At 69.9% G+C, this 230,686-nt stretch carries 197 protein-coding genes, 1 tRNA gene and 4 pseudogenes (2 of these 202 running past the window's edge); 133 read left to right on the top strand and 69 right to left on the bottom strand.

The window, feature by feature from the left end; translation table 11 throughout:
* Positions 1-1,649: the 5' portion of a YncE family protein gene (locus OG266_RS21250; RefSeq protein WP_371547813.1), read on the bottom strand. Its footprint begins 295 nt before the window's first position; only the first 1,649 of its 1,944 coding nucleotides appear in the window; the start codon lies at positions 1,647-1,649; the stop codon falls past the left edge of the window.
* A 348-nt stretch (positions 1,650-1,997) separates the two neighbouring features.
* Between OG266_RS21250 and OG266_RS21245 the strand changes: the two genes are divergently transcribed.
* A complete protein-coding gene (locus OG266_RS21245; protein WP_371547812.1) occupies positions 1,998-2,498 on the top strand; it encodes a hypothetical protein in 501 nt (166 codons plus the stop codon).
* Between the two features lie 19 nt (positions 2,499-2,517).
* Here the strand turns inward: OG266_RS21245 and OG266_RS21240 are convergent, their stop codons facing one another.
* Complete coding sequence (locus tag OG266_RS21240; RefSeq protein WP_371547811.1) at positions 2,518-3,906, bottom strand: DUF3500 domain-containing protein; 1,389 nt, start codon at positions 3,904-3,906, stop codon at positions 2,518-2,520.
* Positions 3,907-4,031: 125 nt separating this feature from the next.
* On the bottom strand, positions 4,032-5,732 hold the full coding sequence (locus OG266_RS21235) for a lysyl oxidase family protein (protein WP_371547810.1): 1,701 nt from the start codon (positions 5,730-5,732) through the stop codon (positions 4,032-4,034).
* A 375-nt stretch (positions 5,733-6,107) separates the two neighbouring features.
* Between OG266_RS21235 and OG266_RS21230 the strand changes: the two genes are divergently transcribed.
* Positions 6,108-8,015 (top strand): serine/threonine-protein kinase, encoded by a 1,908-nt coding sequence (locus OG266_RS21230; RefSeq protein ID WP_371547809.1) that lies wholly within the window; start codon positions 6,108-6,110, stop codon positions 8,013-8,015.
* Here OG266_RS21230 and OG266_RS21225 read toward each other — a convergent pair.
* Positions 8,002-8,373: a nuclear transport factor 2 family protein gene (locus OG266_RS21225; protein ID WP_371547808.1), complete on the bottom strand. Its 372-nt coding sequence runs from the start codon at positions 8,371-8,373 to the stop codon at positions 8,002-8,004. The genes OG266_RS21230 and OG266_RS21225 overlap by 14 nt on opposite strands.
* A gap of 68 nt (positions 8,374-8,441) precedes the next feature.
* Between OG266_RS21225 and OG266_RS21220 the strand changes: the two genes are divergently transcribed.
* Entirely contained in the window at positions 8,442-8,960 is a 519-nt protein-coding gene (locus tag OG266_RS21220; protein WP_371547807.1) for a winged helix-turn-helix transcriptional regulator, read from the top strand.
* Here the strand turns inward: OG266_RS21220 and OG266_RS21215 are convergent.
* Positions 8,950-9,417, bottom strand: a complete 468-nt coding sequence (locus tag OG266_RS21215; protein WP_371547806.1) for a DUF5707 domain-containing protein — start codon at positions 9,415-9,417, stop codon at positions 8,950-8,952. The two genes, OG266_RS21220 and OG266_RS21215, sit on opposite strands and share 11 nt — an antisense overlap.
* A gap of 330 nt (positions 9,418-9,747) precedes the next feature.
* Between OG266_RS21215 and OG266_RS21210 the strand changes: the two genes are divergently transcribed.
* From OG266_RS21210 to OG266_RS21200, 3 genes are read left to right on the top strand one after another with little or no spacing between them, the layout of a single operon-like run.
* On the top strand, positions 9,748-12,126 hold the full coding sequence (locus OG266_RS21210; RefSeq protein WP_371547805.1) for a histidine kinase: 2,379 nt from the start codon (positions 9,748-9,750) through the stop codon (positions 12,124-12,126).
* Positions 12,123-12,806 carry a response regulator transcription factor gene (locus tag OG266_RS21205; RefSeq protein WP_266457842.1) on the top strand — a complete coding sequence of 228 codons (684 nt, stop codon included), beginning with the start codon at positions 12,123-12,125 and terminating at the stop codon, positions 12,804-12,806. The genes OG266_RS21210 and OG266_RS21205 overlap by 4 nt, the downstream gene beginning before the upstream one ends.
* Before the next feature lie 31 nt (positions 12,807-12,837).
* Positions 12,838-13,155: an SCO4225 family membrane protein gene (locus OG266_RS21200; protein ID WP_371547804.1), complete on the top strand. Its 318-nt coding sequence runs from the start codon at positions 12,838-12,840 to the stop codon at positions 13,153-13,155.
* A 70-nt stretch (positions 13,156-13,225) separates the two neighbouring features.
* On the opposite strand, the gene OG266_RS21195 is transcribed toward OG266_RS21200, so the two are convergent.
* From OG266_RS21195 to OG266_RS21175, 5 genes are all read right to left on the bottom strand, one after another.
* Positions 13,226-14,323 carry a CU044_5270 family protein gene (locus OG266_RS21195; protein WP_371547803.1) on the bottom strand — a complete coding sequence of 366 codons (1,098 nt, stop codon included), beginning with the start codon at positions 14,321-14,323 and terminating at the stop codon, positions 13,226-13,228.
* Positions 14,320-15,018 (bottom strand): RNA polymerase sigma factor, encoded by a 699-nt coding sequence (locus OG266_RS21190; protein WP_371547802.1) that lies wholly within the window; start codon positions 15,016-15,018, stop codon positions 14,320-14,322. The genes OG266_RS21195 and OG266_RS21190 overlap by 4 nt, the downstream gene beginning before the upstream one ends.
* Positions 15,019-15,205: 187 nt before the next feature.
* Positions 15,206-16,600, bottom strand: a complete 1,395-nt coding sequence (locus tag OG266_RS21185) for a YncE family protein (protein WP_371547801.1) — start codon at positions 16,598-16,600, stop codon at positions 15,206-15,208.
* A 221-nt stretch (positions 16,601-16,821) separates the two neighbouring features.
* Positions 16,822-17,400 (bottom strand): hypothetical protein, encoded by a 579-nt coding sequence (locus tag OG266_RS21180; RefSeq protein ID WP_371547800.1) that lies wholly within the window; start codon positions 17,398-17,400, stop codon positions 16,822-16,824.
* 71 nt (positions 17,401-17,471) lie between these two features.
* Positions 17,472-18,461 carry a helix-turn-helix domain-containing protein gene (locus OG266_RS21175; RefSeq protein ID WP_371547799.1) on the bottom strand — a complete coding sequence of 330 codons (990 nt, stop codon included), beginning with the start codon at positions 18,459-18,461 and terminating at the stop codon, positions 17,472-17,474.
* 137 nt (positions 18,462-18,598) lie between these two features.
* Here OG266_RS21175 and OG266_RS21170 point away from each other — a divergent pair, with 137 nt between their 5' ends.
* From OG266_RS21170 to OG266_RS21150, 5 genes are all read left to right on the top strand, one after another.
* The gene (locus OG266_RS21170; protein ID WP_371547798.1) at positions 18,599-19,663 is read left to right on the top strand and encodes a trans-acting enoyl reductase family protein; all 1,065 of its coding nucleotides are present in this window, start codon (positions 18,599-18,601) and stop codon (positions 19,661-19,663) included.
* 76 nt (positions 19,664-19,739) lie between these two features.
* Positions 19,740-20,684, top strand: coding sequence for an RNA polymerase sigma factor SigJ (gene sigJ / locus OG266_RS21165; RefSeq protein WP_371547797.1), 945 nt, complete (start codon positions 19,740-19,742; stop codon positions 20,682-20,684).
* Between the two features lie 123 nt (positions 20,685-20,807).
* Complete coding sequence (locus tag OG266_RS21160; RefSeq protein WP_371547796.1) at positions 20,808-22,001, top strand: NAD(P)/FAD-dependent oxidoreductase; 1,194 nt, start codon at positions 20,808-20,810, stop codon at positions 21,999-22,001.
* Between the two features lie 111 nt (positions 22,002-22,112).
* Entirely contained in the window at positions 22,113-22,805 is a 693-nt protein-coding gene (locus OG266_RS21155; protein WP_371547795.1) for a hypothetical protein, read from the top strand.
* A 32-nt stretch (positions 22,806-22,837) separates the two neighbouring features.
* The gene (locus OG266_RS21150; RefSeq protein ID WP_266457824.1) at positions 22,838-23,209 is read left to right on the top strand and encodes a hypothetical protein; all 372 of its coding nucleotides are present in this window, start codon (positions 22,838-22,840) and stop codon (positions 23,207-23,209) included.
* A gap of 6 nt (positions 23,210-23,215) precedes the next feature.
* On the opposite strand, the gene OG266_RS21145 is transcribed toward OG266_RS21150, so the two are convergent.
* Positions 23,216-23,521: a hypothetical protein gene (locus tag OG266_RS21145; protein ID WP_371547794.1), complete on the bottom strand. Its 306-nt coding sequence runs from the start codon at positions 23,519-23,521 to the stop codon at positions 23,216-23,218.
* A gap of 146 nt (positions 23,522-23,667) precedes the next feature.
* On the opposite strand from OG266_RS21145, the gene OG266_RS21140 reads away from it, so the two are divergent.
* Positions 23,668-26,016, top strand: coding sequence for a histidine kinase (locus OG266_RS21140; protein ID WP_371547793.1), 2,349 nt, complete (start codon positions 23,668-23,670; stop codon positions 26,014-26,016).
* The gene (locus OG266_RS21135; protein ID WP_371547792.1) at positions 26,016-26,672 is read left to right on the top strand and encodes a response regulator; all 657 of its coding nucleotides are present in this window, start codon (positions 26,016-26,018) and stop codon (positions 26,670-26,672) included. The genes OG266_RS21140 and OG266_RS21135 overlap by 1 nt, the downstream gene beginning before the upstream one ends.
* Before the next feature lie 23 nt (positions 26,673-26,695).
* Here the strand turns inward: OG266_RS21135 and OG266_RS21130 are convergent, their stop codons facing one another.
* Positions 26,696-27,613: a peptidoglycan-binding protein gene (locus tag OG266_RS21130; RefSeq protein WP_371547791.1), complete on the bottom strand. Its 918-nt coding sequence runs from the start codon at positions 27,611-27,613 to the stop codon at positions 26,696-26,698.
* Between the two features lie 160 nt (positions 27,614-27,773).
* Positions 27,774-28,430 (bottom strand): TetR/AcrR family transcriptional regulator, encoded by a 657-nt coding sequence (locus tag OG266_RS21125; protein ID WP_266457812.1) that lies wholly within the window; start codon positions 28,428-28,430, stop codon positions 27,774-27,776.
* 204 nt (positions 28,431-28,634) lie between these two features.
* On the opposite strand from OG266_RS21125, the gene OG266_RS21120 reads away from it, so the two are divergent.
* Genes OG266_RS21120 through OG266_RS21110 form a run of 3 tightly spaced genes read left to right on the top strand, consistent with a single transcriptional unit; the run spans position 28,635 to position 32,070 of the window.
* Positions 28,635-29,486 carry an MBL fold metallo-hydrolase gene (locus tag OG266_RS21120; RefSeq protein ID WP_266457810.1) on the top strand — a complete coding sequence of 284 codons (852 nt, stop codon included), beginning with the start codon at positions 28,635-28,637 and terminating at the stop codon, positions 29,484-29,486.
* 56 nt (positions 29,487-29,542) lie between these two features.
* Positions 29,543-31,129: an MFS transporter gene (locus OG266_RS21115; protein ID WP_371547789.1), complete on the top strand. Its 1,587-nt coding sequence runs from the start codon at positions 29,543-29,545 to the stop codon at positions 31,127-31,129.
* Positions 31,126-32,070, top strand: coding sequence for a fumarylacetoacetate hydrolase family protein (locus OG266_RS21110; RefSeq protein WP_371547788.1), 945 nt, complete (start codon positions 31,126-31,128; stop codon positions 32,068-32,070). Before OG266_RS21115 ends, OG266_RS21110 begins: the two co-directional genes overlap by 4 nt.
* 75 nt (positions 32,071-32,145) lie before the next feature.
* Here OG266_RS21110 and OG266_RS21105 read toward each other — a convergent pair whose 3' ends face one another.
* Positions 32,146-33,426, bottom strand: a complete 1,281-nt coding sequence (locus OG266_RS21105) for an SH3 domain-containing protein (protein ID WP_371547787.1) — start codon at positions 33,424-33,426, stop codon at positions 32,146-32,148.
* 234 nt (positions 33,427-33,660) lie between these two features.
* On the opposite strand from OG266_RS21105, the gene OG266_RS21100 reads away from it, so the two are divergent.
* Positions 33,661-34,458, top strand: a complete 798-nt coding sequence (locus tag OG266_RS21100) for a peptidoglycan DD-metalloendopeptidase family protein (protein WP_371547786.1) — start codon at positions 33,661-33,663, stop codon at positions 34,456-34,458.
* Positions 34,459-34,530: 72 nt separating this feature from the next.
* Here the strand turns inward: OG266_RS21100 and OG266_RS21095 are convergent, their stop codons facing one another.
* The 3 genes from OG266_RS21095 to OG266_RS21085 form a co-directional block, all read right to left on the bottom strand.
* Positions 34,531-36,234, bottom strand: coding sequence for a serine/threonine-protein kinase (locus tag OG266_RS21095; RefSeq protein WP_371547785.1), 1,704 nt, complete (start codon positions 36,232-36,234; stop codon positions 34,531-34,533).
* Positions 36,231-37,031, bottom strand: coding sequence for a serine/threonine protein kinase (locus OG266_RS21090; protein ID WP_371547784.1), 801 nt, complete (start codon positions 37,029-37,031; stop codon positions 36,231-36,233). The genes OG266_RS21095 and OG266_RS21090 overlap by 4 nt, the downstream gene beginning before the upstream one ends.
* Before the next feature lie 215 nt (positions 37,032-37,246).
* On the bottom strand, positions 37,247-38,401 hold the full coding sequence (locus OG266_RS21085; RefSeq protein WP_371552892.1) for a hypothetical protein: 1,155 nt from the start codon (positions 38,399-38,401) through the stop codon (positions 37,247-37,249).
* A 469-nt stretch (positions 38,402-38,870) separates the two neighbouring features.
* Between OG266_RS21085 and OG266_RS21080 the strand changes: the two genes are divergently transcribed.
* Complete coding sequence (locus OG266_RS21080) at positions 38,871-39,788, top strand: hypothetical protein (protein ID WP_371547783.1); 918 nt, start codon at positions 38,871-38,873, stop codon at positions 39,786-39,788.
* Between the two features lie 50 nt (positions 39,789-39,838).
* Positions 39,839-40,261 carry a peptidase inhibitor family I36 protein gene (locus tag OG266_RS21075; RefSeq protein WP_266457797.1) on the top strand — a complete coding sequence of 141 codons (423 nt, stop codon included), beginning with the start codon at positions 39,839-39,841 and terminating at the stop codon, positions 40,259-40,261.
* An 80-nt stretch (positions 40,262-40,341) separates the two neighbouring features.
* Here the strand turns inward: OG266_RS21075 and OG266_RS21070 are convergent, their stop codons facing one another.
* A complete protein-coding gene (locus tag OG266_RS21070; protein ID WP_371547782.1) occupies positions 40,342-41,562 on the bottom strand; it encodes an Ig-like domain-containing protein in 1,221 nt (406 codons plus the stop codon).
* A 242-nt stretch (positions 41,563-41,804) separates the two neighbouring features.
* Here OG266_RS21070 and OG266_RS21065 point away from each other — a divergent pair, with 242 nt between their 5' ends.
* From OG266_RS21065 to OG266_RS21040, 6 genes are all read left to right on the top strand, one after another.
* Entirely contained in the window at positions 41,805-43,001 is a 1,197-nt protein-coding gene (locus OG266_RS21065; RefSeq protein ID WP_371547781.1) for a lipid II:glycine glycyltransferase FemX, read from the top strand.
* Positions 42,998-44,623: a murein biosynthesis integral membrane protein MurJ gene (gene murJ / locus OG266_RS21060; RefSeq protein WP_371547780.1), complete on the top strand. Its 1,626-nt coding sequence runs from the start codon at positions 42,998-43,000 to the stop codon at positions 44,621-44,623. The genes OG266_RS21065 and murJ overlap by 4 nt, the downstream gene beginning before the upstream one ends.
* A gap of 23 nt (positions 44,624-44,646) precedes the next feature.
* Positions 44,647-45,330 carry a response regulator transcription factor gene (locus tag OG266_RS21055; RefSeq protein WP_266457784.1) on the top strand — a complete coding sequence of 228 codons (684 nt, stop codon included), beginning with the start codon at positions 44,647-44,649 and terminating at the stop codon, positions 45,328-45,330.
* 50 nt (positions 45,331-45,380) lie between these two features.
* Positions 45,381-46,802: an ATP-binding protein gene (locus OG266_RS21050; RefSeq protein ID WP_371552891.1), complete on the top strand. Its 1,422-nt coding sequence runs from the start codon at positions 45,381-45,383 to the stop codon at positions 46,800-46,802.
* A complete protein-coding gene (locus OG266_RS21045; RefSeq protein WP_371547779.1) occupies positions 46,799-47,413 on the top strand; it encodes a hypothetical protein in 615 nt (204 codons plus the stop codon). Before OG266_RS21050 ends, OG266_RS21045 begins: the two co-directional genes overlap by 4 nt.
* 189 nt (positions 47,414-47,602) lie before the next feature.
* Positions 47,603-50,680 (top strand): FG-GAP-like repeat-containing protein, encoded by a 3,078-nt coding sequence (locus tag OG266_RS21040; RefSeq protein WP_371547778.1) that lies wholly within the window; start codon positions 47,603-47,605, stop codon positions 50,678-50,680.
* Positions 50,681-50,724: 44 nt separating this feature from the next.
* Here the strand turns inward: OG266_RS21040 and OG266_RS21035 are convergent, their stop codons facing one another.
* The gene (locus OG266_RS21035; RefSeq protein WP_371547777.1) at positions 50,725-51,498 is read right to left on the bottom strand and encodes a polysaccharide deacetylase family protein; all 774 of its coding nucleotides are present in this window, start codon (positions 51,496-51,498) and stop codon (positions 50,725-50,727) included.
* 244 nt (positions 51,499-51,742) lie between these two features.
* Between OG266_RS21035 and OG266_RS21030 the strand changes: the two genes are divergently transcribed.
* From OG266_RS21030 to OG266_RS21015, 4 genes are all read left to right on the top strand, one after another.
* Positions 51,743-52,351 carry an RNA polymerase sigma factor gene (locus OG266_RS21030; protein WP_371552890.1) on the top strand — a complete coding sequence of 203 codons (609 nt, stop codon included), beginning with the start codon at positions 51,743-51,745 and terminating at the stop codon, positions 52,349-52,351.
* Positions 52,348-52,980, top strand: coding sequence for a hypothetical protein (locus tag OG266_RS21025; RefSeq protein ID WP_371547776.1), 633 nt, complete (start codon positions 52,348-52,350; stop codon positions 52,978-52,980). Before OG266_RS21030 ends, OG266_RS21025 begins: the two co-directional genes overlap by 4 nt.
* A gap of 598 nt (positions 52,981-53,578) precedes the next feature.
* Positions 53,579-55,453, top strand: coding sequence for a protein kinase (locus tag OG266_RS21020; RefSeq protein WP_371547774.1), 1,875 nt, complete (start codon positions 53,579-53,581; stop codon positions 55,451-55,453).
* Positions 55,454-55,625: 172 nt separating this feature from the next.
* Positions 55,626-56,492 carry a helix-turn-helix transcriptional regulator gene (locus OG266_RS21015; RefSeq protein ID WP_371547773.1) on the top strand — a complete coding sequence of 289 codons (867 nt, stop codon included), beginning with the start codon at positions 55,626-55,628 and terminating at the stop codon, positions 56,490-56,492.
* A 27-nt stretch (positions 56,493-56,519) separates the two neighbouring features.
* Here the strand turns inward: OG266_RS21015 and OG266_RS21010 are convergent, their stop codons facing one another.
* Both OG266_RS21010 and OG266_RS21005 read right to left on the bottom strand, forming a co-directional pair.
* On the bottom strand, positions 56,520-56,657 hold the full coding sequence (locus OG266_RS21010) for a hypothetical protein (protein WP_266457767.1): 138 nt from the start codon (positions 56,655-56,657) through the stop codon (positions 56,520-56,522).
* Positions 56,658-56,812: 155 nt separating this feature from the next.
* Complete coding sequence (locus tag OG266_RS21005; protein ID WP_371547771.1) at positions 56,813-57,433, bottom strand: TetR/AcrR family transcriptional regulator; 621 nt, start codon at positions 57,431-57,433, stop codon at positions 56,813-56,815.
* Positions 57,434-57,495: 62 nt separating this feature from the next.
* Between OG266_RS21005 and OG266_RS21000 the strand changes: the two genes are divergently transcribed.
* Both OG266_RS21000 and OG266_RS20995 read left to right on the top strand, forming a co-directional pair.
* Complete coding sequence (locus tag OG266_RS21000) at positions 57,496-58,272, top strand: SDR family NAD(P)-dependent oxidoreductase (protein ID WP_371547769.1); 777 nt, start codon at positions 57,496-57,498, stop codon at positions 58,270-58,272.
* Positions 58,273-58,422: 150 nt separating this feature from the next.
* Positions 58,423-58,863 carry a VOC family protein gene (locus tag OG266_RS20995; RefSeq protein WP_371547768.1) on the top strand — a complete coding sequence of 147 codons (441 nt, stop codon included), beginning with the start codon at positions 58,423-58,425 and terminating at the stop codon, positions 58,861-58,863.
* Between the two features lie 28 nt (positions 58,864-58,891).
* Here the strand turns inward: OG266_RS20995 and OG266_RS20990 are convergent, their stop codons facing one another.
* On the bottom strand, positions 58,892-62,131 hold the full coding sequence (locus tag OG266_RS20990; RefSeq protein ID WP_371547767.1) for a BTAD domain-containing putative transcriptional regulator: 3,240 nt from the start codon (positions 62,129-62,131) through the stop codon (positions 58,892-58,894).
* A 166-nt stretch (positions 62,132-62,297) separates the two neighbouring features.
* Here OG266_RS20990 and OG266_RS20985 point away from each other — a divergent pair, with 166 nt between their 5' ends.
* Both OG266_RS20985 and OG266_RS20980 read left to right on the top strand, forming a co-directional pair.
* Positions 62,298-62,621: a hypothetical protein gene (locus OG266_RS20985; RefSeq protein WP_371547765.1), complete on the top strand. Its 324-nt coding sequence runs from the start codon at positions 62,298-62,300 to the stop codon at positions 62,619-62,621.
* A gap of 262 nt (positions 62,622-62,883) precedes the next feature.
* Positions 62,884-62,946: pseudogene (locus OG266_RS20980) on the top strand (dihydrofolate reductase); the annotation flags it as partial.
* 313 nt (positions 62,947-63,259) lie between these two features.
* On the opposite strand, the gene OG266_RS20975 reads toward OG266_RS20980, so the two are convergent.
* Positions 63,260-64,093 (bottom strand): PIG-L family deacetylase, encoded by an 834-nt coding sequence (locus OG266_RS20975; protein ID WP_266457746.1) that lies wholly within the window; start codon positions 64,091-64,093, stop codon positions 63,260-63,262.
* A 263-nt stretch (positions 64,094-64,356) separates the two neighbouring features.
* A pseudogene (locus OG266_RS20970) lies at positions 64,357-64,581 on the bottom strand (DnaB-like helicase C-terminal domain-containing protein); the annotation flags it as partial.
* A 3-nt stretch (positions 64,582-64,584) separates the two neighbouring features.
* Between OG266_RS20970 and OG266_RS20965 the strand changes: the two are divergent.
* From OG266_RS20965 to OG266_RS20950, 4 genes are all read left to right on the top strand, one after another.
* Entirely contained in the window at positions 64,585-65,250 is a 666-nt protein-coding gene (locus OG266_RS20965; RefSeq protein ID WP_371547764.1) for an alpha/beta hydrolase, read from the top strand.
* Entirely contained in the window at positions 65,223-65,384 is a 162-nt protein-coding gene (locus OG266_RS20960; protein ID WP_371547763.1) for a hypothetical protein, read from the top strand. Before OG266_RS20965 ends, OG266_RS20960 begins: the two co-directional genes overlap by 28 nt.
* A gap of 278 nt (positions 65,385-65,662) precedes the next feature.
* The gene (locus tag OG266_RS20955) at positions 65,663-66,235 is read left to right on the top strand and encodes a TetR/AcrR family transcriptional regulator (RefSeq protein WP_266457726.1); all 573 of its coding nucleotides are present in this window, start codon (positions 65,663-65,665) and stop codon (positions 66,233-66,235) included.
* 80 nt (positions 66,236-66,315) lie between these two features.
* The gene (locus tag OG266_RS20950) at positions 66,316-66,522 is read left to right on the top strand and encodes a hypothetical protein (RefSeq protein WP_371547762.1); all 207 of its coding nucleotides are present in this window, start codon (positions 66,316-66,318) and stop codon (positions 66,520-66,522) included.
* Between the two features lie 39 nt (positions 66,523-66,561).
* Here OG266_RS20950 and OG266_RS20945 read toward each other — a convergent pair whose 3' ends face one another.
* Entirely contained in the window at positions 66,562-67,431 is an 870-nt protein-coding gene (locus tag OG266_RS20945) for an alpha/beta fold hydrolase (protein ID WP_371547761.1), read from the bottom strand.
* Positions 67,432-68,124: 693 nt separating this feature from the next.
* Here OG266_RS20945 and OG266_RS20940 point away from each other — a divergent pair.
* Positions 68,125-69,129: an NADP-dependent oxidoreductase gene (locus OG266_RS20940; RefSeq protein ID WP_371547760.1), complete on the top strand. Its 1,005-nt coding sequence runs from the start codon at positions 68,125-68,127 to the stop codon at positions 69,127-69,129.
* 317 nt (positions 69,130-69,446) lie between these two features.
* Here OG266_RS20940 and OG266_RS20935 read toward each other — a convergent pair.
* Positions 69,447-69,520: transfer RNA gene (locus OG266_RS20935), tRNA-Gly, on the bottom strand.
* Between the two features lie 540 nt (positions 69,521-70,060).
* On the opposite strand from OG266_RS20935, the gene dcd reads away from it, so the two are divergent.
* The 4 genes and pseudogenes from dcd (at position 70,061) to OG266_RS20915 (ending at position 71,895) form a co-directional block, all read left to right on the top strand.
* Positions 70,061-70,636, top strand: coding sequence for a dCTP deaminase (dcd, locus tag OG266_RS20930; protein WP_266457691.1), 576 nt, complete (start codon positions 70,061-70,063; stop codon positions 70,634-70,636).
* Positions 70,633-71,148 carry a phosphoribosyltransferase gene (locus tag OG266_RS20925; protein ID WP_371547759.1) on the top strand — a complete coding sequence of 172 codons (516 nt, stop codon included), beginning with the start codon at positions 70,633-70,635 and terminating at the stop codon, positions 71,146-71,148. Before dcd ends, OG266_RS20925 begins: the two co-directional genes overlap by 4 nt.
* 114 nt (positions 71,149-71,262) lie before the next feature.
* Positions 71,263-71,400, top strand: a pseudogene (locus OG266_RS20920) (HNH endonuclease); the annotation flags it as partial.
* Positions 71,401-71,436: 36 nt separating this feature from the next.
* Entirely contained in the window at positions 71,437-71,895 is a 459-nt protein-coding gene (locus OG266_RS20915) for a hypothetical protein (protein WP_371553188.1), read from the top strand.
* A gap of 1,564 nt (positions 71,896-73,459) precedes the next feature.
* Here OG266_RS20915 and OG266_RS20910 read toward each other — a convergent pair.
* Positions 73,460-74,812, bottom strand: coding sequence for a tetratricopeptide repeat protein (locus OG266_RS20910; protein ID WP_371547758.1), 1,353 nt, complete (start codon positions 74,810-74,812; stop codon positions 73,460-73,462).
* A 187-nt stretch (positions 74,813-74,999) separates the two neighbouring features.
* On the opposite strand from OG266_RS20910, the gene OG266_RS20905 reads away from it, so the two are divergent.
* Both OG266_RS20905 and OG266_RS20900 read left to right on the top strand, forming a co-directional pair.
* A complete protein-coding gene (locus OG266_RS20905) occupies positions 75,000-75,551 on the top strand; it encodes an ATP-binding protein (RefSeq protein ID WP_371547757.1) in 552 nt (183 codons plus the stop codon).
* A 324-nt stretch (positions 75,552-75,875) separates the two neighbouring features.
* Positions 75,876-76,175, top strand: a complete 300-nt coding sequence (locus tag OG266_RS20900; protein ID WP_371547756.1) for a hypothetical protein — start codon at positions 75,876-75,878, stop codon at positions 76,173-76,175.
* Between the two features lie 410 nt (positions 76,176-76,585).
* On the opposite strand, the gene OG266_RS20895 is transcribed toward OG266_RS20900, so the two are convergent.
* Positions 76,586-77,365, bottom strand: coding sequence for a GntR family transcriptional regulator (locus OG266_RS20895; RefSeq protein ID WP_371547755.1), 780 nt, complete (start codon positions 77,363-77,365; stop codon positions 76,586-76,588).
* Between the two features lie 163 nt (positions 77,366-77,528).
* Here OG266_RS20895 and OG266_RS20890 point away from each other — a divergent pair, with 163 nt between their 5' ends.
* The 4 genes from OG266_RS20890 (at position 77,529) to OG266_RS20875 (ending at position 81,050) form a co-directional block, all read left to right on the top strand.
* Entirely contained in the window at positions 77,529-77,876 is a 348-nt protein-coding gene (locus OG266_RS20890; protein WP_371547754.1) for a hypothetical protein, read from the top strand.
* On the top strand, positions 77,876-79,177 hold the full coding sequence (locus OG266_RS20885; protein ID WP_371552888.1) for an FtsK/SpoIIIE domain-containing protein: 1,302 nt from the start codon (positions 77,876-77,878) through the stop codon (positions 79,175-79,177). Before OG266_RS20890 ends, OG266_RS20885 begins: the two co-directional genes overlap by 1 nt.
* Before the next feature lie 11 nt (positions 79,178-79,188).
* The gene (locus OG266_RS20880) at positions 79,189-79,386 is read left to right on the top strand and encodes a hypothetical protein (RefSeq protein ID WP_371552886.1); all 198 of its coding nucleotides are present in this window, start codon (positions 79,189-79,191) and stop codon (positions 79,384-79,386) included.
* Positions 79,387-79,682: 296 nt separating this feature from the next.
* Entirely contained in the window at positions 79,683-81,050 is a 1,368-nt protein-coding gene (locus OG266_RS20875) for a replication initiator (RefSeq protein ID WP_371552885.1), read from the top strand.
* Positions 81,051-81,241: 191 nt separating this feature from the next.
* On the opposite strand, the gene OG266_RS20870 is transcribed toward OG266_RS20875, so the two are convergent.
* From OG266_RS20870 to OG266_RS20850, 5 genes are all read right to left on the bottom strand, one after another.
* Entirely contained in the window at positions 81,242-83,158 is a 1,917-nt protein-coding gene (locus OG266_RS20870; RefSeq protein WP_371547753.1) for a hypothetical protein, read from the bottom strand.
* Between the two features lie 281 nt (positions 83,159-83,439).
* Positions 83,440-84,879 carry a recombinase family protein gene (locus OG266_RS20865; RefSeq protein ID WP_371547752.1) on the bottom strand — a complete coding sequence of 480 codons (1,440 nt, stop codon included), beginning with the start codon at positions 84,877-84,879 and terminating at the stop codon, positions 83,440-83,442.
* Between the two features lie 212 nt (positions 84,880-85,091).
* Complete coding sequence (locus OG266_RS20860) at positions 85,092-86,000, bottom strand: Yip1 family protein (protein WP_329546436.1); 909 nt, start codon at positions 85,998-86,000, stop codon at positions 85,092-85,094.
* Positions 86,001-86,152: 152 nt separating this feature from the next.
* Positions 86,153-87,478: an FG-GAP repeat domain-containing protein gene (locus OG266_RS20855; RefSeq protein WP_371547751.1), complete on the bottom strand. Its 1,326-nt coding sequence runs from the start codon at positions 87,476-87,478 to the stop codon at positions 86,153-86,155.
* A 162-nt stretch (positions 87,479-87,640) separates the two neighbouring features.
* Entirely contained in the window at positions 87,641-88,348 is a 708-nt protein-coding gene (locus OG266_RS20850) for an SDR family NAD(P)-dependent oxidoreductase (protein ID WP_371547749.1), read from the bottom strand.
* A 101-nt stretch (positions 88,349-88,449) separates the two neighbouring features.
* Between OG266_RS20850 and OG266_RS20845 the strand changes: the two genes are divergently transcribed.
* Positions 88,450-89,286 carry a helix-turn-helix transcriptional regulator gene (locus OG266_RS20845; RefSeq protein ID WP_266457677.1) on the top strand — a complete coding sequence of 279 codons (837 nt, stop codon included), beginning with the start codon at positions 88,450-88,452 and terminating at the stop codon, positions 89,284-89,286.
* A 113-nt stretch (positions 89,287-89,399) separates the two neighbouring features.
* On the opposite strand, the gene OG266_RS20840 is transcribed toward OG266_RS20845, so the two are convergent.
* The gene (locus tag OG266_RS20840; protein ID WP_329546434.1) at positions 89,400-91,667 is read right to left on the bottom strand and encodes a (Fe-S)-binding protein; all 2,268 of its coding nucleotides are present in this window, start codon (positions 91,665-91,667) and stop codon (positions 89,400-89,402) included.
* A 257-nt stretch (positions 91,668-91,924) separates the two neighbouring features.
* On the opposite strand from OG266_RS20840, the gene OG266_RS20835 reads away from it, so the two are divergent.
* From OG266_RS20835 to OG266_RS20815, 5 genes are all read left to right on the top strand, one after another.
* Positions 91,925-92,995 carry an undecaprenyl/decaprenyl-phosphate alpha-N-acetylglucosaminyl 1-phosphate transferase gene (locus OG266_RS20835; RefSeq protein WP_371547746.1) on the top strand — a complete coding sequence of 357 codons (1,071 nt, stop codon included), beginning with the start codon at positions 91,925-91,927 and terminating at the stop codon, positions 92,993-92,995.
* Positions 92,996-93,155: 160 nt separating this feature from the next.
* Entirely contained in the window at positions 93,156-95,003 is a 1,848-nt protein-coding gene (dnaK, locus tag OG266_RS20830; RefSeq protein ID WP_266457668.1) for a molecular chaperone DnaK, read from the top strand.
* Positions 95,000-95,662 carry a nucleotide exchange factor GrpE gene (gene grpE, locus OG266_RS20825; protein WP_329546431.1) on the top strand — a complete coding sequence of 221 codons (663 nt, stop codon included), beginning with the start codon at positions 95,000-95,002 and terminating at the stop codon, positions 95,660-95,662. The genes dnaK and grpE overlap by 4 nt, the downstream gene beginning before the upstream one ends.
* A gap of 33 nt (positions 95,663-95,695) precedes the next feature.
* On the top strand, positions 95,696-96,880 hold the full coding sequence (gene dnaJ, locus OG266_RS20820) for a molecular chaperone DnaJ (protein WP_266457663.1): 1,185 nt from the start codon (positions 95,696-95,698) through the stop codon (positions 96,878-96,880).
* Between the two features lie 7 nt (positions 96,881-96,887).
* Positions 96,888-97,340 (top strand): heat shock protein transcriptional repressor HspR, encoded by a 453-nt coding sequence (locus OG266_RS20815; RefSeq protein WP_266457660.1) that lies wholly within the window; start codon positions 96,888-96,890, stop codon positions 97,338-97,340.
* Between the two features lie 70 nt (positions 97,341-97,410).
* On the opposite strand, the gene OG266_RS20810 is transcribed toward OG266_RS20815, so the two are convergent.
* On the bottom strand, positions 97,411-99,906 hold the full coding sequence (locus tag OG266_RS20810) for a PA14 domain-containing protein (RefSeq protein WP_371547743.1): 2,496 nt from the start codon (positions 99,904-99,906) through the stop codon (positions 97,411-97,413).
* Between the two features lie 432 nt (positions 99,907-100,338).
* Between OG266_RS20810 and OG266_RS20805 the strand changes: the two genes are divergently transcribed.
* A complete protein-coding gene (locus OG266_RS20805; protein ID WP_371547742.1) occupies positions 100,339-100,923 on the top strand; it encodes a hypothetical protein in 585 nt (194 codons plus the stop codon).
* Positions 100,924-101,037: 114 nt separating this feature from the next.
* Here OG266_RS20805 and OG266_RS20800 read toward each other — a convergent pair whose 3' ends face one another.
* Positions 101,038-101,751, bottom strand: a complete 714-nt coding sequence (locus OG266_RS20800) for a hypothetical protein (protein WP_371547741.1) — start codon at positions 101,749-101,751, stop codon at positions 101,038-101,040.
* Positions 101,752-101,848: 97 nt separating this feature from the next.
* Here OG266_RS20800 and OG266_RS20795 point away from each other — a divergent pair, with 97 nt between their 5' ends.
* Positions 101,849-102,421 (top strand): ArsR/SmtB family transcription factor, encoded by a 573-nt coding sequence (locus tag OG266_RS20795; protein WP_371547739.1) that lies wholly within the window; start codon positions 101,849-101,851, stop codon positions 102,419-102,421.
* A gap of 43 nt (positions 102,422-102,464) precedes the next feature.
* On the opposite strand, the gene OG266_RS20790 is transcribed toward OG266_RS20795, so the two are convergent.
* Together OG266_RS20790 and OG266_RS20785 are read right to left on the bottom strand one after the other, a co-directional pair.
* A complete protein-coding gene (locus tag OG266_RS20790; protein WP_371547738.1) occupies positions 102,465-102,659 on the bottom strand; it encodes a DUF397 domain-containing protein in 195 nt (64 codons plus the stop codon).
* 11 nt (positions 102,660-102,670) lie between these two features.
* The gene (locus OG266_RS20785; RefSeq protein WP_371547737.1) at positions 102,671-103,552 is read right to left on the bottom strand and encodes a helix-turn-helix domain-containing protein; all 882 of its coding nucleotides are present in this window, start codon (positions 103,550-103,552) and stop codon (positions 102,671-102,673) included.
* A 253-nt stretch (positions 103,553-103,805) separates the two neighbouring features.
* Here OG266_RS20785 and OG266_RS20780 point away from each other — a divergent pair, with 253 nt between their 5' ends.
* The gene (locus tag OG266_RS20780) at positions 103,806-104,237 is read left to right on the top strand and encodes an ATP-binding protein (RefSeq protein ID WP_266457638.1); all 432 of its coding nucleotides are present in this window, start codon (positions 103,806-103,808) and stop codon (positions 104,235-104,237) included.
* A 131-nt stretch (positions 104,238-104,368) separates the two neighbouring features.
* Positions 104,369-105,010 (top strand): Uma2 family endonuclease, encoded by a 642-nt coding sequence (locus OG266_RS20775; protein ID WP_329546424.1) that lies wholly within the window; start codon positions 104,369-104,371, stop codon positions 105,008-105,010.
* A 90-nt stretch (positions 105,011-105,100) separates the two neighbouring features.
* On the opposite strand, the gene OG266_RS20770 is transcribed toward OG266_RS20775, so the two are convergent.
* Positions 105,101-106,813 carry a PA14 domain-containing protein gene (locus OG266_RS20770; RefSeq protein ID WP_371547736.1) on the bottom strand — a complete coding sequence of 571 codons (1,713 nt, stop codon included), beginning with the start codon at positions 106,811-106,813 and terminating at the stop codon, positions 105,101-105,103.
* 134 nt (positions 106,814-106,947) lie between these two features.
* Positions 106,948-108,618, bottom strand: coding sequence for a fibronectin type III domain-containing protein (locus tag OG266_RS20765; protein ID WP_371547735.1), 1,671 nt, complete (start codon positions 108,616-108,618; stop codon positions 106,948-106,950).
* Between the two features lie 288 nt (positions 108,619-108,906).
* On the opposite strand from OG266_RS20765, the gene OG266_RS20760 reads away from it, so the two are divergent.
* On the top strand, positions 108,907-110,034 hold the full coding sequence (locus OG266_RS20760; RefSeq protein ID WP_371547734.1) for a sugar ABC transporter substrate-binding protein: 1,128 nt from the start codon (positions 108,907-108,909) through the stop codon (positions 110,032-110,034).
* 169 nt (positions 110,035-110,203) lie between these two features.
* Positions 110,204-110,860, top strand: coding sequence for a M15 family metallopeptidase (locus OG266_RS20755; protein WP_266457628.1), 657 nt, complete (start codon positions 110,204-110,206; stop codon positions 110,858-110,860).
* A 53-nt stretch (positions 110,861-110,913) separates the two neighbouring features.
* Here OG266_RS20755 and OG266_RS20750 read toward each other — a convergent pair whose 3' ends face one another.
* The 3 genes from OG266_RS20750 to OG266_RS20740 are packed head-to-tail and all read right to left on the bottom strand — an operon-like array spanning position 110,914 to position 114,294.
* Positions 110,914-111,777 (bottom strand): transglutaminase family protein, encoded by an 864-nt coding sequence (locus OG266_RS20750; RefSeq protein WP_266457626.1) that lies wholly within the window; start codon positions 111,775-111,777, stop codon positions 110,914-110,916.
* Positions 111,778-111,779: 2 nt separating this feature from the next.
* Positions 111,780-112,712, bottom strand: coding sequence for an alpha-E domain-containing protein (locus tag OG266_RS20745; RefSeq protein ID WP_371547733.1), 933 nt, complete (start codon positions 112,710-112,712; stop codon positions 111,780-111,782).
* A 37-nt stretch (positions 112,713-112,749) separates the two neighbouring features.
* The gene (locus OG266_RS20740; protein WP_371547732.1) at positions 112,750-114,294 is read right to left on the bottom strand and encodes a circularly permuted type 2 ATP-grasp protein; all 1,545 of its coding nucleotides are present in this window, start codon (positions 114,292-114,294) and stop codon (positions 112,750-112,752) included.
* Between the two features lie 710 nt (positions 114,295-115,004).
* On the opposite strand from OG266_RS20740, the gene OG266_RS20735 reads away from it, so the two are divergent.
* Positions 115,005-116,045 carry a LuxR C-terminal-related transcriptional regulator gene (locus tag OG266_RS20735; RefSeq protein ID WP_371547731.1) on the top strand — a complete coding sequence of 347 codons (1,041 nt, stop codon included), beginning with the start codon at positions 115,005-115,007 and terminating at the stop codon, positions 116,043-116,045.
* On the opposite strand, the gene OG266_RS20730 is transcribed toward OG266_RS20735, so the two are convergent.
* Both OG266_RS20730 and OG266_RS20725 read right to left on the bottom strand, forming a co-directional pair.
* Positions 116,002-117,003, bottom strand: coding sequence for a LuxR C-terminal-related transcriptional regulator (locus OG266_RS20730; protein WP_371547730.1), 1,002 nt, complete (start codon positions 117,001-117,003; stop codon positions 116,002-116,004). The two genes, OG266_RS20735 and OG266_RS20730, sit on opposite strands and share 44 nt — an antisense overlap.
* Before the next feature lie 23 nt (positions 117,004-117,026).
* Positions 117,027-118,010 carry a helix-turn-helix transcriptional regulator gene (locus OG266_RS20725; RefSeq protein WP_266457612.1) on the bottom strand — a complete coding sequence of 328 codons (984 nt, stop codon included), beginning with the start codon at positions 118,008-118,010 and terminating at the stop codon, positions 117,027-117,029.
* Positions 118,011-118,358: 348 nt separating this feature from the next.
* On the opposite strand from OG266_RS20725, the gene OG266_RS20720 reads away from it, so the two are divergent.
* On the top strand, positions 118,359-118,694 hold the full coding sequence (locus OG266_RS20720; protein ID WP_266457609.1) for a hypothetical protein: 336 nt from the start codon (positions 118,359-118,361) through the stop codon (positions 118,692-118,694).
* Between the two features lie 133 nt (positions 118,695-118,827).
* On the opposite strand, the gene OG266_RS20715 is transcribed toward OG266_RS20720, so the two are convergent.
* Positions 118,828-119,244, bottom strand: coding sequence for a pyridoxamine 5'-phosphate oxidase family protein (locus tag OG266_RS20715; protein WP_371547729.1), 417 nt, complete (start codon positions 119,242-119,244; stop codon positions 118,828-118,830).
* A 147-nt stretch (positions 119,245-119,391) separates the two neighbouring features.
* Here OG266_RS20715 and clpB point away from each other — a divergent pair, with 147 nt between their 5' ends.
* Complete coding sequence (gene clpB, locus OG266_RS20710; RefSeq protein ID WP_329546413.1) at positions 119,392-121,989, top strand: ATP-dependent chaperone ClpB; 2,598 nt, start codon at positions 119,392-119,394, stop codon at positions 121,987-121,989.
* A 24-nt stretch (positions 121,990-122,013) separates the two neighbouring features.
* On the opposite strand, the gene OG266_RS20705 is transcribed toward clpB, so the two are convergent.
* Positions 122,014-123,063, bottom strand: a complete 1,050-nt coding sequence (locus OG266_RS20705; RefSeq protein WP_371547728.1) for a LuxR C-terminal-related transcriptional regulator — start codon at positions 123,061-123,063, stop codon at positions 122,014-122,016.
* 144 nt (positions 123,064-123,207) lie between these two features.
* Between OG266_RS20705 and OG266_RS20700 the strand changes: the two genes are divergently transcribed.
* From OG266_RS20700 to OG266_RS20645, 12 genes are all read left to right on the top strand, one after another.
* The gene (locus tag OG266_RS20700; protein ID WP_371547727.1) at positions 123,208-123,390 is read left to right on the top strand and encodes a hypothetical protein; all 183 of its coding nucleotides are present in this window, start codon (positions 123,208-123,210) and stop codon (positions 123,388-123,390) included.
* Between the two features lie 69 nt (positions 123,391-123,459).
* Entirely contained in the window at positions 123,460-123,708 is a 249-nt protein-coding gene (locus tag OG266_RS20695) for a phosphopantetheine-binding protein (RefSeq protein WP_266457597.1), read from the top strand.
* Positions 123,705-126,824, top strand: a complete 3,120-nt coding sequence (locus tag OG266_RS20690) for an amino acid adenylation domain-containing protein (protein ID WP_371547726.1) — start codon at positions 123,705-123,707, stop codon at positions 126,822-126,824. The genes OG266_RS20695 and OG266_RS20690 overlap by 4 nt, the downstream gene beginning before the upstream one ends.
* Positions 126,821-133,663 carry an amino acid adenylation domain-containing protein gene (locus OG266_RS20685; RefSeq protein WP_371547725.1) on the top strand — a complete coding sequence of 2,281 codons (6,843 nt, stop codon included), beginning with the start codon at positions 126,821-126,823 and terminating at the stop codon, positions 133,661-133,663. Before OG266_RS20690 ends, OG266_RS20685 begins: the two co-directional genes overlap by 4 nt.
* Before the next feature lie 114 nt (positions 133,664-133,777).
* A complete protein-coding gene (locus OG266_RS20680) occupies positions 133,778-137,722 on the top strand; it encodes an amino acid adenylation domain-containing protein (protein WP_371547724.1) in 3,945 nt (1,314 codons plus the stop codon).
* A gap of 35 nt (positions 137,723-137,757) precedes the next feature.
* Positions 137,758-139,074, top strand: coding sequence for an MFS transporter (locus OG266_RS20675; protein ID WP_371547723.1), 1,317 nt, complete (start codon positions 137,758-137,760; stop codon positions 139,072-139,074).
* Between the two features lie 6 nt (positions 139,075-139,080).
* A complete protein-coding gene (locus OG266_RS20670; protein WP_371547721.1) occupies positions 139,081-139,281 on the top strand; it encodes an MbtH family protein in 201 nt (66 codons plus the stop codon).
* Between the two features lie 34 nt (positions 139,282-139,315).
* A complete protein-coding gene (locus OG266_RS20665; protein WP_371547719.1) occupies positions 139,316-140,398 on the top strand; it encodes a MupA/Atu3671 family FMN-dependent luciferase-like monooxygenase in 1,083 nt (360 codons plus the stop codon).
* Positions 140,395-140,925, top strand: coding sequence for a flavin reductase family protein (locus tag OG266_RS20660; RefSeq protein ID WP_266457578.1), 531 nt, complete (start codon positions 140,395-140,397; stop codon positions 140,923-140,925). Before OG266_RS20665 ends, OG266_RS20660 begins: the two co-directional genes overlap by 4 nt.
* Positions 140,922-142,535: an ABC transporter substrate-binding protein gene (locus OG266_RS20655; RefSeq protein WP_371547718.1), complete on the top strand. Its 1,614-nt coding sequence runs from the start codon at positions 140,922-140,924 to the stop codon at positions 142,533-142,535. The genes OG266_RS20660 and OG266_RS20655 overlap by 4 nt, the downstream gene beginning before the upstream one ends.
* Positions 142,528-144,078 carry an amino acid adenylation domain-containing protein gene (locus OG266_RS20650; RefSeq protein ID WP_371547717.1) on the top strand — a complete coding sequence of 517 codons (1,551 nt, stop codon included), beginning with the start codon at positions 142,528-142,530 and terminating at the stop codon, positions 144,076-144,078. The genes OG266_RS20655 and OG266_RS20650 overlap by 8 nt, the downstream gene beginning before the upstream one ends.
* A 103-nt stretch (positions 144,079-144,181) precedes the next feature.
* Complete coding sequence (locus OG266_RS20645) at positions 144,182-144,712, top strand: YbjN domain-containing protein (protein ID WP_266457569.1); 531 nt, start codon at positions 144,182-144,184, stop codon at positions 144,710-144,712.
* Between the two features lie 177 nt (positions 144,713-144,889).
* Here OG266_RS20645 and OG266_RS20640 read toward each other — a convergent pair whose 3' ends face one another.
* Together OG266_RS20640 and OG266_RS20635 are read right to left on the bottom strand one after the other, a co-directional pair.
* Entirely contained in the window at positions 144,890-146,104 is a 1,215-nt protein-coding gene (locus OG266_RS20640; protein ID WP_371547715.1) for a glycosyltransferase family 39 protein, read from the bottom strand.
* A 117-nt stretch (positions 146,105-146,221) separates the two neighbouring features.
* Positions 146,222-147,412, bottom strand: a complete 1,191-nt coding sequence (locus tag OG266_RS20635) for a pyridoxal phosphate-dependent aminotransferase (protein WP_371547714.1) — start codon at positions 147,410-147,412, stop codon at positions 146,222-146,224.
* 128 nt (positions 147,413-147,540) lie between these two features.
* Between OG266_RS20635 and OG266_RS20630 the strand changes: the two genes are divergently transcribed.
* From OG266_RS20630 to kynU, 11 genes are all read left to right on the top strand, one after another.
* Positions 147,541-147,828 carry a hypothetical protein gene (locus tag OG266_RS20630; RefSeq protein WP_266457564.1) on the top strand — a complete coding sequence of 96 codons (288 nt, stop codon included), beginning with the start codon at positions 147,541-147,543 and terminating at the stop codon, positions 147,826-147,828.
* 406 nt (positions 147,829-148,234) lie between these two features.
* Positions 148,235-148,771 carry a DUF2617 family protein gene (locus OG266_RS20625; RefSeq protein ID WP_326721664.1) on the top strand — a complete coding sequence of 179 codons (537 nt, stop codon included), beginning with the start codon at positions 148,235-148,237 and terminating at the stop codon, positions 148,769-148,771.
* A gap of 138 nt (positions 148,772-148,909) precedes the next feature.
* Positions 148,910-150,556, top strand: coding sequence for a polyamine aminopropyltransferase (locus OG266_RS20620; RefSeq protein WP_371547712.1), 1,647 nt, complete (start codon positions 148,910-148,912; stop codon positions 150,554-150,556).
* A gap of 78 nt (positions 150,557-150,634) precedes the next feature.
* Entirely contained in the window at positions 150,635-151,468 is an 834-nt protein-coding gene (locus OG266_RS20615; RefSeq protein ID WP_371547710.1) for an SRPBCC family protein, read from the top strand.
* 275 nt (positions 151,469-151,743) lie between these two features.
* The gene (locus OG266_RS20610; RefSeq protein ID WP_371547709.1) at positions 151,744-152,532 is read left to right on the top strand and encodes an aldose 1-epimerase; all 789 of its coding nucleotides are present in this window, start codon (positions 151,744-151,746) and stop codon (positions 152,530-152,532) included.
* 10 nt (positions 152,533-152,542) lie between these two features.
* Positions 152,543-153,091: an orotate phosphoribosyltransferase gene (gene pyrE / locus OG266_RS20605; protein ID WP_371547707.1), complete on the top strand. Its 549-nt coding sequence runs from the start codon at positions 152,543-152,545 to the stop codon at positions 153,089-153,091.
* A 210-nt stretch (positions 153,092-153,301) separates the two neighbouring features.
* Positions 153,302-154,324, top strand: coding sequence for a class II fructose-bisphosphate aldolase (gene fbaA / locus OG266_RS20600; RefSeq protein ID WP_266457548.1), 1,023 nt, complete (start codon positions 153,302-153,304; stop codon positions 154,322-154,324).
* 62 nt (positions 154,325-154,386) lie between these two features.
* Positions 154,387-155,907: an MFS transporter gene (locus tag OG266_RS20595; protein ID WP_371547705.1), complete on the top strand. Its 1,521-nt coding sequence runs from the start codon at positions 154,387-154,389 to the stop codon at positions 155,905-155,907.
* Between the two features lie 247 nt (positions 155,908-156,154).
* Positions 156,155-156,568: a DUF3151 domain-containing protein gene (locus OG266_RS20590; protein ID WP_266457542.1), complete on the top strand. Its 414-nt coding sequence runs from the start codon at positions 156,155-156,157 to the stop codon at positions 156,566-156,568.
* Between the two features lie 153 nt (positions 156,569-156,721).
* Positions 156,722-157,570: a tryptophan 2,3-dioxygenase family protein gene (locus OG266_RS20585; RefSeq protein WP_371547702.1), complete on the top strand. Its 849-nt coding sequence runs from the start codon at positions 156,722-156,724 to the stop codon at positions 157,568-157,570.
* Entirely contained in the window at positions 157,563-158,768 is a 1,206-nt protein-coding gene (gene kynU, locus OG266_RS20580) for a kynureninase (RefSeq protein WP_371547700.1), read from the top strand. Before OG266_RS20585 ends, kynU begins: the two co-directional genes overlap by 8 nt.
* Positions 158,769-159,027: 259 nt before the next feature.
* Here the strand turns inward: kynU and OG266_RS20575 are convergent, their stop codons facing one another.
* Positions 159,028-159,639, bottom strand: coding sequence for a TetR/AcrR family transcriptional regulator (locus tag OG266_RS20575; protein ID WP_371547698.1), 612 nt, complete (start codon positions 159,637-159,639; stop codon positions 159,028-159,030).
* A gap of 193 nt (positions 159,640-159,832) precedes the next feature.
* Between OG266_RS20575 and OG266_RS20570 the strand changes: the two genes are divergently transcribed.
* The 8 genes from OG266_RS20570 to OG266_RS20535 all read left to right on the top strand — a co-directional run bounded on the left by OG266_RS20570 (position 159,833) and on the right by OG266_RS20535 (position 169,061).
* On the top strand, positions 159,833-160,747 hold the full coding sequence (locus OG266_RS20570) for an alpha/beta hydrolase (RefSeq protein ID WP_371547696.1): 915 nt from the start codon (positions 159,833-159,835) through the stop codon (positions 160,745-160,747).
* 269 nt (positions 160,748-161,016) lie between these two features.
* Positions 161,017-161,997, top strand: coding sequence for an alpha/beta hydrolase (locus OG266_RS20565; RefSeq protein WP_371552883.1), 981 nt, complete (start codon positions 161,017-161,019; stop codon positions 161,995-161,997).
* Between the two features lie 55 nt (positions 161,998-162,052).
* Positions 162,053-163,297, top strand: a complete 1,245-nt coding sequence (locus OG266_RS20560) for an acyltransferase (RefSeq protein WP_371547694.1) — start codon at positions 162,053-162,055, stop codon at positions 163,295-163,297.
* Between the two features lie 151 nt (positions 163,298-163,448).
* A complete protein-coding gene (locus OG266_RS20555; protein WP_371552881.1) occupies positions 163,449-164,873 on the top strand; it encodes a sensor histidine kinase in 1,425 nt (474 codons plus the stop codon).
* Positions 164,870-165,544: a response regulator gene (locus OG266_RS20550; protein ID WP_371547692.1), complete on the top strand. Its 675-nt coding sequence runs from the start codon at positions 164,870-164,872 to the stop codon at positions 165,542-165,544. The genes OG266_RS20555 and OG266_RS20550 overlap by 4 nt, the downstream gene beginning before the upstream one ends.
* A 156-nt stretch (positions 165,545-165,700) precedes the next feature.
* Positions 165,701-167,047 (top strand): sensor histidine kinase, encoded by a 1,347-nt coding sequence (locus OG266_RS20545; protein ID WP_371547690.1) that lies wholly within the window; start codon positions 165,701-165,703, stop codon positions 167,045-167,047.
* Positions 167,044-167,754, top strand: a complete 711-nt coding sequence (locus tag OG266_RS20540; protein WP_266457523.1) for a response regulator transcription factor — start codon at positions 167,044-167,046, stop codon at positions 167,752-167,754. The genes OG266_RS20545 and OG266_RS20540 overlap by 4 nt, the downstream gene beginning before the upstream one ends.
* An 86-nt stretch (positions 167,755-167,840) precedes the next feature.
* Positions 167,841-169,061, top strand: a complete 1,221-nt coding sequence (locus OG266_RS20535) for a cytochrome P450 (protein ID WP_371547688.1) — start codon at positions 167,841-167,843, stop codon at positions 169,059-169,061.
* Between the two features lie 109 nt (positions 169,062-169,170).
* On the opposite strand, the gene OG266_RS20530 is transcribed toward OG266_RS20535, so the two are convergent.
* The 3 genes from OG266_RS20530 to OG266_RS20520 all read right to left on the bottom strand — a co-directional run bounded on the left by OG266_RS20530 (position 169,171) and on the right by OG266_RS20520 (position 173,772).
* Positions 169,171-169,491 carry a hypothetical protein gene (locus tag OG266_RS20530; protein WP_371547687.1) on the bottom strand — a complete coding sequence of 107 codons (321 nt, stop codon included), beginning with the start codon at positions 169,489-169,491 and terminating at the stop codon, positions 169,171-169,173.
* An 18-nt stretch (positions 169,492-169,509) separates the two neighbouring features.
* Positions 169,510-169,764, bottom strand: coding sequence for a hypothetical protein (locus tag OG266_RS20525; protein WP_266457515.1), 255 nt, complete (start codon positions 169,762-169,764; stop codon positions 169,510-169,512).
* A 93-nt stretch (positions 169,765-169,857) separates the two neighbouring features.
* The gene (locus OG266_RS20520) at positions 169,858-173,772 is read right to left on the bottom strand and encodes a polymorphic toxin-type HINT domain-containing protein (RefSeq protein ID WP_371547684.1); all 3,915 of its coding nucleotides are present in this window, start codon (positions 173,770-173,772) and stop codon (positions 169,858-169,860) included.
* Between the two features lie 203 nt (positions 173,773-173,975).
* Between OG266_RS20520 and OG266_RS20515 the strand changes: the two genes are divergently transcribed.
* Entirely contained in the window at positions 173,976-174,488 is a 513-nt protein-coding gene (locus tag OG266_RS20515) for a hypothetical protein (protein WP_371547681.1), read from the top strand.
* 71 nt (positions 174,489-174,559) lie between these two features.
* Entirely contained in the window at positions 174,560-176,773 is a 2,214-nt protein-coding gene (locus OG266_RS20510) for a trypsin-like serine protease (RefSeq protein WP_371547678.1), read from the top strand.
* A 118-nt stretch (positions 176,774-176,891) separates the two neighbouring features.
* On the opposite strand, the gene OG266_RS20505 is transcribed toward OG266_RS20510, so the two are convergent.
* Positions 176,892-178,502, bottom strand: a complete 1,611-nt coding sequence (locus OG266_RS20505) for an ABC transporter permease (RefSeq protein ID WP_371547675.1) — start codon at positions 178,500-178,502, stop codon at positions 176,892-176,894.
* Positions 178,499-179,413: an ATP-binding cassette domain-containing protein gene (locus OG266_RS20500; RefSeq protein WP_371547674.1), complete on the bottom strand. Its 915-nt coding sequence runs from the start codon at positions 179,411-179,413 to the stop codon at positions 178,499-178,501. The genes OG266_RS20505 and OG266_RS20500 overlap by 4 nt, the downstream gene beginning before the upstream one ends.
* A gap of 103 nt (positions 179,414-179,516) precedes the next feature.
* Between OG266_RS20500 and OG266_RS20495 the strand changes: the two genes are divergently transcribed.
* Positions 179,517-180,014, top strand: a complete 498-nt coding sequence (locus OG266_RS20495) for a GbsR/MarR family transcriptional regulator (protein WP_266457505.1) — start codon at positions 179,517-179,519, stop codon at positions 180,012-180,014.
* Between the two features lie 96 nt (positions 180,015-180,110).
* Here OG266_RS20495 and OG266_RS20490 read toward each other — a convergent pair whose 3' ends face one another.
* Positions 180,111-181,628 (bottom strand): APC family permease, encoded by a 1,518-nt coding sequence (locus tag OG266_RS20490; RefSeq protein WP_371547672.1) that lies wholly within the window; start codon positions 181,626-181,628, stop codon positions 180,111-180,113.
* Positions 181,629-181,834: 206 nt separating this feature from the next.
* Here OG266_RS20490 and eutB point away from each other — a divergent pair, with 206 nt between their 5' ends.
* Together eutB and eutC are read left to right on the top strand one after the other, a co-directional pair.
* Positions 181,835-183,229: an ethanolamine ammonia-lyase subunit EutB gene (eutB, locus tag OG266_RS20485; protein ID WP_266457500.1), complete on the top strand. Its 1,395-nt coding sequence runs from the start codon at positions 181,835-181,837 to the stop codon at positions 183,227-183,229.
* Positions 183,226-184,017 (top strand): ethanolamine ammonia-lyase subunit EutC, encoded by a 792-nt coding sequence (gene eutC, locus OG266_RS20480; RefSeq protein ID WP_371547670.1) that lies wholly within the window; start codon positions 183,226-183,228, stop codon positions 184,015-184,017. The genes eutB and eutC overlap by 4 nt, the downstream gene beginning before the upstream one ends.
* 143 nt (positions 184,018-184,160) lie before the next feature.
* Here the strand turns inward: eutC and OG266_RS20475 are convergent, their stop codons facing one another.
* Positions 184,161-185,024 carry a diacylglycerol kinase gene (locus OG266_RS20475; RefSeq protein ID WP_371547668.1) on the bottom strand — a complete coding sequence of 288 codons (864 nt, stop codon included), beginning with the start codon at positions 185,022-185,024 and terminating at the stop codon, positions 184,161-184,163.
* Positions 185,025-185,214: 190 nt separating this feature from the next.
* Here OG266_RS20475 and OG266_RS20470 point away from each other — a divergent pair, with 190 nt between their 5' ends.
* The 7 genes from OG266_RS20470 to OG266_RS20440 all read left to right on the top strand — a co-directional run bounded on the left by OG266_RS20470 (position 185,215) and on the right by OG266_RS20440 (position 193,298).
* Positions 185,215-186,498 (top strand): adenylosuccinate synthase, encoded by a 1,284-nt coding sequence (locus OG266_RS20470; RefSeq protein ID WP_371547666.1) that lies wholly within the window; start codon positions 185,215-185,217, stop codon positions 186,496-186,498.
* A gap of 181 nt (positions 186,499-186,679) precedes the next feature.
* Positions 186,680-187,744 carry a helix-turn-helix domain-containing protein gene (locus OG266_RS20465; protein WP_371547664.1) on the top strand — a complete coding sequence of 355 codons (1,065 nt, stop codon included), beginning with the start codon at positions 186,680-186,682 and terminating at the stop codon, positions 187,742-187,744.
* Between the two features lie 45 nt (positions 187,745-187,789).
* The gene (locus OG266_RS20460) at positions 187,790-187,966 is read left to right on the top strand and encodes a hypothetical protein (RefSeq protein ID WP_371547662.1); all 177 of its coding nucleotides are present in this window, start codon (positions 187,790-187,792) and stop codon (positions 187,964-187,966) included.
* A 1-nt stretch (position 187,967) separates the two neighbouring features.
* Positions 187,968-188,966 (top strand): peptidoglycan-binding protein, encoded by a 999-nt coding sequence (locus tag OG266_RS20455; RefSeq protein ID WP_371547660.1) that lies wholly within the window; start codon positions 187,968-187,970, stop codon positions 188,964-188,966.
* Positions 188,967-189,170: 204 nt separating this feature from the next.
* Complete coding sequence (locus OG266_RS20450) at positions 189,171-190,979, top strand: bifunctional UDP-sugar hydrolase/5'-nucleotidase (protein ID WP_371547658.1); 1,809 nt, start codon at positions 189,171-189,173, stop codon at positions 190,977-190,979.
* Positions 190,980-191,160: 181 nt separating this feature from the next.
* Positions 191,161-191,964 carry a trans-aconitate 2-methyltransferase gene (locus tag OG266_RS20445; protein WP_371547656.1) on the top strand — a complete coding sequence of 268 codons (804 nt, stop codon included), beginning with the start codon at positions 191,161-191,163 and terminating at the stop codon, positions 191,962-191,964.
* Positions 191,961-193,298: a salicylate synthase gene (locus tag OG266_RS20440; protein WP_371547653.1), complete on the top strand. Its 1,338-nt coding sequence runs from the start codon at positions 191,961-191,963 to the stop codon at positions 193,296-193,298. The genes OG266_RS20445 and OG266_RS20440 overlap by 4 nt, the downstream gene beginning before the upstream one ends.
* On the opposite strand, the gene OG266_RS20435 is transcribed toward OG266_RS20440, so the two are convergent.
* On the bottom strand, positions 193,285-194,439 hold the full coding sequence (locus OG266_RS20435) for an acyltransferase family protein (protein ID WP_371547651.1): 1,155 nt from the start codon (positions 194,437-194,439) through the stop codon (positions 193,285-193,287). The two genes, OG266_RS20440 and OG266_RS20435, sit on opposite strands and share 14 nt — an antisense overlap.
* A 312-nt stretch (positions 194,440-194,751) precedes the next feature.
* On the opposite strand from OG266_RS20435, the gene OG266_RS20430 reads away from it, so the two are divergent.
* On the top strand, positions 194,752-195,042 hold the full coding sequence (locus OG266_RS20430) for a hypothetical protein (RefSeq protein WP_329546369.1): 291 nt from the start codon (positions 194,752-194,754) through the stop codon (positions 195,040-195,042).
* Between the two features lie 73 nt (positions 195,043-195,115).
* Here the strand turns inward: OG266_RS20430 and OG266_RS20425 are convergent, their stop codons facing one another.
* The 3 genes from OG266_RS20425 to OG266_RS20415 form a co-directional block, all read right to left on the bottom strand.
* Positions 195,116-195,766, bottom strand: a complete 651-nt coding sequence (locus tag OG266_RS20425) for a hypothetical protein (protein ID WP_266457466.1) — start codon at positions 195,764-195,766, stop codon at positions 195,116-195,118.
* 140 nt (positions 195,767-195,906) lie between these two features.
* On the bottom strand, positions 195,907-196,620 hold the full coding sequence (locus OG266_RS20420; protein ID WP_371547648.1) for a GntR family transcriptional regulator: 714 nt from the start codon (positions 196,618-196,620) through the stop codon (positions 195,907-195,909).
* Positions 196,621-196,918: 298 nt separating this feature from the next.
* Positions 196,919-198,274 (bottom strand): aspartate aminotransferase family protein, encoded by a 1,356-nt coding sequence (locus tag OG266_RS20415; RefSeq protein WP_371547645.1) that lies wholly within the window; start codon positions 198,272-198,274, stop codon positions 196,919-196,921.
* Positions 198,275-198,454: 180 nt separating this feature from the next.
* Between OG266_RS20415 and OG266_RS20410 the strand changes: the two genes are divergently transcribed.
* The 5 genes from OG266_RS20410 (at position 198,455) to OG266_RS20390 (ending at position 204,822) form a co-directional block, all read left to right on the top strand.
* Positions 198,455-199,072 carry a type 1 glutamine amidotransferase family protein gene (locus OG266_RS20410; RefSeq protein ID WP_371547644.1) on the top strand — a complete coding sequence of 206 codons (618 nt, stop codon included), beginning with the start codon at positions 198,455-198,457 and terminating at the stop codon, positions 199,070-199,072.
* Complete coding sequence (locus OG266_RS20405; protein WP_371547640.1) at positions 199,069-199,560, top strand: MarR family winged helix-turn-helix transcriptional regulator; 492 nt, start codon at positions 199,069-199,071, stop codon at positions 199,558-199,560. The genes OG266_RS20410 and OG266_RS20405 overlap by 4 nt, the downstream gene beginning before the upstream one ends.
* Before the next feature lie 79 nt (positions 199,561-199,639).
* On the top strand, positions 199,640-201,655 hold the full coding sequence (locus OG266_RS20400; protein ID WP_371547637.1) for a serine/threonine-protein kinase: 2,016 nt from the start codon (positions 199,640-199,642) through the stop codon (positions 201,653-201,655).
* 126 nt (positions 201,656-201,781) lie between these two features.
* A complete protein-coding gene (locus OG266_RS20395) occupies positions 201,782-203,311 on the top strand; it encodes a substrate-binding domain-containing protein (protein ID WP_371547635.1) in 1,530 nt (509 codons plus the stop codon).
* Positions 203,312-203,418: 107 nt separating this feature from the next.
* Entirely contained in the window at positions 203,419-204,822 is a 1,404-nt protein-coding gene (locus OG266_RS20390; RefSeq protein WP_371547632.1) for a M20/M25/M40 family metallo-hydrolase, read from the top strand.
* A gap of 160 nt (positions 204,823-204,982) precedes the next feature.
* On the opposite strand, the gene OG266_RS20385 is transcribed toward OG266_RS20390, so the two are convergent.
* On the bottom strand, positions 204,983-205,792 hold the full coding sequence (locus OG266_RS20385) for an SLATT domain-containing protein (RefSeq protein WP_371547630.1): 810 nt from the start codon (positions 205,790-205,792) through the stop codon (positions 204,983-204,985).
* A gap of 260 nt (positions 205,793-206,052) precedes the next feature.
* On the opposite strand from OG266_RS20385, the gene OG266_RS20380 reads away from it, so the two are divergent.
* The 7 genes and pseudogenes from OG266_RS20380 (at position 206,053) to OG266_RS20350 (ending at position 211,530) form a co-directional block, all read left to right on the top strand.
* On the top strand, positions 206,053-206,397 hold the full coding sequence (locus OG266_RS20380; protein ID WP_266457444.1) for a YbaB/EbfC family nucleoid-associated protein: 345 nt from the start codon (positions 206,053-206,055) through the stop codon (positions 206,395-206,397).
* Positions 206,398-206,515: 118 nt separating this feature from the next.
* The gene (recR, locus tag OG266_RS20375; RefSeq protein WP_326721624.1) at positions 206,516-207,115 is read left to right on the top strand and encodes a recombination mediator RecR; all 600 of its coding nucleotides are present in this window, start codon (positions 206,516-206,518) and stop codon (positions 207,113-207,115) included.
* Positions 207,108-207,767 (top strand): DUF5063 domain-containing protein, encoded by a 660-nt coding sequence (locus OG266_RS20370; protein WP_371547625.1) that lies wholly within the window; start codon positions 207,108-207,110, stop codon positions 207,765-207,767. Before recR ends, OG266_RS20370 begins: the two co-directional genes overlap by 8 nt.
* A 21-nt stretch (positions 207,768-207,788) precedes the next feature.
* Positions 207,789-208,058, top strand: a pseudogene (locus tag OG266_RS20365) (type II toxin-antitoxin system RelE/ParE family toxin); the annotation flags it as partial.
* Positions 208,055-208,387 carry a helix-turn-helix domain-containing protein gene (locus OG266_RS20360; protein WP_266457432.1) on the top strand — a complete coding sequence of 111 codons (333 nt, stop codon included), beginning with the start codon at positions 208,055-208,057 and terminating at the stop codon, positions 208,385-208,387. The pseudogene OG266_RS20365 and the gene OG266_RS20360, both read left to right, overlap by 4 nt.
* Before the next feature lie 113 nt (positions 208,388-208,500).
* Complete coding sequence (locus OG266_RS20355) at positions 208,501-208,812, top strand: trypco2 family protein (RefSeq protein ID WP_371547620.1); 312 nt, start codon at positions 208,501-208,503, stop codon at positions 208,810-208,812.
* A 24-nt stretch (positions 208,813-208,836) separates the two neighbouring features.
* A complete protein-coding gene (locus tag OG266_RS20350) occupies positions 208,837-211,530 on the top strand; it encodes a tetratricopeptide repeat protein (RefSeq protein ID WP_371547618.1) in 2,694 nt (897 codons plus the stop codon).
* Positions 211,531-211,534: 4 nt separating this feature from the next.
* Here the strand turns inward: OG266_RS20350 and OG266_RS20345 are convergent, their stop codons facing one another.
* Complete coding sequence (locus OG266_RS20345; protein WP_371547617.1) at positions 211,535-211,942, bottom strand: hypothetical protein; 408 nt, start codon at positions 211,940-211,942, stop codon at positions 211,535-211,537.
* Positions 211,943-212,026: 84 nt separating this feature from the next.
* On the opposite strand from OG266_RS20345, the gene OG266_RS20340 reads away from it, so the two are divergent.
* From OG266_RS20340 to OG266_RS20320, 5 genes are all read left to right on the top strand, one after another.
* A complete protein-coding gene (locus OG266_RS20340; RefSeq protein WP_371547614.1) occupies positions 212,027-212,350 on the top strand; it encodes a helix-turn-helix domain-containing protein in 324 nt (107 codons plus the stop codon).
* Between the two features lie 6 nt (positions 212,351-212,356).
* Positions 212,357-212,842 (top strand): DUF5753 domain-containing protein, encoded by a 486-nt coding sequence (locus OG266_RS20335; protein WP_371552879.1) that lies wholly within the window; start codon positions 212,357-212,359, stop codon positions 212,840-212,842.
* A complete protein-coding gene (locus OG266_RS20330) occupies positions 212,839-213,030 on the top strand; it encodes a DUF397 domain-containing protein (protein WP_371547612.1) in 192 nt (63 codons plus the stop codon). The genes OG266_RS20335 and OG266_RS20330 overlap by 4 nt, the downstream gene beginning before the upstream one ends.
* 283 nt (positions 213,031-213,313) lie before the next feature.
* Positions 213,314-214,348, top strand: a complete 1,035-nt coding sequence (locus OG266_RS20325; protein ID WP_371552877.1) for a hypothetical protein — start codon at positions 213,314-213,316, stop codon at positions 214,346-214,348.
* 91 nt (positions 214,349-214,439) lie between these two features.
* On the top strand, positions 214,440-215,018 hold the full coding sequence (locus OG266_RS20320) for a Uma2 family endonuclease (protein ID WP_371547610.1): 579 nt from the start codon (positions 214,440-214,442) through the stop codon (positions 215,016-215,018).
* Between the two features lie 10 nt (positions 215,019-215,028).
* Here the strand turns inward: OG266_RS20320 and OG266_RS20315 are convergent, their stop codons facing one another.
* Positions 215,029-215,763, bottom strand: a complete 735-nt coding sequence (locus OG266_RS20315) for a sulfite exporter TauE/SafE family protein (protein WP_371547607.1) — start codon at positions 215,761-215,763, stop codon at positions 215,029-215,031.
* Between the two features lie 62 nt (positions 215,764-215,825).
* Here OG266_RS20315 and OG266_RS20310 point away from each other — a divergent pair, with 62 nt between their 5' ends.
* The 4 genes from OG266_RS20310 (at position 215,826) to OG266_RS20295 (ending at position 219,607) form a co-directional block, all read left to right on the top strand.
* Positions 215,826-216,245: a hypothetical protein gene (locus tag OG266_RS20310; protein WP_371547605.1), complete on the top strand. Its 420-nt coding sequence runs from the start codon at positions 215,826-215,828 to the stop codon at positions 216,243-216,245.
* Positions 216,242-218,338, top strand: a complete 2,097-nt coding sequence (locus OG266_RS20305; RefSeq protein ID WP_371547602.1) for a tetratricopeptide repeat protein — start codon at positions 216,242-216,244, stop codon at positions 218,336-218,338. The genes OG266_RS20310 and OG266_RS20305 overlap by 4 nt, the downstream gene beginning before the upstream one ends.
* 120 nt (positions 218,339-218,458) lie before the next feature.
* The gene (locus OG266_RS20300; RefSeq protein ID WP_371547599.1) at positions 218,459-218,962 is read left to right on the top strand and encodes an SgcJ/EcaC family oxidoreductase; all 504 of its coding nucleotides are present in this window, start codon (positions 218,459-218,461) and stop codon (positions 218,960-218,962) included.
* 141 nt (positions 218,963-219,103) lie between these two features.
* Positions 219,104-219,607 carry an SgcJ/EcaC family oxidoreductase gene (locus tag OG266_RS20295; protein WP_371547596.1) on the top strand — a complete coding sequence of 168 codons (504 nt, stop codon included), beginning with the start codon at positions 219,104-219,106 and terminating at the stop codon, positions 219,605-219,607.
* Here the strand turns inward: OG266_RS20295 and OG266_RS20290 are convergent.
* Both OG266_RS20290 and OG266_RS20285 read right to left on the bottom strand, forming a co-directional pair.
* Complete coding sequence (locus OG266_RS20290) at positions 219,570-220,871, bottom strand: sensor histidine kinase (protein ID WP_371547593.1); 1,302 nt, start codon at positions 220,869-220,871, stop codon at positions 219,570-219,572. The genes OG266_RS20295 and OG266_RS20290 overlap by 38 nt on opposite strands.
* On the bottom strand, positions 220,868-221,554 hold the full coding sequence (locus OG266_RS20285; protein ID WP_371547591.1) for a response regulator transcription factor: 687 nt from the start codon (positions 221,552-221,554) through the stop codon (positions 220,868-220,870). Before OG266_RS20285 ends, OG266_RS20290 begins: the two co-directional genes overlap by 4 nt.
* Positions 221,555-221,811: 257 nt before the next feature.
* On the opposite strand from OG266_RS20285, the gene OG266_RS20280 reads away from it, so the two are divergent.
* The 4 genes from OG266_RS20280 (at position 221,812) to OG266_RS20265 (ending at position 226,584) form a co-directional block, all read left to right on the top strand.
* Positions 221,812-223,104, top strand: a complete 1,293-nt coding sequence (locus OG266_RS20280) for an aspartate kinase (RefSeq protein WP_329546351.1) — start codon at positions 221,812-221,814, stop codon at positions 223,102-223,104.
* Positions 223,104-224,198, top strand: coding sequence for an aspartate-semialdehyde dehydrogenase (locus OG266_RS20275; protein ID WP_371547587.1), 1,095 nt, complete (start codon positions 223,104-223,106; stop codon positions 224,196-224,198). Before OG266_RS20280 ends, OG266_RS20275 begins: the two co-directional genes overlap by 1 nt.
* Before the next feature lie 596 nt (positions 224,199-224,794).
* Positions 224,795-225,370, top strand: coding sequence for a SigE family RNA polymerase sigma factor (locus tag OG266_RS20270; protein WP_323178311.1), 576 nt, complete (start codon positions 224,795-224,797; stop codon positions 225,368-225,370).
* Positions 225,367-226,584 (top strand): hypothetical protein, encoded by a 1,218-nt coding sequence (locus OG266_RS20265; protein ID WP_266457392.1) that lies wholly within the window; start codon positions 225,367-225,369, stop codon positions 226,582-226,584. The genes OG266_RS20270 and OG266_RS20265 overlap by 4 nt, the downstream gene beginning before the upstream one ends.
* A gap of 33 nt (positions 226,585-226,617) precedes the next feature.
* On the opposite strand, the gene OG266_RS20260 is transcribed toward OG266_RS20265, so the two are convergent.
* Entirely contained in the window at positions 226,618-227,418 is an 801-nt protein-coding gene (locus OG266_RS20260; protein WP_371547584.1) for an SURF1 family protein, read from the bottom strand.
* An 89-nt stretch (positions 227,419-227,507) separates the two neighbouring features.
* The gene (locus OG266_RS20255) at positions 227,508-227,882 is read right to left on the bottom strand and encodes a nuclear transport factor 2 family protein (RefSeq protein WP_266457388.1); all 375 of its coding nucleotides are present in this window, start codon (positions 227,880-227,882) and stop codon (positions 227,508-227,510) included.
* A 135-nt stretch (positions 227,883-228,017) separates the two neighbouring features.
* Between OG266_RS20255 and OG266_RS20250 the strand changes: the two genes are divergently transcribed.
* Entirely contained in the window at positions 228,018-229,835 is a 1,818-nt protein-coding gene (locus tag OG266_RS20250; protein ID WP_371547580.1) for a prolyl oligopeptidase family serine peptidase, read from the top strand.
* 174 nt (positions 229,836-230,009) lie between these two features.
* On the opposite strand, the gene OG266_RS20245 is transcribed toward OG266_RS20250, so the two are convergent.
* On the bottom strand, positions 230,010-230,686 hold the 3' portion of the coding sequence (locus OG266_RS20245; RefSeq protein ID WP_371547578.1) for an NAD-binding protein. It continues 1,234 nt past the right edge of the window; only the last 677 of its 1,911 coding nucleotides appear in the window; the start codon falls outside the window, past its right edge — the gene reads right to left on this strand; the stop codon is at positions 230,010-230,012.

Raw genomic sequence — 230,686 nt, 5'->3', positions numbered from 1 at the left:
TGCGAGCCGATCTTGGCCGTCTTGTAGTGCTTGGAGACGGCGGTGGAGATCTTGACCCGGGCGAAGGCCGTCACCTTCACCGTCCTGGGCGCGTAACGGGCGTCACCCTTGAAGACCGCGGTGATCTCCGTGTCCCGCGTCATGTCGACCCAGACGCCGATGTTGCCACTGGAGTTGACCTTCCCGGTCTTCACCAGCTTGTTGGGCTTGTCGCTGCCGAACGGGTTCGCCCAGATCTCGACCGAGCGGTTCTTGTACGTGGAGCCGAGGTGCGCGGTGAAGGCGACGTCGGTGCCGTAGTTGTAGACCTTGCCGTTCTTGTTCAGGGTCAGCGTCGGCTTCGCACGGGAGACGGTGACCTTGTCGGACGCCGTGGCCGCGATGTGCTCGGCGTCGCCCGCGTAGGCGACCTTGTACGTGACCGTGCCGCCGGCCGGCGGGGTGTCGGTGAAGCTGTACGTGCCGTCCGCCTTCACCGTGACGGCGGGCAGCGCCTTGCCGTTCGGGCTGTCCAGGTCGGTGCGGGTGACGGCCAGCTTGGCGCCCGTCGGCAGCGGCACGGTCGCCGAGAGCTTGCCGGTGGCGGTGAGCTTCTTGGCGCGGGTGGCGGTCGCGGGGGCGTTCACCGTGAGGGTGGGGACGCTCATCGCCGGGTCGGTGAGCGCCTTGAGGGTGTACCGGGAGTTCGTGTCCCTCACCATGGCGAAGAGCCGCGAGGAGTCGGGGGCCCAGGCCAGCAGATCCCTGCCGTAGGCCGCGGCGTCGAAGGTGCGGACCAGCTGGTCGGAGCCGGGCTTGTAGACGGACACACGCCGGTCGTAGACGCGGGCGACCAGGCCGCTCTGGGAGACGTCGGCGTACCCCGTCACCTCCGGGTAGGACCCGGACTCGGTGAGGGTCCCGCTCGGGTAGGAGAACCGCTGGTTGCCGTTGACCAGCACCTGGGCGCCGGGCACGAGGTCGACGTCGCCGAAATAGCGGTTGGCGCTGCTCTTGGCGACCACCTGGGGTGCGGCGCCGGACACGTCGAGCACGTTCGCCGCGCCTTCCCAGGCGCCGCTGTCGGTGTAGGACAGCAGCCCGGGGGCCGACAGGTCCGCGTCCAGGAGCGCCGAGTCGCTGTACGGGGCGACTCCGTCCGGGAGTTGGCCCAGGAGCAACGCGTCCGTTCCGCCCGCCGGGTTCAGGGAACCCAGGTTTCCTTGGAAGGAGCCGTCCTCGCCCGTGGTCCGGTAGGAGAACCAGAGCCGGCCGCCGGCGAAGGCGACCTCGCGTGGGGTGGCGCCGGCGCCGATGTCGTGGCGCGACCTGACCTGAAGGGTGGCCGGGTCGAGGGCCACGATCTCGTGGCTGCTCGGCAGGGCTGCGTACAGGGTGGCACCGTCGTCGGACAGCGCCAGGTCGCTGAGGTCGCCGAAGCCGACGTTCACACCCACGACGGTGCCGCTGTAATCGGCGGCCAGGATCCGCCCGTTGTCCTGGTCGCCGACGAAGACGCGCTTGAGGGCGCCGTCCGCGACCATGCCGACCGGCGTGGTGACGACAGCCTCCTGCGCCGCCGCCGCGGACCCGGCCGTGGCGACGCTCAGCGCCGCCGAACTGAAAAGAACCGCGAGCGCTGTCGCGGTCGAGATGCTGCGCCTGCGCACAGTGATGTACCCCCCACAAGAAACCCGGTGGTCGCCGGGGATTGAGAGCGCCGCGCAACGCCCGGACGTGACCGCTGACGTGCGGTGACGCGCGGGGCGCGGCTGCTGTGGAGAGCGTATGGCATGCCTGTGACAGAAGTGGAGGGAGTTTCCTGCCAGTTGGCGTCCTGGAAGCGGACGTACGGCGCGTTCCCGGCGCATTCTCGAAGCGTTCCCGGCGCGTTCTGGATGCGTTCCGGACGCGTTCCGTACGCGGCGAAACCGTGCGGCCGTCCCAGCCGTCTCACACGCCGACACACGGGCGGCGTACGGCTGTTCGCCCGAAGGAACCGCAGCTGGAGGCATCCCATGGCCATGGTCGGTCTGTTCTGGATCACCGAGGACGCCGTGTACCTGGGGGCCGAGCCCATCGGGACGGCATCCGGCGTGCGGCTGACGGAGGACGGGGTCGAGACCCTGGGGATGGGCAACGGCGCGTCCTGGAGCTGGGAGCAGATACGCCGGATCGAGGTCCGCGACCTGGTCGTACGGTCCGCGGGCCGGCGGCTCGTCTCCATGGCCATCGACTCGCTGGTCGTACTGGTGACCGGCGACGGCGAGCTCCCGCCCGCCTTCACCGTTCACCTGGAAACGGTCGCCGAGTCCGTGGACGTGAGCGCCCTCCCGGCGGTGGCCGGCGGCATCTATCCGCAGACCGAGCGCGAACTCTCCCGCACGCTCCTGGAGCGCCTCGCCGACGGGGGCGCGGCCGTCGGCGACCTCCTCGCCTGGCGCCGCGAGCAGCCCGACGACAGCACCCCGCGCCGCGAGGAACGCGAGGCGCTGCTGCGGAAGTGGGCGGGGGAGTAGGTTCCCCCCGTCCCTTGCCTCAGTGGTCGTTCTCCAGGTGGAGCTTGAGCAGGTCCACGCCGTAGTCGCCGCCGTTGGGCGTGCGGATGATGGTGTGGATGTGCTCCTGGGACGGCGTTCCGCCACCCATGCCCATACCGCCGCCGGGCGGGCCGCCACCGTTGGAGCTGGCGCTCGCGCTGGCACTGGCACTGGCGCTCGCGGTGGAGGTGTCGCCCTTGTAGAAGAGGGGCGCCTGCGCGTCGTACTCGATGAGGACGACCGGGCTGTGGATCCGGTAGTAGAAGGCGGAGTCGTCCTCCGTCTCGCCCATCCAGTAGAAGTACGTGTCGTCCAGGTGCTTCTCCACCTCGGCCAGCTTGACCTGGGCGTGCCCCTCGCTCATGTAGCCGATGTACACCCCGGCCAGGTCCAGCAGCTTCTGCTTCTGCGCGGAGGTGAGCTCGGAGCACTGCAGGCCCTCGTAGGCGAGCTTCAGGTTGTCCTGGCCCGCACCGGCCTTCATGTCCTCGTTGCCGTTCGACTGCGAGGAGACGGCCTTCTTCAGCTGCGCCGCGGTGAGGGAGCGGATCATGGCCAGACCGGCCGTGGTCTCCGGCTTGAAGAGGGTGATCTTCTCGCCCTTGTACGTGCCCGTGGTGGGCTCCGAGCCCATGAAGGTCGGCGTCATCACGACCTGGTCGCCCAGCACGAAGTAGTTGATGGCGACGTGGTGACCCTCGTACTGGAACCCCCACGGCTTCGTGGTGGACGGGGTGCCCATGAAGGTGAAGAAGTAGTGGCCCTCGGTGAGCGTCTTCTGGTTGCCGCCGTTGGAGTCGCCCAGGAACGCGTTGAGCTTCATGATGCCGCGGGTCTGGGTGAGACCGTCGGCGGAGAGGGCCTCGCCGAGGAGCGCGTAGCCGAAGTTCTGCTTCTTCTCGGTCATGTCGCCCATGCGGACGCCCTTGCGGTCGTAGCCGTCGACGTTGCTCCAGGCCGTCCACTCGTCGGCGTCGATGTCGAACACGCAGGACTTGCGCTCCGTCGAGGAGAGCCCGTCCAGGAATGCCTGCGCGGCCTTGACCAGCGAGTCCGTGGAGACATCCGTGGAGTGGATCGTGTACAGGTCCTCGACGACCTTGCCGTCGGTGGTGACGCCCACGACATCCGCGTACTTGACCTGCTCGGCGCCGGGGCCCATGCCGCCGCCACCGCCTCCGCCGGGCCCGCCGGAAGGCATGCCGCTCGGGGCACCGCCCGGGGCGCCGGAGGACGAGGCGGAGCTCGCCGTGTCGGAGGAGCCCGAGGAGCAGCCGGTCATGGTCGCCACGGCGGCGACTCCGCCGGCCAGCAGCGCCTTGTTCATGAACCAGCGCCGGCTGCGCTCGGCCTCGGGAGTGCGGGGGGTGTGTCCGTGTCCATACATGCAGCCAAGCTCCAGGAGAAACCTGAAGCCCGGCTGAAGTCGCCGGTGGGCAGGCTGTGCCCGGGGGCCGGCCCCCTGGAGCCCGCGTCGCAGATACGCCGGGGCCCCAGGGGTACGGCCGTTCCCTACGGGGTGTTGATCAGGTCGTACGGCGGAACGGTCACCGTGCGCGCGCCCGGCTCACCGCCGAGGATGACCTTGCGCAGCGAGACGTTGTTGCTGGTGCTGGTCTCCTGGAGCCGCTTCTCGGGGTTGGCGATCACCTGGATGTAGTACGTGCCGTTCGCCAGGCCGGTGACGTCGAAGGACTGGCCGGGACGGTACTGGGTGTACGTGTCACCGGAGCCGACGTCGAGGACCTCGCGGACGGAGATCGAGTTCTGCTGACCGCAGGCGGTCGACAGATCGGTGTTGTACGGGTGCCAGTTGGCGTTCTTCACCGTGTAGTCGACCGCGTCGGTGTTGGCCAGGCAGAACGCCTCCTTGCCGCTGCGCACTTCCTTGGTCTGGTCCTCGCTCAGCAGCCGGTAGCTCGCGAAGTCCGTGAAGTGCCAGTGCTCGTGGCCCTCCCGCGGGTCCCACTCCATGGTGCCGCTGGGCGTGTAGCCGACCTGCTTGCCGGCGGCGTCGTAGAAGTACTGGTAGGAGTCCATCAGGTCCTTGCCGGGACTGCGGAAGCCGTCCACGACGAGCGGGGCGGGACCGGCGTTCCAGACGTTGGCGCTGAAGGCGAGATAGTCCTTGCCGGGAACGTCCCCGTCCTCGCCGTCGGTGATGGCGATGTCCCAGGCGGGCAGCGAACGCAGGTCCGGCTTGGGCACGTTGGCAGGGACGCCCGCCCGTCCGGTGGGCCGCGCGGTGCTCGCCTTCAGCCCGGGTGCGATGCGCGAGCCGTCGGTGTGCCCGGTCCCGTCCCCCAAGTGGTGTGCCAGGCCGCGGTCTTCGAGGGCGTGCGACAGGGCGGACGGGGTGGGTGCGTCGGCGCCGCGGGGGCCGTAGTGGTGACCCGCGGCCGAGCCGAGCGCGGAGGTGTTGTGGGCGGAGTGCGCGTCGTGCCCGCCGCTGTGCTGTGCGGAGGACAGGGTGGACGGGGCCGCTCCTTCCCCACCTCCGCCACCGACCTGACGTACCGTCACCTTGATGGTCGGCTGGTCGTCGGGAATGCCGAACAGGTCGCGGTACTTCTTCGCGACCGCGACCTTGGCGGTGTACTCGCCCGCGGGCAGGTCCACGGGTGTGTCGTAGTCGACCGTGCTGGAGTTGGACGCCCAGCCCTTCTCGACGCCCCACACCGAGCCCAGCGTGAACGGGTTGGTGGGGCAGCTCTCCGGGTACTTCGAGGTCGCCGGTGCGTCCGGACGGATCCGGCCGGAGGCGTTGTTCGGGCAGAAGGTGCCCTTGCTCGTCGACACCTCCTCGCCGGCCGCGTTCTTGATCGACACATCGAGGAAGCCGGGCAGGCCGGAGAAGTCCTTCACCAGGCCGGCGGGCAGTGTCTTGGTCTGCGTACTGCTTCCGTTGCGGATGATCTGCTGGGCGACGACAGGGTCCTTGTACGACTTCCGGGTCACCTTGAACTCGAGGGGCACGTCGTCCACCGTGACGTACGTACCGAGGTCCAGATAGACGCCCGGCTCCCCCTCCCAGCGGTCGAGCGTCACGGAGTTCGACGCGGCGATCAGTTTGAGCTTCGGCTTGGCTGCCGTGCTGTCCGCGGCCTGCCCTGCCCCGGGGGCGGCCCCGGCTCCGGCGACAACGACGGTGAGTGCGGCTCCTGTGGCGAGCGCCGAACGCTTTAAGCGATTTCTGTGTTGCTGACTGGTCATCGGTTCCTCGTCTGCGAGTGCCGTGGTCAACGGCATCGGACTGGACAGCCCACGGCCGGCCGACGGTATGTGCGCACCCCACGCGCCCGAGGGCCGAAACTGTGAGCAATCTGTGAGACGAGTGAAGCCTGTGTCCGGGTTGCCTGGTGGGAGGGAACTTGGCCCGATTACGTGACTCGTCACCCGAACAAGGGACCCCCAAGTGGCGTGATCCATTGGGTCGTTGTGTGTGCGGAGACCGTGATCCCGGTGCGCTGTGGGGGTTCTGGGCGGGTCCGCCCCAAGTCCTGTGAAGCGGATCACTGTTGAGTGCCCGCTGAGTACACTCCGTCACCGTGTGGCAGGACCACGTGCGAGTGGGCGAGGAGTGGCGGGGTGCTGGTTACGCCGGAGGCCGGAGACAGGATCGCGGGCCGGTATCTCTTGCAGGAGCCCATCGGCAGAGGCGGGATGGGTGTCGTCTGGCGGGCCTGGGACGAGCGGCTCGAGCGGCGGGTCGCGGTCAAGTGCGCGCGCCTGGACGACGACCGGGCCGCACAGCGGCTGATGGGCGAGGCGCGCAACGCCGGGCGGCTGCACCACCCGAACATCGTGGGCGTCTTCGACTTCGTCGACGAGGGCGCCACATGCTGGATCGTGATGGAGTACGTGCCCTCGCACAGCCTCGCGCAGATCCTCAACGAGCGCGGCCCGATCGCACCCGAGGAGGCCGGGTCGATCGGCTGCCAGATCGCGGACGCCTTGGCGAAGTCCCACGGCGAGGGCGTGGTGCACGGCGATGTGACGCCGGAGAACATCCTCGTCACCGAAGAAGGCGTCGCGAGACTGACCGACTTCGGGATCTCCCGGGCCCTGTGGAGCGACGCCACGCAGACCGCGACGGGCAGTGTGCGCGGCAAGCCCCGGTATCTGGCCCCCGAGGTGGCCAAGGGGCAGCCCGCGGGCGAGAAGGCCGACGTGTTCTCGCTTGGCGCCTCCCTGTTCGCGGCGGTCGAGGGCCGGTCTCCGTACGGGGAGGCCGAGCACCTCATGACGTATCTGGCCCGGGCCGTCGAGGGGCACATCGAGCCCGCGCACCAGGCTGGCCCGCTCACCGAGCCGCTCACCGCGTTGCTAGAGGTGGAACCCCGGCGCCGGCCCGACGCCGCCAGGGCACGGAAGCTGCTGACGCGCGCCGCCCCGCCGCCCCCGCACCTTCAGGAGCAGCTGCACGAAAGCCGCACGCTGGACCTATCCGCCTTCACGCTCCAACTGCCGCGTGCCGTACGCCGTCGCCGCCGCCCCCTGACGATCACGGCGGTGGCGCTGGCACTGGCGGGTGCGCTCACGGCCGGTCTCGTCCTCTACGGGCCGTGGGCCTCGAAAGGCGAGGGTGAGGGAGACACCGTGGCCGACGCGAAACCCCCGGCCACGGCGAAGGCCGGCGCCATGGGGGACGACCGTACGGCCGACCCCTGCAAACTGCTCGACGCCGCCTCGCTGAGCCGCTTCGGCGACACCGAACTGGACCCGGACTACGGGGAGATCGACAGATGTGACGTCCTGGTGCACAACAGCAGCGGTGACGACAACGCCGACGTCCAGGTCAACCTCGACGCGGACCAGGACACGTTCGACGGCGACCTGTCCACCCGGCTGGTCGGCAACATCACTGTCGTGACACTCCGGCGCGAGGGGAATGCCTGCCGGCGGGCCGTCATGACCGCCGACCGCAAGCAGATCCGGATCATCGGGAAGCAGCTCGCCGAACAGTCGCCCGACCCGTGCGAACTCGCCGACGCCGCAACCGATCACGTGGTCGGCGTGCTGGACGACGGCCCGGTACCCCGGCGTTCGTCGGCGCCGGCCGCGAACTCCCTGGCCCGGGTCGACGCCTGCAAGCTGCTCGACGCCACCGTGCTCGAGCGACTTCCCGGCGTCGAGGAGGGAAACCAGGACCGCGGCTTCGGCTCCTGGAACTGCGACTGGTCGAGCGACGACGGCGAACGCGAGGTGGAGATCCAGTTCAGCCGCGACAACGAGCTGGCGGACGACGGCGAGCGGGTGGACGTCTCCGGGACGACCGGCTATGCCATCGCGGACGAGGCCGAGGACGACAGCTGCACCGTACGGACGCCGCACCGGACCTACACGAACTCCGTCGGCGACCACACCATCGAGCTGTTCCAACTGACCGTGTACGCCCCGCAGCCGACGAAGCAACTGTGCGACACCGCCACGGAGTTCGCGGCCACCGTCAAGCGGAACATCGCGAAGCAACTGCCGGGGCTCACGGCCCGATGACCAGGCGTCCGATGGCATCGCCGTGCAGGGTGAACCGGTAGCGCAGGTCGACGGTGCCGCCGGGGAAGTCGCCTTCGAGGTGGTGCACGGCGACATAGTGGGTCTCGTCGGTCCGCTGGGCCCCGGTGAGTTCGATGGTGTACGTGAACTCGGTCGCGGAGCGGTTCAGCCACTCCTCGATCGCCGCGACGCCCTGGTACGTACGGCCGTCGTCGATCACCGTGGCGTCATCGGTGAACGAGGTGACAGCGGTGGCGGTGTCGTGGGCGCGGTGCGCCTTCAGATAGCGGGTGATCACCTCGGGCAGCGCGTCCGGGGTGATGGTCAGGGGCTGGTCCTGGTCCTGGTCCTGGTTCATGACGGTCTCCTCCCTCGGTTACTGCTAAAATAGAAGCTACTAACTTCGACTTTAGCAGTAACTGGGAGATGGTCACGGTGGCGAGTCGCATCAGGCTGGAGGACCGGGAATGCCCGCTGTCCACCACCGTGCAGCACGTCGGTGAGTGGTGGACGCTGCTGATCCTCCACGACGCCTTCGACGGCTACACCCGCTTCGACCAGTTCCAGGAGAGCCTGGGCATCTCCTCCAGCATGCTCACCACCCGCCTGAAGACCCTCGTGACGGACGGCCTGCTGGAGCGCCGGCCGTACCAGGCGAACCCCGTCCGCCACGAGTACGTGCTGACCGACCTGGGTCGCTCCCTGCGCCCGGTCATCGTGGCCCTCGCCGCCTGGGGCAACTCCCGCCTCGCGCCGGAGGAACGCAGCATGATCCTCGTCGACGCGAACACCGGCGAAGAGGTCGAGCCCACGGTCGTCGATGCCGGCACCGGCCGCCGCCTCGACGACAGCGACGCGTACGTCTTCACGGCCGGCCCGGCCGCGAGCCCGGCGATGCGCGACCGCTACGCCGGGCCCGGCCGAGGCGGGCGGGTCAGCGGGTGACGTTGAAGCGGGCGGTCATGGAATCGAACTTCGTGTCGCCGTCCTTGGCCGTCGCGAGCGCCGAGATGTACCAGGTGCCCTGGTCCAGCTCGGCCGCCTCCTTCTCCGTGACCTTCAGCGTGTAGGTGCAGCGGGACGTCTCGTCCGAGGTGCTCTTGCACTTGGCGCTTTCCCCGTGCTGAAGGTCCGCCTCGGTCAGGCCGAGCGCCGAACCCGCGGGCCACGGGATGACCTTGAGACCCTTGATGCCCGAGTCGTCACTCACGTCCGTGGTGAAGGTGAGCGAGCCCGCCTTGCTGCCGGACGGAGCGACGTAGCGGGCCGAGCTGTTCTCCAAGGTGGGCTTCGTGGCGGCAGAGGCCGAGGCAATGGCGAGGCCGCCGGCGGTTATTCCGCCGATGACGGCAATGCCGACGAGCGACGACACGACAATGCGCTTGGACATGGGCTTGGACATGGGAGATCCCCCTGAATTCGTTGGGAGCAGGTGCGGTGCACCTGCGGAATGGAACGGGAAAGCGATACCGGAAAAGCCTGCAAGAAACCGCTGGTGGAGCCGGTGGTCGATCACTTTCTCGGTCGCTTTCTCGATGTGTTCGAGACTAGGGCGCGGGGCATTGCACCGTCCTCGGGCTGCGGGACGATTACCGCGTTGAACCAGGGGTGGAGAACGCTGCCGAACCGTCCTCCGACCGGGCGCCGCCGCATCTATAACCCAGGTAAGAGAACGGAATCCGCCTTCAGCCGGACACCACCCGCGCACCCGCGCCCATAGCCTGGTTCCGTCATGAATCGAACCGACGACCGGCTGCTCCCGGTCCTGCTGATCTGCGCCCAGGCCCTGGTGTGGCCCGGGGCGGCGCTGCTGCGCGGGTCCGTCCCCTCCGCGTCCGCCCTGCTCGTGGCGGCCCTGGTCGCCGGACCGGTGACGGCCGCGCTCGCGCTGCGCCGTGCCCGCCCGGTGACCACGCTCGTCCTCGTCGCGGCCGCATGTGCGGTCGGCGCCGGGCCGCTGCCCACCGGGGCGATGGCGGTACTCGGCACCGCGGGTGTCGCGCTGGCCCTGTTCACGGTGGCGACCGAACGCGACACCTTCACCGCTGTGTTGTGCGTGGTTGCGCTCGTCGCCTGGCAGCTTCTGCAGGGCCTCAGCCTGCACGGCCTCAGCGACCGGAACGGACTCGACCTCGTCCTGACCGCTCTGCTGTACGCCGCCGCGTGCGGCGCCGGCCTGCTCGTACGGCGGACCCGTCGCGCGCGACAGACGGCCGAACTCCTCCTGAAGCGGGCCGAGACCGAGCGCCACCGGCTCCCGGCGGTCGAACGGCGCCGTATGGAAAGGGAGTTGCACGACGTCAGCGCCCACCATCTGACGGCCGTGGTCGTCACGGCGGGCGCGGCACTGGGACTGCGCGACCGCCGACCCGAACTGGCCGCCGAGGCGCTGGAGTTCGCGGTCGGGACCGGCCGCGAGGTGACCCGCGCACTCGGCGCCGTACGGGCCCCGGCACCCTCGCGGGAGGACCTGCCCTCGCCGGAGGACCGGCTCCTCGACCTGGTCGCGGGGTTCCGTCGCCTCGATCAGCAGGTGGACTGCGAGATCGACCCCCTGCCGGACGGCGCCCTCGCGGACGCGGCGTACGGCATCGTGCGCGAGGCGCTGACCAACGTGGCCCGGCACGCCCCCGGTGCGCAGACGACGGTGCGGTGCCGGTACGGCGACACCCGCACGGACGTCGTCGTCACCAGCGCGGCACCGCCGGAGGGTTCGACGGCGCACGGCGCCGGCCTGGGCGGGGGACGCGGTCAGGGCTTCCTGCGGTCCCGGGCACGGGAGGCGGGCGGCACCCTGCACAGCGGTCCGACGGCGGACGGCGGCTGGGAGGTGCGCGCGGTCCTGCCCGGCCGGACCGCCGCCCCGGCGGAGCGGTCCGTCCCGCGGAGCTACCGCGTGGCCCAGCTGACGGCCGCCGTCGGTCTGGTCCTGCAGCCGCTGCTCCCGGTGCTGGTGATCCGGACGGAGACGGCGTCGAGCAGTTCGCATGTGTCGGCGGGCGTGCTGTTCGCCCTGCTGGCGGCGGCACAGGCGGTCGCGCTGCTGTGGCTGCGCAGGGCACCCCGCCCGGCTTACGGCGTCCTGTTGGGCCTGGCCCTGTTGTGGCCGGTGGCGATGGCGGTGGGTGACTACAGCGGGCCGGTCGTTCTGCCACCGGCGCTGAGCATGATCGCCACCTGTGCGGCCCTCGCGGCGGAGGCGGCGCGTATGGCAGCGCCCCGAAAGGGGCGCGGGCCTGTATCGATATGCGGCTCCGCCGCGGGGCGCGACCAGCCCCCACGGACCCGCAGTGTTACGACTGCTCTCCGCGCGGAGCGAATCGCTGCCGTGGTCGTGCACACGGCCGCCCTGACCGTCGCCGTTCTCGACCGCGGCACGACGGTCCCCGCCTGGGCGGTCGCCGCGTCGGCCACGGCCGGGGCGTCCCTGGCGGTCGGGGCGGCCTGGTGGGGCGGCATCCTGCGCGGACGGCGCGACCTGGCCGCCCGGGGTGTGCGGGAGGAACAGCTCGCCACCTGGACCGGGGAAGCCGTCCGCGACGCGTGGGCCGAGCGGCGCCGGATCGCCGCGGGCCTCGAGACCACCGTGCTGGCCCGCACCGCCGACATGGTCGCGCAGGCGGAGGCGGGCAGGCTCGACGCGACCGCCGAACGCGCCCGCGAGGCCCTGGCCGCGATGCGCGCCCTCCTCGACGCGGTCCGCGAGGGTGAGGGCGAGACGGGGCCCGAACTGCGCCCGCAGCCCACCCTCCAGGCCCTCGACCTGCTCGCCCACCAGTCCCGGGCCACCGGCCGCGAGGTGGAGATACGGCTGACCGACCGCGTACCTGAACACCTGCCCACCGCCGTGGACCTGGCCGCCTATCACGCCGCCGAGACGGTGCTCGCGGCCGGTGGCGAGGAGCCTGCGGTACTCGAACTCGACGTGCACGACGGTACGTTGACGCTCACGGCCACCGGGGTTCCGGGGGCCGCCCGTCCCGCCGTACGGGAGCGTCTTGCGGCCCGGGTCGCGGCTCTCGGCGGCACCCTGACCAATGATCGGCCGGGTACGGTCTGCCTCCGGCTGCCTCTCGCGGCAGCGCCGGAGAGCGAGGAGAGCGCACGATGAGCCTCAAGGTGCTGGTCGTCGACGACCAGGGCATCGTACGGGCGGGGTTCGCCGCGGTGATCGACGCCGAGGAGGACATGACGGTCGTCGGTGAGGCCGCCGACGGAGTGGCCGCGGTACGTCTCGCCGCGGAGCTGGCCCCCGACGTGATCGTCATGGACGTACGGATGCCCGAACTCGACGGCATCGCCGCCACCCGCATCATCACGGGCCGGGAGAACGCGCCCCGGGTCCTGGTCCTGACCACCTTCGACCTCGACGCGTACGTCTTCGACGCGCTGCGCGCCGGGGCCTCCGGCTTCCTGCTCAAGGACGTGCACGCCTCCGAACTGCTGCACGGCATCCGGGTGGTGGCCACCGGAGAGAGTGTGCTCGCCCCGTCCGCGACCCGCCGCCTCATCGGCCACTACGCGTCCCGGGCGGCCACCGGGACCCGGGCCGGGAGCGGCCCCCGCGAGCTGGACACCCTGACCGGCAGCCAGCGCAACGTCCTCTCCCTGGTCGCGTCCGGCCTCAACAACACGGAGATCGCCGGGGAACTCGGCATCACCGTCGGCACCGTGAAGTCCCATGTGAACGCGCTGCTGCGCAAGTTGGGCCTGCGCGACCGCGTACAGGCGACGATCCTCGCGTACGACCTCGGTCTGGCCCGCCCGAACCCGCCCGGCACCCACCTCTGACGTCTCCACTCACCTTCGAGGAGCCCACCCCGTGACCGGTACCGATTCCGGCCGAACCCTCCCGCGCCGACTGCGCCACGCGCTCGGCGAGGTCGCCGCCCTCATCTACCTCGCGGCCTGCGCCGCCCTGCTCGTGTGGGTGCTCGTGGTGAACGCCCGCGACAGCTCGGACGAGTCCATGGCCGGAGTCGTCCCACTCCTCGCCACCGCCCCCGGCAGCTTCGTACTGTTCGTGCTGCCGGACGGCGCCGCCATGGGCCTCCTCGCCGTCGTTGTCGGCGCGCTGGTCAACGCCACGGTCATCGGCTGGTGCGCCCGCGCACTGCGCCGAGGCAACAGCCAGGACTAGAAACCCCCCAGGTCAGGGACCCTGACCTGGGGGGTTTCTTCGTCACCCGGCTGGTGGGGGTACGGGCGTGTCAGCCGGTCTGCGACGGGGTCTGCTTCATGTCGTCGACGATGGCCCGGTTCATGATGGCGCTGGTGTAGACCACCGTGCCGGGTGTGATCAGTCCGTCCGTGCCGCCGTTCTTGCGCACCTGGACGGTGCGGTCGCCGAGGAAGACATGGCTCTTCTTGTCGAAGATCCATTCCTCGCGCTGGCCGCTGGTCTCGTCGAGCCGGGCCACCGCCACCCCGTGCCGCCCTGCCGCGTCCACCGCGTCGTCGACGACGACGACGCCCGGGATCTTCGCGGCGGCCTCGAACAGGGCCGAGTAGAGCTCCGCAGGCGGGTAACTCTCGCCGAGCAGGTCACCGATGGTGCTGAAGGCCTGCTGGTCAGGGGTGTTTCCCTGGCCCTTGGTCTCCTTGTAGATCTTGGCGAGGAGTGCGTCGGGGTCGGTGGGCAGCTTGGTGAGGTAGTCGTACGACGGAGCGCCGAGATGCGCCGTCGGGGTGTTGCCCTGCTCGTCGGGCAGGGTCAGGGTCTCGCCCTCGGGGCCGTCGTTGACCGCGGGGTCGATCAGCCAGCCCTCGACGCCGTCCGCGGACTCCCAGATCTGACGCTTGTGCAGTTCATGGCTGGCCAGGGAGGACTTGTCGTTGACGGTCTTGATGAAGGTGTCGGCCGTCTTGGACTCGATGTAGACGTACTGGCCGGGCTTGACGTCCGGGTGGGAGGTGTCGGCCGCCGCGAGCGAGATCTGGTCGAGCAGCTGGGGCAGGCCGCTGGTGCTCGCGGTTCCGATCTCCGTGGTCAGGGCCGGTCCGGTGGCGACGCCGCCGTCCCTGACCCCGCCGCCGTTGGGGCCCAGCACGGAGGCCAGGACGACCGCCCCCGCGGCGGCCGCGACCATCGCGGGCAGTGCGAACGCCGGACGCGGCAGCTGGAACCGTCGTGCCTTGGCAGGGGTCGCGGTACGGGAGTCCTGCTGCTGCGTGTCGTGGATCTGGGCCATCAGACGCTCCTTGTGGAACTGGTGACGGCCCGTAGGCAGGTCTCGCGCTGTCCGGGACAGGAGCTCATCGCTCTCGTCCCACTCTGCCGGGCTCTGCCGGGACGTGTTCGCGTTCATCGGTTTCCTTCCTGTGCGGGCCGGATCGCGTTTGCGTGATCGCCTCTTATCTGTCGGGCGGGGAGTCCGACTTCCCGTTTCTCGCGAACTTTCTTGCGCGCTGCTTCCGTTGCGGGGCGCGACAGTTCGGTGGCCGGACGGAGCGACTGGGCCGGCGGGCGGGCCAGTTCGGCCTCGGCCAGCGCACGCAGTTTCCTGCGGGCCCGGGACAGCCGGGAGGCGACCGTGCCGACCGGGATGCCGAGGGCTTCCGCCGCGGCCTCGTAGTCCAGGCCCTCGCCCAGGCAGAGCGCGATGACCTCGCGTTCCGGTCTGCGCAGCTTGGCGAGGGCGGTGAGGGCGGTGGCGAGACGCCGGCGGTCGTCGACCCGGCCGGCCACCTCGTCGGCGTGGTCGGGCATCGACATCTCGGCCGCGGCGGCGGCGTTGGCGGCGGCGCGGTAGCGGCGGTTGCTCCGGTGCTGGTTGCGCGCGGTGTTGGTGGCGATCCCCAGCAGCCAGGGCCGCAGGGAGCCGCCTTCGGGGTCGACCCTGTCGCGCAGCCGCCACGCCTCCATGAAGGTCGCGGCCATCACGTCCTCGGCCGTCGACCAGTCGGCGGTCAGCCGGAAGGCATGGTTGTAGACGGCGCGGGCGTAGCTGTCGAAAAGCTCCGCGAACGCGCTCGAATCCCCGGCCCGTACCCGGGTACGCATATGAGTGCTCACCTCAATGAGCTGTCCGGCACCCCACACCGAATTCCCGTGACCTGCGTCACAACGTCACACCCGACGCCTGATGTGTCATCCGAAGCGGCAGCAGGCGAGATGCTCCCACGCAAAGCGCCCGGCCGGGAAACCCCGGCCGGGCGCCTTTTCACACTGCTCGCGGCCCGGAAGGGACTCAGTCGGAGGTGATGTCGACCGTGACCGAGCCGTAGGCGTAGGCGTGCCGCGCGTCGCCGTAGTACTGGACGGTGTACTGGACATTGCCCTTGGCCCTGGGACGGTCGGTGTAACTGAACGTTCCGTCGGCGGCGACGGGCGCGGACCCGATCAGCGTGCCCTCACCTGCCAGGGGGTCGTCGAGCCGCCAGATGTCGACGGTGCTTGTGGTGCCGAACCCCACGGGTGCTTCGAGCTTTCCGGTGAGGGTGAGGTTCTGGTTCCGGGGGGACGAGGCGGGCGCCTGCACGGTGACGGTGGTGGCGACCTGCGGGTGGTTCAGGACCTGCAGCGTCAGGGACGAGGAGCCGCTGTCCTTGGTGACCGCGAAGATCCGGCCGGCGTCCGGAGTCCAGGCCAGCCCACCGGGCTGGAGGGTGGTGGTGGCGTAGGGGGACGGCGCCGGGAAGTCCCAGGTCTTGTACGCCGTGGAGTCGCCCGGTGCGAACAGGTGGACGTCGGGCTCGGAGGCGCCGTCGACGCCCGCGGCGATCGTGCCGTCGGGGGCGATGGCCACCGCGTCGGGGTAGTGGCTGGTGGTGTACCGGCCGTCGTCCGCCAGGTCGGTGGTGCGGAACGCCTGGTGGTAGTAGGGCGAGGCGCAGGCCACGACGACCCGCGCGGCGTCCGGCGTCAGCGCGAGGTCCTGGAGGCTCGCACACCCGTCAGGACCCGGAGCGACGCGCATCGCCTGAGTGTTGGCCTGGCCCGTACTCACGTCGTACACGGCCAGGGCGGCGTTGTTGCCGTCGGACTCGGCGGCGACGAGGGTGTAGGGATGCTCCGGCGTGGCGGCCAGGTGGGGCGAGCCGCGGAACAGGTCGGGGCCCTGGCCCAGGGTGACGACCGGCTGCGGGCCGCTCAGGTCCAGGGAGCCGAGGGCACCGTGCCAGATGTCGGTGCTGTAGCCGAACCAGAGCTTTCCACCGGCTGACGCGAGGGAGGTCGGGCCGGCGTAGGCGCCCGCGCCGGTTCCGGTGTCGTACCGGGCGGTCTCCTGCAGGGTCGCGGTGTCGATCGCGGCGATCGCGCCGGCGTCGCGCAGTGCCACGTACAGCGTGCTGGAGTCGCTGGAGAGCGCGAACCCCCAGGCGCCGTCCTCACCGCTGATCAGCTTCACGACCTGGCCGCTGTAGTCCGTCACCAGGACGTTGTCACCGAACGGGTCGCTGAGGAAGACCTGTTGATGGGCTGCGTCGACAGCCATGTCGCGATACGAACTGATCGGCAGTGCGGTGCCGGTGTCCGCGGCTGCCGGGGTCGTCCCGAAGCCCGTGGTCGTTCCGAGGCCGAGGAGCGAGAGGCTCAGGGCAGCGGAGAGTGCTGCTCTTTCTGCGAACTGTCTTATGCGCACGTGTTCGGCCGCTTCCTTCAGTGGGACGTCTGCGGGTGAGCCGCAAAAGGCAGTACGAGCAGAGCGGTTGGGTGCTCTGCTCGTACTGCCACTGTCTTGATCGACAGGCGGCACTCATCCAGCGCACAGTCCCGGCCGGACGTCACACCCGGCGGATCGCGGATCGCGAGTGTGCTTCAGATGTCCGGGGAAGGCTCCGCGTCAGTGCCGGACCTCAGGCGTCACTTCGAGCTGGTGGCCGTGAAGTCGTAGGTGCGGACGCCCGTGCCGTCCTCGTCCCAGTTGAGCCGCAGAGCGCCGTCGGCGTACGCGGTCTTGCTCCCGACCTTCTTCTTGATCGTGGACGAGGTCCACGAACCGTTGCCCGCGCCGTTCATGGCGGCCAGCTTGCCCTGGATGTCGAAGTCCTTCTTGAGCAGGACGGTGTCCGCGCCGGCGTCGGCGTGCTTGAGATAGAGCCGGAATCCGGCGCTGTCGAAGACTTCAGCCAGGTTGTCGGTGGATCCGGAGTACCACGGAGGAGCGTCCCACTTCACCGTGGCCTTGGCGTAGACGTAACTGCCGGACCGGGCCACGCAGTTCGTGACTGTGAAGTCCCAGTTGTCGCCCCAGGGACCGGAGTACCCCGCGTCGTCGATGGTCTTGGAGCTGCTCTTGCACTTCCAGCTCAGGGCCGACGCCGGGGAGACGGCCAGTACCGAAACGCCCGCGACGGTGACGCCGACCAGCGCGACCGACATGGCCTTCCTGCCCGCGGACGAGCGCCGTGCAGACGGTATTCGGCGCAGATTCAGCTTCATGTGTTCCCTCGTTGTTTGGTGTTGGTTCCTGCTCCTGTGAGGAGCGGAACGATCACCCTACAAGATCTTCGCTACTGCACATGATCCAGGGCAACTGGAGGAACAGACGGCACAGTTGGTTCATAGCGTGAGCGAAAAGTCCGGCGGTAGGTGTCCGGGGGTACGCCGACCGTGCGGTTGAAATGGCGGCGCAGCGTCGTGGAGGTTCCCATGCCGGTGGCTGCCGCGATGGTGTCGACGACGTCGTCCGTGGTTTCCAGCAACTCCTGGGCGCGGCGGATCCGTTGGGTCAGCAGCCACTGCAGCGGGGTGGTGCCGGTCACCGCCCTGAAGTGGCGGCCCAGATTGCGTGAGCTCATCCGCGCCCGGCGGGCCAGGTCCTCCACGGTGAGGGGCTGGTCGAGGCGTTCGATCACCCAGGGGAACAGCGCGGCGAGCGGGTGGTCGTCCCGGCTGGGCATCGGGGTGGCGACGAACTGGGCCTGGCCGCCTGCCCGGTGCGGCGGCACGACCAGGCGGCGGGCGACGGTGTTGGCGACCGCCGAGCCGTGGTCGAGGCGTACGAGGTGGAGGCACAGGTCCAGCGCGGCGGCCTTGCCTGCGGAGGTGAGCACGCTGCCGTTGTCCACGTAGAGGACGTCCGGGTCGACCGCCACCCCGGGGTAACGGGCGGCCAGGATCTCGGTGTGCGCCCAGTGCGTGGTCGCGCGCCTGCCGTCCAGCAGGCCGGCGGCGGCCAGCACGAACGCGCCCGTGCACAGGGACGCCACCCGCGCACCCGCCTCGTGGGCCGCACGCACCGCGTCGACCAGATCGGCGGGCGGGTCCACGTCGACGTCCGCCCAGCCGGGGACGATCACGGTGTCGGCGTACCGGAGCCGGTCGAGTCCGTGGTCGGGCTCCAGCCGGAAACGGCCGACCCGCACGGCGTCCGGTCCGCAGACGGCGAGGTCGTACCAGGGGACGGTCACGGCGGCCGGGGCGGGGCCGAACACCTCGTACGCCACGGACAGTTCGAAGTGAAGCATCCCGTCGGTGACGGCCAGCGCGACAGATCCCATGTCCGTAATTGTACGGGGCATGGCGTTCCGGACACTCGCGGCGGGACACCGGCATTCGCCAGGATGTCCGTAACGGATCAATCGAGTACGGCGGATCGGTCGGGTACGGCGGATCAGTCGACTACGGGGGAGAACTCATGGGATCGGGACAGCCGGAACAGTCCGGACAGACGGTGGCGGTGTTCGGCGCGTACGGGCACACCGGGCGCTTCGTGGTGGCACAGCTGCTGGATCGCGGGTTCGTCCCGGTTCTCACCGGCCGCGACGCCGACAAGCTGCGGGCAATGCAGGCGTCCCGTCCCGGACTTGACGCCCGGCCGGCGTCCGTCGACGATCCGGCCTCGCTCGATCGCGCACTGGCCGGAGCCGCGGCCGTGATCAACACGGCCGGGCCCTTCGCCACGACCGCCGCCCCCTTGATCGAGGCGGCACTGCGTGCCGGAATCCCGTATGTGGACGTGGCGGCCGAGCTCGAGGCCAACATCGACACGTTCGCGCACTTCACGGACCGCGCCCGCGCCGCGGGAACGGTGATCGTCCCCGCGATGGCCTTCTACGGCGGCCTCGGTGACCTGCTGGCCACCGCGGCGATGGGCGACTGGACGGAGGCCGACGAGGCCCACATCGCGTACGGGCTGAACAGTTGGCACCCCACCGCCGGCACGCGCGCCGCGGGCGAGGTCTCCGGGGCCCGGCGAGGCGGCCGGCGCCTGCGCTACACGAACGGGCGCCTTGAGCACCACGACGACGCCCTGCCCACCCTGGACTGGCCCTTCCCCGACCCGCTGGGCACCAGGTCCGTCCTCGGGGAGTTCACGATGGCCGACGTCGTCACCATCCCCAGCCACCTGTCCATCCCCGAGGTGCGCACCTACATGACGACCGAGGCGGCCAGGGACCTGTCGGCCCCTGACACACCGTCGCCGGCCGCGGTCGACGAGCACGGGCGGTCCGAGCAGACCTTCCTCGTCGACGTCGTCGTACGCTCCGGCGGCACCGAACGGCGCGCCGTGGCCAGGGGCCAGGACATCTACGCGGTCACCGCGCCGCTCGTGGTGGAAGCGGTCCACCGCATCCTGACGGGGCAGACCAGGACGGTCGGAGTCGCCTCCGCCGGCGAGATCTTCGACGCACCCGCCTTCCTCCGCGCGCTGTCCCCGCACATCTCCCTCGACCTGTTCCAGCAGCAGACGGTGTCCTGACCGTCGCAGCATCTCGGCCGCCGTGCACGGCGGCCAATGCCGTGGCCCTCGCGCCGCGAGAGTTAGGATCCGGTTCATGGCCCTGACCATGAACGATGTGGACCGGTTCGAGGCCTCCAGACCCCGCATGGAGGCCATCGCCTACCGCCTCCTCGGCTCGGCGAGCGAGGCCGAGGACGCCGTGCAGGAGACGTTCCTGCGCTGGCAGGCCACCGATGTCGACCGCATCGAGGTCCCCGAGGCCTGGTTGACGAAGGTCCTCACCAACCTGTGCCTCAACCAGCTCACTTCGGCCCGCGTACGGCGCGAGACCTATGTGGGCCATTGGCTGCCGGAGCCGCTGCTCGACGGGGACTCGATGCTCGGCCCTGCCGACACCGCCGAGCAGCGCGAATCGGTCTCGTACGCGGTTCTCGCCCTGCTGGAGCGCCTCTCCCCCAATGAGCGGGCGGTGTACGTGCTGCGGGAGGCCTTCGGCTACTCGCACCGGGAGATCGCCGAGATCCTCGACACCACCGAGGCGGCCAGCCAGCAGATCTTCCACCGTGCGAAGAGGCACGTCGCGGACGGCAGGGCCCGCGCCGAGATCGACGAAGCCGCCGCCCTGCGGGTCGTCGAGGAGTTCCTCGCGGCCGCCACCAGCGGCCGGACCGAGCCGCTCGTGCGGCTGCTCACCGAAGACGCCATCGCGATCGGCGACGGCGGCGGGAAGATCCCGGCCCGCGCCAAGGCCTTCGAGGGTGCTCTCGCGGTCGCGAAGTTCATGCGGGGCCTGTTCAAACCCGGCCAGAGCAAGCGCGCCCTGGTCGGCGGCTCGCCCGGGGTCTACACCACGACCGCCAACGGCGCCCCCGCCCTCGTGGCGGTTCTCGGCGACCGGGTCATCGGCGTCATGTGCCTGGAGGTCACCGCCGAGGGCATCGCTGCTTTCCGCAACCAGGTCAACCCCGACAAGCTCGAACGCGCGACCCGGCGCTGGGCGGCCGCCGACCACGGGGAACCCCTGCTCCACGCCTTCTGAGCCCGGTGCACCCCGATGTACACCGATGTTCTCCGATGTGAGGTGCTTCACATCGCGCTGCTGTCAGGAAACGGCGGGCTGCCCGGTTCAAGAGGCGAATCCGCTTGAGACAGGAGCAGGGACATGCAGCACCGCATCATCGTCCTCGGGGCCGGATACACCGGAGCCATCGCCGCCGGACGCCTTGCCAAGCGGCTGCGCCGCGAAGACGTCGCCATCACTCTCGTCAACGCCGAGCCCGATTTCGTCGAGCGCGTGCGGATGCACCAGCTGGCGGTCGGCCGGCATCTCAAGCCGCGGCCCTTCAGCGAGATGTTCGCGGGCACCGGCGTCGAACTGAGGCTCGCGAAGGTCACCGGCGTCGACGTCGACCGCAAGACCGTCGCCGTCCTCGACGCGAACGGCGCGGAGGAGCTGGAGTACGACAGCCTCGTGTACGCCCTCGGCAGCGGCTGGAACGACCAGGGCGTCCCCGGCACCACCGAGCACGCCCACCAGATCGCGAGCCGCCCCGGAGCGCTCCGGCTGCGCGAGCGGCTGGCCGGCCTGGACGCCGGAGAGACCGTGGCCGTCGTCGGCGGCGGCCTCACCGGGGTGGAGGCCGCGACCGAGATCGCCGAGGCCCGCCCGGACCTCGACGTCGTCCTCGCCGCCCGCGGCGGTCTCGGGGACTGGCTCTCGCCCAAGGGCAGCCGGCACCTGCGCAAGGTCTTCGACAAGCTCGGCATCACCGTGCACGAGCACGCCGCCGTCGCCGCCGTACAGGCCGACCGGATCGCCACCGTCGACGGCACGTCCATCCCGGCCGCGGTCACCCTGTGGACCACCGGCTTCGCCGTCCACCCGATCGCGAAGGCCACCACCCTGGAGGTCACCGGCACCGGCCAGATCGTGGTCGACCGGACCATGCGCTCGGTCTCGCACCCGGATGTGTACGCCATCGGCGACGCGGCCATGGTGATGGGCCCCGGCGACAAGCCGCTGCGCATGTCGTGCGCCTCGGGCGTCCCCACCGCGTGGCAGGCCGCCGACGCCATCACGGTGCGCCTGACCGGCGGCAAGCTCCCGAACGTGCCGATCCGCTACTACAACCAGTGCATCTCGCTGGGCCGCAAGGAAGGCCTGATCCAGTACGTCACCGCCGACGACCGCGCCGTCCGCGCGACCCTGACAGGACGGGTCGCCGCCGTCTACAAGGAACTGATCTGCAAGGGCGCGGCCTGGGGCGTCGCCAACCCGAAGGTCATCCCGACCCGGCGCCGCCCGGTTGTCCGGGAGCTCGCCCGGGCGGGCTCGGCGGCCGGTGCACCGGCCTGACCCGCACACCGGAACGGGCGCCCTCCACGCAAAGGCGCCCGCTTCCGCTGCCGTACGCGGCCATACGTATTTGGATCGCGTAGGCGTACCGGACAGGCGATGATCTGCCCCATGACAGAGGTGGCGGGCCCGGGTACCGACGACGACCAGGGGTGGAGCGAGCGCTTGGCGTGGGCCTACGGCCTGACAGCCCCGGACCCCGCCGAACGTGCCGCTGCCCTCGTCCGACTGGCCAGTGCCCGCAGCGAGGTCGAGGCTGCTGTTCTCCGGGTCCAACAAGCCTGGCACCCGACACCCTGTTTGCGACTCAAGGCGCGGGACTGGGCGGCCGCGGACAAGGCCTACGACGAGGCGGCGAGCCGTAGCCTGCCTGAGGCACTGTGGAGCAAGCCGTACTCCCAGGAGATCACCACGTGGCCGGGGCTGCCCTTCGCCCTGCTGTACCTGGAGTGGGAGGTCCGGTACCCCCGGGAGTGGACACAGCACGCCAAGGCATGGGGCACGAAGCAATCCCTGATAAGGCAACTGGCCGCTGCCGACCACGACCACCAGGTGAGGGCGAGACTCATCGACCTGGTCGGCCTCGTCGTCCAGCGGTCCCACCGGTGCAAGGACCGTGAGTACGTCCGGGTCGCCCGAGCCGTGGACGGAGACGAGCTGCGCGACAGGCTTCGCAGGGCTCATCGCTCGGAGAATCCCACGGCGCAACTTCACGCGGGCTATGTGCTCTGGCTCCTCGACCGTCCCGAGATCCCGAACACCCGGCATGTCTGGCGCATGTGGCTCGCCGGCACGCTCACCTGACGATTCACGGCGCGCAGCGGCAGGATGGCCTCATGACAAAACTGCCCGTACGGTCGGTCCGTCGCGCCTCCTCTGGTTCGGTGCTGTCGTTGTGGTCCCAGGACTCCGTGTTGTCGATCGGCTCAGTGGGATCGGTGCTGTCCGTGGGGTCCGTCGGTTCGGCCCTGTCGGTCGGCTCGATCGGAAGTGCCCTGTCGGTGGGCTCGATCGGTTCCGCCCTGTCGCTGATCTCGACCGGGTCCTGGCTGAGTACGGGATCGGTGTTTTCCGCGCAGTCGCGGTGGTCGGTGCTGTCCTGGCGTTCCTCGCACGGTTTCATGGCCGCGGGAGCGGTCGGGGCGGCGGCCGGAGGCGCCCTGCTGCTGGCCCAGATGCTGCACAAGGCCGAGACCGGCACCGAATGACGTGGATCAGGCCGAGAGGGCATCGGTGGTGTGTTCGTCGTCGGCGCCCTCTCGGCTTTCCCTGCCGACGAAGAAGCTCAGCAGGGCAGTGAGGCTGGAGGCGATGGCGATCCGCACGGCCCATTCGCCGACGGCGCCGTTCCCGACGGCCGATGAGTAGGCGTGCGCGTTGAACAGGGCGTTGCTCAGGGGCCAAGAGCCCGCACAGGTCAGCACATAGACCCACAGGGGCGGTTCGTTGGAGGCGGTGAGGACGCCGGCTGCGGCGATCACGATCACGCTGAGTACGACGGTGAGCGAAGTGATGTCCATGGCCACCAACCTTCCGCCGGGCGGCCGTTGAGTCGTCGGCGCAGCGGAGGACCGGAGCCTCTACCGCAGGATAGAGACGCCCTCCGCCCGTAGCGCCGGAGGCCCGATGTCCTGACCGTGCGGCGGGCCTTACGCTCGTGCCCGACATGGAGACGACACGAAACTGGGCGCTTCCGGGGCTGCTCGTCGCCGTGCAGGTGGTGTTGCTGTGGCCCGGGGCCGGTCTGGTGGAGACCGGGACACCGGGTCCGGTCGGTGTCGTCGGCATTTTCGTCGCCGTCGCGGTGGAGACCGTAGCGCTGAGCCTGCGGCGGCGCGCGCCCGTGCGGGCGCTGGCGTGGACCCTGGGTGCGTCGGCGCTGGGCCAGGCCACGGCGTACGACGCATACGCGGATCTCGGCCTGTTGGTCGCCCTCTTTTCCGTCGCGGTCCGAAGTCCCGTCGCGGTCACCTCGCGTGCCTTCGCCGCGGCCGTCGGCACGTCCTGGCTGCTGGCGGCCGTACGGCTCGGGTTCCACCCCGCGCTCGCCACCCAACTGGCGCTGGTGGCAGCCACGTACGTCGTCTGCGCGGGCCTCGGGCTGGCGCGGCGGCAGTGGCTGGCCGGCAGGCTGGCGGCGGCCCGCCTGCTGGCCGGGGCGGAGGAGAGTCGGCAGCAGGCCGGCGAAGCCGAACGAGGCAGGCTCGCACGCGAGTTGCACGACGTCAGCGCACACCATCTGACCTCGGTCGTGGTAACGGTGGACGTGGCTCGCAGACTCGGCGACCGCAAGCCCGAACTCGTCGCCGAGGCACTGGAGTTCGCCGAGCGGACGGGGCGCGAGACCCTGGCGGCGATCCATCGGCTGGTCGCGGTGATGCGGGACGCGGGCCACGCCGACGCCCGGCCGATGACCGGACGCATCCATGAACTCGTCTCCGGATTCGGCCGGTTGGGCCGCCCGATCGTCACCGAGATACCCGACGACCTCGCCGGACCCGCCGCCGAAGCGGTCCACGGCATCGTGCGCGAGGCCCTCACCAACGCCCTGCGGCACGCGCCCGGAGCTGCTGTGCGGGTCGTCGTAGGCCGTGCGGGCGGGACGCTGGAACTGACTGTCGACAACGCCGCCGCACGCGGCACCGCCGACTACGGGGGAATGGGATCCGGCAGGGGCGTCACGGGCATGCGGGAGCGCGCGGCGGCCGTCGGCGGGGAACTGACGGCGGGACCCGGGCCCGACGGGGGCTGGCGCGTGCGCGCCCAACTGCCCGACACCACAGGGCCTCGACAGTCCGACGTACGTCCCCGACGGCGCGACTTCCTCCGCGAGCAGAGACTGACGGACACCGCGCTCGCCTTTACCGCGACCGTGCTCCCCCTGGTCTTCCTGCTGGTGGACGCGGAGGACTGGAAACCCCACGACGGCACGACCGGTCCTTGGGTCATCGGCCTGGTGTCCGCGCTGCTCGCTCTGCACGCGCTGCCGCTGCTGTGGCGGCGACGCGCACCCTGGTCGGTTCTTGCCGCGGTGCTGGCCACGTCGTGGCTGTGGCCGGTGGCCTGTGTGTCGGCCCCGCTGTCAGGACGGGTGTCGCCCTTCCTGGCGGGCGGTCTGGTGGTCGAGATGCTGGCCGTGTACGCCCTGGGAGCCTACGGTCGCGGCGCCGCGTACACCTGGCCCTCGCCGCTCGTGGCCGCGGGTGCGAGCGCCGGTGTGCTGACCGTGACGGCCGCCGCCGACGGCGCGCTGGTCGGCGACGAGGGCCCTTCGATACTCACCGTGGCGCTGATCATCGTGCCGCTGGGCATGCTGCTGTGTCTGATGTTCGCCCTGGCATGGGGAACGGGGCTGTTGGTCCGCGGTCGACGGCTGCGCGCTGTGGCCCGCGACGATCTCGCCCTCAGCAACTCCCTGTGGGAGGCGTACTCCGCGGCGGGTGCCGAGCGGTACCGGCTGGCGGCCCGGCTGCGTGACGCGGTGCTCCACCGCACCTCCTCGCTCGTCGAACTCGCCCACCAGGGACGGCTGGACGAGGTGGCCGCCGAGGCCCGCGCGACGCTCGCCGCCATGCGGGAACTGCTCCACGAGATGAACGACGTACATCCGCGCTCACCGCAACCCACCGTGGCCGACCTCGACGCACTGTGCCGGACAGCGGGCCCCGCAGGCCGGAAGGTGACCGTGCGCGGCATCCCCGAATCCGCCGCGGGGTTGCCGGAGTTGGTGATGGCGACGGCGTACCGGATGGTGGAAGCGGCGCTCGGCGCGGGGGACCGGGGGCCCGCCCGGGTGAGCCTGCGGCGGCGCCGGGGAGCGCTGCACCTCACGATCACCGGCGTACGCCTGGCGGTGAACGGCCCGGTGACGGAACGCCTACGGGTGCAGGCCACCGCCGCGCAAGCCCGCGTCACCTTCGAACCGACAGGTACGGTAAGGGCGTTGCTGCCTCTGCGGACCGGACCGAGTCCGGACGCCCCGGCCCAGGAGGTGTCCCCGTCGCCACACGCGTGATGGTCGTCGACGACCAGGCGGTGGTCCGCGCAGGGTTCGCCGCCATCGTCGACGCCGAACCCGACATGACCGTGGTCGGCGAAGCCGGCGACGGTGCGAGTGCCGTGCAGCTCGCCACCCGCGAGGCGCCCGACCTGGTCCTGATGGACATCCGGATGCCCGGCATGGACGGCCTGACCGCGACCCGTTTCATCACCGCGCTGGAGACGGGCCCCCGCGTTCTGGTGCTCACCACCTTCGACCTCGACGCCTACGTGTACGAGGCGCTGCGGGCCGGCGCCTCGGGCTTCCTGCTCAAGGACGCCCAGCCCGAGGAGCTCCTGACCGCGCTGCGTGTCGTCGCCTCCGGCGAGGGCATCCTCGCCCCGGCCGTCACCCGCCGCCTGATCGACACCTTCGCCCAGGGCGCGCCCCCGCCGCCCGCCGTAACCGGCGCCCTCGGCCAACTCACCCCGCGCGAACGGGAAGTGCTGCTCCACATCGCCTCGGGCCTCGCCAACGCGGAGATCGCGGCCACCCTGGGCGTGACCACCGGAACCGTCAAAACCCACGTCAACGCCCTGCTCACCAAGCTGGGGCTGCGGGACCGGGTGCAGGCGACCATCCTGGCGTACGAGAGCGGCCTCGTCCGCCCAAGGGGCGCGCCCGCCGGTTGACTTGGGCTCGGTATCTCGTGATGTCAGGAGAACAGTAGGCGCCAGGTCAGCGGTCCGGGGGTGCCGTCGGCGTCGCCGCGCAGTTCCTTCCGTGACTTCTGGAAGTCCCGTACGTTCAGCCGGTCCGCCTCGCCCCAGGTCCTGCTCGGGCCGACCTTGTAGTGATCGCCGAAGCCGCGCTTCACCAACTGCTTGCCGAGCTGCAGGACGTACGCGTTCGACGCCCCGGCCACGAAGTACTTGCGTCCCGGGAACGCCGGGACCTTCGGCTTGGCGGGTGTGGTCGGCTCCGGGGTGTCGTCGCCCAGATCCAGGTCCGCCTTCGCGTGCTTGAGGAGCCTGGCGAAGTCGATCGCGCCGGGGTCGCCATGGACGTTCTCGGGCACGTGCATGTGCCCGCACACTCCCTTGAAGTCCGTCCACTGCGCGGCCTTCAGCCGCTGGCCTGCGCGGTTCGCGTACGAAGTGGGGTACGCGGGCCACGACTTCGGGCCGGACAGCGGTACGCCGTGCTCCTCGTGCATCCAGGCCAGGAAGCGGGCGACGCCCTGCAGTGCCCAGTCGGGCGCGTCCGGCCAGTAGATGTGCGCCCGGCCCGCGGCCTTCCACTTCGCGTGCGTCGCCGGGTCGCAGGTGCCGACCAGCTCGACCTGGCACACGTTCATGGTGTTGGTCTCGACGCCGCCCCGCAGATTGACCAGCGCTCTGGAGGAGGTCTCTATGTCGAAGTGCTGGTACCACTTCAGCTTCTTGGCGGCGAGGTCGGGGACCGCCGTCAGGTTCGGTGCGGAGGAACCGCCGCCGTATCCGGGCAGGCTGGAACCCTCCGTGGTGTGCAGGACGACGACATTGACCTGCATGGCGTCGCCGCCGAAATCGTCCTGGTACCAGTTCGACCGGCTTGCGGCGGGGTATCGCTGGGGCCCTGTCTTGGTGCTCATCACAGACTCCTGAGGTGGCGGAGGATTTCTTCAATCCTCGAAGACCGGCCACCCCGGCACATCGGCTCAGAACCTGATCTCCGCACCGACGGTCTGTATCCGGAGATAGAGGGCGGACTACGACCGAGGTCGCATCCCGCGCTCCATCTGCCGGCCCGGTTCAGCGGCCGGAAGGTACGCCCTCCCCTTCCCGGTCGAGAATGCCGAGCAGGATGACGTCGAGGGCCCCGTCGAGCCGGTCGCGCAGGTCGAAGGGGGCGGGTTCCACCCGGATCCAGCGCAGGACCGTGGAGAAGTAGCTGGCGGCCAGCATGGCGCCGACCTGGTCGGCGTCGACGCCTGTCCGGAGCTCGCCGCGCTGCCGTCCCCGCTCGGCGATCTTCGCCAGTTCGATCTCCAGGGACCGGTCGTGCAGGAGGCTGCCGACCCGGGCGCCGGCGTCCATCAGGACGGTGGTCTCCGGCCGGGAGGCGATATTGAGCTCGGCCATCTCCCGTAGGTAGCGGCGCAGTTGGTCGCCCGTCGACAGGTCCTCCAGCTGCGACGAGCCGAGGATCTCCGCGACCCGCGCCCGCCGCCGGGCGCCCCACTCCTCCAGGAAGCCGACCTTCTGGGAGAAGTGGTTGAAGACGGTGGCCCGGGCCACGTCGGCGGCCTCCGCGATCTGCTCCATGGTCGTCGTCTCGTAGCCCTGGGTGACGAACAGGTCCAGCGCGGCGGCGTAGAGCTGATCGCGCACCTGCCGGCGCTTGCGCTCGCGGCGTCCGGTGGGCCGGGTGTCCGCTGCGGCTGTGGCTCCTGCCTCCGGGATCTGCATGGCCCCCAGTACAGCACGGGCGTGCACGGGTCTTGACCCGCCCGACCCCTCCTATTTACATTGCAGTCCATTGGTGGACTTGAGTCCATCAATGGACTCAAGTCTTGCACTGGAGGCAGCGTGGCTTCCCTGGTTTCTCCCCTCCGCCCGGTCGATCTCGGCCGTGGCTGTCATGCGTGGATCCCGAGCGCCGGCGGCTGGGGAATGAGCAACGCCGGATTGGTCACCGGCCGCGGCGAGTCCCTGCTCGTCGACACCCTCTTCGACCTGCACCTGACCGGGGCCATGCTGGCCGGCCTTGCGCCGCTGACCGACACCGCGCCCATCTCGACCGTGGTCAACACCCACGGCAACGGCGATCACTGGTTCGGCAACCAGCTCGTGGCCCACGCCGAGATCATCGCGGCCCGCGGATCGCTGACCGACATGCGGCAGGCGGGCCCGGCCGAGGTGCGGGCGCTGCTGGCCGAGGACAGCGACGCCGGACGCTTCGCCCGCCGGATCTTCGCCCGCTTCGACTACCGCGATGTCCGACCCGTCCTTCCGAACCGGGTGTTCGAAGGCGAGACGGTCCTGGACATCGGCGGGACGGAGGTCCGGCTGATCGACGTGGGAGCCGCACACAGCGCCGGAGACACGATCGTCCATGTCCCGAGCGCGCGGACCGTCTACACCGGTGACATCGTCTTCGTCGGCGCCACCCCCCTCGTATGGCACGGCCCGTTCGCGGGCGGGCTCGCCGCCTGCGACCTGCTGCTGGGCCTCGACGTGGACACCGTCGTGCCCGGACACGGCCCGGTCACCACCAAGGCGGCCGTCCGGACCGTCCGCGACTACCTCTCGTACGTCCATGAAGAGGCCACCGCCCGCTTCACCGCCGGAATGCCGGCCGCGGACGCGGCACGGGACATCCGCCTCGGCCCCTTCGCCGGCCTCGATGAAAGCGAACGCCTCGCGGTCAACGTCTACACGGTCTACCGCGAACTCGACCCCGGCCTGCCCCCGCTCGACGGCCCCCAGCTCTTCGGCCGCATGGCCTGCCTCGCCCACCCCTGAGCCGCCTCCGTGGCCGCTTCCCCTCGGCCATGACCCGCACCCAGCAAGGAGGAGACATGGTCTCCAGCCCCGCCTACGACCCACCCGCCGCCGCCCCTTCCAGCGCGCCGGCCGTCCTGCGTCCGGGCACCCTCATCGCCGGATGCCTGGCCGTCTGCCTCGCCCAGATCGGCCTCGTCCTGCCCGCCGCGATCAACGGTGTCATCCAGCGCTCCCTGGGGACCTCCGGCGCCGAACTCACCTGGATCAGCGACGCGTTCCTCGTGCCCGCCGCGGTCCTGGCGCTGACCTTCGGTGTCGTCGGGGACCTGTACGGCCGCAAGAAACTCCTGGTGGGCGGCGCCCTGCTGGCGGCGGTCGGCTATCTGGTCTCCGCCACCGCCGACTCGGCGGCGCAGCTGATCACCGGCCAGGCGCTGTCCGGCATCGGTGCCGCGGCCCTCTTCCCAGCCTCCCTCGCCGTGATCATCGCCGGGACCCCGACACCGGCGGCCCGCGCCCGGGGCCTGGCCTCCTGGACAACCGCGCTGTCCCTGGGCGCCCTCATAGCCCCGCTGCTGTCCGGGGCGGTCGTCGAACACACCTCGTTCCACTGGGCGTTCGCGGCCACCGGCATCCTGGCGCTCGCCACCGCGGTCGCGGCCTGGCGGCTGACCACCGAATCGAGCGCACCCGAAGGCCGCTCGCTGGACTGGCCGGGGCAGATCACCATCGCCCTCGCCCTGCTGGCCCTGCTCTACGGCATCATCCAGGGCCCCACCGACGGCTGGGGGTCGGTGACGGTCGTCGGCTCCTTCGTCCTCGCCGCGGTGATGCTGGGGGCGTTCATCGCGGCCGAGTCGCGCAGCAAGTCTCCGATGCTGCGCCTGGAGCTGTTCCGCAATCGGGCGTTCTCGGCCTCGGCCGCCATGGCGGTGATCGGCATGTTCGGCTTCCTGGGCGGCGCGTACGACCTGAGCATCCGGCTCGGTGTCATCCAGCACCAGAGCCCGCTGCGGGCCGCGGTGCCGTTCCTGATCATCCAGGCCGTCACCCCGCTCATCTGGCCGCTCCTTGTCCGCCTGCTCCAGCGGGTGGGGCCGGGTCCGATGCTGGTCACCGGCTTCGTCTCGCTGGCCGTCGCCCAGCTGTGGCTGCGTGCCGTGCCGGTGCACGAGACCGGAATTCCCGCCCTGCTGGGGCCACTTGTTCTCAACGGCGTCGGCTTCGGACTGGTCGTCGCCGCCATCACCGCCGCCGCCGTCAACGTCGTGGCTCCCCATCTCACCGGCATGGCCGCCGCGACGACCAGCCTGGTTCGCGACCTCGGCCAGACCCTCGGCCCCGCGGTCGTCGGCGCGGTCGCCCTCGCCGTGGCCACCGACCAGCTGACCGGCAGCCTCGGTGCGGCGGCCCTCACCCCCGCCGAACACGGCACGGCCACGGCCGTTCTCGAGGGAGGCGGCCCGCTCGCGCTGCACACCGCCGACCTGGGCCCCCTCAGCGCCAAGCTCGCCCCGCTCACCGAACGGGCCCTGGCGGACGGATACGCCGATGTCCTCCTGCTCACCGCCGGCGCCTGCGCGACCGCCGCCGTCATCGCCGCCGTATTCCTGGGCGTGAGGCCGCGCGCCGCCGCCCAGCTGGAAGGGAGCCGGTCATGAGGTTCGCGACCTTCCTGTACGGCGGCCGACGGCAGTCGGGAGTCGTGGTGGACGACAAGGTCCACCCCTTCGAAGTCCCTGCGGAACTACAGGAGTTCATCAAGGCGGGAGAGGACATGTTGCGCACGGCAGCTGCGGACGCCCTGGCCGGGACATCGCCCCTGCCCCTGGCCGACGTACGACTGCTGCCGCCTCTGCAGCCGCCCACGGTGCGGGACTTCTTGACCTTCGAGCGTCATGTGGAGGGCATGGCGCTCGGACACGGCGACACCGTCCCCGAAGAGTGGTACCAGGCGCCCACGTTCTACTTCAGCAACCCCTACGCGATGATCGGCGCCCACGACGACGTGCCCGTCCCACCCGGTTGCGAGCGCTTCGACTTCGAACTGGAAGTAGCTGCGGTCATCGGCAAGTCGGGCCGCAACCTCAGTCCGGCGCAGGCCCGCGAGCACATCATCGGCTACACGATCCTCAACGACTGGTCCGCCCGCGACCTGCAGGGCCGCGAGATGAGAGTCGGACTGGGCCCGGCCAAGGGCAAGGACTCCGCCACCACCCTCGGCCCCTGGCTGGTCACCGCCGACGAACTCGAACCCCACCGCACGGCCGACGGCTTCCTCGACCTCCACCTCACCGTCGAGGTCAACGGCGAGACCGTCGGCCAGGACAGCCTCGCCGACATGGCATGGACCTTCGAGGAGATGACGGCCTACGCCTCCCGCGGCACCTGGGTCCGCCCCGGCGACGTCCTGGGCTCCGGCACCTGCGGCAACGGCGGCTGTCTGGCCGAACTCTGGGGCCGCCACCTGGTCCCGGAACCGCCACCGCTCGCTCCCGGAGACACGGTCACCATGACCGTCCAGGGCATCGGAAGCATCAGCAACACCGTGGTCGAAGGGATGCCGCCCGTACCCGTACCCCGCGCCCGTCACAGACACTGAACGTGTCCGGTTGGTGGGCCGACGGAAGGCGCCGGCCCACCAACCGGATTCCCGGTCCCTTGCCGCGGGGCGGTGTCAGGGGCAGCGTGTGGTGACGCCGCCGGTCTCGTCGCCCTTGAGGTAGATACCGCTGACGTAGCCGACGCCGCCCGCATTCAGCGGCAGACGGACCCACTTGTCGTTGGTGACACCCTCGGCGGTCACGCTCTGACCGACCACCCAGCACTCCGCCGGGTAGGACTCACCCGGGTACACCTTGCTCTTGGCCTCACACGAAGTCGACGCACACGAACGGACATTGGCCTCCGCCCACGCCGTCACCGTCGCCGAACCACCACCACCGCTGTCCGGCATGAAGGTGACGTCCACCCAGCCGTTGTCGGTCATACCGAGGCCGTCCCAGAAGGTGCCGTCCGCGACGTCGATGCCGGCCGGATTCGCCGCTCGTCGGCCGAACTCGTCGAGCCCGCCGTTGTAGCCGTTTTGGTACGCCGCCTGAGCCTCGGGGGTGCCCTGCGGCAGATCGCGCCACATCTCCCGCTGCGCGGGCGGGTTCCAGTAGTCGTCGCGGGTGTTCCACGGGCCTACGTCCCACACGGGCGCGGTCTCGCAACGCCCCTGGTAGCACAGCCGCACCTGGTACTCGTGTCCGCCGTTGACCGCCAGCATCCGTCGCGAGGGCAGGGCCACGAAGTGGTCGCGGGGCTGGATGACATGGCCGTTGGCGGTGGTCTGCCCGGTGAGGCCCTCCCGGGTGGCGAACAGCCGGTAGGTGGGACCGGACGCGGCCGCCGACAAGCCGTTCTCCGGGGTCTGCTGCGGCGCGGGCTGCTCGGCCGCGGCCGCGACGGTGACGGCGTGGACGGTGGGTGAAGCACCGCCGGGGACGCCGAGCAGGGTGAGCCGGACCTGGAGGAGGGAGACCGCCTGCGGCAGCCGGACCGCGCCGGCGCCGTCTATGGTCCGCCACTGCGTCCAGGTGCCCGGGTGGTTGCTGCCCCGGATCTCGGTCTGCACCTTCGTGCCGGTGGGGAGCTCCGCCTCGGTCAGCACGGTGAACGCCGTGAGCTGGCGGCCGAGGCTTCTGCCGGGCGAGGTGTACACGGCGTGGGAGGCGCCCCGTACAGACGGTGTCCGGGCTCTGCTGTTCTCGACGGTGATCCCGTCCGGACGGGAGGCGACGTTGCCCCGCTCGGCCTCCGGTCCCGACAGGTCGATGCGCCAGCTGTCCTGACGTTTCTGATCCTGCGCGGCGGCGGACGGCACCGTCAGGCCCGTCAGGACGAGCAGCAGACACAGGACCTGCGTTGCCCACAGCGGCGTACGCCACTTGGCACGCACGGATACGACACGCACGGGTTCCCCCTTGGTGGATGCGGACTTGGTGGATGTGGACGACTTGGTGGATGCGGACGACGGTCCAGGACTACCGCCCCCACCGGGCGCCGTCTCTCCGCAAACTTCCGGATGCCCCGGGGGGCCGCCGCGCGCCTAGGGTCCGTGCTCCGGCCTGCCGTCCCCCAGCGGGCGGGGCCGGACCACCGCACCCCACGGCTCGTCAGAAGCCGCTACCTCATGGGAGGAACCCAAGTGCGTCTTGGTCTGAACGGGATGAACCTGCGGGCCGGCCTGCTGGCCGCGGCGGCGGCCCTGCTGCTGCCCCTCGTGGCGGCCGCCCCCGGCCACGCGGCGACGAACGGCTCCGCCGCCGCCACCGCCTTCGCCGGCTCCTGCCCGGCCGCCGGCGTGGTCACCCAGGGCTACAGCAGCGCCCACGACGGTGTCGACATCGCGAACTCGCTCGGCACCCCTATATACGCGGTCGGCGCCGGCGAAGTCATCGCCTCAGGCCCTGCCCAGGGCTACGGCCAGTGGATCCGCATCCTGCACTCCGACGGCACCGTGACCGAGTACGGCCACATGTACCAGCGGGACGTCTCCGTCGGCCAGCAGGTGTCGGCCGGTCAGCGCATCGCCCTGATGGGCTCCGAGGGCGACTCCACCGGCGTCCACCTGCATCTGCGGGTGCGGGTCGGCACCTCCACCTCGATCCGCGGCATCGACCCGGTGCCGTACCTGAGCGACCGCGGAGTCGGGCTGCCGTGCACGCCCGGCGGTGGCGGTGGTGGTGGTTCGGCGACGGTGACGGCGTGGGCGGAGGCCAATGTCCGTTCGTGTGCGTCGACTTCGTGTGAGGCCAAGAGCAAGGTGTACCCGGGTGAGTCCTACCCGGCGGAGTGCTGGGTGGTCGGTCAGAGCGTGACCGCCGAGGGTGTCACCAACGACAAGTGGGTCCGTCTGCCGCTGAATGCGGGCGGCGTCGGCTACGTCAGCGGTATCTACCTCAAGGGCGACGAGACCGGCGGCGTCACCACACGCTGCCCCTGACCACCGGCCGCGGCGGCCCACCCGGGGGCCGGGCCGCCGCGACCCGCGGCTCAGCCGGCGCAGGCCAGGACGTCAGCCGGTGCAGGCCGGGACGGAGGGCTTGCTCCTGGTCCGCACCTCGGGCAGCCAGGCGGTGGTCCGCACGGTCTCCGCACCCTTCTCCGCCGTGGGCAGCCGCACCCGGTACCACCGCGACGACCGGACGCCCGCCTCGTCGGTGATGGGGATGCCCCGCTCCAGACCGCACTCGACGGCGAGGACATCGCCGTGCCACACCCGGGTCTGCACAACGTTGTCCAGGACGTACGCCATGGTGGGGTCGATGGCCAGGCCGAGGCTGCACAGCGGGTGCCGGTCGGTGCTGGCGCGGCACTTGTCGTCGGCGTTGTACACGCTCAGCCGCGCCTCCGGCGCCCGCCCGGAGGCGCCGTCGGAGCCTCCCCACTGCCACCAGGCGCCGCCGCCCGCGCCGAGCAGGGCCAGCGCCGCACCGGCGGCCAGGGCCACGGCCCGCTTACGACTCCGCGGCCGGGCGGCCGGGCTGTCGTCCCCCTGCCCGGCGGCCCGGATGCGTTCCAGCAGGCTGTCCGCCGTGTGCGCCGCACGCTCGACGTGGGCGGGCAGGAGGCAGTCGGCGGCCAGGGTGCGCCAGAACTCCGGCACCACGACGTGCAGCCTGAGCGGCGCCCTGCCCTCGGCGTACTCCTGGACCGCCGAGGCGCGGGAGGTGAAGGTGGCCCCGGGGAAGGGCGAGGCACCCCCGCTGAACACCTGATGGATCATCACGCCCAGGGCCCACACGTCGGCGGTGGGCCGCACCTGCACCCCGCGTTCGTCCAGCGGGGCCCTCCAGCGCTCGGGCGGCAGGTAGTCGGGCGATCCGAGGGGCGGGATGTAGCCGTGGGTGCCGCGCGTCCCCTCCAGCTCGACGGTGAGACCGAAGTCGGAGAGCCGTACCGAACCGTCCGCCATGATCAGCACGTTGTCCGGCTTCAGGTCGCCGTGCACCCAGCCGAGCCGGTGCAGGTGGGCCAGCCCCTCGCAGATCTCGGTCACCAGCCGGTCCGCTTCCGGCAGGGGGTTGCCGTCCGCGGCGTCCAGCAGGTCTTGGAGGCTGCTCTCGGCCCGCTCCATGACCAGTACGACGGCGCCGTCCAGTCCGGGCACCTCGCTGTCGCCGAGCACCACGGAGTCCAACAGCCGCATCAGCCGGGGATGGTGTGCCCGGCTGCCGAACTCGATCTCGCGCCGCGCCGTCTCCGCCAGCCGCGCGGCCTGCCGGGGAGCCAGCCCCGAGGTCGGCAGGAACTTCAGCGCGACCCGGTGCGGTGCTTCGGCGCCGCCCTCCGCGGCCTCCGCCTCTGCCGGGGCCGCCGCGTCCTCCGACGCCTCGCGGCCCTCGTAGACCTGCCCCCAACCACCGTCGGCTATCGGCTCGGTGACCTCCCAGCGGCCTACGCGGAAGCCTCGGGGTATCCGGCCGGCGGTCTTGGCGGAGTCGTTGTGGTCCGACCCGTCGGTCCGGCCCTGGTTCGTCTCGTCGGTGCGGCCGTGACTCGATTCGCCGGTGCCGCCGGTGCCGCCGGTGCCGCCGGTGCCTGTCTCGCCGGTCTCGTCGGGATGCGGTTCGCCGGTCCGGTCGTGGTCCGTCTCGCCGGTCCCGCCGGGTCTCGGTTCGTCGGTCCCACCAGGGCCCGTCTCCCCGGTCCCGCCGCGACCCGGTTCGCCCGTCCCCCCGTCGACCGTCTCGTCGTACGTCTCGCCCGTACCGCTCACCGGTTACCCCCGGACGGTGCCGGTGCCGGGAGCGGGAGGCCCGGGGCGCGGGACGGCAGCAGTGCCAGGTGCTCCTCGCGGACCAGGCCGAAGCGCAGTGCGACGCCGACGACGGCCTCGCGCTTGCCGGTACGCCGCGTACCGCTGCCCGAGGCGTCGACGTCCTGCGGCCCGCGCACCCGTAGCTTCTGCTCGGCCAGGTAGTCGATGTGGGCGCTGACCGCCCGCGCGGTCAGCCGCGACAGCGCCGGGTGGGCGCGGATGCGTTCCACGACCTGCGGGGTGCTCGGCACGGAGACGGCCGACTCGTCGCGCAGCCGCGGTTCGCAGAGCGCCACCAGGACGAGGAAGTACGTGGCGGTCTCGTCCAGGGAGTAGGCGTTGAGGGTACGGGTGCCCCAGGCGCCGCCGGGATCGTCCGCGTCGAGGTAGACGTGGTCGGGCGCGAACACCTGGAAGCTCACCGTGGAGCCCCGGGTGGGCAGCACGACCCGGGCGAACTCGAAGGGGATCGGCGCCCCCGACCGGCGCGGCGGGACCCGCAGGTACTCCCCGGCCCCTTCGGGGTTCTCGACCAGGTAGCTGTGGGTGGTGGAGAAGTTGGTGAGCTGCCAGTGGTCCTCCGTCACCCGGATCTCCCCGGCGAGCCGGGAGACGGCCGGGTCGGGCAGCAGCAGTTCGACCGGATGCGCCTTCGTGCCCCGGCCGAAGCGCGCGGTCTCCCCCGGTCCCAGGCGCCGGGTCGTCGTCGGCTCCGTTCGGTGCGCTGACGGCAAATGGATCAGTATGCCGCTCATCGGCAGATTTTCCTTCCCCCGCTTTTCGGCTGGTCAGGCCGCCGGGCATCGTAGCCCCCGGGGGTACCCCGTACGGGCTTCGCTGCGCGTGCGTTGGCTGGATTCCGCCGGAGGCCGGGGGCGGCCGTCCGCCCGGTCGGCGCACGGGGAAGGAGGCGGAGGGCCCCCGTGGATTCCGTTCCACGTGGGGCCCTCCGCCACTCGTCCAGCGCTTCTTACGAGGAACAGACGGGCACTCCGGGGAGCTGGTTCCCCGGCGAGGTGATGTAGATGTTGGTCACGTAGCCGCCGTACTGGGGGAGATAGGCCCACCACGTGTTCGTGTATGGCGGAATGGTGACTTCCTGGCCCAACTTCTGGCAGCTCACCAGGACTTCCACGCCGGCCGGCAGCGTCGTCAGCGGCGCGGAGTCGACGGTGGTGGGCCGCGGGCGTACGTTCACGCCCGAACTCCAGGTGCCGAACCAGGTTCCCGACGGGCGGACGGCGCCCGGCACGTCGAGGGAGCGGGTGAGCCGGCCCAGGTCCGTGTAGGCCGTGCCGTACGGGGTGCCGTCGGGGTGCAGGGTGAACACGGCCACGATGGTGCGGTCGCCGGCCCCGACCGTGCCGGTGGTGTGCAGCGCCTCCCGCGTCAGGTCGACGGCGGCCGCGGCCCGCTGAGCGGACCCCTGGACCCCCGCTGCGGCGAAGGCGGTCGTCGGGGGCTTGGGGGTGCAACCGCCGGAGCTGCCGAAGCCGGACCAGCCCTGCTTGACCGCCCACGGCCGCTCGAAGGAGCCCGCGATGCCGAAGTGCTGGTCGAACCCGTCGGTGCCGCAGCGCGTCGACTGCCGCAGGTTGCCCATCACGTAGTCGCGCACCGGCGCCGAGGCGGTGTCCAGGATGTACCGGTAGATCCGTACCGTGTCGGCGGCCGACAGGGCCACGTACCCCCAGGTTTCCTCGTACCCGGCGGGCGGGTTGGCGGTGTCGGTCAGGCCGAGCTGCGCCACCGTCCGGTCGATGATCGCCGTCCGCCCGCCGAGGTCCCAGTAGTAACTGGCCGCGGTGTCGTCGCTGCTGCGCAGCATCGAGTCGAGCCGGGTGCGGTCGGCGGCGGACAGGGTGCGGGGGTCGTGGGTGCGCAGGTAGTCGAGGGCGATTAGCAGTTTCACCACCGAGGCCGAGCGGAACTTCAGGGTCTCGTTGATCCGCTCGGTGAAGGTCCCGGTCGTACGGTCGAAGACCGCCACGCCGGCGGTCACGCCCGCCGGTATCTCGGCCTGCGTGGCACGGGCCGGTGCGGCGGTGGCCCGTGGCGTCCCGGTCAGGCCCAGCACTGTTGCGGCCAGGGCGAGGACGGCGGCGTACGCACCGAGTCGCCGCAGGCGTGTCCCGCGCCGGTTAGGCGGTCGCTCGACGGCCGAACTGCCGTGGCGGGTGGTCGGACTGTTCACAGTGGGTTCCCCTTTTCGGTCGGGCCGCCGCGGTGCGTGGTACGGGCACCGGTACGGGCCGGGCAGCAGCCTCGCGCCGGCGCTCCTCGGCTCCGACCGGTGGCGGCGGGAGCACGCTAGGTCGCTCACCGGCCCTGCGGTATCCGGAAGTTGACGGGGTCCGCGCCGCATGCCGGTGGGTTGCCCCGGCCCTACCCCACCTGCATGCGGGGCGTCATTCCGTGAACTTCCGGATGACGCACGGGACCTCGCCCCGGATACGTTCCGCAGCGTCCGGCCGCCCCGCACAGCATCGGTCGGGTGCCACGAGTTCGGTCCGGACCGGGGACCGTCTCCCCGGCGGCGGATCACCGTCCACGACGCGAATCGACGAAACGACGAAACGACACGAGGAGTTCCGATGAGCGGCAAGGATCTGCTCCGGACGCTCGCCGTCACGGGCCTGCTGCTCGTCACGGCCTGCTCCGCCGCCGACCGGCCGGCCGAGGACACCGGCGGCCGGCTGCGTACCGGACTGACCGACGCGGAGCGCAAGACCCTCGGCGGGGCCGAGGAGCGGCTGATCGCCGGCTGTATGCGGGACAAGGGGTTCGAGTACGGGCTCGACCCGGACGGGCCGCGCGGCGAGGTACCCACCCGCCGCTTCGGCCTGGACGACGTCGCCTGGGCCCGCGCGCACGGCTACGGTCTGGCCGAGGCGGCCCGGTCCGGCAACCGGGGCGGGAAGGCCGCGGCCGGGAAAAGTCCCCAGGCGCGCTACATCGCCTCCCTCCCGCCGCGCCGCCAGGCCGAGTTCGACCGCGCCCTGAACGGCACCGACCGCGACGCGATCGTCGTCCCGGCGCCCGGCCGCGGCCAGATCTTCACCAGCGCCGACGGCTGCCAGGCCGACGCCCGCCGAGGGCTCTACGGCGATCTGCGCAAGTGGACCGAGGCCAAGGCGGCCGTGGTGAACCTGGAGTACCTCACCTTCGACGACGTGGTGGCGGAACCGAGCTACACCAAGGCGCTGGCCGGCTGGAAGGCCTGCATGAAGGCACGGGGACTGGCCTACCCGAGCTCTTCGGAGGCCATCGGCGCCGTGGTGGAGGAGAACCGGTCCCGCACCGCCGAGGAGGCACGGAAGCGCGAGGTGACCGTCGCCGTCGCCGATGCCGAGTGCAACCGCGCGGCCGGGCTGGCCAGGACCGGAGCCCGCCTGCAACGCGAGCACGTGCGGGACGCCGCGCGCAACGAGTTCGCCCGCCAGACCCGCTACTACACCCAGGCGGTCACCACCGCGCTGGACCGAGCCCGCTCCGTAGCCGGCTCCGACTGAGACCGCACCACCAAGTAACCCATCAAGTAACCCACCAGAAGGAGAACGCCATGCGCATCACCAAGCGCGCCCTGCTGGGGCTGGCCCTGGCCGCCACCCTGATTCCGATCGCCGCCACCACCGCCCAGGCCGGGGGCACGAAGCCCACCTGGAGCCGGGAGAATCCCGGCAACTGCCCGGAGGGGTTCCTGTGCGTCTACAAGGGGATCAACTACGACCTCGCCGACGCAGGCATTGCCAAGTTCCAGTTCGACAACCCCATCTGGTCGGACACCGACAACCGGTACATCGCCCACGAGGACTCGTCCTGGTTCAACAACGGCACCGGAAGCTCGTACAGCTCCGTGGAGGTCTTCGCGGACAACGGCTACGGCGGGAACTCCTTCTGCCTGGACAAGGGCTGGGGCAACAAGTGGGACGAGGTGGCGAACGACCAGGGCGAGGCCAACCGCTGGGTGAACGGCCCCTGCTGACCCATCGTCACCACTGACCACCCCCGCCGCTCGCGCCGGCCCCCCCCGGCGCGAGCGGCGGCGTCACTTGCCTTGTCGCCTCACCGCAGCGCGCTCTTCTCCTGCCACTCGCTCCACGAGAGATTCCACGCACCGAACCCGTTCCCGGGCGCGACCACACCCTTGGTGTCCTTGCCGGTGATCTCGAACGGGTCGCCCGGCCGCACCTGCCCGTAGAACCAGGACGCGTTCGCGTCGCTCATCCCTATACATCCGGAACTGTGGTTGGAGTTGCCGAAGTAGCGGGCGTTCCACGGGGCGGCGTGCGCGTACATGCCCGACCAGGTCAGCCGCATCGAGGAGTTGACCATCTTGTCGTAGGCGTCGCCCAGGCCCACCGTCTCGGAGTTCATGTTGATCGTGCCCTCCTTGGCCATGAGCACGGCGGTTCCGCGCCAGGAGCGCTTGTCACCGCCGGGTGTGCCACCGGAGACCGGTATGCGCCGGACCGTCTCGCCGTCGCGTACGAGGGTGAGTTGGTGGCTGTCGAGGTCGACCTTGACGATCTGCTGGGCGCCGATGGTGAAGGTGGTCGTGTAGTCGCGTACGAACCAGCCGCCGGCCGCGCCCGAGTCGGTGCCGTTCAACTCGCCGTTCAGCGTGACCTTGGTCCCTGGCTTCCAGTACGTCTTGGGCCGCCAGTCCACCCGGTCCCTGCCCGACCAGTCGGTTATCCAGCCCCAGGAGCCCTCGGTGTTGTTCGAGGTGGTGATCCTGAGCTGCTTCTCGACCTCGGCCCGGTTCTTCACCGGGTTGTCGAAGACCAGGGAGATCGGCTGGGCGATGCCGACGGTGGAGTTGGCGCCCGGTCGCCAGTCGACCTTGTTGACCTTGTCCGCCGGAGCCGTGGTGAAGGTGGCCTTGGTGCTCTTGGCGGTTCCGCCCTCGGTCCTGGTCGCCGTCGTCACCGTGTAAGCCGCGCCGGGTATGGCCTTGCGGTCGGAGACCCAGGACCGGCCGTCGGCGGCGACCTTGCCGGCCAGCCGGTGGCCCTCGGCGTCGGCGACGGTCACCGAGGTGAGCCGGCCGCCCGCGGCCGTGACCTTCACGGGCTTGCCCGCCGGGACCTGTTCTCCCGTGGGTGTGACGGTGACCGTGACAGGGCGGTCGGCGGCGCCCGGCTTGGCGTCCGGCTTGGTGTCCTGGGCACCGGAGGATCCGCTCGACGAGCAGGCGGCGAGCGGCGCCAGCAGGGCGGCCGTGGCGGCGGCTACCACGGCGGCCCGGACGCGGGCATGGGCGAGTACGCGTGTGCGGGGCAACCGGGACAACGGGACCTCCGGGAAGGGTGAGAAAAGGGGTTGGCCGAGTCGGCGATGTCGTGACTGTAGAGCCGTAAAACCCGAGGTCAGCCGCTGTGGAGCAATGTGACGACGACTGGTGAGGAACGGTCATGGTCCCGTCACACTCACCGCGCGGAGCGGTCATGGTCCGCTGTGAGCATCCTTTGCAACCCCGCGAAAAGGCCCGCGAAAAGGCCCGGGGAGAAGGAGAGGCTCAGACTGTGTCAGCGCTGCTCGTGCCGCCCAGCCGCGTGCCCCAGCCACGGAACCCGGGCGTGGCCCTGCGACCCATCACCGCGGAGACCTACCGCGCCTTCCTCGCGTCCCCCGACGGCGCCGCCCTCGGCGCCGGTTTCCTCCAGTGCCCGTCCTGGGCCGACGTCAAGGAGGGCTGGCGCTCCCAACTGCTCGGCTGGGGGCCGGATCCGGAGGCAGGCCGACTGACCGGCGTGGCCCTGGTCCTGCTGCGGCAGTTCCCCGGCACCCGCAAGTACTTCGCCTACCTCCCAGAAGGGCCCGTCGCCGACTGGAACGACCCCGATGTCGACGGCTGGCTCGGTCAGCTGCTTGAACACCTGCGCCGCACGGGCGCCTTCGCCGTGCGCATCGGCCCGTCGCCCGCCTACCGGCGCTGGGACGCCGCCCTGCTCAAGCCGCTCGCCGGCCCTGGCCGACGCCTGGGTGACGTCCTCGCCAGTGAGGTCGACCCGCTCGGCACCGCCGTCGCCGAGCGGCTGCGGGCCCGGGGCTGGCGCCGCTGCGGTGGTGACGGGACCGGAACGGATGGGGATGCCCAGCCCCGGCACGTCTTCCATGTGCCGCTCGCCGGACGCACCACGGAGGACCTGTGGTCCGGGCTCAACCAGGAGTGGCGCCGCAATGTACGCCGAGCCCGGAAGGAGGGCGTGGAGGTGGTGGTGGGCAGTGCGGCCGAACTCCCCGAGTTCCACCGGCTGTTGGGCATCACCGAGCGACGCGACGGTTTCCGGCTCGGCCGCTCGCTCGCCTACTACGAGCGCCAGTACGCCGCGCTCAACGCCGAGGAACCGGGCCGGATGAAGCTGTACCTCGCCCGTCACCAGGGAGAGATCCTCGCCGCCCACACGATGATCACGGTGGGCCGCCGGGCCTGGTACCAGACCGGCGCCTCGGCCGACCACCGCCGCGAGGTCCGGCCCTCCAACGCCCTGCAGTGGCGGATGCTCCTTGACGCCCACGCCCTCGGCGCCGACGTCTACGACATGCGCGGGGTACCCTCCACTCTCGATCCTGAGGAACGTACGTACGGACTGCTGCGGTGGAAGCTCGGCACCGGGGGACAGGTCGTCGAGACGTTGGGGGAGTGGGAGAGACCATTGGGCGGCAGCGCCAACCACGCGCTCCACCGCGCCTTCCAGGCGTACCTGAACCGCCGATGACGCAGACGGCCCCGACGACCCCGACCACCACCGCACCGACGAAGACGGCGGCCCGCGGCAGCGCCGTCATGGCCGCCGGATCCATCGTCTCCCGAGCCACCGGCTTCGCCCGCTCCGCCGTCGTCGCGGCAGCGCTCGGCACCATCGGCCCGGTCGCCGACGGTTACGCGGTCGGCAACGCCCTGCCCACCATCGTCTACATGCTGCTCCTCGGCGGCGCGCTGAACGCCGTCTTCGTGCCCGAGCTGGTCAAGGCCGCCAAGGAGCACGACGACGGCGGTACGGCGTACACCGACCGGCTCGTCACCGTCTGCGTCCTCGCCCTGCTGGCGATCACCGCGACCGCGGTGTGGGCGGCTCCCGCGATCATCGACGCGTACACCGACTACACCGGCCCGCAGGCGGCCATGACCACCGCGCTCGCCCGCTACTGCCTGCCCCAGATCTTCTTCCTCGGCCTGTTCACCCTGCTCGGCCAAGTACTCAACGCCCGCGGCCGGTTCGGCGCGATGATGTGGTCGCCGGTCCTCAACAACCTTGTCGTGATGACCGTGTTCGGGCTGTACCTGGCCCTCGCCATGGGCGGCGGCGACACGCTCACCGCGACCGAGACCGCCGTGCTCGGCTGGGGCACGACCGCCGGTATCGCCGTCCAGGCACTCGCCCTCGTCCCCGCGCTGCGCGCGGCCCGCTTCCGCTGGCGGCCCCGATTCGACTGGCGCGGCAGCGGACTGACCCGCCCCCTGCGGGCGGCCGGCTGGCTGGTGCTCCTTGTCCTGGCCAACCAGGCCGCGTACTGGGTCACCACCCGCCTTGCCACCACCGCGGGCCTCGACGGCGGCCCCGGATACGGCGCGTACAACAACGCCTATGCCCTGTGGGTCGTACCGCACGGCATCATCACGGTCTCCGTGGTGACCGCGCTGATGCCCCGGATGAGCGCGGCCGCCGCCGACGGGGACACCGACGCCATGCGCCGCGACGTCTCCCACGCCCTGCGCATCTGCGCCTCCGCCGTGGTCCCCGCCGCCTGCGCGCTGTTCGCCCTCGCCCAGCCGGTGATGGCCCTCGTCTTCGGGTACGGCAGGACGGGCGCCGACGACACGGCCGCCATGGCCGGGATCCTGATGGCCTTCGCGCCGGGACTTCTCGCCCTGTCGGGCCAGTACGTCCTGTCCCGCGCCTTCTACGCGCTCTCCGACACCCGTACGCCGTTCCTGCTCAACCTCGTGATCGTCGCCCTGAATGCGGGACTGTCCCTGGCCGCCGCACACCTGCTGCCGGCCCGCTGGGCCGTGACGGGCATGGCGGCGGCGTACTCCCTGGCGCTGTGCGCGGGCTGGGCGGTGACCGGCCTGGTGCTGAGCCGCCGGCTCGCGGTCGTACGCCCCCTGCGCTCGTCCGCCGTCGGCGCCCACGCGCGGCTGCTGCTCGCCGCCGTCCCCGCCACCGCGCTCGGCCACTTCGCGGCCCTGGGCACGGCACGAGCGGGGTCCCTGGTCGCCGCAACTGCCGGGGCGGCTGTTGTCGTCCTCACCTTCGCTGTGCTCGCCCGTCCACTGCGCCTCGCCGAACTCGACGCGCTGCTCTCCGGCGTACGCCGCAGACGCACCCGGACCTGACCATCACCTAGGGAGAACCGCCGATGCCCCGCGTGCTCCTCATCGAGGACGACCCTTCCGTACGCGAGGGGGTCGAACTCGGTCTGCGCCGCCGCGGCCACGAGGTACGGGCGGCCGCGACCGGCGAGGCCGGCCTCGCCGCGATGGCCGAATTCCGGCCCGATCTGCTGCTGCTGGACCTGATGCTGCCCGGCATGAACGGCGTACAGGTCTGCCGGCAGGTCCGCGACCACAGCCAGCTGCCGATCATCATGCTCACCGCGCGCGGCGACGACTTCGACGTGGTCATCGGCCTGGAGGCCGGTGCCGACGACTACATCGTCAAGCCCGCCCGTCCCGAGGTGATCGAGGCCCGGATCCGCGCCGTACTGCGCCGCATCGACGACAGCGGTTCGGGCCGCCCGGCCATCGAGGTCTACGGCGAACTCACCGTCGACCGGGTCGGACTGACCGTCAGCAAAGCCGGCCGGCCGCTCGCGCTCGCCCCCTCCGAGCTCAAGCTCCTGCTGCACCTGTCCGGCGCCCCCGAGCAGGTGTTCAGCAGGCAGCAACTCCTTGAGCACGTCTGGGAGCACACCTTCCACGCCGACGCCCGACTGGTCGACGCGTGCGTCGCCCGGCTGCGCGGCAAGATCGAGGACGAGGTCGGCAGCCCCCGCTACGTCCAGACACTGCGGGGCTTCGGCTACCGCTTCGGGCCCCTGTGAGCAGCGGTGAGCGGTCGCGGGTCAGGGCGTTCGGGCTGCGTACGCGGCTGATGCTCGCCTTCCTGCTGGTCGCCGCCGTCAGCGCCGGCACGACGGCCGCGCTGACCTACCGCGAGGCCCGCAACGCGGTGCTCCAGACCGCCCAGGACACGGCGGTCAACTCGTTCCGTGAACACGTCGAGACGACGGCCTTCGCGCTGCCCGTGCTGGGAGGGGACGACCTGGATGAACTCCTGCGAGACATCGCCCGCAAGGGCAAGCCCCACCCCTGGGTGGTGTTCGCCGAGTACGGGTCGGTCCGCGCCTCCTCGGGCGAGAACCCCGTCTCCACCGTCATCACACCCGAACTGCGCCGCGCCGCACGGTCCCCCCACGGCAGCTTCGAGCGGGTCGTCAAGGACGGCGTCCCCTACCTGACCATCGCCATGCCCATGGTCTTCAAGGCGAGCCCGGACAGCGAGCTGCCCAGCGGACTGGTCCTGTACGCCGTCATGCGGATGACCGACGAGCAGGTCAACGTCGACGCCCTCCTCATGGCAGGCCGGGACGGCGCCCTGCCAGGCCTCGCCGTCTCGCTGATACCCGGCCTGATCGCCGCGCGCAGCGTGCTGCGCCCGGTGCGCAAACTGCGCGAGGCTGCCCTGCACATGGGCAGCGGCCGACTCGACACCCGGATTCCGGTGCGCGGCAGCGACGAACTGGCCGACCTGGCACGGACCTTCAACAAGTCGGCGGGCCAACTGGAGCATTCTGTACGCGAGTTGCGCGAGGCCGAGGAACGCGCCCGCCGCTTCGCCTCCGACGTCTCGCACGAACTGCGCACCCCCCTCGCCGGAATGCTCGCCGTCACAGAGGTCCTCGACGAGGACGCGGACGGCCTGGACGCCGACACCGCCCGGGCGGTCCGGCTGGTCAGCGCGGAGACCGGAAAGCTCGCCGTGCTCGTCGAGGACCTGATGGAGATCTCCCGCTTCGACGCCCGCGCGGCCGAACTGAACGCCGACGAGGTCGACGTCGCCGAGGCCATCCGCAAGACCCTCAACCACAGGCACTGGACCGACGACCGGATCCGCACCGAACTCCCCGACGGCATCCGGGCCCGCCTCGACCCGCGCCGCTTCGACGTCGTGATCGCCAACCTCGTCGGCAACGCCCTGCGGCACGGCGGCGCGCCCGTCACCGTACGACTGCGCACCGAGCCACGCTCCCCGGGCCCGCACGTGCTGATCGCCGACGTCGTGGACAGCGGACCCGGCATCCGCCCCGAAGCGCTCCCGCACATCTTCGACCGCTTCTACAAGGCCGACGCGGCCCGCACCCGCTCGGCCGGCAGCGGCCTGGGACTTGCGATCACCCTGGAGAACGTGAAACTGCACGGCGGAACGATCTATGCGGGGAACCGCCCCGGGGGCGGTGCCGTCTTCGCCGTCGAGATACCGCTACACGTGGAGGGGGAGGGGGCCGGCGGATGAGGCGACGTGTGTCGGCTGTCGCTCTCGCCGTCGCGGCCGCCGTACCGCTAGTAGCGCTGCTCGGTGGCTGCGGTATCCAGGAGACCGACGTCATCGAGGCGGGCGGTCCCGCCAGCTTCCAGGCCTTCTTCGACCGCGAGTACGAGATGCTGCTCTTCTTCCGCTCCCCCGACGGAGGGCTGAGCCCCGTGATCCGGAGCACCGGGTCCCCGGCCGGGTCCAGCGCCGAATTCTTCGGATACGAGCTGCCGGGCTCCGAAGAAACGCCGGAACCGGTGACGCCCGACCAGGTCGTCCTGGCGTTGCTCGACGGTCCGAGCGAGGAGGACCGGGCCGCGGGCCTGGGCACCGCCCTTCCCGCCGCCCGCCCCGGCGGGACCGTCGAGGTCGAGCCCGCCCCGGGCGGCAGGGTCACGACCCGCCTGCCCTTCCCCCTGAAGGGCCTGAACAGCACGGCTCTACGTCAGCTGACCTGCACGATCGCCTACAGCCAGGACCCCGACGGCCAGGTCGTTGTGGAACTGACGGGACAGGACGGGACATCGAGGTCCGGCACCTGCGGACTCGCGCCCGGCAGCACGGGGACCACGCCGTCCGGGACGACCGGCTGAGAACAGGCGACTCCGCGATCTCCTTCCCCGGTACTCCTGATGGGCCTGGGCCTGCTGTTACTCTCATGCCCGCTGTGCGTGGGGGGCAGCTCGGGGGCTGGACATTTTCACAGCACCGTCAACGCGCGCCTGATCGGCCGCCGCCGTCCCGTCACGCCTTTCTCTGTTTGAGAGGTCCAGGAGACGTTGATGGTCCGTCGTACCACCGCCCGTACGACCGCCCGGGGCGTCGTCGCCGCGCTGGCAGTCCTCGCCGTGACCGTCGGTCCCGGCCCGTTCGCCGTCACGGCCGATGCGGACGAAGGCGTCGGGGGCACCGCCCTCGCGACGGAGAAGGTCTTCCAGGCGGACCGCTACATACCGCGGAAGGACCAGATCCACACCGCAGGACCCAGTGGCTATCTGCATGTCCAGGAGGGGCGTTCCGGCTATCTGTGGACGTCGTACGACACCGGTGCGACGACCGAGCTGGGCGACTTGCCCCGGGCCGAACTCCCCGCGTACCTGGGGTCGTCGTCCGACGTCGTGGCCGATGTCGTCTCGCCGACCCAGAAAGTCGTCCTGCGGGACCTGTCCGCCGGTACCACCACGGACGTAGCCCTCACCCACGGCTCGTACACGGCCACCTTCGGCAGCCACGTGCTGACCCAGGCCCGGGATACCGCCGGCAACCGCGTCCTGTGGCTGTACGGCGACGGCGCGCCCGCCGACGGCACCCTCGTCGACGGATGGCCGACCGGAATCACCACCAACTTCAGCGTGGTGGGCGGCGACAGCACCACCGCCGTCATCGGGTACGCGTTGGCGAGCGGGGAACGGCACCTGGTGCTCGTGGACCTGGCCACCGCGAGCGTCACCGGCGACGTCGCCGTGTCCGCCGCTCCGACCTCCGTCGCGCTGAGCGCGGACCGGCTGGTCTGGTACCGGTACAACAACCCGGTGGCCCACGTCCTGGACCGCGCCGACCTCTCCGCCGCCGAGACGACGGTGACGCTGCCGGGGACGGAGGGGCCCCCGTCCTTGGGCATCGCCGGACGCTGGCTGGTGGTGGCCCGCACCGTACCGTCGAGCCCGAGCAAGCCGGCCGACAGAGCCGGCGTGCCGCTGATGGCCGTCGCCCTCACGGGCGGGGACCCGCTCACCCTGCTTCCGCACGCGAACAGTTCCCTCGGCACGGCACCGGACGGCAGTCTGCTGGCCGTCGGCGGTGCCGACTCCGGGCACTGGGCGGTACGCCGGGTCACCGACACCGGGGCGGCCACCCCGACCCTGACGGAACTGACCGCCGTACCACCGGCGGCCGCGACTATCAGCCAACTGTCGCTGCAGAACGGCACCCTGGCCACCGACGAGCCCAACAGCAGCTTCCTGGGCGCCTACTACATCCGGCGGATCGCCGCCGACGGAACGCCGAGTGCGCCGGCCTGGCAGGCCTGGGACGGCCGCGGGGCGGGTCCCTATGCCACCGGCGACGGACGGGCGGTGACGTTCACCGCCGAGCCCGACCCCACCGTCGACTCGTACGTCGATTCCCTCGACCACGGGCAGGGCTTCTCAGTGCCCTCGGCCGCCGGGACCGTCCTCGACGTCACCGGCCACTACGCGATCGTCAACGGCACGTCCCCCACCAAGCAGTACGTCGGTGACTTCGGCCGTGCCTACACCTCGCCGATCGTCACCCGCTCCGTCACGGCCGCCTCCGTCTGGGGGACCGGCCTGTGGACGCCGGGTTCCGGCACCGGTGTCGTCACCGCCAAGGACCTGAAGACCGGCAAGACCACCGACACCGTCTCCACCGGCGCCCCGTGCGTTCCCAAGGAGCTCCAGGTGGTGGGCCGTTGGATCTACTGGTCCTGCGGCACGGCCGCGACCGCGGGCGTCTGGGACCGTACGGCGAAGAAGAACATCCCCGTCCCGTCCGGCGAGGCCCTGCTCGGCGACGGTTACCTCCTCCGGCACGACACCGCGGCCGGAGCCCTCCTCCTCACCGCCTTCGCCGACGGCACCGCGGCCACCCGCAGGATCGGCGACCTGGCGGCGGGCACCTCCAGCCTGCGCGGGGTGACCTGGACCGTGGACAAGTTCGGCGGGCCCGCGGCCTACGTCGATGCGGACAAGCGGATCCACCTGGTGCCCAGCGAGGTGGCCACCCAGCGGCTCGCGGTCATCGAGTCGGAGGTGAGGGACAACGCGTGGGGGAGCGACTCGGCCGACAGCCCGTGGTGGCAGTGGCGCGGACAGCTCTCCAAGCCCGCCGCCTCCTGGACGGCCACACTGACCAGCAAGGTCACCGGCTCCGTGGTCCGTACGCTCTCCGGCGGAGAGGCGAGCGGCAGCGTGCCGGCGAACTGGGACATGCGCGACACCAAAGGCGCGCTCGTCCCCAACGGCACGTACACCTTCAAGCTGACGGCCCCGCCCGCCGACGGTTCAGGACCGTCGCTGACGGTGACGCAGACGCTGAAGGTGTCCAACGGAGCCGCCGTACGCCGCGACTTCACCAACAACGGCACCTGGGCGCCCGACGGAACCGGCGACGTCCTCACCCTCAACTCGTCCGGCGTCATCAGCTACCGCCCGGGCAACGGGACGGGAGCCTTCGGCGGGGCCATGCCGGCCTCGGGCTGGCCCTCCACCGTGACGCTCGTCCCCTTCGGCGACCTCAACGGCGACCGCCGCAACGACGTCCTCGTCCGGTTCAGCAGCGGTGAGTTGCGGGTGTACCGGACCATGCACGGGCAGGCCTTCCTCACGAACACCCCGCACACCTCGCTCGGCAAGGGCTGGAACCAGTACAACGTGCTGACCTCGCCCGGGGACGTCAGCGGCGACGGCCGCCCCGACCTCATCGCCCGCAACTCCTCCACCGGAGCGGTCTACCTCTACAAGGGGACGAGTTCCGGAAAGCTCTCGGCACGCGTGAAGCTCTACGACAACTGGAAGACGTACAAGAAGATCGTGGGCGTCGGCGACCTCAACGGCGACGGCGTCGGGGATCTGCTGGCCCAGGACAAGGCGAACAACCTGTACCGGTACTACGGCAAGGGCAACGGGACGTTCGCACCACGCGTGAAGCTGTTCTCGGCCTGGGGAGGTTCCTACAACGCCATCGTCGGCGTCGGTGACATCACCGGCGACGGCAAGGCGGACATCATCTCCCGCGACACCTCCGGCAACGTGTGGCGCAACAGCGGTAACGGGAAGGGGTCGTTCGGGCCCCGCGCGAAGATCGCCTCGGGATGGCAGGCGTACAAGGGCGTGTTCTGACGGCTGGCGGGCGCCGGTGTGGCGGGCCTCGGCAGAGCCGGGGCTCAGCGCACCGGGAAGCCGAAGGAGTAGCCCTGCTCCTTGAGTTCGGGGAGGATCCGGCGCAGGGCCTCGACGGTCTGGGAGCGGTCGCCTCCCGCGTCGTGGAAGAGGAGCGTCGGCCCGTTGGGCAGCTCCCGCTCGACGGTGGCGACGATGGCGTCCGTGCCCGGCCGCTCGAAGTCCTTGGTGTCCACGTTCCAGCCCAGCGGGCGCATGCCGTGGGAGGCGGCGAGGTTGCGGCTGTACGGGGTGAAGGCACCGCCGGGCGCCCGGTAGTACATCGGCCGTACGCCCCCGGACGCCTCGGTGATCATGCGTTCGGCGTCGAGGATCTGCTGCGACTGGTAGGCCTGGGACTGCTTGTCCATGGTGGTGTCGTGCGACACCGAGTGGTCGCACAGCCGGTGCCCGGCCGCGACCACCTTCTTCACGAGGTCCGGGTGGGCCTGCGCCTGCGTCCCCACCATGCAGAACGTGGCCTTCACCCCGTACTCCCGGAGCACGTCGAGCACTTGAGGGGTCCACGCGGGGTCGGGGCCGTCGTCGATGGTGATGTTGACGCCGCGCGCGCCCTTGTCCGAGGCGTGCGCGATGGTCACCGCGACCTTCTTGACGTCACTGACCGGCGTGGCCGACGCGTTCACCTTCGGGGACGAGCCGCCCACGGCACCGGCCTGCGCGGTCCACACCGAGGCACCGCAGGCGAGCAACGTCACCCCGAGCGCCGTGCCGAGCACCTTGCCGTACCAGCCGCGCCCGCCATTGTGCCGCGCCATGTCCGCCCCGCCTTCACGCAGTTCTCGCCGATGTCATGGTCAACTCGCGACCAACTGGCAGGACGAGGATCAGCGGTCAATGGATGCGTCCGTTACCGATCAAGGACAATCCCGGAGTGGTTCCCGGACAACCGGGCGAGCAGCGGGAGGACTCCTACGGCGTCGGCCACGCGGTTGTGTTGGTCCGACCGGCGCGGTGTTGAAAGGAACCGGCCGCTGCCGGACAGGACGGGTTGTGGAATCCATGACGGAAGAGGAGACGCGCCGGAAGCGGCAGGCGCGTTTCGAGAGACTGGCGCAGGTGGTGGTGGAACCGCTGCATCGGTACCTGCTGCGACGGGCGGGCGCAGACCTGGCCGAGGACGTCTTGTCGGAGACGATGCTGGTGCTGTGGCGTCGTATCGACGATGTCCCCGGGCCGGGAACAGGTTCCGCGCCCGATCCCGTGACCGAACCCGATCCCGATCCCAGTCCCGACGAAGTGCTGCCGTGGTGCTACGGGGTGGCGCGGGGGTGCCTGGCGAATGCCCGCCGTGCCGACGGGCGCAGGCTGCGTCTGGTGGAGCGGCTGATACGGACACAGCAGCGGCCTCCGACAGGGGCTGCCGATCACAGCGATCACAGCGACCTGCATGCCGCGCTCGGTGCCCTCGGGGCGCTGGACCGCGAGGTGGTGCAGCTGTGGGCGTGGGAGGAACTGGCGCCGCGTCAGATCGCGGAAGTCACCGGGCTGACCTCCAACGCGGTCAGCATCCGGCTCCACCGAGCGAAGAGGAAACTCGCCGCACAACTGGGGCGAAAGGATGCCGAACGGTCCGGACACAAGAGGGATGAAGGAAGGAGCAGTCAGTGAACGACGACGAACTGCTGGCCCGGCTGAGGTCTGCGGATCCGGCACTGACCTCAAGTGCTCCGCTGCCCGACACCAACCGTCTTGTGGAGGCCACCTTGAACACCGACACCGACACCGATACCGCACTCCAGCTTGCGGAGATCACCGCCGGCACCGCGACCCGCCCTGCGAAGGCCGCAGGACGGGGACGACGCAATCTCTTCGGACTCGCGGCGGCCGCAGGTCTGCTCATGCTCGGAGGCGGCATCGCCGGGGGAATCGTGGCGGACAACGACAACGGTCACTCGATCTCGGCCGGCCCTCTGGCCCTGACCGCCGAGAGCGGCTCCGCCAACCAGAAGTGCATGGAGCCCGTCCCCGACCAACTGCGCAGGTACCCGACCCTCTTCGAGGGAACGGTCACTTCCATCAAGGGCTCCATGGTCACCTTCCGTGTCGACCACTGGCTGCAGGGCGGTGACGCGGACACGGTCGTACTCGACAGCAACACGGACCAGCCGGAGACGCTGACGTTCACGGACGGTGAGCACTACATCGTGGCCGCCGAGAACGGCGTCGTCCCGTCGTGCGGCGCGAACTGGGCCTCGGCCGAAACCATCGCCAAGTTCCGCCAGGCATACGGAAACTGACCGCAAGGACCGCGCCCAAGCCCACCAGCAACTGCGGTGGACTTGGGCGCGCCGTCGGTTCGCACGCGTGGAGAGCCCCTCCGGGTGGTCGGCGGGCTGCCCCGCAGCGGCCGGGACCGCGGGTGGTACTGCTGTTCCTACCCTCGAGGCTGGCGGCTGCCGTGTTCCTTGGAGGATGATCGGGCACGCGAAGGATCCGGCGAGTCCGCTGACCGCGGCCGTCGGACCTTCATGACGTGAGATGGCGGCGCCGCCCTGCTTGTGACCGGGCCCCGTAGCGCCGCAGACCCCGAACCGGAGACAGTCAGAAGCCCTTGTCCAACCGAATCCGGGGCCTGACCGATCCAACACAGACCCCTCCAATGGCGGCCCAGCTCCTCATGGAACCGATCAACAGTCCTGGAGTCGCCCTGCGCGCGGCACTTGGGCCCGGCGCGCCTTGGACAGGGGCCGCTTCCCAGTATGATCGCCCCCTTCGACTGACAGGGCAATCCCCAACAAGCCCTGAGCGAGGGGCTGTTGGGCGTGTGTCCGGCCGGAGTAGCCCCGTGGCGCCATCGGCCGGTTCGGTCCCTGAAGCAGCTGAAAGGAACCCACGGTGTCCGACGAAGGACGGCTGATCGCCGGCCGATACCGCATCCTCGACCGGATCGGCCGAGGCGGCATGGCCACCGTGTGGCGCGCCCACGACGATCTCCTCGGCCGCGAGGTCGCCGTCAAGAAGCTCCATCCCCAGCCGCACCTCGACGGCGACGAACTCGACACCCTCTTCGAGCGCACCCGCCGCGAGGCCCGCAGCGCCGCCCGGATCAGCCACCCCAATGTCGTTGTCGTCCACGATGTGGTGGACGACGAGGGCCTGCCCATCATCGTCATGGAGTACGTGCCGTCCACCACCCTCGCCGACCTGATCAAGGCGCACGGCCCGGTCCCGCCCGAAGAGGCCGCCAGGATCGGCCGTGGCGTGATCGCCGCGTTAGGGGCGGCGCACCGGGCCGGGATCCTGCACCGGGACGTGAAGCCGGCGAACGTACTGCTCGCCGCGGACGGCCGGGTGGTCCTCACCGACTTCGGCATTGCCCAGGCCGCCGAGACCTCGGCTCTCACCCGCACCGGCCAGCTGGTGGGGTCGGTCGACTTCATGGCCCCCGAGCGTCTCGTCGGCGCCAAACCGGGCCCGGAGGCCGACCTGTGGGCGCTGGGCGCCACGCTGTTCCAGGCGGTGGACGGACGCTCACCGTTCCTCCGGGACACGGTGACGGAGACGATGTTCGCCATCGCCATGGAGCCGGCCCCCGAGGTCCGGGGCGCCGGGCCGCTCGCCCCGCTGATCCAGGGCCTGCTCATCGCCAAACCGGCTGAGCGACTGTCGGCCGAGGACGCCGAGCGCCTCTTGCGGGCAGAGGCGAGCGCCGACCCGCGCCGAATACGCCGAGTGGGCCACTCCACGGCTCCGCCCGCCGCCGCCCGTACGGGGGTCGCCGACGCTGCGGCTGCGGCTGCGGCGCCGAAGCCGGAATCGAGTGCGAGGCCGGAATCAAGTGCGAAGCCGGAACCGGACTCGAAGCCGGAACCGAGTCCGAAGCCGGAACCGGAACCGGACTCGAAGCCGAAACCGAACCCGGGGCACAGAACACGCGAGGCATCCGCCGCCGACCCGGCAGCCGAACGCCCGCAGCCTGACACGACCGACCCGGAGGCGCGGCGGCCCTCTGGCCGAACGGACCGAACGGGCCTTACGGGCCGTACGGGCCGTAAGAAGAAACTGGTCCTGCTCGCAGCAGTGGTCGCCACGGCGGCACTGAGCACGATCGCCGCCCTGCTGGTCGACACGACGACGGAGAAGAACACCAGCGGCGCCAAAGTGTCGGCCGGCGCTCTCCCGGCCGGCGGCCCCACGACCTCGAGGTCCGCGGACAAGCCGACGGCCTCTTCCGCCTCCTCCTCCTCACCGTCGAGCTCTACGAGTTCCAGCGTCAAGTCGCCGACGGCGCACACCCCCTCGCAGGAGTCGACGCCCAAGGCCGGACAAGGGAATCCCGACACGCAACCCGGAGACGAGAACCCGGCCACGAACAGCGGATCCGACTCATCGGACGCCCCGGCCGGCCAAACCCTGGTGGTCCCCGCCACGGAGAAGTGCCTGAGCCGCGGCGCCGGGACCGAGGGGATACAGCTGGTCCAGGCCACGTGCGACGGCTCCGCGGCGCAGCGGTGGCTCATCGGATCGGATGGGACCTTCCGGTCGGCGGGGAAGTGCATGACCGTGGCCGGAGGGTCGAGCGATGACCGGACCGAGATCCAACTGACCGGGTGCAGCGGCGGCGCCAGTCAGCAATTCCACTTCTCCGGAACGGAACTGCTGGGTGATCAGTCCCAGAAATGCGTCACCATTTTCGGGGGCACGAGCGGAACGGTCGTGGTCCTCTGGGAATGCAACAACTGGGACAACCAGACCTGGACGATCCGATGACCCACGTCACCCCGTAGGTCTGGCCTCAAGTCCCTTATGTTGTCCGGGAGTTCGCAGCGATACTCGAAGAGGCCGCGCGCCGTGACCCAACCCGGCGTGAGTGTGTAACGAATCCGCTGGGCGGCAACAGAAGCTTCGTGTCGTCCGCGGCACCTGGACGACGATGACCCGCATGGCAGCGATGAACCACTTCGGCATGACCCTGCGCGGCTGGCGTGAGCGCATGTCACCGCAGGACAGCGGGCTGGAGGCCGACGGGGAGCGGCGCATTTCTGGACTGCGCCGCGTAGAACTGGCCCGTCTGGCAGGCATATCGGTCGACTACGTGGTGCGGCTGGAACAGGGCCGCGCCGGCAACCCCTCGGCCCAAGTGGTCACCGCCCTGGCCAGAGCACTGCGTCTCGACCCGTCCGAACGCGACCATCTGTTCCGCTGCGCCCACCTCGCGCCGCCCTCCGCCGGGAACGTCTCCAGACACATGCCCGTGAGTGTGCAGCGACTTGTACACCAGCTGGGAGACATTCCCGCCGCGGTCTTCGCCGCCGACTGGACCATCATCGGCTGGAACAAGATGTGGACGGCCGTGGTAGGCGATCCCCGCGCGTACGGCTGGGCCGAACGCAACCTCGTCGCCGCGATGTTCCAGTCGAGCGACAGCCGAGGCCGGGACCCGGTCGCGGCATGGCCCGTCTGGTCATGGAAGGGCACCGAAGCGCAGGAGGAGGACCTCGTCGCCGACCTGCGTGTGACGGCGGCCGCCCACCCCCATGACGCACGCCTTGCCTCACTCGTCGAGGGCCTGCTTCGAAGCGACCCGCGCTTCGCCCGTCTCTGGTCCAACGGCACCGCCGGCCCCTATGTCGGCGACCGCAAGACCATCGAGCATCCACTGGTGGGTGACATCGCCCTCGACGTCGACGCCCTGATGCCTGCCGGCACCGACCTCAGGATCATCACGTACACGGCCGCGCCCGAGACCACCGACGCAGAGAAGATGGATGCCCTGCGTGCGGCCTGTCATCTGCCGTTCCGCGAATGACAGAGGGACTGTGGCACGTGACGTCACTCAGCCGGCGGCGGGGGTGATCGCGACCCTGACCGTGGCCGGCCGGGGTACCGACGACGTCACGGTGCGGGCGAGATCAAGGACTTTCGCGATCCGGCGATCGCGCGATTCCGCCGGCCGGGCGAGCAGGAGGGCCACCGGGTACTCCTGGGCGATGTCGCTGCTCTCGAGGTCGCGGAGGTCCTCGGTCGCGCACAGCAGAGCGATGTCGGCCTGCCTGGTGGATCAGGTCGCAGGGAACCAACGCCGCAGATCGGCGTCGAAAGCCCCGCGTCCGCGGCACGATCCGCCGGTCAGGCCCTACGTGCCGTCGGCTCACCCGCCGTCGCGCGGAGGTGCTCGATGCCGGTGTCGAGTGCCGCCCTGAGGTGGGTCGAGTCGCCCGTGGACATCATGATGGCCACGCCTCCCTGGACACCCGCCAGCAGCGCGGCGGCCGTCCGGTCCACATCAAGGACCGGCGACACCAGCCCGTTCGCCTGAAGGGCGCGCATACCGCGGGCGAGTTGCTCCTGCCATTGGCGCATCAGCTCCGCCACGATCGCCCTGGCACCCGGGCGGGACCGTCCCACCTGCAGGAACAGTGACCCCAACGGGCACTGGTCGCCCTGGAGTTCATAACGCTCCACCACAACATCCCGCCACCGCTGCCAGGACTCCCACGAGTCCAGCCGCCCCAGATGCGGCTGCTGGTCCGTAAGGACGCGGTCCGCCTCGAACTGGGCCACCGCCAGCAGCAGTTCGTCCTTGCCGTCGGGGAAGTAGTGGAAGAGCTGGCTCTTGCTCGTGCCGGTGCGGCCGCGGATGTCATCGAGCGTCGTGAAGGCGACGCCCTGCTCGCGCAGCACCTCGGCCGCCCCTTCGACGATGCGGGCTCGTGTGGCGCGGCCCTTGGTGGTGGGTGCGTCGGGCATACGGCCTCCCTGAGCCAGTTTGTGGACTTGCTGGTCCATTTTATACGAAGCACAGTTGCGGCATGACTGAACTACTACGACTGCGGAACAAGACGGCGCTGGTCACGGGATCGACCAGCAACATCGGGCAGGCGATCGCCGAAGCGTTCGCCGCCGAGGGCGCCCACGTGATCGTGTCCGGGCGCAACCGGGAACGAGGGGCACAGGTCGTCGAAGGGATCCGTGCGTCCGGCGGCCGGGCCGACTTCCTGGAGGCGACCCTCGACGGCAGCGCGGAGGCTTCCCAGGACCTGGCCGATCGGGCCCGTGAGACCTTGGGCGGACGGATCGACATCCTGGTGAACAACGCCGGCATCTACCCGGCCCCCGGCACCCTCGCCACCGACGAGAAGACGTTCGACGAGGTCTACGGCGTGAACGTGAAGGCGCCGTTCTTCCTCACCGCCGCCGTGGTCCCCGGCATGACGGAGTCCGGCGGCGGGGTGATCATCAACCTCGGCTCGTGGATCGCACGCCTGGGCGTTCCCCTTGGCGCGCTCTACAGCTCCACCAAGGGAGCCATTGAGACGCTCACGCGGGCGTGGGCCGCGGAGTTCGGCCCGATGGGCGTGCGCGTGAACGCCGTCTCGCCCGGCGTGGTCCTGCCCCCGGCCCCGGAAGGCAGCGAGCCCCATCCGGGCGAGATCATGATGAAGGGCACCCCGGCCGGTGCCGTCGGCACACCGGACGCCATCGCGCATGCCGTGGTCTGGCTGGCCAGCGACGAAGCGGCCTTCGTGCACGGAACCGTGGTGGATGTCGACGGGGGCAGGACAGGGGTCGCCGTCATCGCCGCGTAGCCCGCGGATCCGGAGCCTGAATCTCACCTGAGGCGCGATCCAGATTCTTCGGGGGTCGGCGCTCTGCGGATGTCGAAAACGTGCCACCGTCTCCGTCCCAGGGACATCAGCGGCCACCACCGGCCGCACGAGGAAGAAGGAGAAACCGGCATGGCGATTCAGCGGATGGACAACGTCGGCATCGTCGTCGAGGACTTGGATGCCGCCATCGCGTTCTTCGTGGAACTCGGCATGGAGCTGGAGGGCAGGGCGGAGATCAAGGGCCTCGTCGCCGACCAGTGCACCGGCCTCGACGGCGTCCGCTGCGACATCGCGATGGTCCGGACCCCGGACGGTCACAGCCGGCTCGAGCTGGCGAAGTACCGCAGCCCCGCGGCGATCAGCGCCGAGCCGCGCAACCGGCCACACAACATTCTGGGCACGCACCGCGTCATGTTCGCCGTCGACGACATCGAGGACACCGTTGCCCGCCTACGTCCTCACGGCGCCGAACTCGTCGGCGAGATGGCCCGGTTCGAGGACAGCTATCTGCTCTGCTACCTCCGCGGCCCGGACGGCATCATCGTCGGCCTGGCCGAGCAACTGAGCTGAGAAGGAGGAACCGAACACGGAGGAGACGTCACCGGTCGAGATCCTCGTACTCCGTCTTGGGTACGCCGATGTCCGAGAAGATGGCCCGCGCCTGTCGCCTCATCAGTTCGGCGGCGCCGTCGGGCTTCCGGTGGGCGCGGGCGAGTGCCATCAAGGTGCGGGCCTCGCCGAGTCGGTGGCCGGTCTCGCGGTGTACGGCGAGGGCCTCCTGGCCGAGCTCGACGGCTGTGCCGTGTGCTTCCTCGGCCTCCGCCGTCTCGCACAGGGCTGTCAGGGCCTGGCCCTCCACCACGCGGAACGAGTGGTCGCGGGCCAGGGTCAGCGCCTGTTCGGCGTGGGCGCGGGCCTCGTTGTACCGGCCCGTTTCCTTGTGGGTGAGGGAGAGGCACACCAGGCTGTCCGCCTCGGCTCGTCTGAATCGTGCCTCGCGAGCCAGGGCGAGGGCCTGCTCGCCGGCCTGAAGAGCCCGGTCCAGCTGCGACAGCCTTCGGCGGGCGGCGGCGATCGTGTTGAGGATGCTGGACTGAACCCAGTGTCGTTTCGTGTCCTGGACCAGGGCGAAGGCTCGCTCGGCCTGTTCCAGTCCTTCGCCGTGGCGGCCGAGTTCGACATTGATTTTCGCGATGGCGTTGAACATCATCGCGTGGCCGTTGCGGTAACCGGCCCTCTTGTCGGAGGCCACCTCCGGGCCGAGGAGGTCGAGTCCGTCGGTGAGACGGCCGAGTTCCCAGTACACCCCGCCCAGGATCTGCACGGCCGAGTAGGAGTCCCACCAGCTGACCTCTGCCGCGAGGCTGACGGCACGTTCGAGGTGGTCCGCGGCCTCGTGCAGCCTGCCCAGATCCCGGCAGGCCATCCCGAGGCCGATCATCCCGAATCCTTCGAAGTAGCGATGCCCGGTCTCGCGGAAGATGCGCAGGCCGGCGGTGAAATCGTCGTGCGCACTGTCGAGGCGCGCCATGCTCCAGCGCGCCATGCCTCTGAGGCCGAGACCCGACGCCTCGCCCGTCGCCCAACCGAGCTCCCGGCTGATGTCCAGTGCGCGTGTGGCGTGTTCCATCGTCTGTCGGACATGCCCCCGGTCCCACCGTGCCGCGGCGAGGCTGGAGTGCATCGCTGCCTGGCCGAACAGATCACTCTCGGCCTCGGCCGCGTCCAGCGCTGTCTGCGCGGTGGTCTGCCAGGTCTTCCGTGGCAGATGGATCCAGAAGTCGCTGAACAGTGCGGAGGTCAGGTGCCAGGCGACGGGGCGGGGGCCGTGGTGGGCGGCCTGGTTGATGACGGCGAGCAGATTCGCCCGTTCCGCATCCAGCCATGGTCGGGCGGCGGTGTCCGATGGCAGGCCCGGGTGCCTGCCGGGACGGAGGCTGCTGGGCAGCTCCGGAAAGAGCCCGGCCCCCGCGGTGGTTCGGGTGGCGTTCAGGTACCAGATCAGGAGCCGTTCGAGGGCGGCTTCGCGGTCCGAGGCTGTCTCCTCCACCAGCGCACACTCCTGTGCGTACTCGCGGAGGAGATCGTGGAACCGGTAACGCGCCGCCGTCACGGGTTCGATCAGGTGGGCCGAGACAAGCGCACCGATCAGACGCCGGGCCTGCGGCAGCGGCACGTCCAGGAGGGCTGCCGCGGCCTCGGTGGTGAACTCCGCTCCCGGAAACAGGCCGAGCAGGCGGAACAGCCGGCGTGCGCCGGGTGCCAGAACCCGGTACGACACCGAAAAGGCCGTACGCAAAGGAGAGTTGGCGTCACCGTCCGGCTCCAGTGCCTCCAGCCTGTTGCCCTCGCTCATCTCGGTGACGAGGTCGGCCGTCCGCAGGGCCGGATCGCCCGCGAGCCTGGCGGCGGCCACGCGCAGGGCCAGGGGGAGGCTGCCGCAGAGCCGGATCAGTTCGTCGACCGCGTGTCTGTCGTCGTCGACCCGCTCCGTGCCGAGGGTCCGGCTCAGCAGTGCGCGGGCCTCGTCCGGCTGGAGTAGATCCAGGGGCAGGGCGTGGGCGCCGTCGTGGGCGACGAGGTCGCCGAGCCGGTTCCGGCTGGTGACGAGGACGCAGCAGGTCGGGCTGCCGGGCAGCAGCGGTCGTACCTGATCGGCGGAGGCCGCGTTGTCCAGCAGGACGAGCAGGCGCCGGTCGCCCAGCAGGGTCCGGAACACGCGGCCCTGGGCCTCGGGGTGCGGGGGGATCTCCGACGCCGCGAGCCCCAGGCTGCGCAGCAGCAGTTCAAGAGCTTCGCCGGGTTCGAGGGGCTGCCGGTCGTGGTCGAAGCCGTGCAGGTTGACGTAGAGCTGGCCGTCCGGGAAGCGGTCGCGGACCTGGTGTGCCCAGTGCACGGCCAGCGCGGTCTTGCCGATGCCGGCGGCGCCGCCGATGGCGGAGATGACCACGGTGTTCGCCGTCCCCGGCGCCCGCGCGGGCTCCAGCAGCGAATGGAGGCGGTCGAGTTCGCCGCTGCGGCCGGCGAAACCCGGGGTGTCGTGCGGGAGTTCGGCGGGCACGACGCTCTCCCGCGGTGTGGGGAGCACCGACGAGGGCGGACGCAGGAGGAAGGTGTCGTCGTGGTGCAGTACCGCTTCGTGCACCCGGCGCAGTTCCTCACCGGGATCGGTTCCGAGATCGTCACGCAGTCGTATGCGCAGTTCCTCGTAGGTTTTGAGCGCTTCCGCCTGACGTCCGCGGCCGTACAGGGCCCGCATGCGCAAGGCCGTCAGCGACTCGTCGTCACGGTCGGACGCGGACAGCCCGCTCAGGTCGTCGAGGGCATCGCCGAACCGGCCCAGTAGGACCAGGCATTTGAGCCGCTCCAGCCGGAACGTCCGTCGGCGTTCCTCCAACCGCTGCCGCTCCTCCTGCGCGAATGGTCCCGGCAGCCCGGCCAGGGGCTCGCCCCGGAACAGCCCGATGGCTGCGGAGAGTTGGTCCGCGGCGGTGGCCAGGTCGCCCGACGCGACGGTGCGCAGCGCCTCGTCGCCCCGTTCGTCCAGATCCGCCGTATCGAGCCTGACTTCCTCAACGACGAAGCGGTACCAGCCCTTGCCGCTGCGGATCACCGACTCCGCGGGCGGGGTGCCTCCCGGATCGAGCACCCTGCGCAGCGAGTTGACGTGAGTGGGCAGCACCTTGTGGCCGCCTGCGGGAGGCTCCTCGCCCCACACCGCGTCGAGCAGCCGCTCATGACTCACTACGGCCCCTTGGCGCAGCAGCAGAGCGGCCAGCACGGCCTGCCGCTTGACCGGCCCCAGCTCCAGCGGCGTCCCGCTCCGCGATACCCGCAACGGTCCGAGCACTTCTAATCGCAGTAGCTGAGGAGATCCGTCGTCCACCCCGAAGCCTCCGGTCCCCTACGTCATCCACGTCATCGGAATTTCATCGGAATTGCAGCATCCCCAGCCAAGGTGATGGACACGACATCGCACAATCCGCACAACCGAAGGGGTCCGCGTGACCGAAGTGGAGTTGGTGGCCACCGCATTGGCCACGGGGGCGGCGGCCGGACTCACCGACACCTCACGAGGAGTCGTCCACGACCTTCACGCCGCGCTGAGGGAGGCGGTCCGCCGACGGTTGTCCGGTGTCGGCGTGCGGGGCGGATACGGCGTACGGGTCCTGTACGCATACGAGACGGACCCCGATGTGTGGCGGACCCGGCTGCTGCAGGTGCTGGCCTCAGGGCTGGAGATGGACGAGGAGATCCTCGGGGCGGCCCGCGCAGTGCTCCGCGCGGAAAGGAGGAAAGGGCACATCACCGCGGTCGTCGGTCCATGACGGAGTGGGTGACCTCTCTGGCCATGCTGTTGGGCGCGGGTATCGCCATGGTCAAAGGGATGTGACCTGCTGGTTCTCTGTTGTCTCACCGCGATGCCACCCAAGATCAGTCTCACATCGATGCCATTTCCTCGGGGAACGATGAGTCTGCGGCTGAGCCACCGAGCACGAGGACTACATGTGAGCTCAGATCGCCCACCGTTGAGTTTCCCGCGCCGCGCCGGTCTGTGCGCGTGAGACCGACTCACGGAAGGCCGGCGCGATGCGGAAACTGATCTACGGCATGAACCTGACCCTGGACGGCTACATCGCCGCGCCCGGTGACACGGCGTGGCGGACATCGGAGCCTCGGCTTCGTGTCGCTTCCTCAGTGGTCTGTCTTGATCGGAGCGGACCGCCGGGCTTGTGACCTGGGCTGTCGCGCACCTTCTTAGTCAGCAGCCCGCAGGTCTCCCACCTGCGCGGTTGCCAGGTGGTTTGGGGACGAGCACGGTGTCGGATCGGGAGTGCGGGCACGCGTCGGCGAAGGTCTGGACGCGGGCTGCCGGAGCGGAACCCGCGTGGACAAACCTCCGGGCGTGACCCGCTCGATCGCGCCGTGCGGTCGATGCGCTTTCCCGGCCCGTCGGGCGGGCGGATCAGCGCAGTCCGGCGAAGAGGTCGTTCTCGGGTACGGCCGCGCCGGTGGTGTCCTGGACACGCACGAAGGTCTCCATGCCCATCAACTCGCCGAACCTCTCCTTGCCCATCTTGAGGAAGAAGATGTTGTCGCCCTGGCTGGCGTGCGCGGCCAGCGCGTCGAACTTCTGGCCGCTGAACGCGGTGGCGTCCACCCACGTGGTGATCTCGTCGTCGGGGAGGCCGATCTCGGCCATCGCGGCGGCCTCGGCAGGATCCGGCTCAGGCATGTCCGGATGAAACTCGCGCATGATCTCGCCGAACCGCTGCATCATCGAGCGGGGCATCGTGGTCCAGTACACCTTCGGTGCCAGCGCGGTCATCTCCAGCGCCGCCATCGTGATGCGGTGGGCCTGGATGTGGTCGGGGTGGCCGTAGAAGCCGTTCTCGTCGTAGGTGACGACCACATCGGGTCGGTAGTGCCGCATGAGTTCCGCGAGCCGGGCCGCGCCTTCCTCCACGGGGGTCTGCCAGAAGGATCCGGGGGCGTCGTTGCTCGGCCAGCCCATCATCCCGGAGTCGGCATAGTCCAGCATCTCCAGATCGCTGACCTTCAGGGCGTCACAGCTCGCCTCGAGTTCTTGACGACGCATCAGGGCGACGGCCGCCGGATCGTGTCCGGGTTCGCCCGGCTTGACGCCTCCCGGTCCGTCACCGCAGCGGCCGTCGGTACACGTCACGAGAACCGTGCGGATGCCCTCCGCCGCGTACCGCGCCAGGACCCCTCCGGTTCCGGTGGCCTCGTCGTCGGGGTGGGCGTGTACTGCCATGAGCGTCAAAGGCCGGTCAGTCATGAAACAGTCCTCCAGCAGAAATGTGTCGTGGTCCGAGTGCGCGGCGGTCGTACCGCGATCCCGGGGCCCGGAGCCTGGTGGGGCGGACAACCTTGCGGTCTCCGTGTTTCCGCCCATACGGCGCCGGGCCCTCGGTCGATGCAACCGTGCCGGCCGGACCGGCTGTTCCCGGCGCGGCCGTTCGGGCTTCCACGCGTCGGCGTTTCAACGCGAACGAGGCACAGGCGCGACCTGCATGTCTCAGCGCCACGTCGGATCCGACGTGGCCCGTTGCGGTGCTTGGCGACGATCAGGTCGGCCTCGCCGGCACGGGGTGATTCCTTTTCGTAGGCGTCGTCGCGGTGCAGGAGGATTACCAGGTCGGCGGTGTCCTCCAGGGCTCCGGAGTCGCGTAGATCGCTGACCATGGGGCGTTTGTCGGTGCGCTGCTCCGGCCCGCGATTGAGCTGAGAGACGGCCACGATGGGGACGTCCAGCTCCTTGGCCACTCCGTGCTGGCGTCAGCACACGTCGACCGAAAGCTCGCCGGCCATATCGCCAAGGCTGCCGGGGCCCCCGTACTGGTCCTGGACTTCCGGCGAGCACCGGAACACAAATACCCGGCTCAGGTGGACGACGCGGAGGCGGCCTTCAACTGGCTGCTCTCCGAAGGGTACGAGCCGGGAAACATCATCACGATCGGCCACTCGATCGGCGGGTTCATCGCGGTCGCCCTGGCGCTTCGCCTCCGCGACAAGAAGCTGCCGCTGCCCGGAGCCATCGTGTCGATCTCCCCCTGGTGCGACCTCGAGATCGCCAACGAGACCATCGCGACGAACGCCGGGACGGACAAGATTCTCAGCAAGGATCTGCTGGAGTTCTTCCGTGACGCCTGGATCGGCGGCACGGGCATCGAGGTCACGGACACCCGGATCAATCTGAACCGGGCGAACCTGAGCGGTCTCCCCCCGACCCTCGTCTCCTGGGGAACGTACGAGGTCCTGGCCGGCGAGGACGAGGAGTTCGCCGCTCGCGTCAAGGACGCCGGAATCGACACGGCGACCGTGGTGGTCCCCGGAGGCCAGCACTCCTACGTCTACGGTGGCGGCCGGATTCCGGAGACCGACGCCGCCATCGCACGGATCGGTGCGTGGGTCCGGGAGAAGACGAAGATCTGACCGAGCGGTACAGGCTCGGCCGGCGCAAGCTCCGCCACGTCGAAACCGTGAGGGATGGCCTCGACGACACCCTGGACGCCTTCCTGGCGTTGGTGCGGGGCGAGAACGTCGGAAAGATGATCGTCAGCCTCTGAGTCCGCCTGAGCTGACCGCACCGGAGCTACCGCGGTCTTCCCCTTCCTGATCAGCAACGCGAGGTCGCCCCATGGCCGACCTGTTCGCAGCCGAACCGGACGACGCCCGCCTGGAGATGAACCCCCACTACTTCGGCGCCCTCTCGGCGGTCCGGAGCTTCGCGCCTCGGCGGCAGGGCAGCTGCTAATGATCTGCCGACTGTAATATTATGTTCGTCAGTCCATCGATTAGGATGGAGTGCGTCGCAATGGCCCCGCGGAGCGAATGGAGGAACCCTGTGGCGCGCTATGCCAAGGAGCACAAGCAGGTGACGCGGCAACGGATCATCGAGACGGCCGGCCATCGGTTCAAGCAGGACGGCATCGACGGTTCGGGCATCTCCACGCTGATGTCGGACGCCGGGCTCACCAACGGGGCCTTCTACGCCCACTTCGCGTCCAAGGACGACCTCGTCGCCCAAGTCGTGGCCGAGGAACTGCGCACACAGGCCGCGAGGTACAGCACTCTGCGGCCCGGCCGCCCGGGACTTGAGGACTTCGTTCGCGAATACCTGTCGCCCGAGCACCGGGACCACCCCGGCCTCGGATGCCCCTCCGCCGCCCTGCTCGACGAGATCGGCCGCTGCGGGGACGAGACCAAGCAGGCCTACACCGACGGCGCGCGGAACATCGTGGAGGAGATCGCCGCCCGCCTGACACCCGAGGATCCGCGGTCGGCTCGCGGCAAGGCCATCGGGCTCTTCACCATGGTGGTAGGGACGCTGCAACTGTCCCGCGCCCTCTCCGACCGCGAGTTCGCCGATGAGGTCCTTGAGCAGGGAATCGAGAACGCCCTCGCCTTCATGCGCTGAGGGGGACGGCCCACGGCCGCCCAAGAGTCGCCGGAAGTCTTCTCCCAGCTCGCCTCGCGCCGACCGGCGGGGAGGCGGACATGGCCGACGGCAGCGACTCCAGAGAGTGGGGGCAGTCCGATGCGAAGGGCACGGCCAGCAGAACCACGATCATCACGGGTGGCGGCTACCCGGGCACCGGCCTGGTCGTCGCGCACCGCCGCGAGCGCGGCCAGGCCAAAGGACTCAGGTCAGCAACTCGGATGAGGTGGTTCGAGCCGCTCGCCCAAAGTGCGTCACGGCTCTGAGGCGGCGTCCTCGGCTCAACGGACGACCATGCTTCGCGCCTACTGCCGTTCGAGGAACGCGAGAGCCGTCTCCACGAACTCCCGGTGGAACTGGAAGATGCCGCCATGGCCGGCGTCGGGGTAGATCACCAACTCGCCGTTCGGCAGTCGCCTCGCCAGGTCGGCCGAGTTCTTCGACGGAACCATCCTGTCGCTCTCGCCGTTTGCGACGAGCACGGGCTGGTGGATGACGGAGAGATCCTGGGGCCGCTGCAGCCCCCAGCGGTGAATGGCCTTGAGCTGGGCGCCGTACGACGTGAGGGAGATCGCCTTGTCCCGGTCGTGGGTGCGCTCCTTCAGACGGGCCAGGAACTCCTTCCCGGCCCGACGCCCGCCCACGGTGCGGGTGAAGAAGAGGAACTGCTTCGGGTCCTGAAGGGTGAGCAGTCCTCGGACGGTGTCGAGATGGGACAACCGGGTCACGTTCTTGATGCCCTCGCCGCCCGCGGGACCGGTACCCGTGAGGATCAGCTTGCGGACGAGGTCCGGGTCGGTCTGCACGATCACCTGAGCGATCATGCCGCCCATCGAGAAGCCGTGGAGATCGACGTACTCGAGCCCGAGCGCCCGGATGAACGTGACGGCATCCTTCGCCATCGCCTCGATGGTGCGCGGCGTCGAACCGGAGGAAGCGCCGACGCCCCTGTTGTCGAACGCGATGACCCTGCGCTGGGCGGCGATGCCGTCGACGACCCGGGGGTCCCAGTTGTCGAGGACCGCGGCGAGGTGGGTGAGAAAGACCACCGGGACGCCGGACTGGGGACCGAGCTCGCGGTAGGCGAAGGTCACTCCGCCGGCGGTGAGGGTGCGGGTCGGTGCGTTCTTGTACGACGTCACCACGTCGCCTCGTACTTCTTGTGAGTCATTCACGGTCGTGCCCTTCGGCGTGGGGGTTCCTGCGAGCGTGTGCAGACCCCTCTCTCACGGAAGGGCGCGTAGAGCAGTCACCCGCGTCTCCCGACTGCGGCTGCAGTCTGCGGAGTCGACGGTCAAAGACGGTGGATGCCGGAACCCTGAGTGGTCCAGCCCCGCAGCATCGCGTCGATAATTAAAGTATGACCGTACTTCCATGTGCCTGCAAGTCGGCGGGCATCTTTCCGATGGCCTCCTTGAGTAGGGCATCCGCAACGCCCTCGCACCGCTAGGCGCCTAGCGTGAGCATGCCGGGACCTCGGATCGGCGTACCCGTGGGACGCGCTGGCTCGCACCCGGGGTGCCCGCTTATGCCCGGGCCTCGCCGATAGGTCTCGCGTCCGTCGCGGGTGCGGCGCCCTTGCGGGGAGTGGGTCCACTTGTGGTCCACCGGTCGGCCGCTTAGAATTACGAGCATAATTTAATTGACCGGGTGTCGCCGGAAGGCTCTGCCGACGGAGGTAAACGTCGGGCGTCATGCCCGGCGCGCCCCATGCGTGATCGTCCCCCAGGGGCTCGACCCTTCACAGGTCTGGATCCAAAGCCCCCGCTGAGACCTGTCGCACCAAAGAGCGCGTACTACCAACAATCCACCGAAGTTCGGAATGAACAGCACCCCCGTCCGCTTGCGGGCGAGATGAGGAGCCGACGATGAGGGCCTTCACGGTAGAGCGCTACGGCGACAAGGCCGGCGTGCGTGTCGGCGATGTGCCGGACCCGGAGGTGGGCGCGGAGGACGTGCTGGTCCGGATCCACGCCGCGAGCATCAACCCGCTCGACCGCATGATCCGGGACGGGGAGATGAAGGCGATCCTGCCGTACAAGGTCCCGTTCGTCCTGGGCAACGACCTGGCCGGGGTGGTGGTCGAAGCGGGTGCGGCCGTTACGCGGTTCGCGGTGGGCGACGAGGTCTTCACGCGGCCCGACAAGGACCGGATCGGCACGTTCGCCGAACTCATCGCGGTGCACCAGGACGACGTGGCGATCAAGCCGGCCACGCTGACCATGGAGGAGGCGGCGTCTCTTCCCCTGGTCGCCCTGACCTCGTGGCAGGTGCTGGTCGAGCGGGCGCACATCCAGCCGGGCCAGAAGGTCCTCATCCACGCGGGTTCCGGCGGCCTGGGCACCATCGCCATCCAGCTGGCGAAGGAGCTGGGTGCGCACGTGGCGACCACCACGAGCACGGCCAACGTCGATCTGGTGAAGCGTCTGGGCGCGGACGTTGTCGTCGACTACAAGAAGCAGGCGTTCGAGACGGTGCTGCACGACTATGACGTCGTCCTGGACTCGCTCGGCGGCGAGACGCTGAAGAAGTCCCTGGACGTACTCAAGCCCGGCGGGAAGGTCATCAGTGTCGCGGGCCCTCCCGACGCCGCTTTCGCCAGGGAACTGGGAGCGAATCCGATCGTCCGGCTGGTGATGTCCGCGCTGAGTTTCCGGATCCGGCGAAGCGCCCGGCGCCGCAACGTGACGTACTCGTTCTTTTTCATGAAGGCCAGCGGGGACCAACTGCGCGAGCTCACCCATCTCATCGAGGCCGGCAGGATCCGACCCGTCGTCGACACGGTGTTCCCGTTCGAGTCGACACGAGAAGCGCTGGAGTACGTCGAAGCAGGGCGTGCGAAGGCCGGCAAGGTCGTCGTCAAGATGACGTGAGGGAACGGGACTGCCGCTCAGCGGGGGCACGGGCCCGATCCACCGGCGCACAGTCGCCGTCGGCTGACGGGAACCAGGTTGGTCGCAACTGTCCCTTTGAGTAAGCGACTTCGAACGCAGGCGAACACTCTGTGACGTGGGCCACTGGAAAAGCGTCACGCGACTTGAGACGAGTTGCCTCTCCGCCTCGAAAATCGAGCCCCGAGGAGACTCCGACGGCGCCTTTCACCTGCACTTAGGGCACACGGAGGGCACGCCGCCCTCGAATTGGTCTAGACAACAAACAACCCCCAGGCCGCTGACCTGTGGGCAAATTCTGGAGCGGGTGACGAGAATCGAACTCGCACTCTCAGCTTGGGAAGCTGATGTTCTACCACTAAACTACACCCGCGTAAGACGCCGGTTTGGGCCGGTGTCGAATGCCCGCTCACTCTACCTCATGCCTGGCCCCCGGCGATGAAGCCGTGGGGCCAGGGTGCGTTTCGGGGAGGGGGATGCGGCTGCGGGGGACCGGAGTTGGGGCGTACGGTGGGGGCGCGGAAGAGGGTCTGTGTGTGACCGGAGTGCCGCCTGGAGGGTCATCCCTTACGTCCCGTAATGTGGGCTTTCGTCGTCAGTCAGACGCGGCTCTGGGGAAGGGACTCTGAGGACTTGATGGAGCGCACCGTCGTCCGTTGTGCCGAGGGGCACGTGTTCAGCACCGCTTCGTTCCCGATGCAGCAGGCCGAGCGGCTCGGCCCTGGTCGGCTCATCCGGTGTCCGCGTTGTGCGCGGCTCCGGAACGTCGTACCGGTCACGTTGGAGAAGCGGTAGCGAGCGGCAGCAGAAGTGCTAGCTGAAGTGACAGTAGTAGCGGTCGGAAGCAGTAGGCCGTAGGTGAGGCGCGGGGGACTGTGCGCAATTGCTGACAGTCCCCGCGTATCCTCGGGGCGTGCTTCTCTCAGACAAGGACATCCGGGCCGAGATCGATGCCGGACGGGTGCGGATCGATCCGTACGACGAATCCATGGTGCAGCCGTCGAGTGTCGACGTGCGGCTCGACCGCTACTTCCGGGTGTTCGAGAACCACCGCTATCCGCATATTGATCCGTCCGTCGAACAGGCGGATCTGACCCGGCTCGTCGAGCCCGAGGGCGATGAGCCGTTCATCCTGCATCCCGGGGAGTTCGTCCTCGCCAGCACGTACGAGGTCATCTCGCTCCCTGACGATCTCGCCTCGCGGCTCGAGGGCAAGAGTTCGCTCGGGCGGCTCGGGCTCGTCACGCACTCCACGGCCGGGTTCATCGACCCCGGGTTCTCCGGGCACGTCACCCTTGAGCTGTCGAATCTCGCGACTCTCCCCATCAAGCTCTGGCCGGGGATGAAGATCGGGCAGCTGTGCCTGTTCAGGCTCAGTTCGCCTGCCGAGTTCCCGTACGGCAGCGACCGGTACGGGTCCCGCTACCAGGGGCAGCGCGGGCCGACCGCGTCCCGCTCCTTCCTCAACTTCCATCGGACCCAGGTATGAGCGACGCAGCCGTGCGCGAGAACCTCACCTACGAGCTGTTCGGCACCGCCGTCCGCGAGCTCGCCCAGACCATCGCCGACGACGGGTACGAGCCCGACATCGTGCTCTCCATCGCCCGCGGGGGTGTCTTCGTCGCCGGCGGCCTGGCATACGCGCTGGACTGCAAGAACATCCACCTGGTGAACGTCGAGTTCTATACCGGCGTGGGGACCACCCTGGAAATGCCCGTCATGCTCGCCCCCGTCCCCAACACCATCGACTTCTCCGACAAGAAGGTCCTGATCACCGACGACGTCGCCGACACCGGCAAGACGCTCAAGCTGGTGCACGACTTCTGCGTCGGCGCCGTCGCCGAGGTCCGCAGCGCCGTGATCTACGAGAAGTCCCACTCGCTGGTGAAGTGCGAGTACGTGTGGAAGCGGACCGACGAGTGGATCAACTTCCCGTGGTCCGTTTTGCCTCCATGCCGTAAGTCTGGCACGCCGGTCACGCCTTCGAAAGAGGCTCTCTGACCCTCAAATCGAGGCTCGACTGTCAGACGCTCGCAGTACAGTCCTGATGTGAGCCGGAGCCATAGAGGGGCGAAGCGGAACGCTGTGCCGCGGGAGTTGCGTCGCCGAGTGTTGATGGAGGCCGGGCATCGCTGTGCAATACCTACATGCCGCGCCACGCCCGTGGAGATTGCTCACATCACTCCATGGGCGAAGGTGCGAAGGCATGAATTCAGCAATCTAATTGCGCTGTGCCCAAATTGCCATACTCGCTACGATGGCCCGCATAGCTCAATTGACCGCACGGCGATGCGTCAGTACAAGGCGAGCTTAAATCCGCTCCTTTCCGTGAATATATCGGAAAACTTAGATACTGTTGCCCTTCTTTCTGCCTACCTAGAGCTGAGAGTTCGATTCAGTAAGTGGGTAAATTCCGTATCTGCCCTGAATGGTGAATCGCAGAAGAAGTGTGTGGATCCGCAGGTAGTGGAAGTATTGCTTTCAGACGGGGTCGAGGCGGCAGCCTGGGCGATCGGGGCAGTTTTGGACTTCCAGAATGTTTGGAAAGATGACGATGCCGCGGATTTGGTCGGAGCCGCGCTTTATTGCGTCGCAGATTGGCATGATGCCGTAGAGGCGTCCTGCAAGCTCTCGGGCGAGGTGGGTCCCGAATTTGATGCAAATGAACAGCTCGCTGAAATTGCCGCTAGGTTGCATCAGGCTATTTACGAGCGGCTAGGTTTTGGTGCAGCAGGAGCGCCGCTCTAGAGATATTTAAGGTCGAGGGTTACTCACGTGCAATGGTGGCCGCAATGTGGCGCTTGATCACGCTGGCTTTGTTGCCCTCGTCGAACAGTTCAGGTGCTCTCCACTGGCTACTCGTGGTCGGTGGGATTGTGTGGGGTGATCGCTGGATATTACAGTCAAATCCAAAATCCACAGCCAGGGGGCGCTTCTATGTTACTAGCCGCTCAAGACATCCCGTGGACGGCGACTGCTACCGCAGTGGTGGCAATCTCGGCGTTCGTTCTCTCCTTCATCAGCCTTGCTTGGCAATTCACGTCCTGGCGTTGGTCCGGAGCTACCGTCAGAGTTGCAATGGATTTTCGAGATGTCGTAGGTCCTGTGCAGGGTGGGTCCCGTGCCCGTGTTGCATTTATCACGGCGTCAAATGCTGGAAGAGGGGCCTGTCAGGTTGCTAATTGGTGGATTGAAGATGGGACAGACAAGAGGATTTATATTGCTAACCTCGAAGAGGGGTCGGCAGGGCGGCCAGAAAAGCTGGAAGGGCTTCACGAGGTATTTTGGTTCTTTGTGAGCGGCCCTCTGATCGAGAACTGTCAAAGGAAGAACGTGCCTCGCGTTCGCCCAGTGGTACAACTTGGTTCGGGAAAGAAAGTCAAAGGTAAGTGGGTCAACGTACCTGCCTGATGACTATTAGGGCGACCCATTTCCCAGTCAATATTGCATCGGAGGTGCTGCGTGCTTCTAGCTTTCCATCCAGATTGGGGGACCGTGCCAGCTTGGTTTGGTGGCCTGTCGCTGGTGCTAGCTCTAAGTATTTTCATGAGGGATCGCAGCGCAGCCGATCGAAAAGACGTAGATCTTGTCGGGGTGTGGTGGAAAGCTGAGTGGGAGAGAAAGGTTCCCATGGACGAAACGGGGAGGGTTGAAACCGGCACCATTAAGTTGCATTTCGGCAATGCAGGAAACCTCCCTGTCGAGATCACGCACGTCTCCTTTGAAGTGAGAACTAAGTGGGTTGTTAGAGACTTAGATCAGTGGGAGAGGGACCCTGACGGAAACCTGAAGCGAGATTTCGGGGTGTGGACGGTGGCGCCCGGAACCAGTTCTCACAAACACTTCATTTCGCACGTACGAGTCCCACCACAAGACCGGGTTGATAGCGACGATCCAATTGACGTCAGCGATTTGGCGCCCGAGCATGCTGACCAACTCGAACTCTTCGATGGCATCACGTGCAGTGTTCTTTGGATGCTTATCGTAGACAACGCCGGTCGCCGGTGGGAAGTGCGTCCGGGTGTTGGGCGTCGTGCTAGGCGGATTCGCTGGTATCACCGTAGACGTGAGCACCAGCCGCCTGACTTTTGGACGGGCGCGAGTCGGCTAAGGAAATTTCTATGGGATTTCCAAGTGTGGTGGGCGCAGCGACGAAGTAACTCGCGATGAGCTTGACCTACATTTGCGACGAACGTTTGCTGCCGTGTCGAGAGCAAGATGTTCTATGGGATTTTCCGTACTGCGGGCAGGCCCGCTGAGCGGATCTTTCTGGAATCCGAAACCGTCGGAAATCGGTGGAGTGCGCCTGAGATCAGAATGGAAGCTCGGACCTGGCCGCACCTCGCTTGATGGTCATGATTCGTTCGTGAAAGTCGCGTGAGGAGGGCTCGCGTGGGTATCGGGAGCGGAGTTCCTTGTCGAGCTCGTCGGCGACTAAAAGCAGGGACGGGAGAGACTTCCGGTCGGCTTCGAGTGCCGTAGTGCCCATGCCGATAGCTTCCTCGATGTCGCCAGTTCGGGCGGCGGCGACTCCGAGTGTGAGGCGGGCCTCTGCGGCGCGCATGGGGGAGATCTCTGTGCCGTCGGGTCCTGTGCTGATACGGATCACTGAGCGGGCGTGGGCGGCGGCGCGCTCGTCGTCTCCGAGGAGACGGTAGGCGTCCATCTCGTAGAAGTCCCACTTGTCCGGGTCGATTATGAAGTGGTGTTCCGGGTGGTCCGGGCGCGGGAGTCGGTCGAGGCGGGCTCGGCCGGCATCAAGGGAGTCTCGGACCAGGCGGGCGTCCCCCATGCGGGCGGCGGCTCGTGCCTTGTGGGCGTACAGCTGGACGCCGACGGAGTGTGTCTGGTCGGCGACGTGTCCGGCTTCGACGGCGTTGAGCATGTCTTGCCATCGGCTCTGGGTGAGGGCGAACCATGCCTCGATCTCCCATGCCCAAGCCATGATCTCGCCGTGCCCGGCCTCTTGGCCGATGCGGAGGGCGGCGGCTTTGCTGAGGTTGGCGGCCTCGCGCTGGCCCCTGTCGTACTGGACGCAGGCATTCAGCAGGAAGAGCCATCCGGTGTCGACGAGCAGTTCCCGGTGCTGGCGGAGGGTCATCCGGCCTTCGAGCTGCTTGGTGACGTATTGCAGGCCGTTGCGGGTGCGCTCGTGCAAGTAGTCGGCGTCGGCGTACGGGTACGCGCGGGCCAGTTGGTCAACGCCCTGTTCGATCGACTCCAGGGCGGCGCTGTTGATGTTGGACATCTCCGTACGGCGGAGCATCTCGGCGACGTCCCACAGCCCGGCGCCACCCTGCGCAATCAAGGTGCTCGGGTCGTCGAGCCGGGATGGTGTGGCTGGTCGTTCCAGCTCCCATGGGCGTGGGGCGAGTCCTGCGAGATGGCCGGGGATGCGCAGCCCGTCGACGACTTCGAGGATTTTGTGGAACTGGGTGATCCGTGGGCGAACGCCCTTGCCGTCGGTCTCAGGGCGGGCCATCTTGCCGATGTGCTCGCGCTTGTAGCCGACAGCCTCGGAGATCTTGGCGTAGCTGATGTTCCCGTAGATCTTGGCGAGTCTGAAGACCTCGCCGAAGTCGTGGTTGGCGATAGCCGACCGCACGTCCGCGCGTTCCAGGACGTGCGGCGGTAGCGCTGCCGGTGTTGGTGCAGCTTCGGTCATCTCACTTCCCCATTGTGATCGACCTGACGTCGTTTCTGTTCCTGTCTGTTCTGCCGCGCCCGTCTCGCGAGTGTACCCACGAGGGGGGTCCCCAAGAGGGGGGAGCGACAGCCGGTACGAGGGGCGCACCCTCGGGTCACCCTGCCGGGAGGGACTCGGCAGACGTGACCTGAGACGGGGTCGTGTCATGGACGCGAGGAAAGCGCAGCGGCATGAGCACGTGGTCGATGAACTGAACGCGTTCGCTCATTGGTACGCGCAGCCTTCTCCCTCTTCCGGCGGGCACTTCCTGACGCTGACCCTCTTCGCCGAGTTCGGCGATACCGGACGCATCGCGCGTGACCACACGGCCGTGTTCCTGCGGAGTGCGGGCGCGGGTGGCGCAGTAGACGATGCTCGATTGGTCGTGTCGGAGCTGGTTGGGAACGTGGTCAACCACGTGGTGCCGGAGCGCTGCTTAGCGCACCCCGGTGGCAACCGCCGTATCGACCTGGTCTTGAAGCTGTGGCCGAAGTGGCTGTTCATCGGTGTCACGGATGAGGACTCGACACCCCCAGTGCTTCCCATGGGCGACACGTTCTCGCCCGAGCTGATGGGGGAGCTGTCGGAAGCGGTCTTACCCGACAGTGGCCGTGGGCTGCTGATCCTTCAGCGGCTGGCGGCCGCGGTCTGGTGGACCCCGGAGGACAAGGGCGGCAAGACCGTGTGGTGCCGCGTCGACCTCGACGGTACGACGTAGAGATCTCCGGGACGTCGTCTCTGCTGGCTCCTACGCACTCGGGAGTGGACGACGTCTCGGGGCCGGAGCTATCCCTCCGGCTAACGGGGCGCGGTCTCCTGGCTTGATCCGCCGGGTTCCCCACTCGGTTCCTAGGGGGCCGCGCTTCACAACCTCATACCGAGACCGGACCACCCCCGCGCCTGGACAGCAACTGGGGTGGTCCGGGAGGGGACGCAACGGTCCCCGGTGCCTGATGGTACCGGGGCCGTTGCGCTGTGCATCTGCCCTGCACCAAAAGAGAGTTGACGATCCGTTACCTAGATCAGGGCAGAGGTGGGCAAGGTGTCTGGCGCGGGTGAGAACTGGCTGAGCGATGGGCTCGGCGACGTTGCAGGGGCGGACTCGGACCTGTGGGTGTCGGGTGTCGACTACATCGCGGGTTGGCGTGAATCGCGGGAGTCCGCAGATCAGTTGAACCGGGCGTTCCTCGGCGCTGGGTTCGAGCTGTCCGAGTTACGGGCCGTCGCCTCGGCCAACGATGAGGGGCGCGGGGTCGTGCGCGTGGCGGGCTGGCCGGGCACCGTGGACCGGCTCTCTCAGCTCCTGGAGGCGCTCGCGGACAGCGATGGCGGTGCGCGATGAGGCGTCTTTGCGCTGGTGAGCGCCGCGCGTGGGCACGTCGCCGGCCGCAGAGACTTTGGGCGGTAGCTGCCATGGGGCGAGTGAACAGGGGGCCCTACGCTCGCCCGGCGAATCGGGCAGGTACTGGACCTGCCCGCTGGTGTGCCCGATGGGCCCCCTGTTCTTCGAGGCTCGCCCCATGGGAGCTGCCTAAAGTCTCGGAGGCCGTCGACCCCCAGCCCCGAACGTCCCGGCCTGCGACGGCCGGTCGACGCTCTGATTCCTCCGGCGAACTGCGGTGCGGGCAGTCGGGCGACCGGACGGGACCGGCGGCCACGCCGCACGCCCGGCCGGGGCGGCCGGGCTGCCCGGCGCGCCGCAGGCGCGCCCTTGAGGAAGTGAAGGCTGTTTCGACCGATCGCCGTTGTCGATCAGGTACGAGTGCGCCGCGCGGGCTGCTTGTCGGCGGTGATCCGGTAGGCGAGTTCGGCACGGTCCGCCCCGACGCGAAGCTCTTCGAGGATCAAGGGGCGGTCGTCGGTGCCGTGCGTGACACGGGCCAGATGCAGGATCGGTGTCGCGTCCGGGAGCTGGAGGGCGGTCCGCTCGTCAGGGAGTGGCATGTGGGCGCGGACCGTCTCGGACCACCACAGCTTGTGTCCGGCCTGCGTAAGGATCCAGTAGGCGGAGGCCGGGCGTCGGTCCGGGGCCTCCGCAAGCATCGGGATGCCCTCGGCCACCTCGAACGGGATCAACGTGCGGTGCATCGCCCGCGTGCCGCTGGCAGGGTCGATGAGCAGGCGGTCGCATCCGAAGAGGGCTTCCTCCTCGCCGAGTTCGAGCAGCGTGCCGGTGGCCTTGGTGGTGTGCGAGCGGTACGGGGTCGGCTCCTCGACCTCGTCCCAGACGGCGCCGTTGGGCATCACGAACCGCCCGTCCGGCGTGCGGCTGATCCGGCGTTCGAGGGTGACGCTCGGCTGACCGTCAGAGCGCACGAAGCTGCCCTTGCCGTGCCTCACCTCGATCAGCCCTTCCGCGCGCAGAGCTGCAACGGCGTTGCGGACGGTGGGGCGGGACACCTTGTAGCGGTCGATGAGCTGGGCCTCGGAGGGGAGCGGGGCGCCGGGTTCGAACTCGCCCTTCAGGATCGCTTCCCGGATCGCGGCGGCCACCTGCTGGTACAGCGCTCCGGGGCGTTGGATCTCCGTCATCTCGGCACCTCCGGGTTGAAGTCGTAGGCACGTCGCACGCGCGACATCACTCGTCAGCATAAGTAGTTGCATCCCTGTCGTACAGAGCCACATAGTCATAACTCGTAAGGACAAGTGACGTCTGAATATGTCAGGCGTCCCGACTGGCCTAGGAGGCCAAGCAATGCAGTCCATACCCGTGGACACGGCACGACTGGGCGTACTGCGGTGCGCCATCACACCCGAAGCAAAGATCAGCAACTTCGAGACACAGGAGGTCAAGAAGGACCGCGACGGCAACACCATCTACACCGTCGCCGTCATGGTGCGGCAGGACGGCCGGCGTATCTCCGTCATCGAGATCGCCGTCGCCGGTGAACCGAAAGGCATCGAAGAAGGACAGATCCTCAAGGTCACCGGACTGACCGCATTCGCCTGGGCCATGGGCGACCGGCACGGAATCAGCTTCCGCGCCGACGCGATCACCCCTGTGCACGGGACCCCGGCGCACGCCAAGGGCGGTGACGCGTGATGGGTCCGATCATGCTCGCTTTCGCTCTGGCCGTGCTGGCCTGGCTGTTGGTCGTCGGCGATCTGGTGCGGCGGCATCGGCCGGTCTGGCACTGGTACGTCGCCGGCTACCCGGTCGCCGCGTGCCGGGTGCTGTTCACCTGGCGTCGGGTCTCCGTGCTCAACGACCTGTCCGTGTCCAAGCTTCCGGCGCGGACGCTGGTCGGGCACTTGATGGTCAAGGGCGATCCGGTAAGGCCGGTGGCTCCGCGCTCCTCGTTCCCCCGCGCGACTCGCATGGGGCTGACCGTGACCGTGCGCCTGCACGCGGGGCAGACCCCGGCGACGTACATGAGGGCGGCTGAAGCGCTCGTCCATGCGTGGCGGGTCCACGCGGTGCGGGTCACCTCGCCGGAACGCGGTGTCGTGCTGTTGACCGCCATGGCCAGTGATCCGCTGGAGCGGCCTGGCTTAGCGTCGGCGCCCGCCGAGTTGCTGTCCGCACTCATCGGCGCACTGGAATCCGGCGGCGCCTGGGTGATGAACCTGCGGCTCGTGCCGCACTGGCTCATCACCGGGGCCACCAGGTCCGGCAAGTCGACTCTGCTGGCCCGGCTGATTACTCAACTCGCCTCACAACCCGTCGCCCTGGTCGGCATCGACTGCAAGGGGGGCATGGAACTCGGCCTGTTCGCCGGACGGTTGAGCGCGCTGGCAACCTGCCGACGCGAAGCAGTCGCGGTGCTCTCCGCGCTGGTGGTCGACATGCAAGACCGGATGAGCGCGTGCCGGGCTGCTGGTGTGCGGTCGATCTGGGAGCTGCCCGAGAAACTGCGCCCCATACCTGTCGTCGTGATCGTCGACGAGATCGCGGAACTGTACCTCTCGGACGGCACGCGCGAGAGCAAGGCGGAGACGGAGCAGTGCTCCACGCTCCTGCTGCGGCTCGGGCAGCTCGGGGCTGCGCTCGGTCTGCACCTGGTCGTGGCCGGACAACGCGTCGGCTCTGATCTCGGACCCGGTGTCACCGCTCTGCGGGCTCAACTCGGCGGCCGGATCTGCCACCGCGTCAACGACCCCGGCACGGCCGAGATGACCTTGGGCGACCTCAACAAGGATGCCGTGGCCGTCGCTCAGACGATCACTGCCGAGGAACAGGGCGTGGCCGTTTGCACCGGGCCTGAGGGCGGCTGGAGCCGTGCCCGATCGCACCTGACACCGACGGAAGAGGCCGTGTCGACGGCTCGCAAGTACTCCGGCATGACCCCGGGACTGCCCGCCGTAGACCGTGCGCTTGCGGCACTGGAAGGAGACGTCAAGTGACGAGCGGCCAAGTGATCAGTGCCGGTACGGCGTTCACGTTCGCGGTGATCTTCGGGATCATCACCGTCCTCCTCGTCCGCTCCCGCGACGTCCGCGCCTGGGAAGCGGTCTGCGTCGGCCTCTTCGGCGTCTACCTCGGCCAGACCCCCGTGGTCTTCACCATCCACGGACTCGTGACCTGGTTCATCACCGGTTTCTCCCACACCTGAGCAGAAAGGACGCGCCATGCCCATGCCTCGCGTGAGGTGCCCGAACTGCAAGGGCGACGGAGCCCGTAGGACCTGGACCGGACGTCTGCGGCGCTGCCGCGTCTGCCGGGGGACCGGAACCATTCGCTGACCCACCCGCACCACACCCGACCACGCAAGGGAGCGATCGCCATGACCGACAACGCGCCACCAACCACCCACCGTGCCGCCTCGGCGGCCCACCCCGGAAGGTCCCCACCATCACACCCGAGTTCACCCCGACTGACAGGCGCGCCGCCCTCGACCGCGCGGCGCGCCTGCGTCAGCTCCCCGAAGCAGACCGCGACGCAATCCGCATCGCACAAGACCCGGGCTTCACCCGCTGGCTGGAGCTGATCACCGCAACCGGCGGCTGTGCCCACCCCATCCACCTCTCTGGCTCGACTACCACCCTGGACGGCGCGACCGGCGAGATCCTCCACCACTACGACACCCGCTCCGAACCCGGAGAACGGCTCTCCGTCCGCTGCCGCAACAGACGCGCAACCGTCTGCGCTCCCTGCTCCCGCCTCCACGCGGGCGACACCTTCCACCTCGTCCGCGCGGGCCTCCTCGGTGGCAAGAACGTCCCCGCCACCGTTCGCAATCGGCCCCGGCTCTTCATCACCCTCACCTCCCCGTCCTTCGGTTCGGTACACCGTGCCGGGGAGCTGTGCCGTCCGCGCCGCCAAGCTGGCAGATGCGAGCACGGCCGTGCCCTCGGCTGTGGGGCAGTCCATGGCGCGGATGATCCCGTCGTTGGCCAACCGCTCTGCTCCGGCTGCTACGACTACGCGGCCCACGTGCTTTGGCACTCGCATGCAGGCAAGCTGTGGGACCGCTTCGTTATCGGCCTCCGGCGCCAACTCGCCTCCTCCGCAGGCCTCGTGCAGTCCCGCTTCGCTGATCACGCGAGGCTGTCCTTCGCACGCGTTGCCGAGTACCAAAAGCGGGCGGCTGTCCACATCCATGCCGTTGTTCGCCTCGACGGCTCGGCCGGACCTGATGAGGAACCCCCGGCCTGGGGCACCTTGGATCGCTTGGCCGCTGCCGTACGGGCCTCCGCCGGGCGCGTCCTGGTCCACACCCCCTACAGCCCGGCAATCGGCGAACTAACCCTGCGCTGGGGCACTCAGATCGATGTCCGTCCCCTGCGGGCTGACGGTGGCGGACCGGACGATGATGCGGTGGCCGCGTACGTCGCGAAGTACGTCACCAAGGGAGCGAGAGAGACGGGCGCCGGCACTGACTACCGGCTCACGAACTGGCACGACATAGGCACGGCGCTCGCGAGTGAGCACGTCCGGAACCTCATGCGCACGTGCTGGCGCCTCGGCGGGCTGCCCGAGTACGAACCCCTCTGCCTGAGAGCCTGGGCCCACACGCTCGGCTACCGGGGCCACATCCTCACCAAGTCCCGCGCCTACTCGACGACATACGCGGCACTTCGCGCCGAACGAGCCCACCACATGGGCCACGGCACCATGCAGGCAGACATCCCTGGCACGGTCACTGATAGGAACTGGCGCTACATCGGCTCCGGCCACACCCCTGGCGCGGCACTCATCGCCGCGGGGATCGCTGAGGAGCTGGCTACTGCCCGAGAGATCGCCCGCGATGAACTCGGCCCCAGGGGGCAGCCGTAGTGGCGATCCAGAAGAAGATCACCACCAGGGAGGAGTGGCTCAAGAGACATCTGGAGCGCGCTCCAATGAGGGATCAGGCGTGGGTCAGACGTCTGCGTGCCCTCCACCGCGATTGACTAAGAGCTCGCAAGACGTTGGAGTGGTATGCCTGCGTCGGCCAGCCAGGTGGCGCCGGTGTGCCGAACCCGTGCCTACGACGAGTCCGCACTCGTTGCAGCTTTGGCGGTGAGTCGAGCCCGCCAGTAGTTGGCGGCGTCCTGGCCTGCCTGCATCGCGGCGAACTCATCAGTCCGCTTCGCGAGCGCGGCAGCGGGCACCGTGCCCTCGACGTAGGACTCAAGACCGAGGTTGAGTGCACTGCCGCTCAGGAACTTGGCGTACCCGCGCACGGACTCAACAATCGCGAAGCTGGCGGGGTTGCCGTGCACCAAGGCATTCCGGACACGACGACGTCTGGCCTCCAACACGGCACCTTTGGCGGTGTAGTACTCAATCAGGACGCGGTACTCGGCGTAGTCGCTCACACTCGCGAACATCCGCCTGATCCAGGCGCGCTCGGACTCGATGCGGCAGAGCGAGAGGAGATCGCCAGAGCGGTCAGCGACGAACAGAATCCACGGGCGCGACGGATTGTTCGCGAACCACTCGCGAGTCAGCTCGCTATGCAGTTCGTTCCGGTTTCCACCGCCGAGCAGGCACATATGAACGGCTTGCCGCACATTGGTCAGCCACCGAGCATGTGGCCAGCGTTCGCCGAGGAGATTGAACAAGCCGTTTGGGGCGAGCGCTGCGTGCGCCGCGACGTGTTGCACCACGCGGTCCGCGAGGGGGATCACGCTGCTGATATCTGCTTCGGAAGGCTTGCGCAGCGCCATGTCGCGGCTGAAAGGGTGGTCGGCGGTGGTCTGCACTTCGAGCGCGGCCGTGAGAAATCGGGGGAGCTCTTCGCGGGCCAGCGCCAAGGCGATGCGCGGCCCGTGCTCCTCGATCGCTTCTGCGGTGATGCGCGCGCCGTAGTGATCGTCGGGAAAGCCCGTTTCGCGCCGAGAGACCATCAAGTTGAAAGAGCCGGTCTGACCGGAGCGCAGGATCCCATGCTGGGCGAGGTGCGGGCGGATCCCGCCAGAGTTGTGGATCGAGACGTTGAGGATCGTGTTCACAATGCGAACGGCACGCTTCAACGCACCGGCTGCCGTGGTGCTGCCGAGGTCGACGCGAACCAGGAAGTCTACGTCGGACTCCTCGTCGACCAGCTTTGCGACCTTGAAGAGGTCGCCGTCCTGCACTAGTTCCCAGAGCTCTGCCTTGTGCTCGAAATTCTGGCCTTCGGGCTTGGCGTTCGGTACCGCCCAGTGGGCATTCATGAAGGACACTCGCCCAGCGTAGAGGCGTGTGAAAGCCTGACCTTGGTAGCCGAGCCAGACCACGATCGGCTCGACTTTGGCCGGAGTGCCGACGTGGTTTCGGGCGCTCGCGATCCGCTCCTGCGGCGCTAGGTTCGTCTGACCGATGGGAATATCGTAGGGATCACGGCCGAATGCGACCACCGACACGAGGTCGCGGAAGATCCGCTCCGCGTTGAGGCCGCGCCTGCGCAACTGGTCGAAGAGCAGTTCAGCGATCGGGCGGTACTCCCGGCCTTCCAGGGTGCGGTCCTGAGCTGTGGCCACGAGATCATCCCAGCTGGCGCGGGCGGCTTCGTCCGCGTCGAGCGCTTCGAGGAGACCCTTCGCGGCCGTGGTGACGTCTGTCCAGACGGCGTCGGTGCGGGTGCCCGGTGGCTGCTTCAAGACCGTCGCGGGGCTACCGATGAGTTGCGAGAAGGTGGCTTGGAACTGTGCGAGTGATGTCGCGATGTGTGCTCGAAGCGAGGCACCGAGCGCGCCGATGGACTCGTCGAGGTCGTCCCACAGCGACGTTCGGTTGGCGGCGTTCTTCCAGGCGTCGACGCCGCTGGCAAGCTCCAGCCACTCCAGGATCTCCTCAACGGTCACCGTAAGCGGCAGAACGGTGCTAACGCCGTGGTGGCGGTCGAGTGACGAGACGAGGGACTTCAGCCAGTCTGGATCGTCAGCGGACCAATGGTCGCTGACGTTGTAATCGATCATCACCTTGGGCCCGCCTCGCGTGCCGTCCTGGCAGCACGCTGGAAGGGCTGCTTCGTCATATCCCGCTCAGAATACGGGGCATGGGCGCCCTCAGACGAAAGGCTACGACGTTGCCCGTTCGCAGCGCACCCCACTGGCGCCCTGTCACACTTACAGGATCCCGCACAGTGCTTGCCGGTCCGGTACCCGCGGCCGGCCCTCCATCAGCTTTGGAGCAGGCTCGGGCAGCCTCAGATCACTATGAAAAGGGCCCCAGGCTCGTGACGTCTGGGGCCCCTTGCTCACTCCCGCCAGATCGGTTCGACCAGATCCGGATTGAAGATCCGCTTCCCGCGCCCTGCTGGGTGGATTGCCACGGCTGACAGGCTGTGCAGGATGATCTCTTGTTGCCGTTCAATGGGAAGATCTCGGAACTGCTCGCGGCTCTTGATCTCCTCACTGACGGACTCGGCACGCTTCAACTTCCGGTGGAAGCGGGCGCGTTCCAACTTCAACTCATCCCGTCGGCGTTCCAGGTCGGGCAGGAGCTGAAGCAGCGATGACATGGTGATCTCACGGTTGCTCGCGGCCGTGGTCAGAGCCTTGATGTCGTCCGATACAGCCTTGGACTCGTCTTCTCCTGGCCACTCCGCAGGCGTAGGGCTACCGTCTTCCGCCGCCCTCTTGCGCTGCTCCTCCAAGACGAGATCAATGATCAGGTCCTCCATGGGTTCCCCGACCCGTCCGACCTTGCCGCAACCGCCGTTCACGACGGAGCACTGATAGCTGTACTTCGATGCCTTCGATCCTGGCTTCCATAGCCGGTTGATCTGGCCCCTGATCTTGTTGTGGCACAACCCGCACCGAGCGATACCGGAAAGCAGGTACTTGCGCGCGAGCGGCTTGCCTGCAGCGGGATTGGCCTGCTTCCGCTCGGCAACGGCGCCGCAGACCGCTTCCCACTCCTCCACCGAGTTGATCGTTTCCCACTCGCCGATGACGGGCTCACCATCGTCGTTGAGCAAGATCTCACCGTGGTAGGTCCGGTAGCCGCACAGCCTTGGGTTCGTCACCATCAGCTCGACGTGATGGTGTGCCATCCGCTTCGTTCCCTCTCGCGGGCGCCCGATCCCTTCGTCCTGCCAACGCTTACGGATGGTGCCGATCCGCACTCCGGCCAGGATCTCTTTCTGTGCCGCTCGGATGTGACATGCGGCCTCGGGGTCGATCTTGTTCGGGTCGTCCTTCTTCCAGCCGTATGGCGCGGGGCCACCGCTCGACTTCCCGTTCATCGCTAGCTCAAGGTGCTTGCGCTTGATGCGGCGGGCAGTGTCGTGTGACGACTTGTTGGCGAAAGCGACCATCACGCGCGCCATGGTCCGTCCGTCCGACGATGAGAGATCGATGTCGTTCGTGACAGTGACGAAAGTCAGGCGCTTGCGGCTCTCGAAGACGTCGATCAGACGTTCAAGATCCTTGGGCTGTCGGGCCAGCCTGTCCAGGTCGTACGACACCACGCCGTCGATGAGACCTGCTGCCAGATCGGACAGCATCAACTCGAACTCGGGGCGGCGGACGTTCCGTTTGTATGCGGAGACGTCGTTGTCCTCGTAGATCTTCGCCACGCTCAATCCGCGCAGGTCGGCCAGCCGTTCGCAGTCCTGCCGCTGGCGGGTGACTCCGAGGCCGTCGCCCTCGTCGTCTCGTGAGATCCGGGTGTAGATGGCTACCTTGCGTGCCACGCTTGGGTCCTCCCCCGCTCCGGCGAGCCTCTGCCGGAGTGAAGCAAGGTTACTACCCTCATACAGGTCACTGAGCCTGGAGTGTCGAGCCGCCCGTCGTGAAGAGGGCCGGGCAGGTTCTCGACGCCTGACCCTCCCCGGACACCGTGAAGGCCCCCGGCAGCGCGCAAACGCCGGGGGCCTTCACGTACGTACAAGACGTACTGGACGTACTAGAACGTACCCAGCTTGATGATCGACAGGATCGCGATCAGCTGGATCGCCGAGGCGCCGAGCGCCTTCGGCCACGGGAGGTCGTGGGACTTGCTGACCATGAGGGTCAGCAGAGCGCCCGCGGCGACCCAGGTCGCCCAGCCCAGGAGCTGGACGAAGGACGCGTCGCCGCCGAAGAACATGGCGACGACCAGGCGCGGGGTGTCCGTGAGGGACATGATCAGCATCGAGAGGCCGACCGTGGGCTGCCAGGCGCCGTCGCCGCCGAGCTGGCGGGCCAGGGTGTGGGTGACCACGCCCAGGATGAAGGTGCTGAGCACGATCGCCACGGCCGTCGTCAGGACGATCGGGATCGCGTTCGAGAGGGTGGCGTTTATCGCGTCCTCGCGGGCTCCGTCGAAGCCGAAGACGGCGAGCAGGCCGTAGAGGAACGTCACGATCAGGGCCGGGGCCCACATCGCGTAGTCGCGCATCTGGAGGAAGGTCGGGTTGGGGCGGGTGATGATGCCCTTCAGCAGGTCCTTCCAGTGCAGGCGGGGGCCCACCGGCGGGGCCGCGGTCTGACCGGCGCGGTAGGTCCCGCCCTGGTTGTACGGGTCCTCGCCGACCGAGAAGGCCTGGGTGTGCCCGGGCTGGTTCGCGGCGTACGGGTCCGGGCCCTGCTGCGGGTGCCCGTCACCGAAGTACTCCGGCTCGTCGTAGCCGCCGCCACCGCCGGGCCCGGCCTGGGGCCAGCCGCCCTGCTGCCCGCCGTACGGCTGCTGCTGCGGCGCGGGTGGGTAGCCGTACGGCGGCCGGCCTCCCTGAGGAGGCCCTGGGGCCTGCTGCCCGTACGACGGTTGCTGCTGTTGCGGTCGCCCTTGCGGGGCGCGGTTGTCCCGGCCGCGTCCGATCCTGAATCCAGCCACGTTATCGAACGTACCTGGTCCCGGAGAGTGACGTGCGGGAGCCGGGGCGCGGGCAGGGCTTTGGGGCCTATCTGTGACATCACCTAGGGGGATTCACAGGCGCCCCCTACGGGAGGGCACAGGACCCTGCGGAGCAGCCGGTTTCAGGAGTCTCAGGAGTCCATTCCCAGGAACTCCGAGGTGGAGAAGGTGACAGTCGGCTTCGGTGCGACCAGGTTCGTCTTGTCGCCGCCCGGGTACAGCGCGACCGTGTCCTTCGTCTCTCCCGGGTACGTCCGGACCACCAGGTCCGCCCGTCCGTCCCCGGTGAAGTCGGCGACGGTGAGGACGCGGGTGGTGCCCTGGGCGGGCGGCTGTACGGTCACCATGCCCGCCGTGGAGAGACCGGCCGTACGGCCTCGCAGTATTCGTAGTTGCGAGCCGCTGGAGACGAGTTCGCTCAGGCCGTCCCCGTCGAAGTCGCCGGAGTCGAGTACCGAGCCCGCGGTGGTGATGCTGCCGCGGGTGGTGCCGGGCAGGTCGTAGCGCAGGGAGGTTCCGCCCATGGCGCCGACCGCCGCGTCCAGGGCTTTGCCCTTGCCGAAGTTGCCGAGGGCGACATCGATGCCGGTGGGCAGGGCGGCGCCCGTGCGGGTGGGGCCCGCCGGGCCGCCGAGGACGATCGCGGAGGTGGCGGCGCCCTCCGCCGTACGGACGAGGAGGTCGTCGTAGCCGTCGTGGTTCACGTCGGCCGCGGTCCCCGTGGGCACGTTGCCCGGGGAAGCGAGGGGCGCGCCCGCCGCGCGCGGGGCGCCTTTGCGGGTGAACGGGCCACGGAGGTAGCTGAGTTGGCCGTTCGAGGCGTGGACTACGAGGTCCGTCGCACCGTCTCCGTCGAAGTCGCCGGGGACCGGCTGGTCCGGCCAGTCGTTGCCGGAACGTGCCTGCGCGGGGATGGTCAGCTCGACCGCCTTGCCGGTCAGGCCCGAGGGGGAGCCGAAGAGGATCTGGAGGGGTACGGGGGGCATGCCCTGTCCGTCGTACGGCGGGTCCGTGGAGACGACGAGGTCGGTGAAGCCGTCCCCGTCCAGGTCGCCGCTCGCCTCCGCTTCGAAGAGCGCGGGGAGTTGGCCGTCGGTGGGGGCCGCCTGCCGGGCAGGGCTGAGGAGTTGGCGTGCGCCGGGGGTGAGGCCGCGGACGGATCCGTACACGATGCCGATGCCCGCGTCGTCGCCGTGGGTGTCGTCGGGGCCCTTGACGAGGTCGTTCAGTACGAGGTCGGGGTGGCCGTCACCGTTGAAGTCGTCCGGCGTCTTGCTGCCCTTGCCGCGCGGGACCGGGAGCTTGGCGGGGGCTTTGGCGACGGTGATGGGGTCGTGCGTGGCGGCGGGCTTGGTTTCGTCCGTGCCGGTCCCGGCGCATCCGGCCAGTCCCGCCAGCAGCAGGACGCATCCGAGCCCGGCAGCCGCCGTACGTATCCCGCTCCCGTTTCCTCGCACACGCACCATCCATCTCGAACACACCCTCGACAGCAACCTGCACATGATGGCCTTGTTACGGCGGGGAGTTAAGGGGACTGACGTGCGCGGTGGGTCACTTGGGGCTTATCGGCGGACTTGGGTTCCCGAAGGGCTGGAATTCACCAGCCGAAGGGATGGGATTCACCAGGGGATCGGGCCGTCGGCGTCGAAGTAGCCCCCGGTGGGGCCGTCCGGGCGGACCTGGGCCATGCGGACGATGATCTCGGCGCCCTGTTCGACGGTCTGTATCCCGGTGCGGCCGTTCAGGTCGGTCGCGGTGTAGCCCGGCTCGACGCAGTTGATCCGCATCTCCGGGAACGCCTTCGCGTACTGCACGGTGATCAGGTTGACCGCGGTCTTCGAGGCCGGATAGGCGACGCCCGGGTAGGCGTACGTCGGGGTGTCCGGGGCGGTGACGCGGGCCATCGAGGCCAGGCCGCTGCTCACGTTCACCACGACCGGGGCGGCGGACCGGCGCAGCAGCGGCAGGAAGGCGTGGGTGACGCGCACGACGCCGAAGACGTTCGTCTCGAACGTCGACCGCATCAGGTCGGCGGTCACGTCGGCGGCGCCGATCACGGTGTTGTTGGCACCGCGCTCCTCGATGCCGGCGTTGTTGATCAGTACGTCCAGTCCTCCGTCGGCCTCGACGCTCTTCACCGCGGCCGCCACGGAGGCGTCATCGGTGACGTCGAGCTGGACCGACCGCGCGCCCAGTCGCTCGGCGGCCAGGTGCCCGCGTTCGGCGTCCCGGCTTCCGACGTAAACGGTGTGGCCCGCGGCGACGAGACGGCGGGCGGTCTCGAAGCCGAGACCCTTGTTCGCTCCGGTGATCAGTGTCGTTGTCATGCCTCCACGGTGCGGCGGGGCCGGGCGGTCAGCCAGGCGTCCCGTCTTCCTGGGACTGGCAGTACCAGGACGATCCCAGCGGCGCGGTGCACAGTGGGTCCATGGCGACCACGGAGTTCGGGCATGCGGTGCGGCGCTGGCGCGACCGGGTCTCCCCGGAGGCGGCCGGGCTGCCCGCCGGCGGCCATCGGCGCGCGGCCGGGCTGCGCCGCGAGGAGCTGGCGCTGCTGGCCGGGATCTCGGTCGACTACGTCACCCGCCTCGAACAGGGCCGCGCGGCCAACCCGTCGGAGCAGGTCGTCGAGGCCCTGGGCCGGGCGCTGCGGCTGTCCGGAGCGGAGCGCGAGCATCTGTTCCATGTCGCCGGGCTCGTACCGCCAGGGCAGGGCACGGTGCCCGCGTTCATCACGCCGAGTGTTCAGCGGTTGCTGGACAGGCTGACCGGGACGCCGGTCGCGGTCAGTGACGCGGCGTGGACGCTGCTGCTGGCCAACCCGCTGTATGTGGCGTTGATGGGCGAGCGGCACGGCAACGAACGCAACGCGGTGTGGCGCAACTTCCTCGGCTCGGGCAACAGCCGCGTCCGCCATACACCCGAGGGGCTGCGCACGCTGGAGGCCGTGCAGGTCGCCGAGCTGCGGGCGACGGCGATCCGTTATCCGGCGGACCAGCGGCTGCGGAAGCTGATCGCGGAACTGCGCGCGAACAGTGCCCGGTTCGCCGAGCTGTGGGAATCGGGCGCCGTGGGCCGGCCCGAGGCGTCGCGCAAGACCATCGATCACCCGCAGGTGGGCCCTTTGACGCTGGACTGCGATGTGCTGAGCGTCGCGGGCAGCGACCTGCGGATCATGATCTACACGGCTGAGCCCGGTACGGAGGACGCTGAACGGATGGCGCTTCTCGGGGTGCTGGGTACGCAGGAACTCAGCGCGTCCTGACGTACGTCCTGAGGTCCTGATGTACGTCCTGACGCCCAGCGAAAACGCCGCAGGGACCGAGTTTCCTCAGCCCCTGCGGCGTTCGCGGGCGTACTTCCAACGTACTCCCTAGGTCACTTCACCGGCTCCGGCTCCGGCGTGCTCTCCGCCTCCGCCGTGCCCGCCGGGTCGACCGGCGTCCTGACGGAGTCGAGGAGCAGCTGAGCCACATCCACGACCTGGATGGACTCCTTGGCCTGGCCATCGTTCTTCTTGCCGTTGACCGAGTCCGTCAGCATGACGAGGCAGAACGGGCAGGCGGTGGAGACGATGTCGGGGTTGAGCGACAGGGCCTCGTCCACGCGCTCGTTGTTGATGCGCTTGCCGATGCGCTCCTCCATCCACATGCGCGCGCCACCGGCGCCGCAGCAGAAGCCGCGCTCCTTGTGGCGGTGCATTTCCTGCTGGCGCAGGCCCGGGACGGCGGACATGATCTCGCGCGGCGGCGAGTAGATCTTGTTGTGGCGGCCGAGGTAGCACGGGTCGTGGTAGGTGATCAGGCCTTCCACCGGGGTCACCGGGATCAGCTTGCCCTCGTCGATGAGGTGCTGGAGCAGCTGGGTGTGGTGGATGACCTCGTAGTCGCCGCCGAGCTGCGGGTACTCGTTGCCGAGCGTGTTCAGGCAGTGCGGGCAGGTGGCGACGATCTTCTTCGCGGACTTCGGCTTCTTGGTGCTCTCGTCCTCGTCGTCCTCGCCGAACGCCATGTTCAGCGCGGCGACGTTCTCCATGCCGAGCTCCTGGAACAGGGGCTCGTTGCCGAGGCGGCGGGCGGAGTCACCGGTGCACTTCTCGTCGCCGCCCATGATCGCGAACTTGACGCCCGCCATGTGGAGGAGCTCCGCGAAGGCCTTGGTGGTCTTCTTGGCGCGGTCCTCGAGGGCGCCCGCGCAGCCGACCCAGTACAGGTAGTCGACCTCGTCGAGGTCCTCGAGGTCCCTGCCGACGACCGGAATCTCGAAGTCGACTTCCTTCGTCCACTCCAGGCGCTGCTTCTTGGCCAGCCCCCAGGGGTTGCCCTTCTTCTCCAGGTTCTTGAGCATCGTGCCGGCCTCGGACGGGAAGGCGGACTCGATCATCACCTGGTAGCGGCGCATGTCGACGATGTGGTCGATGTGCTCGATGTCGACCGGGCACTGCTCGACACAGGCGCCGCAGGTGGTGCAGGACCACAGGACGTCCGGGTCGATGACGCCGTTCTCTTCGAAGGTGCCGATCAGCGGCCGCTCGGCCTCCGCGAGGGCGGCCGCGGGCACGTCGGCGAGCTGCTCCTTGGTGGCCTTCTCGTTGCCTTCGGCGTCCTTGCCGCCGCCGGCGAGGAGGTAGGGCGCCTTGGCGTGCGCGTGGTCCCGCAGCGACATGATCAGCAGCTTCGGGGACAGCGGCTTGCCGGTGTTCCAGGCGGGGCACTGCGACTGGCAACGCCCGCACTCGGTGCAGGTGGAGAAGTCGAGGATGCCCTTCCAGGAGAACTGCTCGACCTGGCTGACACCGAAGACGTCGTCCTCACCGGGGTCGGTGAAGTCGATGTCCTTGCCGCCGGAGGTCATCGGCAGCAGCGCGCCGAGCGCGGTCCCGCCCTTGGCGTTGCGCTTGAACCAGATGTTCGGGAAGGCGAGGAAGCGGTGCCAGGCGACGCCCATGTCCGTCTTGAGCGCGACCGTGATCATCCAGATGAAGGAAGTCCCGATCTTGATCATCGCGGTGAGGTAGATCAGGTTCTGGAGCGTGCTGACGTCCGTGTCCCTGAAGGTGGCGACGATCGGGTACGAGGCGAAGTACGCGGCCTCGTAGTGGTGCACGCCGACGAGGGCGCCCTCCATGCCGCGCAGGGTCATGATCGCGAGGCCGATGATGAGGATGATCGACTCGACGAAGTAGGCCTGGCCGGTGTTGGACCCGGCGAACCGCGACTTCCGGCCGGCGCGGCCGGGGCGGGACAGCTGGCGGATCACGATGAGCGTGAGGATGCCGAGCACCGTCATCAGGCCGATGAACTCGACGAAGACCTCGTACGGCAGCCAGTGCCCGACGATCGGCAGCACCCAGTCGGCCTGGAAGAGCTGCCCGAATGCGTTCACGAGGGTCGCGATCAGCGAGAAGAAGCCGATGGCGACGAACCAGTGGGCCACACCGACGATGCCCCAGCGGTTCATCCGGGTGTGGCCGAGGAACTCCCTGACCACCGTGACGGTGCGCGCGGTCCAGTCGTCGGTGCGGGTTCCCGCGGGGACGTCCTGGCCGAGCCGTACGAACCGGTAGATCTGCGCGATGGCTCTGCTGAACAGCGCCACGCCGACCACGGCGAGTACCAGCGACACAATGATCGCGGCGAGTTGCATTGGGGGCTCCTCGGGCCTGCGAGGTGTTGCTCCGAGGGTGATCTCGGAGGTGATTGCGGTGATTACTAAGCGGTAACTTATGCAGTCGGTCTGAGACTACCCACTTCTTTCGCCGCACTGTAGCCAGCGGTGCGGTGATCTGCGTCGCTGAGGCTGCCCTGACCGGCGGTGCCTGTTTGTCGGGGTTGCGGATCGACACGTAAACCCGATCGTGTTATCTGCGACATATTTGCGACATTCGGTCCTAAATTAGCTGGGTGTTGTACGGAATCGTCGCCGCCATCGCCGCCCTGCTCCTCACCGCCGCGCTCGCCGCCCTGCTGCGGATGTTCGCCCTGCGCTTCGGGGTGGTCGAGCGGCGGCGGTTGCGGGTGGTTCCGTTGCTGGGCGGGGTGGCGGTGGTCGGGGGGACGGCGCTCGTGGCCGGTGCGGGGGAGTGGACGGACGTTGCTCCGCTGGGGACCGATGCCGGGCGGCTGCTGGTGGCGGGGATCGGGGTCGCGCTGCTCGGCCTTGTCGCCGATCTGCGGGCCGTGCCGCTCGCGGTCCAGGTGGGCGGTGTGGGTCTCGCCGCCGCGCTGACCGTGCCGTACGGCGAACTCGGGCTGTTGGGCGGGGTGTTGGGTGTCGCCTGGATCGTCTTCGTGACGTTCGCCTTTGTCTCGCTCGATCATGCCGACGGGGTGATGGGGACCGTCGGGGTCGTCACCGCCTTCGCGTTGAGCGGGTGTGCGGCGGCCGAGGTCATGGACGGGACGGCGGCGCTGCTGAGTGTGCTGGCGGCGGCGCTCACCGGGTTCCTGATGCAGGGGCGGCCTCCGGCGCGGATCGTGCCGGGGCGGTGCGGGGCGTTGTTCGCCGGGTTCGTGCTGGCCGGGGCGGCGGTGGTTGTCCATGGGGGGCGGGAGACGGGGGCCGGGGTCGCGGCGCTGTTCTCGCTGACGGCTGTGGGGCTTGTGGATCTCGCCCTTGCCGCTCGGGGGCCGGGTGGGCACCTTGCTCATCGGCTTCGGCGGGGTGGGCTGACTTCGCGGGGGGTGATGGTGGTGATCGGTACGGCGGCTTTCGGCGGGGCGCTCGTTGGTTTGCTTATCGACCTGGGGTGGGTGGAGCCGAGCGCTGCGTGGTGGGTGGCTGGGGTTGTCGCCGTGGTGGTGCTCGTGGGGGGTGTGGGGCCTTTTTCTCGCCCCCGCCGCCCCTACCCATTCCCGTCCCCCGGGGGCTCCGCCCCCAGACCCCCGAACGCCCGAAGGGCTCGTCCTCAAACGCCGGACGGGCTGAAGATTCCCCCGCCGGACCGGCTGAGAATCCACAGTCGGACGGGCTGAGAATCCACAGCCGGACGGGCTAAAATTCCCAGGTCAGACGCAAGGTGCGCGTAAGAAACAGATAAGAGTTGAGCCTCCTCGACTCAGCTCTGTTGACCACGCGGCGAGCGTCGTGCACACTTGAGTCCGTTCCACTCAAGTCATTGCTGGAGGAATTGAAATGGCACGTGCGGTCGGCATCGACCTGGGCACGACTAACTCCGTCGTCAGCGTTCTGGAGGGCGGCGAGCCCACCGTCATCACCAACGCCGAGGGTGCCAGGACCACGCCGTCCGTCGTCGCCTTCGCGAAGAACGGTGAGGTGCTCGTCGGCGAGGTCGCCAAGCGCCAGGCGGTCACGAACGTGGACCGGACGATCAGGTCCGTGAAGCGTCACATGGGTACGGACTGGAAGATCGAGCTCGACGGGAAGCACTTCAACCCGCAGCAGATGAGCGCCTTCATCCTGCAGAAGCTGAAGCGCGACGCCGAGGCGTACCTGGGCGAGAAGGTCACGGACGCGGTCATCACCGTTCCGGCGTACTTCAACGACTCCGAGCGTCAGGCGACGAAGGAGGCCGGCGAGATCGCGGGCCTGAACGTCCTGCGTATCGTCAACGAGCCGACGGCCGCCGCCCTGGCGTACGGCCTCGACAAGGACGACCAGACGATCCTCGTCTTCGACCTCGGTGGTGGCACCTTCGACGTCTCGCTGCTCGAGATCGGCGACGGCGTCGTCGAGGTGAAGGCCACGAACGGCGACAACCACCTCGGTGGTGACGACTGGGACCAGCGGGTCATGGACTACCTGGTCCAGCAGTTCCGCTCCGGTCACGGCGTGGACCTGGCCAAGGACAAGATGGCCCTCCAGCGCCTCCGTGAGGCTGCCGAGAAGGCCAAGATCGAGCTGTCCTCGTCCACCGAGACCTCGATCAACCTGCCCTACATCACGGCCTCCGCCGAGGGCCCGCTGCACCTGGACGAGAAGCTCACGCGCGCCCAGTTCCAGCAGCTGACGGCCGACCTTCTGGAGCGCTGCAAGACGCCGTTCCACAACGTCATCAAGGACGCCGGTATCCAGCTGTCCGAGATCGACCACGTCGTTCTCGTCGGTGGCTCCACCCGTATGCCCGCCGTCGCCGAGCTCGTCAAGGAGCTGACCGGCGGTCAGGACGCCAACAAGGGTGTCAACCCGGACGAGGTCGTCGCCATCGGCGCCGCCCTCCAGGCCGGTGTCCTCAAGGGTGAGGTCAAGGACGTCCTGCTCCTCGACGTGACCCCGCTGTCCCTGGGTATTGAGACCAAGGGCGGCATCATGACGAAGCTCATCGAGCGGAACACGACGATCCCGACCAAGCGGTCCGAGATCTTCACCACCGCCGAGGACAACCAGCCCTCCGTGCAGATCCAGGTCTACCAGGGCGAGCGCGAGATCGCGGCGTACAACAAGAAGCTCGGGATGTTCGAGCTGACCGGCCTGCCGCCGGCCCCGCGTGGTGTCCCGCAGATCGAGGTCGCCTTCGACATCGACGCCAACGGCATCATGCACGTCACGGCCAAGGACCTTGGCACGGGCAAGGAGCAGAAGATGACCGTCACCGGTGGCTCCTCGCTGCCGAAGGACGAGGTCAACCGGATGCGCGAAGAGGCCGAGAAGTACGCGGAGGAGGACCACGCCCGCCGCGAGGCCGCCGAGTCCCGCAACCAGGGCGAGCAGCTCGTCTACCAGACGGAGAAGTTCCTCAAGGACAACGAGGACAAGGTCCCCGGCGAGGTCAAGACCGAGGTCGAGGCCTCCGTCGAGGAGCTGAAGGCCGCGCTCAAGGGCGAGGACACCGCCGAGATCCGCACCGCCACCGAGAAGGTCGCGGCGGTCTCGCAGAAGCTCGGCCAGGCGATGTACGCCGACGCCAACGCCGCACAGGCCGCGGGTGACGCCCCCGGTGCCGAGGCGCCGAGGTCCGACGACGACGTGGTCGACGCGGAGATCGTCGACGAGGACCGTGACCGCAAGGACGGTGCCGCGTGACGGAGGAGACCCCGGGCTTCGAAGAGAAGCCTGACGTCCCTTCCGGCGCCACCCCTGACGACGCCGAGCCGACGGCCGCCCCTTCGGGGGCGGCCCCGGCCGGGGACGAATCAGCAGCAGCACAGGCACAACTGGCCGGTCTGACGGCCCAGCTGGACCAGGTGCGTACGGCGCTCGGCGAGCGCACGGCGGACCTCCAGCGGCTCCAGGCCGAGTACCAGAACTACCGCCGCCGGGTCGAGCGCGACCGGATCGCGGTCAAGGAGGTCGCCATCGCGAACCTCCTGACCGAGCTCCTGCCGGTGCTCGACAACATCAACCGCGCGCGGGACCACGGCGAACTGGTCGGCGGCTTCAAGTCGGTGGCCGAGTCGCTGGAGTCCGTCGCGGCGAAGATGGGACTTCAGCAGTTCGGCAAGGAGGGCGAGCCCTTCGACCCGATGATCCACGAGGCCCTGATGCACTCGTACGCGCCGGACGTCACGGAGACGACGTGCGTGGCGATTCTGCAGCCGGGGTATCGCTTCGGCGAGCGCACCATCCGCCCCGCGCGGGTGGCCGTCGCCGAGCCCCAGCCCGGTGCGCAGCCCGTCAAGTCCGAGGACACGGCGGCCGACGCGGCGGACGACAAGGAGAGCGGTGGCCCGGACGAGGGCTGACGTTGAACGTATGAGAGAGGAGGGACGTCGAGGATGAGCACCAAGGACTTCATCGAGAAGGACTACTACAAGGTCCTCGGCGTCCCCAAGGACGCCACCGAGGCCGAGATCAAGAAGGCGTACCGGAAGCTCGCCCGCGAGTTCCACCCGGACGCCAACAAGGGCAACGCCAAGGCGGAGGAGCGCTTCAAGGAGATCTCCGAGGCGAACGACATCCTCGGGGACCCCAAGAAGCGCAAGGAGTACGACGAGGCACGCGCCCTCTTCGGCAACGGCGGCTTCCGTCCGGGCCCCGGTGCCGGCGGCGGCAACTTCAACTTCGACCTGGGTGACCTCTTCGGAGGCGGCACCCAGGGCGGCGGTCCGCAGGGCGGCGGCTTCGGCGGCGGGATCGGCGACGTGTTCGGCGGGCTGTTCAACCGCGGCGGCGCCACCACCGGTACCCGTACGCAGCCCCGGCGCGGCCAGGACATCGACACCGAGGTGACGCTCAGCTTCACCGAGGCGGTGGACGGCGCGACGGTTCCGCTGCGGATGACCTCCCAGGCGCCCTGCAAGGCGTGTTCGGGCACCGGCGACGCGAACGGCACACCCCGCGTGTGCCCGACGTGCGTCGGCACCGGCCAGGTCGCCCGGGGCTCCGGCGGCGGGTTCTCCCTCACCGACCCCTGCCCCGACTGCAAGGGCCGCGGTCTGATCGCGGAGACCCCCTGCGAGGTCTGCAGCGGCAGCGGCCGCGCCAAGTCCTCGCGCACGATGCAGGTCCGTATCCCGGCCGGCGTCAGCGACAACCAGCGCATCCGCCTCCGTGGCAAGGGCGCCCCGGGTGAACGGGGCGGCCCCGCGGGCGACCTGTACGTCACCGTCCACGTCGATGCCCACCCGGTCTTCGGCCGCAAGGGCGACAACCTCACCGTCACCGTCCCCGTCACCTTCGCGGAGGCGGCCCTCGGCGGCGAGGTCAAGGTGCCCACCCTGGGCGGACCCGCGGTGACCCTGAAGCTGCCGCCGGGCACGCCGAACGGCCGCACCATGCGCGCCCGCGGCAAGGGCGCGGTCCGCAAGGACGGCACCCGCGGAGACCTGCTGGTCACCGTCGAGGTGTCGGTCCCCACGGACGTGTCGGGCAAGGCTCGTGACGCCCTGGAGGCGTATCGCGAGGCGACCGCGGGAGAGGACCCGCGGGCGGAGCTGTTCCAGGCCGCGAAGGGAGCATGAGGACGCCATGGATGGAACCGGCCGTCGACGCAACCCGTACGAACTGACCGAGGAGACGCCGGTCTACGTCATCTCGGTGGCGGCCCAGCTCTCCGGCCTGCACCCGCAGACCCTGCGTCAGTACGACCGCCTCGGCCTGGTCTCTCCCGACCGCACGGCCGGGCGCGGCCGGCGCTACTCGGCCCGCGACATCGAACTGCTGCGCGCCGTCCAGGCGTTGTCGCAGGACGAGGGCATCAACCTCGCCGGCATCAAGCGCATCATCGAGCTGGAGAACCAGGTCGCCGCGCTCCAGCAGCGCGTCGCCGAACTCCAGTCGGCGGTGGACGGCGCGGCAGCCGCGATGCAGCAGCGCGAGGCGGCGGTCCACGCCTCGTACCGCCGCGACCTGGTTCCGTACCAGGAGGTTCAGCAGACGAGTGCGCTGGTGGTGTGGCGGCCGAAGCGGTCGCCGGAGTAGCCGAACTGCGTGAAGGGGCCCGGAGGTTGAACCTCCGGGCCCCTTCGTCGTACGCGGCACTCCGCTCGGGTCAGAACCAGCTGGCCCAGATCCCGTACGCCTCGCTCCGCACGGTCTCCTCGACCCCCTCGGGGCTGATGTACACCACGCGGTAGTAGTAGAGGCCCAGACGGTCCGCGTACACGGTCGTGTCCGTGGAGGACACGGGCCACGAGTCGCTCACCACCCCCGCGTCGAGCGTGGACCATGCCCCGCCGGCCGGGTCCCACCGCTCCACCCGGTAGTCGTAACCCAGGTACACCGTGCAGGGAACGGTCGAGAACAGGCTGTCGTTGCAGCTCCGGTAGAGGTTCGGGTACGGGGCCTCGCCGACCCCGGTGCCCGTCCATCCCGGTGGCCGGGTGTCGGGCAGGGTGACCCGCACGTCCACCGGGTGGTAGCTCATCGGGATGTACTCCGACTCGTCGTAGTCCTCCACGCCCGCGTCCGTGCCCGGCTGGTAGTCGTACCCGACCACCCGGTACACGTGCTCCTTCCCGTCGGGGACGGTCGCGCACAGGATCTCGGTCTCGCCCAGGGAGTCCCCGCCCCAGCAGTTGCGCTTCCAGACCGTCTCGCCGGTGTCCGGATCGGTGCTGCCCTGCCACACCAGGTATCCCTGGACCGGGTCGGGGTCGTCGGTCGGGGCCGTCCAGGTGAGCCGCACACCCATCGGGATCTGCTCCGCAGTCAGGTCGGTGACGGGCCCTGGCCGCAGGGTGTCCGGCGTGGTGGCCGTCGCCGAGGCCGTGCTGGGCTCCGAGGCGTGCCCGTAGGAGTCGACCGCGATGACGCGGTACTCGTAGGCGGTCTCGGACTCGCCGGAGGCGTCCAGGCAGGAGGAGATGGCGGTGGAGCTGCCCTTGGCGTAGGCGGGGTCGGTGCCGGAGGCCCACGAGAGCGTGTACGTGTACGGGGATTCGAGCGTCCCGCTGTCGGGCGACATGTGGGAGACGCACTGGTCCACGACGGTGCTGGTCCCGGTCGTGGTGTCCGTCCGCAGGATCCGGAAGGAGGATCGCGTGCTGTCGTCGATCCCCCAGGGGTCGGAGGTGCGCCAGTCCAGCTGCACGCCCCATTGGCCGTACGCGGCCGCGGTCACCTTGTGGGCGGTGACGGGCTCCGGCCGTTCCGCCAGGGCGAGTTCGACCTCTGCCGGCGCGGCAGCGTTACCGGCCGTGTCCACCGCCCGGACCACATACCGGTAGGTGTCGGAGACGGCCAGCCGCTGCATCGGGACGACGTCCGTCGCGGTCGTCGTGGTGACCGTCGTACCCGTGCTCGCGGCCAGGGCGTCGATGTACCCGCCGGTGGACGGCACGTACTGCAGGACCTGGTACGAGGCGGCCTCGTCGGCGGTCGACCACACCAGGTGGGGAACGCCCGACTCGTACTCGACGCGGGCGTCGGTGACGGGTGCCGGCGGCGTCAGGTCGGAGGTGGTGACCGTGGTGGCGGCCGAGTACGCGGACCAGTTCCCGGCGGCGTCACGGGCCCGCCCGCGGTAGGTGACCTTGCTGCCGTCCAAGCGGTACCCGGTGTCGCAGATCGCGCCCTTGGCACCGGAGTAGATGGTGCTCCAGGCGCCGGTGGCGGCGTTCAGCCGCTGCATCTCGTACCAGGCGATGTCGGCCTTGTTCTCCGCGGTGGTGACGAGCTGCGGGGCCGCGTAGGGCTCGAGGGACGCGCACGCGTCCATCTCGACGAACGGCGCGGCCGGCGGGGTCTTGTCCACGGTGGTGACGGGCTTGTCGGCGCTTCCGGCCGAGGAGTTGCCCGCCTTGTCGTAGGCGCGGACCTCGTAGTAGTACGTCTTGCCCGTCTTCGGCAGGGTCGTGTCGGTGTACGAGGTGGCGGTCGTGGTGGTGAGCTTGGTCCAGGTGGTGCTGCCCTGAAGGCGCCGGTAGACGCGGTAGCTCGCGAGGTCCAGCTCTTTGTTCTTCGTCCAGGTGAGCTTGGCTTTGCCGGTGGTCTTGTCGTACGTGACCGCTGTGCCCGTCGGGGTGAGGGGCTTGACCTTGTCGACGGTGGCCGAAGTCCTGGGCGTGTAGGCGAACTTGACGTTCGCGGTGCCGGTCCAGTTGACGTAGTCGACGCGGAGGGTGTGCTTGCCCTTGGGGACGGTGACGTTGACGGTCTTCTTCACCGTGGACGACACGTTCTTCCAGATGTCGACCTTGCGGGTGCCGTCGAGGTAGACGCGGATGCCGTCCTGGGTGGAGACGGGGAGGGCGAAGGGGCCGCCGGAGCCGAAGTCGCGGGTCACCGTCCAGCGGACGCCGAAATTGTTGGTCGGCATGCCGGAGGCGGGCGCACCCGTGCCCCAGTTCTGGTCGATGGCCGTATCGCAGTCGGTCTTCTTCGGCGTACCGGAGAAGTTGGTGTTCGCGAAGAACTGCCGTTTGTAGACCGGTGATGCGCAACTCGTCGCGGCGGAGGCGGAGTTGGCGGCCACGAGCAGGCCGGCCGCGGTGATGAGCACGACGGTGCCGGCGACTGCGGCCGTCGTGGGTCTCGCTGGGTTCATGCGTTCCTTCGCTCCTGATCGTCAACGGCGGGCAAAGCCGTTGACGATCAGGACTCGTGAGGACGCGGCTTGGTTGTACGGATCTTGCGCGCGTTTGACCGTCAGGCCGCCGGGGGTCGCCGACACCTCAGGGGGACAGTGCGGACTCCGCGCCGGGCGAGGCCGCGTTCAGTGCCCGCACCTTGTACGCGTGGGGCATGTCGGCCGTCGCGGCCTTGTCCTGTTTGTGTTAGTGAATGGTCATGATTGTCATTGATCGATCGCGGCGGTGTGTCGATTCGCCAACATGCCTGATGGGCAAGGCTATTCGACGCTACGCCGGATTTCGTTCGAGCCCGGAAATCTTCTTGCGCGTCGCTAATGCGACTGCTTCTATTTGGCCGTGCCCCGACAAGTTGTTCGGGGCATGGATCACCAAACGGGGAGTTTGCATTGAACAAGCGACTGACGGCGACCATGGCCACGACCGGTATCGCAGCCCTGCTGATGGTGGGCTTGCCGGCCGGTGTGGCCAGCGCCGCGCCGATCATCTGTGAGCCCGGCTACAAGCACGCCACCTGGACCTCGCTGTCGTCGGCGTGGGTCATCACCCACGCCAAGCAGATCAACATCCCTCAGGACGGCACCGGCAAGTACACGAAGTCGGCCACCTATCGCTCGACCGTGAGCTCCGGCCGTGAGATCACCGCCGGTGCCAGCTACTCGGCGCAGTGGGTCATCTCCAGCATGGACGCCCACGTCTCCGGCACTCTGACCAAGGCCGGAGAGAAGACGAAGGAGACCAGTGAGTCGGTCGAGTTCAACTTCAACAAGTCCGGCACGTATGTCGTCTTCAGCGGTGTGAAGAAGGCCTCCGGCTACTGGGAGGCCAAGACCTGCAACGGTAGCGGGACCGGCTACGGCAAGAAGGCGTACGGCAAGGCCCGCAGCTGGAGCGTCCAGACCGAGGGCGGCGTGAAGTGCACCGAGGCACCGGCCAGGGGTACCGCCAAGAAGGCGGCCAAGGCTTACTGCTGACGGTTGGTGGATGAGGGGTTCCGCTATCGCGCCTCGCCGGATTCGTCCGGCGGGGCGCGGTGCGGCGAGGGTGCCCGTGGGTCACAGGTACCGGCAATGACTCACCGAACCGGTCTATATGTAGGGCCGGATGGCCACCGTGACGTCCATGTCGAAGGCGTTCGCCCCCGACGCGGACGGCAGGCCCAGGGCTCGGTCGAGTGTGCGGCGCAGGGGGCCGCAGCCACTCGTGCCCGGGGCGGCGAACTCCGTGTCCTGGGCGCCGAAGGTGACGACCAGGGGATCCGTGGATATCACCCGGGTGGGATCGGTGTCCTTGAGTACGAGGTGGACCGCGTCCTCATCGCTGCCCACTGAGCAGTGCGACGACGGCCGGGTCGGCACCCCGTGCGCCGTGCTTATGGCGAACTTGATGTCGAACTCGCCGCGCCGGGTGTCGTCGGACAGGAAGTCCGAGTAGCCGCCGTACTGCGGAGTCAGGGTCAACGGGGTCCCTCCCACCCGGATCGGCGCAGCCGTCATCTGCCCGAAGACCTGGCGGAACTCACCGTCCACACGGCCTTCCGCAAAGGTGATCGTCATGGGTTCGGTGAGCGGCTCGTCGATGGCGCCCATGCGTAGATGCCCCGTGGCGTGCATGACCTCGCAGCGCCAGGTCCCGGGGTCCGCACCTGCGGGCAGCTCACCGGCGGTCGGGCAGGCGGAGAAGTCGAACTCGGGCGGATCCGCTGCCCGTTCAGCTCCGTGTGCGGGTGCGGCGCCCAGGGCGAGGGCGGCAAGCAGGGCCCCCGCGGCAGCACTCGTGAAGCGGCGGACTGTGCGATTCAAGGTCTCTCGGTTCGGTGTCACGCATCCAGCATTGCAGACCTTTCTCTGCAGAGAAAGGTCTGCAGAGAAATTGCTGCGATCCGGATAGACTGCCGCCATGACGGAAGAGCGCGGAGCGGAAGCCACGGATCGGCGCACGGTCGACAGCCCCGAGGTGCTCAAGGCCCTCGCGCACCCCCTGCGGCTGCGCATCCTGCGCCACCTCGGCACGGCGGGCCCGGCCACCTCGACCACGCTGGCCGCCGCCCTCGGCGAAAACACCGGGACGCTCAGCTATCACCTGCGCATGCTGGAGCGCAGTGGCCTCATCGAGGACATCCCCGAGCGCTCCACCGGGCGTGAGCGCTGGTGGCGCGGGGTGCGCGGCCTCGACATCCGCAGACCGCCGCAGGATGAGCTGACGGAGGCCGAGCGCGCCATGTCGGCCGAGCTGGATCGCATGAGGATGGAGGAGGACGTCGAGCTGGCCCGGCAGTTCACCGCCGGACAGGCGGAGTCCGAAGGCTGGATGCGGGGCTCACGCAGCCTCATCCATCTCACGAAGGGTGAGCTGGACGCCTTCCATGACGACTATCTGGCACTGCTCGCGCGCTATGCCCGCGGTCCCGAGGATGCCCCCGACGACGCGCGACCCGTACTCCTGCGTTGGTTCGGCCTGCCTGCCGATTGACCGGCGGCCGGCCCGCGGACTTGTCCGATCGCCGTCGGCGCCATCAGTGCTGAGGCGGGTTCGTCCTCTTGATGTGCCGGAGCAGCGCGGCGAGGCCCCGCGGGGCGGTGTGGAGGATGTCGTCCGGGGTGTCGCTCTCGCGGAGGTGGAGGGTTCCGTCGGGGGCGGTGGCGACGTAGAGGCACTCGCCTTCTGGGCCTCCGCTGAACGTTGACTTCTGCCAGTTCAGTTCGGGCATCGGGGGCCTCCCTAGAGCGTGTAGAGAACGTGCTGGATGAGTGCCAGCGAGTCCTTCACAGAGTGTGCATCTGGGGCCAACGATACGTCGATGGGGGCGAGGGCGTTCTCGGCCAGGTGCTGGAACAGGTCCTCGTACCGGTCCAGGCTCGGCCTGTCGCCCAAGTACTGGAGTCCGACGGGCTGTTCGAGCAGGACGGTGCCCAACTCCGGGTGTCCTGGGATGACGTGGACGAAGTTGCCGCTGAGTGCCGCGTACGCCTGGGCGCTGAACGGATAGATCTGGATGGTGACGTTGGGCAGGCGCGCGAGTTCCACGAGGTGCAGCAGCTGCTCGCGAACCACCTTGGCTCCGCCGAACCGCATGTGCAGGGCGGACTCATGGATCACCGCGTGCACGGAGGGCGGATTCTCGCGGGTGAGTACCTGCTGCCGTTCCATGCGGAACTCCAGGGCGCCTGCGCTGCGTTCGAAGCCCAGGCCAGGGCTGGTGAAGATGGCTCGCGCGTAGTCGGCGGTCTGGAAGAGCCCCGGGATGAACAGTGACTGGTGCATCCGAAGGGTGGTGCAATCCGCCTCCAGTTCTGCGGTGTTGAGGGCGTCGAGTCCTCGGCGTTTCTTGTACGCACTCCACCATCCTCTACCGGTTGCCTCGGACGTGGCGACGAGGGCCTCGATATACGTCGTATCTGTACATCCGTAGAGGTGGCAGAGCTCGCGGAGTCGTCCGGTCAGGATGCTCGTCTTCGCGGTTTCGATCTGGCTCAGCTGAACACGGCCCATGTTGATCCGCTCAGCTGCTTCTCCTGCGGTCAATCCCGCCTTCTCGCGCAGGTGTTTGAGTTCGAAGCCGAGGCGCCGTTGACGCTCGCTGATGGTGGTGCGAAGTCCCACGTGACTCTCCTTGCCGACTTCCCCGAAGTCTGCCCTGATCGCGGGGGTTGGTCCACCGATAGTGGCGATTAGGTTGTTCATGAAAGCCCATCTGCCCTACCGTGAGTGTGAAGCAGGTGACTCACCGGAATCAACCAACTCCCCCTGCCCGCAAGCCGACAGAGCACCCGCCCCTCCCACCAGGAGCGCGCGGACAGAGCCATCGCAGGGCACGGGCCAGCCATCCCCCCACCCCCGACGGGAGCCGACCCCCATGGACCCTGCCCGCCGCGCCGCCCACCGCCCCGCCCAACTCACGCACGAATACAGCCTGTTCGCCCCCGCGGACGCCACCGCACCCCGCGTGTGCCGGGACTTCGTACGCGCCGTCCTGTTCACCCACGACCGCGAACCCCTCGTCATGCCCGCCGCCCTGTGCACCTCGGAACTCGTCACGAACGTCCACCTGCACACCAAGGGCACCGCAATGGTCCGTATCCGCCTGACCCCCGCCCGACTCCACGTGAGCGTCTTCGACGAGAGCCCTGATCCACCGGTTGTGGCGCACCCCGTGGCGGGTGCCGTCGCCTGTTGGGGGCGTGGGCTAGCCCTGGTGGAGGAGGTGGCTGACATGTGGGGCGTCGCGGCTGAGCGGGCGGGGCGGTATGCGAAGGGGGTGTGGTTCGAACTGGGGTTGGCGGGCTGAGTCGTTTCCGCAGGTGAGCCCATATGGCTGCCTACCGTGACGGCGTTGCTTGTGCCTCAACGACGCCAAGCCCACACTTGAGGAGGAGGTGCCGCACCTTGACCGCTCTTGCGCACGAGAGGCCCGAGACCATGCCTGAGACCAGGACCGAGTCCGAGCCCACCCCGTCGCCCACCCCGTCCGTTTCAGAGTTGGACGAGGTCCTGTGGCAGGCATGGAAGGCCATGGAACTCCCCGAGGGCTACCGCGCTGAGATCATCGAGGGAGCCATCGAGGTGTCACCCACCGGCCGCTATTCGCACAGCGAGATCATCTACCAGCTCAAGGAGGCGCTGGGGGAGTTCCTGAGGGGTGGGGACTTCGCCACCCGGAACGACACGAACATCTTTCACCACGGCGGCGCGTGGGTGCCCGACCTGTTCGTCACGGTCAGGGATACGGAGCGCTACGTAACGGATGATGGCCTCGGGCTCACTGCTGCGGCAGTTCGACTCGTCGTTGAGGTCGTCTCCCCAGGCAAGCGCAACCAGGACCGCGACCGCGTGAAGAAGCGCCGGGAGTACGCCCGTGCGAGCATCCCCGTCTACGTCATCATCGATGACTACGACGACCAGGGCACCGTAACCGTCCTCACCGAACCCCGCCCCGAGAAGGCCGACTGGGTGGGCGTGCACCGAGTGTCGTACGGCACCGAGGTCACCATCCCCGAAGGGCCCGCCAAGGGCTTCGCCATCACGGAGGCGATCACGGGGCCTGCGAGGCCGGGGAAGTAGCGAGGGGGCCGTCACTGTCCGAATGGCGGCCCAACTGCGGCAAGGGGCCGGAAGGTTGGTCACCCCCCGACCCCTTCTGTGTCGCTCAGGTCACTGCGCAGGCGCCGTGGCCGCCCAGTCGCCCGCCGGTACGGATTCGGTGCCGTCTGCGGCCAGGGTGGTCACCCAGTAGAAGGACGTGGTGCCGCGCCGGGCGCCGGTGTCGTAGTAGTAGGTGACACCGCTGCCGACGTCGGCGATCTTCTCGTACGCCTCGGTGGCGGGGTTCCAGCGGTAGACGCGGTAGCCCGTCGTCTCCTGGGAACTGGCGCTCCAGTTCCAGTCGAGGTAGTTGCCCTCGTCGCCTTCCGCTCCGGACGCGTCCAGTTCCAGCGGGGAGCCCTCCGGAGTCGCGACGCTCGGCGTCATGTCGAGTTCCGTCGCCGTGATGATGTTGGCCTCGCCGGTCGTCTTCCAGGCGGACCACCAGTTGTCGTCGTACGCGTCGATGAAGAAGCAGGCCTCTTCGCCGTCGGGCAGGGTCGCGTACTCGTACGACGTGGTGGCGGCGGACAGCCACTCCACCTCGTGCACGGAGCAGACCTTCTCCTCGTCGTCGCCCAGGAGTTCACCCCGGTAGACGACGTACCGCCCGAGGTCGGGCGCCGGGTTCGGGTCCCAGGCCAGCGAGAAGCCGTACTCGGTCGGCGTGGCCGACAGCCCGGTCACCGCGGGTGGTGCGGTGCTGTCCGGGCGGGTGGCCTCGACGGCGGCGGAGCGGGCGGACTCGTTGCCCGCCGCGTCCAGGGCGGTCACCCGGTAGAGGTAGGTGCTCTCCTCCACCGCCGAGGTGTCCAGGTACGAGGCCTTGGTCGTGTCCCCGACCTTGGCGTACGTGCTGCTCCCGCTCGGCGCCCGGTACACGTTGTACGACGTCGCCCCGGCGACCGCGGTCCACTCGATCGGGATTCCGTTCACCGAGATGGAGGTGTCCAGCCCGGTGGGCACGGCGGGGGCGGTGAGGTCGGCGGTGGTGACGAGCTTGTCGGCGGTGCCCGTGGACTCGTTGCCGGCCTTGTCGTAGGCGCGGACCTCGTAGTAGTAGTACGCCTCGCCCGTCACGGGGAGGGTCGAGTCCGTGTACGAGGTGGACGTCGTCGTCGCGAGCGGCTTGGCGGGGAACGCCGCTCCCTTGAGGCGCCGGTAGACGCGATAGCCCGCGAGGTCCATCTCCTTGTTCTTGGACCAGGTGAGCTTCGCCTTGCCGGTGGCTGTGTCGTACGTGACGGCCGTGCCCGTCGGGGTGAGGGGCTTGACCTTGTCGACGGTGGCCGTGGTGCGGGGGGTGTAGGCGAACTTGACGTTCGCTGTCCCTGTCCAGTTGACGTAGTCCACCCGCAGGGTGTGCTTTCCGGCCGGGACGGTGATGTTGACGGTCTTCTTCACCGTCGAGGACACGTTCTTCCAGATGTCGACCTTGCGGGTGCCGTCGAGGTAGACCCGGATGCCGTCCTGCGTGGAGACGGGGAGCGAGAACGGGCCGCCGGAGCCGAAGTCGCGGGTCACCGTCCAGCGGACGCCGAAGTTGTTCGTCGGGAGACCGGAAGCGGGGGCGGCGGTGCCCCAGTTCTGGTCGATCGCGGTGTCGCAGTCCGTCTTCTTCGGCGTACCGGAGAAGGTGGTGTTGGCGAAGAACTGCCGCTTGTAGACCGGCGATGCGCAGGTCGTCGCGGCGGAGGCGGGGGCGGCTATGAGCAGGCCGCCCGCGGTGGCGAGCACGAGGGCGGTGGCAACCGTGGCCGTCGTGCGTCTTGCTGGGTTCATGCGTTCCTTCGGTCCTGAACAAGCCTGATCGTCAACGGCAGGCAAAGCCGTTGACGATCAGGACCGACGAGGAAGCGACTTGGTTGTACGGATCTTCGCGCGCCGTTGGCTTGCGGGCCGCCGGCGCCTCCTGGTCAGCGGCCGACCGTGAACTCCAGCCAGGAACCCTTCTCGCCGGTGCGCCCGTACGCGTCCACGGCGAACACGCTGACCATGCAAGGGCCGCTGTACGGAGGGGTCCAGGCGATGGTGGAGGTCGTTGTCCTCCCGCCGAGGCCGCTGTCACCGCAGGCGCCGGAGATGTTCCAGGAGTAGTGGCTCAGCAGCCGGCCTTCGTCACCGGCGCCGGGCTTGATCCCGACCTGGATCGGGGAACGGGTGGATCCCGACGAGACCAGCGTCAGCTGCGGCGCGAGCGGCCCGGTCGCGGTGGCAGGCGTGAGCCGGTCTACGACGGCCGCCTCGGACGGCTCCGAGTCGGCGCCGTTGCTGTCGACGCCGGCGACGTAGTAGTACGCGTTCCCCTTCGGAGCGGAACGGTCCTCGTAGGACGTGGCCGACGCCCCCGCGCCGGCCACCAGGGCCCAGGCGCCGTTGGGGGAAGTACGACGGTAGACGTGGAACCCGGTGACCACCGCGTCGGGATCCTCCGCCGCAGTCCACGTGACGTTGGTGAAGGCGTCGGCGGGTGTGCCCTTGACCGCGGACGGGACGGGCGCGGTGGACGCCACGGGGCGTGTGACCGTCACAGGCTCGGAGATCGGGGAAATGTTCCCGGAGCCGTCGACGGCCTGGAGGGTGTACCCGTAGGCCGTCCCCGCGTCTGCGATGGGGTCCGTGTAGGACGTTTCGAAGACGAACGCGGGTCCGTCCAGGTCCTGCTGTCCTACGGGGGCCGCCCACACCTCGTAGTGGTCGACGTCCTTCGAAGAGGCCTGCCACGTGATCGCGTTGCCCGCGGTGGTCCCCAGCGCCGAAACGCCGGTGACTCGCCCTGGGGCTGTCTTGTCGACGGTGGTGACGGCCTTGTCCGCCGTGCCCCCGGACTCGTTGCCCGCCTTGTCGATGGCGCGGACCTCGTAGTAGTACGTGTCGCCGGTCGTCGGCGGGGTGTTCGTGTACGAGGTGGCGGTCGTGGTGGTGAGCTTCGTCCAGGTGGTACTGCCCTTGAGGCGGCGGTAGACGCGGTATCCCGCGAGGTCCATCTCCTTGTTCTTGGACCAGGTGAGCTTGGCCTTGCCGGTGGTTTTGTCGTACGTGACGGCGGTGCCCGTCGGGGTGAGGGGCTTGACCTTGTCGACGGTGGCCGTGGTGCGGGGGGTGTAGGCGAACTTGACGTTCGCTGTCCCTGTCCAGTTGACGTAGTCCACCCGCAGGGTGTGCTTTCCGGCCGGGACGGTGATGTTGACGGTCTTCTTCACCGTCGAGGACACGTTCTTCCAGATGTCGACCTTGCGGGTGCCGTCGAGGTAGACCCTGATGCCGTCCTGCGTGGAGACGGGGAGCGAGAACGGGCCGCCGGAGCCGAAGTCGCGGGTCACCGTCCAGCGGACGCCGAAGTTGTTGGCCGGGAGACCGGAGGCGGGGGCGGCGGTGCCCCAGTTCTGGTCGATCGCGGCGTCGCAGTCCGTTTTCTTCGGTGTGCCGGAGAAGGTGGTGTTTGCGAAGAACTGCCGTTTATAGACGGGTGAGGCGCAGGTTGTCGCGGCGGAGGCCGGGGCGGCGGCCGCGGTGAGCAGGCCGCCGGTGCTGGCTGTCGCCAGCGCGATGGCGATTGCCGCTCCGCTGCGTCTGACTGGTCTCATGCTTCCCCTGTAGCGCTTGGTGGTGTAGATCGGCCACCACCAAGACACCTGGACAGGGGCATGGGTTGTAGGCATGTGACGAGAAGTATGTGAAACGAGGGGCGTGTGTGAATCAGAGGGGTTCCGTGGAAGTGGAGGCGCACCCTCTTCCCATCGTGTTCACTTGAGGAACACAGCATGCTGTTGCCATCTCGTTAAGTGGTTACTCCTTGACGCTGAGGTAATCGCCGCGTTGGCTTTCAGCCACCTGGGTCGCAATGCTGCAACCTCGCCCGGAAGGCACCTGATGTGAACACTCGTAACACCCGTCGCCGTCGGACCGTCATAGCCCTGACCTCGTCCGCGATGGCAGTCTCCCTCGTCGGCTGCGGCGTTGTGGACGGGATCGGTGGCAGCGAAACCAAGGCAAGCCCCACGAAGGGCGACGACATCAAGGTGGGTCTGCTCCTCCCGGAGACGGAGAACACGCGTTACGAGAAGTTCGACTACCCCATCATCAAGTCGGAGGTGGCGAAGCTCACCAACAACAAGGGTTCGGTGGTCTACGCCAACGCCGGGGCGGACGCGGACAAGCAGGCCAGCCAGCTCCAGGAGATGGTGGACGCCAAGGTCGACGTCCTCCTCGTGGACGCTGTGGACTCCAAGGCCATCGCGAGCGGCGTGCAGAAGGCCAAGGACGCGGGCATCCCCGTCATCGCCTACGACAGGCTGGCGCAGGGGCCGATCGACGCGTACGTCTCCTTCGACAACGAGCTCGTCGGCGAGGTGCAGGGCAAGGCGCTCGTCTCCGAGCTGGGCAGCGGTGCCGCCAGCAAGAAGATCATCATGATGAACGGGTCGGTGACCGACCCGAACGCGGCGCAGTTCAAGGCTGGCGCGATGACCGAGCTGAAGGACAAGGTCGTCATCGCCAAGACGTACGACACCAAGGACTGGCTCCCGGCCGAGGCCAAGAAGAACATGGAGAAGGCCATCGAGGCCGTCGGCCTCGACAACATCGCCGGTGTGTACTCCGCCAACGACGGCATCGCGGGCGCGGTCATCGACGTCATGAAGACCATGGGCGTCAACACGGTTCCGCCGGTCACCGGGCAGGACGCCGAGCTCAACGCGGTGCAGCGCATCGTCAAGGGCGACCAGTTCATGAGCGTCTACAAGTCGTACCCGCAGGAGGCCAGCGCCGCCGCCGAGATGGCCGTGGCGAGGGTCCAGGGCCGCTCGATCGAGTTCGACGCGCTGGCCAGCGACAAGGTCGACAGCCCCACGAACGAGAACATCCCGGCCTCACTCGTCCCGGTGGTCGGCCTCACCCAGGCCAACATTCAGGACACGGTCATCCAGGACGGCATCTACAAGATCAAGGACATCTGCACGGCCGACTACGAGTCGGCGTGCGAGGCGATCGACCTGAAGTAGTCCGTCGGGCCGGTCCTCGGTCTACGTGACTGGTCTACGTGACTGGTCTACGTGACTCGGTCCACGTGACTCAGCAGGGCGGCGAGTCCCTCCGGGGCGGTGGTGATCACCGCGCGGGGCTCGCCGCTTTCGCGTACCAGGGACCGTCGCGGCGTGATCTGATCCGGTCATGACCGAGATCGTGTTGATGTCAGATCCGAAGATCGCCGCGATACCCGTTGTGGACTGCGGGGAGCTCCTTGTCGATGTGCGGGAGAGGGAGCTGTTTCCCGTCGATGCCCGCAGGCGGGACGACTCGGGGGCCTTCGCGCATCTGCGGGCGGGCGTGCTGACCAGGCTCGTGAAGGCCAGGGCCCTGCTCCCCGGTGGCGTACGGCTGTTGTTCGTCGAGGGGTACCGCCCGCCCGCCTTGCAGCGCGAGTACTTCGAGCGGTACGCCGCTGAACTGCGGGCGGACAACCCCGGCTGGGACGCCGAACGCGTCCGGAACGCGGCGAGCCGGTACGTGTCCCCTCCGGAGATCGCCCCGCACAGCGCGGGCGCCGCAGTCGACCTCACCCTCGTCGGCGCCGACGGGCAGGAGCTCGACATGGGAACGCGGGTGAACGCGAGCCCGGAGGAGAGCGACGGCGCCTGCTACACGGCCGCGGACGGCATCAGCCTGCGGGCGCGCGCCAACCGCCGGCTGTTCGGCGACGCGCTCAAGGCGGCCGGCCTGGTCAACTACCCCACCGAGTGGTGGCATTGGTCCTACGGCGACCGCTACTGGGCGCTCACCACCGGCGCCGACCACGCGATCTACGGGCCCCGGGAGTTCGACGCCTGACACACCCGGGGCTCGCGCACTCGCAGGTACTCGAGGTACTCGCACAGGCGAGTTCAAGCCACCCGCGTGAACTCCACCGTCACCTCGGGCGGCCCCCCGGCCACCCCCCGATACACCCCCTTGTGCGGTGTCACGTCGTCGTAGTCGCGTCCTCGGCCCACCACCACGTGGGACTCGTCGGCGCGGGTGCTGTTGGTGGGGTCGTAGCCGTTCCAGTCGCCTGCCCAGTACTCGATCCAGGCGTGGCTCTGGCCGGCGACGGGTCGGTGGAGTTCGGCGTCGCGTTCGGGGTGGAGGTAGCCGGAGACGTAGCGGGTGGGGAGGCCGAGGCCGCGGAGGAGGGCGGCGGTGAGGTGGGTGATGTCCTGGCAGACGCCCGCGCCCTGTTCCCAGGCCTCCATGGCGCTGGTGTTCACGCCCGTGGCGCCGGGGATGTACGAGACCTGACCGGTGACCAGGGACGACACCGCGACGGCGGTCTCGTGCGGGTCGAGGCCCGCGGCGATCGCCCGCGCCCGCTCCACCAGCTCGGGCGACACGGTCGTACGTCCGGTCGGCGCCGCGTACTCCAACAGGCGCGAGTTGGTGATGAGTTCGGCGATTTCCGGCCAGGTGGGCGAGGCCGTCGGGGGACCCGGCGGTGCTGTCTCCACCAGGCTCGACGCCGTGATGGTGAGGTCCGCGTGCGGGTCCATGAGGTCGAAGCCGGTGACCTGGGTGCCCCAGTAGTCCCAGTACGACCAGGTGGCGGTCGCGGGGTTCACCGTCACGCGCGCGTCCAGGGTGGTCTGGCCGGGGAGTGTCAACGGGGTCATGCGGACCTCGTTGTGCGAGGAGACCGCGGCCTGCGCGTAGGAGACGCGGGTGGTGTGCCGGATCCGGAGCCGACGGGTTGCCGTGTTGAAGTTCCCGGTCATGGTCACGCTCCTTCCTGGGCCCACTCGACGGGCCCCTGGTTCGGGAAGAACTTCTCCGCCACCGCTTCGGCGGACGCCATGCACGCCTGCTGCAAGTCCTTCAGCAGCAACGGGAGTTGTTCCTCCAGCGCGGCCAGGTCCAGGTATTCGAGGCGGGTCCGCATGCGGCCTATCGGCCGGCGTGCCGGGTCCTGTCTCGGCCGCCCGAGCGCCGCGAGGCACTCCTCGGCCGTGGTCAGGGCGTGCAGCGCGGAGCGCGGGAAGTCCCGGTCCAGCAGGAGGAATTCGGCCACTCGCGGAGTGTCGCCGAAACCGCCGTAGACCCGGGCATACGCCTCATCGGCGCCGCTCGCACTGAGCAGTGTCGGCCAGTCGGGAGCGTGGGCGGCGTCCAACACCCGTACGGACAGCAGCCGTACGGTCATGTCCACCCGCTCCAGGCTCCGCCCCAGGACCACGAACCGCCAGCTGTCGTCCCGGCTCATCGTCGAGTCGGCGAGCCCGAAGAAGAGGGCGGCCCGGCGGCGTACGAGCTCCAGATAGGCGTAGGGGCCCGTCCGCCGTGCTGCCAGGCGCTGGTCGGCCAGGGCGTGCCAGGTGGAGTTGAGGCACTCCCACATCTCGGAGGAGACCGCCTCGCGGGCGCTGCGCGCGTTCAGCCGGGCGGCGCCGATCGCGCCCTCGATGGAGCAGGTGGAGCGGGCGTCGAAGGCGAGCTGGTCCAACACCTGCTGCATGTCGACGCGTTCGCCGCCCGCGTCGACGCCGAGGATCGCGTACAGCGAGCGGCAGGCCACGTCCTCGTCGCGCCAGGGGTCTTCGAGGAGCCGGTGCAGATAGGCATCGAGGATGCGGCCGGTGGCGTCCGCCCGCTCGACGTACCGTCCGGTCCAGATCAGGGCTTCGGCTATCCGGGAGAGGATCACGTCGTTCACGGCCGTACCTCCTGGGCCTCAGGAACCAGTGAAGCGGTCACTGCTGCTGCGCCCCTTCCTGTACGACGGTGCGGTCGCCGTCGGGTCCCAGCTGGCGGGGGACCACGTCGGGCACGGAGCTGCTGATCTCGGGTGTGGGCTGATCGGCGGGCCCCTCGGCAAGGACCCAGGTGTCCTTGGAGCCGCCGCCCTGGCTGGAGTTGACGATGAGGTTGCCCTCCTGGAGCGCGACCCGGGTGAGTCCGCCGGGCAGTACCCACACATCGCTGCCGTCGTTGACGGCGAACGGACGCAGGTCAATGTGGCGCGGCGCCATACGGTCACCCGCGAGGGTGGGCGAGGTGGACAGGGCGACCGGCCGCTGCGCGATCCAGCCGCGCGGATCGGCGGCGACGGCCTCGCGCGTACGCTCCAGGGTCTCCCGGTCGGCCTTCGGCCCTATGACGATGCCCTGGCCGCCGGCGCCGTCCACGGGCTTGATGACCAGCTGGTCGATCTGGTCGAGGACGGCGTCCAACTGGCCGGGCTCGTCGGGCCGGAAGGACTCCACGTTGGGGAGAATCGGTTCCTCGGAGAGGTAGTAGCGGATCAGGTCGGGGACGTACGTGTAGAGCAGCTTGTCGTCGGCGATGCCGTTGCCGACGGCGTTCGAGAGGGTCACTGTGCCCGCCTGCGCGGCGTTCATGATCCCCGGGCAGCCGATCACCGAGTCGGGCCGGAACTGCAGCGGATCGAGGAAGTCGTCGTCGAGCCGCCGGTATACGACATGGACGGGCATCTCGCCGCGCGTGGTCCGCATCCACACCCGGTTGTTGCGGCAGACGAGGTCGTGCCCCTCGACCAGCTGCACGCCCATCAGCCGTGCCAGCAGGGCGTGTTCGAAGTAGGCGGCGTTGCTGGGGCCGGGGGTGAGGACGACGACACGGGGGTCGGTGACGCCGTGCGGCGCGGCGGCCCGGAGCGCGGACAGCAGCTTCTGCGCGTACCCGTCCACGGGCACCACATGCTGCTCGGCGAAGAGCGAGGGGAAGATACGGGTCATCGCACGCCGGTTCTCGATGACGTACGAGACACCGGACGGCACGCGAACGTTGTCCTCGAGGACCCGGAACTCCCCTGCCTCGTCCCGCACGAGATCGATCCCGGCGACGTGGATCCGTACGCCGCCCGGTGGCTCGATCCCGTGCGCGGCTCTGTGGAAATGAGGTGAATTGAGCAGCAGCCGCCACGGCACGACACCGTCCTCGAAGGCGCGGCAGGGCCCGTAGGCATCGCTGAGATAGGCCTCGAGGGCCCTGACCCGCTGGGAGACCCCGCGCTGGATGAGATCCCATTCGAGCGCGTCGAGGATGCGCGGCACGAGATCCAGCGGCCAGGGCCGTTCCTCGCCCGCGAAGGCGTAGGTGACACCCCGGTCGGTGAACGACCGCGCCATCTGGTCGGCCCTGAACCGCAGTTCAACCGGTTCGATCGGCTGAAGTGCCGCCAGTACCGGCTCATAGGCGGTCCTGACCTCACCCGGCCGCTCAAACATCTCGTCCCACGCATCGGCCAACGCGTATGCGTCAAATATGTCCGCCATGGACTGACGTTAAGTGCGGTTCGTAACACGCTGATCACTCGACGATTTCCAGCAGCTCACGTGGTGTGCCGCCGTTGTCGTGTCGTCGCCGGGTCGCCGCCCCCGGGGCCCTGGCCGAAGGGGGAATCCGGCCAGGGCCGCTCGGAGCGCCCTGGAATCCGTGCAGCCTGTGAAGCCCATGTGGGCTCCGTGGATTCCGTGGCGCTCATGGGAAGCGATTCCACGATGCACCGGACGGATGGGCGCCGCCACCGTCAGCTTGTTGCAAGTGCGCAGGCGGAGGCGGGGATATATATGGGCGTATACGGGCGATAGGGGGCGGTGGGGCGGCGCAGGCGTGTTGCGATGGCGGACGGGGCCGCGCATAGTTGCGCTGCGGAACGCGGAAGTCGCGGATTGTGGAAGTCGCGGATTGTGGAAGTCGCGGAGCGCGGCGGTCGCGAATGTGGCGGTCGTGGTGCGCGGCGGTCGCGGACGTGGAAGAGGTGGAAGCGCGCGGGCCGGTAACGCGGGAGTCCCGTAAGCGGAGTCCCGAAGGCAGGGAGTCCCGGAATTGCGGGGTCCTCGGAAGAGCAGGGGAGTCCCGGAAGCGCGGGAGTCGCGGAACACGGGGACGACGCGGAGCGTGGAAGAGCGGAAGCGTAGAACGCGCGGAAGCGTGGAAGACGCTGGAGTCGGCGGCGGGGAGATGGCCGGGCAGGAGTGGGGAGATGGCCGGGCAAGGCACGGACAGGCATCCGCACGGCGCTGACCAGCTGTGCGCGGCAGGGGACCGGGTGTACTCGCGGGCCGTGCGGCGCGGCCGTGTGCCCCGCGAGGACGCGGAATCGGTGCCCTGCCTGCTGGAGTTGGCGCTGCTGCACCCCGACCCCGACGACATGGGGTGGCTGGTGCCGACCTCGCCGCAGGAGGTCATGACGCGGCTGCTGCGCGGGGTGTACGAGGAAGTCAGCGCGAGCCAGGCACGGGTGGGCGACGCGGTGTCCGCGTTCGAGTGGTACGCCGGGCTCGGCGGGCGCGTCCAGGGGCCGGCGGAGGGTGTGGCGATCCGCGTCCTCGACGGGCTGCCCCGCATCCGGGCCGCCATGGACGCGGCGACCGAGGCGTGTACGTCCGAGGTGCTCACCGTGCAGCCGGGCGGCATCCGCCGCGAGGACGAACTCTCCGAGGGCCTGCACCGCGCGCTGGGCCTGCGCCACCGCGGCGTACGCATGCGCGACCTGTACACCCACGTGGCGAGGCATGGCCAGGGCCTGCTGAACTACATGGAGCTGATGGGGGATTCGGCGGAGGCCCGCACCCTCGACGAGGTCCTGGAACGCCTCATCCTCTTCGACCGCACGGTCGCCTTCATCCCAGCTAACTCGGACCGCACGATAGCGCTGGAGCTGCGTCACCCGGCCCTCGTGGACTACCTGGTGACGGTCTTCGAGCGCCTGTGGCGCTTGGCGATCCCCCTCGCCTCCCCGCTCCCCTCGACGGGCATCGAGGGCATCACCCACCGGGAGCGGTCCATCGCCGCGCTCCTGGCCGAGGGCCACCAGGACGCGGTCGTCGCGGAACGTCTGGGCATCAGCGTCCGTACGTGCCGTGCACACATCGCCCGCCTCTCGGAAACCCTGGGCGCCGCGAGCCGCACCCAACTGGGAGTCCGCATCGCCCAGGCGGGCCTGGACGACCCTCCGCGTTCCTCGGAACTCGAGGCCGTCACGGCTCCCGCTGTGCCCGGTCCCGCTGGTCCGCCTGCTTGAGGATCCCCGACTCGGCGATGAGGTAGCCGAGTTGGGCTCGGCTTTCGCTGCCGAGGGTGGCTGCGAGTTTGGCTATGTGGACTCGGGCTGTGCGGATGTTGAGGCCGAGGCGTTCGGCGATGGTTGCGTCTGTGTGGCCTTCGATGAGGAGGGCGGCGATGGCTTGTTGGCGGGGCGTGACGCCGTTCAGGGAGGGCTGTTGGACGGCCTGGGGGTACATGGGGGTGGCCAGGCGCCAGAGGCGGTCGAAGGTGGTGGCGAGGTAGGCGACCATGGCGGGATTGCGGACCTCGACGGCCATCGTGCGGTCGGTGTTCGCGGGGATGAAGGCCACGGTGCGGTCGACGACGATGAGGCGGTCGGTGACCTCGTCGAGGGTGCGGACCTCGACATCGCCGTTCAGGTTCTCGTAGTGGGCGAGAGCCACCGGGTCGTGGCGGGAGGTGTGCTGGTAGAGGGTGCGCATCCGGCAGCCCCGCGCGAGCATCTCCTGCTCAAGCAGGAACGCGCCTGCCAGTAGGGGAGCGGGACGCTTGCCGCCGGGCTGGATCGTGAGTACCTCGCGCGAAGAGCCGGCCATGGCTCTGGCGATCGCGGCGTTGATCCGCTCGAGGTCGGTCAGGACGGTGTTCGCGGGTGCGTCCGTGGGTGATGCCTGCGCCGCGTGCAGCGCCATGAGCGGCTCGAAGGCCTCCGCCAGGCGCGCTTCGCGCTGTCGCTGGCGGGCGATGTCCTCGGCGGTGGTGTGCAGTAGCCGGGGGAGGGCTATGGCGGGCGCTACGGGACGCAGCCAGTCCGTGTCCTCAAGGTCCGGCTGGAGCAGGCCGGAGCTGATCAGGCAGGGGGCGGAGTCCGCGTCCTGCAGGGCGACGCGGCCCTCGCGCAGTGCGCGGGCGTACAGGTTCAGGCCCGCCTCGCACAGCTCGTCGGCTCTGTGACCGTGTGCCCCGGCGCTCACCTGTCGCTCTCTTCCCTCGGCATTCAGTGGTCCTGGTCCAGGATTCCCGACTGCGCTATCAGAAAGCCGAGTTGCGCCCGGCTGCCGCTGCCCAGGGACACGGCGAGTTTCGCAATGTGGGCGCGGCAGGTGCGGACGTTCATGCCGAGGCGCCGGGCTATGGCCTCGTCGACGTGGCCCTCGACGAGGAGCTTGGCTATGGAGCGCTGGACTCCGCTGATGCCATCAGGAGTGGACTCGTACGGCACCTCCTCCAAGAGGGGCGTCGCGCGTTGCCACAGTTGCTCGAAGACCTTGATGAGGTACTTCACCAGGCCGGGATGGCGGAGTTCGAGCGCGACTTGCCGGTCGTCGCGCGCGGGGATGAAGGCCACTGTCTCGTCGCAGATGATGAGTCGCTCGATGAGTTCCTCAAGGGTGCGAATTTCGACCTTGGCGCCGGCCATCTGGTCCACGTAGGCGAAGGTGCTCTGACTGTGCCGGACCGTGTGCTGGTAGAGGGTGCGCACCGAGATGCCGCGCTCGATGAGAGGCTTGCTCCGTTCGAGGGCCTGACTCAGTGCGTTCTCCGGCCGACCGCCACCAGGCTGCACGGTGAGGACTTCGACCCGGCTCTCCGCTATGGCTACATCCAGGGCCGTGTTGATTCTGCTGAATCCCTCCAGCACCGTGATGGCGTGGGTCGTGGCGGGCTTCTGCGCACTGATGGCCAAGAACGGCTCGAACGTATCGGCAAGGTCAACGGAAAGCCTCCGCCGGTCCTGGATCTCCCGCTCGATCGGCTGGAGCTGCTGGGAGAGTGCGATCGACGGTGGCACAGGGCGAAGCCAGTTCGCGTCGTCCGGGTCGGGATGCAGCAGGGCGAATTCGACCAGGCAGGGGGCAGGCTCTACCTCGACGCGAGCGATGCGTCCGGCGCTCAGGGCACCGGCGTAGAGACGGGCACCCTCGTCGCATAGAGCGGTGATCGAATGAGGATGTGTCGGGTTTGTGTTATTTGTTATCAATTCTCCACCCCCCAGGGTCCTGAACGTGCAGGAACATGATGCATCGAGTGTGTGGCATCCATGTGCCTGAATGAGCCATCGTCTTGTTCTGCGGGGGAGAGGATGTCATCGAGTGAGGACGAAGCCGACTATGCGAAAGAGAATGCTTCGATCAGTGTTGGCCGCGGCCGTCGTGGCCGCCGCACTGGCACTTGGTGCGGCAAGTCCTCTCGACGTCGCCTGGACTTCTGCTCCCGCGGAGGTTGGTGCTCAGCAAGGGGACGTCGGTTGGACCTCCGCTCCTGCTGATGTTGTCGCCGTTCAGCAGGGCGACGTTGGTTGGACCTTTACCCCGGCGGGCGACGGCGCATGACCACCCCTCCCGACGACCGCTCCTTCCGCCGAGAAATGGCCACCGCCTATCGCTCCGGTTGGCACTTCATCGACCTGGTCACCGCCATCCCCCACAGTGGTGACTCGTTGATGGTGACGGTATTCGGAGAGCCGGTCGTCGTCACGCGTGACGACGACGAGGATCTGCGGGCGTACCGGTGTTTGCGGCGGCCTCGGGGGGCGCCGCAGCCAGTGCGGTGTGCCATTCGGTACGGAATGATCTTTGTGAACCTCGACCAGCGTGACCACCAGCTGGTCGAGCCGGAAGCCCCGGACGTGCAGACCATCTCAGCCACCCCCCGCAGTGCCTGACGCGATTCCCCCGTCGTAGTAAATCGCGCAGGTGCTTCCCCCCGCAGCGGCGTCACCGTGACCTGAACACGGTGACGCCGCTGCAGTTTTACGTGAAACCTCCAGGTATCGGCCACTTCGGGACGGGCCGCGATCAGCCGCGCCCCAGCGCCGAGGTCAGCTGGATCTCGATCACCACCCGGGAGGGATTGGGGGAGGGCGTGCGCCCGTACCGCTCCGCGTACCGCCGCTCCGCCTCCGCGATGCGCCCGGGGTCGACGGACACCGTCGCGAGCCCCTCCAGCGTCGCCCAGCGGCGTCCGTCGACCTGACAGGCGGCCACCCGCACCCCGCCGGGGCCCGCGGCCAGCACATGGCCGACCTTCGCGCTGGACTTGTTCGCGATCACCCGAGCCAGACCGGCCTCGGGATCGTATGTAACCCCGACGGGCACCACGTGCGGGCTGCCGTCGGGACGCAGGGTCGTCAGCGTGCACAGGTGCCGCTCCCGCCAGAAGCTGAGGTAGGCGGCGTCCGGCTGTCGCGGATCCACCGGGTACGAGGAAGGCATGGGCCGAATCTACGTGCCTCGGGTCCCGGATCCGGGACCCGGATCCGCTCCCGAACCCACCCTTGAGTGGAATAGACTCAACTTTGTGCCAGTTGGAACACTCAAGATCTAGTACCGGCATCTAGTACCCAGGAGGAGAACGCGACCGTGGACGCCGAGCTGACCAACAGGAGCCGGGACGCGATCAACGCGGCCAGTACCCGGGCCGTGTCCGGGGGCCACCCGGACCTCACCCCCGCCCACCTGCTGCTCGCGCTGATCGAGGGGCAGGACAATGAGAACATCATCGACCTGCTGGCCGCCGTCGAGGCCGACCAGGCCTCCGTGCGGACCGGCGCCGAGCGCGTGCTCGCGGGTCTGCCCAGCGTGACCGGATCCACCGTTGCGCCCCCGCAGCCCAACCGTGAGCTGCTCGCCGTCATCGCGGACGCGGCCGAGCGGGCGAAGGAGCTCGGGGACGAGTTCATCTCCACCGAGCACCTGCTCATCGGAATCGCCGCCAAGGGCGGCCAGACCGGCGACATACTCTCCCAGCAGGGGGCGAACGCCAAGAAGCTCCTCGACGCGTTCCAGAAGAGCAGGGGAGGGCGCCGGGTGACCACCCCGGATCCCGAGGGCCAGTACAAGGCGCTCGAAAAGTTCGGTACCGACTTCACGGCCGCGGCGCGTGAGGGCAAGCTCGATCCCGTCATCGGCAGGGATCAGGAAATCCGCCGGGTGGTGCAGGTCCTGTCCCGGCGCACCAAGAACAACCCCGTCCTCATCGGCGAGCCCGGCGTCGGCAAGACCGCCGTCGTCGAGGGGCTCGCCCAGCGGATCGTGAAGGGCGACGTCCCGGAGTCGCTCAAGAACAAGCGGCTCGTCTCGCTCGACCTGGGCGCGATGGTCGCCGGGGCGAAGTACCGGGGCGAGTTCGAGGAGCGGCTCAAGACCGTGCTCGCGGAGATCAAGGACTCCGACGGGCAGATCATCACCTTCATCGACGAGCTGCACACGGTCGTGGGCGCCGGCGCCGGAGGGGACTCCTCCATGGACGCGGGCAACATGCTCAAGCCCATGCTCGCGCGCGGTGAGCTGCGCATGGTGGGTGCCACCACCCTCGACGAGTACCGGGAGCGGATCGAGAAGGACCCCGCCCTGGAGCGGCGCTTCCAGCAGGTGCTCGTCGCCGAGCCGTCCGTCGAGGACACCATCGCGATCCTGCGCGGGCTCAAGGGGCGGTACGAGGCCCACCACAAGGTCGTGATCGCGGACAGCGCGCTCGTCGCCGCCGCGACGCTCTCCGACCGGTACATCACCTCCCGCTTCCTCCCCGACAAGGCCATCGACCTCGTCGACGAGGCCGCGTCCCGGCTGCGCATGGAGATCGACTCCTCCCCCCTCGAGATCGACGAGCTCCAGCGCCAGGTGGACCGGCTCCGCATGGAGGAGCTGGCGCTCGACAAGGAGACCGACCCGGCCTCGCGCGAGCGCCTGGAGAAGCTGCGCCGCGACCTCGCCGACAAGGAGGAGGAGCTGCGCGGCCTCACCGCCCGCTGGGAGAAGGAGAAGCAGTCCCTCAACCGCGTCGGTGAGCTGAAGGAGAAGCTGGACGAACTCCGCGGCCAGGCCGAACGCGCCCAGCGCGACGGCGACTTCGACACCGCCTCCAAGCTGCTGTACGGCGAGATCCCCTCCCTGGAAAGGGACTTGGAGGAAGCCTCCGAGGCCGAGGTGGAGGTCTCCAAGGGCACCATGGTGAAGGACGAGGTCGGACCCGACGAGATCGCCGACGTGGTCGGTGCCTGGACCGGGATCCCGGCAGGACGCCTCCTCGAGGGCGAGACGCAGAAACTCCTGCGCATGGAGGAGGAGTTGGGGCGCCGGCTCATCGGGCAGGCGGAGGCCGTGCAGGCGGTGTCGGACGCCGTACGACGCACGCGCGCCGGAATCGCCGACCCGGACCGGCCCACCGGATCCTTCCTCTTCCTCGGCCCGACCGGCGTCGGCAAGACCGAACTTGCCAAGGCGCTCGCCGACTTCCTCTTCGACGACGAGCGCGCCATGGTCCGTATCGACATGAGCGAGTACGGCGAGAAGCACAGCGTCGCCCGACTGGTGGGCGCGCCGCCCGGCTACGTCGGGTACGAGGAGGGCGGTCAGCTCACCGAGGCGGTGCGCAGGCGGCCGTACAGCGTCGTGCTGTTGGACGAGGTGGAGAAGGCGCACCCCGAGGTCTTCGACATCCTCCTCCAGGTGCTGGACGACGGCCGCCTGACGGACGGTCAGGGCCGGACGGTCGACTTCCGCAACACCATCCTGATCCTCACGTCGAACCTGGGCAGCCAGTACCTGGTCGAGCCGATGACCTCCGACGAGGTGAAGAAGCAGCAGGTCCTCGAGGTCGTACGGGCCTCTTTCAAGCCGGAGTTCCTGAACCGGCTCGACGACCTGGTGGTCTTCTCCGCCCTGAACAAGGAGGAGCTGGAGCGCATCGCCAGGCTCCAGATCGACCGGCTCGCCGGGCGCCTCGCCCAGCGGCGCCTCACCCTGGAGGTCACCGACGCGGCCCTGGCCTGGCTCGCCGAGGAGGGCAACGACCCCGCCTACGGCGCCCGCCCCCTGCGCCGCCTCATCCAGACCGCCATCGGCGACCGTCTCGCCAAGGAGATCCTGGCGGGCGAGGTCAAGGACGGCGACACGGTCCGGGTGGACGCCTTCGGGGACGGGCTGATCGTGGGCCCGGCGACGGGGAAGACGCTGTAGCCGGCGGTGTCCGTCAGGGGGAGGTCACGTACGCGTGGCCTCCCCCAACAGGTTCTGGGTGTGGGCGAGATAGCCCGCCTGGAACCGGCTCTCGGCGCCCAGGCGCTGGAATATGTCGGCGATGTACTTGCGGCAGGTGCGCAGCGAGACGCCGAGACGGCGGGCGATCACCTCGTCCTTGAGTCCCTGGCTGAGCAACTGCACGATGCCCTGCTGCAGTTCGTCGACGGCCACCGGGGTGCGATGGGCGTCGGTGAACGGGACGGCCTGGTCCCAGGCGTAGTCGAAGGCATTGCACAGGAACGCCACCGCGGCGGGGGAGCGGACCACGGCCGCGCCGCCGCGCTGCTTGTGATGGGGGACGAAGACCACCTTCCGGTCGAAGGCGATCATGCGCCCGAACAGCTCGGTGAGCGTACGGACTTCGGCGCCCGCGGGTGAGATGCGCTCCACGTACGCCTGGGTGGGAGCGTGGTGGCGGGCGGAGTGCTGGTAAAGCGTCCGCATCCGCACACCACGGGTGAGCAGTGCCTGGTCCCGGCCGACCGCCTGCTCCAGCTCGGCCGTGGGGCGGCCGCCGCCCGGCTGGCAGGTGATCATCTCCCGCTCGCACTCGGCGCTGGCCTGCTCTATCAGCGCGATCACGTCGCTGAGCGACTCCACCACCTCGACGGTGTCCCGGCTCTCGGTGCGGTCCTCCTCGCGGGGCGCGTACACCGAGGCGAGGGCGGCGAGTGAGTCGCGGCGCGAGTTCAGCTCGAACAGGCGCTGCCTGAGCCGGGATTCGGCCGAGGCCATGCGGGCGGCCGCGATGTGCGGATGCACGATGCGCCAGGACGATTCGTGAAAGCCCAGCGGGAAGAGATCGTGCGAGCCGGGTTCCTCGTCGGCGAGATGGAATTCTCGCAGGGCGTCGATCGCGGCACGCGCTTCCGCCTCTGAAATGTCGAGCGCTCGGGCCGCCTCCCCCGTGGCGAAGAATGCTTGTTTCGCTCCCCAGCTATAGAGCCGGATGTGTTCCGGCGCGAGCTGCTGAAGGAGCTGGGTAGGGTCCGATTCAAGGATTTTGTCCATTTGTTCCCCCCTGCATCTTGCTGTTCGCATCATCCTGCTCGATGGATTACTGGAACTCCACGGCGGCCGGATTACAACATCGTGAAACACACCGCTCGTGCGATCGGGCGGTCACGCAGAGCCGTCACGGGGGAGGGGCTTTCTGTGAAGAAAGCACGATTTATCACCACCGCACTTTTGGTCCTGGCCGGGCTGGCCGGCGGCGTGGGCGCCGCCGCCGCCACCGGCGCCGGCGATGTCCTGGAACGAGCCGGAAACACGTCGGTAGCGGAAAACGGTCACGTGCGACCGCTCGTCGTCACGCCGGACGACAGCGCGTGGAGCTAGCCGACCGCGGTGAATCGCGGCAATGGATCACTGGCTCGCTGGATCGACGGATCACCGGAGAAGACTGAAATGACACAGATCGACGAAGTGTCCCGGATCGACGCGGAAAGTGTGCGGCGCATATTCGCCGACGTGCTGGGGGTGGAAATCCGGGAGGATTCCTCTTTCCTCGCGCAGGGCGGGGATTCCTTCCACGCCGTACTCGTCGTCGCACGTATCGAGGACGACTGGGGGCTGGAGGCCGATTTCACCGACGTACTCCAGTCCACTCCGGGCGAACTGGCCCGGGCGCTGGCCACCGCACCTCGCCTCTCATGACGCTCAGGCGTCCCTCGGTCGCTGCCGGACCCGGCCATCCCGTGCCGGCCGCTGCCACCGCCCACGAGGCGGTGCTCCGGCAGGCCGCCCGGACCCCGCGGGCGACAGCCCTGCGGGGTCCGGGCGGGACATCCCTCTCGTACGCCGAACTGGCCGACCGGGCACGGGAGATCGGCCGACGGCTCACGGCGGCGGGGGTGCGGCCCGGCACGTTCGTGCCAGTGGTGGCGGTGAACGGCGCGGACTTCGTCGTCGCGGCCCTCGGCGTCCTGCTCTCGGGCGCCGCGTACGCCGCGGTCGACCCGGCGTGGCCCGCGGCGCGCGTCCGCGGAGTCGTCGCGGACCTGGGGGCCACGGTCGCGATCGAGACGGGCGGGGGCGCGGGGTGGCTGCCCGAGGGGGTCAGGGTGATCTCCCTGGCCGGTTCGGCTGAGACGGCTGTGGACGCGGGTGACTTGGCGGACGTGGCTGAAACGGCCGTCGACTTGCGTGACTTGGTGGTCGTCGGAGCCGACGCCCCCGCCTGTGTCTTCTTCACCTCCGGGTCGACCGGGCGGCCCAAGGGGGTCGTCGTTCCGCATCGGGCGTTCGTGCGGACCTTTGTCGAGGGCGGGTACGCGGAGTTCGGGGCCGGGGCTGTGATGCCGCTGCTGGCGGCGCCGTACTGGGATGCGGGGGCCCTGGAGGTGTTCGGGCCGCTCATGAACGGCGGCACCTGCGTCGTGCCGGACGAGCCCTTGATCACGCCGGACGGCCTGCGCGGCCTCGTCTCCGGGCACGGCGTGAACACGCTCTGGCTGACCAGCTCCCTCGTCAATCTGCTCGTCGACGAGGACCCCGACGCGTTCACCGGCGTACGCCAACTCCTGTGTGGCGGTGAGCGGTTGTCGCCCGCGCACATCGCCGCCCTGCTGGCCCGGCACCCCGGGCTGCGCATCACCAACGGGTACGGCCCCGTCGAGTCCATGGTGTTCGTCGCCACGCACGACATCCGCGCCGCCGACACCGGCGCCGAGTACGGCATCCCCCTCGGCCTGCCCGTCCGCGGCACCCTCGTCGCCGTGCTCGACAGCGAGGGCCGGACCGTGGAGTGCGGCACCGAGGGTGAGCTGTGGGTCGCGGGTGACGGGCTCGCGCTCGGCTATCTCGGCCGGCCCGAGGAGGACGCGCGCCGCTTCGCCGCGATCGACGTACCGGGGTACGGCACGCTGCGCGCGTACCGCACCGGGGACCGGGTGCGCATGGACGACGAGGGCCGGCTGTCCTTCATCGGGCGTGCCGACCGGCAGTTCAAGATCCGTGGATACCGGGTCGAGCCCGGCGAGGTGGAACGCGGTGTCGCCGCGGTACCGGGCGTCAGGCAGGCCTTCCTGATCCCGCTGCGCGACGCGCACGGCACCGTCACCGCGACCGTCTGCGCGTACGCGACCGAGTCGGCCGCCCCCCTTCCGGAGCACGCCCTGCGCGAATCCGCCGGCGAGGCCCTCGCCTCCCACCTCCGCCCCGACCGCTACCTCCACCTGCATCCCGTACCCCTCGGCCCGACGGGCAAGGCGGACGTACGGGCGGTGGAGGCGTGGGTGACCGAGCAGGTCGCGGCGGCGCGGCCGGAACCCGTGTCCGCCGAGGCGCCGGCGTCCACCGTCCTGCGCGAGGTCCGCGCCATCCTCGGGGAACCCGGGCTGACACCGGGGACCGATCTGCTGCTCGGTGGGGCGAGTTCGCTGCACATGCTGCGGATCGCCGCCCGGCTGGGGCGCCTGCTCGGCGTCCGCCTGTCGGTCCGTGAGGTGTACGAGAACCCGACGGTGCGGGCCCTGGAGGCGCTCGCCGAGCGGGCCCCCGCACAGCAGGCCGCGCCCGCGCCGACCACTCCCGCCTCCGAACTCTCCCCCGGTGAGCGCCGCTTCTGGCTGGCAGGACGGCTGGTGCCGGATGCTCCCGGGCATGTGGCCATCAGCCGGATCGAGATCACCGGCGCGCTCGACCAGGAGCGGCTGGCACGGGCCCTGGCGGTGGTCGTCGCCGCGCACCCCGCACTGCGGACGACTTTCCCGCGCCGGGCAGGCCGGCCCCTCCGGTCGGTGTCCGAGCCGGGCGTGGCGGCTCCGCCGCTGGTACTGGCGCAAGGGCGCGTGGACGAGGAGGAGTTGACGCGCGAGCTGGTGGCGCGCGTACAGGATCTCGAAGGCGGGCCCCTGTTCGCGGCGGGGCTGCTCGGCGGAGGCACCGGTGCCGAGGCCCACCTGCTGCTGCTCGCCGTGCACCACATCGTGTACGACGGTCGGTCCGAGGAGGTGCTCGTCGGAGACCTCGCCGCCGCGTACGAGGGCGGGGCCGTCGACCCGGCCCCGGCACCGCCCTCCGGTGGCACTCCGCTCGACGGCGCTGAACAGACGTACTGGAAGACGGAGTTGGAAGGGCTGCCGGCGGCACGCTGGCCCGGCGGTGGCCGTGACCTACAGATGCGGGAGCTGTGGACCCGGCCGCTCCTCTCGCGGCACGTCGGTCTGAGCGCGGAACAGACCGACGCGTTGCGGGAGTTCGCGGCCCGCGCCCGGTACCCCGTGCTGGTGCCGCTGCTCGCGGCCTGGTGGCGGGCGCTGGCCAAGGTCACGGGACAGGACGACCTCGCCATCGGGACGATCGTCGACACCCGGGACGCCGCACACGAACGCACGGTCGGCTACCTCGCCAACGGCCTGCCCGTACGCATCGCCGCCGACCCGGCGCTCGACCCCGGCGAACTGCTCCGCCTCGTGGGCGACCGGCTCCTCGACGTCCTCGCGCACAGCGCGCCCGGCACGGACGAGCTCGCGGCGCTTGCGCCCCGCCCGGCGGGCGGCCGTACTCCGCTCTACCAGAACCTGCTGGTGCTGCAACGGGTCGCAAGGCCCGCCGAGGGCGGCGGTGCCCGGTTCGTGCCACTGGCCGCGCCCGCGCTGGGCCCGCAGGCCGAACTCTGTTGCGAACTGTGGGACGACGGCACGGCGTTCACCGGTGCCGTCCACGCCCCCGAGGGTCTGTTCGACCTCCCCGCGCTCGCCGAAATCACCGCACTCTTCCGTGCCGAGCTCACCCGCTTCACGGATCGCGCCCCGAAGGACCCCACATGACCGAGAAGGACGCCCCGCTCTCCTGGACCCAGGAGCGGATCTGGTTCGAGGAGCAACTGCGGCCGGGCGACGCGGCCTACAACATGCCCGTGGCGCTTCGGGTCCAAGGACCCCTGGACACCGCGCGGTTGCGGCTGGCCTTCGACACCCTCGCCGCCCGGCACGAGGCACTGCGCACCGTCTTCGACACCGTCGACGGGGTGCCCGTGCAGCGGACCGTCGAGGGCCTGACGGTGCCGGTGGAGACCCAGGACGTACGGGCCCTGCCGGATCCCGCGGCGGCCGCCGCGACGGCGCTGCGGCGGGCCTCACGGGCACGCTTCGACCTGGCGCGCGGACCGCTGCTGCGCGTACTCGTCGTCCGGACGGCCGACGAGGAGCACCTGTTGCTCCTGACGGCGCATCACCTCATCGCCGACGGCTGGTCGTTCGGGCTCCTCTTCCAGGAGCTGTCGCGCGTGTACGCCGAGCCCGCGGACCCCGGTCTGCGGCCCCTGCGCCGCACGTACGCCGACGCCGTGCGCGCCGAGTGGGCGGAGCTGGACGAGGCGGCCGTGGACCGGCTCGTCGACTGGTGGCGCCGCCATCTGGACGGTGTACCAAGGGTGTTGGAGCTGCCGGCCGACCGGCCCCGGCCCGCCGTACGGGGGCACCGGGGCGCGCGCCGTCGCCTTGCCGTGGACGCGGCGACCGCGCACGCGGTGCGGGAGCTGGCGCGGGCCCACGAGGCGACGCCGTTCATGGCGCTGCTCGCGGCGTTCGGCGTGGTGCTGGCACGGCACACCGGGCAGGAGCGGATGGTCGTGGGCACCCCGGCGTCCACCCGCGGCGCGGGCACCCGTGATCTCGTCGGCTGCTTCCTCAACACGCTGCCCGTCAAGGTGGACGCCGCCGGCGACCCCACCTTCGGCGAGCTGCTCGGGCGGGTCCGGCGGGACTCCCTGGACGCGTTCGGGCACCAGCGGGTGCCGTTCGGGCGGCTGATCTCGGGGCTCGCCCCGGAACGCGATCTCTCCCGCAACCAGCTCGTGCAGGTCTTCTTCAACGTCCTGCCGCCGTCCGGGGTGCCGGACCTGGCCGGCTGCCGGGTGGAGGCCCTGCCCTTCGGGGACATCGACAACAAGTTCGACCTCACGCTGTACGTGGGGACCGAGGCCGACGGCGGGCTGACCCTGGACGCGGTGTACGACGCCGCGCTGTACGAGGGGGAGCGCGTCGCCGACCTCCTTGAGCAGCTGCGCGGGGTGCTGACCCTGGCCAGTGCCGAACCCGGCCTGCGCGTCAGCGAGTTCGCCCTCTCCACGCCCCGTTCGGCGGCGCTGCTGCCCGACCCGGCCGCCGAACTCCCCGTCTCCGTAACCGAGTCACTCCTCGACCGGCTCGCCAAGCACACGGCGGCGTCTCCGCAGGCGCCCGCGCTCGTCGCCGGGACGACCGCCGACGGAGACGTCTGGTCGTACGCCGAACTGGACCGGGCGACCGACCGGCTGGCCCGGGTGCTGCGCGAGCGCGGCATCCGCCCCGGCGACGTCCTCGCCCTGCACGCCGCCCGCCACCCGGCGGTCGTCCTCGGCATCCTGGCCGCGGTGAAGGCAGGCGCGGTCTTCTCGGTCCTGGACGCGGACTACCCGGACGAGGCGCTGTCGGCCCGCGCACAGGCCCTCTCCCCCCGAGCCTGGCTGGCCTGCGCCCCCGACCGCCCCCTCCCCGCCTTCGTCACGGGCCCGGTACTACGCGTCGACCCGGCACGCGAGCGCGAACTGGCGCGGACGCCGGGTGACCTGCCGGAGGCCCGCGTGCCGTCGGACGGCACGCGGCCCGGACCCCTCTCAGGGCCGAGCCGAAGCCCGCGGGAGAACAGCGCCGTCCCGCCCGACGATTCCCCCGACACCCCGCAGGGGCCGCGCGCCCCGACGTCCGGCACCGCGGCCACGGCTGGCCCGGTACCGGGCCAGCCGGGCCAGCCGGGCCAGCCGGGCCAGCCGGGCCAGCCGGGCCAGCCGGGCCAGCCGGGCCAGCCGGGCCAGCCGGGCCAGCCGGGCCAGCCGGGCCAGCCGGGCCAGCCGGGCCAGCCGGGCCAGCCGGGCCAGCCGGGCCAGCCGGGCCAGCCGGGCCAGCCGGGCCAGCCGGGCCAGCCGGGCCGTTCCGCTCAGGGTGTGCAGCGTGGCCCGGGTGTTCTCGACGGCGACGTCCCCGCCTACGTCGCCTTCACCTCGGGTACGACGGGGCGGCCCCGGCCGGTGCTCGGCGGGCACCGGCCGCTTGTGCACTTTCTCGACTGGTACGCGCGGGCCTTCGGGCTCGGGCCCGCGGACCGGTTCGCCGCGCTGTCCGGGCTCGGGCACGACCCGTTTCTGCGGGACGTGCTGGCGCCGCTGTGGGCGGGTGCGGCCGTGGTGTTCCCCGACGCGGACGTGCGCGACGTGCGGGCCGTCGGGGAGTGGCTGCGGGCGGCCGGGGCGACGGTCGCGCACCTCACGCCGGCCCTCGGCGGGGCGCTCGCCGAGCAGGCGGACGGAGAGCCCTGGCCGCGCCTGCGGCTCGTGGGCTTCGGGGGCGACACCCTGACCGGCCGTACCGTACGGGACTGGGCCCGGCTCGCCCCCGGCGCCGACCTGCTCAACATGTACGGCGCCACCGAGACCCCGCAGGCGGTGTCGGTGCACCGAGTCCACCGCGCCGGGTCCGCCGCCGACCCGCGGTCCGGCGGCCCGGTGCCGCTCGGCCCCGGCATCGACGGCGTCCAGCTCCTGGTCCTCGCGGGCGACCGTCCCGCGGGCCTCGGCGAGGTCGGCGAACTCGTCGTCCGCACGCCGTACTTGGCCCGTTACGCCGATGACCGGGAGGGCGGTTACGTTCCCGATCCCTTCGCACCGGGCAGCGGCGCCCGCGTCTACCGCACCGGAGACCTGGCCCGCCTGCGCCCCGACGGTCTCATCGAGCCTCTCGGGCGTGCCGACCAGCAGATCAAGGTGCGCGGGTTCCGGGTGGAGCCCGCAGAGGTGGAGGCGGCCCTCGACGCGCTGCCCGGCGTCGCCCACAGCGCCGTGCTCGGCGTGGCGGACGCGTCCGGCGAGCGGGGACTCGTCGCGTACCTGGCCACGGGAGGCAGCGCGCTCATCACGGTCACGGGAGGTACCACGCCCACCCCGGCCACCGGAGTCACCGCACTCACCGCACTCACCCCGGCCACCGAAGCCACCGCACTCGATCTGGCCGACATCCGCGCGGCGCTCGCCCGCCGCCTTCCGGAGTACGCCGTCCCCTCCTCCTACGTCGTCCTCGACACCCTCCCGCTGACCGCGAACGGCAAGGTGGACCGCGCGGCCCTGCGGGCGCTCGGCGTCCGCGCGGAGCGGGCCACCGGTGCGTACGTCGCCCCCGACGGACCGGTCGAGCGGCGGATCGCCGAGCTGTGGGGAGAACTGCTGGGCCGCGAACGGATCGGCGCCGCCGACGACTTCTTCGCGCTCGGCGGGCACTCGCTGCTGCTGACGCGACTGCTGGCGCGCATCAGGCGGGAGTTCCACGGCGATGTCACCCTCCAGGACCTCTTCGAGCGGCCCACGGTCGCCGGGCTCGCGCCGCTGCTGAGCCGCCAGGAGACACCTGACGGTGGGGCGGTGGTCGCGCGAGGTGACGTCACCGTGTCAGGACCCCTCTCCTGGACCCAGGAGAGGCTGTGGCTGGAGGAGCAACTGCGGCCGGGGGACGCGGCGTACAACATGCCCGTCGTGCTGCGGCTGCGCGGCGCCCTCGACGACGCGGCGCTGCAGTCGGCCGTGGACACCGTCGTGGCCCGGCACGCCGTGCTGCGTACGGTCTTCGAGGCCGGACCGGACGGCACCCCGCTGCAGCGGGCGGTCGACGGCGCCCGGGTCCTCGTACGCCATGCGGACCTCTCGGGGGCTCCCGACCCGGAGTCCGCAGCCGTGGCCGCCGCGATGCGTGGCATCAAGGAGCCCTTCGACCTGACGCGCGGCCCGCTGCTCAGGGCGGAGCTCCTGCGCATCGGGCAGCAGGATCAGCTGCTCGCGCTGACCGTCCATCACATAGCCTTCGACGGCTGGTCGTTCGGTCTGCTGCTGCGCGAGCTGTCGCGGGCGTACGCCGGAGATGTGGACCAACTGCCGGAGCAGGAACTCCAGTTCGCCGATGTCGCCCGCTGGGAGCGTACGGACCTCTCCGGCCCCGCGCTCGACTCGCTGCTCGACTGGTGGCGCCGCCATCTGGACGGCGTACCAAGGGTGTTGGAGCTGCCAACCGACCGGCCGCGGCCCGCTGTGGGCACGCACCGGGGCGCGCGCCGCCGGCTGACGGTGGACGCGTCGACCGCCGCGGGGCTGCGGGAGCTGTCGCGCAGCCACGGCGGAACCCTCTTCATGACGCTGCTCTCCGCGTACTCCGTCGTCCTGTCGCGCCACACGGGGCAGGACAGTCTCCTGGTCGGCACGCCGGTCGCGAACCGGCCGCGGGCCGAGTTCGAGGATCTCCTTGGCTGCTTCCTCAATACGCTGCCGCTCCGTGTCGACCTGCACGGCGACCCGTCGTTCCCGGAACTCCTCGGCCGGGTCCGCGACACCTCGCTTGAGGCGTTCGCGCACCAGCGGGTGCCGTACGGGCGGCTGGTGAACGAGCTGGCTCCGGAGCGCGACCTGTCGCGCAGCCCGCTGGTGCAGGTGCTGTTCGCGTTGCAGAACATCGAGCTCGGCACCCTCGAAGTCCACGGTGTGGACAGCGAGTTCGTGGACATCTCGGAGGCCAACAGCCAGTTCGACCTCAACCTCCGGATGATCGACACCGGCCAGGAGCTCATCGGCTGGCTCGACTACGACGTGGAGCTCTTCGACGGCGCCACCATCGAGCGGTTCGTCGAGCACTTCACCCGCGTCCTGACCGCCGTCGTCGCCGAACCGGCCGCCCCCGTCTCCACCGTCGATCTCCTCGGGCCCGCCGAACGCACCCTGCTGGTGGACGAGTGGAACGACACGGCTGTCGACAGGCCACAGCGGGAGACGCTCACCGATCTGCTCACCGAGGCCGCCGTCAAGTACGCCGACGCGCCCGCCGTACGGTTCGAGGACAGCGAGGTGTCGTACGCCGAGCTGCACCGCCGCGCCAACCGGCTCGCCCACCGCCTGCGCGCCCTCGGCGTCCGCCCCGACACCGTCGTCGGCGTCCACCTGGAGCGGTCGCCCGAGCTGATGGTGGCCCTGCTCGCCGTACTCAAGGCGGGCGGCGCCTATCTGCCGCTGGACCCGGGCTACCCGGCCGGGCGGCTGGAGTTCATGCTCACCGACTCCGGGGCGCCCGTGCTGCTCACGGCGGCCGGAGCGGAAGCCGGGCTCACCACCGAAGGCCTCACCGTCGTCCCCGTCGACGAGCTCGCCGGAGACGGCCACCCCGACACCGAGCCGGAACCGGTCGCAGGACCCGACCACCTCGCGTACGTCATCTACACCTCGGGTTCCACCGGCCGCCCCAAGGGAGTGCAGGTCCCGCACCGCGGCATCGCCAACCGGCTGCGCTGGATGCAGGACACGTACGGGCTCACCGGCGCGGACACCGTCCTGCAGAAGACGCCGATCAGCTTCGACGTCTCCGTGTGGGAGCTGTTCTGGCCGCTGCTCACCGGCGCCCGGCTGGTCCTGGCGGAGCCCGGCGGGCATCGCGATCCGGGGTATCTGGCGGAGCTGATCCAGCGGGAGTCGGTCACCGTCTGCCACTTCGTGCCGCCCATGCTGGAGGCGTTCCTCGGTGCCGGGCGCGCGGGCGAGTGCCGTTCGCTGCGGCTCGTCGTGTGCAGTGGCGAGGCGCTCCCCGCCGAACTGGCCCGGCGCTTCCACCGCACCCTCGGGCAGGCGGAGTTGGAGAACCTGTACGGCCCCACGGAGGCGTCCGTCGACGTCACCCGCTGGTCGAGCCGCCCCGACTGGACCGGCCCCGCCCTGCCCATCGGCACCCCGATCGCCAACACCCGCACCTACGTCCTGGACGCCCGTCTGCTCCCGGCCCCCATCGGGGTGCCCGGCGAACTCCACCTGGGCGGCGTCCAGCTGGCCCGCGGCTACGGCGGACGGCCTGGCCTCACCGCCGACCGCTTCGTACCCGACCCCTTCGGCCCACCCGGCTCCCGCCTCTACCGCACCGGAGACATCGCGCGCTGGAACGCCGAGGGCCGCATCGAGTACCTCGGCCGCGCCGACCACCAGGTCAAGGTGCGCGGCTTCCGCATCGAACTCGGCGAGATCGAGGCGGCGTTGCTCGCCGTGAACGGCATCACCCAGGCCGTCGCCATCGTCCGCGAGGACCAGCCGGGCGACCGGAGGATCGTCGCGTACGTCGTGTACGTCACGGGCGGACGGGCTCCTTCCGTCGGCGAGTTGCGCACCGCCTTGGCGGAGCGCCTCCCCGAGCACATGATCCCCGCCGCCCACGTCGTCCTCGACGCCCTGCCGCTCAGCCCGAACGGCAAGGTCGATCGCAAGGCGCTGCCCGCCCCCGACCGCTCCGGCGGGACATCCGCCGCGTACGTGGCGCCGGGCAACCCGCAGGAGGAGCGGCTCGTCGCGCTGTGGCAGCGGGTGCTCGGAGTCGACCGGGTCGGCGTGCGCGACAACTTCTTCGAGATCGGCGGGGACTCGATGCATGCCGTGCGGATCGTCGGTCTCGCCCGTGAGGACGGGCAGGACATCCCGCTTCAGCGGCTTTTCACCAGCCAGACCGTCGAGGCCCTCGCGCAGTGGCTGGCCACCCGCACCGACAGCGGGGCCGGACGCCGTGAGGTCGCGGCCTTCGGCCTGCTCTCACCGGAGGACCTGGCCCGGCTCCAGGCGTGACCGTCCCTCATCCGTCGCCCGGTTCAAGGCGTGACCGCCCCCATCCCGTCGCCCGGCCCAAGGCGTGACCGCCCCCAACCCGTCCGTCCCGCAGCGCACCCGGAAGGAAACCCCGTGCCGTCCCACGACGACATCATCGACGCCTACCCCCTGACCCTGCTCCAGTCCGGCATGCTCTTCCACAGCTACGCGGACGGCGCCACCCCCACGTACCACGACATCTCCAGCATCCGGCTGTCCGGCCGTTTCGACGAGCCGGCCCTGCGGGACACCCTCGCCGCGGTGATCCAGCGCTCCGACATCCTGCGCAGCGGCTTCGACCTGACCCGGTTCAGCAAGCCCATGCAACTCGTGTACGCGGCGGTCGAGACCCCGCTCACCGTGGAGGACCTGCGCGGTCTGGAGGAGGGCGAGCAGGCGCGCCGGGTCGCCGCCTGGACGGAGAAGGAGAAGGCCACCCCGTTCGTGCTGACCCGGGCGCCGCTGCTCACGCTGCACGTCCATGTCTTCGACGACGCCGACTTCCAGCTCAACCTCAGCTTCCACCACGCGATCCTCGACGGCTGGAGCCTGTCCCTGGTCACCTCGCAGCTGATCACCGGGTACGACGCCCGGCTGGCCGGCCGCCCGGACGAGGCCGTCGCCCCGGTGACCCGGTTCCGGGACTATCTCGCCCTGGAACAGGAGGCGTTGGCGAGCGAGGAGTCGCGCGGCCACTGGGCCCGGGTCCTGGAGGACACCTCCTTCACCGGGCTGCCGCGTCACCAGGACGACGCCCTCGCCGACATCCGCGAGGCCCGCGTCCACGAAGTGCCCCTGCCCGCGACGCTCGGCGCGGCACTGCGCGCCGTCGCCGCCGAGGCCAAGGTGCCGGTGAAGTCGGTGATGTTCGCCTCGCACGCCCGAGTGCTGTCCCTGCTGTCCGGGCAGCGGCGGGTCGTCACCGGTCTGGTCAGCAACGGCCGCCCGGAGACCGCCGACGGCGACCAGGTCGTCGGGCTGTTCCTGAACACCCTGCCGCTGGTGGTGGACGTCGCGGGCACGACCTGGACGGAACTCGCCCAGCAGATCCACGCGGCGGAGAGCGGCGCGCTGCCGCACCGCCGCTACCCGATGGCCCAGCTGCTCACCGACCTGCGCCGCCCGCAGTTCTTCGAGACCGTCGTCGACCACCGCAGTTTCCGCAGCTACGACATGGAGCTGGCCGAACTGGCGGTCACCGGCGGCGAGTTCTTCGAGCAGACCAACTTCCCCTTCACCGCGAACTTCGGCACAGACCCGGTCAGCGGCGAGGTCAGGCTGCGGATCAACTACGACGCCGCGCAGTTCACCGACGAGTGGATCGCCCGGGTCGGCGGCTACTACGCCGACGCGCTCGGGGCCCTCGTAGCCGACCCGCACGCGGCCGTGCACGCCACCGCGCTGCTCGGCGCCGACGAGCAGGACCGGCTGCTCCGCGACTGGAACGACACCCGCGCCGGCTGGCCCCTGGACCGCACCCTGCCCGAGCTGCTCACCGAGCGCGCGGCCAAGGACCCCGACCGCACCGCCGTACGCTTCGGCGACACCACGCTGTCGTACGGCGAGTTCCACACCTGGTCCAACCGGCTCGCCCATGAGCTGCGCGAGCGCGGGGTCGGCCCCGACACCCTGGTCGGCGTCCACCTGGAGCGGTCGGCCGAGCTGATCGTCGCCCTGGTCGCCGTGCTCAAGGCGGGCGGCGCCTATGTGCCGCTGGACCCCGGATACCCGGCCGAGCGCCTGGAGTACATGCTCGCCGACGCGCGCGTGCCGGTCCTGCTGACGGGGGCGGGGCTCGCGGCGCCCGCCGCCCCCGAGGGCACCGTCGTGATCGAGGTCGACCGGACGGCCGCGGCCGAACGCCCCTCCGACGATCTCGACCCCCTCGCCGGACCCGAGCATCTCGCCTACGTCATCTACACCTCCGGCTCCACAGGCCGGCCCAAGGGCGTCCAGATCCCGCACCGGGCCCTGCTCAACCTGCTGAACTCCTTCGGCCGCGACCTCGAACTCACCGACGAGGACCGGCTGCTGGCGGTCACCTCGCTGTCCTTCGACATCGCGGGCCTCGAGGTGTATCTGCCGCTGCTGACCGGCGCCGAGCTGATCGTCGCCCCGGACATCGCCGTCGACGGGCCGCGGCTGCGCGAGCACGTCGAGCGGTCCGGCGCCACCGTCATCCAGGCGACCCCGTCGAGCTGGCGGCTGCTGATCGAGGCGGGCCTCGACGCCGACCCCGGCCTGCGGGTGATCTCCGGCGGCGAGGCGCTGCCCGAGGACCTCGCGCACGACCTCACCGACCGCTTCCCGGTGGTGTGGAACGCGTACGGGCCGACCGAGACCACCATCTGGTCCTGCCTGGACCGGGTGCGCCCCGCCGAGCCGGTCACGCTGGGACGGCCGATCGCCAACACCCAGGTGTACGTCCTCGACGAGTCCTTCGCACCGGTCCCCGAGGGCGTCCCCGGCGACCTCTACATCGCCGGCGACGGCCTGGCCCGCGGCTACTCGGGGCGCGGCGACCTGACCGCCGACCGCTTCGTGCCCGATCCGTACACGGACCGTGCGGGCGCCCGCATGTACCGCACCGGCGATGTGGCGCGCTGGCTGCCGGACGGGCGCCTGGAGTTCCTGGGCCGCTCCGACCACCAGGTGAAGGTCCGCGGCTTCCGTATCGAACTCGGCGAGATCGAGAGCGTGCTGTCCCGGCACCCGGGTGTGGGCCGAGTGGTCGTCGTGGCCCGCAAGGACCAGCCGGGCGACGCGCGACTCGCCGCGTACCTCACGGCGGAGGGCGAAGTCCCGCCCGCGGCGGCCGAGTTGCGCGCCCTCGCCGCCGAGTCGCTGCCCGAGTACATGGTGCCCAGCGCCTTCGTCGTCCTGGACGCCTTCCCGCTCACCCCCAACGGCAAGGTCGACCGGCTCGCACTGCCCGCGCCGGGCCGCGAGGAGACCACCGCCGGCGCCTTCGTCGCCCCGCGCAACGAGACCGAACGGCAGCTGGCCGAGATCTGGCAGGACGTACTCGGCGTGGAGCGGGTCGGTGTCACCGACGCCTTCCTGGAACTCGGCGGCAACTCGATCTCCGCGCTGCGCGTCATCATGCGGCTGCCCGACATCACCGACGTCGAGGTGCCGGTGGCCGCGCTCTTCGAGGGCGGCACCATCGAGAAGCTCGCCGCGATCATCTCCGGCGAGCAGACCGCCACCGCCTCCACCCTGGTGCCGCTGCGCTCCACGGGGACCAAGGCCCCGTTCTTCCTGGTCCACCCGCTGGGCGGCAGCGTCTTCTGCTACTCCGAACTGCTCGACGTACTCGACCCGGAGCGCCCGCTGTACGCCTTCCAGGCACCCGAGTACGCGGGCCCCGACGTGCCCCGCCCGGACAGCGTCGAGGAGATCGCCGCGCTGTACCTCTCCGAGGTGCGTGCGGTGCAGCCCGAGGGCCCGTACTACATCGGCGGCTGGTGCATGGGCGGCATGGTCTCGTACGAGATGGCCCGCCAGCTGGAGGCCGCGGGCGACGAGGTCGGCATGCTGACGATCATCAGCGCCAGCATCGACGACCCGGTCCCGCCGCGCTACGCGACCAGCGAGTCCGCCGCGATCCTCGGCGCCTTCGCGGGCCAACTCAACGTCACCGAGGCCGAGTTGGAGGCGCTGGACTCCGACGCCCGGATCGAGCACGTCGTACGGCTCACGCAGGGCACCGGGCACGAGCGCGCCGACGCCCGTTCCGTGGAGGACCTGCGCCGGCTGGTCCGGCTCTACCAGCGGCACGCGCGCGCCCTGCTCACCTACCGCGACACCCCGCGCGAGCCGCTGCGCGGCGACGCGGTGCTCATCCGTGCCGAGACGGAGCTGTTCGAGGGCTGGCACATGGGCTGGGAGCCCCGGGTGGGCGGCCGTCTGCTGATCGACGAGTCGCCCGGCAACCACTTCAGCATGCTCGAACAGCCCAACGTTCCCCAGGTCGCGCGCCGCCTGGAGGACGCCGCCGCGGGCAGCCCCCGCGGAGTCCTCGCCACTTCCTCCTGACCGTCCCCGACTCCCCCCACGTATAGGAGCAGTTCATGTCAGAGGCCACCAGTGGCGCGCAGGTCCAGGAGGAGCAGGAACCGGATTCCGCCGCTGTCCCCAGCGTGTGGAAGAACCGCGACTTCACCAAGTTGTGGACCGGCCAGACCGCCTCGCTCTTCGCCGCCCAGATCACCGAACTCGCCCTGCCGCTGGTCGCGGTCCTCGCTCTGACCGCCACCTCCCAGCAGGTCGGTCTGCTGACCTCCGTCGTCAAACTCCCGTATCTGCTGGTCTCGTTGTTCGCGGGCGTCCTGGTGGACCGGGTCAGGCGCAGGAACATCCTCATCGCCACCGACCTGGGCCGGGCCCTGGTCCTCTCCGTCGTCCCGGTCCTCTACTGGACCGACCAGCTGGGCATCAGCTGGCTCTACGTCCTCGGCTTCTTCGCGGGCTGCGGCAGCGTGCTCTTCGACGTGGCCGGACAGGCCTATCTGCCGCGCCTGGTGGAACGCGACCAGCTGACCCGGGGCAACTCGGCGCTCGGCGCGAGCCAGTCGGCGGCCACCATCGGCGGGCCCGCGCTAGGCGGTGTGCTGGTGCAGTGGCTGACGGCGCCGGTGGCGGTGCTGGCCGGCGCGGTGTCCTACCTCGTCTCGGCGGTCACCATCTGGACCATCGGGCACAAGGAGGACCGGCCCGCGGCGTCGGAGGCGGCCTCCCCGGCCGGGACCCTGCGCGAGGTGTGGGCGGGCCTGCGGTTCGTCTTCGGCAACGAACCGCTGCGCGCCATGACGATCATGGCGTCGATCTTCAACCTCTCCTTCACCGCCCTGGAGGTCGCCTTCCTCCAGTTCATGCCGCGCACGCTGGGTCTGTCGCCGGGCGAGATCGGCCTGGTGATGGCGGCCCTCGGCCCCGGCTTCCTGGTCGGCGCGGCCTTCGCGGGCCGGCTGCCGCAGAGGTTCGGCTACGGGCGCACGATGCTGACCACGGCGTCCGTGGCCAACCTGGTGATGCTCGGCATCTCCACCGTGCACGGCGGCGGATTCCTGTCCGTCGCCACCCTGATGCTGATCAACTTCCTCTTCGCGTCCTTCGGCGTCGCCAACAACGTCACCGTGCTCAGCATCCGCCAGACCCTCACCCCGGACTCCCTCCAGGGCCGGGTCGCCGCCACCAACCGCTTCGTGGCCATGGGCATCGCCCCGCTCGGCGCCCTCATCGGCGGCTTCCTCGGCGCCGGCGTGGGTCTGCGCTCCACGGTGTTGATCAGCGCGATCGGCCTGTCCTCGGCACTGGTCCCGCTGGCGCTGTCCTCGCTGGCCCGCATCAAGTACGAACTCCCGCCCCAGATCCAGGAAAGGTCCTGATCCTCGATGCCGCAGAAGAACACGCAGCAAGCCCCCGAGCCCGTGCACACGGTCGTGGTGAACGCCGAGGAGCAGTACTCGGTGTGGCCGGCCCTGCTGCCGGTGCCCGACGGATGGCGTGAGACCGGCACCCGCGGCACGCGCGCCGAGTGCCTGGAGCACATCGAGTCCGTCTGGACCGACCTGCGTCCGCTGAGCGTCCGCTGAGCACCCGCCGACCCCCGAACTCAGAGGACAGGACATGGACTTCAGTCTCTTCTACTTCGCCGACGGCAGTGTCGGCGAGACCGGCGGCGGGCGCTACGACCTGCTCCTCGATGGCGCCAAGTACGCCGACACGCACGGCTTCTCGGCCGTGTGGACGCCCGAGCGCCACTTCCACCCCTTCGGGGGGCTCTACCCCAACCCGTCGGTGACCGGCGCGGCGGTGGCCGCGGTCACCTCGCGCGTCGGCATCCGCGCGGGCAGTGTCGTGGCGCCCCTGCACCACCCCCTGCGGATCGCCGAGGAGTGGTCGGTCGTCGACAACCTCTCCGGCGGCCGGGCCGGCATCTCGCTGGCCTCGGGCTGGAACGCGGTGGACTTCGCACTGCGCCCCGAGGGATACGCGGGCCGCAAGACCGCCGTCATCGAGGCCGTGGAGCAGATACGGGCGCTGTGGCGCGGCGAGCCGCTCCAGGTCACCGACGGGGCCGGAAAGCCCGCCGAGGTACGGGTCTACCCGCCGCCGGTCCAGAGCGAACTGCCCGTCTGGGTCACCAGCGCGGGCGGCCCGGAGACGTTCCGAGCGGCGGGCGCGGCGGGCGCGGGCGTCCTGACCCACCTGCTGGGCCAGAGCCTCGACGAACTCGCCGAGAAGATCGCCCTGTACCGCGAGGCACTCGCCGGGCGCCCCGGCCACGACGGCAGGCCCGGCCATGTCGCGCTGATGCTCCACACCTATCTGGGCGAGGACCCGGCCCAGGTCAAGGAGACGGTCCGGGAGCCCTTCACCGCGTACCTGAAGAGCTCCTTCGGCCTCATCGCCCGCTCGGCGGGCAGCATCCTCGCCGGCTTCGACCCCGACAAACTCCGGGAGTCCGACATCGACTTCCTGGTCCGCCGCTCCTTCGACACCTACTACTCGACAAGCGGCCTGTTCGGCACGGTCGATCAGGCGTCGACGGTCGTCGAGAAGGCCCGCGCGGCGGGCGTCGACGAACTGGCCTGCCTGATCGACTTCGGGGTCGGCGACAAGGAGGTCCTCGCGGGCCTCGACCACCTGAACACCCTGCGGGTGGCATCGGAGCCCGCCCCGGGCGAGTCCGACGGGACGCCCGCGTGACCGGGTCGCGCGCCGATCTCTTCCGCACTGCCGCCGGACGGTTTCCGACCGGCGTCACCGTGCTGACCACGCTCGCCGACGGCGAACCGTTCGGGATGACCGCCAACGCGTTCATGTCCCTGTCCCTGGACCCGCTGCTCGTCGCGGTGGGCCTGGGGACGCGGTCGCGGGCGCACGGATACGTGCGCGGCTCGGGGCGGTTCGCGGTCACCGTGCTGAGCGACCGGCAGACCGGTACGGCACGGAGGTTCGCGGATCCCGCCCGGCCCGTCGGCGCGGACGCCTTCGCCGCCGACGACTGGAAGCGGGGACCGGCCACCGGCTGCCCCGTACTCCTGGACGGCGTCGGCTACTTCGACTGCACGGTCCACTCCGTCCACACGGCCGGCGACCACGCGCTCGTCGTCGGCCGCGTCGACGACTTCGGCCCGCTGGCCGGCGTCCGCCCGCTGGTCTTCGTGGACAGCGCCTTCGCCGCCACCGACCCCACCCTTCCCTCCACCGGCCCCCTCGGAGCACGCACATGACCAAGGCATCCATCGCGTGGGACACCCGCGCCGCACAGGGCCCGGCCCGCCCGGTGCCGGGCGCGGTCCGCGGCGGCACACTGCGCATCCTGCGCGACGGCGACTACGACCACCTCGACCCGCAGCGCATCAACACCCTGCAGTCCACGGCCCTGGGCCACCTCCTCTTCCGTACGCTGACGATCTCGGCGGAGGACGGACAGGGCGGCTGGACGCTGGTCGGCGACCTCGCCGAGAACCCGGGCCGGGACGTCGACGGGGACGGCCGCACCTGGGAGTTCACCCTCAAGCCGGGCCTGTGCTTCGAGGACGGCCGGGAGATCACCGCCGCCGACGTCGCGCACGGCATCGCCCGCTCCTTCGAAGGGGCCCTCGGTGACGGCCCGCAGCACTTGCAGGACTGGCTGCGCGACAACGGCCCCTACGGCGGCCCCTTCACCGACGGCACCGACGAGGTGCCGGGCCTGGAGGTCCGCGACCCCCGCACCCTGGTGTTCCGCTTCCCGGTGCCGCGCCCCGACCTGCCCTTCGCCGTCTCCCTCCCCACCACGGTCCCGGTGCCCAAGGACGCCGACACCGGCGAGAGTTACGGCAAGGCGCCGCTGGCCTCGGGCCCGTACCGCATCGCCGGGCACACCCCCGGCAAGCTGCTCGTGCTGGAACGCAACCCGCACTGGGACGCGGCCACGGACGCCGTACGGCACGACCACCCGGACCGCTTCGAGATCGAACTCGGCGTGGAGAGCGGGCCGCAGAACCTCCGCGCCCGCGCCGACGAGGGCCCCGACACCTTCGCCGTCGCCGAGAACAACGCCCCCGAGGACGTCGCCGAACTCCTGCTCGCAGAACCGGAGTTGACTCCGCGCTTGCGCCGCGACCGCACCCCCCTCGTCTGGTACCTGGCGATCAACACCGCCAGGGTCCAGGACGTGGCGGTGCGCCGCGCGATCGCCCGTGCGGTGTCCGTGGACAAAGCGGCTGTACGGGACGCGATGCTCGGTCCGACGCAGGGCGAGGTGACGCACACGATCCTTTCGCCCGGCACCATCGGCCACCGCGCCTATCCCGATCCGCACACCGGCGGCCCGCTCCCCGGCGAGGGACGCGTCCTGCGTCTGCTGAGCCGTGACGGTGCCTACTTCACCGCGGGTGCGAAGGTGCTCGCACGCCAACTGGAGGAAGCGGGCTTCCGCGTCGAGCTGGTGGAGACCGACCGGCCCTCGCACAACGCCACCGTCCTGACCCGGGGCCACGACTACGACCTGTACATGATGTGCCAGGCCGCGGACTGGCCGGGCGCGTCCACGCTCGTCACCGGCTTCGACGGCCGCACGATCCGGGCCACCGGCAACGCCGACTACACCTACCTCGACGACCCGGACGTCAACGCGGAGATCGCCCGCGTCTCGGCGCTCCCGGCTGACGAGGCCGCGGCCGAATGGGGCGCACTGGACGAGGAGTTGACGACACGTCACATCCCGCTCGTGCCGCTGTTCTCGTATCTGCACCTGGCCGTCAGCGGCTCCCGCGTGGGCGGCGTCTTCACCTCGTCGTTCCTCGGAACCCCGGTGTACTACCGGGCGTTCGTCAAGGAAGCCGCCCGTGGCTGACCGACCGACCCTCTACGAACGGTTCGCCGCCTCGGCCGACACCCACGGCGACCGCACCGCCCTGGAGACCGGCGGGCGCACCCTCACCTACACGGAGCTGCGCTCGCTCGCCGAGCACAACGCCGCCCGCCTGCTGGCCGCCCTCGACGGCCGTCGCCCCGCCCGTGTCGGCATCCTCGCGGGCCGCGGCGTCGCCGCCTACGCCTCGTACCTGGCGGCCCAGCGCCTGGGTGCCACCGTGGTCCCGCTGAACCCGGACTCCGCCCCCGACCGGGTCACCGCGGTGCTGGCCGCGGCGCGCCCGGACGCGGTACTCACCGACCGGAATACCGCGCTGACCTGCCCGGTCGTCGCCTTCGAGGAGTCGGCGGACGGGAGTTTCGACCGCCCCCCCAAGGACGTCTGCGCCCCGGATCCCGACGCGATCGCGTACATCGTCTTCACGTCCGGCTCCACCGGCACCCCCAAGGGCGTCCCGGTGCGTCAGCGCAACGCGGCCGCGATGCTCGACTACGCCATCGACCGCTACGACATCGGCCCGGACAGCCGCGTCTCCCAGACCTTCGACCTCACCTTCGACCCCACCGCGTGGGACCTGTTCACCGCCTGGGGCGCCGGTGCGGCCCTGGTCGTCCCCGCCCGCGGCGAACTGGCGCGGCCGGCGAGTTTCATCGCCCGCGCCCGCATCACCCACTGGTTCTCGGTGCCTTCGCTGATCTCGTACGCCCTGCGGCTGCGGGACCTGGCCCCCGGCTCCATGCCCGGCCTGCGCTGGAGCCTCTTCGGCGGCGAGCAGCTCACCCTGGAGCAGGCCGCCGCCTGGCGGGAGGCCGCGCCCGGCAGCGTCCTGGAGAACCTGTACGGCCCCACCGAGGTCACCGTCTCCTGCACCCAGTTCCGACTGCCCGCCGAGCCCGCCGACTGGCCCGCCACCGCCAACGGCACCGTCCCGATCGGCACGCCCTACCCGCACCTGGACTTCCTCGTCCTCGGCGAGGACGGCCGCCCGGCCGACGAGGGCGAGCTGTGCCTGCGGGGCCCGCAGCGTTTCCCCGGCTATCTCGACCCGGGCGAGAACCCCGGCCGGTTCCTGCGCTTCGACGGCCGGGAGGCGTCGGTGTACCAGGACCGCGAGGCGCCCGGCGAGGAGCTGTACTACCGCACCGGCGACCGGGTGCGCGTCGGGGCGGGCGGCGCGCTGCTGCACCTGGGCCGCCTCGACCACCAGGTGAAGGTGGCCGGTCACCGGGTGGAGCTGGGCGAGATCGAGGCGGCGCTGCGCGCGGCCGAGGGGGTCGCGGAGGCCGTCGTCACGGTTCTGAAGGCGGCGCCCGGGGCCGAGCCCACGCTGGAGGCCGCCTACACCGGCACGCCGCGCGACCCGCTGGCCCTCCGGGCCGAACTGTCCGGCCGCCTGCCCGCCTACATGCTCCCGCGCGCCTTCACCCACTTCGAGACCTTCCCGCTGAACGCGAACCGCAAGATCGACCGCCTCGCCGTGACGGCCCGCCTGGCCGAGCCCCACCCGGACACCGCCTGGTGAACAGGCCTTCCTGCGCCGGCCCGGCCTGTTATGCCCGTCGGGGTTGCCACCCCCCGCCCCGCATGGGAGAGGATGGCGGTATCCGTACGAAGGGAAATACACGGTGAGCATCGACCCGTCCTCGATTCCGAACTTCGGGGGCCAGCAGCCCGAGCCGCAGAGCGGCGGACCGGCGGGCCCCGTCGTCCCGGATCAGGACCTTGTGAAGCAGCTCCTCGAACAGATGGAGCTGAAGTATGTCGTCGACGACGAGGGTGACCTCGCGGCGCCGTGGGAGCAGTTCCGTACGTACTTCATGTTCCGCGGCGAGGGTGACCAGCAGGTCTTCTCGGTGCGGACGTTCTACGACCGGCCGCACCAGATCGACGAGAAGCCCACGCTGCTCGAGTCCATCGACGACTGGAACCGCCGCACGCTGTGGCCGAAGGTCTACAGCCACACGCACGACGACGGCACCGTCCGTCTGATCGGCGAGGCGCAGATGCTGATCGGCACCGGCGTCAGCCTGGAGCACTTCGTGTCCTCGACGGTGAGCTGGGTGCGGGCCGCCATCGAGTTCGACAAGTGGCTCGTCGAGCAGCTCGGCCTGGAGCAGGAAGTCAACGAGGCGGAGAAGCCCGAGGACGACGAGTAGTCGAGCGGTGACTTAGAGCCTGTGTCACATCCCCGGCCGGGCGCACGCCGCCTGGCACGCACGCTCGCCGCGTTGCCGAAAGGCCCTAGTAGCTCCGCTACGAGGACCTTCCGGCGCCTTGCGATCGCACGCACCAGACGACGTGCGCTGATCCGGCCGGGGATGTGACACAGGCTCTTACAGCGGCGTGTGAGCGATCACGACCAGATACGCGCCGTACGCGAACGAGAGCCCGGCCAGGGCGCCGACCACCACGGTCGCGTGCCAGGGCCGGGCTCTCGCCGTCCGCACCAGGGCCCGCGCGAGCGGCAGCAGCAGCGGAAAGGCGGGCAGCAGGAAACGCGGCTTCGACTCGAAGAAACCGGAGCCGCCGAGCGCGATCAGCAGCAGTACGCCGCTGTGGACGAGCAGGGGGAGCGGGGCGCGGTCCGCGAGCAGCAGCGCGTACAGCAGCACGCCCGCCGCCACGATCACCATCGTCATGGGGAACACGAAACGGTCCCCGTGCAGCAGCAGGTGTTTGGCGAAGCGCAGCGAGCCCGCGCCGAAGTCGAAGCGGGAGCCCCACAGCCGCTGCACCTCGAAGTACCCGCCGAGCGGATCGCCCTTGCGTACGCCCACCCACAGCACGTAACCGCCCCAGCCGAGCGGCGCGAGCGCGGCGCCCGTCCACAGCCTGTGGGGAACTTTTCGCCCCCGCCGCCTCCCCACCTCGTACACCGCCGCCGCGAGCACCGCCGCGGCCACCGCGATCCCGTTCGGCCGGGCCAGACCCGCCAGGGCCGCCAGCGTGCCCGCCCAGAGCCAGCGCTCGGTGAGCACCGCGTACAGCGACCAGGCGGCGAAGGCGGTGAGGACAGGCTCGGTGTACGCCATCGACAGCACGACCGAGTGGGGCAGCAGGGCCCACAGGAGTACGAGCGTGGTGCCGACCGCGCGGCCGTGCAGGTGCGCCCCGACGGCGTAGATCCCGCACGCGGCGGCGCCGGCCGCGAGCCAGGAGACCAGCAGACCGGCCACGCCGCTGCTCAGCGGGGTCAGCGTGGTGACGGCGCGGACGACCGCCGGGTAGAGCGGGAAGAACGCGAGGTCGCTGTGGACGACGGTGGGGCTGAAATGGAATGTCCGCCCGTAGCCGTGCGAGGCGATCCACAGGTACCAGGCCGAGTCCCAGGACCGGCCGAGCAGGTAGAGCGGGTTCCTGCCGGTGGCCCAGGCGGTCGCGGCGAGCACGAGGACACCGGTCAGCCGGGCGGCGGCGAACAGCCCCACCGCGGTCACCATGGCGGCCGGCAGCCCGCGCGCGGCGCGGGACGGCAGGGAGTCGACGCGGTCCCCGGACTGGGCGCGGGTGGGACGGGCGGGGCGGGCGAGGGTACTCGGGTGGGTCACCCTCGCACTCTGCGTCCCTTATGCATGATTTTCGATGCATTTAGGGGCTTTACTCGTCCGTGTCGGTACGGTTTTCCCCGCCCCGGCGCGCCGTCCGGGCCCGCGGCCGCCCCGGTGCTACCAGGCCGCCTTGAGCCGCTTGACCGCCTCCTCAAGGACCTCGGTCCGCTTGCAGAACGCGAACCGCACGAAGGGCGCGCCCGCCTCCCGGTGGTCGTAGAAGACGGCATTCGGGATGGCGACGACACCCGCGCGCTCCGGCAGGGCGCGGCAGAAGGCGAAACCGTCGGACTCGCCGAGCGGCCGGATGTCGGTGGTGATGAAGTACGTGCCCGCGGGCCGGTAGACCTCGAAACCCGCGTCCGACAGCCCCGCAGCCAGCAGGTCCCGCTTGGCGAGCATGTCCGCCCGGAAGTCCGCGAAGTACGAGTCCGGCAGCGCGAGCGCCTCGGCGACGGCGTACTGGAACGGCCCCGACGACACGTACGTCAGGAACTGCTTCGCCGACCGTACGGCGGTGACGAGATCCGGGGTCGAGGTGATCCAGCCGACCTTCCAGCCCGTGAAGGAGAAGGTCTTCCCCGCCGAGCCGATCGTGACCGTCCGCTCCCGCATCCCCGGGAAGGAGGCCAGCGGCAGGTGCTCGGCGTCGTCGAAGACGAGGTGCTCGTACACCTCGTCCGTCACCACGAGCAGGTCCCGCTCGACGGCGAGCCGCGCGATCTCGGTGAGCTCCTCGCGGGTGAGGACGGTGCCGGTGGGGTTGTGCGGGGTGTTGATCAGCAGCAGCCGGGTGTTGTCGGTGACGGAGTCGCGGAGCTCGTCGAGGTCCAGGCGGAAGCGGCCGTCGCGCGGGCGCAGGGTGACCGGGACGCGGGTGCCGCCCGCCATCGCGATACAGGCCGCGTACGAGTCGTAGTACGGCTCGAAGGCGATCACCTCGTCGCCGGGTTCGAGCAGCGCGAGCAGGGTCGCGGCGATGGCCTCCGTGGCGCCCGCCGTGACGAGGACCTCGCGGTCGGGGTCGTACGACAGTCCGTACCGGTGCTTCTGGTGCGCCGCGATCGCCGTACGCAGCTCGGGCACGCCCGGACCCGGCGGGTACTGGTTGCCGCGCCCGTCGCGCAGCGCGCGCACCGCAGCCTCACGGACCTCCTCGGGCCCGTCGGTGTCGGGGAAGCCCTGGCCGAGGTTGATCGAGCCGGTACTGAGGGCCAGTGCCGACATCTCGGCGAAGATCGTCGTGCCGAACTCGGCGAGCCGGCGGTTGAGCAGGGGGCGGCGGGCATTGGAGGTCATGCCGGTCATCCTGCGCCCAAGCTCTGGAGTTCCTCAACTCTGCTTTGGCACGTGAGACGCGGGGGCATCCCCCTCTCACGCAAGAAGCGAAGCGCCCACGGGGGGTCGCTTCGGGGGAACGAAAGGAGGGTGGCGCCATGATCATTGGCATCATCCTGGCAGTCGTCGCCAGCACGCTGGTCGCGGTCTTCGGATTCGGAGGCCGCAAGGACAAGAAGGTCGCGCTGACGAAGGCGTCGAAGGCGGCCAAGGCCTCGAAGGGGAAGCGCCGCTCGCGCCGCGGTTCCTCGGGCAGCTGGTGGGCCGGCGGGGCGGGTGGCGGCGGCGGATCGTCCTGCGGGGGATCGTCGTCCTGCTCGAGCGGGTCGTCCTGCGGGGGCGGGTCGTCCTGTGGCGGCGGGGGCGGATGCGGCGGAGGCAGCTGACACGGGGCAGCTGAGCTCCTCAGGGGGAAACGCATCCGGAGCACGAAGAAGTGCCCGTCGGGCAACGGCTGCCGACGGGCACTTCCGTGCGCGGGGCGCACGCCGTGGTTGAACAGTTGAGCGTTGGAGCCCTCGGGGGGATGGAAACCCCACGAAGTTGGGTAAAAAGCCTGTGGTGGCGCCACAGTTCATGATTCCCTCTAAATCACCAACGCAGCCCCAAGGCCCTGTCGTCTCCATGACGTCTGCCGGGCGACGCCTGGCACCGCCCTTCCGGCGGACGACGCCAAGGTGACCTCAGGGCCTCGGACCGTCCTTACTGGCCGGGCTGATCGGGCCGATCCCCCGGTACCCACCGGGTGCGCCGGACCCCCCACCTCCCTTTGCGTGCTAGCGGAGCCGACCCATGCTCACGACTCTCGAAACCTCGTACACCGACACGTGCGCGGCCGACCTCGCCTGGACCCTGGGGCGCGAGCCGCTGCCCGCGCTCGCCATCCTCGACCTCGAACTCGGCGGGGCGAAACTGCAGTTGAGACTGCTCGGCGCGTCCCACCAGGTACTCCTGGAGGAGGAACAGGGCAGTTGTTCGGAGACCGTCGCGTGCATCCCCGGCAGCAGTACGCCCCTTCCGCTCGGCGTGGCCAAGCGGGTCGGCGACTGGGAGTACGAGTTCGCGGCCCGCGTCGAAACCCTCTCCCACGGCTCCTTCGCCGGCCGCGCCCAGGAGTTGCTGGCCCTGGTCTCCGACCACCCCAACGGCCTCGCCGGCGTCTTCCCCGGCAGCCCGCACGCCTTCACCGCGATGCTGGCCCAGCGGTACGAGGGGCAGGTGCACTGGCGTACGTGGCACGCGTATCCGCAGGACGGGCAGTTGGTGGCTACTCGGACGCGGGTGGGGGTGCGGGTCCCCGCGGGGGCGGGGGTGGGGTTTGCCGGTTGAGTGTCGGCCGGCGATCTTTTGGTCGGTCACCTCGACCTTTCGGTCGGTCACCTCGACGCCGAGTGCCATAAACCGCTGGGTCACTTCCACACGTGTGGGTGACGAGGCGTAGCGCTGGCGTGACGTACCGTTCGCAACGTGATCGAACCGCACGCGCCCGCACCCCCCGGCGCGCCCCCGCAGTGGGGCGGCGTCCAGGGCCAGGCGCGGCTGCCGGTCCGCCCGGGCACCGGCCGGTTCTTCGTCCTCGCGGGTGTGTTCGTCTGCGCGGCGTGCGGACTCGTGTACGAACTCGAACTGGTCGCCCTCGCCTCGTACTTGATCGGCGACTCGGTCACCCAGGCCTCCGTGGTCCTGTCCGTCATGGTCTTCGCCATGGGCATCGGCTCCCTCGCCGCCAAGCGGCTGCGCCCCCGCGCCGCGGCGGGCTTCGGCGCGGTCGAGGCGGCGCTCGCCCTGGTCGGCGGCTGCAGCGCGATGGCGCTGTACGCGGTGTTCGCGTGGACCGGCGACCTGGGCGGCTTCTGGGCGGACGGCTCCCGCTATCTCCTGGTCGCCTTCTCCCTCACCATCGGCCTGCTGATCGGCGCCGAAGTCCCCCTCCTCATGGAGCTGATACAGCGTGTCCGCCGCCAGGACCCGGGCGGCGCGGTGGCCGACCTCTTCGCGGCGGACTACGTGGGCGCACTCGTCGGCGGCCTGGCCTTCCCCTTCCTCCTCCTGCCCTGGCTCGGCCAGCTGACCGGCGCGCTGCTCACCGGAGGGGTGAACGCACTGGCCGGCGGCGCACTCGTACTCGGCCTGTTCCGCAGGGACTTGACCCGGCGCGCGCGCTGGACGCTGGCCGTCGCCAACCTCCTGGTCCTCGGACTCCTCGCCTCGGCGGCGCTGCTGGTCGACGACTTCGAACGGGCGGCACGGCATGCGGTGTACGGGGCGGAGGTACGGGTCGCGCTCCGGACCGGGGTCCAGGAGGTCGTCCTCACCGGCGGCACGGACGGCCGCCCGCTCGATCTCTACCTCGACGGCCGCCTCCGGGTCAGCGGCAGCGACGAGCGCCGCTACCACGAGGCACTCGTCCACCCCGTGATGAACGGCCCCCACGCGCGCGTGCTCATCCTCGGCGGCGGCGACGGGCTGGCCGCCCGCGAGGTGCTGCGGTATCCCGGCGTACGCCATGTCGACGAGGTCGAACTCGACGCGGGCGTGGTGCGGTTGGCGCGCCAGGACCCGGCGCTGTCCCGGCTCAACGGTCACGCGTACGACGATCCACGCGTGCGTGTGGTGACGGCGGACGCCTTCGACTGGCTGCGCGGCGCCCCCTCGACGTACGACGTGGTGATCTCCGACCTCCCCGACGCCGGCATCACGGCGAGCACGAAGCTGTACTCGCAGGAGTTCTACGGCCTGGTGCGCCGCGTCCTTGCCCCCGACGGCCGCCTCGCGGTCCACGCGGGTCCCGTGGAGACCCGCCCCCGCGTCTTCTGGACGATCGACACGACGATCCACGCGGCCGGACTGCGCACCGCGCCCTACCGCGTGGCCGGCCGCGACTCCGGCTTCGCGGCCGGCCCCGACCGGACGGCCGGCGCGTCACGCGCCCCGCACGACTGGGGTTTCCTGCTGGCCTCCCGTACGGCTCCGGTCCTGGGCCTGGACCACGGCGGGCCGAGTCCGCGCACGCTCACGCCCGCCGCCCTGACCGCGGACGCCCGTGCCGCCTCCCGCACCCGGATTCCCGGCCTCCCGCCCTCCACGCTGGTGCATCCGCGGTACGCCGACTGAGTCGGAGGCGTGGGAATCCCGGCGGAATCCCTTCATACCCGGGTGCGGTCCCGGTCGTGCTGGGTAGGCTCGGCTGGCATGGAGCATGAGGTGTACGTTCCGGTTCCGGCCGAGCGGCTCAGGGAGGCGCTGGGCGATCCCGTGCGGGTGGCCCGGGCAGTCCCCGGGCTCCAGCAGGACGCCGGGACGCCGCCCGTCTCCGGGCGCCTGAAAGTCCGCTTCGGCGGCCACACGATCACCTATCGCGGCGCGCTGAGTGTCACCGCCCAGGACGACGGTTCCTACACCGTCGAGGGCGATGCGACCGAGGCCCGGGGCAGTGGTTCGGTGAAACTCGCGCTGGCTCTGCGGCTGGTACCCGCCGAGGGTGGCACGACGGTCGTCGTCGGTGGCACGGCTTCCGCCGACGGGCGGGTGGCGGAGTTGCCGTCGGATGCGGTGGCTGCCGCGGTGGGGCGGCTGGTGGAGCGGTTTGTGGGGAATCTGGGGGTGGTGGATGCGGATGCGGCCTCGCCTTCGGCTTCGGCTTCGGTCGAGGGGGCCGACCCTGACCCCGCCCCCTCTGTCTCCGACGCCGATGTTCCGTCGCCGTCGCCCTCGCTTGAGCCGTCTGTCGAAGACGAACTCGTGGCGGAGGGGTTCGGCGAGGAGTTCGTGGACGAGGAGGAGCTCGTGCCGGGTCTCCTGGCCGATGAGGAGGACTCCATCGCCGAGGCCGCGCACGCTCGACGGACGATGATCGGCCGCAGTGCGGAGGAGGTCGACCATGCGCCGCCTCGCGGGCGCTACGCCCCCGTCCCCACGCCGGAGGCGACCGCCGCCCGAGCCACCCTGCGCTGGGCGGCACCTGCGGCGGCCCTGGCCCTCGCGTCGGCGATCGCCCTGACGAGGGTGTTGCGCAAGCGGCGGTGAGGGGTGGGCTGGGGGTGGTTTTTTCGCCCCCTCCGCCCCTACCCATTCCCGTCCCTTGGGGGCTCCGCCCCCAAACCCCCGCTCCTCAAACGCCGGAGGGGCTGAATCTTTCCCCGGCCGGCGCTAGAGATCTTTTAGCCCGTCCGGCGTTTGAGGACGAGGCCGTTCAGGCCGATGTGGGGGTCTGGGGGCGGCAGCCCCCAGGAGCAAGGGTCGGGTAGGGGCGGAGGGGGCGAAAAACCATTCCGGGCGCCCGTCCCAGTAGGGTCAACTCCGTGAGTAACGAAGACATCACGCTGACCGCGGGTGACGCGGAGGTGACCGTACTGCCGGGGAACGGCGGACGGATCGGGAGTGTGCGGGTCGGCGGTGTGGAACTGCTACGGCAGGGCGGGAAATTCGGGTGCTTCCCGATGGTTCCGTGGTGCGGAAGGATCCGCGACGGCCGGTTCCTGGACGGCGTCGCCGTACAGCAGATGCCGCTCAACTCCCCACCGCACGCCATCCACGGCACCGCCCGAGACGGCGCCTGGCGCACCGCCCACACCACCAAGAACGAGGCCGTGATCACGTACGACCTCGTCGCCCCCTGGCCCCACCCGGGCCGCGTCACCCAGGCGTTCGCCCTGACGGAGGACGCCCTCACGCTCACCATGTCCGTGGAGACGTACGACGACTCCTTCCCCGCCCAGATCGGCTGGCACCCGTGGTTCAACCGGAACCTCGGCGAGGAGGACGTGAACATCGACTTCACCCCCGCCTGGCAGGAGGAGCGCGGCGAGGACCACCTCCCCACCGGGCGCCGGATCGAGCCGCGCCCCAGCCCCTGGGACGACTGCTTCGGCATGCCCGACGGAGTCGACGTCACGCTCACCTGGCCGGGGCAGCTGGAGCTGAAGATCACCAGCCGTGAGCAATGGGTCGTCGTGTACGACGAGCAGGAGGCGGCCGTGTGCGTCGAACCGCAGACGGGTCCGCCCAACGGGCTGAACACCCTCCCGCGCCTGGTCACCCCCATCGAGCCCCTGGAGGCGGCCACCACCTGGACCTGGCGGCGCCTCTAAGCTGGCGGACATGACTGACGTACGCGACGCGCTGTTGCAGCAGATCAAGGACAAGGCCGTGGTGCACGGCAAGGTGACCCTCTCCTCGGGTCTCGAGGCGGACTACTACGTGGACCTGCGCCGCGTCACGCTGGACGGCGAGGCCGCGCCGCTGGTCGGCCAGGTGCTGCTCGACCTCACCGACGGGCTCGACTTCGACGCGGTCGGCGGCCTCACCATGGGCGCCGACCCGGTGGCCACGGCCATGCTGCACGCCGCCGCCGCGCGCGGAAAGCGGCTGGACGCCTTCGTCGTACGCAAGGCCGCCAAGGCGCACGGGCTGCAGCGTCGCGTCGAGGGTCCGGAGATCGCGGGCCGGCGCGTACTCGTCGTCGAGGACACCTCCACCACCGGCGGCTCCCCGCTCGAGGCCGTGACGGCGGTGCGCGAGGCCGGCGCGGAGGTGGTGGCCGTCGCGACGATCGTCGACCGCGCGACGGGCGCCGCCGAGAAGATCGAGACGGGCGCCGGGGTGCCGTACCTCTTCGCGTTCTCGAAGGACGAGCTGGGCCTGGACTGAGACCTGGGCCGAGCCCTGTTGCGTACGGCCTTGTGCAGGGCGTTGCGTACGGCGTCGCAGACGGCCCGGATCCGGAGTTATCCACAGGCTGGACACCATGGCTCAAGCATCCGGGCAAGTCTGGAAAGATGGGGACGACGATGACGTCACCCCCTAGGTCAGGGCCGTAAGCAGCAGAACGCCACCCGCACATACACAAGGAGCGGACAGATGCCGATCGCAACCCCCGAGGTCTACAACGAGATGCTCGACCGGGCGAAGGCAGGGAAGTTCGCCTACCCGGCCATCAACGTGACCTCGTCGCAGACCCTGCACGCTGCCCTGCGCGGCTTCGCGGAGGCCGAGAGCGACGGCATCATCCAGATCTCCACCGGTGGCGCGGAGTTCCTGGGCGGCCAGCACAACAAGGACATGGTGACCGGCGCCGTCGCGCTCGCCGAGTTCGCGCACATCGTCGCCGCCAAGTACGACGTCACGGTCGCGCTGCACACGGACCACTGCCCCAAGGACAAGCTGGACGGCTACGTACGTCCGCTGCTCGACATCTCCGCCGAGCGTGTTGCCAAGGGCCTCAACCCGCTGTTCCAGTCGCACATGTGGGACGGCTCCGCCGAGACCCTCGCCGACAACCTGGCCATCGGCCAGGAGCTGCTCGCGAAGGCCGCCGCCGCGAAGATCATCCTCGAGGTCGAGATCACCCCGACCGGTGGCGAGGAGGACGGCGTCTCGCACGAGATCAACGACGAGCTGTACACGACCGTCGACGACGCGCTCCGCACCGCCGAGGCCCTCGGCCTGGGCGAGAAGGGCCGCTACCTGCTCGCCGCGTCCTTCGGCAACGTGCACGGTGTGTACAAGCCGGGCAACGTCGTCCTGCGCCCCGAGCTCCTCAAGGACCTCCAGGAGGGCGTCTCCGCCAAGTACGGCAAGGCGAACCCGTTCGACTTCGTCTTCCACGGCGGCTCCGGCTCCACGGCCGAGGAGATCGCCACCGCGCTGGAGAACGGCGTCGTGAAGATGAACCTCGACACCGACACCCAGTACGCCTTCACGCGTCCCGTCGTGGACCACATGTTCCGCAACTACGACGCGGTCCTGAAGGTCGACGGCGAGGTCGGCACCAAGTCGAAGTACGACCCGCGCACCTGGGGCAAGGCCGCCGAGGCCGGCATGGCCAAGCGCGTGACCGAGGCGTGTGCGGCGCTGCGTTCCTCGGGCACCAAGCTGAAGTAACCGCGAGATGGATTTGGGCTCGGCACCCGCGCGGTGCCGGGCCCTTCCGTATGCTCCGAGGTATGGCTGCCACTCCGCAGGATCCGGAGTCTCCACGGTCTCCGCAGTCTCCGCAGGAGAAACCGGCGGAGCCGGGTGTGCGGATCTCCAGCCCCACGGGCAAGTGGATCCTGCTGACCACCGTCCTTGGTTCCAGCATGGCCATGCTGGACTCGACGGTCGTCAACGTCGCGCTGCCGCGGATCGGCCGTGACCTGAACGCGGACCTCGCGGCCCTCCAGTGGACCGTGAACGCGTACACGCTGACGCTGGCGGGGCTCATCCTGCTGGGCGGATCGCTCGGGGACCGCTTCGGGCGGCGGAAGGTCTTCGTCATCGGGGTGGTGTGGTTCGCGGCCGCCTCGCTGCTGTGCGGAATCGCGCCCAGCGGGGGAGTGCTGATCGCGGCCCGTGCGTTGCAGGGCGTCGGCGGGGCGCTCCTCACCCCCGGTTCACTCGCGCTCATCCAGGCCTCCTTCCATCCGGACGACCGGGCCAGGGCCGTCGGGCTGTGGTCGGGCTTCGGGGGCGTCGGCGCGGCGATCGGGCCGTTCGTGGGCGGCTGGCTGGTGGACGGCCCCGGCTGGCGCTGGGTGTTCCTGCTGAACATCCCGGTGGCGCTGCTGTGCGCGCCCATCGCTCTGCGGCATGTCCCCGAGTCCAAGGACAGCCGTACACACCGCGGCTTCGACGTGCTGGGCGCGGTCCTCGGCGCACTGTCGCTGGCGTTCGTGACATATGCCCTGATCGAGGCCCGCAGCGGCTCTGTGCTCGTGTGGGTGACGGCGGTCGCGGGCGTGGCCGCGGGTGTGGCCTTCGTGTACGTCGAGCGGGGCCGCAGCGATCCGATGATGCCGCTCGACATCTTCGCCTCGCGCCAGTTCACGGCGGTCAACGCCGTCACGCTGTGCGTGTACGCGGCCTTCAGCGGCTTCTTCTTCCTGGCCGCGCTCCAGCTCCAGGTGGTGGCGGGATACTCGGCCCTCGCAGCCGGTACGGCGCTGCTGCCCACGACCGCTCTCATGCTGCTGTTCTCCGCCCGCTCGGGCGAGCTCGCCCAGCGCATCGGGCCGCGTATTCCGCTCACGGTGGGGCCGCTGCTGTGTGCGGCGGGGATGCTGCTGATGCTGCGGGTGGGGGAGGACGCCTCGTACGTCGCCGATGTGCTTCCCGCGCTGCTGGTCCTGGGCCTGGGCATGGTGACGCTGGTCGCGCCGCTGACCGCCACCGTCCTCGCCTCCGTGGACACCGGGCGGGCGGGGCTCGCCAGCGGGATCAACAACGCGGCGGCCCGTGCGGCGGGGCTCATCGCGGTGGCCGCGCTGCCGCTGCTCGCGGGGATGGGGGCGGAGGCGTACCGGTCCGCCGACGCCTTCGACGCCGCGTTCCGGCGGGCGATGCCCTTGTGCGCCGGGGTCCTCGTCCTCGGTGCGATCGTGGCCTTCGCAACGGTCCGCCGCCCGGCACCGGACTGCCGCCGACCCGAGTGCCGCACACACGGGTGGGTCACGGCTCCGCCGCTGGAGACGGGGAAGCGGGGGTGAGGGTGGGGGTTTTTCGCCCCCTCCGCCCCTACCCGTCCCGCACTTCCGGGCTACGCCCGGTTTCAGCCCGTCCGGCGTTTGAGGACGAGCCCTTCGGGCGAGCGGGGGTCTGGGGGCGGAGCCCCCAGGAACAAGGGACGGGAAGGGGCGGAGGGGGCGAAGAAACCCGAGCCAGCCCCGGCACCGGGGTCCCTCCCTCCCTGGGGTGACTCAACCCCGCGACAACGAATGCCGCAGACTGGAACCCATGACGATTCACGAGAACCTCCTCGGGGGACCGCCCCCGACCAACCTCCCCGATTACCCGGAGCCCCGCGAGCTCCTCGCGAACGGCACGGCCCCCGCCGACGTCGCCGCCAAGTACCCGACCTCCTCCCTCGCCTGGGCCCAGCTCGCCGACGAGGCCTACGAGCGAGGCAGCGTCGTCGAGTCGTACGCCTACGCCCGTACCGGCTACCACCGCGGCCTGGACTCCCTGCGCCGCAGCGGCTGGAAGGGCCACGGCCCGGTCCCCTGGGAGCACGAGCCGAACCGCGGCTTCCTGCGTGCCCTGCACGGCCTCGCCCGCGCCGCACAGGCGATCGGCGAGCAGGAGGAGTACGAGCGCTGCAGCCAGTTCCTGAAGGACTCCTCGCCCACGGCGGCGCAGACGCTGGGCTAGCACGCACCGCGTTTGTGCAGGTCCGCCTGGTGTGACCAGGCGGACCTTGCGTTATCGGGGGACGATTGCGGAGGATGCCGGTGGGGACCGGGGCCCCCGTGTCGGAATCGGCAGGGGCGGACCGCTACCCGGAGTACGCATCAGGAGACAGCGATGTCGTCCCAGCAGGCTCAGCCCGCAGAGGCTCAGGAGCCCGAGACCCCGCATCTCGACTTCCAGGGAACCACGCCGTACGAGGACTACGTACAGGCGGACGTCCTCACCCACCTCCAGCACACCCGCTCCGACGACCCCGGAGAGATGGTCTTCCTCGTGACCACCCAGGTCATGGAGCTGTGGTTCACGGTCATCGTCCACGAGTGGGAGACCGCGGCGAACGCGCTCCGCGAGGACCGGGTGCCGGTCGCGGTGGCTGCGCTGAAGCGGTCCGTACGGGAACTGGAGGCGCTGAACGCCTCCTGGCGGCCCCTCGCCGGACTCACGCCGGCCCAGTTCAACTCGTACCGCGGCGCCCTCGGCGAAGGCTCCGGCTTCCAGTCCGCGATGTACCGCCGGATGGAGTTCCTGCTCGGCGAGAAGTCCGCGTCCATGCTGGTCCCGCACCGGGGCGCGCCGCGCGTCCACGCGGAGCTGGAGAAGGCGCTGCACGAACCGAGCCTGTACGACGAGGTGTTGAGGCTGCTGTCGCGGCGCGGGCACGCGGTCCCGGCGGCGGTCCTTTCGCGCGACGTGTCGCTGCGCTACGAGTCCTCGCCGGAGGTGGAGGCGGTGTGGACGTCGTTGTACGCGGGCGACGAGAACGCCGAACTCGCCCGTCTCGGCGAGGCGTTGACGGACGTCGCGGAACTGGTGTGGCGATGGCGCAACGACCATCTCGTCGCCACGCGCCGTGCGATGGGCGCGAAGACGGGCACCGGCGGCTCCGCCGGGGTGGCCTGGCTGGAGAAGCGGGCGCAGAAGAACGTGTTCCCCGAGCTGTGGACGGCGAGGTCCCATGTCTGAGCTGTCTGAGCTGTCCCAGCTGCGCCGCAGGGCCGCGGAGCTGGACTCGACCGACGAACTGGCCGGACTGCGCGAGCGGTTCGTCCTCGACGACGTGGTGTACCTGGACGGGAACTCGCTCGGCGCGCTGCCCGCGAACGTACCCGGCCGGGTCGACGATGTCGTACGCCGTCAGTGGGGCGAGCTGCGGATCCGGTCCTGGGACGAGAGCGGCTGGTGGACGGCGCCGGAGCGGATCGGCGACCGGATCGCGCCGCTGGTCGGCGCGGCGCCCGGCCAGATAGTGGTGGGCGACTCCACAAGTGTCAACGTCTTCAAGGCGGTTGTGGGTGCCGTGCGGCTGGCCGGGGAAGGCCGGGACGAGATCCTGGTCGACGCGACGACGTTCCCCACGGACGGCTACATCGCACAGTCGGCGGCCCGCCTGACCGGCTGCGAACTGCGGCCGCTGGACCCCGCGGACGTGCCCGCTGCCCTCGGCCCCCGCACGGCGGCGGTCCTGCTGAACCACGTCGACTACCGCACCGGCCGCCTGCACGACCTCCCGTCCCTGACCTCCGCGATCCACGCCGCCGGCGCTCTCGCGGTCTGGGACCTGTGCCACAGCGCGGGCGCCCTGCCGGTGGACCTGGACGCCCACGGTGTCGACCTGGCGGTCGGCTGCACCTACAAGTACCTGAACGGCGGCCCGGGTTCACCGGCGTACCTCTACGTACGCAACGAACTCCAGGACCGCTTCGACTCCCCGCTCCCCGGCTGGAACTCCCACACGGACCCCTTCGGCATGAGCCCCGCCTACGAACCCGCGCAGGGCGCCCTGCGCGGCCGGGTGGGCACACCGGACATCCTCTCGATGCTCGCCCTGGAAGCGGCCCTCGAGGTGTGGGACGGCATCTCCATCGACTCCGTCCGCACCAAGTCCCTCGCCCTCACGGACTTCTTCCTGGAATGCGTCTCGGCATACGTCCCCGAGGGCCGCGTGGAGTCCGTAACACCCTCCGCCCACACGGAGCGCGGAAGCCAGGTGGCCCTACGCTGCCCGGACGCCGGCGAGGTCATGAAGAAACTGATCGAGCGCGACGTGGTCGGCGATTTCCGCCACCCGGACGTCCTGCGCTTCGGCTTCACTCCGTTGTACGTCGGTTTCGCGGATGTGGAACGGGCGGCGAGGGTGCTGGGGGAGGAGATCGTTCTGTAGCTGGGGGGAGAGAGATCTTCCAGCCCGGGCCAGGTATCTCCAGCCCGTCCGGCGTTCAAGGACGAGGCGGCACCATCCCGATCCCCCACCCACCCGTGGAGGCTGCGCTCTTCAGCCCCGGGCCGGGGAAGATCTTTCAGCCCGTCCGGCGTTTGAGGACGAGCCCTTCGGGCGAGCGGGGGTCTGGGGGCGGAGCCCCCAGGAGCAAGGGACGGGTAGGGGCGGAGGGGGCGAAAAACGCTTGTCCCCTCCCCCCGGATCACCGGGGGCCGACGACGTACACTCCGGCCACCGCCGCAGCGAACGCGGCCGACGCAGCCCGCTCGGCATCGTCGTCCCCCGGCGCCACCCCGCCGGTGAGCAAGGAGTAATAGAGGGGCGCCGACACCGCACGTACGACCGTCGCCGCGTCGGTCCCCACCGGCAACTCCCCCCGCACAACCCCCTGCTCGACACAAGGCGCCCACTCCGCAACCCGCACGTCATAGAACCGCCGCAACGCCTCCCCCGTACGCACATCCCCCGCCGCCGCAGCAATGACCGCCCGGAACAACGCCCCCTGCCGAGCATCGGCAAGCGTCCGCCGCACCAACGCGGCATTGGCACGCAGATCCCCCAACACCGACCCGGTCTCCACCCGCGGCAGCGACTGCTCCGCCATGTCGCTCAGCAGATCGGCGACCAGCCCGGTCACGGACCCCCACCGCCGGTACACGGTGGTCTTCCCCACCTCGGCCCGCCGCGCCACATCGGCGAGATCGAGATGCGCGAACCCCTGCTCGGCGAGCACGTCCCCGGCGGCGCGGAGCACAGCCGCACGGACACGGGCGGTGCGTCCCCCGGGGCGTACGGTGCCGGGCTCGGCGGACATGGCGTACTCCTTCGCGGACCGGACCACGGGCGTGGACGTCCCCCGCCAGCGTAACGAAACAGCAGAACCGTTTGACCCTAACCGAGAGTGATATCCCGGTGTCGACGCACGTCACGGGCCTGATAGCGTCCCCGCCAACGGCCGAATTCTCTCCTGGTCCGCCAAATCCGTTTCACCGCTGAGAGGTTGGAGCATGCAGGACGACGCCGCAGCTCGGGACGAAGCCGCAGCTCGGGACGGAGCGATGGCACGGGACGACGCCGAGGAGGCGTCCGCCTTCTCGCACCCGCCCGTCGACCCCGACGTCACCGTCGCGTACGGCGACCACCCCGACCAGGTGATCGACTTCTACGCCCCGCGCGAGCCCGACCCCGCCGTCCTCGCCCCCCTCGTGGTCGTCCTGCACGGTGGCGCCTGGCGCGCCCCGTACGACCGCCGTCACATCACGCCGTTCGCGGACTTCCTGGCCCGCCGCGGTTTCGCCGTGGCCAACGTCGAGTACCGCCGGGGCGCCGCGATCCCCGCGCAGGGCGGCGACGGCCCGGTCGCAGGCCGCTGGCCGGACACCTTCGACGACGTCGCGGCCGCGCTCGACGCCCTGCCCGCGCTCGTACGGGAGAAGCTCCCGTCGGCCGACCCCCGCCGCATGGTGGTCACCGGCCACTCGGCGGGCGGCCATCTCGCCCTGTGGGCCTCCGCGCGCCACCTCCTGCCCGCCGACGCGCCCTGGCGCACGGACCGTCCGGCGCCCCTGCGCGGTGTCGTCGCCCTTGCCCCGATCGCGGACTTCCGGGTCGCCGAGAAGCTGGACGTGTGCGGCGGGGCCGCTCGCCAACTCCTCGGCGGGGAAGGCAAGTTCGCGGACCGCCTGCCGTACGCCGACCCGGCGCACCTCCTCCCCACCGGCATCGCAACGACCCTCGTACAGGGCCGTACCGACATCGTCGTCCCGCAGGCGGTCGCGGAGGCGTACGCCGACGCGGCGGCGAAGGCGGGCGAGGTGGTCGGCCTGACGCTCCTGGAGGACGTCGGCCACTTCCCGCTGATCGACCCGGCGGCGGATGCGTGCGCGGTGGTGGCCGAGGAGATCGCCCAGCTGGCCTGGTGAAGGCGGGTGGAGCGCGACCGGCGTGTGGCCCGTGTTCGGCCGCCCGGTCATACCCGTAATACCTGAGAGCTACCTCCCAGGTGAGCTCCCTGGCGGGACGCCGACGACACGTGACGATCCGTAACTTCCCTTCCATTGGCGCCCGATGAGCGGGAGCACGGGGAGGGAAGGTCGGCATGGGGTTCGGGGCGAAGCCGAGCGCGGCGGGCAGCGGGGTATCACCTGCGGAGTCGGAGTCGGAGCCGGGGTTGGGACCGGAGTCGGTGCCGATGGCCGCGGAGCCGACGCCGGGTGGGCGTGCCGGACGCGTGGTCCGGCGGCTGCGCCGCACCCTGCTCGCCGTACTGGTCACGGGCGCTGTCGTCGTCCCCGTGGCCGCCGCGGCCGCTCGGCCCCGGATCCCCGCCCCGGCGCCCGCGACGCTCGCCCCCGTGACGGTATCGACGCTGGACGAGGCGTACGCGGCCAACGGTGCGAACGCCGCGGAGGCGGCCCGTATGGCCGCGGACCGCGGCGACAGCACCCGCGCCGCCGCCGACCGGGCCATGGCCGACTCCTCCCGCCACTTCCTCTCCTTCGACGGCCGAGGCCCGGGCCAGGCCGTCGAGGTGTTCGGCGACCTCGCCGAAGCCGACCGCGTCGCGATCCTGGTCCCCGGCTCCGACACCAACCTGGAGACGTACGACCGGTTCCGCGCCGGCGCCCTCTCCCTGCACGAGCGCCTCGGCCCGCGTACGGCCGTCGTCGCCTGGCTCGGCTATGAGGCTCCCCGCACGGTGAGCACCACAGTGCTGACCACGGACCGGGCCGACGACGCGGCCCCGCGCCTGAAGGGGTTCATACGCGAACTGCGGGGCGTCGTCGGCGAGAAGGCGCCCGTCTCCCTGCTCTGCCACTCCTACGGCACGGTGGTCTGCGGACGTGCGGCGCAGGACCTGGACGTGGACGACATCGTGCTCGTCGGCAGCCCGGGCACCGGCGCGGACTCGGTCGGGGCACTGCACACATCCGCCCGTGTCTGGGCGGCCCGCGGCGCCGACGACTGGATAGCGGGCGTCCCGCACACCCGCGCCGACCTCTTCGGCACGACCGTCGGCTTCGGCCCCGACCCGGTCTCCCCGGACTTCGGCGCCCATGTCTTCGCGGCGGGCGGTGTCGGCCACAGCGACTACTTCACACCGGGCTCGGTGTCCCTGGACAACCTCGCCCGCATCGTCCTCGGCGACACCTCGGAGGTAACCCGTGCGTGAGTTCCACCCGTCTCGCCCGTCTCACCCGGCCCACTCGCGCTTCGTGCGAACAGCCATGCCCGGAACAGCCAAGCCCCGAACAGCCAAGCCCGGCAGCGTCATACGGGCGGCGGCACAAGGCATAAGGAGCGGCGCCCGTCGTATCGACGAGGCGACCCCCGCGGCGCGGGATCGCGCCGTCGACGCCCTGCGCGCCCTCGCGATCCTCGGTGTCGTACTCGGCCACTGGCTGGTGACGGCCCTGGTCGCGGACGGCGGCGCGCTGCGCGTGGCGAGCCCGTTGCAGCACATGCCCTGGCTGGCTCCCATCTCCTGGGTCTTCCAGACGCTCGCCGTGTTCTTCCTGGTGGGCGGCCATGTGGCCACCAAGGGCTACGCGTCGGCGCGGGCACGCGGCACGACGTACGGGCAGTGGCTGCGAACCCGCCTGGCCCGCCTCTTCAAACCGGTGGCGGCGGTGCTGGCCCTCTGGACGGTGGCCGCGGTCTGTCTGCTTGCGTCGGGTACGGGCTTCGAGACGGTCCACGCGCTGGTGAAGCTGGCGCTGTCCCCGCTCTGGTTTCTCCTGATCTTCGCGGGACTGACCGCGGCGACACCCCTGTTGACGCGGATGAACCCGCTGTGGCCGCTGGCCGTCGTTCTCCATGTGGATCTCATTCGCTTCGGATTCGGCGGCCCGTCCTGGCTCGGCTGGGTGAACGTCGCGGCGGGCTGGCTGGTGCCGTACACGCTGGGTGCGGCCTGGACGCGCGGTGAGCTGGACAGTCGTCGCGCGGGCTGGGTGCTGTTCGGCTGCGGGGCGGCCGCGACCGCGGTGCTGGTGGCGTGGGCGGGCTATCCGGCGTCGATGGTCGGCGTCCCGGGCGCGGCGGTCTCCAACCTGAACCCGCCGTCGCTGGCCGTCGTCACCTTCGGGCTGGCCCAGTGCGGTCTCGCCCTGCTGCTGCGCGGGCCGCTCCGCCGCTGGATGAGGCGCCCCGCGGCCTGGGCGGCGGTGGCACTCGCCAATCTCTCCGCGATGACGATATTTCTGTGGCACCAGACGTCCTTGATGGCGGTCACCGCCCTGGGCCTACTGGCGGGCCGGCTCCCCGGCCTGCACACCGTCCCCGACGACCTCGGCTGGGTGGCGGCACGTCTCGCCTGGCTGCCCGTCTTCGCTCTCGCCCTCTCCGTCTGCTGGTCCGCCTTTCGCACCCATGAACAGGGCCCCCGCCGCCGCACCGGCCGGCCCTCCCGAGTCGTCCGCGTCCACCGCCGTCCTGACCCCGCCGGAGTGAAGGCGGCGCCCCGTGCCTAGGGTTGGCCCCGTGAGCGGCCCGAGCAACAACGGCATCACGCGTGGCGACGCCTCCGCCGCACCCTCGCCTCCCTCGGTCGCGCAGCTGGCCCGGCAGGGACTCCGCCGAGTGCTGCGGACCTTGTGGGAGGACGGGGCGAACTTCACCCGCATGCCCTTGCCGCCGTTGTCGCGGCCCCGGTGGCTGCGGAGGTTCCCGCATGTCGTGGTCATCGTGATCGCGGTCGTCGCGACCGTTGCCAACACGGAGCAGATGACCATGGTCTCCGGCGTGAGCACGGAGTTGGGTCTGCTGACCGCGCTGGCCCAGGGCATCGGCGTGGTGCTCGTGCTGTGGCGGCCCGTTCCGGCCTGGTGGCTCTCGCTGGTCGCCACGTTCGTGGCCGCCGAGGCCGCACGCCCCGGCCTGACCTCGAACTCACCGATCGGCCATGTCGACGGCGCAATCCCCTGGCCGTGGGGCGGTCCGGGCATCGTCGCGCACGCGATCGTGCTGTTCCTGCTGGCTCTGCGGGTCCCCACCCGGGTGGCCATAGAGGCACTGGCCCTCACCGCGTTGCTGACGTACGTCTTCCAGGGGCTCCTCGGCGCCGTGTCGTACTCCTCGACGGGTGTGCTGGCGATCATCGTCTTCGCTGCCGTCGTCCTCCTCGGTACCGCCCTGCGCGGCCGCCGCGAGGCCCGCAACCAGCTCGTCGAGCAGGCCTCGCTGACCGCGGAGGAGCGGGCCCGCCGCACGCTGTTGGAGGAGCGCAGCCGTATCGCGCGCGAGCTGCACGACGTGGTCGCCCACCACATGTCGGTGATCTCCATCCAGGCCCAGGTCGCGCCGCACCTCGTCGAGAACCCGTCGAAGGAGCTGCGGGAGAACCTGGAGGGCATCAGACAGAACGCCCTGGAGGCACTCACCGAGCTGCGCCGCGTTCTTGGCGTCCTGCGCTCGGAGAATCCGGAGGACCCGTACGGGCTCGGGGCCGGCACCGGCGCCACCCCCGACTCCCCGCAGCCCACGCTCGACCGCCTCGACGCCCTCGTCGAGAACACCCGCACCGCCGGACTGGTTGTGACCACCGAGATCACCGGCGAACAGCTTCCCCTCTCGCCCGGTGTGGAGCTGTCCGCGTACCGGATCATCCAGGAGGCACTCAGCAACGCCCTGCGGCACGCGCCCGGTTCGATCGTCCGCGTCGAGCTCTGTCACTTCCCCCGTGGCCTCCAGATACGGGTCATCAACTCCAGACCCGAGCGCCCGGCCCCGCCGTCACCGGGCGCGGGCCACGGTCTGCTCGGCATGCGGGAGCGCGCCGCGATGCTCGGCGGCACCCTCGTGACCTCGGAGACCTCGCACGGCGGCTTCGTTGTGGCGGCCTTCCTGCCCCGCGGCGACGCCTCTGACCCCGACGCCTCGGACCCCGACGGCTCAGCGGATGACAACTCCACAGGCACCACGGCCATCGCGAAGCCCGCAGGCACCAAGGCCATCGCGAACTCCACAAGCTCCACTGGCTCCACAAGCTCCACTGGCTCCACAAGCTCCACTGGCTACACAGGCTTCGCAGGAGAAGAGAACCCATGACGAGCGGCACCATCCGCGTACTGATCGCCGACGACCAGCAGATGGTCCGGCAGGGCTTCACCGTGCTGCTCAACACCCAGCCCGACATCGAGGTGGTCGGCCAGGCGGTCGACGGCATGGACGCGATCGTGCAGGTCGCCGAACTCACCCCGGACGTCGTCCTGATGGACATCCGCATGCCCGAGCTCAGCGGTATCGACGCCACCAGACGCATCACCGAGGCCACCCCTCAGATCAAGGTGCTGGTGCTCACCACCTTCGACCTCGACGAGTACGTGTACGACGCGCTGCGCGCCGGCGCCTCCGGGTTCCTGCTCAAGGACGCGTCCGCGGACCAGCTCGCCGAGGCGGTACGAGTGGTCGCGGCGGGCGATGCCCTGCTCGCGCCCGGGATCACCCGCCGTCTCATCGCCGAGTTCTCCCGGCTCGACTCCACACCCCGCTCCCCCCTCAAACAGCGGGTGGGCGAGCTGACCGAGCGCGAGACGGAGGTCCTCGCCCACATCGCCCAAGGCCTGTCGAACTCGGAGATCGCCGAGCGCCTCGTCGTCGCCGAACAGACCGTGAAGACCCACGTGGGCCGCATCCTGGTGAAACTCGGCCTGCGCGACCGCACCCAGGCGGCCGTCTTCGCCTACGAGTCAGGACTGGTCCGCCCGTCCGGCTACTGAGCGGCGACGGTCCCGCCCGCTGTGCCCTCCACCCCTCCGCCCCCTTCCCCCTCCATCGGAGGACCACAGCGATACCCGTAGTACCTGAGATGGATCCCGGAGGACCCTCCTCCCTGGTGACGACGGCGACCCCGGCGGCGGCCTACCTTTTTGAGTGTGACCGAGACGACCCAGACGCAGATGACGCCGCCGGGCGGGGCAAAGCCGCGCAGCCCGGAGTTCCGGCTGGCCGCGGACGCCCTGCGCGGGCTCCGGCAGGACCTGTTCCACGACGCCTTCGCCTACCGTCCGCTGCCGCGGATGCGGGTGGACGGCCCACTCACCCGGCGGCTGCCCGAGGGCATACAGAAGTACGCGGCCTGGACACCGCACGCCGTGGTGGCGGTGGCCGGACTCTTCGCGATGGCCATCGCGAACGCGGACAGCAGCGGCACCAACAGCATCAGCACGCTGGTGTTCACCCTCCTCGCCCTGCTCCCGGTCCTGCTGACGCTGGTCCGGCCGGTCGGTGCCTTCTGGTTCTCCTTCGTGGCGACTCCGGTGGTCGGCATCATCGGCGACAGCTGGACCGACTGGCCGTGGTCGCCGGGCAGCTTCGCCACCCACCTGGTGGTGCTGACGATCGTGGCGCTCCGGACCAGGCCGCGCACCGCCGCGTGGATGTGGACGCTGACCGCGTTGTACGGGATCGTCGCCGAGACCTTCTTCCACGGGGGGTACTACAGCACCAACACCGTGCCGCTGCTCTTCGTCTCCGCCGTGGCTCTCCTGGTCGTCACCGTCCTCCAGGTGCGCCGGGAGGCGGAGCAGGAGGTGACCGCCCACCAGTCGGAGACGGCGCACGAGCGCTCCAGGCGCACTCTTCTCGAAGAGCGCACGACGATCGCCCGCGAGCTGCACGACGTGGTCGCCCACCACATGTCGGTGGTCGCCATCCAGGCCGAGGCCGCCCCCTACCGCGTGGAGAATCCGCCGCCGGAGCTGGAGCAGGCCTTCATCACGATCCGGGAGAACGCGGTGGCGGCGCTGACCGAACTGCGCCGCGTGCTCGGTGTCGTACGGGCGGAGGACTACGAGGCGCCGGACGCCCCGCAGCCCACCCTCGCCGACCTCGACGCGCTCCTGGCCAATGTGCGCGACGCGGGCCTGACCGTCGACAAGGCGGTCACCGGAGCGGTGCGCGAGCTCCCGCAAGGTGTCGAGCTGTCGGCGTACCGCATAGTCCAGGAGGCCCTCAGCAACGCCCTGCGGCACGCGCCGGGTGCGCCGGCCCGCGTCGAGATCGGCTACGTCCTCGGCGGGCTCGGCCTGCGCATAGTCAACGGCCCCGCGCCGACGACGAGCCTGACGAAGTCCACGCACGGCGCGGGGCACGGCATCACCGGCATGCGCGAGCGCGTCACGATGCTGGACGGCGAGATGACGGCGGGCGGTACGGACGACGGGGGATACGAGGTGGCGGTGTTCCTGCCGGTGCCCGCGGCGGCGGAGGAGACAGGATGACGGGCGGCACCAGCGGCGGAACCACCAGCGGTACCGCCGGCAACACCATCCGCGTACTGATAGCCGATGACCAGGTGATGGTCCGCGAGGGCTTCTCCGTGCTGCTCGGCGCGATGCCGGACATCGAGGTGGTCGGCGAGGCGGTCAACGGTCGGGAGGCCGTCGAGCGGGTCCGTGAGCTGGCCCCGGACGTCGTGCTGATGGACATCCGGATGCCGGAGATGAACGGGATCGAGGCGACCCGGGAGATCGTCGCGGCGAACGGCGCCGCGAAGGTGCTGGTCCTGACGACGTTCGACCTCGACGAGTACGTGTACCAGGCGCTGCGGGCGGGAGCCTCCGGCTTCCTCCTCAAGGACGCCTCGGCGCGTCAGCTCGCCGACGGGGTGAGGGTGGTGGCGGCCGGGGAGGCGCTGCTCGCCCCCTCGGTCACCAGGCGGTTGATCACCGAGTTCTCCAAGCTCGCGGACGAGCCACGGCTCTCGGCCACGGCACAGGCGGCGTACGGCGACCTCACCGACCGGGAGACCGAGGTGCTGGTCCTCATCGCGCAGGGCCTGTCGAACGCGGAGATCGCGACCCGGCTGTTCGTCGCCGAGTCCACGATCAAGACCCATGTGAGCCGGATCCTGGTGAAGCTGGGCCTGCGGGACCGTACGCAGGCGGCGGTGTTCGCGTACGAGGCACGGCTGGTCACGCCCAGGTGATCAAGGGGTGCGCGCGGTGGTCCGATAGGGGCCGTCCGTCGAGACGCCCCTGGTCAGCGGGGGCCGGGTCGGGCTAGCGTCCGTCCATGGCAGCTTTGGAGACTCCGCAGGCCTTCGACCCGTGGGACCCGGCGTTCTTGGCGGACCCGTACCCGGCGTACGAGGAGCTGCGTGCCCGGGGCCGGGTGCACTACTTCGAGCCCACCAAGCAGTGGCTGGTCCCGCATCATGCGGACGTGTCGGCGCTGCTGCGGGACCGCCGCCTCGGCCGGACGTACCAGCACCGGTTCACGCACGAGGACTTCGGCCGCACCGCGCCCTTGCCCGAGCATGAGCCGTTCCACGTCCTCAACGACCACGGGATGCTCGACCTGGAGCCGCCGGACCACACGCGGATCCGGCGGCTGGTGTCGAAGGCGTTCACGCCGCGCACGGTGGAGCGGCTCAAGCCGTACGTGGACCAGCTGGCCGGTGAGCTGGTCGGCCGGCTGGTCGCGGCGGGCGGCGGTGATCTGCTCACCGATGTCGCCGAGCCGCTGCCGGTCTCGGTGATCGCCGAGATGCTGGGGATCCCGGAGTCCGACCGGGCGCCGCTGCGGCCGTGGTCCGCGGACATCTGCGGGATGTACGAGATGAATCCGTCGCAGGAGACGGCGGCGAAGGCGGTGCGGGCGTCGGAGGAGTTCACCGCGTACCTGCTGGGGCTGATCGAGGAGCGCCGCAAGGAGCCGGGCGAGGATCTGATCTCCGGCCTCATCGCCGCGTACGACGAGGGGGAGCGGCTTACCGAGCAGGAGATGATCTCGACCTGTGTGCTGCTGCTGAACGCCGGGCACGAGGCGACCGTCAACGCGACGGTGAACGGCTGGTGGGCCCTCTTCCGCAACCCCGGTCAGCTGGCCGCCCTCCGCGCCGACCACTCGCTGGTGCCCACGGCCGTGGAGGAGCTGATGCGGTACGACACGCCGTTGCAGCTGTTCGAGCGCTGGGTTCTCGATGACATCGAGATCGACGGTACGACCATCCCGCACGGCGCCGAGATCGCCATGCTCTTCGGCTCCGCCAACCATGACCCTGCCGTCTTCACCGCCCCCGAGGAGCTGGACCTCTCCCGTCCGGACAACCCGCACATCTCCTTCAGCGCGGGCATCCACTACTGCATCGGGGCGCCGCTTGCCCGCCTGGAACTCACCGCATCCCTGCGTGCGTTGCTCTCCCAGGCACCGACGCTCACCCTCACCGCCGAGCCGGTACGCAAGCCGGCCTTTGTGATCCGGGGGCTGGAGGGACTCGGCGTCGCGCTCTGATCCGCCAGGTGGCGTCTCCTGGTGACAGGCCACTCGGTTCGCAGCATTTCGCCCCGCTGGATGACATCCAGCGGGGCGAAATCGACCAACAGCGATTTCCGCGGCTACTTCACGTGCTGCTCGAGGTGGACGAATTCAACACCGTGCATTCGGAATCCCACCACGGCAGCAGGTCGCGTTCCAGAGGTTCCTCGTCCCACTGGAACGACCGGAGTCCGCGGACCACGAGCAGGGCGGCATTGCCCGTGCGGTACTGCAGGGCACTGCGCATGTCCAGGAGCAACCCGGCCCGGCCCGTGAGAGGACACACCCTGCAGTCGAGGAGGCCGACCTCCTGCAAGGCGTCGGGCTCCCGCAATGGATCCCAGTCGATGGGAGCCGCCGACGTGCCGTTCTCAGCGGTGGTGAAGAGGGCTTCAACCGAGATCATTTGATCGCTACCGGCGCCTTACCAGCCCATGTCCTTGGCCACTTCTTCTTGCGCCGCGGCAATCTCTTCCTCGGTGGACGCCGTGATGTCCGTGTCAGACGCCCACTCGAACCGGCCCAACAGGTCGGCGAGCGCCTGCTTCTGGGCTGGGTGCGAGATCGGTACCGCGTTCAGATCGGTGCTCATCAGCCAGTCGAACAGCACAATGGCATCCGCACGCCAGAGGCGGATGGTGACGGTCGGCACGGATTCCCAAGACTCATCGGCATTCATGGGGGAGTGTCTTTCCTGGTCAAGGTGGGTGTGGCGCGTTGGTCTGCACGGCCTCAACAAGGTCGTGCAGACCAACGCGCGATGCAACGGTATCTACCGGATCGGAATGTGCCAGTAGGGGTCGGACGGACCGACGGTATTCCCTGTCAGGGGGTTGATGAACTGGCCCATGTCGTTTGCGTAGGTGATGTATCCGGTGGGTTGCGGGAACTTCCCGGTGGTCGTCGGATCCATGACGCGTACGTATCTGACGCTCTTGTGGAGCCCGTTGGCGAGAGCCTCGGATTCCTTGATGTCATAGAACCAGCCCTTCCCATTGTTGGCCGTCGAAATGGCCTTGCGTCCCTTCGGGAGCCAGAGGGTCTCGCCGGCGGGGCCGGTGACGTTGGCGATCAGGCACCGGCTGTTGTGGACCAGAACCGGGGTGTCACCCGCGAAGACAAAGTACGTGTGCAGGCCCTCGACCGTGAGGTTGTAGGTCCGCGCGATCTTGCTGTAGGACCGGTTGGCCAGGACGGTGACGGTGGAGCCGTCGTCGGTCCTGAGCGTCATTCCGGGCCGCAGGACCTCCGCCTCGACCCAGTCGTTCTCCGACGGCGACCAGAACGGGTGCTCGTACGTCGCTGTCAGCTTCTCCTCGCCCTGCGGGGTGGAGATGCCGAGTTCGTTGAAGAACTTGTCGTCCTCGGTGACGATCAGGTCGGTGACCTTGCGCGGGCCCTGCTCCCCGGTGACCGGGTCCGTGGCGAGCACCTCGTCGCCGACCTGGACGGACTCGATGTTCTTCGCCGAGTCGTCGGCCATGAGCACCCTGGTGCCCGCGAGGAAGCACTGCGTGCACTTCTGGGCCGCGCGCACCGTCCTGCTGCCGTCGACCACATCCTCTACTCCGTCAAGTCCCTTCTTGAGGAGCTTGAGCTTGCCGACCGGAAGGAATGACAGCGCGGCGAGAGAGCACTTGCCGAGGCTGGGATTCTTGACGCATTCCTTGGCGTCGTTCAGACCGAGGATCTCCCAGACGATCTCCTTCATCGTCGGGTCGATCTCGGGGAAGGTGAGGGGCTTGCCGGCCAGCGCGCAGGGCGGCAGGTGGTCGCGGTACGGGTTGACGATGCAGACCGGTTCGCTTTCCCGCTCCTGCTTGCGGCGTTCCGCTGCCACCCGACGCGCTTCGGCCTCCTCCGCCTCGCGCTTCTGCACCACGTCCTTCCAGGCTGCGGCGGCCAGCTGGTCGGCCTCTGCCGCGCTCTTCCCGGCCGCCACCGCGTCCGCATGCGCACGGCTGCTGGACTCCTTGGCCTCGTACGCCGAAGTGCGCGCGTACTCGGCGGAGAACTCCGCCTGGGCGGCGGACTCCTCGGCGGCCACCGCGTCGCTTGCCGCGCGGTTGGCGGCGGCACGTGCGGTGGTCGCCGAGGTCTTGGCCTGCTTGGCGCTGGTCTCCGCGCGGTCGGCCGCGTTGTCGGCTGCGGTGGCGTAGTTCTCGGCCTCGCCGGCGCTCTTCTTGGCGTCGGCGGCGGCCAATTCGGCTTCGGCGGCGGCGTTCCTGGCGTCGGCGGCGGCCTTGGCGGCGACCGCGGAGTTGTACCGGGCGGTGGCCGCGATGTTCTGGCCCTCGGCGATGAGGCGTTCGACCTGGGCGACGTGGGTGTCGGCGAGCCCGTCCTTCTGGGCGGCCGTGTACTGGCCCGCCTGGACGAAGTTGTGTACCTCGTCGGCGGACCCGGCGAGCGCGATCTTCGCGGCGGACTTGACCTCGGGACCGCCGACGTTGAACAGCTGGGTGGCGCTCACCCGCTCGTCGGCCTGCTGGGCCTCGTACTGACCATTGTTGAGGAAAGCGAGCAGGGCCTGCGTGCTGCCGTCCTGCAAGGCCTTGACGGCGCCTTCCTTGACGCCGGGGCCGCCGTCATTGGCGAGCTTGGTGACCGCGATGCGGTAGTCGGCGTTGGCGGCCTGGTGCCGGCCGGTGGTGTAGAAGTCGAGGATCTGCTGGTCGGTGCCCTTCAGAGCCTCGGTGGCCGCAGTGCGTACCGCCTCGTAGGGGCCGGCCGAGGCGAGGTCGGCGACCTGCTGACGCGTCTCGTCCGCGAGGGCCTTGTCCCAGCCGGTCTTCAGGTACTCGATGACCTCGGCGTCGGTACCGGACAGGGCCTGGGCGGCCGCGTCCTTGCGCCAGGAGCCGAAGTACTTCAGCGCCCGCATCGCGACCGCACGACCCTTGACCGCGATGGCGGCCTGGTCGACGTCGGGCTTGTTCGCCTCGGCGGTCAGGGACTTGGTGTCGTCCACGATCGCCTGGCCCTCGACCACCGTCCGGGAGACATCCGCGGTGAAGGTGTCTGCCGAGGACTTGTACGTCATGGCGGCCTCGACACCCGCGTTGGTGCGGGTCTTGAGGTCCTCGGCCTCGGTCTCGCGGGCGATGCCGAAGGTCTTCTGCGCCGTTGCCACCGCCTTGGTGGCGGTGTCGGCGGCGGCCTTGGCGGCAGCGGCCTGCTTGGTGGCCTCGGCTGCCTGGTCGGCTGCCTCACCGGCGTGCGCCGCGGCTTCCTCGGCGGCCGTGGCGGCGTTGAAGGCATGCGTGGCGGCCGAGTTGGCCGCGTCACGGGCCTCGTTGGCCGCCGTCGCCGACCTGCGGGCCAGCGCCTCGGCGGCGGTGGCGGCGCGGTCGGCCTCGGCGGCGTGCCGGCGGGTCTCCGCCGCAGCGGCCCGGGCCTCGGCCGCGGATCCGCCGGCGGCCTCCGCGTAGTTGGCTGCCTGGTCGGCCGCGTTGGCGGCGGCGTTGGCGTTGCCCGTTGCGCTGCGGGACGCGGCTGCCGCGTCGGCGGCGGCCAGGGACGCCTTGCCGGCCTGCTCGGCGGCCGCGGCCGAGCGCTTGGCGAGCTCGCCGGCCTTGCGCGCCTCGGCGGCCCGGTCGAGGGCGGCCTGGGCCTGGCCCTTGTCCTTGCTCGCGGCGAAGGCCGCGTTCGAGGCACGGCCCGCGGCTTCGGCCGCAGCCGCGGCCGCGTTCGCCGTCTGCGCCGCGGCGAGCGACGCCCGCCTGGCCGAGCGGTTGGCCTCGTTGGCCGCGCCGATCGCCCGCTGCGAGGCCTCGGCCGCCGCCCGGGCCGCGTCGGCGGCCTGCTTGGCCTTCGCCGACGCGCGGTTGGCATCGGTCTTCGCGGCTTCGGTCTCCTTGGCCGCCCGCTCCGCGGCTTCCTTGGCGAGCGCGGCGGCGGTGATGGCCTGTGCGGAGGCCTCCACGGCCTTGTCGGTCGCGTCCTCGGCCTGCTTGCCGGCCTTCTCGGCCTGCTCGATCAGCTGCGCGATCGTGGCGTGTTCCTGGTCACGGTTGCGGGCGACGAACTGGCCGACCTCCAGGAACTCGACGATGTCGTCCGCAGTGCCCTGCAGGGCGAGCTTGGCGGCGGCCTTCACGTTCGTGCCGCCGGTGCTGTAGAGCTTGGTGACCTCGACCCGGTTGTCGGTCTGCTGCGCCTTGTACTGGCCGACCTCCAGGAACTGCTTGACGTCCGCGGAGGTGCCCAGCAGTGCGGCCTTGCCCGCGTCCTGAACGCCGGGGCCGCCGAAGTTCACGACCCTGGCGGCCTCCACGCGCAGATCCTGCTCGTTCGGGGCCTTCCAGCCCTCGTCCAAGAAGGCCTCGACGTCGGCGGGTGTGCCGGTGAGGGCCTTCTTCGCGCCCTCCCGCACGGCAGGCCCACCGGCGTTCACCACCCGGGAGAGATCCACCCGGTCATCGATCTGCTGAATGCCGGGCGCATCCGTGAGGAAAGTCCGGATGTCCTCGTCCGAGCCCAGAAGCGCCTTCTCGGCCGCTTCCTGGATGCCGGTCCCGCCCTCGAGCCAGTAGCCGACCACCAGTCCGCGGTACACGGTCGGTTCGGCGTCTGCCGCGGTCGCGGGGGCTGTGCCCAGGAGAGTCGCCGCCAGTGTGGCGGACAGCACAGTCGCACACGCCGCGCGGAAGCCCCCCAGGCGTATGGAGCGCGATGGTTGTTTCACCTGACGGTCCTTCAAGCTATGTCCGCTTTCCGTTGGATCGCGGGGAAGTAAACGCGATAGCGAAGCCGCGGCACACCGATAACAGTTGACGAACTGTCAGGTGGCGCCATCTCTCCAGGTGAAGGAGGGCTTTGCAGCTTGCCGACAGGGATCTTACCTGTGCTTTACTTTCGAGAAGCCTATGTGATGAATGAGAGGAATCCATGGCGATATCCCCTGCCCGGAAGACCCTTCTGGGCGGCCTCACCGCCGCCCTCGTGGTCGGCCTCGGTGCCACCGCGCTGGCTCTCCCGCAGATCGCGCCGGCCGCCCAGAGCGCCGCCGTCGAGGGCATGCCCGACCTGGTCGAGGACTTCGACTACCCCGGTGCCGCCGAGCTCCTCGCGGACCGCGGAGTCACGCTCAAGCGCGGTGACGGGCACGTCTGGCTCACCGACGTCACCGACCTCGGCGAGTGCGCCGACCCGTCGAACATCGCGATCGAGTCCCGCAAGGGCATCTTCTGCTTCAAGACCAACGCCAAGTCCGGCTTCCTGACGCTCGAGCTGCCCGACACCTTCAGCATCTGGACACAGGACCGCCCGGTGAAGGCCACGCTGACCGCCGAGGGCACGGACACCGTCGTCAACGCGCCGGCCAACGACCTCACACCGGTCGGCGAGTCCGGCGACACCGGCCTCCGCTCGGTCCTCGTCGAGATCCGCGTCACCGGCTGACCCACGCCGGACCGGCACCGCTTCCGCGTGCGCCCGGCAGCGCGCACCACTGAACCACCAGGAACCTCTACGTGTCTCACATACGTCCACGCGTTGCGCTGACGAGCACCCTGCTCGCCGCCGGCGTCGTATCCGGGGTACTCACCGGCACCCCCGCGCAGGCCGTCACCGGCGGCACCGCCGCCACCGACACCACGTACGGCTATACCGCGCGCCTCATCATCGGCGACACGGACCGCGGCTGCTCCGGCACGCTCGTCGACTCCGAGTGGCTGCTGACGGCGGCCAGTTGCTTCGCCGATTCCACGGGCGCCGCCGCGCAGGCCGGCGTACCGAAGCTGAAGACGACCGCGACCATCGGCCGCTCCACCGACCTCGCCGGCACCGACGGTGTCGTGCGTCAGGTCGTCGAGCTCGTGCCGCGTACCGACCGTGATGTGGTGCTCGCCCGGCTGAACCGGCCGGTCACCAACGTCACCCCGATCGCCCTGGCGACCACCGCCCCCACCGCGGGCGAGGAGCTGAAGTTCGCCGGGTACGGGCGTACGAAGGCCGAATGGGCCCCGATGAAGCTGCACTCCGGCGCCTACACCGTGGACTCCGCGGACACCACCACCGCCTTGGTCACCGGCAAGGCCGGCGCGGCGGCGTGTGCGGGTGACGCCGGTGGTCCGGTGGTGCGGGGAACGGGCACCTCAGCTGCCCTCGTCGGCCTCAACACCCAGTCGTATCAGGCGGGTTGCTTCGGCATCGACGCGGCGGAGACCCGTACCGCAGGCGTCACCGCCCGCGTGGACGACCTCGCCTCGTGGGTGAGCTCCAAGGCCGGCGCCCTCCGTGTCACCGACTTCAACGGCGACGGCGTCGAGGACATCGCGATCTCCGACCCGAAGGCCACCGTCGGCTCTGCCGCCGAGGCCGGTGTGGTGCGGATCGTGTACGGCGGCGGCAAGGGCACCGTCGAGGTCAACCAGGACCTCGACTGGGTGGCCGGCGGCGCCGAGGCCACCGACTGGTTCGGTGAGGCCATCGACACCGTCGACTACAACGAGGACGGCTACACCGACCTGGTCGTCGGCACCCCCTCCGAGGACCTGGGCACCGCCACCTCGGCCGGATTCGTCGACGTCATCTACGGCGCCGCGGGCGGCATCGGCACCGGCGCGACGAAGTACACCCACTTCGAGCAGGGCGGGGGCACCGGCGCGATCGCGGGCTCGGCCGCGGAGACCGACGACCGCTTCGGCCACGCCGTCGCGGCCGGCACCACGCAGGCCGGTGAGCCCTACATCCTGGCCGGCAGCCCCGGCGAGGCCCTGGGCACCATCACGAAGGCGGGCATGGCCTTCTACATCCACGCCGGGACCAGCGTCGGCATCTCCCAGAACAGCGCGGACGTGCCCGGCGACCCCGAGACGGGCGACCGCTTCGGCGCCGCCGTTGCCGGCAACGCCAACCACCTCGCCATCGGCGGCCCGAACGAGAACGTCGGCACCAAGGCGGACGCGGGCGGTCTGTCGCTGTTCAACCACAACAAGCTGACCGCCTCCGAGAGCAGGCCGACCCCGCTCAGCGGCATCGACCAGGACCTCGCCACCGTCTCCGGCGCCGCCGAGGCGGGCGACGAGTTCGGGTACGCCCTCAGCATGACCGCGTACCGTCCCTCCGGCGCCGCGGCCGCCACCGAGTCGATCCTCGCGATCGGTTCACCCGGCGAGGCCATGACCGTCGGCACCTCGGCCAACGCCGACGCGGGCCGCGTGGTCCTGCTCCGCGTCAAGGCGGACGGCACCTGGAGCGAGCTGCGCGATCTCTGGCAGGGCACCGGCGACGACGACGTCTCGGGCACCGCCGAAGCCGGTGACCGCATGGGCGAGAGGCTCACCGCGATCAACCTCGCCCCGCGCGCGGTCGGCACGGAAGCGACGATGAAGCTCGCCGTCGGCACCCCGGGCGAGGCCATCGGCACTCTCACCAAGGCCGGCGCGGTCCACACCTTCTCGCTGCTCGGCACGGCGGGCGCCAATGACCGCTGGATCGAGGCGGGCGACGGTGACGGCGTCCCCGGCCCTGCCGGCGCCGACCAGAACCTGGGCCGCAGCATCCAGTTCACCGGCACCAAGCTCTACATCGGCACGCCCTACGGCCCGTCCACCGGTGCGCTGTACGCCCTGCCGCACTCCAACGTGACCGCCGGCGGCACCGTCGCCGCGGTCACCACGTACAAGCCCGGCACGGGCGGCCTTCCGGCCAGCGCCGCGCGCTTCGGCTACGTGGCGCGGTAATCACTCGCAACAGACGACGGGCACCCGCCCGTTGACACTCCGGGATTCCCCGAGGGCCGAGCCCGGTCCTCGGGGAATCCCGTCGTACTACCCACGCCCTGCCGCCTGGAGCCGGAACTCACCCGCTCAGATCCCGCCTCCGCAAAGCCCCCAGCCCCGCCCCCACCAACCCCACCGCGGTCCCCACCAGAACAACCACCGGCGTCCAGGCCATCTCGCCCCCCGGCAGCTTCGGAAGGTGCCCGAAGGGAGAGAGGTTCATGACGGCCTGCGGCACGTTCAGTGCGGGCCCGATCCAGCCGAGGAGGAGGGCGAGACCGGCCGCACCCCAGGCGCCGGGGGCCAGTTGGGGCGAGAGCCCGTGGAGGAGGACCGCCAGGCCGCCCAGGGTCCAGATGGCCGGGACCTGGACGAGGCAGGCCCCGAGGATGGGGCCGAGATCGGCGCCGTAGCCGAGACCGAGGCCGAGCCCGCCGAGCAGCATGATGAGGACGGTGCCGCCGAACGCGATGGCGAGGTGGCCGGAGGCCCAGCGCAGTCGCCCGACCGCCCCGGCGAGTACGGGCTCGGCCCGCTGCGAGGTCTCCTCGCCGTGCAGCCGCAGCACGGACGAGACGACGTACAGCGCGGCGACCATGCCGAGCAGCCCCACCATCGCCGCCAGGAACGCGTCCGTGATCCCGGCCTGCCCGCCCATCCGTTCGATGATCTCGCGGGTCTTGTCGTTGTCCCCGACCAGATCCGCCGCCCCCTTCGTCATCCCGCCGAAGGCGGCCCCGGCCGCGAGGAACCCGAGGCTCCAGCCCAGCACACTGCCCCGCTGGAGCCGCCAGGCGAGCGCCCCGGCCGTACGGAGGCGCCCCGAGGCGGGCCCGGGCCGGGTGGGCAGGAAGCTCATGCCGACATCGCGCCGCCCGGCGAGTTCGTAGGCGACCGCGCCCTGCACGGCGCACGCCGCGACGAACAGGAACAGCACCCACCAGCGTTCGTCCGCGAAGGCCCTGATCTCCTCCAGCCACCCCACCGGCGAGATCCAGGTCAGGGCGGAGGAGCCGTCGGTGGTGGCCGAGTCACCGGCCGCCTTCAACACGAAGGCCGCGCCCAGCAGTCCGCCCGTCAGCCCCTTCGCGAGCCGCGCGCTCTCGGTGAACTGCGCGACGATCGCCGCCATGGTCGCGAAGACCATGCCGACACCCGCGACCGCGAGCCCCAACGCCAGTGCCCCGCCGCCGCCTTGGCCCGCGAGCCCGCCCGCGACGATCAGCGCGAGCGCCCCGTTGGCGACGAACGCCGCAAGCAGCGCTGCGGTCAGCGGGGCGCGCCGCCCCACCATTCCCGCCGAGAGCATCTCCTGCCGCCCGCTCTCCTCCTCGTCACGGGTGTGCCGTACGACGATGAGCAGGCTCATGATGGCGGCGAACACCCCGGCGAAGCCGCCGATGCGCCAGGCGGTGAGCCCGCCGAGCGAGTCGCTGAACACCGGCCCGTACGTGGCCCGCAGGGAGCTGTTGGTGAGCATCTGCCGTGCCAGGTCGGCGCGTTCGGCCGGGGTGCTGTAGACGGTCTCCAGCGAGTTCGGCATGGAGAGCACCAGCAGGCCGATCACGCCGACCCAGAGCGGGATCATCACCCGGTCGCGACGCAGCGCGAACCTCAACAGGGTGCCCGTTCCGGCGAGTTGACGAGACCCTCCGGCCCGCACGGTGAAGGTCGAGGCGGTGGCGGTCATCGTGCCATCGCCCCTTCCGAAGCGCGCACGTCCTCCTGGTAGTGCCGCAGGAACAGCTCCTCCAGGGTCGGCGGCGTCGAGGTCAGCGACCGCACGCCCGAGCCCGTCAGGGAGCGCAGTACGGCATCCAGCTTGTCGGTGTCGACCTGGAGTTTGACGCGCCTGCCGTGTACGTCGAGGTCGTGGACCCCGGGCAGGTCCGCCAACCCGTTGGGCGGGCCCGCGAGTTCGGCGGTGACGCTCGTACGGGTGAGGTGGCGCAGGTCGGCGAGCGATCCGGTCTCGACGGTCCGGCCCTTGCGGATGATGCTGACCCGGTCGCAGAGTTCCTCGACCTCACTGAGGATGTGCGAGGAGAGGAGGATCGTCCGGCCGCGGTCGCGCTCCTCCTCGACGCAGCTCTGGAAGACCTCCTCCATCAGCGGGTCGAGGCCGGAGGTCGGCTCGTCCAGGATCAGCAGGTCGACGTCCGAGGCGAAGGCGGCGACGAGGGCCACCTTCTGCCGGTTGCCCTTGGAGTAGGTGCGCCCCTTCTTGGTCGGGTCGAGTTCGAACCGCTCGATGAGATCGGCCCGCCGCGCCTTGTCGAGCCCTCCCCGCAGCCGCCCGTACAGGTCGATGACCTCGCCGCCGGAGAGGTTCCGCCACAGGGTCACGTCACCGGGGACGTACGCGATCCGCCGGTGCAGTTCGACCGCGTCCGCCCAGGGGTCCCGGCCAAGGAGCTGGGCCGCGCCCGAGTCGGCGTGCAGCAGGCCGAGGAGGACCCGGATGGTGGTGGACTTCCCGGCGCCGTTCGGGCCGAGGAATCCGTGCACTTCACCGGTCTCGACGTCCAGGTCGAGGCCGTCAAGGGCGTGCGTCCTGCCGAACGACTTGTGCAGTCCGGAGACGGTGATTGCCTTCGTCATGATTCCGAACGTACGCTTCTTTCAGAAATTTGTGAAGTTAAGGAAGCGTATGAACGGCCGATACACTTAGTGGCGGTGCGTGAGCAGGGGAGATGATCCAGGGATGACCGAACCCATCGGAGCCGAACGCGACCCGGAGGCGGTCTCGAAGTTCGTCGAGGGCTTCGCGGCGCAGCTCGTCGAGGCCGGGATGACGCGTATGCCGGCCCGGGTCTTCGCGGCCCTGCTCGCCTCCGACACCGGCACCCTGACCTCCGCCGAACTCGGCGAGACCCTGCAGATCAGCCCGGCCGCGGTGTCCGGCGCGGTGCGTTATCTGGCGCAGGTGCACATGGTCTCGCGCGAGCGGGAACCCGGCTCACGGCGCGAGCGCTACCGGGTGCACAGTGATCAGTGGTACGAGGCGCTGACCAATCGCGAGGCGATTCTCAAGCGGTGGGCGTACGCGCTGCGTGAAGGCGTCGAGAGTCTCGGCGCCGATACCCCTGCTGGGCGGCGGCTTGCTGAGACTCAGGCCTTCTTCGAGTTCGTCGACGGGGAGATCGCCCTGATGATGGGGCGTTGGCGCGTCCACCGGGACCAGGTTTTCGGCCAAGGGTGAGGTCGCGTGGTGGGTGGGGAACTGCGGGCCCGCCGTGGCTGGTCGCGCAGTTCCCCGCGCCCCTGAAGGGGCGCTCCCGTCAACGGTGACAGCTCGTCACCGTTCCTTTGTCTCCTCCAGGACTGTTCGTCCCAGCAGCGCGTACCGCTCCGGAGCCCGTCGCTTCAGATAGGTCGCGTAGCCGAGGCCGCCCACCGCGACCAGTGCCACGATCCACGGGGTCGCCTTCAGGACCAGTGAGCCGGACTCCGTGCCCGCCGCGACGCCCATGTTGGACACCAGGAGCACGACCACCGCGAGCATCGCGACGCCGCCGAGGAGCGGGGCGGTGAAGGTCTTGAACCAGTGGCGGCTCTCGGGGTGGTTCTTGCGGAAGTAGGCGAGGACCGCGAAGGAGCAGACGGCCTGGACGACGAGGATCGCCATGGTGCCGAGGATGGCGAGAAGGACGTAGAGCGCGTTGTACGGGTCCTTGCCCGCGATCCAGAACGCGGCGATCAGTACGGCGCTCACGATCGTCTGCACCAGGCCGGCGATGTGCGGGGAGCCGTGCCTGGCGTGGGTGCGGCCGACGGTGTTCTTCAGTCCGGGGATGGCGCCTTCGCGGCCCAGGGCGTACATGTAGCGGGCGGCGCAGTTGTGGAAGGCCATGCCGCAGGCGAGCGAGCCGGTGATCATCAGCCACTGCATGACGTCGACGGCCCAGTGGCCCACGTACTGCTCGGTGGGGCCGAAGAAGAGGCCGAGCGGGTTGGCGGTGGCGACCTCGACGGCCTTCGACTCGCCCGTGCCCGAGATGGCCATCCAGGAGACGAAGACGTAGAAGATGCCGACGCCAAGCACCGAGATCATCGTCGCCTTGGGGATGATCTTCTTCGGGTTGCGGGACTCCTCGCCGTACATCGCCGTCGACTCGAAGCCGACCCACGACCAGAAGGCGAAGAACAGCCCGAGGCCGGCGCTGGTCCCCTTGAACGCGTTGACCGGGTTGACCGGGTCGAGGCTGAAGCCGTCCGGGCCGCCGCCGTGCAGGGCGACCGAGATCGCCATCGCCGCGAGGATCGTCACCTCGGTCGCCAGGAGTACGACAAGCAGCTTCTCGGCGACGCTGACGCCGAACCAGGTGCCGGTCGCGTTGATGGCGAGCATCAGCATCGCGAACGCCCACCACGGGACGGCAAGTCCCGTCTGGTCCTCGAGAGTTGTCGTCGCGAAGACCGAGAAGATGCCGATGAGCGCGGGCTCGAAAACGGCGTACGCGAAGGTCGCGAGGAGCCCCGAGGCGAGGCCGACGGTGCGGCCGAGGCCGTAGGAGATGAAGCCGTAGAAGGCGCCCGTGGAGGTGATGTGCTTCGCCATCGAGGTGAAGCCGACGGAAAAGATCGCCAGGACGACCATTGCGACGAGGTAGCTGGCCGGGGCGCCGATGCCGTTGCCGGCGGAGACCATGAACGGCACGTTGCCGGTCATGGCGGTGATCGGGGCCGCGGTGGCGACGGCCATGAAGACCACGCCGAGCAGGCCGATCGCGTTCGGCTTCAGCCGGTGGACGGTGCCGTCGCCCGCCCCCGTACTCGTCCCTTCCGCAGGGGCTACGCCCTCTTGAACCGCCATCGGGTGGCCCCTTTCCGCAGTCACACTTGTTGATCACTGTCTGTGCTCGATGGGCCGGAATCCTGCTGGCCGAATGATTCGCCCCGCAGGTCGGGGCGTTAAATGTGTGTCAACTAGACCTTTGGACTGCCTGGGGATCGAACGTCTGCGTTAACTCTCCGTCCGGCCATGGACCCCGGGTCCCGGCCCTTCGTACGGTCGCCGACATGACCACCTACACCGCCGCCCTCGGCGGCCGGAGCCACCGGTTCGACGGACTGGCCGCCCTGCTCGCCGCCGCGAGCCCCGAGCGGTCCGGCGACCGGCTCGCCGGGCTCGCCGCCGAGTCCGCGCAGGCGCGGGTCGCGGCGCGGTGGGCCCTGGCGGAGGTGCCGCTCGCGCAGTTTCTCGCCGAGCCGGTGATCCCGTACGAGGACGACGACGTGACCCGGCTGATCGTGGACACGCACGATGCGGCCGCGTTCGCGCCGGTGGCCGGGCTCACGGTCGGCGAGTTCCGCGAGTGGCTGCTGTCCTCGACGGCGGACGCGGGCGCCCTTGCCGCCCTGGCACCCGGTCTGACACCCGAGATGGTCGCCGCCGTCTCCAAACTCATGGGCAACGCGGACCTGGTGGCCGTCGCCCGCAAGGTGCGGGTGGTCACGGCCTTCCGCTCCACCATCGGCCTGCCCGGCCGGCTGGCCACCCGACTCCAGCCCAACCACCCCACGGACGACCCGGCGGGCGTGGCCGCGGCCCTCCTCGACGGACTCCTCCTCGGTTCCGGCGACGCCGTCATCGGCATCAATCCGGCGACCGACAGCCCCAAGGCGGTACGGGATCTCCTGGAACTCCTGGACGGCGTGATCGCCCGCTACGACATCCCCACCCAGTCCTGCGTCCTGTGCCACGTCACCACCAGCATCGACCTGATGGAACGCGGCGCCCCCGTCGACCTCGTCTTCCAGTCCATCGCCGGTACGCAGGCCGCGAACGCCTCCTTCGGCGTCACCCTCGGCCTGCTCGACGAGGCGCATGAGGGGGCGAAGGCGCTGGGCCGCGGCACCGTCGGGCACAACGCCCTCTACTTCGAGACCGGCCAGGGCAGCGCACTGTCCGCCGACGCGCACCACGGCGTGGACCAGCAGACGGTGGAGGCCCGCGCGTACGCCGTGGCCCGCCGCTACGACCCGCTCCTCGTGAACACCGTCGTCGGCTTCATCGGCCCGGAGTACCTGTACGACGGCCGCCAGATCCTGCGGGCGGCCCTGGAGGACCACTTCTGCGGCAAGCTCCTCGGCCTGCCCATGGGCCTGGACATCTGCTACACGAACCACGCCGACGCCGATGACGACGACATCGCGACCATGCTGACCATGCTCGGCGTCGCGGGCGCCTCCTTCGTGATCTGCACCCCGGGCGGCGACGACATCATGCTCAACTACCAATCCGCCTCGTACCACGACGCGTTGTACCTGCGCGAGGTGCTCGGCCTGCGCCCGGCACCGGAGTTCGAAGCGTGGCTGGAGCGGATCGGGCTCCTTGACGACGGGGGCGGGATACGGGACGTCGCCGGTACGGCACATCCCCTGATGACGATCGGCAAGGAGCTGGCGGCATGACGGATCGTCAATTGGCCGACCTTGTACGGGCCTTGGTGGTACCCGAGTCGGACGCCGCGATGTGGGCGAGCCTGCGCACGCACACTCAGGCCCGTATCGGGCTCGGGCGGGCGGGCTCGGCTCTGCCTACGCGGCACCGTCTTGAGCTCCAGGCCGCGCATGCCGCCGCGCGGGACGCGGTGCACTCGCCGTTCGAACCGGAGCTGGTTGCTGCCGCGCTGACGGGAGTTCCGACGGTACGGGTCCGGAGTGCCGCGCCCGACCGGCTCACGTATCTCCAGCGGCCGGATCTGGGGCGCCGGCTCGACGACCTCGACCGGGCGCACCTTCCCCGCGGAGACTGGGACGTGGTGTTCGTGGTCGCCGACGGGTTGTCCAGCCGGGCCGTGCACGAGCACGCGGCGGCGGTGATCCGTGCGACGACCTCGCTGTTGCCGGGGGACTGGAGCGTCGCTCCGGTCGTCCTCGCGGAACAGGCTCGCGTGGCCCTCGGGGACGACATCGCCCACGCTCTTGGCGCCACGATGGTCGTCGTCCTCATCGGCGAACGCCCCGGTATGTCCGCGGCGGACTCCCTGGGCGCGTACCTGACGTACGCCCCCGTCCCGGGCACCACGACGGACGCCGATCGCAACTGCCTCTCCAACATCCGGCCGCCGCTGGGGCTGTCCCACGGGGCGGCCGCGGCCAAGCTGGCGGCGCTGATGGGGAGGGCGCGGGAGCTTGGGGCGACGGGGGTGGCGCTGAAGGACGAGTTCTCGCCCCCTCCGCCCCTACCCGTCCCGTAGTTCCGGGCTCCGCCCGGTTTCAGCCCGTCCGGCGTTTGAGGACGAGGCCGTTCAGGCCGATAGCGGGGGTCTGGGGGCGGCAGCCCCCAGGTACGGGACGGGTAGGGGCGGAGGGGGCGAAAAAACCACCTCCCACCCACCCGTCACCCAACCGGCAACGTAAGCCCCCAAGCCCCCTCCCGAACCACCCACGTCCGAGTCCGCACAGGCCCCCCGACCACCGCATCCGCCCGATAACGAAAATCCGCCCCGGACACGGTCACCCGCCGCCCCACAACCCGCAGCGGAGCAACCGCCGCCCCCACGGACACCGGCCGCACCTCCACCTCCGCACCCCCGAGCACCCCCGGAGTCACGGAAACCGCCTCCACGGGCTGATCAAGGTCGACGAGGAGCACCCCGTCCACCTCGACCCGAAGCCGGAACGGCCCGGGCGCGGCCACGGAGGCCCCGACGCGCCCCGGCCGCGAGGCCAGCGTCCGGACCAGCGACTGGCAGGTCCGCAGCCAGGGCAGCCGCCCGTCGGACAACCCGGCGACGGGCACGGGCGCCGAGACGGGGTCCAGAGACGGCACGGACGGAATCCGCAGCGCCCCCACCACCACCCCGTCACTGTCGTCCACCAGCAGATCCATCCGCCGCTCCACCCCGTCGAGCACGGCCCGAGCCGCCGCCACCGCCCCCATGGGCACCCCCAGCGACCGGGCGAGCGACAGCACACCCCCCACCGGCACGAGGGACACCGCACACGCCCCCAGCGCCCGCTGCCGGTGCAAAAGGGACACAGCGCGCAGCAGTGCCCGGTCGTCCCCGACGACAACGGGCCGCCGGGACCCCCGACGGGCCAGTGCGCGAGCAAATTCCTCAGGCCCGTCGGGGAGGCACACTTTCGTGGCCGCACCCGCGCTGAGCACGTCTTTTGCGATCCGTACCGACTCACCGTCACTGTGACGGGCGACCGGGTCGATGACCACCAGGAGCTGGTCGGAAGGCGCCACCTCGGTCATGCCTCGCTTCCTCGGGTAGCATCTTTGTGCAAGAGCCCCTTGCGCTATTGCGCCAGGGGCTTCGTCTATTCCGGGGCATCCGGTCCGACGGTCGCGGCCAAAGGTGGTCGCCGGCGTACGCAGCCGTGCACAAATCAGCCGCGTACGTCTCCGACCTTGGACATGCCCCGCCCGGAAGGGGTGTACGCGCGTGCCCGCACTTGTGCTGCTCGGTGCTCAGTGGGGTGACGAAGGCAAGGGAAAGGCCACGGACCTGCTCGGCGGTTCTGTGGATTATGTGGTGCGCTACCAGGGCGGCAACAACGCCGGCCATACGGTAGTCGTGGGCGATCAGAAGTACGCCCTTCACCTCCTCCCTTCCGGGATCCTCACACCGGAGTGCACTCCGGTCATCGGAAACGGAGTCGTCATCGACCCGTCGGTCCTGTTCTCCGAGCTGAACGGACTGAACGAGCGAGGCGTCGACACGTCCAAGCTCCTGATCAGCGGAAACGCGCACATCATCACGCCTTACAACGTGACGGTGGACAAGGTGACGGAACGCTTCCTCGGGAAGCGGAAGATCGGCACCACCGGGCGCGGTATCGGCCCGACGTACGCGGACAAGATCAACCGCGTGGGCATCCGCGTCCAGGACCTGTACGACGAGTCGATCCTGACGCAGAAGGTCGAAGCGGCCCTCGACGGCAAGAACCAGCTCCTCACCAAGGTCTTCAACCGCCGCGCCATCGAGGCGGAGCAGGTCGTCGAGGAACTGCTGACCTACGCGGACCGGCTCAAGCCGTACGTCGCGGACACCGTGCTGCTCCTCAACAAGGCGCTCGACGACAACAAGGTCGTGCTCTTCGAGGGCGGCCAGGGCACGCTGCTCGACATCGACCACGGCACGTATCCCTTCGTCACGTCCTCGAACCCCACCGCGGGCGGGGCGTGCACCGGATCGGGCGTCGGCCCGACGAAGATCAGCCGCGTCATCGGCATCCTCAAGGCGTACACGACCCGCGTCGGCGCGGGCCCGTTCCCGACCGAGCTCTTCGACGCGGACGGCGACGCGCTGCGCCGCATCGGCGGCGAGCGGGGCGTCACGACGGGCCGCGACCGCCGCTGCGGCTGGTTCGACGCCGTCATCGCCCGCTACGCGACGCGCGTCAACGGCCTGACCGACTTCTTCCTCACCAAGCTGGACGTGCTGACCGGCTGGGAGGAGATCCCGGTCTGCGTGGCGTACGAGATCGACGGCAAGCGCGTCGAGGAACTCCCGTACTCCCAGACCGACTTCCACCACGCGAAGCCGATCTACGAGACCCTCCCGGGCTGGTCCGAGGACATCACCAAGGCGAAGTCCTTCTCCGACCTCCCGAAGAACGCCCAGGCGTACGTCAAGGCGCTCGAGGACATGTCAGGCGCCCCGATCTCCGCGATCGGCGTCGGCCCGGGCCGCGACGAGACGATCGAGATCAACTCGTTCATCTAGTCCGGCAGTCCGACGGTCTTTGCTTGTAGCAGTACGTCGACGAGCAGCACGTCGATGAGCGTCCCGGTGGCCCTTCCGGCCACCGGGACCTCTGCGTTCACGGGCCCCCACGTCCATCGGACGTTTATGCGCGCTTGTTATCCCTGACCCCACGCGTACTCATTCATCCAGGGGGAGATCAGTGGGCGCAGACGGGCTGGTTCTGGACGCGGAAGCGTGGGCACAGGTGCTGACCGGGTTGTACGGACCGGTGAGCACGCGCGTCGACCCGGGGGAGGGGTTCCGCGCGGCGGTGCGGGTGAGGGAGCTGGGCGCCGTGCGGGTGTCCGCGGTGCGCTGCCCGCCCGTGGAGGTACGGGCGGCCGCCGGGCCGTGCGACGAACGCGCCGCCCGCCACCACCTCGCGCTGGTGCTGGGCGGTGAGCTCGTGCTCGACCAGGCGGGGCGTACGGCCAGGGCCGGGCGGGGTGACCTGGTGCTGTTCGACACCGGCCGCCCGTTCCGGCTGCGGCCGACCGCGCCGTGGAACGCGGTGGTCACCGCGCATCTGGCACCGACCCCGCCGACCCGACCGACCCCGTCGTCCTTACCGTCCCCGCCCCCGCCGCCGGGTGGCCCGAGGCAACTGGTGGCGCGGGAGTTACCGGGCCGCGAAGGGGTGGCCGCGCTGGTCGCGGGGTTCCTGGCGGGCCTGGCGCGTGACGCGACCCCGTACCGGCCGTGCGAGGAGCTGCGGTTGGGCATGGTGGTGACCGACCTGGTCGGGGCCCTGCGCGACCAGTGGCTCGGCGAGGAGGACCCGGAGCCGCCGGTGCTGCTGCCGCGCATCCAGGCGTACGTCCTGCGCCATCTCGGGGACGGCGGGCTGACGCCGGACCGGGTCGCCGCCGCGCACCACATCTCCACCCGCTATCTGCACCGCCTCTTCCAGCGGCAGGGGCTCACTGTCGCCGCCTGGATCAAGGCACAGCGGCTGGAGCGATGCCGACGCGACCTGGCCGACCCGCACCTGCGCCGGCTGCCCCTCTACGCCATCGGTGCGCGCTGGGGCTTCGCCAACGCGGCCGACTTCAGCCGGGCGTTCCGCACCGCGTACGGCATCACACCCACGTGCTTCCGCGAAGGCGAAGGCGAAGGCGAAGGCGAAGGCGTGGGCGAGCCCGCGGTGCGGGTGCGCTCACTGCCAAGGAACAGTGCGCGCAGCGCCAACGACAGTCACGCGACGCCTCAGCAGACTCATCGGTAAGAGGAGGCGCGGCAGTCGCCGCCCTCACCAGACATGGGGGACAGCATGGCCGAGAGCGAAGCGAAAGCAGCAGCGGCGGCGGTGAGCGAACAGAAGCCGGTGGAGCCGCGCGGCGGCGCCGGACTGTTCGACGTCGACCCCGACCAGACCGGGGTGAGCCAGGACCCGAAGGTCGTCGTCAAGGGTGACATCGCCGTCTTCCCCGAGAACGGGGGCCTGTGACATGGGATCCGTCGAAGGCATGCTCGCGCAGATGCGCAAGCTGATCGGCACCGGTGAGAACCCGCCCGGCTCGAACACCAACCTCATCACCAAGTGGTACGGCTTCAACGACGCGTGGTGCGACATGACCGTCAGCTACGCCGCCGCGCACTCGGACAACCTGAGCGCGGTCATGGGCAAGTTCGCGTGGACGGTCGCGCACGCGAAGGCCTTCCAGTCCAAGGGCCGCTGGCACTACGGGGTCGGCGGCATCCGCGCGGGCGACATCATATTCTTCGACTGGAGCGGCACCCGGTCCATCAACAACATCGACCACGTCGGCGTGGTCGAGGCCGTGCACTCCAACGGCAAGATCACCACCATCGAGGGCAACACCAGCGACAAGTGCATGCGCCGGGACCGCTACGCCTCCGAGATCGTGGGCTACGGCCGCCCCTCCTACGGCAACGCCCAGCCGCTGCCCTCCACCGACGGAATGCTGCGCCGCGGCTCGAAGGGCGCCGCCGTCAAGACCCTCCAGCAGAACCTCAACACGGTCATGGCGTCGAAGCTGGTGGTCGACGGGGACTTCGGCGCCGCCACCGAGTCGGCGGTGAAGTCGTTCCAGAAGAAGTACGGCCTCTCGTCCGACGGTGTGTACGGGCCGGCCTCGGCGGCCATGATGAAGTCCGCGCTCAAGGGCGGCACCAAGCCGCAGAAGCCCACCCCGCGGCCGCCCGCCGCCGGAAAGCTCACGGTCGACGGCCAGTTCGGCCCCTCGACCTGCGCCGCGCTCCAGCGTTCGCTCAACAAGCACGGCGCGAAGCTGTCCGTCGACGGATCCTTCGGGACGCTGACCAAGAAGGCCCTGCAGAGCTATCTGAAGGTGACCGCGGACGGCGTGATCGGCCCGAACACGGTCAAGGCCCTGCAGAAGAAGGTGGGCTCGGGCGTCGACGGCCAGTGGGGCAACGACACCACCCGCCACCTCCAACTGGCCCTCAACGCAGGCAAGTTCTGACCTCTGAGGGGCGTCCGTCCGCCGGGCGCCCCGCAGTGTCCGGGTGACTGACCGCGCGAACCCGGTCCACGGGGGCGCGGTTTCGTCATGCCGTGTCATGCCCATCCTTGACTCGGACATGGCCTGTTCCTGGTTCCCGACAGGCTGAGACGCGACGACTATCTACGCGTGTAACCCCCGTCGCCCCAGTCCCAGGAGCCCCGAATGCCCGTCAACCCCCTGAACCGCCGGGAGTTCATGCAGAAGTCGGCCGTCACCGGAGCGGCCGTGGCCGTCGCGGGGTCGGTCGCCGCGGCCCCCGCGCAGGCCGCGGACCGGCATCCGGGGAAGAAGCCGCGCACCTGGTCGTTCTCCATCCTCGGCACCACCGACCTGCACAGCCACGTCTTCGACTGGGACTACTACACGGACGCGGCGTACAAGGACAGCAAGGGCAACTCCGTGGGTGTCGCCCGGGTGGCCACGCTCGTCAAGCAGCAGCGCGCCGCGAAGGGCGAGGACCACGTGCTGCTCGTCGACGCGGGCGACATCATCCAGGGCACCTCGCTGGCGTACTACTACGCGCGCGTGGACCCCATCACGGGTCCGGACGCCCCGAAGCACCCGATGGCGATCGCCATGAACGCCATGCGCTACGACGCCGCCGCCCTCGGCAACCACGAGTTCAACTACGGCATAGACGTCCTGCGCAAGTTCGAGAAGCAGTGCCGTTTCCCGCTGCTCGGCGCCAACGCGCTGGACGCGAAGACCCTCCGGCCGGCCTTCGCCCCGTACACGGTGAAGCACATCCGGGTGCCGGGCGCCGCCGACATCAAGGTGGGCATCCTCGGCCTCACCAACCCCGGAATCGCCCTGTGGGACAAGGACAACGTCTCCGGGAAGATGGAGTTCACGGGCCTGGTCGAGCAGGCGAAGAAGTACGTGCCCCGGCTCCGTGCGCTCGGCTGCGACGTCGTCTTCCTCACCGACCACTCGGGCCTGGACGGCAGTTCGTCGTACGGCAGTGAACTCCCGTACGTCGAGAACGCGTCGAACCTCGTCGCCGAGCAGGTCCCCGGCATCGACGCGATCCTCGTCGGCCACACCCACACCGAGGTCTCGTCCTACACGGTCACCAACACCGAGACCGGCAAGGACGTGATCCTCTCCGAGCCGTACTGCTACGGAATGCGCCTGACCGTCTTCGACTTCGAGCTCGAACTCGCCCACGGCCAGTGGAAGGTCACCAGCACCAAGGCGCAGACGCTCAACAGCAACACGGTCGAGGAGGACGAGGAGATCACCGAACTCCTCAAGGCGGACCACGACTTGGTCGTGAAGTACGTCAACACCCCGGTGGGCACGTGTACCGAGGACCTCTCCGCCGCCGAGGCCTGCTGGAAGGACGTCCCCGTCATGGACTTCATCCACGAGGTCCAGATGGCGGCCGTCGCGACCGGCCTCTCCACCGCCGACGCGGCCCTCCCGCTCATCTCCGTCGCCGCCCCCTTCAGCCGCACCGCCGACATCCCGAAGGGCGACGTCACCATCCGCGACGTCGCCGGGCTCTACATCTACGACAACACCCTCTACGGCAAGAAGCTCACGGGCGCCCAGCTCAAGGACTACCTGGAGTACGCGGCGAAGTACTACGCAAAGGTGCCGTCCGGCACGACGGTGGACACCTCCACCCTCACCAACGCCAACAGCTTCTGGGACTACATGTACGACACGGCGGCGGGCGTCTCGTACGACATCGACATCGCCCAGGCCGAGGGCTCCCGCATCAAGAACCTGACCTACAAGGGCACTTCGGTCACCGACGACCAGGTCTTCGTCGTGGCCGTCAACAACTACCGGGCCAACGGCGGCAGCGGTTACCCGCACATCGCCGCCGCCGACATCGCGTACAGCTCCACCAACGAGATCCGCCAGCTGATGATCGACTACGTGACGTCGAAGGGCTCACTGGACCCGGCCGACTTCGCGGCCACCAACTGGAAGCTGACGCAGGACGGGACGGCGGTCTTCTAGCTCACTCCGCGAAGGTGTACGTCCGCACGCCGGGCGTACACCTTCGTGCGGCCGACCACTCCCATTGCGCTCTGTAGTCGACTCGTCTCCAACTGTGATGCTTCGGAGGGTTTCTGTCACGCATGCAGAAACGTTCGGAGCCATACGGAGACGTGTGCAGACGTGTGGAGAGGTTCGGGACATGTCCTATCTGTTCGACAACGCCGCAGATCAGACGCCGGATCGTTTCTCGGTGCTGGAGGCGCGCTACGACTCCTTCTCCAAGGAGCAGCTGAACCTGACCGGCCTGGACCCCGGCTGGAGATGTCTGGAGGTCGGCGGTGGTGGCGGATCCCTGGGCAACTGGCTGGGGGAGCGCGTCGCGCCGGGCGGGGAGGTCACGGTCACCGACATCGAGCCGCGGTGGGCGAAGACGCGCCCGCGGCCGGCGAACGTACGGCTGGTGCGGCACGACATCACCCGGGATCCGGCACCCGGCGACGGCTACGACCTCGTGCACGCCCGGCTGGTCCTGCTGCATCTGCCCGAACGGCTGCGCGTGCTGGACCGGTTGGTGCGGATGCTGCGGCCGGGCGGCTGGCTGGTCCTCGAGGAGTTCGACTGCGGGTGGACGCCTGTTCTCGCCGCGCCCGACGAGGGGGCGACCGCCCTGTTCGAGCGGGTGCACGCCGCCCTCATGGGCCTGCTGGAGCAGGCGGGCGCGGAGCCGCTGTGGGGCCGCCGGGTGCTGGGGACCATGATGCGCGCGGGGCTCCACGACGTGACGGCGGCGACGTACGCCGAGGCGTGGCAGGGCGGCGGCGAGGGGATCGGTCTGCACCGCGCCAATGTCGTCCAAGTGGCCGCGCGCCTGCGGGAGTCCGGGTTCGGGGAACACGACCTGAAGCGGTTCTCGGCCCTGCTCGACGACCCCGCGTTCGTCGTCAACTCGTACCCGATGATCAGCGAGCGGGGCCGCCGTCCCCGGCAGGAGGCCGGGCGATGAGCCGCCTGCGGTACCGGGAGGCACGACTCCCCCTGGACGAGAACCCCTTGTCCCTGATGGCACGGCTGGTCCGCAGCGGGCTGTTCGACCAGTACGTGGTCTACGAGAACGGTTCCTCGTGGTCCTTCGCCGGCGGCGCCCTCGCGTCCGTCCGGCTCGGCCGCGAGGCCAAGGACCTGCGAGACATGGGAGATCTTCAAGACCTGCGAGGCGTCGAGGACCGGCTCGCCGCCGTGCCGGTGAAGGACTGGCGGGCCTATGGCTGGGCCACCTTCGAACTGGCCACCGCGCTGGCGGGCGCCGCCGTGGACGCCGGGGGCGATCTGCTGCACCTGGTGATTCCCGCGGGTGAGGTGCGTGCCGAGGGCGACACCGTGCTGGTGCGGGCCGTGGACGTCGAGCAGTACGACCGCTTGGTCGCCCTCGTCGGCGCGAGCGTTCCCGCCGACGGCGACACGGGCGGCGCCGCCGGTGGCGACGAGCGGATCAGCCTCGCCCTGGACGACCACGGCAACTACCGGGCCGCCGTCGCCGCGGCCCTGGTGGAACTCCGCGCGGGCGGGCCACTGGAGAAAGTGATCCTCTCCCGGCAGGTGCCCGTCCTGGTGCCGGTGGATCTGACGGCCACGTACGTCGCCGGGCGGCGCGGCAACACCCCCGCACGGTCCTTCCTCCTGGACCTCGGCGGGATCCGGGCGGCCGGCTTCAGCCCGGAGACCGTGGTCGAGGTCTCCGGCGGCCGCCGGGTGACCACCCGCCCGCTGGCCGGCACCCGGGCCCGTACGGGATCGTCCGCCCAGATCGCCCGTCTGCGCGCCGAACTGCTCAGCGACCCGAAGGAGATCTACGAACACGCCATCTCGGTCAAGCTGGCCTGCGAGGAGCTGGCCGCCGTCTGCGAGGACACGCAGGTCACCGAGTACATGATCGTCCAGGACCGCGGCACCGTCCAGCACCTCGCCTCCGCGGTCACCGGTCTCCTCCGGGAGGGGCAGTCCCCCTGGCAGGCCTTCGCCGCCCTCTTCCCCGCCGTCACCGCCACCGGCATCCCCAAGGCCCCCGCCTACCCCGTCATCCGCGCCCTCGAAGGCCGGCCACGGGGCCTGTACGCCGGTGCCGTACTCACCTGCGATGCCACCGGCACCCTCGACGCCGCGCTCGTCCTGCGCAGCATCTTCCAGCAGGACGAGCGCTGTTGGCTCCAGGCCGGGGCGGGGATCGTCCAGCAGTCCCAGCCCGAACGCGAGCACGAGGAAACCTGCGAGAAGCTGCGCAGCATCGCCGACCATCTGGTGCCGACGGTTCCGCGTCAGGTTCCGCCTACGTCCTCGTGACCTGCTGCTCGGCGGCAACGCGTTGAGCCGGAACGGCTGTCAGCGCCGCGGACGTCTCCGAGTGCGGTGACCGCTGACGGGGCGGTTCGGGAGCGAACAGCCAGCCGATGGGCGGCCGGGTCAGTGGCTGGACCAGTCGGCGGACCGGGGGAGAGCCGAGCACCATCGCCAGGAGGATCGCGCACAGCACCAGGCCGACGATCTCGACCCGGGTGTTCACCCGCGAGATCCAGTCCTGCTCCCGGACCGGCAGAATGATCAGCGGATGCAGCAGATAGATGGTGAAGCCGCCGGCGCCCAGCGTGGATATCAGCGGCAGTCGCCGTCGGGGCATCAGCCGCAGCAGGCAGAGGACGAGGGCCGCGGCCGTGGCCAGCACCACCAGCCGGATGACCCAGGCCCATTCCAGGCTCAGCGGATCGGCGGCGGTGTAATGGTGGCGCATCGACAGCCAGTTGCCCTTGATGTCCCCGTGCCACAGCCACGCCGCGACAAAGGAGGCAAGGATTCCGGCGACCGCTACGGGCGCGCTCCAGCGGCTGGTGAACCAGGTGTTCAGATGGCCCTGGCCGATTCGCCAGCCGAGGTAGAACAGCGGCATGTAGACGAGGGTCCGGCTCGCGGAGAAGGGCAGCCCGAACTCGTCGATGTACCCCACGGCCAGGGCGATGCCCGTGGTGATGAGCAGCGGGTGACGCAGCTGAACCACCAGCGGCAGCAGCAGCCGCCAGAAGAAGAGGGACATCAGGAACCAGAGGGTCCACGGCAGTTGGGTGATGTGCAGAACGAACTTGGCCCCCAGCCAGTAGTTCTCCAGCGAGAACAGCAGACTGCACACCAGCGCGGGTACCACGATGCTCTGCATGAGGGAGCGCAGATTGCGGGATCCGAGTGGACCCGCGCTGCTGAACACGCCGGCCAGCATGACGAAGGCCGGCACCCGGAATGCCCAACTGGCGATGTTGAAGGCGTGCAGCACCTCCACCCGGCTCATGATGCTGCCCACGGAGTGCAGGATCACGATCAGCGCGGCGGAGGTGAACCGGGCGTTGTCCCACCACGGATCCCGGCCGCGTGCGGTCCGCTCTGCGCCGGCCCCAGCGGCGTCGGTGGCGGGTCTTGGGAGTGGTGGCTTGGACATCGTGATGGCATGCTCCTGACAGCGGCTCGCCGGTCAGGAATTCGCCGTGCTGATGATCGGACCGGGTGGCTGTGAGCATACTGTGAACGCCGCTGCGAATGGCACCGGTTGTCGAGGGTCGGGTCGCCTGGGACCCGCCGATCCTGGCCAGTCATTTCCGCCCGACGGCCGCCTCGCACGCACCCTGCTGCCGCGCTCCCCGCTCCAGTTGCAGGAGTGGGCGTACCTCGCATATCGGGCATAGGCTGAAAATGCAATCGCGCGCGCCGCGAGTGCAAGCGCACGTGCGTCGACCAGAAGAAGGTGAGTGCGATGCGCGTCCTGCTCAGGGCAACACTGGACACGGAGAAGTCGAACGAAGCGATCCGCAGCGGCAAGATGCCGGAGCTGATCAAGGAGATCTTGGACCACCTCAAGCCGGAGGCGGCGTACTTCGCGCCCTTGGACGGCCGCCGAACCTGCCTCCTGGTCTTCGACATGAAGGACAGCTCCGACCTGCCTCCCGTCGGCGAGCCGTTCCTCACCCAGTTCAACGCCGAGGTCGAGGTCTGCCCGATCATGAACGCCGAGGATCTCGCGAAGGGCCTGTCTCAGCTGCGCTGACTGCCGGCGGAGGTGTGGTGCGGGCCGGGCCGCAATGCAGCCCGGCCCGCACAGCCTCAGTTGAGGGCGATCATCAGCTGAAGACGATCATCGAGCCCTGTGCCAGGCTGCGGGTCGCGGCCGCGTGCAGGCCCAGCCAGACGTGGCGTTCGCGGGCGAAGGGACTGGCGTCGTAGGGGGCCGGGGCTGCCGGTTCCTCCAGGTCCGTGGGGGCCATGGGGGGCTGGGGCGTGGCCGGCGGGTTGGCCGGGTCGATGCCGATCGACTGGGCGACGAACTCGAGTTCGCGCAGGAGGGTCTGGGAGGAGCCCAGGGGGCCGCCGCCCGCGAGGAGTTCGTCGTTGGCGAGCGGGTGCGGGAAGTCGACGGGAACGTACGCGCCCGCGTGGTCGTAGTGCCAGACCAGGTGCGACTGCTGGGCGTTCGTCTCGAACATCTCCAGCAACTGCTCGTAGTCACCGCCGAGTTCGTCCACCGGCGTCACCGCGAGGCCGCACATCTGAAGGAGGTACGCGCGGCGCAGGAAGTGCAGCGCGTCGTAGTCGAACCCCGCGACAGGGGCCACGTCGCCGGACAGGCCCGGCATGTACGCGTACACGGGGACCGGCGGGAGGCCGGCTGCGGCCAGCGTCTTGTCGTAGAGCGCGAGTTCCTCGGCGAAGGGATTGTCGGGGGTGTGGCACAACACGTCGACGAGCGGGACCAGCCACAGGTCACAGGCCAACAGACGGCTCCTCTAGCTCCTTGGTGTGCACGATGGTCAGGGAAGCGTAGTGCGCGCGGCGGTCCTGGTCAGGTCCCGGTGCACAACTCCGGTTCTCCACCGATCGCCCGAAGCGCCCGACCTCAAACGTACGGGCGCCCTCAAACCCCGGGCGAGCCCGAACCCGAGGCCAGGCGCTCGATCAGCGCGAGCGAGTGCGCGTTGTACGCCGTCACGATCGCGTGGGCCTCGACCGCGTCGCGGCGGGCGAGGGCGTCCACCAGTTCCGTGTGGGCCGACCACAGGTCGCCCTTGAGGTCGGCGACCTGGCGCAGGTGCTGGACCGCGCAGGCCCAGGACTGGATGCGCAGGCGGTGCAGGAAGTCGGCGAGGTAGGGGTTGCCGAAGAGGCCGCTCAGCTCGCGCCAGAAGCGGAGGTCGTAGCCGATGAGGATGTTCAGCTCGCCGGCGGCGGCGGCGCGCTGGGCCTCCTCGCCGCGGCGGCGTACGCCTGCGAGGGCGGCGGTGGTGCGGGGGTCCTGGGGCTTCTTCAGGACGTCTTCGGTGATCGAGCGGAAGATGCCGTCGGTGACGAGGCTCCGCGCCTCGATCATGCCTCGGTAGTCGGCGGCGGAGTACTCCCGTACGCGGAAGCCGCGGTGCTGGTCCGCCTCCAGGAGGCCCTGCGCCGAGAGGTCGACCAGGGCCTCTCGGACCGGGGTCGCGGAGACGCCGTACTGCTCGGCGATCTCCTTCACCGTGAACTCCTGGCCCGGCTGGAGGCGGCCGGCCAGCACCTCGTCGCGGAGCGCGTCCGCGATCTGCTGGCGCAGGGTGCTGCGGGTTACGGCGCCAGTGCCGCCGGTGCCGGGCATGGTGTCGGGCTCCCCTTGTCGCGTATGTCTAGGAGCCAGTCACCTTACGCCGTGGGGGGCGGGGGGAGGGTTTTTCGCCCCCTCCGCCCCTACCCGTCCCTTGCTTCCTGGGGGCTCCGCCCCCAGACCCCCGTATCGCGCTGACGCGCTCGTCCTCAAACGCCGGACGGGCTAGAAACCTCTCTCCCCGGCCGGGGAATATTCAGCCCCTCCGGCGTTTGAGGAGCGGGGGTTTGGGGGCGGAGCCCCCAAGGGACGGGAATGGGTAGGGGCGGAGGGGGCGATAAACCCCACACCCTCAGACCACGTACTCGTCCGCCACACCCAGCGCCTCGTCCAGTACCGCGAGCCCCTCCTTGGCCTCACCCTCGGTGACGTTGCACGGTGGCACGACGTGCGTGCGGTTCATGTTGATGAAGGGCCACAGCCCACCCGCCTTGGCGGCGGCACCGAACGCGGCCATGGCGGCGTTGTCCGCCCCGGCGGCGTTGTACGGCACCAGCGGCTCCCGGGTCTCCCGGTTCTTCACCAGCTCAAGGGCCCAGAACACCCCCGTACCCCGCACCTCACCGATACTCGGATGCCGCGAGGCAAGCTCGTGCAGCCCGGGCCCGATGACGGTCGACCCGATCAGCGCGGCCTGGTCGACGATCCCCTCCTCCTCCATCACGTTGATCGTGGCGACGGCGGCGGCGCAGGCCAGCGGATGCCCGGAGTACGTCAGCCCCCCGGGATACGGCCGCCGGGCGAAGGTCTCCGCGATGGCCCCGGAGATCGCGACACCGCCCAGCGGCACATATCCGGAGTTCACCCCCTTCGCGAAGGTCATCAGGTCCGGAGTCACGTCGTAGTGATCGGCGGCGAACCACTTCCCCGTACGCCCGAACCCGGCCATGACCTCATCCAGGATGAAGATGATCTCGTACCGGTCGCAGAGCGCACGCACCCCGGCGAGGTAGCCGGGCGGCGGCGTCATGATCCCCGCCGTACCCGGAATCGTCTCCAGGATCAGGGCCGCGATCGTGCCGGGACCTTCGAAGACGATCGTGTCCTCGAGGTGCTGGAGCGCCCGCTCCGACTCCTGCTGCTCGCTCTCCGAGTGGAAGGGCGAGCGGTAGAGGAAGGGCGCCCAGAAGTGGACGACACCCGCCGCACCGCTGTCGTTCGGCCAGCGCCGCGGGTCACCGGTCAGGTTGATCGCGGCGGAGGTGGCCCCGTGGTACGAGCGGTACGCGGAGAGGACCTTCGGGCGGCCGGTGTGCAGCTTGGCCATCCGGGTCGCGTTCTCGACGGCCTCCGCGCCACCGTTGGTGAAGAAGATCTTGTCCAGGTCGCCCGGCGTCCGCTCGGCGATCAGCCGCGCGGCCTCCGAACGCGCCTCGACGGCGAAGGCGGGCGCGAACGTGGACAGGGTTGCGGCCTGCTCCTGGATCGCGGCGACGACCTTCGGGTGCTGGTACCCGATGTTGGTGAAGACGAGCCCACTGGTGAAGTCCAGATACCGCTTGCCTTCGTAGTCCCAGAAGTACGACCCCTCCGCGCCGGCGACGGCGAGCGGGTCGATGAGCTCCTGCGCGGACCAGGAGTGGAACACGTGCGCACGGTCCGCTGCCTTCACGGCGGCGCCGACCTGGGGATTGGGCTGAGGGGTCATGCGCCGAAGCGTAAATGTCCACGAGGTGGACGCGATATCGGCGTCTTGTCTGTGGTCGGAGGCTTTCCGCGACAGTCTGTCGGGCTTCACGGGGGGATCCCTAGGCGCCGCTCGACAACAGTCATTGACAGCATGCTGTCGAAGTGACAGCATGCTTACATGTCCGGTCAAGGAGGAGCGATGAACCACAGCACGCCCGAGCCCAAGCCCGTACACCTCGCCGTCTACGACACCTTCGCCGACTGGGAGACGGGTCACACCACCGCCTACCTCGCCCGCGCAGGCCGCGAGATCCGTACCGTCGGCCCCACCCGGGAGCCGGTGAAAACAGTCGGCGGCGTCCGCATCCAGCCCGACCTAGCCCTCGACGAGCTCCGCCCCGAGGACAGCTCGCTGCTGATCCTCACCGGCGCGGACCTGTGGGACACCGGCGACGACCTGGCCCCCTTCGCCCGCAAGGCCCGCGCGTTCCTCGACGCGGGCGTCCCCGTCGCGGCGATCTGCGGAGGCACCGCGGGGCTCGCCCGCGAAGGCCTGCTCGACGACCGCGCGCACACCAGCGCCGTGTCCTTCTATCTCGCCGCCACCGGCTACAAGGGCGGCGAACGGTACGTCGATGCGGACGCCGTCACCGACGGCAACCTGGTCACCGCGGGCCCCACCGAACCCGTCGCCTTCGCCCGCGAGGTCTTCGGGCTCCTCGGTGTGTACGAGGGTGAGGTCCTGGACGCCTGGTACCGGCTGTTCCACGACTCCGACCCCGAGGCCTACGCCGTACTGGAAAAGGCCGGACAGTGAGCCGAGCACATCAGGACCTGCTGAGCCGCAGCGCCCTCGGCGTCTTCCGGCTCAACGGCCAGTTCCTGTCCGTGGCCGAGGAGTTGGCCCGCCCCTCCGGACTCACCGCGGCCTGGTGGCAGGTGCTCGGCGCGGTGCTTCCCGAGCCGCTGCCCGTCTCCGGGATCGCCCGCGCGATGGGCATCACACGCCAGAGCGTGCAGCGCATCGCCGACCTGCTGGTGGAGAAGGGGCTGGCCGAGTACCTCCCCAACCCCGCCCACCGCCGGGCCAAACTCCTCACCCCGACCCAGGACGGCCGCGCCGCCATCGCCAGGATCGACCCCGGCCACGCGGATCTGGCGGACCGGCTGGCGCAGTCCCTCGGGGCGGACGAATTCGCCGAGACCGTACGGGTGTTGGAACGCCTGTCGACAGCGCTCGACGCGATCATGACAGAGAGTGCGGAGGGTGTCACGGAATCGGCACACCCTGTTACGGAACCGTAGACACCGCCCCGCCCCGCCTCCCCGTAAGGCCGCACTATCCTCGGGCTGTTGCACACGTACGGGGAGGGTGGGCGCAGCCATGGAGAAGCTGGGACCGGGGGATCCGCAGCGGATCGGCGCGTATCGGCTGCTGGCGCGGCTCGGTGCCGGGGGGATGGGGCATGTGTATCTCGCCCGGTCCGACCGGGGGCGGACGGTCGCGGTCAAGCTGGTGCGCCAGGAGCTCGCCGAGCAGGAGGAGTTCCGGGCGCGGTTCCGGCAGGAGGTGCTGGCCGCGCGACGGGTCGGCGGGTACTGGACGGCGCCCGTCCTCGACGCGGACACCGAGGCCGAGATCCCCTGGCTGGCCACCGGCTATGTCGCGGGACCGAGCCTGCAGGCCGTCGTGGGCCGCGAGCACGGGGCACTCCCCGAGCGGTCGGTGCGCATCCTCGCCGCCGGGCTCGCCTACGCCCTGCGGGACATCCACGCCGCGGGGCTGATCCACCGGGACCTCAAGCCCTCGAACGTCCTCGTCACCATCGACGGCCCCCGCGTCATCGACTTCGGGATCGCGCGCGCCCTGGAGACGGTGACCGACGGCGGCCTCACGCGCACCGGCGCGCTGGTCGGCTCGCCCGGATTCATGGCCCCCGAGCAGGTCCGCGGTGACCGCATCACGCCCGCGTGCGACGTGTTCTGCCTGGGCTCGGTTCTCGCGTACGCCGCCACGGGCGCCCTTCCGTTCGGCGCGGCCAACTCCGGTGTGCACGCGATGATGTTCCGCATCGCGCAGGAGGAACCCGACCTGGACGGGATGCCGGAGGGCCTCGCCGACCTCGTACGCGCCTGCCTGCGCAAGGACCCCGCCGCCCGGCTCACCCTCGACCAGATCCTGGAGCGGACCGGCGCGGAGGACACCGTCTCGGACGGGCGGACGCGCGACCCCTGGCTGCCGAGTGCGCTGGTGGCCCAACTCGGGCGGCACGCCGTGCAGTTGCTGGACACGGAGAACCCGGACGAGGGGCCGGGGTCGGGGTCGGGAGCCCCGACGACACGGCTGGCCCGCGTCCCGGCCGCCCTGGACCCGGCTCCGGCTCCGGTTCCGGCCCCGGACCTCTCCAAGCCGCCCTCCGCCCCGAACCCGTCCAAGCCGCCGTACGCGCCCCCGCCGGAGCCCGCCGCTCCTCCCCAGGCGTCCCCGGAACACGCGTCCGCCCCTTCCGAGGAAGGCTCCACCCCGCCTCCACCGGGACAGCCCGCTCCGCCCGCTCCCGTGAACCACCTCCCCACGATGATCGCGGGCGCGAGCCAGACGCCGCCGCCCCCCGCCGCCCCGCACCCCGCGTACGGCTATCCCCAGCAGCACCCGCAACCTCCCGGGCAGCCTGCTCAGTCCGCGTACGGCTATCCGCAGCCGCCGGTCGGCTGGGACGGCCAGCAGTCCTCTCCGTACGGTGCGACACCCCCGTACGGGCCAACACCCCCGTACGGCCCCGGAGTCGGCCCCTACCCCCCGCAGCCCGAACCCCCGCGCGGAAGCAGCCGCTCCACCGCCGCCCTCATCGGCGTGGCCCTTATCGTCGCGCTCGGCGCCGGCGGCTCGGTCTACGCGCTGATGAGCGGCGACAGCAGCGACGGGAACGACGACGCGAAGTCGTCCTCGGCCTCCAGCGCGCCCGTGACACCCGGCCCGACCACACCCGAGCCGTCCGCCCCCACCGCGACCGATTCGCCCACGACGCAGGCACCCGAGGGCGGTGTGGTCCCGGAGGCGTACCTCGGCGTCTGGAGTGCCGCCATCGACAACGACACGGGCCACAACACCCGCCAACTGGTCATCCAGCAGGGCGAGGTGGGTGACACGGTCCTCGCGCTCACCGCGGACGGCCCGGCCGGCAGCGGCACGTACCACTGTGTCTTCCAGGCCACTCTGACCGGGACCCCGGCGGCGGACGGACCGCTGGAGATCGGCCCCTCCGAGGTCACCGTCGGTGAACCGGCCTCCTCCTGCTCCCCGGGCGCCGCCTCCGAGGTCACCCTCCTCCCGGACGGCACCCTGCGCCGCGTGAACACCCAGTCGGGCGAGTCACTGACGTACACGAAGAGCGGCTGACCTACACGAAGGGCATCTGCCTGAACAGCTGCTGACGGCACCTCAGGAAATTCACCTGGCGTCTCCTGGAGGTTCCCGTTCCGCGCCGTACCGTGTCCGCACCATCGGGCTCGGGGGAGTGCTCAAGTGGAGTGGCTCAGCGCAGAGAACGTGGTGGCCGTCGGTACCGCTCTGATCGGTATCGTCGCCGCCGCCGTGATGGTCTGGTACGAGCGCCGGGTGCCGCGTCGCAAACGCATCGGCTACCGGGTGCAGATGGACAACCCGATAGGCGACGACGTGCGTTCGGGGATCGCGAACGTCCGGCTCGGACTGTTCGACGAGACGCCCGACATGACCAACGCCACGCTCGTCCTGCTGCGGGTGGAGAACGACGGATCGCAGAGCATCGCCCGCGAGGACTACACGAGTGGTGAACGGCACGGTCTGACCGCGGTGTTCACGGACCGCACCATCCGGGGCGTCTCCGTCACCCAGCCGCCCGGCGCCAACAACCTCATGGGCAACTTCACGCCGTCCGCGGGCCTCGGCTACGAGGACGGCATCCTGCGCATCCCGCGCGTTCCGCTCAACCGGGGCGAGCACTACAAGCTCCTCGTGCTGCTGTCGGGCGGCGACGTGGGGTGCCCGATACAGATCATCGGCGGGATCCGGGACGGCGAGGTCCGGCCCAACCGTGCCATGACACCGGACGACCGGCCGCCGCTGTTCAGCCGTGCGGCCCAGCTGATCACCGCCTTGCTGACCGTGTGCGTCGTGACCCTCGCGCTGATCGTCGTGCTGCGCGACGACACCAGGCCCCCGATCGGCTGCGAGACCGGCAGCCTGACCGTCACCGGCTCGACCGCCTTCGCGCCCGTGATGCGCGAGCTGGCCGAGAAGTACGAGAACGACTGCGAGGGCGCCGACATCACGGTGGACGCGCACGGCAGCCAGGCGGGACTGCGCGAACTGGACACCGCGGGAGCCGAGTCCAAGAACGGCGCCCCGCCCGTCGTCGCCCTCTCCGACGGGCCCAAGTCGAACGGACTCGACAAGCTGCGGGAGAACCGGGTCGCCGTCTCGGTCTTCACGCTGGTCGTCAACGACAAGATCTCCCTCACGAACCTGTCCACCGAGGACGTACGCCGCCTCTACCGCGGCGAGATCAAGAACTGGAAGGAGCTCGACGGCCCCGACCTGCCCGTCCTGCTGGTCAGCCGGGACGCCAACTCCGGTACCCGGCAGGTCTTCCAGCGGCGCGTGCTGGGCCGCGGCGAGATCGCGAACTCCTCCCTCGACTGCGTCCACAAGGACGACCCGACCGCCCCCGTCGTGCGCTGCGAACTCGACTCCACCGACCAGGTGTTGAGCACGGTCGCCAAACTGTCCGGCGCGGTCGGCTACAGCGAACTCAACAACGCCACCGGGTACGACGGCCTGCACGGCCTCGGCCTCGACGGCCACGAAGCCTCCGTCGAGGACCTCGAACACGGCACCAGCGACTACCCGTACCGCGAGATCGAGTACGCCTACACCTACGGCGCCCCGCCCGCCGACTCCCTCGTCTCCAGTTTCCTCACCTACATCAGGGGCGGCGGCCAGGACGTGATCCGTACGCACGGGCATCTGCCGTGCGGGACACCGGTGGGGATGAGGATCTGCGGCGCGGGCTGATCCCGGGTTCGCTCAGGGCGCCCTCGACGCCCCCTTGCCCGAGGGTTGTCGCGTACACAACCATTGCAGGGGTCCATCGGTTCGCCTCGGCTGTCTCAGGAGGACACATGCGCCACAGCAGGAGATCGGTCCTGACCGCGACGGCGGCGAGTGCGGTGGCGCTGGGAGTGACGGCGCCTCCGGCGCAGGCGGCTTCCTCCGGATCCGGCTCCCGCCCGCCCGCGACCGCGCAGCCCCCCAGCCGCGAACTCCGCGCCCTCCTCAAGGAGATCGACCCCGACCGCATCGAGGCGACCGTCCGCAAACTGGTCTCCTTCGGGACCCGCCACACGCTCTCCGTGCAGGACGACCCGGCGCGTGGCATCGGCGCGGCCCGCGACTGGCTGCTCGCCGAACTCCGTTCGTACGCCGCCGAGTCGGGCGGCCGTATGACGGTCGAGGCACAGTCGTACATCCAGGAGCCGGCGAGCCGCATCCCGACCGCGACGCGCATCACCAACGTCGTGGCGACCCTGCGCGGATCGGTGACCCCGGAGCGGGTCTACGTGGTGTCGGGCCACTACGACTCGCGGGTGACCGACGTGATGGACGCCGTGTCCGACGCCCCGGGCGCGGACGACGACGCGTCCGGCGTGGCGGTGGCCCTCGAACTGGCCCGGGTGATGGCCCGGCGCCGCCCCGCCGCCACGATCGTCTTCGCGGCGGTCGCGGGTGAGGAGCAGGGCCTGTACGGATCGGCCTACATGGCACAGCAGTTCAAGGTGGCCGGGGCGGATGTGCAGGGCATGTTCACCAACGACATCGTGGGCAGTCCGACGGCCGACGACGGTGTGGAGGACCCGTACACGATCCGCCTCTTCGCGGAGGGCGTGCCGACGTCCGAGACCCCGGCGCAGGCAGCCACCCGCCGCTCGGTGGGCGGCGAGAACGACTCCCCGACCCGCCAGCTGGCCCGCTTCGTCCGCGACACGGCGGACAACGCGGCGACGGGCATGCACGTACGGATGGTGTACCGCCGGGACCGCTACCTCCGGGGTGGCGACCAGATCCCCTTCCTCGAACGCGGCTACCCGGCAGCCCGGTTCACGGAACCGGCGGAGGACTACGCCCACCAGCACCAGGACGTACGCGTCGACGACACCGGCAAGCAGTACGGAGACCTGCCGGAGTTCTGCGACTTCGCCTTCGTCGCCCGGGTCGCGAAGGTCAACGCGGCAGCCCTGTGGACCCTGGCCCAGGCCCCCGGCACCCCACGCGACACCAAGATCATCACGTCCACCCTGACCAATTCCACCCAACTGACCTGGACCCGCGGCACCGAACCGGACCTAGCCGGCTACGAAGTGGTCTGGCGCGAGACAACGGCCCCCGAGTGGACCCACGTCCTCCCCGCGGGCGACGTGACGACCTACGAGGTCGACATCTCCAAGGACAACGTGTTCTTCGGCGTACGGGCGGTGAACCGGGCGGGGGAGCGGAGCCCGGTGGCGTTCCCGGCGCCGGGGGCGTGAGGAGGATTTTCAGCCCCGGCCGGGGAAGATCTTTCAGCCCGTCCGGCGTTTGAGGACGAGCCCTTCGGGCGACCGGGGGTCTGGGGGCGGAGCCCCCAGGAACAAGGGACGGGTAGGGGCGGAGGGGGCGAAAAACTCCACCCCAGCCCACCCCCGGGGCCTACCGAGGCTCCGGCGGCCGCTGCCGAGGCATGTTCGGCCGAGTCCCCGGCGGCAAAGGCACCCGCCCCGGCGGCACCCCCTCACCCCGAGGCGACCCCACCGACGACTGGATCCCCATAGGCGCGGACCCCGTCCGGAACTCCACCATCCAGTCCGCCGTCTCCGCCCGCACCAGCTCAGTCACGTCATCAGAGAACCGCCGCAACACCCCAAGACACCGCTCGGCGGCCTCACTGGCCGTCCCCTCCGTAGGCCCCAGAACCTCCCGCACACTCTCGGACGCCCAGTCGAACTGAAGTACCTGAAGCCGCCGCTGCACCGCCTGAGCCGTGGCCACGTCCCTTATCCACCCGGACGTAACCCCGAAGAACCGGTCACAGGCGACGCACGCACCCCCGAGCAGCAGCGCCAGATACCCCCAGGGGGCAACCCCGCCGACCACACCCGTGAGGTCGAGGAGAGGAAGCGCGGCCCCGGCGACAGCCCCCGCCGCCGCCCCGCCCCGCAGCACCCGCGCCGCCCACCGCTTCCGTACCCGGTCCGCGAGATACCAGGAAGCCGTGTCGAGCGCCCCGCACTCCACCCACCGGTACAGCTCGTCGAGCCGCTCCGCGGGCTCCCCCCAGTCCCCGAGCGGAAACGGCCGCCCGGTCAGGTCGCCCGGCCGGGTCCCCGCGGCGCCGTCGTCGCGCCCGCCCGGCCCGCCCCGCCCGTCCTGGGGCGGCCCCTCGGGCTGCATCTCCGGCTGGCTCACCCGGCACTCCCTACTGACGACGGTGATGACGTTGCGTGACGTCACGTGACGCATGATGCAGCAGCGTCACGCCCTTCCTACCGCCCAATGGGTGGCGATGGCCCGGGTTTCATCGCTTTTACGCCCGGAAGTGGGGCTTGATCAGGTATAGGCTTCCGGACCGCCTCACTCGAAAGAGTGCTTGAGCGATGGCCCGGCCGACCACGTAGGCTCGTGCCGAGAGGGAAAATCCCGCACTCGCAGCCGTACTCGAAGCGGTACCGACAACCGCACTCACGGCGGTACTCACAGCCGTACGAAACCAGGAGCTGATCGTGATTCCCGGTGGTGGCCAGCCCAACATGCAGCAGCTGCTCCAGCAGGCCCAGAAGATGCAGCAGGACCTCGCGAACGCGCAGGAGGAACTCGCGCGCACCGAGGTCGAAGGCCAGGCGGGCGGCGGCCTGGTGAAGGCGACGGTGACGGGCTCGGGTGAGCTGCGTGCCCTGGTCATCGACCCGAAGGCGGTGGACCCGGAGGACACCGAGACCCTCGCCGACCTGGTCGTCGCGGCGGTCCAGGCGGCGAACGAGAACGCCCAGGCGCTCCAGCAGCAGAAGCTCGGCCCGCTCGCCCAGGGTCTCGGCGGCGGCAGCGGTATCCCCGGCCTGCCGTTCTGAGACACGGGCGTGCCGTTCTGAGACACGGCCTGTCTTTCTAAGAGGGGCAACGGCCAACTACGGTACGTACGTACCGCCGAAGCAAGCACGCACGTGAGGACCCAGGAAAGGCAATCCGTTGTACGAAGGCGTGGTCCAGGACCTCATCGACGAGTTGGGGCGGTTGCCCGGCGTCGGTCCCAAGAGCGCGCAGCGGATCGCCTTCCACATCCTCCAGGCCGAGCCGACGGACGTCCGCCGTCTCGCGCAGTGCCTGATGGAGGCCAAGGCGAAGGTCCGCTTCTGCGCGACCTGCGGGAACGTCGCGCAGGAAGAGCTCTGCAACATCTGCCGCGACCCGCGCCGCGACCTCTCGGTGATCTGCGTGGTCGAGGAGTCGAAGGACGTCGTGGCGGTCGAGCGCACCCGCGAGTTCCGGGGCAAGTACCACGTCCTGGGCGGCGCGATCAGCCCGATCGAGGGCGTCGGCCCGGACGACCTGCGCATAAGAGAGCTCCTGGCCCGTCTCGCCGACGGTGTGGTCACGGAACTGATCCTCGCCACGGACCCGAACCTGGAGGGCGAGGCCACGGCCACGTACCTCGCCCGCATGATCAAGCCCATGGGCCTCAAGGTCACCCGCCTGGCCAGCGGCCTCCCGGTGGGCGGCGACCTGGAATACGCGGACGAGGTCACGCTCGGCCGCGCCTTCGAGGGGAGACGACTCCTAGATGTCTGACGCCACGCTTCACGCGACCAGCCAGGACCCGGACGACTTCGTGGTCCAGATCGCGGACCAGGTCGAGAGCTTCCTGGTCGCCGTCTCCGAGGTGGCGAAGGGCGACGAGCCGGACTCGGCGGTCCCCTTCCTCCTCCTGGAGGTCTCCCAGCTCCTGCTGGCCGGCGGCCGCCTCGGCGCGCACGAGGACATCCTCCCCGACGAGCGCTACGAGCCCGACCTGGGCCCGGAGCCCGACGTGGACGACATCCGCGAGCGCCTCGCGGTGATGCTGGAGCCGATCGACGTCTACTCCGAGGTCTTCGACCCCTACGAGCCGCGCAAGGCCCCGGTCCCGGCCCGCATCTCCGACGACCTCGCCGACGTCATCGCCGACCTCCGCCACGGCATGGCCCACTACCGCGCCGGCCGCACCACCGAAGCCCTCTGGTGGTGGCAGTTCTCCTACTTCTCCAACTGGGGCTCCACCGCCTCCGCAACCCTCCGCGCCCTCCAGTCCGTGGTAGCCCACGTCCGCCTCAACCAGCCCCTCGAGGAACTCGACGGCCTGGACACCGACCAGGACCTCGGCGAGGAAGCCCTCGCAGAGGAAGCGGGCAAGGTCATGGCGGAGGAGATCGCGGGACCGCTGGGCTTGCGGACGGTCAAGTAACGACGGGTTGGCGGGGCGTGCGGCCCAGCGCTGGGGCGCCCGCTCGTCGACCGGCTCACCGGCTGCCGTACCCACAACCTCAAAGAGCTGCGACCAGGCAGCTCGGGGAGCACCGAGGTCCGGATTCTGTTCGTCTTCGACCCCAAGCGGGAAGCGATTCTGCTGGTGGCCGGAGACAAGTCCGGCCGCTGGAGGGACTGGTATCGCGAGTCGGTCCCCCTTGCCGAGGCCCGCTACGACGAGTACTTGGCCGCCGCGGACGAGGCGGGAGAGGACGGGAAGACCCGATGAGCCAGTACAGCAACTGGGCAGACGTCAAACGCCGGATGCGGGAGAACCAGCCCGAAGTGCCCGACGCCGAATGGGAGTCCCGCAAGCAGGCCGCGCGTACGGCGACCGAGGCGCGCGTGGTGGGTCACCATCTCCGGGAGATCCGCGAGGAGCAGGGGCTGACGCAGGCTCAGGTGGCCGGGTCGGTGGGAATCTCGCAGGCCAGGGTCTCTCAGATCGAGCGCGGGGAGATCCACAACCTAGAGACGATGCGCACGTATGCGGAGGCGCTCGGGGCCAGGATCACTGTGACGATCGAGTACGGGGACCGCGCGGTCGGGGCGGCCTGACTGTCGCGGATGTCATCTTCCTTCGTACGTCGATGAGTTGGGCCCTACGGTGTGGAGCGCGGCGAGTACGCTGCGTCCCACAGTGCGTGTACGGGGACGAACGGGGACGCTCGATGGCGGATCAGGCGTGGGTCGGTCTTGCCGAGGCGATCGGGGCGATCCGGGCGGAACTTCAGCAGGCTGCGCGGGACGGGGCGGGGCAGGAGATCCAGTTCCGGACAGGGCCCGTTGAGGTCGAGTTCTCCGTGGATGTGAAGAAGGACGGGGAAGCTCGGGCGAAGGTGCTGGTGCTGCCGTTCGGGGCGGAGGCCAAGGCCTCGCGGTCCAAGGGGACGACGAGCCGGGTGAAGATCACGCTGCAGCCTGTCGACGACGAGGGCGCGGATCTGCGTATCGCGGACAAGTCCGGGGAACGCCCCAAGTAACGGGGAGCACGGGGGTGTTGGCCTGTGGATGTGCGACGGGTCGTGGAGATCTGGAATCCAGTCGGGAAGTGTTCGGGAACCGGGTATCTGGTCGCGGACGGACTTGTCCTGACGGCCCTTCACAATGTGCTGGGTTGTGGGGCGTTGGAGGTCAGGTGGCTCGGCCGTGATGCGGAATGGCTTACGGCGGAAGTGCTGTGGCCACAGCCCTCGCCACCCGATCTGGAGCGCGAGCCGCAGGCCGACGGGGCGTTGATCAGGATCACGGATCCGGACTGGCAGCCGCCCTCGGGCGTCGAACCTGTCCGATGGGGCCGGATCGACGGCACGGTCGTGCGGGACGAGCAGCGACTGACGTGCGTAGCGGTCGGCTTTCCCCGGTCGGAGGTGCGGGACGGCGTCCGCGACACGAAGGAGATCCGCGGCCACATCGAGACACTGACCGGGCTCAAGTCCGGTGGACTGATCACGGCGTACGTCGACCAGGTCGCCGTACCAAGCAAGCCGGACGAGAAGTCGCGGTGGGCGGGGGCGTCAGGGGCGGCGTTGTTCGCACGGGGGCGGCTGATCGGGGTGGTTACGACCGACCGGCAACGGGATTACGCCGGGGATCAGTTGACGGCGGTGTCCGTGGAGTCGCTGGCGGCCCGCCCCGGATTCTCGATCACCGTGAAGGCAGGCGGGACCGACTTGGTCCCGGAAGACGTCACGGCCGCCGACCCAGAACGGCCGCGTACATCGGCGTACGACGTCGAAGTCCCGCGGGGCGTGAACAACCTGCCCGAGCTTCCGTCGCCGATCTTCGTCGGCAGGGCGGAGGTCATGGCCGAACTGGAGCGGGCTCTCGCCGGAGAATCGCAGACGATCACCCAGACCCTGCACGGCCTCGGCGGTGTCGGGAAGACGACGCTGGCTCTGCACTACGCCCATGACCACGCGGGGGCGTATCGGCTGGTGTGGTGGATGCGCTCGGACACGCCCGAGCGCATCGAGGCGGGGTTCGCCTCCCTCACCGTCCGCCTGCGGGGCGGCGCGGCGGACGGTCTCACTCCCGCGCAGGCTGCCGAATGGGCGATCGGGTGGTTGCAGACCCACCCGGGTTGGCTCCTGGTCTTCGACAACGCGGAGAAGCCGGAGGATGTGCATACCTGGACGGGCCAACTCCGGTCATCCGGACGCTACTTGATCACCAGTCGATACAAGCGGGGTTGGGTGTGCGACCCGATCCCGTTGCCCGTGCTGGACGAGGAGGCCTCGCTGGCCCTCCTGTCGCGTCTTGTCGGGGGCGGCAACGACGACGAGGACGAGGCCCGCGCGTTGGCGGACGACCTCGGGCATCTGCCGCTTGCTCTGGAACAGGCAGGGGCCTTCATCGCACAGACCGAGGTCCCGATCGCGGCGTACCGGGCCATGCTGCGCCAGTACCCGGGGCGCGCCACGGACGCGGCACCGGGCGGCTCGGCCCCCGGGCGGACGATGGCGGGGATCTGGCGCATCACCCTGGACACGCTCCAGGAACGGGACCCCCGGTCCGTGGACATTCTGCGGATCGCCGCGTGGTACGCCCCGACGGGCATTCCTCGCGACCTGTTCGCACCGCTTGCCGAGGATCCTGTCGACCTCGCCCAACTCCTCGGACTGCTGGCCGACTACAACATGATCACGCTCGACAGGGCGGGGATCGGTATCCACCGCCTGGTCCAGACGGTGGCCCGCACTCCGTCGGAGGATGACCCTCATCGTGACCAGGCCGGAATCAAGGCTGCACGTGAGCGGGCTACGGGGCTGCTGCTCGGCGAGCTCCCGGAGGATCCCCGCGTGAACGTCGCGGGCTGGCCCACTTGGAGAACGCTGCTCCCACACGTCGAAGCCGTCCTCGACGCGGGCGATCCGGGTGAGGATACCGCTGCGATTGCCTTGATCCTCAACCTGATAGGAAGGTTCCTCCAAGGACAAGGGCAGTTGAGGCAGGCTACCGATTACTACAGCCGCTCCCTGGCAGCAGCTACCCGGGTGTTCGGTGAGGATCACCCGGACACGCTGGGCTTGCGGAACAACCTTGCTTACGCGTATAGGTCCGCGGGTGATCTGGGGCGGGCGATCCCGTTGTACGAGCGGACGTTGGATGATTTTGTGCGGGTGCTGGGTGAGGATCACCCGAACACGCTGCTCTCGCGGAACAACCTTGCCGGCGCGTATGCGTCGGTAGGTGATCTGGGGCGGGCGATCCCGTTGTACGAGCGGACGTTGGATGATCGTGTGCGGGTGTTGGGTGAGGATCATCCATACACGCTGGGCTCGCGGAACAACCTTGCTCACGCGTATGGGTCCGCGGGTGATCTGGGGCGGGCGATCCCGTTGTACGAGCGGACGTTGGATGATTTTGTGCGGGTGTTGGGTGAGGATCATCCATACACGCTGGGCTCGCGGAACAACCTTGCTGGCGCGTATAGGTCCGCGGGTGATCTGGGGCGGGCGATCCCGTTGTTCGTGTCAACGTTGGACGATCATGTGCGGGTGCTGGGTGAGGATCACCCGGACACGCTGCTCTCGCGGAACAACCTGGCCGGTGCATATAGGGCGGTGGGGGATCTCGGGCAGGCGATCCCGTTGTACGAGCAGGCGCTGGCCGACTGCCTCCGGGTGCTGGGTGAGGATCACCCGACGACGAGACTCGCCCGCGAGAATCTGGCCGTGGCTCGTGAGCAAGGACCATGACCTGCTACCGGACCAGCCCCAGCACTGTACGCAGTTGCCCCGGATCCACAAACGGCGTCGTAACCGTCGGCTCGCTGTACCACCGCAACGGCCACGTGTTCCCGTCCAGCGCCGGGATCCCGATGTACGTGACCGTACGACTCCCGGCCCCGCCGAACCGCTGCACCCCCAGCGGCCATTCGTGGGCCCTCGCAGCCCCCGGCGCCAGCAGGAAGTACATCCATCGGAAGCCGACCGCTTCGCAGACGACGGGTCCCGCGTCGCCATCGGCGGCCTCGATGAGGTCGGCGGCGACCTGTTCCCCGCGTACGCCCTGGACACGGACCGCGTCGAAGTAAACGCCGGACAGTCGGAGTTGGTGGCCGGCGAGGGGGACCCAGTTCGGGCGGTAGTGGGGGATTGCGTTCGTCATGGTCACACGGTGGCGGTCGCGAGGCTACGCTCGGTAGCGACCGAGGGGATACACGCCGGGGTGTATCAGTCGGAGGTGGCCGCTGTGTCAGTCCAGTACAACTCCAACTCACAACCGTCGCCGGGCACCTGGCGCTACAGCGGCAACCAGATGAAACGCTGGCGCACGAAGGCGAACATCAGCCGCGAGGAACTGGGTGCCGCCGCCAACTACTCCCCGGACACCATCAAGTCCATGGAGCAGGGTGTACGGATGCCGACGCCACGTGTGCTGGACGTGGCCGACGAATTGTGCCAAGCGGAGGGCCTGCTCAGCGCGGCCAAGGAGTACCTCCAGAGGGAGAAGTTCCCGGCGCGGGCGCAGGACTTCATGGAGCGCGAAAAAGAGGCGATCAACCTCTGGTGGTAGGAGCCACTGCTGATCCCAGGTCCATTGCAAACGAAGTCGTACGCACGGTCACTGATCGGCAACCATGTCCCACCGCTGGACGACGACACCATTCAAGAGCGGGTCGGCGCACGAGTTGAACGGCAGCAGATTCACACGCGGAAGCCGCTGGTGGGGTGCAGCTACATGCTGTACGAGGCGGCTCTGCGAGGCGCTTACGTGGACATGGAGCAGTTGCACCACCTCTTGCAGGTAGAACTGCTGCGCAACGTGACGATTCAGGTTCTGCCCTATGAGCGGGCCAGGGCCGTCGCGCTCCTCGGTGGGATGGTGCTTCTGGAGAGTAAGGAGCACGAGCGTCTCGCGTATACGGAGGCGCCGTCGGCAAGCCAGCTGACGGCCGACCCGGATGTCGTGAGCGCGCAGATCGAACGGCTTAGCATGATCCGCACGATTGCCCTCGACCCGGAAGAGTCGGCGCACTTCATCGAGCGGATGGTGGCGAAGCAATGAACGACGGGCTGAAGTGGTTCAAGTCGAGCTACAGCGACTCCGAAGGCGGTGCCTGCGTTGAAGTCGCCCTCCCCGCCCCCCAGGTGACCGTCTACATCCGAGACTCCAAGAACCCCGCGAGCCCCGAACTGACCGTCTCCGCAACCGCCTGGAGGGCGTTCATCTCCGCAGCTCAGCCCGGAGCTTGAGCCCCGAGACCCGAGCTCCTCACCACTTGGTTCTGGTCTGGTGAAAGCAACCCAACCAACCAAGTCTGTACGTGAGTTGAGCGCGCGTAACTCGTAAGAGTGACGTTCCGTGATCAGCTTGCGTCGGAACGTAAAGCCGCTCTAGGTTCGCGGCAAACGTGCAAATAGTTCGGCCCCGGTCGGTGCTGCGAACACCGGCTCCGGGACCTGACCTACGAATCGAAAGCAGTCGATCGTGGCTTACGCCCAGCCTAGCCCTGCCCTGCCGTCCCCCGCGCACCCCATGGCCAATACGGGCTACGGAAAACGCGCCACGGGTGACGAAGACCCGCACGCGGACCCGGACTTCGCACATCTGCTCCCCCGGGACGCCGAGATCGCCGTCTTCATCGACCATCTCGACGACGGCCACGCCATGGGCCACAAGGTCATCGCGGCCGAGCACCCCCACTACGGCCAGCAGGCCTGCCGTACGTCCCTCAAGAGCCTCACCGGGGCCGGCCACCTGCGCTGGATCAAGGAACACATCACCGTCGAGGACAGGTCGATGCGGTGGGTGACGCGGACGTACTGGTCGCGTACGCCCAGGTCGGCGCAGTGGTGGGCCGAGTTCGCGCGCAAGCGCCACGGCAGGGACGTGACGCATGACTACCAGCCGGGCCTGGCGAGGGCGGAGGACCCGGCCCCTGAGCCGGAGAGTGAGAGCGACGGGATCCCGGAGACGGATCCGACCCCCGAGCCCAGCGCCGCGTACCGCACGCTCACGCGACTCCGCTCCGGGGACCCCCGTATGCCCCTCTCCGAAGCCGAGTGCCGAGCGCTCGAACCCCTCGCCGCCGAGTGGCTGTCACGAGGCGCCACCCCGGCCGAACTGACCCGCGCACTGACCGACGGGCTGCCGCCCACCATCACCAACCCGGGCGGACTCGCCCGCACCCGACTGGAGACCAAGATGCCCCCGAAGAAGAACGACGCCGTACAGACCCGCCCCCTCCGCGCCCGCGTGACCCGCGTGCTCATGGCCTGCGCCACCTGCGACGCCGACGAGCGGACGGTGAAGATCATCAACGGCGTGTGCGAGGAATGCCATGCGGAGCCGGACGTGACCGAGGAAGAGATCAAGAAGGGTTTCGAGGAGATCGCTTACCTGGGCACCACGACGGCCCGCTTCCTCAAGCAGAAGCTGGAACGCCGTACGGGCGGGCCCGTGCCCGACACGTTCCGCTCGGTGCCGATCGAGGACCGCGTCCACTACCACTACCGCGACAACCGCGACCGCATTGCGAACGGCCTCCCGCCGAGGCGGTGGAAGCCGTGACGGTCGAGAAGCGGCACGGACGAGGGGGCGGCGGCGTATGAGCGTGCAGGACGTGCCGGTCGGGGCACCATGGAGTCAAGGAGGCGACGCCATGACCCCCATGACCGCAGACGGTCCTCAGATGTCCGTCGAGGAGTTCGAGCAGTTGGAACGCCATGCCCCCGAGACGGTGCGGCTGGAATTCGTCAATGGAAGGGTCCAGGTCAAGCCCGTGCCGGACGGCAACCACAGTGAGATCTGCATGTGGCTCTTGGAGCAGTGCATGCAGTTGCGTCCGGACCTTCGGCTGTATCCCGAGCGAGGCCTCAAGACGGAGACTTACCGCAAGGGGCGTGCCCGTGCGGACGGGATCCTGGTACCCAAGGGGAGCCTCAAGGGGCACGGGGAGTGGTCCGACGCGGATACCGTGCTGATGGCTGTGGAGGTCACGTCGTACGACTCCGACACCAATCAGCGCGACCGGGTCGAGAAGCCCGACGGCTACGCAGCGGCCGGGATCCCCGTGTATCTCCTCATCGACCGGGACGATTGCTCGGTTGTGGTGTTCAACCAGCCGGAGGATGGCCGCTACCGGCGAGAGGAGAAGTTGCCCTTCGGCGCCGCCGTCAAAATTCCGGACCCCGTGAACATCACTCTGAATACCGAGCCCCTCAAGGAGTTCGCGGACTGAGAGGCGGAAGTCAAAGCCCCCACAACCCCTTCCCCAAAGTAGTGAGCCCCCCGACCAACGCCAGCCCCAGCACCAGCATCCGCGCCCGCTTCTCCGGTACCCGCTGGGCAAGTGCCCGGCCGATCACGCCGCCCGCCACCATCCCCGTGACCGCCAGCGCCCAGACCGGCGCGCTGAGCCGGGGGATCCCGTTCGCGGCGACCGAGAAGACGTTCACCACCACCCCGTAGAACATCGCGTTCGGCACGAACTCCCGTACCGTCCAGCCCGCGTTGACCGCGTACAGAGACAGTGGCGGACCTCCGACCCCCGCCGCCGAGTTCATGAATCCGCCGACGGCTCCTGCGGCCACCGCGCCTCCGCCTCCGCGTAGGGCAGGCACTCGGGCGCCGCGCATCACCAGCGTCACGGCGGCCGTCACCAGCGCTCCCATGAAGGCGAGCAGTACGGGTTCCGGGAGTCGTCGGGCCAGCCAGGTGCCGGCGGGTACGGTGCACGCCGCTGCCACGCACAGCGGCACCATGGCGCGCAGGCGTACCCGGCGCCAGCCGCCCGCGAGGCCGACCATGCTGATGGCTCCGGCCGCGCAGTTGGCGAGTACGACGCCCTGGGCAGGGCCGAGCAGGAGTACCAGCGCCGGTACGGCGACCAGGGCGAAGCCCATTCCCGTGAGCCACTGGACGGAGGAGCCCAGCAGCACGATTCCGCCCAGCAGCAGACTGTCCGCCCACTCGGGACCTGCCACAGCCGACAACCACCTCGCATTGGGTCCACGCGATCGACACCCTGGCACGCCATGATGTGTGTATGGGGCCAAAGACAGTGCTGTGGACCGGAATTGGGCTGTGTGCGGCGGGGGCCGTCGGACTGGTCGTCGGCGGCCTGCTCGACGTCGACGCGGCGGACCCATGGGCGAGCGTGGCGGGAGGCGCCGCCGCGCTGATCGGGCTCGCGCTCACGCTGTACGTGCTGGTCACCCAGTCGTCGGCCCCCGCGGCACCCGCGTCCTCCGTGACCGCGAGCGGTGAACGGTCCGTCGCCGCGGGCGGGAACATCGGATCGGTGGCGACAGGCGACGGCAGCACGGCCACGGCTCCACCGACGATGCCCGCCTCGACCCCGCCGCCCCCCAACCGCACCGTCACCGCCTCCGGCGAACGCTCCATCGCCGCCGGCGGCGACATCGGCAACGCGTCGACCGGCAACGCGTCGACGAGCGACTCGTGAGCGGCGAGTCGGTGGAGGCCTCCGGAGACCGCTCGGTCGCCGCAGGCGGGAACATCCGGCAGGTGGCGACCGGGGACTTCGCCACGCTGGCCGAGCACGCGACGATGCTGCCGCCGGAGGCGTTCGCGCTGGGGCCCTGCACCTTCCCGGTGCGCAACGTCCCCGACCGCAGCGCGCAGTTCGTCGGACGTGGGCGCGAACTCGCGCTGCTGGACGGGGCGTTCGGCGAGCCCGGCGGTGTGGTCGTGCACGCCGTGCACGGGCTGGGCGGGATCGGGAAGTCGACGTTGGCCGCGCACTGGGCGATCGGCCGGGCGGTGGACTTCAACCCGGTCTGGTGGATCACCGCCGAGTCCCGGACCGGTGTGGACGCGGGCCTCGCCGCTCTCGGCCGTGCGCTTCAGCCCGCCCTGGTCGACGTCCTGTCCGAGGACGCCTTCCGCGAACGTACGCTCCAGTGGCTGTCCGCCAACGACGGCTGGCTGCTCGTCCTCGACAACGTCTCCGACCCCGCCGACATCCGGCACCTCCTCGCGCGGGCGCCGGGTGGCCGCTTCCTGATCACCACCCGCCGGGGCGCGACGAGTTGGCGGGGGATCGCCGAGCCACTGGACCTGGACGTGCTCGAACCGGCGGAGGCGGTCGAGCTGTTCACGAAGGTCTGTCCGGGGCAGAGCGGCGGCGTCGAGGAGCTGTGCCGCGAGTTGGGGTACCTGCCGCTGGCGGTCGACCAGGCCGCCGCGTACTGTCGGGAAGCGGGGATCGGCCCGCGCAAGTACCTGACGCTGCTGGCCAGTTATCCGGCGGACATGTACGCGGCCACGGCGGAAGGCGGTGACGCGGAGCGGACGGTGGCCCGGGTCTGGAACGTGACGCTGACGCGGCTTGCCGACACCCCGGCGGCCCAGATGATCCTGGAGGCCACCGGCTGGTGGGCGCCGGACGGAATTCCGCGTACGTACCTGGAGTTCCTCGGGAGCCCGCCGGAGATCACCGAGGCGATCCGGCGCCTCGCGGCCCACAGCATGATCACTCTGCGTGGTAACACGATCTCGGTGCACCGGTTGGTGCAGGCGGTGGCCCGTACGCCGGAGCGTGCTGGTCCGCGCCCGGATCCCAGGCGTGTCGAGGTTGGGCGCGAGATCGCCGTGCGGCTACTTCTGGAGTTGGAGACGGCGACCGACGAGGACGGCGAATGGGAGGACGCCCACCGTGTCTGGGCGGCGCATGTCGAGGCTTTGGCGTCGAGAACCGCACCGGAGACGGACACGGCCGAGATGGCGGAGCTCTACGGCGAGGCGGCGTCGCAGTACGCGAGGGACGGCCATTTCGAACGCGGGTTGGCGCTGGGCAAGCGCGCGGTCACCGCTGCTCTGCTTGTCTGGGGCCCGGACCACGAGAAGGTGCGCCTGGCCCGCAGCCGGCTGGCCGTGGGATATCAGGGTGTGGAGAGATTCGACCTGGCCCTCGTCCTCTACGAGCAGATTCTGGCGGACACCGAGCGTGCGCTGGGGGCCGATCATCCGAAGGTGTTCCAGACTCGTGGCCTGTTGGCCGATGTGCTGGAGAAGACAGGCGATGGGGAGCGCGCGCTGACACTCGCACGCGAGAACGCCGAAGCTGCGGCACGTGCGCTGGGCGATGACCACCCGGGGACCCACAATGCCCGTCTGCTGCTGCACAGACTCCGTCGGGAACTGGGCTCGGAACAAGGCGGCGAGGCTTCCGTTCGTTCCCTTGAGAGCCAACTCGCCGACGCGATCACAACGTTGGGGAAAGGCCATCCGACCGTTGTCCACCTCAGAATGGAACTGTTCTACACACGGCGGGAGGCGGGTGACTTCGACGAGGCCGCCCTGCTGATCGAGGAGGCTGTCGCCGGGTTCGGGATGATCTACGGCAGATCCCACGTGATGACACTGGTGGCTCGTGCCATCCACGTGATGCTCCTCCGGTCGGCCGGAGAGGGCGCGCAGGCCGACGCACTGGCACCGGCGGTCCTTGAGGACACTATGCAGGCGCTCGGTGACTCCGCGTATGCGCGGAAGATGCGAGGGTGGCTCTACCTCGGGTCCCCCGCGCGGCCCGACTGATTTGGAAAGACCCTGGCCGTCCCCTGCACGTCCGCTGCACGGCCCTTAACCAGTGCGAAGAGAAAGTGGAACTGCTCCCACCGAAGAGGAGCAACCCACCTCACCCGCACTGGAGTTGCCATGAAGCGCCAGACCCGTACCCGCGCCGCGATAGCCACCGCCGCCGCCCTCGTCGCGGCGGGCACCGTCACCGTCGGCGTCAGCACGGCCGGCCCGGAGTCGAAGAGCACCAAGCCCACCAAGGCGCAGATCGCCGCCCTGTTCGACGGCTGGAACTCCGCGCTGCAGACCGGCGACGCCGAGACGGTGGCCGACCGGTACGCGAGCGACGCGGTGCTTCTCCCCACCGTCTCGCCGGAGATCCGTACGGACCGCGCGGGGATCGTCGACTACTTCGAGCACTTCCTGGCGAACAAGCCGCAGGGCAAGAAGATCCGCACCGTCGTCAACGTTCTCGACAGCAACTCCGCCATCGACGCGGGTCTGTACGAGTTCACGCTGACCGACCCCGAGACCGGCGAGAAGCGCGAGGTCGAGGCCCGCTACACGTACGAGTACGAGAAGCGCGGCGGCCAGTGGCTGATCGTCAACCACCACTCCTCCGTGCTGCCGGCCGCGGGCTGACCCTCCCCCTGAATCCTCGGCAAACCTTGGCCATGCGCTGATCGTTTCCAGGGCGGCTCTTTACCTGCGCGAGAGGAAGGTTGAACCGCTCCCGGAAGGCACCAAGACGGAGCAACGAACCCCCCATGCACAGGAGTTGTGATGCAACGTCACATACGCACCCGCGCCGCGACAGCCACCGCCGCGGCCCTGATCGCCGCAGGAACCATCACCGCCGGCGTCAGCGCGGCCACCCCGGAGCACCAGAGCGGCAAGCCCACCAAGAAGGAGATCGCCGCCCTCTTCGACGGCTGGAGCAGCGCGCTGAAGACGGGCGACCCGGAGGTCGTCGCCGACAGATACGCCGACGACGCGGTGCTGCTGCCCACCCTCTCGGCCGAGATCCGTACGGACCGCGCGGGGATCGTGGACTACATGGAGGGCTTCCTCGCGAAGAAGCCCGAGGCCTCCAAGGTCCAGACGGTGATCAACGTTCTCGACAACAACTCCGCCATCGACACGGGTCTGTACGAGTTCCAGCTCACCGACCCGGTGACCGGCGCGAAGAGCACCGCCGAGGCCCGCTACACGTACGAGTACGAGAAGCGCGACGGCGAGTGGCTGATCGTCAACCACCACTCCTCGCTGCTGCCGGACGGAGACTGACCGCCACGCACAGGCCGCCCCCGGGCGCGTCCCGCAGGGCCACGGTCCCGCCGTCGTCGGTCACCAGCTGCTTGACGATGGCGAGGCCGAGTCCGGAGCCGGAGCGCCCGGTCAGGCCCTGACCGCGCCAGAAGCGGTCGAAGGCGCGGGACTTCTCGGCGTCCGACATGCCGGGACCCTGGTCGAGGACCGACAGTTCCACCGAGTCGGCGTCCACTGACACCCGTACGGTGATCGTCGTGCCGTCGGGGGACACCTCCAGGGCGTTGGAGAGCACGTTGTCGAGGACCTGGTCCAGGTGCCCCGGGCTGGCCAGCACAGCCGGCCGGCCGCCGAACTCTCCCTCGATCGCGATGGTGACCCCGCGCTCCTCGGCGGCCGGTCTCCACACGCTCAGCCGCTCCTCGACCAGCTCCCGCAGCGGCAGTGCCTCCGCCGCGGACACCTTCGCCTCGGCCCGGGCGAGCACGAGCAGGCCGTTCACCAGGCGGCTCATCCGCACCACTTCGGCCGTGGCCTGCTCCACGTCCTCGCGTACGAAGAAGTCATCGGCCCCGTCCGCGATGTTGTCCAGCGACAGGCGCAACGCCGTGAGAGGGGTACGGAGTTGGTGCGAGGCGTCGGCCACGAAGATCCGCTGGGAGTCGATCAGGATGTCGAGCCGTTCCGCGCCCGAGTTCAGGGTGCGGGCCAGCTGCTGCGTCTCCGGCGGGCCCGTGACCGGCGAGCGGGCGGTCAGGTCGCCGTCGCCGAAACGGCTCGCCATCTCGTTCAACTGGCGCAGCGGGCGGGTGAGTCGGCGGGCCACCAGCGCACCGAGGCCGGCCGCCACCGCGAGCACGCCCACCGCGAGGACCGCCCGGAAGCCCCAGATCCGCCACAGGCGTGAGGTCAAGTCCGAGGTGGGATAGGTGACTTGGACGGCGCCCACCGTCCGGCCGCCGTCCGCGACCGCCGGTACGGTCACCTTCAGCGCCCCGTCACCCCAGTGCGCCGTGGTCTTCCCGTCGGTGGCCGAGGCCGGGAGCACATCGACCGTGCCGGGCGTCTCGGCGGCGTACGCCTCGGACATCCGCGTCAGCGCCGCCCGCGAGGCCGCGTCCCCGTCCGCGAGCAGCAGCGCCATGGTCCGCGCCTCCCGCCGTACGGACTCCTCGGTGTCCCCGCGCAGCTGCGCGGTCAGGGTGAACGCCACCGGCACCGTGAAGGCCGTCAGGGCTACGGCGACCAACAGGACGTAACTGACGATCAGTTGCCGGATCATGAGGGCAGCCCGCCGGCGATCTCCAGGCGGAAGCCGACCCCCCGTACGGCTTCGATGGTCACCGCGCCCGCCAGCTTCCGCCGCAGCGCCGCCACATGGACGTCGAGGGTCTTCGTCGGCCCGAACCAGTTCGCGTCCCAGACCGCCTCCATGATCTGCTCGCGCGACATCAGCGCGCCGGGCTCCTCGGTGAGGAACGCGAGCAGGTCGTACTCCTTGGGTGCGAGGGCGACCTCCTCGCCGTCCAGGCGTACGCGGGCGGCCTTGCGGTCGATGGTCAGGTGCTCGCCGTACTGATCGGGGCCTGTCGGCGAAGACGCGTCGTTGCGTGGCTGTGCGCGCCGCATCACCGCTCTTATCCGCGCGATGACCTCACGTACCCCGAAGGGTTTGGTGACGTAGTCGTCCGCGCCGAGCTCGAGCCCGACCACGCGGTCCGTCTCGTCGCTGCGGGCGCTGATCACGATGATCGGGACGTCGCCGCGCGCCCGCAGCGCCTTGCAGACGTCGAGGCCGTCGGTGTCGGGCAGCCCGAGGTCGAGGAGGACGACGTCGTAGGGGCCCTCGTACGTCAGGGCCGCCCCGCCCGTGGTCACCCACTCGACCTCGAAGCCGTAGCGCAGCAGGCCGCGCCGGAGCGATTCGGCGACCGGTTCGTCGTCTTCCACCAGGAGTACGCGCACGTGGGAACCCTAGTACTTGAAAGTTGAGTCATGACTCGCCTGTGTGACACGGCGCACTTTCCCGCGTGGCAGGACCCGGGGGCGGGCAGATGCCGTTCCGGAGCGGCCGGAGGACTTCGCAGTCCTGACGGACCGGGTGATCACCTCGTGGGCGGGACATCTCACGATGCGATACCCCGGAGGGGAATTCCGGCCGCTCGTTAGACTGAGCCGACCGCAGTTGTGCGGTGCAGATACGGATTGATCGAGGAGCGCACGTGGGCCTTGTCGTGCAGAAGTACGGAGGTTCCTCCGTAGCCGATGCCGAGGGCATCAAGCGTGTCGCCAAGCGGATCGTGGAAGCGAAGAAGAACGGCCACCAGGTGGTCGTGGTCGTTTCCGCGATGGGCGACACGACGGACGAGCTGATCGATCTCGCCGAGCAGGTATCTCCGATGCCCAGCGGGCGAGAGTTCGACATGCTGCTGACCGCGGGAGAGCGGATCTCCATGGCGCTCCTTGCCATGGCGATCAAAAACCTGGGCCACAGCGCCCAGTCGTTCACCGGCAGCCAGGCGGGTGTCATCACCGACTCGGTCCACAACAAAGCGCGGATCATCGACGTCACGCCGGGCCGTATCCGTACGGCGCTCGACGAGGGCAACATCGCCATCGTCGCCGGGTTCCAGGGCGTCTCGCAGGACAAGAAGGACATCACCACGCTCGGCCGCGGTGGCTCCGACACGACCGCCGTCGCGCTGGCGGCGGCCCTCGACGCCGAGGTCTGCGAGATCTACACCGACGTGGACGGCGTGTTCACCGCCGACCCGCGGGTGGTCAAGAAGGCACAGAAGATCGACTGGATCGCCTTCGAGGACATGCTGGAGCTGGCGGCCTCCGGGTCCAAGGTGCTGCTCCACCGCTGTGTGGAATACGCGCGCCGCTACAACATCCCGATCCATGTGCGCTCGTCCTTCAGCGGACTGCAGGGCACCTGGGTCAGCAGCGAACCACCCGTTCGAAAGACACAGCAGCAAGGGGACCAGAAGGTGGAGCAGGCCATCATCTCGGGTGTCGCTCACGACACCTCCGAGGCCAAGATCACGGTCGTCGGCGTCCCGGACAAGCCCGGTGAGGCCGCCTCGATCTTCCGCGCCATCGCCGACGCCGAGATCAACATCGACATGATCGTGCAGAACGTGTCCGCGGCCACCACGGGCCTCACCGACATCTCCTTCACCCTCCCCAAGACCGAGGGCCGCAAGGCCATCGACGCTCTGGAGAAGGCGAAGAGCGTCATCGGCTTCGACTCGCTGCGCTACGACGACCAGATCGGCAAGATCTCGCTCGTCGGCGCCGGCATGAAGACGAACCCGGGTGTCACGGCCGGCTTCTTCGAGGCCCTGACCGACGCCAATGTGAACATCGAGCTGATCTCGACCTCCGAGATCCGCATCTCGGTCGTCACCCGAGCCGACGACGTCAACGAGGCGGTGCGCGCCGTGCACTCCGCCTTCGGGCTCGACTCCGACAGCGACGAGGCCGTCGTCTACGGGGGCACGGGCCGCTGATGGCCCGTACCGGGTCGCGAACCGAACGACCGACGCGGACCGAACAGCCGACGCTCGCTGTCGTGGGTGCGACCGGAGCCGTCGGCACGGTCATGCTCCAGATCCTGTCCCAGCACGCGGACATCTGGGGCGAGATCCGTCTCATCGCCTCTCCGCGCTCGGTCGGCCGCAAGCTGAACCTGCGCGGCGAGGAGGTCGAGGTCGTCGCCCTGACGGAGGAGGCCTTCGACGGCGTCGACGTCGCCATGTTCGACGTACCCGACGAGGTGGCCGCCCAGTGGGCGCCGATCGCCGCCGCCAAGGGCGTGGTCGTCGTCGACAACTCCGGCGCCTTCCGGATGGACCCGGACGTGCCCCTCGTCGTACCCGAGGTGAATCCGCACGCGGCGCGCGTGCGCCCGCGCGGGATCATCTCCAACCCGAACTGCACGACCCTCTCCATGATCGTGGCCCTCGGCGCGCTGCACGCCGAGTTCGGGCTCCGCGAGCTGGTGGTATCCAGCTATCAGGCGGTGAGCGGGGCGGGCCGCGCGGGCATCGACACCCTGCGGCAGCAGCTGTCGCTGGTCGCCGGTACGGAACTGGGGACCAAGCCCGGTGACGTACGGCGGGCGGTGGGCGACAACACCGGACCGTTCCCGGAGCCGGTCGCGCTGAACGTGGTGCCGTGGTCCGGGTCCCTCGCCGAGGACGGTTTCTCCTCCGAGGAGATGAAGGTACGCAACGAGTCCCGCAAGATCCTCGGGCTCCCCACGCTGCCGGTGGCCGTGACGTGCGTACGCGTCCCCGTCGTCACCACGCACTCCCTCACCGTCCACGCCCGCTTCCAGGCCGAGGTCACCGTCGACAAGGCGCGGGAGATCCTCGCCACGGCGCCCGGGGTGGTGCTGTTCGACAACCCGGCCGCCGGTGAATTCCCCACCCCCGCCGATGTGGTGGGCACCGATCCGACCTGGGTCGGCCGGGTACGCCGCTCGCTGGACGATTCGACGGCACTCGAACTGTTTGTCTGCGGGGACAACCTGCGCAAAGGTGCTGCATTGAACACGGCGCAGATCGCGGAGCTCGTGGCGGCGGAGATCACGAGGCTTTAAGTTTCGCGTCAAGCATGACCTGGGGCCGGAATCCTGGTGGCCTTCCGGGGATTCGTTTGTAGGATCTGTGTTGGATGTGTGGTGCGAGCATCTGGATGGACGTCCCGGTCTTCAGGTGGCCGGTGCGTCCTGATGGGTGTCTCGGTCTTCAAGTGGCCTGAGCATCCGGGCGGGTGTTCCGGTCTTCAGGTGGCCGGAGTGGTCGACCGGGTGCGTGCGGCGGCGATCGGCCGCCGATATGTGGTGCGAATAATGGTCCGGACCACTTGAAACGAGTCACCAGTCGTTCGAAGATTTTCCTCCCCGTCTTCCGCAACCGTGCGGAGGGCGGGGAGCGTCTTTGCGGTCGCCATTCAGGGGTGGCCGGGCGTCGCGGTAAAACGGGACATAGGGGATGAGCTGGTACGCATGAGGGCATTTGACGCATTGTCAAAAGGGGTGCCTGACGCAAACGCGATGCCTGATGCGTACAACCCTCGCGGGGGGACGCGTGTCCAACTGGCGTGGCAGAGGTACTCGAATTCACCGCGGTACAGACGAGGGGCAACGCCCTTCGTCCACCCCGCCGACTCCGCAGCCCCGGCGTGCCCGGCGGCATGCCGGTGATCGCGCCCATGCCCGCAGCGCGGCCCGCCCGCCTACCGAACCAGCGCGACGGCGCCGAGGACAGCACGGCCGCCGGAACCACCGTCGACCATCTCACCGAGACCTACCGCGCCCACTACCGGTCGCTCCTGGGCCTCGCGGCGCTCCTGCTGGACGACACCGCGTCGTGCGAGGACGTCGTCCAGGAGGCCTTCATCCGGGTGCACTCGGCGCGCAAGCGCGTCCGCGACCCGGAGAAGACGCTCGCGTATCTGCGCCAGACCGTCGTGAACCTCTCGCGGTCCGCCCTGCGTCGGCGCATCCTCGGCCTCAAGCTCCTCTCCAAGCCGATGCCCGACATGGCGAGCGCCGAGGAAGGCGCCTACGACCAGTTGGAGCGCGACGCGCTGATCAAGGCGATGAAGGGACTCCAGCGCCGCCAGCGCGAGGTCCTGGTGCTGCGTTACTTCGCGGACATGACCGAGGCGCAGGTCGCTGAGACGCTCGGGGTGTCGCTGGGGTCGGTCAAGGCGTACGGCTCGCGCGGCATAGCAGCGCTCCGTGTCGCCATGGAGGCTCCGGCATGAGCGAGTACGACGAGCGGCGGCGCCCCGAGGAACCCGGGCGCCCCGAACACGAGCACAAGCAATCGCACGCTGGGAACGGAATTGTGAATCACGGCCCCGAAGGACACGGCCGCGACGGACGACACGGTCCGGACGGCGGGCACGGTCCCGACGGCGGACGCGGTACTGACGTACAGGGCTCCGGCGTACAGATCTCCGAAGGGCTCGGCTCGGACGGACCCGATCCCGAAGGGCTCGGCTCGGACGAGCGGGCGCTGCGGCTCCTGCTGCACCAGGCCGTCCAGGAGATCGAACCCACCGACGGCACCCTGGAGCACCTGCGCCGCGCGGTGCCGGCCCGGCGGGCCCGCAAGCGCCACGCCGCGGTCGGGATGGCGGCCGCCGCGCTCTTCGTCGGCACGGCCGTCCCGGCCCTGCTGCACGTCTCGAACGCCTCGGGACCGAACGCCAATCCGTCCATCGCGGGCAACACCTCGCAGACAGAGGGCGGCTCGGGGCAGGGCAAGAGCACGGACGGCGGGGAGCACGCGGTGGGCGGTTCCTCCGGCACGGCCAAGGATCCGGGCAAGGAAGGCCCGAAGGGCACGCCGTCGGCGAGTACGGGCGCGGACACCGGGGCCGCCACGGGCGGCGCTGTTCCGACGGCTTCCTCGGTGACCGCGCCCACCTGCACCGTGGACCAGCTCGGCGGGGCGACCAGCGCCCTCGGCGACCCGGACTCCACCGGCACGGTCTACGGCTCCTTCGCCGTCTCGAACGTCTCCACCGCCGTGTGCTCGGTCAGCGGCGCGGGCACCGTGAGCACCGTCACGCAGGGCGCGGCTGACGCCACCAAGATCAGCGTGGTGAACCATGTGGCGGGCGACGCGGCCAGCGGGCTGCCCGACCCCTCCACGGAGGTCACCTCCCTGGTACTTCAGCCGGGTGCCTCGTACGTCGTGAAGTTCGCCTGGGTGCCTTCGGAGACCTGCCCGACCACCAGCGAGCCCTCGCCCGACCCGACCACCACGGACGACGCCACCACCTCCGGCGGCACCTCCACGGACAGCGGCGGCACCTCGACGCAGCTCATCACGGAGGACGGGGTGGCCGAGGGCAGCGTCACCGTCTCGCACACGGACCAGACGGGTACGGCCACGGCGACGACGACGGTCTCCAACGCGTGCGCGGGGACGGTGTACCGGACCGGGATGCTGGCGGCCGACGCCTCGTAGTTCCCGGGTCTGGCTGCGGGTCTTTCCGGAGGTCTACGAGACCGGCGTACCGGCGGTGTCCGGTGCCGGCTCCTCGTCCGGGACCAGGCCCAGTTCCGCGTCCCGGGCGAACTCCACCTCGCGGCGCAGCAGCCGGAACCACATGAAGACCACGAAGCCCGCGAAGACGAACCACTCACCGGTGTAGCCGAGGTTCTGGAACGCCTTCAGGTCGAGGCCGGTGTCCTGCGCCGCGGTCGCGGGAACCGCCATCATCCCGCTGTCGGCCTTGGCGAGGGTGATCCAGGCGTCGTACATCTTGTACGGCACCAGGTTCACCAGCGACGCCGAGCTGATCGCGCCGGTCTGGCCCTTGGGCAGCCCGCCGACAGCGCTCACCCCGTTCGACCCCGGGCTCTCGGACGCCTGGAGCGCGCCCGTCACCGTGACCTCGCCGGCCGGCGGGGCCGGGGCCTTCGCCGGGTCCGCGTCGCCGGGCAGCCAGCCCCGGACGACGGGCAGCGCCCTGCCGTCGTCGGTCCGCAGCAGCGTCAGTACGTAGAAGCCGCGCTTGTCGTCCACCTCGCGGTCCGGCACGAGCAGCTGCTCGGCGTACCGGCCGGTCGCGGTGGCCTGCTTGCCGGACGTGTTCTTGTCCACGGGCAGCAGCTCGGCGAGCGGCCGGGCCGCCTCCGTCTTCGCCGCCTCGGCCTGCTCACTGGCGTCCCGGCTGGTCTGCACCCGGTCCTCGAACCGCCCCAACTGCCATGACCCCATGAACACGCAGAAGGGGATGGCCAACAGCACGAAGACGTTGATCCCCCACCAGCGGGGCGTCAGCAGGAACCGGTACACGACTTCAAAGGTACGGGGCCGCCGGGCGGGGCAGGGCGTCGGGGTACGGCACCGTTTCGCTGGCGGGTACGCGGGGTCGGGCCTTGGAGTCAGTACCGCTCGACGAGGTGCTCGCGCCCCGGCGGGGGCTCGTACGGCTCCGGCCAGAAGTCGGTGATGGAGGCTATTCGACCGGACTCGTCCGCCGTGAAGAACGTGATCGCGTGCATCTCCTCCAGGCCCACCGTGACGAGGATCCAGGTGACTGCCTGGCCGGGCTCGGCGACGACACGTTCGATCCGGACATGCCAGTCGCCCGGATACTCGCGGTTGAACTGGACGAACCGCTCCCTGCCGTGGATCACCTCCCGCGTCTGAGGCAGCGTGTACACGACGTCCTCGGCCAGCATGTCCGCGAACGCCGCCCAGTCCCGGGCGTCGGCGGTGGCCCAGTAGCTCTCGACTGTCTTGCGCAGATCGGTCATGCGAAGAAGTCTGCACCCGACCACTGACAACCGGCCTCGGCCTGCGCGGCCCGGGAGACTGGTGGGGCCGCGAAGTTATCCACAGGCTGGGGACCTTGGCAGCGGAGTGTCGTGCGCGCCAGGCAATATGGGGCCATGACTGAGAGCAAGGGGTCCATGCCGGACTGGGAGAAGCGCTTCCGGGCGCCGCGGGTGTCGCTGCCGGACTGGGCGGAGGACGCACCGCACCGCTCGCTGTTCGTCTCGAACGCGACGGGGACGTACGAGTTGTACGCGTGGGACCGGGTGACGGGGGAGCAGCGCCAGGTCACGGACCGGGCGAACGGTACGACGGACGGGGTGCTCTCGCCCGACGGCGAGTGGATCTGGTGGTTCGACGACAAGGACGGGGACGAGTTCGGCATCTGGCGCCGACAGCGCTTCGACGGTTCGCACACCTCCCAGGGCTCCGACGGCTCCGACGAGCCCGCGGCCCCGGGCCTTGAGCCCTCGTACCCCGGTGGACTCGCGATCGGCCGGGACGGGCGTACGGCCGTCGTGGGGCGGTCCACGGACGAGGACGGTTCGACGATCCATGTGGTGCGGACCGGCGAGGACCCCGTGGAGATCTACCGTCACCGGGAATCCGCCGGCGTCGGTGACCTCTCGCACGACGGCTCGCTGATCGTCGTCGAGCACACCGAGCACGGCGACGCGATGCACTCGGCGCTGCGGGTGCTGCGCCCGGACGGTTCGGCGGTCACGGAGCTCGACGACACCAAGGGCGGCACGGTCGAGCTGGGCCTCGAGGTGCTGGGCTTCGCCCCGGTCGACGGGGACACACGGCTGCTCATCGGGCACCAGCGGCGCGGTCGTTGGGAGCCGATGGTGTGGGACGTCGCGACCGGCGAGGAGACGGACCTCGCCCTCGACCTTCCCGGTGATGTGGGCGCCGAGTGGTATCCGGACGGTTCCGCGCTGCTCGTCGCGCACAGCTTCGAGGCCCGCAGCGACCTGTGGCGCTATGACCTGGCGTCCCGTGAGCTGCTCCCCGTGCCGACCCCGGCGGGCTCGGTGTCCGGGGCGACGGCGCGGCCCGACGGAAGCGTGGAGTACCTGTGGTCGTCGGCGGCCGAGCCGTCCGTGGTCCGCTCCACCACGGGTGAGGTGGTCCTGGACCCGCCGGGCATGAAGTCCCCGGGATCCGTCCCGGTGGAGGACGTCTGGGTGGAGGGCCCCGGCGGTCGCGTCCACGCCCTGGTCCAGAAGCCGGCGGGCGTGACCGGCCCGCTCCCCACCGTCTTCGACATCCACGGTGGTCCGACCTGGCACGACAGCGACTCGTTCGCGGCGGGGCCGGCGGCGTGGGTGGACCACGGGTACGCGGTGGTGAGGGTCAACTACCGGGGTTCCACCGGGTACGGGCGTGAGTGGACGGACGCGCTCAAGCACCGTGTCGGTCTCATCGAGCTGGAGGACATCGCGGCGGTCCGCGAATGGGCGGTCACGTCCGGACTCGCCGACCCCGACCGCCTGATCCTCACCGGCGGGTCCTGGGGCGGCTACCTCACGCTGCTCGGCCTCGGCATGCAGCCGGACGCCTGGACGCTCGGTATCGCCGCCGTTCCGGTCGCCGACTATGTCACGGCGTACCACGACGAGATGGAAGCGCTGAAGGCCATGGACCGGACGCTGCTGGGCGGCACCCCGGAGGAGGTCCCGGAGCGCTTCGAGGCGTCGTCCCCCCTCACGTACGTCGACGCCGTGAAGGCGCCGGTCTACATCTCGGCGGGCGTCAACGACCCCCGCTGCCCCATCCGCCAGGTCGAGAACTACGTCGACCGCCTCACCGCCCGCGACGCCGTCCACGAGGTCTACCGCTACGACGCGGGCCACGGTTCCCTGGTCGTGGACGAGCGCATCAAGCAGGTCCGCCTGGAACTGGACTTCGCGGAGAGGCACCTCGGGGGCTAGCGGGTGGTTTCTTCGCCCCCTCCGCCCCTACCCGTCCCATCCTTCCGGGCTACGCCCGGTTTCAGCCCGTCCGGCGTTTGAGGACGAGGCCGTCCAGGCCGATACGGGGGTCTGGGGGCGGAGCCCCCAGGAACAAGGGACGGGTAGGGGCGGCGGGGGCGAAAAAACACCCCCCTACGCCCCCGCCCGCTCCCGAGCCCTCCGCCCCAGCAACTCCGCCAACCCCCGCCGCGTCGCGGCCAGCACCACCCGGTCCTCGGCCCGCAGCACATACGTAGAGGGAAGGTCCCACACAAGCCCCGAAGAGGACCCGGGGGCTCTGGGGGCCCTGGGGGACGACGCCGACCTCGGGTCGGTGTCCAGCGCGAGCACCCGCCACGCCCCCGCCCGAAACGCCTCCCCGACAGTCCGCCCCTCCAACTGCGCATGCCCGCCCACATCCACGGCCGCGAACAGCAGCACCCGCCGCTCCACAGGAATCGCCCCGAGAATCTGCCGCCCCATCATCGCCCCGGCGAACGCGGGCGCGGCCAGATGGGACACACTCCGGCTCCGGGTGAGGGCCCCCGGGTGCGCGGCCCGCAGCGTCCGGTACACGGCGGTCGCGAAGTCGTCGTCGTACAGCCGCAGTACGACCCGCAGATCGGGCCGCACGGTACGGGCGTACAACGCGGCCTCCAGATTCGTCGTGTCCGCGCTGGTCAGCGCGAGCAGCGCATGGGCCCGATGGATCTTCGCGGCCTCCAGTACGCCTTCCTGCGTCACATCGCCGAGCACCACGGGCACCCGCAGCCGCCGGGCCAGCGCCAGCCCCCGGGCCTCGGGATCGGCCTCGACGCACACCACGGGAA

It is taken from the genome of Streptomyces sp. NBC_00554, assembly GCF_041431135.1.
In the GTDB taxonomy this organism is placed as follows: Bacteria; Actinomycetota; Actinomycetes; order Streptomycetales; family Streptomycetaceae; genus Streptomyces.
The sequence above is the reverse complement of the archived record's forward strand: the minus strand, read 5'-3'. Positions and strand labels throughout refer to the sequence as shown.

Coding starts and splice junctions, on each gene's coding strand:
- OG266_RS21245 (WP_371547812.1), top strand. CDS start 1,998: ATGGCCATGGTCGGTCTGTTCTGGATCACCGAGGACGCCGTGTACCTG.
- OG266_RS21240 (WP_371547811.1), bottom strand. CDS start 3,906: ATGTATGGACACGGACACACCCCCCGCACTCCCGAGGCCGAGCGCAGC.
- OG266_RS21235 (WP_371547810.1), bottom strand. CDS start 5,732: ATGACCAGTCAGCAACACAGAAATCGCTTAAAGCGTTCGGCGCTCGCC.
- OG266_RS21225 (WP_371547808.1), bottom strand. CDS start 8,373: ATGAACCAGGACCAGGACCAGGACCAGCCCCTGACCATCACCCCGGAC.
- OG266_RS21220 (WP_371547807.1), top strand. CDS start 8,442: ATGGTCACGGTGGCGAGTCGCATCAGGCTGGAGGACCGGGAATGCCCG.
- OG266_RS21215 (WP_371547806.1), bottom strand. CDS start 9,417: ATGTCCAAGCCCATGTCCAAGCGCATTGTCGTGTCGTCGCTCGTCGGC.
- OG266_RS21210 (WP_371547805.1), top strand. CDS start 9,748: ATGAATCGAACCGACGACCGGCTGCTCCCGGTCCTGCTGATCTGCGCC.
- OG266_RS21205 (WP_266457842.1), top strand. CDS start 12,123: ATGAGCCTCAAGGTGCTGGTCGTCGACGACCAGGGCATCGTACGGGCG.
- OG266_RS21195 (WP_371547803.1), bottom strand. CDS start 14,323: ATGAACGCGAACACGTCCCGGCAGAGCCCGGCAGAGTGGGACGAGAGC.
- OG266_RS21190 (WP_371547802.1), bottom strand. CDS start 15,018: ATGCGTACCCGGGTACGGGCCGGGGATTCGAGCGCGTTCGCGGAGCTT.
- OG266_RS21180 (WP_371547800.1), bottom strand. CDS start 17,400: ATGAAGCTGAATCTGCGCCGAATACCGTCTGCACGGCGCTCGTCCGCG.
- OG266_RS21175 (WP_371547799.1), bottom strand. CDS start 18,461: ATGGGATCTGTCGCGCTGGCCGTCACCGACGGGATGCTTCACTTCGAA.
- OG266_RS21170 (WP_371547798.1), top strand. CDS start 18,599: ATGGGATCGGGACAGCCGGAACAGTCCGGACAGACGGTGGCGGTGTTC.
- sigJ (WP_371547797.1), top strand. CDS start 19,740: ATGGCCCTGACCATGAACGATGTGGACCGGTTCGAGGCCTCCAGACCC.
- OG266_RS21160 (WP_371547796.1), top strand. CDS start 20,808: ATGCAGCACCGCATCATCGTCCTCGGGGCCGGATACACCGGAGCCATC.
- OG266_RS21155 (WP_371547795.1), top strand. CDS start 22,113: ATGACAGAGGTGGCGGGCCCGGGTACCGACGACGACCAGGGGTGGAGC.
- OG266_RS21150 (WP_266457824.1), top strand. CDS start 22,838: ATGACAAAACTGCCCGTACGGTCGGTCCGTCGCGCCTCCTCTGGTTCG.
- OG266_RS21145 (WP_371547794.1), bottom strand. CDS start 23,521: ATGGACATCACTTCGCTCACCGTCGTACTCAGCGTGATCGTGATCGCC.
- OG266_RS21140 (WP_371547793.1), top strand. CDS start 23,668: ATGGAGACGACACGAAACTGGGCGCTTCCGGGGCTGCTCGTCGCCGTG.
- OG266_RS21135 (WP_371547792.1), top strand. CDS start 26,016: ATGGTCGTCGACGACCAGGCGGTGGTCCGCGCAGGGTTCGCCGCCATC.
- OG266_RS21130 (WP_371547791.1), bottom strand. CDS start 27,613: ATGAGCACCAAGACAGGGCCCCAGCGATACCCCGCCGCAAGCCGGTCG.
- OG266_RS21125 (WP_266457812.1), bottom strand. CDS start 28,430: ATGCAGATCCCGGAGGCAGGAGCCACAGCCGCAGCGGACACCCGGCCC.
- OG266_RS21120 (WP_266457810.1), top strand. CDS start 28,635: ATGAGCAACGCCGGATTGGTCACCGGCCGCGGCGAGTCCCTGCTCGTC.
- OG266_RS21115 (WP_371547789.1), top strand. CDS start 29,543: ATGGTCTCCAGCCCCGCCTACGACCCACCCGCCGCCGCCCCTTCCAGC.
- OG266_RS21110 (WP_371547788.1), top strand. CDS start 31,126: ATGAGGTTCGCGACCTTCCTGTACGGCGGCCGACGGCAGTCGGGAGTC.
- OG266_RS21090 (WP_371547784.1), bottom strand. CDS start 37,031: ATGAGCGGCATACTGATCCATTTGCCGTCAGCGCACCGAACGGAGCCG.
- OG266_RS21080 (WP_371547783.1), top strand. CDS start 38,871: ATGAGCGGCAAGGATCTGCTCCGGACGCTCGCCGTCACGGGCCTGCTG.
- OG266_RS21075 (WP_266457797.1), top strand. CDS start 39,839: ATGCGCATCACCAAGCGCGCCCTGCTGGGGCTGGCCCTGGCCGCCACC.
- murJ (WP_371547780.1), top strand. CDS start 42,998: ATGACGCAGACGGCCCCGACGACCCCGACCACCACCGCACCGACGAAG.
- OG266_RS21055 (WP_266457784.1), top strand. CDS start 44,647: ATGCCCCGCGTGCTCCTCATCGAGGACGACCCTTCCGTACGCGAGGGG.
- OG266_RS21050 (WP_371552891.1), top strand. CDS start 45,381: ATGCTCGCCTTCCTGCTGGTCGCCGCCGTCAGCGCCGGCACGACGGCC.
- OG266_RS21045 (WP_371547779.1), top strand. CDS start 46,799: ATGAGGCGACGTGTGTCGGCTGTCGCTCTCGCCGTCGCGGCCGCCGTA.
- OG266_RS21040 (WP_371547778.1), top strand. CDS start 47,603: ATGGTCCGTCGTACCACCGCCCGTACGACCGCCCGGGGCGTCGTCGCC.
- OG266_RS21035 (WP_371547777.1), bottom strand. CDS start 51,498: ATGGCGCGGCACAATGGCGGGCGCGGCTGGTACGGCAAGGTGCTCGGC.
- OG266_RS21030 (WP_371552890.1), top strand. CDS start 51,743: ATGACGGAAGAGGAGACGCGCCGGAAGCGGCAGGCGCGTTTCGAGAGA.
- OG266_RS21015 (WP_371547773.1), top strand. CDS start 55,626: ATGGCAGCGATGAACCACTTCGGCATGACCCTGCGCGGCTGGCGTGAG.
- OG266_RS21005 (WP_371547771.1), bottom strand. CDS start 57,433: ATGCCCGACGCACCCACCACCAAGGGCCGCGCCACACGAGCCCGCATC.
- OG266_RS21000 (WP_371547769.1), top strand. CDS start 57,496: ATGACTGAACTACTACGACTGCGGAACAAGACGGCGCTGGTCACGGGA.
- OG266_RS20995 (WP_371547768.1), top strand. CDS start 58,423: ATGGCGATTCAGCGGATGGACAACGTCGGCATCGTCGTCGAGGACTTG.
- OG266_RS20975 (WP_266457746.1), bottom strand. CDS start 64,093: ATGACTGACCGGCCTTTGACGCTCATGGCAGTACACGCCCACCCCGAC.
- OG266_RS20950 (WP_371547762.1), top strand. CDS start 66,316: ATGGCCGACGGCAGCGACTCCAGAGAGTGGGGGCAGTCCGATGCGAAG.
- OG266_RS20940 (WP_371547760.1), top strand. CDS start 68,125: ATGAGGGCCTTCACGGTAGAGCGCTACGGCGACAAGGCCGGCGTGCGT.
- OG266_RS20925 (WP_371547759.1), top strand. CDS start 70,633: ATGAGCGACGCAGCCGTGCGCGAGAACCTCACCTACGAGCTGTTCGGC.
- OG266_RS20915 (WP_371553188.1), top strand. CDS start 71,437: ATGCGTCAGTACAAGGCGAGCTTAAATCCGCTCCTTTCCGTGAATATA.
- OG266_RS20910 (WP_371547758.1), bottom strand. CDS start 74,812: ATGACCGAAGCTGCACCAACACCGGCAGCGCTACCGCCGCACGTCCTG.
- OG266_RS20905 (WP_371547757.1), top strand. CDS start 75,000: ATGGACGCGAGGAAAGCGCAGCGGCATGAGCACGTGGTCGATGAACTG.
- OG266_RS20895 (WP_371547755.1), bottom strand. CDS start 77,365: ATGACGGAGATCCAACGCCCCGGAGCGCTGTACCAGCAGGTGGCCGCC.
- OG266_RS20890 (WP_371547754.1), top strand. CDS start 77,529: ATGCAGTCCATACCCGTGGACACGGCACGACTGGGCGTACTGCGGTGC.
- OG266_RS20885 (WP_371552888.1), top strand. CDS start 77,876: ATGGGTCCGATCATGCTCGCTTTCGCTCTGGCCGTGCTGGCCTGGCTG.
- OG266_RS20870 (WP_371547753.1), bottom strand. CDS start 83,158: ATGATCGATTACAACGTCAGCGACCATTGGTCCGCTGACGATCCAGAC.
- OG266_RS20850 (WP_371547749.1), bottom strand. CDS start 88,348: ATGACAACGACACTGATCACCGGAGCGAACAAGGGTCTCGGCTTCGAG.
- OG266_RS20845 (WP_266457677.1), top strand. CDS start 88,450: ATGGCGACCACGGAGTTCGGGCATGCGGTGCGGCGCTGGCGCGACCGG.
- OG266_RS20840 (WP_329546434.1), bottom strand. CDS start 91,667: ATGCAACTCGCCGCGATCATTGTGTCGCTGGTACTCGCCGTGGTCGGC.
- dnaK (WP_266457668.1), top strand. CDS start 93,156: ATGGCACGTGCGGTCGGCATCGACCTGGGCACGACTAACTCCGTCGTC.
- dnaJ (WP_266457663.1), top strand. CDS start 95,696: ATGAGCACCAAGGACTTCATCGAGAAGGACTACTACAAGGTCCTCGGC.
- OG266_RS20815 (WP_266457660.1), top strand. CDS start 96,888: ATGGATGGAACCGGCCGTCGACGCAACCCGTACGAACTGACCGAGGAG.
- OG266_RS20810 (WP_371547743.1), bottom strand. CDS start 99,906: ATGAACCCAGCGAGACCCACGACGGCCGCAGTCGCCGGCACCGTCGTG.
- OG266_RS20795 (WP_371547739.1), top strand. CDS start 101,849: ATGACGGAAGAGCGCGGAGCGGAAGCCACGGATCGGCGCACGGTCGAC.
- OG266_RS20790 (WP_371547738.1), bottom strand. CDS start 102,659: ATGCCCGAACTGAACTGGCAGAAGTCAACGTTCAGCGGAGGCCCAGAA.
- OG266_RS20780 (WP_266457638.1), top strand. CDS start 103,806: ATGGACCCTGCCCGCCGCGCCGCCCACCGCCCCGCCCAACTCACGCAC.
- OG266_RS20775 (WP_329546424.1), top strand. CDS start 104,369: ATGCCTGAGACCAGGACCGAGTCCGAGCCCACCCCGTCGCCCACCCCG.
- OG266_RS20770 (WP_371547736.1), bottom strand. CDS start 106,813: ATGAACCCAGCAAGACGCACGACGGCCACGGTTGCCACCGCCCTCGTG.
- OG266_RS20765 (WP_371547735.1), bottom strand. CDS start 108,618: ATGAGACCAGTCAGACGCAGCGGAGCGGCAATCGCCATCGCGCTGGCG.
- OG266_RS20755 (WP_266457628.1), top strand. CDS start 110,204: ATGACCGAGATCGTGTTGATGTCAGATCCGAAGATCGCCGCGATACCC.
- OG266_RS20750 (WP_266457626.1), bottom strand. CDS start 111,777: ATGACCGGGAACTTCAACACGGCAACCCGTCGGCTCCGGATCCGGCAC.
- OG266_RS20740 (WP_371547732.1), bottom strand. CDS start 114,294: ATGGCGGACATATTTGACGCATACGCGTTGGCCGATGCGTGGGACGAG.
- OG266_RS20735 (WP_371547731.1), top strand. CDS start 115,005: ATGGCCGGGCAAGGCACGGACAGGCATCCGCACGGCGCTGACCAGCTG.
- OG266_RS20720 (WP_266457609.1), top strand. CDS start 118,359: ATGACCACCCCTCCCGACGACCGCTCCTTCCGCCGAGAAATGGCCACC.
- OG266_RS20715 (WP_371547729.1), bottom strand. CDS start 119,244: ATGCCTTCCTCGTACCCGGTGGATCCGCGACAGCCGGACGCCGCCTAC.
- OG266_RS20705 (WP_371547728.1), bottom strand. CDS start 123,063: ATGGACAAAATCCTTGAATCGGACCCTACCCAGCTCCTTCAGCAGCTC.
- OG266_RS20695 (WP_266457597.1), top strand. CDS start 123,460: ATGACACAGATCGACGAAGTGTCCCGGATCGACGCGGAAAGTGTGCGG.
- OG266_RS20690 (WP_371547726.1), top strand. CDS start 123,705: ATGACGCTCAGGCGTCCCTCGGTCGCTGCCGGACCCGGCCATCCCGTG.
- OG266_RS20685 (WP_371547725.1), top strand. CDS start 126,821: ATGACCGAGAAGGACGCCCCGCTCTCCTGGACCCAGGAGCGGATCTGG.
- OG266_RS20675 (WP_371547723.1), top strand. CDS start 137,758: ATGTCAGAGGCCACCAGTGGCGCGCAGGTCCAGGAGGAGCAGGAACCG.
- OG266_RS20670 (WP_371547721.1), top strand. CDS start 139,081: ATGCCGCAGAAGAACACGCAGCAAGCCCCCGAGCCCGTGCACACGGTC.
- OG266_RS20665 (WP_371547719.1), top strand. CDS start 139,316: ATGGACTTCAGTCTCTTCTACTTCGCCGACGGCAGTGTCGGCGAGACC.
- OG266_RS20655 (WP_371547718.1), top strand. CDS start 140,922: ATGACCAAGGCATCCATCGCGTGGGACACCCGCGCCGCACAGGGCCCG.
- OG266_RS20635 (WP_371547714.1), bottom strand. CDS start 147,412: ATGACCGGCATGACCTCCAATGCCCGCCGCCCCCTGCTCAACCGCCGG.
- OG266_RS20630 (WP_266457564.1), top strand. CDS start 147,541: ATGATCATTGGCATCATCCTGGCAGTCGTCGCCAGCACGCTGGTCGCG.
- OG266_RS20625 (WP_326721664.1), top strand. CDS start 148,235: ATGCTCACGACTCTCGAAACCTCGTACACCGACACGTGCGCGGCCGAC.
- OG266_RS20615 (WP_371547710.1), top strand. CDS start 150,635: ATGGAGCATGAGGTGTACGTTCCGGTTCCGGCCGAGCGGCTCAGGGAG.
- pyrE (WP_371547707.1), top strand. CDS start 152,543: ATGACTGACGTACGCGACGCGCTGTTGCAGCAGATCAAGGACAAGGCC.
- fbaA (WP_266457548.1), top strand. CDS start 153,302: ATGCCGATCGCAACCCCCGAGGTCTACAACGAGATGCTCGACCGGGCG.
- OG266_RS20595 (WP_371547705.1), top strand. CDS start 154,387: ATGGCTGCCACTCCGCAGGATCCGGAGTCTCCACGGTCTCCGCAGTCT.
- OG266_RS20590 (WP_266457542.1), top strand. CDS start 156,155: ATGACGATTCACGAGAACCTCCTCGGGGGACCGCCCCCGACCAACCTC.
- OG266_RS20585 (WP_371547702.1), top strand. CDS start 156,722: ATGTCGTCCCAGCAGGCTCAGCCCGCAGAGGCTCAGGAGCCCGAGACC.
- kynU (WP_371547700.1), top strand. CDS start 157,563: ATGTCTGAGCTGTCTGAGCTGTCCCAGCTGCGCCGCAGGGCCGCGGAG.
- OG266_RS20575 (WP_371547698.1), bottom strand. CDS start 159,639: ATGTCCGCCGAGCCCGGCACCGTACGCCCCGGGGGACGCACCGCCCGT.
- OG266_RS20570 (WP_371547696.1), top strand. CDS start 159,833: ATGCAGGACGACGCCGCAGCTCGGGACGAAGCCGCAGCTCGGGACGGA.
- OG266_RS20565 (WP_371552883.1), top strand. CDS start 161,017: ATGGCCGCGGAGCCGACGCCGGGTGGGCGTGCCGGACGCGTGGTCCGG.
- OG266_RS20560 (WP_371547694.1), top strand. CDS start 162,053: ATGCCCGGAACAGCCAAGCCCCGAACAGCCAAGCCCGGCAGCGTCATA.
- OG266_RS20555 (WP_371552881.1), top strand. CDS start 163,449: ATGCCCTTGCCGCCGTTGTCGCGGCCCCGGTGGCTGCGGAGGTTCCCG.
- OG266_RS20550 (WP_371547692.1), top strand. CDS start 164,870: ATGACGAGCGGCACCATCCGCGTACTGATCGCCGACGACCAGCAGATG.
- OG266_RS20540 (WP_266457523.1), top strand. CDS start 167,044: ATGACGGGCGGCACCAGCGGCGGAACCACCAGCGGTACCGCCGGCAAC.
- OG266_RS20535 (WP_371547688.1), top strand. CDS start 167,841: ATGGCAGCTTTGGAGACTCCGCAGGCCTTCGACCCGTGGGACCCGGCG.
- OG266_RS20530 (WP_371547687.1), bottom strand. CDS start 169,491: ATGATCTCGGTTGAAGCCCTCTTCACCACCGCTGAGAACGGCACGTCG.
- OG266_RS20525 (WP_266457515.1), bottom strand. CDS start 169,764: ATGAATGCCGATGAGTCTTGGGAATCCGTGCCGACCGTCACCATCCGC.
- OG266_RS20515 (WP_371547681.1), top strand. CDS start 173,976: ATGGCGATATCCCCTGCCCGGAAGACCCTTCTGGGCGGCCTCACCGCC.
- OG266_RS20505 (WP_371547675.1), bottom strand. CDS start 178,502: ATGACCGCCACCGCCTCGACCTTCACCGTGCGGGCCGGAGGGTCTCGT.
- OG266_RS20500 (WP_371547674.1), bottom strand. CDS start 179,413: ATGACGAAGGCAATCACCGTCTCCGGACTGCACAAGTCGTTCGGCAGG.
- OG266_RS20495 (WP_266457505.1), top strand. CDS start 179,517: ATGACCGAACCCATCGGAGCCGAACGCGACCCGGAGGCGGTCTCGAAG.
- OG266_RS20490 (WP_371547672.1), bottom strand. CDS start 181,628: ATGGCGGTTCAAGAGGGCGTAGCCCCTGCGGAAGGGACGAGTACGGGG.
- eutB (WP_266457500.1), top strand. CDS start 181,835: ATGACCACCTACACCGCCGCCCTCGGCGGCCGGAGCCACCGGTTCGAC.
- eutC (WP_371547670.1), top strand. CDS start 183,226: ATGACGGATCGTCAATTGGCCGACCTTGTACGGGCCTTGGTGGTACCC.
- OG266_RS20475 (WP_371547668.1), bottom strand. CDS start 185,024: ATGACCGAGGTGGCGCCTTCCGACCAGCTCCTGGTGGTCATCGACCCG.
- OG266_RS20460 (WP_371547662.1), top strand. CDS start 187,790: ATGGCCGAGAGCGAAGCGAAAGCAGCAGCGGCGGCGGTGAGCGAACAG.
- OG266_RS20455 (WP_371547660.1), top strand. CDS start 187,968: ATGGGATCCGTCGAAGGCATGCTCGCGCAGATGCGCAAGCTGATCGGC.
- OG266_RS20450 (WP_371547658.1), top strand. CDS start 189,171: ATGCCCGTCAACCCCCTGAACCGCCGGGAGTTCATGCAGAAGTCGGCC.
- OG266_RS20445 (WP_371547656.1), top strand. CDS start 191,161: ATGTCCTATCTGTTCGACAACGCCGCAGATCAGACGCCGGATCGTTTC.
- OG266_RS20440 (WP_371547653.1), top strand. CDS start 191,961: ATGAGCCGCCTGCGGTACCGGGAGGCACGACTCCCCCTGGACGAGAAC.
- OG266_RS20435 (WP_371547651.1), bottom strand. CDS start 194,439: ATGTCCAAGCCACCACTCCCAAGACCCGCCACCGACGCCGCTGGGGCC.
- OG266_RS20430 (WP_329546369.1), top strand. CDS start 194,752: ATGCGCGTCCTGCTCAGGGCAACACTGGACACGGAGAAGTCGAACGAA.
- OG266_RS20420 (WP_371547648.1), bottom strand. CDS start 196,620: ATGCCCGGCACCGGCGGCACTGGCGCCGTAACCCGCAGCACCCTGCGC.
- OG266_RS20415 (WP_371547645.1), bottom strand. CDS start 198,274: ATGACCCCTCAGCCCAATCCCCAGGTCGGCGCCGCCGTGAAGGCAGCG.
- OG266_RS20410 (WP_371547644.1), top strand. CDS start 198,455: ATGAACCACAGCACGCCCGAGCCCAAGCCCGTACACCTCGCCGTCTAC.
- OG266_RS20400 (WP_371547637.1), top strand. CDS start 199,640: ATGGAGAAGCTGGGACCGGGGGATCCGCAGCGGATCGGCGCGTATCGG.
- OG266_RS20390 (WP_371547632.1), top strand. CDS start 203,419: ATGCGCCACAGCAGGAGATCGGTCCTGACCGCGACGGCGGCGAGTGCG.
- OG266_RS20385 (WP_371547630.1), bottom strand. CDS start 205,792: ATGCGTCACGTGACGTCACGCAACGTCATCACCGTCGTCAGTAGGGAG.
- OG266_RS20370 (WP_371547625.1), top strand. CDS start 207,108: ATGTCTGACGCCACGCTTCACGCGACCAGCCAGGACCCGGACGACTTC.
- OG266_RS20360 (WP_266457432.1), top strand. CDS start 208,055: ATGAGCCAGTACAGCAACTGGGCAGACGTCAAACGCCGGATGCGGGAG.
- OG266_RS20355 (WP_371547620.1), top strand. CDS start 208,501: ATGGCGGATCAGGCGTGGGTCGGTCTTGCCGAGGCGATCGGGGCGATC.
- OG266_RS20345 (WP_371547617.1), bottom strand. CDS start 211,942: ATGACGAACGCAATCCCCCACTACCGCCCGAACTGGGTCCCCCTCGCC.
- OG266_RS20330 (WP_371547612.1), top strand. CDS start 212,839: ATGAACGACGGGCTGAAGTGGTTCAAGTCGAGCTACAGCGACTCCGAA.
- OG266_RS20325 (WP_371552877.1), top strand. CDS start 213,314: ATGGCCAATACGGGCTACGGAAAACGCGCCACGGGTGACGAAGACCCG.
- OG266_RS20320 (WP_371547610.1), top strand. CDS start 214,440: ATGACCCCCATGACCGCAGACGGTCCTCAGATGTCCGTCGAGGAGTTC.
- OG266_RS20310 (WP_371547605.1), top strand. CDS start 215,826: ATGGGGCCAAAGACAGTGCTGTGGACCGGAATTGGGCTGTGTGCGGCG.
- OG266_RS20300 (WP_371547599.1), top strand. CDS start 218,459: ATGAAGCGCCAGACCCGTACCCGCGCCGCGATAGCCACCGCCGCCGCC.
- OG266_RS20295 (WP_371547596.1), top strand. CDS start 219,104: ATGCAACGTCACATACGCACCCGCGCCGCGACAGCCACCGCCGCGGCC.
- OG266_RS20290 (WP_371547593.1), bottom strand. CDS start 220,871: ATGATCCGGCAACTGATCGTCAGTTACGTCCTGTTGGTCGCCGTAGCC.
- OG266_RS20275 (WP_371547587.1), top strand. CDS start 223,104: ATGGCCCGTACCGGGTCGCGAACCGAACGACCGACGCGGACCGAACAG.
- OG266_RS20270 (WP_323178311.1), top strand. CDS start 224,795: ATGCCGGTGATCGCGCCCATGCCCGCAGCGCGGCCCGCCCGCCTACCG.
- OG266_RS20265 (WP_266457392.1), top strand. CDS start 225,367: ATGAGCGAGTACGACGAGCGGCGGCGCCCCGAGGAACCCGGGCGCCCC.
- OG266_RS20255 (WP_266457388.1), bottom strand. CDS start 227,882: ATGACCGATCTGCGCAAGACAGTCGAGAGCTACTGGGCCACCGCCGAC.
- OG266_RS20250 (WP_371547580.1), top strand. CDS start 228,018: ATGACTGAGAGCAAGGGGTCCATGCCGGACTGGGAGAAGCGCTTCCGG.